Source organism: Lysinibacillus parviboronicapiens, assembly GCF_003049605.2.
GTDB classification, from domain to species: Bacteria; Bacillota; Bacilli; order Bacillales_A; family Planococcaceae; genus Lysinibacillus; species Lysinibacillus parviboronicapiens.
In genome coordinates this window covers 3,509,941-3,740,626 of the sequence record NZ_CP073713.1, presented here as the reverse complement: position 1 = coordinate 3,740,626, position 230,686 = coordinate 3,509,941, and the positions used below count along the sequence as shown (strand labels likewise).

Sequence of the window (230,686 nt, the reverse complement as noted above, 5' to 3'; positions counted from 1 at the left end):
GTTTCGGTGCTATGGATCGTCAACGCGTATACTTTTCACTTGCCAATAAAACGTATTATACTAATCCATATGAAGGTCAATGGAATTTTGAGCTCAATGTAGATCGACAAGCATTAGACGTTTTTGAAAAAATCTTTCAGCAAATGCAGCTACTAGAAATTTCGAATGCATGGCGTGCACAATTACCTTATGTACCTTATCATTTAGATCAAGAAAATGATGCCATTGATTTACGTTTAAAAAAAATTTATGCCTTAGTGCATGAATATGGAGACGCAGATACAAAAGCTTTCGTTGAACAATTACCATATTTCAATAGACGTGTCTAACTACTTAGTGAAGTACTTGATTTCATGAGACTTCATGGCCATTTGCTGTGGATAGTTATTCGATGCAGTCCACCAAAATTAAAAACGCAAGAATGTTGTGTCGCAACATTCTTGCGTTTTTAATTTTTATTAGTTAATGGTCGTCAAAATAGAAAATACAGCTTCCCTGGGTACCATAATAGGAATAGAAAGTTCCTTTTTTATCGCATTTTTCATTGTAGTCGAATAGCCCATACAATCAAGGATAAGTATGTCAGCTCCTTGTTGTTGTAACTTTTTTGCTTTGCCCAATAGATGTTGTTCATTATAATGATACGGTGAGCTTGCAGCATACGTGAAATCAAATTTTGCCTTGTGCCATTTATCCGCGATACTTACAAGTTGTTCGGGTTCTGGCCCAATCAATCCAAGCTTTAAATCAGCATGGATACCATAGACTAAATGGGTAAGCAATCGATCAGGGAGTAATAGGTTTTTACCAACGAGTGCATTTGTAAAATCGCCCGTACACATAAATAAAATCCAAGTATGTTCTGTCAAATCATTGATTCGCTTTTGAATAAAGGGCAGGAGCTTTTTTTTACTTAGTTTCACCTGTTTACCATTGGCAAGTAATGTTACTAAAACATCTAAATCCTGAATGCTAGGTGCAAGTGTAGCAATTTCAGAAGAAGAAAGTAAATCGAGTACACCAAACTCTGTAACATGTAAGCCAGCCTTTTTTAATTGTAGAATATCATCAGCCATATCTTTACGGGGGGCTTGTCCTATTGTGACAATCGCAATATTAGAATTCATTATTTACTCACTCCGCTTCGTAGTATTTTCTACCATTAACAAATGTTTGTAGCACTTTTGCTTCAGTCGTAAAAATAGGGTGAGACCATACGACGAAATCAGCATGTTTACCTTCTTCTAGTGAGCCTATAAGATGGTCGAGTTGTACAAGTTTGGCAGCATTATGCGTAATACTTTTTAATGCAGTATCTTCATCTAATCCGTAACGCATAGCCTCTGATGCACAGTACTTTAAATACTGTACAGGTACAAAAGGATGGTCTGTCATAATAGCAAAAGGGATGTCATGCTCTTTAAAGATTTTAGCGATTGCTGGTGTAGAGTTACGTGTCTCGTATTTTGATGGTGTAAGCATATAGGGTCCAACTGTTGCATGAAAGCCACTTGCTTTCACAGCATCCACAATCATATGCCCCTCTGTACAATGTTCTAAATGGAGTTTAATATTAAATTCTTTGGCAATCCGGATGGCAGTCATAATATCATCTGCACGATGACAATGAAGACGCAGTGGCATTTCACCACGTAGTACTTCAATAAATGGACGTAACTCTAAGTTGCGTGAAATTTGTTCATTCATTTCATCATCTGACAGGTGAGTGGCACGATGAAAGCCATCTCGTAAAATTTGGGCTATTGCCATACGTGTCATAGGTTTTCGTTTATACTGATTGCCAAAAACACTTTTTGGATTTTCCCCTAAGGCACCTTTCAAACCGCTTCGTTCCACCAATATGCGCGAAGCAAGAGTGGGACCTGCTGTTTTTATAATACTCCATATCCCGCCAATTACATTGGCACTACCAGGACCTGTTTGAACGGTAGTAATGCCACCTTCAATCGCATGTTGAAATGAGAAATGATGAATATCTACACTATCTAAAGCATGCATAAGTGGAGTAAAGGGTTCACTGTATTCATTCGCATCATTAATATCTTCTGTTACTTCTGCCCAAGTACCAACATGTGCATGGATGTCGATTAAACCAGGCGTGACAAAAGCTCCTTGTAAATCAATATGTTCGGCATGGGAAGGGAATTCTTTAGCAGGGCCAGCATAAGTAATGGTTTCATTTTCTACCCAGAGTTGTTCAAAAGTATCGTTGTGATCATTTGCTGATATAAAATGTGCATTATGATAAATAATCATTTGTCATCCCTCACCCCTGAAAATACTTTTTGGCCCTTTATAATAGTCGCGACAACCTTTGCATCTAAATCCAAAGGATGTTTATTCCATACGACAAAGTCTGCTAGTAATCCATCACGGATAGTACCTGTTACATGTTCGATACCGAGAAACTTTGCCGCCCCTGTTGTTAATGCGTACAGTACATCCTGACGTGTTAAACCTTCACGGACGGCGAAACAGGCTTCAAGTGCTAAATGGGTCGAGCTACTCACAGGATGATCTGTACAGAAAACAAAGGGAATATCGCGATTGTTAAGTTGTTGATAGAGTTTTGGTGAGAGTGCAATCATTTCGTTATGTTCAATATAACGGAATGTTGGACCTGCGATCACGGTATTGAATGTTGTATCTTCTACAGATGGAATTTCAGTCCCATGGATAATATGGAACTCGAAGTCGAACTGTTGTTGTAAACGAGCAATGAACTCAATATCGACTGCCTTATGTGCTCGCACGATTATTTTACGGATTAGTGGCTCTTGCTCTTTAATAGATTGAAGCGTTTCTCGTAGTATTTTAGCTATACCCATACGAGTGAGCGGTTTTTTCTTGGAAGTAAAAAATGTACTTTTGGCATTTTGACCAATCGAAAAAGAGTAAGCAAAATCTTGCTTAATTACCATTTCATCAACGGTTATATGCGCGTGATGAATAATCGCTGTTTTTGCCCCAATCAAACTTTTCGCGGAAGGTACGATATGGGAGGCTGTTATCCCATGGGAAAGCGCTTTTTTAAATGCTGCGTCGAATGGATAAATGCCATCAAGTACTGAATATTGCAGATTTGAGTCAAACTCAAAGCTATCATCCCCCTCCCAACGAATACCTATTTCAGTTAAACCAATTTGGGAGCAACTATCGATAAAGCCGGGTGTTACATAATATCCATCTAAATCTATTTCTGTTTCTATAACCGCATTGCTTTGTTTGAAATATTGTTTTTGTACATCAAAATTTTTCTTTTCAAAATTTCGAGTTTCGGCATTAAAAACAAGTCCATTTGTATAACGTGTTGTCAAATAAAATCCTCCAATCAATAGAAAAGCGAAGAATTACATCTCCGCTTTTCTAATTATCAAATTTTCCCGCAAACTTCTAGACAACTGTGGATGTTCGAGAGTATTACACGTGTCATTAAATGCTTACAAAGCTTTTGAATAGTACATCTGTAGTCGATGTCGTATGAATTCCTCGGGATTCTATCATTATTTTGAAATTGACACGTTTGTCCCGTTCGGGTGTACGATTTGAACAGAATTATCTGCAGAAACATTAAAGCCTTGTACTTTTTTATTAACTCCTGCCACTGTTTGTGTTGCTTCTAATTCAATACGTGGAACATCAGCTAAAATGAGTTTTAGTGCCTCTTGATATAAAGCCGCACGCTCTTCTTGTACAACTGTTTCAGAAACAGCGCGATCTAACAATGCATCGACCTCTGGATTGCTATAGCCTTTACCATTACCTAAGGCGCCTACTTGTTTGGTGTGGTAAAGCTGATATAAGAAGAAGTATGGGTCAGGGTACCACGTCCAGCCACCGATATTCATCGGAGCTTTTCCTTTAGCTACTGTGTCACTATAAGTACCCCATTCTAAAACTTTGATTTCTACATCGATATTCAAGTTTTCTTTTAATTGACTTTGGAAAATTGTTGCATAAGGTACACGTGCTTCCGATACGTAAATTTCCGTTTGAAAGCCATCTGGATAACCAGCTTCAGCCAGTAATTTTTTCGCAGCGGCAGGATCATACGTTGGTACTAAGCCAATTAAAGATTTATCATACCCCCATGAACCTGGAGGTAAAGGTAGATAAGAAACATCACCGCCACCCCATTGATTTACACCAGAGATAATTTCCTCGACGTTTGTTGCTTTATAAATGGCCTCCCGCACGCGCACGTCAGCTGTTGGCCCTACTTTATTGTTTAAATCTAGATAGACGATGGATAGCCCTGCATTTGTTAAAAGTTCTAGATTATTATCTTGTTTAATGATTTCACGATTTTGTCCTTTCACATCCATCGCGATATCAATATCACCAGAGCGTAACGCATTCGTCATCATATTTTGATCTGAAATAAACTTCATTGTTAATTTATCTATATTGGGTGTTTCACCCCAGTAATTTTCATGACGAACAAATTGTACTTCTTGGTCTTTTTTCCATTCCTTTAATTGGAAGGGACCTGTGCCTATAAAGTGGTCAGAGAAATTATCTCCCCAGCCCTCAACCTCTTCTTTAGGAATAATAATGTTACCTGCATCCGTTAGCATAGCTAGTAATGCTGCGTTTGGTGTAGCTAAATGAATCTCTAGTTCATAATCAGATAAAACTTTTACCTCTGTTACACCGCTTAAACGGTTCATTGCAGATTCTTTTGCAGAACGTTCTAGTGAATACTTAACGTCTTCAGCAGTCATTTCGCGACCATCTTGGTATTTACCAGGTTGGAATTTGACACCTTCACGTAATTTGAATGTATAAACTAACATATCATCTGACACTTTCCATTCTGTTGCTAAAGAAGGGATTATCTCAGAAAGGTCTTTATTATAAACAACTAAAGTGTCGGCTATTTGGCGCATTACCTGTGATTCATAGACACCTGTGTACTTAATAGGATCAAATGTTTTAGCATTTGCAGAAAGACCGACCTTTAAAGTGCCGCCCATTGCTACTTCTCCATCTTTCTGTTCTCCAGTTGAACTCCCTTTATTCGAGTTATCGTCTCCACAAGCAGCTACAAGGCCAATGACTAATGTTAAAACTACTATCAAAAAAGATTTTTTTAAGTTATTTTTCTTCATACATGCATGCCTCCTTGTTTTTTTGTTTCACAATATGAACCGTTGTTTCGAAAATGGTAGGTTCGACATTAAAAATAGCATAGTTGTTAATAGAAAGTAAATATAAAATTAAAATAATTCTGAAAAATATGTTTACAAATGAAGATGTGTGCGTGTAGTATTTAGTTATTCACAATATGAACCAGTGTTTCTAATAATGAAAAAAGGAGGTCTTTTGATATGGGCTCTTATATTTTAAAAAGGTTAATCAATCTAATACCAACGCTTTTGGTAGTGGCCATTATTGTTTTTGTTATTACAAGGTTAATACCTGGTGATCCAGCAGCAGTGATGCTAGGACCACAAGCGAGTGTTGAAGATGTAGCAAATTTAAGAGACGAATTAGGGTTAAATGAATCGGTACCTGCACAATTTATTTCATATGTAGCAGACTTAGCGCAGCTTAATTTGGGTCATTCATATTCTTATAGTGAATCTGTCATTGGGCTCATTTTAGAAAGGTTTCCGAATACAGTAATTTTAGCTCTCGCAGCATTAGTAATTGCAGTAGTAATTGGGATTCCAGCGGGAATTCTAGCAGCTAGAAAACAAAACACAATGATAGATTATGCTGTCATGTTAGTATCCTTAGTTGGTGTTTCTATGCCAATCTTTTGGTTAGGAATTATGTTAGTTCTACTGTTTAGTGTCAACTTAGGCTGGTTGCCAGCTACAGGGATGGGGAGTTTAGAGGATGGTGTATGGACATATATTAAACATCTAATATTACCTGCGTTCGCATTAGCTACAATTCCGATGGCCACGTTTGCACGTATTACACGTTCTAGTATGTTAGAAGTAATTTCCCAAGATTATATTAAAACAGCACGATCTAAAGGGATTAAAGAATATTTGGTTATTGGGAAACATGCATTCAAAAATGCATTAACGCCGATTTTAACAGTATTAGGGATGCAAATTTCCAATTTACTAGGCGGTGCAGTATTAACAGAAACAATATTTAGTTGGCCAGGGATGGGACGACTCATTGTAGATGCGATTGATAAACGCGATTTTGTTGTGGTACAAGGAACCGTTATTTTCATCGCATTGATTTTCGTATTAATTAACTTAGCGGTTGATATTTTATATAAAGTTGTGAATCCAAAAGTAAATTTAGAATCGGATGGGGGGAAAAAATAACGATGGCTCAAGCAATAGTGAATGACAACAAGAAAAAAAATACGTTGCTTAGAAAGTTGTTAAAAAATAAATTAGCATCAATCGGCTTAGTTATTGTTGCAATAATGACGATTATAGCTATATTTGCACCGTTGATTGCAACACATCCACCGAATGAAATGAGTATTGGGAAATCGTTTTTACCAGTAAATACAGAAGGTCACTTACTTGGTACAGATAACTATGGTCGTGATTTATTTAGTCGCTTAATATATGGTACACGCATCTCAATGATTGTAGGAATTGCGGCAGTTCTATTTGGCGCATTATTTGGGACATTACTTGGTTTATTAGCAGGATATTTTGGTGGTCGTTTAGATTCAATGATTATGCGTACTATGGATGGTCTTTTTGCATTCCCATTTATTTTACTAGCTATTACGTTAATGACTGTACTTGGTCAAGGTTTAGTAAATGTTATCGTTGCAATTGGCATTGCGAATATACCAGGGTTTGCCCGTCTTGTGCGTGGACAAGTATTAAGCGTAAAAGAGGAAGAATTTATTGAAGTGACACATTCATTAGGCGCGACACATAAGCGTATTATTTTTAGTCATATTTTACCGAATTGCATGGCGCCTTTAATTGTATATGGCACGATGAGTACAGCGGGGGCCATTATTTCTGAAGCAGCACTTAGTTTTCTAGGATTAGGTATTCAACCACCGACTGCTTCTTGGGGAAGTATATTGAAAGATGGTAAGGATTTTTTAGTATTAAATCCTCAAATGGCGACATACTCAGGAATTTGTATTTTGTTAACAGTACTAGGTATTAATCTTTTAGGTGATGGACTACGAGATGCTCTTGATCCGAAAATGAAAGTTTAACATGAAAGTGGGTGAAGTTATGGCTGAGCGTTTACTTGATGTTGAAAATTTGACAGTTGAATTTATGAGTGGCGGCTCTACGATGAAAGCAGTAAATGGTGTTAATTTACAATTAGATAAGAAGGAAACACTTGGCATAGTCGGAGAATCAGGTTCTGGGAAAAGTGTTACAGCTACAGCTTTAATGCGTTTAATCCCATCTCCGCCAGGTAAAATAACGAATGGGAAAATTCATTTTAATGGTCGAGATTTAGTAGGAATTTCCGAAAAAGAGATGCGGAATGTACGAGGCAATGAAATGTCTATGATTTTCCAAGATCCCATTACAAGTTTGAATCCGGTATTAACGGTAGGAAATCAAATCATTGAGGTCATACGTGCACACGAGAAAATGACGAAGAAAGAGGCAAGTACTAAGGCTGTTGAAATGCTCAAAATGGTTGGTATTCCAGAGCCTGAAAAGCGTTTGAAAATGTACCCCCATGAATTTTCAGGTGGGATGCGTCAACGTGTAATGATAGCCATCGCATTAGCATGCAATCCAAAGTTATTAATTGCCGATGAGCCGACAACCGCCCTTGATGTAACAGTGCAGGCACAGATTTTAGATTTGATGAAAAACTTACAGCAAAATCATGGCACTGCAATTATTATGATAACTCATGATTTGGGGGTAGTATGGGAACTTTGTGACAAGGTGAATGTAATGTATGCGGGACGTACAGTCGAGTCTACAACAACAAAGCAACTATATGACAATCCACTGCACCCCTATACATGGGGCTTACTTGAATCCCAAATTACAGTGGGGATACAAGAACAAGAACGGTTACCTGCAATACCGGGGAGTCCACCAGATTTAAGCAAGTCACTTAGTGGCTGTCATTTCTCGGCTCGCTGTCCTATGGCTACGGATATTTGCCGTAGTAACGTGCCTGAACTAATGGAAGTACAAGATAATCATTTTGTTGCTTGCCATTTGCAATCAAGAGAACAAATTGTAGCGCGTAAGGAGGGGATTTTTAATGCAACAACGTAAAGGGCTTGTACTAAAAGTAAATAATTTAAGAAAGTATTTCCCTATTAAAAATTCAATTCCTTTTAAGAAGACGACACAATTTGTAAAAGCAGTGGATGGTGTAAGCTTTGAACTATATAAGGGGGAGACACTAGGGATTGTAGGTGAATCAGGTTGTGGTAAATCTACAGTAGCACGCTTAATTAATCAATTAATTACGCCAACAGAAGGAACGGTAGAATTTAATGGAATAGATTTAGCAAGTTTAAGCACGAAAGAAATCCGTTCAGCACGTAAATCAATTCAAATGGTATTTCAAAATCCATATGCATCCCTTGATCCACGTAAAACAATTGAATATCTGATTGCAGAACCATTAGCGATTCATGGGATTGGTGACGAAGCATCACGCAAACAAAGAGTTGTTGATTTACTCGAAACTGTAGGTTTAAGTGCATACCATGCCAAGCGTCATCCACATGAATTTTCTGGTGGACAAAGACAGCGCATTAATATTGCCCGTGCACTAGCACTAAACCCAGATATTGTTGTCTGTGATGAACCGGTTTCAGCACTAGATGTATCTGTACAGGCACAGGTTATTAATTTACTAAAAGATTTGCAGCATGAATTTGGCTTAACCTATATATTCATCTCACATGATTTAAATGTTGTGAACTATATGTGTGACCGCATTGCAGTGATGTATTTAGGGAAAATCGTAGAAATCGGTTCATATGAAGAGATATACGATAACCCCCAACATCCATATACACAAGCACTATTATCAGCTATTCCAAAAGAAAATCCTTTTGATACGAAGGACCGCATTATTTTGACAGGAGATGTACCAAGTCCAGTAAATCCTCCGAGTGGCTGTGCATTCCATAAGCGCTGCCGCTTCGCAACGGAAAAATGCTCACAAATGGAACCTGTTCTTGATACGGTTTCTACGACACATCAAGTTTCCTGTCATCTATTTAAATCTCTTCAGCAGAAACCACTTCCTTCTTAAAGCAAGGAAATGAATACCAAGAATTTTTTGTTTTTTCAAAGGGGTCGAGAAATCGCTGTCGACTTATGAAAATTGGACAAGACCGCTACTTTTTAGGGTACTTAATGTCCAGTATTGACCTAAGCCACCAGCGGAAGTCTTCGAGGGATAAAAGAGAGTTGCATCTAAAGTTGTTGTGGGCAGTTCAAGCAACTACAGCTAACTGACCTGCTTCGTACTAGCCTAAATATAACCTTAGAGGCGGACACCCCGTACACGAAGCACAATTGATGAGAAAAAGGAGCGTAATTATTATGTCATTAAAACATGTTATTGAATTATACGAGGTAATGGATAGTAAGCATGTTAATGGAAAAGTCGTCAAAGAATACTTACACAATGTCAATCCATCAGCGGATGTAATGGTAAAAACAATTACAGTTGACAATGCTTCGACTGATTTTATAAAGGTTGTAGTTAAAGGTAAGAATGGTAAATCTTCTGGTGGCAGCGCACCAACTTTAGGTGTTATTGGACGGTTAGGTGGGATTGGAGCCCGACCAGAAATGACGGGTTTTGTTTCCGACGGTGATGGTGCACTAGCATGTATGGCAGGTGCAGCAAAAACATTAGATATGGCATTAAAGGGTGATCAATTAGAAGGGGACATTATTTTCGCTACCCATATTTGTCCAGCCGCTCCAATTTTACCACATGAGCCAGTGCCATTCATGAACTCACCTGTTGATATGAGTGTGATGAATGAACATGAAGTAGACCCAGAGATGGATGCAATTTTATCGATTGACACAACCAAAGGTAATTCAGTTTGTAACCACAAAGGATTTGCTATCACACCTACGGTAAAAGAAGGTTATATTCTAAAAATTAGTGACGATTTATTACATGTTTACACACAAACAGCAGGTATTTCACCAGTTATACTACCTATCACAACACAGGATATTACGCCTTATGGAAATGGACTATTCCATATAAATAGTATTTTACAACCAGCTGTTGCCACTACTAGTCCAGTTGTTGGTGTCGCAATTACAACAGAATCAACTGTTGCTGGTTGTGCTACTGGTGCTACACATGTAACTGATGTAGAAAATGTTGTTCGCTTCTCCTTAGAGGTAGCAAAAATTTATGGGGCAAATAGATGTTCATTTTATGATGAAGAGCAGTTCGCACGAATTGAACAACTGTATGGTAGTATGAATCATTTACAAACAAAAGGAAATGAGATGAATATACATGGATGAATTAAAAAATCTAAAACTACAGTTAATCGAAGAAGTTGAAAATAACAAGGATGAATTAATTGATTTTTGTGCAAAATTAATTCAAATTCCGAGTGTAAACCCACCCGGGGATACTACTGAAATTACGGCATTTATAGAGGATTATTTAAATGAAGTAAATATTCCATACGACAAATATGAGTCTACTGAAAAAATGTTTAACTTAGTTGCTTCTATTGGTAATGGTAAAGGAAAAGAATTAGTTTATTGTGGGCATACGGATGTTGTACCAGTAGGCGATCTTTCGAAATGGGAATTCAATCCATTTTCTGGTGAAGTGAAGGATGGCTGGATGCTGGGCCGTGGGGCAAGTGATATGAAAGCAGGCTTAGCGGGTATTATTTTCGCAACAAAGATGTTAAAAAAACTAAATATCGAACTACCAGGGAAATTAACACTAGCTATTGTACCAGATGAAGAAACAGGGGGCGAATTTGGTGTGCCTTGGTTATTAGAGCGTGGATACGTAAGTGGTGATGGTTGTTTGATTGCAGAGCCTTCATCGCCTTTAAACCCGACTATTGGGCAGAAAGGTTCTTACTGGTTTGAATTAGAAGTACGAGGAGAACCTGGTCATGGTAGTTTGTCACCTTTAGCAGGTAGAAATGCCATTGTCGATGCTATTCGTGCTATAAATGAAATTCGTACTTTATGGGATATTGAAATTGATATTCCTGTGGATGTACAGCCTCTCATAGAAGTATCACAAAAATACATGCGTGAAGTTGAAAAAGATCGCTTGAAATATCAAGAAGTATTAGAGAAAATTACTGTAAATATTGGTACAATTGAGGGAGGTACGAAGTCCAATGTAATTCCAGATTATTGTAAAGTACACATAGATTGCCGTTTACCATTTGGTATTACCCAAGAAAAAGTGACTGAAATTTTGGAAAATAAATTGGATGCTTTGCATATTGATTATACGATTAATCGCTTTGGATTTAAAAGTGTGGCAAATTATACAACAGCAGAAGACCCCGTTTGCAAATCGATTGTTGATAATATTTCATTTGTTACGGGCAAAGAAGCATACGGTGTTATGCAATGGGCAAGTAGCGATGCACGCCATTTTAGACAACATGATATTCCTGTGCTGCAATACGGCCCAGCTTACTTACCAAGTATCCATGGTTATAACGAAAAAGTACTTGTGGAGGACATCGTACGTTGTGCAAAAGTATATATAACAGCTGCAATTGACTTTCTATATCAAAAGTAAGAGACTCTTTTACTCTCTTGCTTTTGATAAATAGTTCAGAAGGATGAGAGAAATGCTAAAAACTTTAAATTTATCTATTGCTGTTTTAAAGATGTTTACAAAAGAAAAGCCAACATGGGGCGGACGCGAATTGGCTATGGAAATGAATATTAATCATACGAATCTATATCGAATTCTTGAAACATTTGAAAATAATGGATTTATTACAAAAGATCCTATTACAAAAAAATACTCTTTAGGAATTGCTTTATGGGAAATTGGCATGAATATGTATGATTCATTAAATATTGACCAACTTTGTTTGCCAACTCTGGAAAAATTAAAAGATACTACGGGCGAAACAGCTATTTTCACAGTTTTACATGGGCTAGAAGCGCTCACTTTACTGAAAGCAGAGCCTTTAAATAAGGTGAAGTTTTCCGTGTCAAAGGGTAGTAGAACACCACTTTATGTAGGTGCTTCCTATCGCTCGATGCTCGCATACTTGAGTGAAGAACAAATTTCTCAAGTTATTGATGTTCCTTTAGTGGCCTATACAACTAATACATTAACAGATGCGACAAAAATTCGTGCTGAGCTTGCAGCAATCCGAGAGTGCGGCTATGCAACCAGTAATAGCGAATATACAGCAGATGTACTAGCGCTTGCCATGCCAGTTTTTAATAGCGAAGAACAGGTTGTAGGATCAATTACTGTATCTGGCCCAACTTATCGTTTTACGGAACAACGCATGCCAGAAGTTTTGCAACCATTAACGGCAGCAAAACATGAAATTGAAGGTATCATACGTAAATATCATCTGAATTTTAATTAAGGAGTACAACGATGCAACATTTACAAGATATTGCACGAAATATTTTAGCAGGAAATTTGAATGTTCAATCTTCGGAAACACTTGTTATTTTAACGGATATTCATCAACAAGAAATAGCACAAATTTTTTATGAAGCAGGACTAACAATTACAGAAAATACGATGTTGGTAGTTATGCCGCTTTTGCAAAAATCAGGACAAGAGCCAATTACAGCTATATCATCGTTGATGGCAAATGTAGATGTTACATTGTGTATTACTTCACACTCATTAACACATACAGTGGCACGTAAAAAGGCGTGTGAAAACGGTGGTCGAGTAGCGACGATGCCTGGAGTTACAATCACGATGCTAGAACAAGGTGCCCTACATGCAGATGCTCATGAAATTGAAGAACTTGTGGAAATATATGTGAATCTACTGAATGTTGCAAAAGATGTAGTCATTATAAAAGATGACCATGAGTTAACTTTTAGTGTAGCAAACCGAAGTGGTATCCGTTCGACGGGTATTGTGCGCCATGCAGGGGACTATGGCAATATCCCTTCTGGAGAATCATATATTGCACCTGTTGAAACATCCGCGAATGGTGATATTTTAATTGATGGTTCTATTGCAAATATTGGTGTATTAACGGAGCCTTTATTATTAAAAATTCGTAATGGTCGTCTGGAAGAGGCAATTGGCCTAGATGGCGAAAGATTACTGGCTTTGTTAGGACAGGGGAAAGGTCGTATCATAGCTGAATTTGGTATTGGCGTAAATAAAAGTGCTATTTTGTGTGGGAATGTGCTGGAAGATGAAAAAGTATATGGCACCATTCATATTGCATTTGGCAGTAATGTGCCTTTTGGTGGCACGAATGCAGCAGATGTCCATATCGATTGTGTGGTAAAAAACCCGACAGTATATTTTGATGGTAAACAAGTAATCTAGATAATAATTGAGCGTGACTTCAAGTATTTTGAAGCACGCTTTTTTCAATTGAATGGGCCGAGGGACGTGGCAAAATCTTATCGGTTGATTGTTGTTACATCATTACACTATAGTAAAATAAATGTATCTCTAATCAATATAAATTGCATAGGCTACGAAATGGATAGCACATTTCTCATAGAGCAAAAAACATGTTTCCATAGTATCTCAAATGGGAGGGAGATTCCCCTTCTTTTTTGAAGCAGAAACAGAACATCGATTTTATACCATCACGATTGAAGAAGTCACTACTTTTTATGAATAATTTCGACACAGTGTAGGAATTTTAAATGCATTGAAGAGAGTGATGCTTGTGCGACATTAAAAGTTTAGGAGTTGACAACAGTGTTTTCATTTATAGATTTGAATGGCTACAAAGTAGATTTAAGTTTTACAAGAGGCGAGTTTAAGGTGGAACCTAAACATGTGCTGGTCTTTTTAAAGCATGAAAATAAGTGGTTATGTACGATTCATAAACGTCGTGGGGTGGAAGTTCCCGGTGGAAAGTTAGAACGTGGCGAAACATTAGAAGAAGCAGCCGTACGAGAAGTATTTGAGGAAACAGGTGTACACGTGAAAAATCTTAAATGGTTTGCAGAATATGCAGTTCATGATGACATATTATTTTGTAAAACAGTCTTCACTGCACAATTTGCAGGTCAAGAGGAAATTGACTTTGATTTAGAAACATCAGGTATGATGTGGTTAACCGATGAAGAGTTTGCGAATCATCCAAATTTAAGCTTTCATATGAAGGACGAGGGCATGCAGAAAATGCTAGAGGAAGTGAAGCGTAATGACGACAAATGGTGAAATAGTAGAAAAGCGTGCGTATCCTTCACCAAACCCTACTATTCGTTTAACGGAAATTACGTATATGTCACAGGGATTACGAGTGAAGGGCTTATTAGCTGAACCAAGAGCAAGTGGTACATATGATGGCTTTTTATATTTACGAGGTGGCATGCAAAATATTGGCATGGTCAGACCAGCACGAGTGGCCCAGTTTGCTGCACAAGGATTCATTGTCTTTGCGCCCTATTATCGTGGTAATAGAGGTGGTGAAGGTAGAGATGAATTTGCTGGTCGGGACCGCTTCGATGCCATATATGGTGTGGATGTTTTAAAACAATTTTGTAATGATAATATTCATGTTTTTGGCTTTTCACGTGGAGGGATTATGGCACTTTGGACGGCCATTTTACGAAAGGATATTACTTCTGTGGTCACATGGGCTGGTGTTTCCGATGCAACGGCAACATATTGGGAGCGTACAGATATGCGACGAATGATGAAGCGTGTTATCGGAGGCACTCCTAATCGTGTACCTGAAGCGTACGATGCAAGGACACCATTATTTGAAGTTGAACATATTACTGCACCAGTGCTCATTATTCATGGACTACGCGATGAAAATGTTGATATTGAACATGCAAGACAACTAGAATTTTATTTAAAGGATGCTCAAAAAATTTATGAGACATGGTACTATGAAAAGCTAACACATTTTTTCCCTTCCGAGGTGAATCGATTAGTAGTACGAACGCTTTGTAATTGGATGAAGGCACAATAACGAGTACGACAGTTATTCTAAAAGATAGAGTAACTGTTTTTTTTTATGTAAAAATCGTTTATATCCATATTTATATTAATAATGTATACTACATTTGTAAGATATTTACTATCGGAGGTGTTGACAATGAGTTCTATTAATTTAAAGAAGCAAACTGCTAAGATTGTATTAGAGAAAAAGAATTTAAAGGGAGTTATGGCACGTGTCGGAATAGTGCTAGACATTTCAGGCTCGATGCGTAAGCTTTATCGTCAGGGAGTCGTTCAAGAAGCTGTAGAACGAGTACTTGCAGTTGCGAGTCAGTTTGATGATGACGGGGCATTGGATGTCTGGGTATATGATAATGAATTTTCAAGATTACCAGCAGTAACAGAAAAAGATTTTATAGGATATGTTGAACGTGAAATTTTAAATAATGAAAGTGTACATAAATTTGGGCGAAATGATGAGCCACTTGTTATGGAAGATGTTATAAAAAAATATGTGAATGAAGAGCCAAGTCAAGATCCTGCATTTATTGTTTTTATTAATGATGGTGGATGTAAGAATGGGATAAAACGCTTCATTGTAGAATCATCTACTAAACCGCTATTTTGGCAGTTTGTAGGTATAGGGGATTCGAACTTTGATGTTTTACGTAAACTAGATTCGATGGAGGGGCGCTTCATTGATAACGCCAATTTTTTTCATCTAGATAGTATGGAAACGATAACTGATGAACACTTATATGAGCAATTACTTGATGAGTTTCCGATATGGCTGAAAGAGGCAAAAGAACAAAGAATCATATAAACAAGGGATATGGCAGCCAAGGGGATAATATTGTCTTTTAAGGCTGCCTTTTACTATGCTAAGTGTTATATCAAAAACGATTTTTAGCTTACACTTTTTATTTAGCATTCTGTCATGCTATCATTAATTTGTTAGAATTTTCTATTATTAGAAGGGGTGAAGGAATGGAGCAATTACTTGTGGATGTTGGTGGAAGAGATTTGGCCGTTACACTTGATGGGCAAGGAGACGATACCATTGTATTTTTACACGGCTTAACTGGACATCAGCATAATTTTTATCATTTAGTTCAGTTGTTAAAAGCAGACTTTAAAACGGTATCTGTGGATTTGGCAGGGCGAGGGGAAAGTGACCCATCAGAAACGAGTTCTGTATTACAACATGCTAAAGATGTATCCATATTACTAGAAAAACTAGCAATCAACGAGCCGATACTTATCGGACATTCAATGGGTGCATTTATCACATCGATTATTGCTAGTGAGCATCCACATGTGAAAGGAGTAATTTACTTAGACGGGGCATGTAAAATTGACCCTGCACTTAGTGCAATACTACAGCCCTCACTTGGTAGACTGCACAAAACGTATTTGTCTAAGGACCAGTACTTACAAGAAATGCAGCAATTATATACAATGTTAGGTATCACATGGTCTGAAGAGATTGAGCAAGCGGTGTTGTACGAGGTTGTCGAGATAGATGGTATTTGGAAGAGTAGAATGCATGTCCAAAATATAAATGAAGATTTGCAAGGTTTTGCAGATTATGATCCGAAGGCAATAGCAGAAAAAGTTGCGAGTCCTGTGCTTTTAGTGATGGCGACCGGTGCAATTGGCCCATTACCTGCATTGTTTGCAGAACCGCTATTTCAAGATACAGTGAACTATACAAAAAATATTCAAACGTTTGTAACATCGAGCAATCATTATTCCATGGTAGGCGATCAACAGCCAGATATGAATCAGGCTATTTATGATTTTGTGAGATCGTTATAAGGAAAAAGAGGAGACGAATGTATTCGTCTCCTCTTGGCGTCTAACTTATTTTAATGGACCACCAAGTTTAGTGATGGCTTCAGATACGTTCGAAAATTTCTTGAAGTTGTCGTTGAATAGGCCAGCAAGTTCAGCTGCTTTTTTATCATAAGCCGCTTTATCAGCCCATGCTTCGCGTGGGTTAAGCACTTCTGTTGGAACACCTTCAACAGTTGTTGGGATGTGTAAACCAAATACAGCATCTTGAATTGTTTCTACGTTGTTTAACTTCCCATCGATTGCAGCGCGTACCATTGTACGAGTGTACGAAAGTTTCATACGACTACCAGTGCCATATTCGCCACCAGTCCAACCAGTGTTTACAAGGAATACTTGTGCACCGTGCTCATCGATTTTTTGACCTAACATTTCAGCATACACAGTTGCTGGAAGTGGAAGGAATGGAGAACCGAAGCATGTAGAGAATACTGGTTCTGGTTCTGTTACACCACGTTCTGTACCAGCAAGCTTTGAAGTGAAACCACTTAAGAAGTGATACATTGCTTGTTCTTTTGTTAATTTACTGATTGGAGGTAATACGCCAAATGCATCAGCTGTTAAGAAGACGATTGTTTTTGGATGACCTGCAACAGAAGGATCAACAATATTTTCGATGTATTGGATCGGATAAGCAACACGAGTATTTTCTGTTAAAGAACCGTCATCATAGTCACATACGCGAGTCTCTGGATCAACTGCTACGTTTTCTAACACAGAGCCAAAGCGAATAGCACTGTAGATTTCTGGTTCGTTTTCAGCAGAAAGGTTGATTGTTTTTGCATAGCAACCGCCTTCGATGTTGAATACGCCATTATCAGACCAACCATGTTCATCGTCACCGATTAATTTGCGGTCAGCGTCAGCTGATAATGTTGTTTTACCAGTGCCAGATAATCCGAAGAATAATGCTACATCGCCTGCTTCACCAACGTTTGCTGAACAATGCATTGACAGGATATTTTGTTCTGGTAATAAGTAGTTCATAATACCAAAAATAGATTTTTTCATTTCACCAGCATACTCAGTACCACCGATAAGGATGATTTTCTTTTCAAGAGACACGATGATGAATGTTTCAGAAGATGTGCCATCAACTGCAGGATCTGCTTTGAAGTTTGGCGCAGAAATGACTGTGAAGTCAGCAACATGCGAAGCTAATTCTTCTTTTGTTGGACGGATAAATAATTGATGAGCGAAAAGGTTGTGCCAAGCGTACTCATTAATTACTTGGATGCTTAGTTGTGAGTCTTTGTCAGCACCCGCATATCCTTTGAATACGAATAATTCGTCACGTTCTTTTAAATACTTCACAACTTTTACATATAAGTTGTCAAAGACTTCTGACGAAATTGGTTGATTTACTTTACCCCAGTCAATTTTATCTTTTGTATCTGCTTCTTCTACCATATATTTATCTTTAGGTGAACGACCAGTGTATTTACCAGTTTCTGCACGCACTGCGCCATCTACTGTTAACATTGCTTCACCACGAGATGTAGCTTTTTCAACTAATTGTGGTACTGAAAGTTGAACGTTAATGTTCCCGCCGCTTAATAATTCCTTCAGTTCGTTTGCAATTTCTACTGAATTCATCGATTAAATACCATCCTTTTTTATAGTATTCCCTTGTGTTCGAGGGAGTATTTCTTAATTTCAAAAATAGTATAACACAATTGCTTAAATAATCTATACTAATTCAGAAATTATTTTTGCGATTTTATTACTTTTCAATAAAACGACATAAAACGATTGACAACGTTCGACCTTTTACGTAAGATGAGAAATTGAACGGATACTCTTATCCCGAGCTGGTGGAGGGTCAGGCCCTGTGAAACCCGGCAACCTGCATGCATTATTTCACGACATGCGTTGGTGCCAACCTGATGCAAGGGGACAACCCTTGAACGATAAGAGTGAAAGGTTACGAAGTCATTATTCCTTTCCTCATGTAAAGTACACGTGAGAAAAGGATTTTTTTATTTGTAAAAATGAATGTAAAGGTAAGTATATGCACTTCTTTCCTTATTATAATGACGGATCTTTCTAAATCCTCGTGTTAAAAGCAGCAACGGCTTGAAGTTCAATCCTTTAGGAGCGAACTTGACATGGGTAATGAGTACCGTATTAATTTCGCAAATACTATTTGTAAGAGTAATAGGAGGAAAACCAAATGACAAACCGTCGACTGTTTACATCAGAGAGTGTAACAGAAGGACATCCAGATAAAATTTGTGATCAGATTTCGGATGCCATTTTAGATGCAATTTTAGCAGAAGATCCAAATGCACGTGTAGCGTGTGAAACAACTGTAACAACAGGGTTAGTATTAGTAGCAGGAGAGATTACTACTTCTACTTATGTAGATATTAAAGGCATTGTCCGCGATACAGTCGCTGAAATCGGCTATACACGTGGAAAATATGGTTTTGATGCTGAAAACTTAGCAGTACTAGTGGCGATTGGTGAGCAGTCACCAGATATTGCACTAGGTGTTGACCAAGCATTAGAAGCACGTGAAGGCTCTATGACAGATGCAGACATCGAAGCGATTGGAGCAGGTGACCAAGGCTTAATGTTCGGGTATGCTTGTAACGAAACGCCGGAACTGATGCCATTACCAATTAGTTTAGCGCATAAATTGTCTCGCCGTTTAACAGAAGTACGCAAATCAGGTGAATTAGCATATTTACGTCCCGATGGTAAAACACAAGTGACGATTGAATATGATGAAAATAATGTGCCAGTTCGTGTGGATACAATTGTTATTTCAACACAGCATGATGAAGAAGCAACACTTGAACAAATTCAAGCAGATTTAAAAGAATTAGTAATTGCCCCAGTAGTTCCGAGTGAATTACTTGATGGAAATACGAAATATTTCATCAACCCAACAGGCCGTTTCGTAATCGGCGGACCAAAAGGTGATGCAGGTCTTACTGGCCGTAAAATCATCGTTGATACATACGGTGGTTATGCTCGTCATGGTGGTGGCGCATTTTCTGGTAAGGATGCAACAAAAGTCGATCGTTCAGCAGCATATGCAGCACGTTACGTAGCGAAAAACATTGTTGCAGCCGGCTTAGCAGATCGTGTTGAAGTACAGCTGGCCTATGCTATTGGTGTAGCACAGCCGGTATCTATTGCAGTGGACACGTTTGGTACAGGGAAAGTAAAAGAAAACGAAATCGTTAGATGGGTGCGCGAACTATTCGATTTACGTCCAGCAGGTATCATTAAAATGCTTGATTTACGTCGCCCAATCTACAAACAAACTGCTGCTTATGGTCACTTTGGTCGTACAGATTTAAACGTGCCTTGGGAAAATACAGACAAGGCTGATGCATTAAGAGAGAAAGCTAGTCTATAAGTCGCTTTTCAAAAAAGCATTGTTATGTTTTCATAAAGATATACTTTCTAATTAAAAGAAAGGGGACTAAGAATATTTCTTAGACCCCTTCTTTTTCATTAGCAATCATTTTTGCAAGGATTTGTAATATTGCCCTTTTTCTGCGTATTCGCGAACGATGCGTTCCATATCTTTTATATCTTCGGCATTTAATTCACGGACAACTTTTGCCGGACGTCCTAATGCTAAGCTATTAGGAGGAATGACTTTACCTGGAGGTACAAGACTGCCTGCACCAATGAATGCACCCTCTCCGATTTCTGCTCCATCTAAAATAATTGAGCCCATTCCTATCAAGGCATTTTTTCGAATCGTACAACTATGTAAAGTGACTTGGTGCCCAACTGTTACTTCATCTTCAATAATCAATGGATATTTTGGACTTTGGTGTAAGCAACAAAGATCTTGTATACTTACACGTTTACCAATAATTGTAGGAGATACATCGCCTCGAATTACAGTATTAAACCATATTGTCGTTTCAGCACCTATCGTAACGTCGCCAGTAACGGTCGCATAGTCGGCAATAAAAACAGATGGATCGATTGTTGGTGTTTTATCTTTAAAAGGATAGATCATAGAAATCGCCTCTTTTCTTTCTTTGATGTAGTATTATCGTATCAAATACGCAACTTATTGGAAATATAAAATTAAAATGTGCAAGATATTTAGTTATAATTAATATGTAACTATTTTTTAGGAGGACTATGTGAATGTGGAAATGGGAAGCTGATGGACATGCGAAAGCTGTAATAGCTATACTTCATGGTGCTTATGAAAATCACCGCTGGTACGCATGGCTTATAGAAAAACTTAGAATGGAAGGCTTCCACGTAGTCATGGGGGATTTACCAAATCATGGCGCCAAGGCAAAACTTTCGCGTGTCCATGATGAAGACTTTAAAGAATATAATAAATATACAAGGAATCTAATTGAAAATGCCTTTTCATATGATTTGCCCGTATTTTTAATAGGACATGGCTTAGGTGCAACATTAGTATTACATACGGTGCACAAAAGAAAATATGAATGTGCAGGCATTGTTTTAACATCACCTTGGCTGCATTTAAAATTATTGCCTGGCAAAATGTCAAATGCTTTAACAAGCCTAAGTGCTTTAACGGCTAATGTCAAAATGACACATGATATTACATTTGAAAAATTGACACGTAATGTGGAAGGTAGAAATGAAATGAAGGATGAATTTCCGTTCAAATCAGTCGTATCAGTAAAATGGTATCGTGAATTACAATATATGATGCGTAATTTAGTCATTATGACCAAGGCGGAATTTCCCAATATGCCGATGCTTGTTATGACTGGAGAAAAGGACGGCATTACGGAAACGAGACAGACGCGTAATTGGCTACATCAACAGGAATTCACCGAATTTCAATTTAAAGAATGGGCGAAATGCTATCATAATCTATTTCATGAGGTAGAGCGTGAAGAGATATTTGTGTATATACGTGATTTCATTAATAATGCTCTCCGCCGGATTGGTTATATAATTGAATAGATGATTGCCCTCCATAGAAGTAATGTTTCTTTAGACTGTAGTTACATGAAAATAATGTTGTAATTTTCTGAAAAGTGTAATACTATAATGTCTAAATGAAAGGACATTCAAAAATTGGGGGGATATAATGGAAGCTATTGTTGGAAAACTGAATGATATTCTATGGGGACCTTGGTTTATTTATGGTATTTTATTAATCGGACTATTTTTCTCAATTATAACGCGGTTCCTACAAGTTCGACACATTAAAGACATGTTTGTCTTAATGTTTAAAGGTGAAAAGTCTGATAAAGGGATATCATCTTTCCAGGCAATGTCAATTGCATTATCAGGTCGTGTAGGTACAGGTAATATTGCTGGTACTGCTACAGCAATCGGGATGGGGGGACCTGGAGCAGTATTTTGGATGTGGGCGATTGCTTTCATCGGTGCTGCCACTGCATATGTTGAGTCGACATTGGCACAGATTTATAAAGAAGAGAAAGAAACGGAATATCGTGGAGGGCCGGCCTTTTATATTGAAAAAGGAATGGGTCAAAAATGGTTTGCCATTATTTTTGCGATTGCTGCATTAATCGCAATGTTAATATTAATGCCAGGTGTGCAATCAAATGCGATTGCAGGTGCTGTTGAAAATGCATTTGGCATAGAAACGTGGATTACTGGACTTATTATTGTTGTGTTGTTAGGTGCAATTATTATCGGTGGGGTTAAATCGATTGCAAATGCTGCACAAGTAATTGTACCATTTATGGCGTTAGCTTATATTATTATGGCAATCATTATTATTGCTATGAATATCTCGGAAGTGCCTACTGTATTTGCATTAATTTTCTCAAGTGCTTTTGGTGCTCAGGAAGTCTTTGGTGGTATTATTGGCTCAGCCATTGCTTGGGGCGTTAAGCGCGGTATTTATTCAAATGAAGCTGGTCAGGGAACTGGAGCGCATCCAGCTGCTGCCGCAGAAGTTTCACATCCTGCTAAACAAGGTATTGTGCAAGCAGCTTCAGTGTACATTGATACATTACTAATTTGTTCAGCTACAGCATTTATGATTTTATTTACTGGTATGTATAATGTGCAAGATGAAAAGGTTGCTGAAGGTACTGATCCGTATATTCATATTGGTGAATTCAATCAAAATGGTTTATCTGGGGAAGAACAGATGACATTTGCGAAAAGTATAAAAGAAGGTGCTGCGTATACACAATACGCGGTTGAATCCTCACTACCAGGTTTTGGAGCACCGTTCGTAGCGATTGCTTTATTCTTCTTTGCATTTACAACAATTATGGCCTATTACTATATTGCAGAAACAAATGTGGCCTATTTATTCAAAGGTCAAACGGAAAAGATTTTTATTTGGTTAGCTAAGATTGCGATTTTAATAGCAGCCTTCTATGGTACCGTTCGAACATCCGATCTTGCATGGGCTATGGGGGATGTAGGTTTAGGTTTAATGGTATGGGTTAACGTTATTGCCATCTTAATCATTATGAAACCTGCTATTGTCGCATTAAAAGATTATGAGAAACAGAAAAAAGAAGGGAAAGACCCTGTCTTTGATCCTCGTAAACTAGGTATAAAAGGTGCAGATTTTTGGATAGACTACAACGAAAAACGTAAAAATAAATAAAAAAAAACGAGACTATGAAACTTTCATCATAGTCTCGTTTTTTTATCGGTAGGTAGCTCTTTCATTTTTTCTAATGCAATGATAAAGGGTGGATCATTTTGTTGGTTTAGAAATTCATATTTTAACACATGGACATTTTTTTGTGGTAAATGACTGACGTAGTCAATAACTGCATCGCGTTCTTCTTTGCCACCAGGATGACCATGGTAAATGACTAGGATAATAAGTCCGCCAATTTTTAGTAGTTGTAGTAAGTCTGTGATTGCTAAGATGGTCGTATTGGGTTTCGTAATGATATTGTGATCACTACCAGGTAAATAACCAAGATTAAAAATAGCCGCGGCTACTGGCTTCTGTACATGTTTTGCCACATGCTCGTGACCTGTATGTAAAACAAGAGCACGATGTTCTAATGCATTGTCTAGAAGTCGATGGAGTGTTGCATCGACAGCGCTTTTTTGCACATCAAAGGCAAATACTTGTCCGTTATCACCAACGAGCTGTGCTAAAAATAAAGTATCATGCCCATTGCCAGCAGTTGCGTCCACGACTGTATCCCCATCTTCAATCGCTTCTGTTAATAGTTGCTGGGCATATTGTAAAACACGTTGTAGCTTCATTTTACGACCTCAGTCTGAAAAAGTTTACCTTGCCAGCTTCCACGTCGTTCTAATTCCGCATCAATGCCGTTCAATACTTCCCATTTATTAACACTCCACATAGGCCCAATCATTAAATCGATTGGTCCATCACCTGTTATGCGATGTATGACCATATTTGGTGGCAATATTTCTAATTGATCTGCTACTAGCTTCGTATAAACATCCTGATCTAAAAATTTTAGCATTCCTTTTTCATATTGCTTTACCATTGGTGTACCTTTTAATAGATGAAGTAAATGAATTTTAATACCTTGGACATCGAGCTTTGCCACTTCACGAGCAGTTTCCATCATCATGTCATAGTCTTCCAGGGGAAGTCCGTTAATGATATGAGAGCAGACACGGATACCATGTTTGCGAAGCTTTTCTATGCCTTCTACATACGTTGCATAATCATGGGCGCGGTTAATAAGATTTGCCGTTTTTTCATGCACTGTTTGAAGACCGAGTTCAATCCATAAATACGTACGTTCGTTTAGCTCTGCTAAATATGCGACAATATCATCTGGTAGGCAGTCTGGACGAGTTGCAATTGATAGCCCAACTACACCTTCTTGTGCCAATGCAGCTTCAAATTTCTCTTTTAAAACTGCAAGGGGAGCATGGGTATTTGTGTAAGCTTGGAAGTAAGCCATGTATTTGCCATCCTTCCATTTTTGATGCATTTTGTCACGAATTTCAGCGAATTGCACATCGATTGCATCAACTTTGTTTCCTGCAAAATCACCAGAACCTGCTGCACTACAAAATGTACAGCCACCAAATGCGACTGTGCCATCACGATTCGGGCAGTCAAAACCTGCATCAAGCGCTACTTTAAATACTTTATGCCCAAATTGATCGCGTAAATAGCGATTCCATGTATAGTATCTTTTCCCTTCAGAAGGAAAAGGAAAGTTTGTTTCTGACATGTATTTCACTCCTCTAACACTATATATTATCACGTGCTTGCGCTTCCGTCATGAAGTAATGATTTTATTCTGCACAAGCAGTTGCTAACCGTTCACTTTAAAACAAAAATAGAGTAGGACAATTAGCCGATGTTTTAGTAACCGTAAGTAAGTAAATGAAAGAACAATAATAAGTTCCCTGATGCCTGAGATTACTTATAAGTGGACCGTATCGGTCAGTAATTTGTGAAGTGAAAATCCTATTACCAAGTAAGTTCACATATATGAAGGAAAGGTAAATTTATTTTCCTTGTACATTTTCATATTTCAGCATAAACTAACTATTTAGAGTAGCGAAATAACGGAGGACATGATATGCCAAAAAGTGTTTGGTTTCTAATTATCGGTATGCTTGTGAACACAACGGGCAACTCTTTTTTATGGCCTTTAAATGCCATATATATGCATGACTATTTAGGTAAGTCACTTGCAATGGCTGGCTTTGTATTGATGCTGAATTCAGCTGCGGGTGTGTTAGGCAATCTACTAGGTGGTTATTTATTTGATAGAATAGGTGGCTATAAGTCAATTATGTTAGGTATTTTATTGACGATTGTTTCCTTAATCGGACTAACCATTTGGCATGGATGGCCACATTATGTGTGGTTCTTAACGATTCTTGGTTTTAGTGGCGGTATTGTCTTCCCTGGGATGTTTGCATTAGCCGGAGCGGCTTGGCCTGAGGGAGGTCGCAAGGCGTTTAACTCGATTTACTTAGCACAAAATTTAGGTGTCGCAGTAGGTCCTGCCCTTGCAGGCATTGTCGCAGATTATAGATTTGACTACGTATTTATGGTAAATTTAGGGATGTATACTCTGTTTTTCTTTATTGCATTATTGACTTTTAAAGGGTTAGATGCGAGAAGCATTGCGCCTAAAAATGTAGTGAGTGAAAGTAAACGCATCATAAATAAAGCGCCATTCTATGCATTGTTAATACTTAGTTCATCATCTGTGTTATGTTGGCTTGCTTATTCACAATGGAGTGCGACTATTTCTTCCTATACGCAGGATTTAGGTCTTGGCTTAAAGCAATATAGTTTACTCTGGACGATTAATGGCTTACTTATTGTTTTAGCCCAACCATTAATCGCGCCATTGGTGAAGCGTTGGGAAGATAAATTAAAAACTCAATTAGTATTTGGAGTTATTCTGATTGCGATATCATTTGGGATTATTGCATTTGCGAGCGACTTTAAAATGTTTGCCGCTGCAATGGTTGTTTTAACATTCGGCGAAATATTCTATACGCCTGCCTTACCGACTATTGCCAATCTGCTTGCCCCAAAAGGGCGTCAAGGCTTCTATCAGGGCATTATTAATAGCGCAGCGACTGGCGGTCGTATGATTGGTCCTTTATTCGGTGGCATAATGGTTGATCAGTTCGGTATGATTGTGCTTGTATCGATTTTAGTCGTTATTGTGTTAATGGCCATTATCCCATGCCTACTGTATGATCGTCCGTTAAAAAGAAATCATATAATTATAGATTAAATATGAGAATCAGATATTAAGTGTGTGAAAAGTGTGCTAAAGCAGATTTTTCATACGCTTTTTTTATTTTGTAGTTGAAATCAATTGGGTTAAGGATTACAATCATACATATTCAAATATTTGAATATATAAACATGATAAGCCTAGTCACAAAGTACAGTCAGAATGGGGGGAACTACGTGGAAGAAGGTTTACAACAATTTAAAGCTGATTTTTTTAAAGCTTTAGCACATCCATTACGCATAAGGATTCTTGAATTATTGGTTGATGGTAAGAAAAGTGTGAATGAAATTCAAAGCTGTCTTGAGAAAGAAGGTTCAGCCGTTTCCCAACAGCTGAGTGTCTTGCGGACGAAGAATATTGTATATGGGACGAAAGAGGGTAAAAAAGTTTACTATTCTTTGAGTGATCCGATGATTATAGAATTACTAGACGTTGCAAAGAAAATTTTTAACAATCATTTAGTCAATACCATTTCAAGATTAGAAGAAATGACTGTCAGTGAAAATACGATGACATGATATAAGAGATTATCTTTTATCTCCTTGGAAAGTATCCTGAATTCTAATGAAAGGTAATCTTGCTAACTTGATTCGATGAATTAATTCGAAGGGAAGATTTACTATGAAGTCACAGTTTACAGGGCGGCTTGAAGGATATTCTGTTGGTCTTTTTAAAAAAGATTTACTGTCAGGCATTATTGTCGGTATTGTTGCCATCCCATTAGCAATGTCCTTCGCGATTGCGTCAGGTGTTAAACCTGAGTATGGTATTTATACAGCATGTATCGCAGGGATACTTATCTCGGTATTTGGAGGTTCGAAATATCAAATAGGGGGACCTACAGGCGCATTTGTCCCAATTCTGTTAGGTATCGTGCTCACTTATGGTTATGAAAAATTATTGATTGCCGGTTTGATGGCTGGCATTATGTTATGTTTAATGGGGACTTTTAAGTTAGGCACGCTCATAAAATTTATCCCACGGCCTGTAACTATCGGATTCACAGCTGGTATTGCAGTAATTATTTTTACAGGTCAAATTGCTAATTTTCTAGGTCTAACAGGTATTAAACGACACGAGTATTTTATTGCGAATATAAAAGAACTTGTCATGCATGTAGGCACGACAAATTATTATAGTATTTTAATAGCCATCATTAGTCTTGTAATAATTCTTGCAACACCAAAAATATTGCCAAAAGTACCAGGAGCTCTAGCTGGAATTGTTATTTCTACACTTATCGCAACATTGTTCTTCTCAGGACAAGTAGCGACAATTGCAACAGCCTATGGTGAAATTCCTAATACCTTACCAAAATTTTCGATTCCTGAAATTACATTCGAGCGTATTCAATTATTAATAGGACCTGCATTTGTCATTGCTATGCTTGGAGGGATTGAATCCCTATTATCGGCAGTCGTAGCGGATGGTATGACAAATAGTAAACATAACAGCAATCGGGAGCTTGTTGGACAAGGGATTGCTAATATTGTAACGCCTTTATTTGGAGGGATTCCTGCAACGGGTGCCATTGCTCGTACCGCTACCAATATTAAGACGGGTGCAGCTTCGCCGGTGTCAGGCATTATTCATGGGGTATTTGTGTTAGTGACACTATTGTTATTAGCCCCTTATGCTTCTCATATTCCATTGGCAAGTATGGCGCCTGTTTTAATGGTCGTTGCTTGGAATATGAGTGAACAGCGGCATTTTGCACATATTGTAAAATTGAAATCGGGAGATTCACTTGTTCTGCTTATTACATTTTTACTTACGGTTTTCACGAGTTTAACATTGGCTGTTGAAGTTGGTCTTGTTTTAGCGGTTGTATTATTTGCGAAGCGCATGAGTGAGAAGCTTGTAGTCTCGAAGGTTTTACCAGATCATTCTAAAACGAGTGGCAAGGTGCAACCGAATGTGGTCAATCAAAAACATGATTGTCCGCAAGTTAGTATTTACACAATTGAAGGGCCATTATTTTTCGGTGCAGCACAAACTTTTGAGCAAACGATTTTAAATTCACTTCATTATCATCCAAAAATTTTAATTTTACGAATGAGTAAAGTGCCCTTCATGGATTCTACAGGTGAATCTTATTTTAGCAATATAGTGGAAAGTTTCACAAATCGAGGTGGCACAGTGTTAATCACAGGTGTGCAAGCGGAATTAAAAGAGGCACTTCGGCGAAATGGCTTATATGAGAAAATTGGTGAAGAAAACTTCTATCCGCACACAGGAGATGCTATCAATAAAGCTCTAAGTTATTTGGATGAAACGCAATGTGTAGGGTGCAAGCATTTTGCGTTCCGTGAATGCACAGAACTATCGAAACCAGGGAAACCGGGGTGCCTGGCACACGAAAAATTCTGACAATTTACTACAATTAAAAAAAGCTCCGTATGAGGAAGGAACTGACCCCAAAAGTATAGACAAATAAAAAAAGCATCTTCGATTGAATTCGGGTTTAGATACCTAAACTTCAATTAGGAGGTGTTTTTTCTATGGGAACAAGAGTGAGTTATCCATACGAAGTAAAAATGAAGGCTATTGAGATGCGATTGGCTGGTATACCAACGAAGCAGGTTTTAATTGAATTAAATATAAGGCATAAAACACAAGTGGAAACATGGATGCGTTGGTATAGAAACGGAGAAATACACCGATTTGAACAACCTGTAGGTAAACAATATACCTTTGGTAAAGGTCCTGAATATGAGAATGAACAAACAAAATTAGTAATGGAGAACCGTTATTTAAAGCAACAAATTGAGGTTTTAAAAAAGTACGCAGAGTTGGAGAGGAAGTGGTTGGAGAAGTAGCTGTACAGTTAGTAGAGACGCTAAAAGAAACGTTGTGCGTGAAGGATATATGTGCACATTTAGGAATTGCACGATCTACCTACTATCGTTGGAAACAGGCATCTGCGGATGCAAGGTCTCGTCAGGCGATTGAACGACATATTGGAGAACTCTGTCGTGCGCATAAATTCCGATATGGTTATCGGAAAATTACTGCACTCTTACGCCAAGAAATACGCGTGAATCATAAAGTCGTGCAACGTATCATGCAAAAATATGGTTGGCAGTGTCGAGTAAAAGTAAAAAAACGGAAACAAACTGGACAACCCTACTATATCGCAGATAATTTATTGAACCGTAATTTTGAGGCAACTGCACCTTTACAAAAGCTCGTTACCGATATTACTTACTTGCCATTTGGTCAGAAACAATTGTATCTTTCAAGTATTCAAGATTTATATAATGGCGAGATTATCGCCTACTCGATTGGTGATTGCCAAGATACTGATTTTGTGTTGAATACCTTATCCCAACTAGGTACTTTACCCGATGGGTGTACACTACACAGTGACCAAGGTTCGGTGTACACGTCTTATCGATATCAACAGGCCGTAAAAGGGAAAGGCATTATCATGAGCATGTCCCGTAAAGGTACGCCCGCTGACAATGCCCCAATTGAATCATTTCATTCTGCATTAAAGTCTGAAACATTTTACTTAGACAATTTAAGGCGTACTACGACGGCAATCGTAGAACAAACTGTCAAAGACTATGTAAAGTATTATAACTATATCCGAATACAAGCGAAACTAAACAACCAGTCGCCGGTACAATATCGACAACTGGTTGGGTAAATGCTTTTTTGATCTCTGTCTTATATACAGGGGTCAGTCCCGAAAATCTCATCCGGAGTTTTTTGTGTTCAGTGCATCAATTGCTCGTTTTGTTCTTCCTCACAATAATGGCAATAGGCGTGTGAGTTTTGGGGTAAAAAGGTTTTTAGTAAAGTTGTATCAAGAAAAGAGTGGTGCGAGGGAATATTGTACTTGTAGTGCTGATAGGAACTGTATGGATAGTGTTCCATTTTTTCAACTATCGGCGTGTTTGTTGAGATGGGGTTGCGGTGAATGTAGCGACTTACGGTGAGCATGCCTATGGGGGAGGGAACAAGCTCTGCGAAATATCGACGCTCGTAAAGCTGACCAGTATATTGATATTTCTGTTTGAAGTATTCACTGTAACGGCGGTTAATAATAGCCATAACTTTCCCTAACGGCACTTCAGGGGAACGTATAAGCAGATGATAGTGCTTAGACATAATGCAATAAGCGACGATACTAAATGTATATTTTTGATGGGCATATTGCAGGACACGAAAAAACGCTTGGTAATCAGCAGAGTTACTAAAAATAATTTGGCGATTATTACCACGCATCACGACATGATTGTAATGATATGGGGACCACTGACGCTTTTTTCTAGCCATAAGACTTTCCCTCCTAAGTAGTTTTCTTTAGCATAAAAATGATGACCAGTCTCGTCAAATACACACATGCCTTAAAAATAACTAATATTTTCATTTTGATGACAGAAAAACACTGATAATTTTGAAATCCCTATAAAAATAACCATGAAAAAATTTTTTTGCTAATTGTTTGAGAATTGTGTGGGTGCCAGGCACCAAAAAGGAAAGCACTTGTGCTTTTTTGAACTTTCCATTAGAATAAATGCAATACATGTAAAGACAGTGATGAGGAATAGTAGATTTGGCGTTCTTTTTAGAGAGCTAGCGGGTGGTGGAAGCTAGTAAGAAAGCAAATTGAACTCGCCTGCTGAGTCTGCTCGCGTGAAATCCACGTGTGCCGTTCCTTCCGCGTTAAGGAAGCTTGAGCCGAGTGTGATCACTAATTTGGGTGGTACCGCGGGAGATACGAATTCTCTCGTCCCTTTCTAACGAAGAAAGGGGCGAGTTTTTTTATTTTTTAAATATTTTGTCAATTCTAACAGTAAGTAGCACCCCACATATAAAAGGAGGAAATCACTTGAGTTTTATTCATCAACAAATCGAAAAAAAATGGCAGCAATATTGGGCTGACAACAAAACATTTAAAACAGAAAATGAAACGGACAAACCGAAATTTTATGCATTAGACATGTTCCCGTATCCATCTGGTGCAGGTCTTCATGTAGGACATCCAGAAGGTTATACAGCAACAGATATCCTTTCGCGCTTCAAGCGTATGCAAGGCTACAATGTGTTACATCCAATGGGCTGGGATGCATTTGGATTACCAGCAGAACAATATGCACTAGATACTGGAAATGACCCAGCTGAATTTACGGCAAAAAATATTGCTACATTCAAGCGTCAAATTCAAGAATTAGGTTTTAGCTATGACTGGGATCGAGAGATTAACACAACAGATCCAGAATACTACAAATGGACACAATGGATTTTCATTCAACTGTATAAAAAAGGTTTAGCATATATAGATGAAGTCGCTGTAAACTGGTGCCCAGCATTAGGAACAGTCCTTGCGAACGAAGAAGTCATTGATGGGAAATCAGAGCGTGGTGGTCACCCAGTAGAACGTCGTCCAATGAAGCAATGGATGCTAAAAATTACTGCTTATGCGGATCGTTTAATCGATGATTTAGAAGATGTAGACTGGCCAGAATCAATCAAAGATATGCAACGTAACTGGATTGGCCGTTCAGAAGGTGCAGAAGTAACATTTGACATTAAGGGTACGGACAAAAACTTTACTGTCTTTACAACACGCCCAGATACATTATTTGGTGCAACTTACGCAGTACTTGCACCAGAACATAAATTAGTGGCGCAAATTACAACTGCTGATCAAAAACAAGCAGTTGAAACGTATCTAGATAAAGTAAAATTAAAATCCGACTTAGAGCGAACAGATTTAGCGAAAGAAAAAACAGGTGTCTTCACAGGCGCTTATGCAGTAAACCCCGTAAATGGCGAGAAAATGCCAATTTGGATTGCTGATTATGTTCTTGCTACTTACGGTACAGGCGCAATTATGGCAGTTCCTGCACATGATGAGCGTGACTATGAATTTGCCAAAGAATTTGGTTTAGATATTAAAGCAGTGCTTGAAGGTGGAGACATCGAAAATGAAGCGTTCACTGGCGATGGTAAACATATTAACTCTGGTTTCTTAGATGGTCTTGAAAAAGTGGAAGCAATCGCTAAAGCGATCGAATGGTTAGAGCAAAAAGGTGTGGGTGAGAAGAAAATTTCTTATCGTCTACGTGACTGGCTATTCTCCCGTCAACGTTATTGGGGTGAGCCGATTCCAATGATTCATTGGGAAGATGGTACAACGACTCCAGTACCAGAATCAGAATTACCATTAATGCTACCGAAAACAGATAATATTCGTCCTTCTGGTACAGGTGAATCACCACTGGCTAATATTACAGATTGGGTCAATGTTGTAGATCCTGAAACAGGCAAGAAGGGACGTCGCGAAACGAATACAATGCCACAATGGGCAGGTTCAAGTTGGTACTTCCTGCGCTATATCGATCCGAACAATACGGAAGCAATTGCAGATCCAGAGTTACTAAAACGCTGGTTACCGGTTGATATATATATCGGTGGAGCGGAACATGCGGTACTGCATTTACTTTACGCACGCTTCTGGCATAAAGTTCTATACGATTTAGGCGTAGTACACACGAAAGAACCATTCCAAAAGCTATTCAACCAAGGGATGATTCTTGGAGAAGGTAACGAAAAAATGTCTAAATCAAAAGGCAATGTTGTGAACCCAGATGAAATCATTGCCTCTCATGGTGCAGATACATTGCGTCTCTATGAAATGTTCATGGGTCCTCTTGAGGCTTCTGTTGCATGGTCAACGAATGGCTTAGACGGTGCTCGTCGTTTCTTAGATCGCATTTGGCGTCTATTTGTCAATGAAGAAGAAGGTACGTTATCAGAGAAAATTCAAGTGTCAAAAGATAAGTCCCTTGAAAAATCATTCCACCAAACAGTGAAAAAAGTGACAGAAGACTATGAAGGTATTCGCTTTAATACGGCTATTTCACAAATGATGGTATTCATTAATGATTGCTATAAAGCTGATGTAGTGCCAACAGCTTACGCACAAGGCTTTGTGAAGATGCTTGCACCAATCGTGCCTCACGTTGCAGAAGAATTATGGCAATTGCTTGGACACGAAGGGTCAATTTCGTACGAAGAATGGCCAGCATATGATGAATCCAAATTAGTGGATGACGAAGTAGAAGTGGCTGTCCAAGTAGCAGGTAAAGTACGTGCGAAAATTATTGTCGCAAAAGATGCTTCCAAAGAAGATATTGAAAAGGTAGCATTAGCAGACGACAAAGTACAGGAATATATGGCGGGCAAAACTTTAGTAAAAGTAATTGTGATTCCAGGTAAGCTTGTGAACATCGTTGTAAAATAAATAATTTGTGGAGAACCGAGTAATATGCTTATGATAAGCACATTACTCGGTTCTTTTTTTATTGATGTAGTTTTAGGAAAGATTCATATGGGCATGAAGTTAAGAATAGGTAAAATATATTCCATCTTTTATTGTTATAGTAAAGAAATGTTTCTTTTTAATAAGGGAATTCACAGTTATCCCGCAGATCGTTTCAACTAGAGAATGTTAGCCGCTAGAAGGACCTAGTCATTAGTCATTACATCACTCAAATAGGAGAATGCTTATCGATATTTAGAAAAAGTGTCCAGTATTTGGGCACTTTTTTCTCTATACTGAAACCAAGTGAAGATTCCTGACGACTATAGAGAGAACGGGAAAAGGAGGTGTTTGTTTGAGTGAGCAATTGGCAGCCATTATGGATGAACACGGTGAATATTGTCTCCGAGTCGCTTATTTGTACGTAAAAGACTGGGCGATTGCAGAAGAAATTGTACAGGATGTGTTTCTCGCCTATTATCGTCAACAGCATTGCTTTGAACAAAGAGCTTCGCTAAAAACATATTTAGTGAAAATTACTGTACATAAAAGTCATGATCATTTACGCAGTTGGAAAAATAAACGATATCTGTTATTTGAAAAGATCCATATTAGGGCAAGTAAACGTACGCCAGAAACGGATTTAATTGAAGCTGATGAGCGAATAACTTTAAAAACAGCTCTGTTTGAGCTACCGATTGTTTATAGAGAAGTGCTAGTTCTTTATTATTACCAGGAACTAAAAGTGGGTGACATAGCAGATGTGCTTGCTTGTAGTGAAAATACAGTAAAAACAAGGTTACGCCGTGCAAGACACAGACTACAAGGAAAACTCGAACAAAGCGATTGGGAGGTGCTAGAAGATGACATCTTTTAAGGACAAATTAAATCGTGAACTTGGTGAAGATGCTCTTTTTTCACAGCAGTTAAAAGAGAGCATATTACAACAAACGAAGAAACCATCTAGAAAAAAGGTGCATTGGCAGTATTCTGTTGTGCTATTTGCAACGTTATCTATTTTAGTTCTCTCCATACTCGCTGGACCTTGGACAAAAACCGATGAACGACAGACAATTGCCCAACTAGACGAAGTGATGAAGGAACAGCCCTCAATTAAGAAATTTACAGTCACCAATAATAACGATCGATGGACGTTCGCGGCACAGAAGTATGCATGGAATGTCCTACAAGATAACTTTGAAGCTAAACGAGATAAACAGCTACTGCAAGAACTGTTAGATCATGCTCGTTTAGGGGTAGGGGAGATGAGCAGTCAAGGTAGTTACCAGGATATTTATATAGAATTCAAGGATGGTCAGATACTACAGCTAAAATTAAAAGCCTATGAAACGGGGCTTGGCTTTATCGATATGCAGACAAATATATTTTATGTTGTAGAGGGTGAAGCGGCCAAAAATATCCTAGCATTGATAGCAAATGATTTAGGTATCAAGCCAAAGGTGAAAGTACTAGTTATTTTCATGCTATCGCTTGCCACAGTAGAGTATGTAACGCGGAGAAAGTTAGGGAGTAAAAGGAAAGATCGTTATGCAAGTCAGATGCATAAAATAGTGGAACGAATTTTTTCTGTAGTGGTGTTTTTCGTAATCTATCTGCTGATGGTGTCGGAGTGGTTACTATATAAGCCAGTTATTTTAGTAATGCTAACCTTCACCATGATGATGAGTATATCCATTAATCATCTATTTGGCTATCGCTTAACAGAGCATCTGCTGTCTATAGTTGTTTGGCTTATCAGTATCTTAATTATTATAATGATAATAATTTAGCACTTGTACAGAAGTAGCTGTAAGTTAAATCATTACATCGCGTGCTCTTTCCATAATCGCTAAGACTGGTATGTATTTATTCTTTTAGTTCATCTAAAGTTCATTTTCTTCTTTTACAATTGCAAATGTAAAGAATATAGAGGAGTGAACAAGATGAAAAAATTTGCAGAGAAAAAACGTTGGTTGGCTATTTTATTTACATGGTTACTTGTGATGATTGTGTTGTCAGCTGTTGCACCAGGGGCAAAAGAAGTGACTTCACCTAGTAAAAATGCAGGCTTGCCAGACAATGCTTTATCCATTCAAGCCCAACAAATGGTAAAGAATTATTATCCTGCATCACAAGGTTTACCATTATTTGTTGTGTTGCATGATGAGCAGGGCTTTGACAATGCTACTATTAAGGAGTATATGACAAAGGTAGAAGCAGTGATGGCTACATCCAATTACGATTTAGCGGTCGTGCCATTATCACAAATGCCAGAGCAAGCATGGACATCATTTGTTGCTGAAGATAAAACAACATTCTTTATGCCAATTGTTTTCCCAGAAGGAAATGAAACGAAGGCAGTCAAAAAAGAATTAGATATCTTAAAAGAAAAAACTGCCGAAGCAATTCCTACTGTGGATGCATTCTTTACAGGGCCAACTGGTATTGTAGCAGATACGTATGAGATGTTCTCTAAAGCGGATGTTGTTCTTATTTTAGGAACGGTAGCTGTCATTTTGGTATTGCTCATTGTAATTTATCGTTCGCCATTACTTTCATTAATTCCATTAATCGGAGCAGGTATTACGTATGTGATTGTAGATAAAGTACTCGGATTGATGGGGAAAGCCGAGGTATTTCCGATTGATAGTCAGGCACTTTCAATCATGATGATTTTACTGTTTGCTGTAATTACTGATTATTCGTTACTGATTTTCGCTCGCTTCCGTGAAGAATTAGAAAAAGGCTTAACTACGAATGAAGCGATGAAAAATGCGGTGAAATTTGTAACAGAGCCGATAGTATTTAGTGGTGGTACAGTGATGCTGGGAATGCTGACACTATTCTTTGCAGTGTATGAATCCTATCGAAATTTTGCACCCGTATTTGCAGTTGCGGTGCTTATTATTTTAGTGGCTGGCTTAACGTTAATCCCTGCATTATTTGCTATAGCTGGAGACAAGGCCTTTTGGCCATTCAATCCCCGCAAACGTAAAGTAAATGTAGAAAAAGAGGGCTTTTGGCATCGGGTAGCACGTGTTGTTACTAATAAGCCGCTTCTCGCCATGGTACCCGTGCTAGTGATATTACTTATTTTTACCTATCAAGTGAAGCATATTACGTATACATTTAATTTACTCGATTCATTCCCAAGCGAAATGTCATCAGTACAGGGATTTAAGCAACTAGAAAAAGCTTTTTCTCCAGGGGAAATTGCGCCCACAACGGCAATTATTGACGCCAAAGCAGATTTAACAGAGGCACAAATTACAGATATTATGAGCGCTTTAGAAAAGCAAGAAGGTATTGAAAAAGTGACAGCGCAAGGTCATGTGATTGCCGAAAAGGATGCCAGCATTGTAAAATTAAACGTTATACTAGATGAAAATCCATATTCGGAATCGGCCTACGATCATATAGAGCAAATCCGTGCCCATGCAGATACCATTTTAGCTCATGCAAAAATTGAGGGTGATTTGCATGTAGCTGGTGAAACAGCGCAGCAAGCTGATATTCGTGCAGTCAGTCAAGGAGATGAGTGGCGTGTAGCTGTTATCATGACGATCTTAATTACAGTGATGCTTGGTATCCAAACACGGTCACTACTTGCACCGCTTTATATGATAGCGACCATTTTATTATCATTCGGTGCTGCACTAGGAATTATGGTGTTCTTTTTCCAGGACTTACTTGGTTACACAGGCGTGAGCTATCGTATTCCACTCTATACATTTGTCTTTATCGTCGCTCTTGGTGTGGATTATTCCATCATGCTTATGTCTCGTATTCGTGAGGAAAAACGTCACTTGCCAATCAAGGAAGCGGTTCTAGAAGGTGTGGGGAAAACTGGTAGTGTTATTTCGTCCGCTGGTTTGCTATTAGCTGCAACATTCGCGGTTTTAATGACACAACCAGTAATGGAATTACGAGCATTTGGTTTTGCAGTATTTGTAGGGGTATTAGTTGATACATTCCTTGTTCGTCCAATCATTATTCCAGCCATTATTGTGTTATTAGGAAAGTGGAGTTTCTGGCCCAAAAAATTGAACGAGTAAAGTGTTGAATAAATGATCATTAGGCATACAGATGCAATCGTTAATAAATGCTAACATGCCTCACTGAAAGAAAGAAGTTGTCTCAAAACATGTTTGATTCATTGATTTTTCGTCCCAGATTCTGAGCGTAATAGAATCAGTAGGCGGTACAAGTTGATTGGCGTGGAAGGCGTGACACTTCCGCAACAGACACAGCACGTGCGGAAAATTCAGTTTTGCGGAGACCCTTCGCAAATAATTAGTTGGAGCGGTGCCTGGAACGGATTTCAACGGTTTCTTACTAGTATTCTAAAAGAAAAAGACTGTAGACAAACTTTAAAGAAATTTGAGTTTGTCTACAATCTGAAAGATGCCTCTTTTAAGAGAACATCTCTTTTTTGTTTCGCTCCATTCTTCTTACTAATAGCATTCACTTTTTCTTCTATTATGTGTGATAGTTAAAAAAAGTATATAAAGAATAGGGAGAATTATTGTCATGATTACGATGCCTTGCCATTGATAAAATCCCCATATTGGACTAAGTAACGAACTTCCACAAGTGACACCAATATAATAAGAAACGAGATATAAGCTAGAAGCACTTCCCTTTTGATGGGTTGCACTACGGCTAACAGTTGCTGACGTTAATGCATGGGCTGTAAAGAAACCCAAACAAGCAAGGCATAAACCAACAATAATGATGAAAAGTGAATGGCTTAGTGTTAGCGCAATACCACTAACTAGTAGGAGCACACCAATAGTTCGTATGCTGTTAATTCCTATTTTTTCTGCGATAGCACTAGCGATTGGCGAACCGACAATGCCTAAACTATAGGCTAAAAAAATGAAAGAAATCGTTTTTAATGAAAGAGAGAAGGGTGGTTCTGTTAAATGAAACGGAATAAATGTCCACATTCCTGTAAATGATATTTGTAAAATAATCCCTAATCCAAATAATATCAGCAGATTTGGGTTTTTTAGATGAATCCAAAAACCGTGTACATCTGTTTTTATGGATCGACAATGTTGTACAAAATGCTTAGATTTGGGAAGTGCTAGCCAAACGATTATAAAAATGATGAAACCAAGAAGGGCAAGTGAAAGAAACGCTGTTTCCCAAGAATAACGCTCTGTCACTGAGCCCATGACTAAGCGACCGATTGTTCCACCAAGTGCATTACTTGAAATATAAAGGGATGTGGCTAGCCCCATCGATTGACTATCAATCTCTTCACTAATATAAGCGAGTGCCGCTGCTGGTACACCAGCAATGGCAAAGCCCTGTATAAATCGCCAAACAACAATATGAAAGAAAGAGTCGCTAAATGCCATAAAAAGAAAAGGAATCACTGTGAGAATGAGCGCAACCTTAATGAACAGTAAACGCCCGTGTCGATCAGATAAAAAGCCGAATACCAATAAGCCTATAATGACAGACAATGTTGTCATCGACATCGCCAAACTTGCATAAGAAGCGGATATATTAAATTGTACAGTAAAGAAGGGGAGCAAAGGCTGAACCGAATACATCGAAGCAAAGACGAATACGGATGCAAGACCTAAGCTCATGACGATAACCCAAAATTGCCTATCCTTAATTGAATAACCCTTTTTGAATGTGTTCATCAGAACATCCTTATTTCATTTGCTCTGGTAACCACAGTGATAGTTGTGGCAGCAAGACAACAATAGCTAAGAACACAATCATTAAGACGATAAACGGAATGACCCCTTTGACAACTTCACCAAGCTTTTCTTTGGCAATCCCACTAACAACGAAGAGATTTAGACCAACTGGTGGTGTAATCATCCCAAGCTCCATGTTAATCGTCATAATAATAGCAAAGTGAATAAGGTTGATATCGAAATGTACAAGGATTGGTAATAAGATTGGTAATGTTATTAAAATAATTGAAACTGCTTCTAAGAACATCCCCATAACAAAGAATAAAATATTAACAATAATCATGAAAATCCATTTGTTCATATCACTTTCTGCAATCCAAGCACCAACTTGCTGTGGAACTTGGGCATTTGTTAAATACAAACCGAATAAGGAAGCGGCACCGATTATTAAGAAAATCATGGCTGTGATATTAATAGATTCTACTAGTACTTCTCGGAAGTCTTTTAGTTTCATTTCGCGATAGATGAAAAGTGAAACAATTAAACCATAAAATACGGCGATGACTGCGGATTCAGTTGGTGTTACAACACCAGAATAAATAGTACCTAAAATAAGGAAAGGTAAGAAGCCGCCCCAAATTGCTTTTAGGGACTTCCGCCAACGCACCTCCCAAGTTGCAGGCTCATCTCCCTTAAAGCCATTTCTTTTTGCGTAGAAGATGGCTGCAATGATTAAGATGCCAGTTAATGCAAGACCAGGAATAACGCCAGCCATGAATAATTCACCGATGGATTGTTCAGATGTAATACCATAGATGATTAAAGGGACACTTGGTGGAATTAAAATACCTAGCGTACCACCAGCAGCAACAAGACCCATCGAGTAACGTTTTTTATAACCTGCTGAAATCATTGCAGGAATCATTATAGAGCCGATGGCTGCAGCTGTCGCCGGGGAAGAACCCGAAATGGCAGCAAAGATTGCACAGGCAACGATAGTTACTACTGCAAGCCCTCCAGGAAGGTGACCAATCCAAGCACGTAATGCTTCGATTAAATATTTTGAAATACCACCACGCGCCATTAGCACCCCAGCAAGAACAAACCCTGGAATCGCCATCATCGGGAATGAATCAAGTGCAGTGAAAATTCGTTGTGGAATCATGTTCATATTAAAATCAATTTGGAAGAATACAAGAATAGTTGATAGTGCTAAACTGACTGCTACAGGTACGCGTAAGAAAAGTAAAATAAAGAAACTAAGTAAGAGGATTAGCATATTCTTCATCCTTTCCACGTAGAATATTGACTAATCTTTCTACGAATCTTAGTAAGAATAAAATACCTGAAATAGGTAGTACTAAGTAGACAACCCACATTGGAATGCCAATATCAAGTGACACCATGCCAGATGTATAACGGTTCTCTACTAGAACAAAGCCATAATACGTATAGATTAAGCAGAACAGGATACTTAAGCCTGTTGCGACTATGTCTAGAATTCGCTTCATCGAAGGTTTTAGTTGATCGTATAAAATGTCTACTTGAATATGTTGATTGTGGCGCAGTGCTAGGCCAAACCCTAGAAAAGTGCCCCAAATGATTGTATATCGAGCGAGTTCTTCTACCCAAGCTTGAGGTTCGTTGAACAAGTAACGCATGATTACGCCAAAAAAAATGAGTACTATACCAGTGACAAAAAAGAAACCAGCAAGAATCTCTTCTAAATAACCCCATGCTTTATGTAAAGCTTTCATTCTAATGCCTCCTTAAGATTGTCCATTTGATTTTTATCATTCAATAACAAAAGTACAAAACTGCAGTTAATATCGACATTTGTACTTACGGGCCGGTAACTTCCTTACTTCCTACAGATGTTGCTCCGATTAACACAATGTTTTAGCTGGAAATTTTATCACCCGCTAGTATGGAGTAAGTGTAAGCGATTTACCTATTAGAAAAAGAGTGAGTGTCGATACCATATCGACACTCAAATTTGAAGAACTATTTTAAATCACGAATACCGTTGATTAATTCTTCCGTAATAACTTCACCGAATTCTTTATAAACTGGCTCAAGTTCAGCCTTGATTTTCTCTTTTTGTTCCGGTGTTAACTCAATAACTTCAATGCCAGAGTTTTTAATGTTTTCATATGATTTTGCGTTTTCTTCAGAAGCTAAATCCCAAGCTAAAGTTGTTGCTTCCGTTAAAGAATCTTCAACTGCCGTTAGTAAGTCAGTAGGAATTTTATCCCAAAATGACTTATTTACAAAAATCGCATAGTCAAGACGACCATGTTCAGATACTGAGAAGTATTTTTGTACTTCTTGATATTTTTGTGTATCGAAGTTGTTAAATGTATTTTCTTGTCCATCTACAGTTCCTTGTTGTAACGCAGCATACGTTTCACCGAATGCGATTGTTGCTGAGCCGGCATGTAAAGCCTTGAATTGTGCCTCTAGCACTTTACCAGCCTGAGCACGGAATTTTAGCCCTTTAAAGTCTGCAACATTAACAAGTGGGTGTTTGTTATTTGAGAAATGTTTGAAACCATTTTCCCAGAAAACTAAACCTTTAATATCGTTATTTGCTAATTGATCGGATTCAAGAATTGTTTTGGCAACATCAGATTCAAAGAATTTACGTGCATGCGCTTCGTTTTCAAAAAGATAAGGCATGTCCACATATTGCCAACGTGGATCGATTTTCACCATTTTTGTAACTGACGGTGCAATCATATGTACGTTTCCAGATACTAACGCATCTAGCTCATCGTTATCGCCATATAATTGAGATGAAGGGTAAACTTCCACTTTCACTTTACCATCTGTTTTCTCTGTTACTAATTTAGCAAAAGCATCCGCAGCTTTCCCCTTAACGCTGTCAATGGATGTTACGTGAGAGAATTTAATGACAAGCGGTTTATCTTTTGTATAGCCGCCATCTCCTTCAGCTGCTGGAGCAGAAGTTGTTTCTTTTTTGTCACCACCACAAGCAGCAAGCGCTAGTACAAGCACAGCCATTAGTGACATGAAAATCCATTTTTTCATTGCAAAATCCCCCTAAAAAGTTTTAATTATAGTTAAAAGGACAACCTTTAAACTCAAGTTAATGATGTGATTGATTTTTAGGTAGTGCGTTAATATATTTGCTGTCATACTTTCCTGCATAGTAGTCATAAACAGGTTCAAAAGCTGACGCCCATTTTTGCACGTCCTGATTAGATAAGTAGTGAATATTAATGCATTCACAAGCTTCCATTTCTTGCAGACGTTCATCACTAAGATTCTTTGCAAGTTGCCACTCCCATTGTTGTACTTCTTCTAGCGTGTCAATGAGCAGTGTTTGTACAACCTTTGGTAAGGAGTCCCAAAACTCGTTATTCATAAGTAGTAAATAACCTAAGTAACCGTGATTACTAACCGTTAAGTAGTCCTGTAAAGAGTGAAGATTTTTACTAGTGATATTCGTGAATGTGTTTTCCTGACCATCGACATTGCCTTTTTGCAGCTGATTAAAAACGGTATTAAAATCAATCCTCTTTGGATAAGCATCAACACTGGAAAATTGCTCTGCTAAAATATCACTTGGCATAATACGCATCCGTAAATCTTTTAAGTCGCTAATATGTTCGATGGGCCGGATACTATTGCTTAGCTGCTTAAATCCGCTATCCCAAACTCCGACAGATAATAGATTATGTACGTTTAATTTCTTCATTAAAGATTGACCAACGTCACTATCTACATAGCTATGAACTTCATCAGCATTTTTAAATGCATATGGTAAATCCATAACTGACCACTCTGGTACAAGTGTTGTAATTTTAGAAATAGCGGGTGCAATCATTTGAATATCGCCGCGCAATAGTGCGTTTAATTCTTCTCCATCCTTATAGAGAACTCCGTTTGGAAACACTTGAATTTCTACATGGCCATTACTTCGTTCTTTAATGAGTTCAGCAAACTTTATTGCTGCCATTCCTTTTGGCGTATTTTCACCGACAACATGCGAAAATCGAATAACAATTTGTTCTTCATGACTTAATTGCTCATTATCAGCTGGATAATCACGTTGTTGACATGAAACTAACAGCATTATTATTAAAATGAGAACGCTAACAAAATGGATTTTACTACGATTACTCCACATATAATTCACCCCTAATCTATTTAAGATGTGAACGTTCTTCATTGTAGTATATCTATTCAAATAAACAATATTATGGTATTAATGGACATTTTGGTTTTTATGGTATACAACAATTTACTATTTTAAAAAACTGTTATAACACAGTTGGGCTAGCTATTAGTTAGCCCTCATGAATTTTTTGCTGTAAAAAAGTAAAGAATCTGCGACATTTCTTTGGGAAAAAAGCAGGGAAGACCCCGTGACGCTGGAGCGCCTACTGAGGCTTGTAGCTTATCCGTGGAAACGAACAGATTCTTGTTATTTCTATTGCTAATGCTTGAAGGACAATTGGTCACCTAGACAAATTATTTAATAGAATAGTATTTTGTTGGTCTACCTACTGAACCATATTTTAATTCAATATTCACAGTACCCTTTGTGGCTAAAAAGTCTAAGTATTTACGAACTGTTACTCTGGCCATTCCGACATTTTGAGCAAGTTGTTCAGAAGTAATCGAAGCTCTATGTGCCATTAGATAATCTAATATTTGTTGCATCGTAATATTGTTTAAGCCTTTTGGTAATTCAAAAGATTCCTGCTGAATACCCAGCAATTTATCGATATCCTCTTGGTTTACAGCATGCGTATTTAGTAACTTTTTTGTAGAGTTTTTATATTGTTGCAATGCTTTTTCAAAGCGTTCAAAACGGAAAGGTTTAATAAGGTAATCGATTGCACCAAGTCGGAGAGATTCTTGTACCGTTGGTGAGTCTCTAGCTGCTGTAATCATAATAATATCTGATGGAATACGCTCTGCACGAAGCTTTAGAAATAATTCCATGCCTGTCATATCTGGTAAAAACATATCGAGTAATATCAGATTTGGCTTTTTTGAAATAATTTTTTCATAAGCATCACGTCCATTGACTGATTCACCTACAAGCTGAAAACCATTTATTTTATTCAGAAATCCTTTATTCACTTCAAGCACCATTGGATCATCTTCTACGATAAAAACTGAAAGATTACTCATTTTCTTCAGCCACCCCCACTATAATAGTAATTACTGTACCAATATGGGCAGTAGATTCGACTTGGATCGTTCCTTTGTTAGATTCCACAATTTGTTTAACAAGTGCAAGTCCAATACCATGCCCTTCTTTTTTCTTCGTACTAAAGCCGTAATCAAAAATACGTTGTGGCAAACCTTCAATGCCTTTCCCACTGTCCTGTACTTCTATATATAAATGGTGCTTATCACCGATTATCGTTATATGAACATCCTTATGAGTACTTTCGAGACAGGCCTCCATTGCATTGTCCAAGAGATTACCAATGATTGTTACCATATCGCCACTTGAAAAGCCACTCATAAAATCAACAAGGTTAGAATCCTCATCAATTGTTAACTCTACACTGAGTTCTTTAGACCTCGAATATTTGCCAAGCAATAAACCTTGAATGGAATAGTCGTGTATTTTGTCATGTAAGCTACGAATGATTTCCTCTTCATCTGTTATTTCATCAATAATGAGACTTAAAGCATCTTCATTACGTTCGAGCTGAATTAGTCCAGCAATACTATGGAGTCGATTCATGTATTCATGCTGCTGTGCACGTAAAGAATCAACGAGGATTTTAATGCCAGTTAACTCTTCGGCTAACATATTAGCTTCTTTTCGATCTGTGAGCATAATGAGATAGCCTGCATTTTGCTCCAAAATACGAATTGGGAATGTGCGTACTAAATACATTTGTTCGAATATTAGGAGAGGGCGGTATACTTCGTGTTGCTGAATAGTATCCTCTGCAAGCCATGTATCTTTAAATAAAGTTTTACGGGTAACCTTCTGGCCAAAGAAATGCGTGTACTGCCTTGCTAATCTGTTAATAAACGTGACATTTCCACTTTCGTCAGTTGCTAATATCCCAATATCCATTGCTTGAATAATGCCGGAGCGTTCTTCCACAAGCCGAGCGATTTCATAAGGTTCTAAGTTAAATGTTTGGCGTTTTAAATGATTGGCTACCCAAACAGAACCCCCTAATCCTATCGCTAAACCCCAAAAAAGAGAGACTAAAATATCAAGTTGATATTCATCTAGCAGGTTATACCATTTTGGAGCAAGTAGGCCAACTGTAATGACACCAACTTGTTTTGTGCCTTCTTCATTCATAATCGGTACGAACGCACGAATGGAGTAACCCAGTACGCCGCGCGCCTTTGATATGTATTCATGCTGCGAAAAGGCTTCTATTTCGTCCCCACCTTCAAATACTGTACCGAGCTTACTCTCAGACGGATGTGAGTAACGAATTCGATTCATATCGATGATAACAATATAATCGACATCAGTTGTTAAGCGAATACGTTCAGCAATCGGCTGAATGATTTCAAAACCTTCGCGTTTCCCCACATTATTTTGAACCTCTGTTAGTTGTGAGACGGTTCTCGCGATAGCGATTGCACGTGCACCAAATTCTTTTTCAAAAGCACCGGCAAGATTATGAATCATAATTGCCCCACTGGTGGCAATCGAAGAGATGACTATAATGAACGAAAAGATAAACATCTTTAGGCGTAATGAAATATTTTTCATGGGAATGTAAAAGGAAAAGCAAGATAGCCTTCCTTCTATTAAATTCAACACCTCTTTTCCTCTTTACTTGCTATTGGAGTTAAACTAGGAACTTCATTCTATTATAAATTACCATAAATGAATAGCTTGTTGTAATACAATATCGGCTATTTTGTACTTATTTCACTTGTGTACTATAACAATTGTTACTTTAATAGTCTTATTGGAAAGGTTTATAGATATCGGTATATTATGTTTTATTTACAAGGAATTAACAAACATTGCATGTTAGAAAAATATATATTTGAATAATAAAAAATAATATGCATTTTAGTAAGAAGGGTAAAATATACAAAAGATTATTTTTATATTTTTACTATTTCATACATTAAAAGGAATTATTTAATGTTTATAAGCTTTTATTGAATCTTTTTGCGCAAAGAAATTTTGCTTATTAAAGTTTTTAAATTTCTCTTTCATTCTCAAAATTTCTGGATGATGAATAATGACAGCTTTCTTTAAAAAGGAGATTTTATATATATCACTGCTAAAAGGAAATAATAGAGCATGAAAAGAATGGCAGTGATATGTGAAAATATGCACAAATTTAATTATGTCAAAATAATTTATATATATTTGGATAATAGAGTAGAAAAATAATATTAGCTAAAAAATGTTGTGGAATTCGTTCTATAAACGGCTTTTTACTTAGGCGCTGTAAGGATTGAGGGATGAAAAATATATAGATTTTTTCAAAAAACTTTTTGGAGAAATAATATTTTTTAGAAAAACATCTTGCATTTGAATAATTCTAAGTGGTAAATTGTTTTACATGGAAGTTCATAAAATCTTCACAGGTAGCAAAAGAGGGGAGAAATGAGAATTTATGAATAAAAATAGATGGTTAATTGCATTATCTGCAATCGCTATTCACCTTTCGATCGGTGGAGCTTATGCATACAGTGTATACAAGCTACCAATCGTCACAGAAATGGGATGGAGCGAAACGAAAGTAACAGTTGCCTTTACCATTATGATGGGGCTTGCTGGTTTTTCAGCAGCGTTATTTGGTAGCTTAGTAGAAAAAATGGGTCCACGTAAATCAGCTATGGTAGCAGCAGTGTTATTTGGGGCAGGACAAGCTGGAGCAGGTGTCGCTATTTCAATGGATTCTGTAACATTGTACTGGTTAACATATGGTTTACTTAGTGGATTAGGTATGGGTATTGGTTATATTGCGCCTGTATCAACATTAGTAAAATGGTTCCCAGACCGTCGTGGTCTAGCAACAGGTATGGCTGTGTTAGGGTTTGGATCAGGTGCACTTATTACAGCACCAGTCGCAGCAAACTTAATGGAAGCAGTTGGCATTTCGACAACTTACTTTATTTTAGGAGCAAGTTACTTCACGTTAATGATTTTAGGGGCTTTATATATCGCACCACCGAAACCTGGTTATATGCCTGCCAACATGAAAGCAGCAGTTGAAAAGGGCAAAGGTGTGGTGAAACAAGATTTAGCTGTCATGACAGCACGAGAAGCAGTGAAAACGAAGCATTTCTGGATGCTATGGTCAATGCATTTAGTGAATGTAACTGCAGGTATTATGATGATTTCTGTTGCATCTCCGATGGCACAGGAAATTGTTGGTTTATCAGTTGCGGGTGCCGCAGCAATGGTAGGAGTTATGGGGTTATTTAATGGTGGCGGCCGTTTAATTTGGGCTGCTGTGTCTGACTATATTGGTCGTTCGAATGTCTTTGTTATTTTCTTTACGGCACAATTAATTACATTTATTGTGTTACCACATACGACAAACGTTATTATTTTCCAAGCACTTATTTTCTTAGTTGTTAGTTGTTATGGTGGTGGCTTCTCTAACTTACCAGCATTCGCAAGTGATTTGTTTGGTACGAAACAACTGGGGGTTATACACGGTTACTTATTAACAACATGGTCATTAGGTGGGATCTTTGGTCCACTTCTAGTGAGCACAATTAAAAATGCGTATGGAAGTTACATTCCAGTATTCTATGTATTTGCAGGTTTAATTGCAATTTCATTCATTATTTCACTTACTTTACGTGCAGATGTACGCAAACGTACAGCCTTAAAAGCTGCATCACAAAATGTTGGAGACGTCTCCGCTACACAATAATTAATACTTTCAATTCGCATTTGAACGTATAGACCGTATTAGTGTCATTTCGCACATGACGCTGATGCGGTTTTTTTTGTAGCAGTTGTTATACAACACTTGATTAATCTTCGTCTAACATATAACAGTGACTGATTGATGTCAACAACATTATGGAAAATAAAGTGATTTCGTTACTAAAAGAGAAATTTTGCTACGATATTATTGTGAACGTAGCAATACAGAGAAAAGTAATGGGAAAGTATAAGGTGTTAACATAAATGGGGTCCATTCATGGCCTACTCTAAGAAGTAAATATCCATCCAGATACGTTTGAAGCAAAGGTATGCCGAGGCTTAGTAATTATTTTGGCTGACTGATGCCTTAAAGGTTGAATCTTTTCAACAGGTTGAACGTATATAGAGTAATAAAGGAGGGGTAATGATATGGGCAAATTTTCATTAAACGACTTTGTTAACAAAACGCAACAAGATGACAACGTCAACGATTATTTTGAGTTAGAAACAGAACGTGTATTAGAAGTTAATTTAGATGGTGAAGTTTGGTCGAAGATGGGGGCAATGATCTCTTACATAGGAGATATTAAGTTTGAGCGTGAGCGTGTTATGGAGCACGGGCTCGGCAAAATGTTTAAAAAGGCCTTAACAGGCGAAGGCACGCAATTGATGAAAGCAAAAGGCCGTGGTCGTCTGTATTTAGCCGATCAAGGTAAAAAAGTTACAATCTTTGATTTGCAAAACGAAAGCATTTGTGTAAATGGTAATGATTTACTTGCGTTTGAGCCGAGTATCGAATGGGATATTCATTTGATGCGTAAAATGGCAGGAATAATGTCAGGTGGATTATTTAATGTAACATTACAAGGAAGAGGGAAAGTAGCGATTACAACCCATTTCGAACCACTAACCCTATTAGTGAAACCAGGTGAAACAGTGTATACTGACCCACATGCTACAGTAGCATGGTCCGGCAATTTAACACCTGAATTTAAAACAGATATTAGCTTCCGGACGTTTATCGGGCGTGGAAGTGGTGAATCCATTCAAATGGCATTCTCTGGCGAAGGCTTTGTCATTATTCAACCATTTGAAGAAGTCTATACTACGGGTGAAAGTTAATTGAACGTGTCCGTATTTTAGACAAAAGACATCGAGAAGTTCACTCTCGATGTCTTTTGTCATTTTTTATGTTTAGAAACCAGTAATATGACATACTCGTTTCGAACGAAGCATGGTGAGTCTGCGGGAAAAGCGGGAAGTCGAGAATCTGGACTAAGCGAAGCGAGGGTAGCAGCTCGGCCTCGCCCGCGGAAAGTCCGCCCGTAAAGGAAATCAACGGGTTTAATCTAAAGTTATTGTAAAATAAAAAATACTGTAGATAGGCCCAATGTTTTTTTGACTTTGTCGATAGTCTAAAGCGTTTCCGTAAATCTGGACATGCTTTTATTTAAATGAGTGTTATCTAGCAATGACGGTTATTCAGTTGCTTGTTCAGTAGTAAATTACGTGACATTATAATGCTGCGTTCATGCCTGCTATACGTCCCGTAACTAGAGCAGACGTAATATTATAGCCACCTGTATAGCCGTGAATATCTAGAATTTCTCCGCAGAAGAATAACCCTGTTTTTTTCTTAGAGGCCATTGTTTTCGGTTCGATTTCTTTCACGGATACGCCACCACCAGTAACGAATGCTTTTTCTAAGGATTGGGTGCCGCTAACAGTCATGGTGAAGTTGACGAGAAGTCGTGCCAAGTTACGCATTTTTTCTTGCGATAGTTCCATACCAGTCAATTGTACATCGATATCGGCATGCGCACATAAAAATAGTAACCAACGTTCAGGGGCAAGCCCTTTCCAAACATTTTTCACTGATTTTTTTGGATCTTCTTTCACAAGCTTGTTTAAATATTGCAGACAGGTTTCCTCATTATCATCAACAAGTGTTTGAATACGCATTGTAACAGGTTCATAGCCTGTTTTCATAAGTTCCTTAACGACAAATTGGCTACAACGTAAGACTGCCGGTCCACTTAGTCCAAAATGTGTAAAGAGCATGTCCATTTGATGGGTAACGAGCGTTTTGCCTTTTTTATTGAGCACTGAAACGGCAACATCGCGTAAAGCTAGTCCCTGGAGTTCACGATTTTGAATAAAATCTTCCTTCGATAAGACGGGCACCTCTGTTGGGAATAAAGTTGTCACCGTGTGTCCTGCACGCTCGGCCCATGGGTAGCCATCTCCAGTCGACCCTGTTTGAGGCACCGCTTTACCACCAACTGCCACGACAACCGATTTACAGCGTATTTCAGTGCCTTCTACTAGGCGGACACCAAGTATTTTTTCATCGTCCATCAGTAGTTTGCTGACAGGTGTGTTTAGACGCACCTCAATGTGTAGACGTTGCATTCTTCGAATAAGGGCATCCACCACGTCTTGTGCGCGATTAGAGACAGGGAACATACGCCCATGATCCTCTTCCTTTAATGCAACACCTAGCTCTTCAAAAAAGGCAATTATATCTTCATTATTATAAACAGTGAATGGACTATATAAAAAACGACCATTTCCAGGAATATGTTTAACGATTTCTTCTACAGGGAGTCGGTTCGTGACATTACAACGGCCACCGCCAGAAATGGCCAATTTTTTGCCGAGCTTTGTTCCTTTTTCAAGTAGTAATACTTTCTTTTTACGCTCTCCAGCGGCAATGGCAGCCATTAAACCAGAAGGCCCACCACCAATTACGATAACATCATACATATATGTGAACTCACTTTCTTTTCATTTTAGGAATCTTTCCTATTATACATGAAGTCTATATAGAGGGTGGCTTATTTCCATTGTAAATTAAACGAAAGTGTTTTATAATTTTTTATCTTGTACTTACGTGTGTAAAGTTATTCTAAATGAATACGAAAAAATAAGCGCCCGTAAGTACCCGATTGGTTTAACGAATAATCGGTGGAGAAATCCCCAGCGATTAAAATTTCACTTTATCGGCAATGACAGCATGAAATGAACGCTTTTTCGTGCTATGATGATAGAGGTTATGCACTAAATTATGAGGTGAAAAAATAGATGTGCGGATTTATAGGATATATTAATGGAACAAATGTGATTGATCATCACCAAACAATTGAAAATATGATGAATACTATTATTCACCGTGGTCCAGATAGCGGTGGTATTCATAGTGACGATAAAGTAACGTTGGGCTTCCGTCGTTTAAGCATTATCGACTTATCAGATGTGGCAAATCAGCCACTATATAGTGCGGATGGCAATATCGTACTAGTATTTAATGGGGAAATTTTTAACTTCCAAGATCTTCGTGCAGATCTTATTTCAAAAGGTCACACGTTTAAAACACAATCTGATAGTGAAGTAATTATTTACGGATATGTTGAGTATGGCGTTGATTTTGTAAAACAACTTCGCGGTATGTTCGCATTCTGTATTTGGGATAAAGAGAATGATTTGCAATTCATCGCTCGTGATGGCTTTGGTATTAAACCATTGTACTATTCAGAAAACACGACGGATGGCACATTTATTTTCGGATCAGAGATAAAAGCGTTTTTACCACACCCAGCATTCAAGAAGGAATTAAATAAAAATGCCTTACGCCCTTATTTAACATTCCAGTATTCTTCAATGGATGAAACATTCTTTAAAGGTGTGTACAAGTTACCACCTGCACACTATATGCTTATTAAAAATGGTCAAAAGCAAATTGTGCAATATTGGGATAAAAAATTCCATGCAAAAGACGCGCCGATTGAAAAATATGTAGAAGACATTCGCACAACCGTGAAAGAATCTGTAGAAGCGCATCAAATTAGCGATGTGAAAGTTGGTTCTTTCCTATCAGGTGGGATTGACTCTAGTTATATTACAGCATTACTACGTCCAGATAAGTCTTTTTCTGTTGGATTTTCTGATTATGAAGATATGTTCAATGAAACAAACTTAGCAAAAGATTTATCGGATACATTAAACATTCAAAACGAACGTAAGTATATTTCTGCGGATGAATGTTTTGCAGCATTGCCGAAAATCCAATGGCATATGGACGAACCACAATCAAACCCATCTTCTGTACCGCTTTACTTCCTATCCGAACTAGCAGCGAAGGACGTAACAGTTGTACTTTCAGGCGAAGGTGCAGATGAGATTTTTGGTGGTTACTCTTGGTACCAAAATTCAGGCAGAATGCAACAGTACGAAAAAGTTCCTTTTGGGATTCGTAAAGCGTTACGTGGTGTGGCAGAGATGCTACCGAAAAACCAGTATACACATTTCCTTGTAAAAGGTGGTCAATCAGTGGAGGAGCGCTTCATTGGGGAAGCGGTCGTTTGGGATGAGGATGATGCATTAAACGTCTTAAAATCTGATTACAAAAATGGCCCATCTGTCCAAACTATTACAAAACGAATTTATGACGAAGTACCAGGTGACGATGATGTTACAAAAATGCAGTATTTAGATTTAAATCTTTGGATGCCTGGGGATATTTTATTAAAGGCTGATAAAATGAGTATGGCGCATTCCATTGAATTACGTGTACCATTTTTAGATAAAGAAGTTATGGAATTGGCGAAAAATATTCCATCCAGATATCGAGTAAATGATATAGATACGAAATATGTTCTTCGACAAGCAGCGCATCAGGAACTACCTGAGGAATGGGCAAAACGTCCAAAGCTTGGATTCCCAGTACCAATACGTCACTGGTTACGTGAGGAAAAATACTACAATATGGTGAAAGACATGTTTACTACTGACTTTGCCAATGAATTTTTCGATACTAAGCAATTAGTTGGTTATTTAGATGAGCACTACGAGGGGAAAGCTAATCGTGGTCGTTATATCTGGACAGCTTATGTATTCTTAGTGTGGTATAAACAATTTTTCGTGGATATGTAATAGAGAAGTAGCTGTTCAAAAAGTCGGCATGATTTTTTGAACCGCTATTTTTTTAGCAAATAAGGCTATCTGCTTAAGATAGTGCCTTGTGAAAATATTTCGATGTATTTATGCGTCTGTTTTCCTATAAATATGTTAAGATAACAGGTGGTTTATTTATTTTGTCTTGGAAAATATATTTATAGTTCACAAAAAAGTTTGATTTTACAATGAATGGATGGATAAGATGTCCAATTTAATGAAAGGTACCGCGATATTAACAATGGGGATGTTTTTATCAAAGGTTCTCGGATTAATTTATATTTTTCCGTTTTATGCGATTGTTGGTGAGGAAAACATCGCGCTGTATCAATATGCATACATTCCCTACTCGATCATGCTGGCTGTAGCCATCTCGGGTGCGCCTATCGCTGTATCCAAGTTTGTTTCTAAATACAATGCAATGGGTGATTATCAATCAGGTCGTAAGCTCATGAAGTCGGGCATACTTATAATGCTGATAACAGGTTTTGTTTCATTTATTGCACTCTTTTTACTGGCAACGCCTATTGCGGGGCTTGTTATAAAAAGTGACGAACAGGCATTTTCAGTCGAGCAAATTGCATCTGTCATTCGCTGGGTCAGCTTTGCGCTAATTGTTGTACCGTTCATGAGTTTATGGCGTGGCTTCTTTCAAGGTTATGACAAAATGCAACCGACGGCAGTGTCACAATTAGTGGAGCAAATTGTTCGAATTGTCGTATTATTAGGTGGTTCGTTCTTAGTTGTAGTTGTTTTTAATGGAAAACCGCAAACTGCGATTTCCTTTGCAGTATTTGCAGCATTTATTGGGGCAATCGGTGGCTTAATCGTGCTGTATTATTACTGGAAAAAATATCAGCCGGAATTTAATATGCTGCGCAGTCAAAGTGTAACTTCTACGCAACTCCCGATGACGGATATTTATAAAGAAGTGATTACGTATTCGATTCCAATGGTATTTGTTGGAGTAGCTAACCCATTATTTCAGCTCGTTGATATGTTAACTTTTAATGGAGCAATGGCTTCAATTGGCTTAGCAGAAGTGACAGACAAATACTTATCTATGATTAACTTTACAACGCATAAGGTTGTCATTATTCCCGTTATGCTTGCCACTGGTTTTTCTATGGCTTTAGTGCCAACGATTACAAAATACTTTACACAGGGTGAGTATTTATCGTTACGCCATGCGATGGATAAAACATATCAATTATTAATCTTCATTACATTACCAGCAGTTGTTGGTATCTCATTATTAGCAAATGAAATTTACTTTATGCTTTATTCGGAAAGTGAAATGGGGGCAAATATTTTAGCTCACTATGCTCCTGTCGCTATTTTGTTTGCGTTGTTCCAAGTAACTGCAGCCCTTTTACAAGGGATCAACTTTCAAAAGTGGATTGTCTTCAGTTTACTTTCAGGTATTTTTGTAAAGCTCGCACTCAACATTCCACTGATTCGTTGGCTGGAGGCGGATGGTGCAATCCTGGCAACAGCAATTGGTTATAGTGCATCTATTGTTATCAATATTTTAGTACTAAAGAAAACGCTTAACTATAAATCAGAAATGGTAGTACGTCGTGTCCTACTAATTTCTCTTTTAACAGTGGCGATGGCGGTAAGTGTCTTAATCGTTCATAAACTTTTAGAGCTTATAATGGGACCTGTTGACGGAAAATTCTCAGCGTTAGTTTATTCTGTAATTTGTGCTACAGTGGGTATTTCTGTTTATGGTTTTTTATCGTTACGAATTGGCTTAGCACAAAAACTTCTTGGTGAACGATTGACACGTATTACAAGCAAACTGGGCTTAAAATAGGAGGAACTATGCGTTTAGATAAGTTACTGGCAAATATGGGCTACGGCTCACGTAAGGAAGTGAAGCAGCTCCTGAAGCAAAAGGCTGTGTCAGTAGATGGCACGTATGTAAAGGATGCGGCAATGCATGTTGATCCAGAAAAGCAGGACGTTTCTGTTTTTGGTGAACGTGTTCTATACACAGAGTTTGTTTACTATATGATGAATAAGCCGCCAGGGGTTATTTCTGCGACGGAAGATTTACGTGATGAAACAGTGATTGATTTATTAGAGCCATTACATCAACATTTTCAACCATTTCCAGTTGGTCGTTTAGACAAAGATACGGAAGGTTTATTATTGCTGACAAATGACGGTGTTTTAGCTCATAATTTATTATCTCCTAAAAAACATGTACCAAAGGTCTATTATGCACTTATAGAAGGTATTGTCACAGAGTCTGATGGTGAGGCATTCGCACGGGGAGTGGAGCTAGACGATGGCTATATAACAAAACCTGGCGAGCTCGTTATTTTAAAGTCAGCTCAACAATCAGAAATAGAGTTAACGATTCAAGAAGGCAAATTCCATCAGGTGAAACGTATGTTTGAAGCGGTTGGTAAACGTGTCACATACTTAAAACGCCTGTCAATAGGCAGCTTAAAGTTAGATGACAGCCTAGAATTAGGTGCATATCGTGAGCTAACTATTGAAGAATTAGCTTCCTTACAAAATGCAGATTAAACAAATCCTCGGTGCTATTCATATATAGTATCGGGGAATTTTTATATACATATTTATCCCAATAACTGTATAATATGATATATCAATAAAAGGTTTTTATGTAATCTAGGGTAAGATACAAGTTCAATGTTCAGAAAAAATGATAGGAAAATGACTAGAGGGTAAGTGAATGAATAAACTGCGTTTAAAATTATTACTGTCTTTAATTGCCTTTGCACTAATACTTGTTGTCGTTATTTCTTACGTCAACAGGGAGATTCTAGTGGCAGATATTGAACAACAGCAAGCCATTAATCGAACGTTAATTGAAAATCATATTCTTACTGATATGCAATCCGTAGATAATGCACATTTGTATTTTGACAATAATATCTCTGATAAGATGGAACAAGAGTTGCAAGCATTGGCTATATATTATGAAAAAAATCCAAACATCGCTACATGGGATTTACAGCAAATGAAAAAACAACATGGCATGGATATATACATATTAGATCAAACCAATACCGTCATTTACACGACATTTAAACAAGATAAAGGATTGGATTTTTTGACTTGTTGTAAGCGCTTTTCTGCTTTATTGGACGAACGAAGAGAGAGTGGAGAATTTTACACAGATGGTATTGATGTTTCCACGACAACAGGGGAATATCGCAAATTTAGCTACTTAGCAACGCCTGACAAAAAATATTTACTAGAATTAGGCATTCAATTAAATGAGTTCCCCGTATATCGAACATTCAATTTTGAAAAAACCGCACACTATTTAGTAGAAAAATATAATGATTTATTGGAAGTACAAACAATTAATGCTGGAGGTATTTTTTTTGATTACTCACAATCTGCACGAATTACTGTGGAAAATCAATCGACAACATTTCAGCAACATTTTAAGCTTGCTAAACAAACGATGAAGCCGACTGAATACCAAATAAAGTTAGAGAATGGTTATATTGAGACTTATCGTTTTTTACCATATGAAGCTGAGACAGAGCGAGGAGAATCAACAAGAAGGGTAGTCTATGTGAAATATGATAACCGTACGGAATTAGTGGCGCTAGCGAAAAATACGAAGCAGTTTTGGCTACTACTTATGATCGCGTTAATTACCTCCCTTATCTTACTATTGGTTATTAATCGTTTGCTGTCAAAAACCATTCAATTAGCAACTTATGACCCACTAACGAGTGTGTATAATCGTGCCACCTATATTAGCAAGATGGACAGCATATTGAAAAAAAGAAAAACGAATAAACCAGGTTTGCTACTAATTGATTTAGATAATTTTAAGCAAGTGAATGATCAATTCGGCCATGCAGAAGGTGATAGGATACTTATTGAAACAGCAAAAATTTTAAATCAAGAGGTAAAAAGTAAAGGTTTCGTTGTAAGGTTTGGTGGTGATGAGTTTGCCATTGTGTTATACGATACGAAAGAAAATCAATTGGAACAATTAGCAAATTCTATTTTGGAGAAAATTCGGCAAATCAAATTCGAAGATGTTAAAATGCAAAGTTGGTCTGTTCTGTCAGTTAGTATGGGGGGAGCCACTTGTGAAGAAATGAATGAATCTGAAATAAGCTTATTTGAAAGGGCAGATAAAGCACTATATCAATCAAAGAAAGCAGGGAAAGACCAATACTCAAAATATAACGAAGTCGCTGTAGGGCAATAATAATCCTACATGACAGACAAAGTGTCAGCAGATTTATCAATGTTGGTATTAGCATGTTAACGCAACTTACTGATGTATTATAAAAAATTCGCTTAATCCGGTCGGCAGTGAGCCAAGTAAAATCTCACAGTATGCCTGCGGATTGTGAGCGAATTTTTTTGCAATATTTATAAGGTAGATTGCCCAGATTTCGCTTTGTAAAACAAAGAACCACATAGAACAAGGATAGCAATCACAATATACATAGCATCTAGATAATGAGTGAGTAGCCAACCACCAATAATCGGGCCTATAAAACCACCTAAATTTTTAAATTGTGAAGCGCCTAAATAAGTTGCCTTTTGTGTATCGGGGGCAATTTCGTCAATCATGACATTCATTGTAGGGAATGCAAAAATTTCACCGATTGTAAATAATATCATCGCTATTATAAAGAGTGGATAAGTATTTGATAGGCCAAACAGTATAAGACCTACTGCAAAGAACAAGATACCTACAAGCAGTGTTGCTCTCGATGAAAAACGCTCTGACAGGATACTAATTGGTAATTGAAGTAATAAGACCACCGCTGCATTCAATGAAATAAGTAAGGAATAGAGTTTAGCTCCATCCTCAATTTTTAGTTCGATTAGTTGAGGAAGCGTTGAATCAAATTGAGAGTAACCAATATTTATTAATATCGCACCAGCAATGAAGCTCAGCAGCACACGATTTGTTAAGAGAATCGTGAAGGTTTGTAGGATTTTTGTTGGTGTTGTTGCTTTTTGTTGCTGCATTTCATAGCGATTTAACACGAAAAATAAAAATATGGCATAAATGATGTACATGGCACCTGTCAGTATAAACGGGATGCTAGGACTAGATAGTTGCGCGATATATACTCCAATAATTGGACCAATTACTGCGGCAATATTGATAGCGGTATAGCGCAACGAAAATAATCTTTTTCGTTTGTCTGCCGGTGTGAAGTCAATCATCAGTGCTTGTGTTGAAGGCTCGAAAAATGAACGACATAGACCATTCAAAGCGTTTAATACGACAAAGAGCCAAATGGTATGAGCAGTTGCAAAGCCGAAGAAAACGATGCTCCATACGAGAATCGTCAGCAAGATAACACTTTTTCTACCGAAACGATCTGTCAAATAACCGCCGAAGAATCCCCCTACAGTGGAAATTAATGGAGCAATTCCGATTGTCAGACCAATCTGTAAGGGTGTTGCGTCAATTTCATTATGTAGATAAATAGCTAAAAAAGGCATCGCCATAAAGCTTGCAATGCGCGTAAAAACAGTCCCGCCTAAAATAATCCAAACAAGTGGGTGAAACAGCTTGGAAAGTTTCATACAAAATCCTCCTCTCAACATGTAGAATGTTACGAGTGTAACGGATTGTAAAGATACTGTAAATAGCAAAAAAAGAATGACCCCGACGAAAGGTCATTCTTTTTCTCATACAAAAATGCTTTACGCTTTAGGCGTAAAAACTAAGACGTCATTTTTACTTTTTTACTCGTCGTTGTCCATTTGCCTCGACTTGGACTCATCACCAAATCGTTAAAGGCTAACACGTTCAAATCTCTTTGAACGGTGCGAGGAGTGATGCTAAACTCTTCGACTAAATCCTGTGTAGACACGGTTCCTTTGTCTAAAATAAACATGTACACGTCTTTAATACGATTAAGCATTCGATCAGTAGTTGGTTTCATAAATGAACCACTCCTTCATCTTAATTCTCTTGGCAAAGACTAGCGGACGACAATATGTGCGGAGTGCACTTAGGCTCTTAAGTTGCTGCCTTAGACATCCCCTTTTCTAATTTTTATGTTCAGAACGATTATTCTGATAACTTCATTATATAAAAAAACTAGCTGTTTTTCTAGTGAATACGATTGAAATTTACAAATCATACACAAAGTTTATACTGTATTTTGTGGGAATTAGTGCAATAGATGCTATATGTGGTAGTGTTAGATAAATATATAAAGGATCATTAGCCAATTGATTGTAATTTTTGGTGTAAAGAGTAGAATAATCTTATTATATTGGAGGAGGTGCATGTCATGGATTGGTTACAGGCTGCAAAAGAAAGACAAGATGAGTTAGTACAAGAGCTACAGGAGCTTGTGCAAATTAATAGTGTACTGGATGAAACGACAATAACGACCGAAGTACCTTTTGGTGAAGGTCCGCTAAATGCACTTGAATGGTTATTAGCAAAAGGTCAATCTGAAGGTCTAGAAACAAAAAATGTTGATAATTATGCTGGACATATACAAATGGGTCAGGGTGAGGATTTACTCGGTATCTTATGTCATGTAGATGTTGTGCCAGTTGGCGATGAAGCGAACTGGACATACCCACCTTTTAGTGGAACGGTTGTGGATGGTAAGCTATTTGCTCGTGGTGCAATTGACGATAAAGGTCCAACAATCGCAGCTTGGATGGCAATGAAGCTAGTAAAAGATGCAGGCGTTCAACTAAACAAACGTATACGTATGATTATTGGGACGGATGAAGAGACAGGCTTCCGCTGTGTCGACCACTATTTTAAACAAGAGGAAATGCCAACAATCGGTTTTGCACCGGATGCAGATTTCCCGCTCATTAATGCAGAAAAGGGCATTGCAGAGCTTGGGTTCTCTCAAAATAAAATGGGGGATGCAACAAAAGAGCAACTACTACTATTTAATGCAGGGAAGCGCCCAAATATGGTACCAGATTATGCAGAAGCAACAATTCACTTAGTTTCTTCACAATTGGAACAGAATTTTCAAACATTTTTAAGTAAAAATCAGCTAGAAGGCTCTTTATTAATGGATGGTTCTCGCTATATAATAACTATCAAAGGGAAAGCAGCTCATGCAATGGAACCTGAAAAAGGCGGCAATGCGGCTGTTTATCTTGCAGCATTTTTACAACAAGAGCTGACAACAGAGGTAAGTAAGCAATTTGTTGACTTTGTGACCAATGTATTTCATCATGACCATTATGGCCACGCCCTTGCCTTACAGTTTGAGGACGATATGTCCGGTAAAACGACATTAAATCCAGGTATAGTAAGCTATGATGTGACCAAAGGTAGCAACATAGTCATCAGTATGCGCTACTCTGTAACGTATCCATTTGATGAAAAAATGACAGAAGCTCAACGCTTAGCTGCCGAACAAGGGTTTTCACTGGATATTCAGGATGACTCAAAACCTCATTTTGTGAGTGAAGATGATCCATTAATTCAAGCGTTAGCAGGTGTCTATCGACGACATACTGGTGATTATGAAACCCCACTGCTATCTACTGGTGGCGGCACGTATGCGCGCGTAATGAAAAAAGGCGTGGCATTCGGTATGCTATTCCCTGGCGAGCCAGATGTAGCGCATCGTGCGGATGAATACGTTATTGTAGAAAACTTAGTGAAAGCTGCAGCTATCTATGCAGAAGCAATTGTTGAACTTGCAGGGCAAAAATAACTGAAAAATGAAAAGGATGAATGGACATGGCATACTCATTATTGAATGATCAAATCGTTGAAGAAGGAACTATTGTAGTATCACCAGAAGACCGTGGTTACCAGTTTGGTGACGGCATTTATGAAGTAATCAAAGTATATAACGGAAATATGTTTACAGCACAAGAGCACATTGATCGTTTCTATGCCAGTGCCGAAAAAATTCGTCTTGTCATTCCTTATACTAAAGACGTTTTACACAAATTATTGCACGATTTAATTGAAAAAAATAATTTAGACACAGGTCATGTGTACTTTCAAATTACTCGTGGTACCAATTCTCGTAACCATATCTTCCCGGATGCGAGTGTACCAGCTGTACTAACAGGTAATGTGAAAGCTGGCGAGCGTTCAATCGAAAATTTCGAAAAAGGTGTAAAAGCAACATTAGTGGAAGATATCCGTTGGTTACGTTGTGACATCAAATCATTAAATTTACTTGGCGCTGTACTTGCGAAACAAGAAGCATCTGAAAAAGGTTGCTACGAAGCAATCTTACATCGTGGTGATACGGTAACTGAATGTTCATCTGCGAATGTTTATGGTATTAAAGATGGTAAACTTTATACGCACCCAGCAAATAACTACATCTTAAACGGTATTACACGTCAAGTTATTTTAAAATGTGCAGCAGAAATTGGTTTACCAGTAATTGAAGAGCCGATGACAAAAGGCGACTTATTAACTATGGATGAAATCATTGTATCATCTGTATCTTCAGAAGTGACTCCAGTAATTGATGTAGATGGTCATAAAATTGGTGCTGGTGTTCCTGGTGAATGGACACGCAAGCTACAAAAAGCATTTGAGGCAAAATTACCAATTTCAATCGAAGCGAAATAAAAATATGTCGTTAAAAAGGGCTACTCAAACCTTGATTGTCAACCAAGGTTTTAGGGTAGTTCTTTTTTATAGAACAAAATATGGATGTTTTCTCCTGAAACGTCATGTAAAATAAAAAAAGATGATGATTTACATGGGCAGTAAGATTGGAGTGACCTTAAAATGGCACAATTAGTAAAGATACAAGATTATGTTTCGCGTTATCAAATTGATTTAGCTAGATATCCAACACAATTTGTACGGTTAAAAAAAAACCAATGGGAACGTGTTAGACGTCAATGGGAGTCGGGAGAAGAGATTAGTGAGTGGCAGCATGTCGACAATGATTCAGAAAATGAGCCATTTGAGGAAAAAGTGCGCTTTTCGTTAATTAAAAAGATTTTTGCTGGTCGTCAGAAGGAAGACATCAAAGAAGATATTGAGCAGCTAGAGGTAACGAATGATTTTGTGAATGAAGAGGATATAATTCCAGAAGAGGAAACGACGTTAACATTTGAACCTAAGATAGTGTATGCGCCGCAGTCTATACACGAATTGAAGCGGATGTTCATCGATCAATTTTTCCATTTCCAAATGAAGTGGGCGAGCTCAACTTTGCGAGAAAAATCGTATGTCGATCCTCGATTTATGCGAGACTCATTATTACGCACTTTATTGCAAAATTTACCGGATAATTATTTAGTGTTCTATTATCCTATTTTACAGGTGCGCAAAGCACCAATTGAACTTGATGTTGTTTTAATGTCACCAACAGAATGTATTTGTATTACAGTGCTTGAAGCTGATAATCAAGCAGTGTATGTAGGCAGTAGCGAAAGATTTTGGGTGAAAAAGGTTGGCACAAAGGATTTTAAAATACTCAATCCTATGATCAATTTAAGCCGCATGGAATCGGTTTTAACACAGTTATTTAAGCAAGACAACATAGATATGCCTATTCGAAAAGTTGTGTTAACACGTAATGGCTATTTCGATTATCCGGGATCATCCTTTAGCATACAGTTTGTGGATCACCGCAATTATGGGGAATGGATGCAGCAGTTGAAAAAGGTTTCCTCTCCTATGAAGCATATGCAAATACGCGCTGCACAAACGATTTTAAATAATGTGCAAACGACGTCCTTTAACCGTGATATTTGGCAACAAACATCGCAGCCATCAACTGAGGATTAATATATGGTTGTATTATTTATTGTAAATGAGGCTGCTGGGAATGGGAAAGGAAAGAAAGTTTGGCGCCGTCTTCAACAGCATTTAACCATGAACTATGAAGTTGCCTTTACAAAATATGAAGGGCACGGACTTGAAATTGCAAGGCAATGGGCACATGGTACACAAACCAAAAAGCTCATTGTCATTGTAGGCGGGGATGGCACGATTCATGAAGTTGTCAGTGGTGTTGTACATAATGACCTTATTGTCGTAGGAGTTGTACGCGCGGGCTCAGGGAATGATTTCGCACGATATTTTCCGATATTTCGAAATGCTAAACAAATTGAGAGTTATTTACGGAATGAATTAATAGGAATTTCGATGGATGTAGGAATGATTCAGCTTGGAACAATGCAAAATAAGCTATTTGTAAATAATGCAGGTATTGGCTTCGATGCATATGTTACGAAGCAGATTAATAAGTCACGACTTAAATATTATCTCAATAAAATTGGGCTTGGTAAACTCTCCTATGCTGTAGCTGTTGTGAGAGGGTTATTTAGTTTTGAGCGTTTTAATGTGACAGTACGAACAAACGATCAAGAGTGGTATTTCAAGGAGGCATGGTTTGTCGCCATGAGTAATCAGCCCTATTTTGGTGGCGGCATGAAAATTTCACCTATGTCAAAACCCGATGATGGAAAAATTGAAGTGACGATTGTTTACGGTATTTCACGTTTGAAATTATTGCTTGTTTTTGCGACTGTTTTTTTCGAAAAGCATACTAGTTTTAAAGAAATTACTTTTTTGCAAAACAATCACTTTGAGATTATCGTGGACTCTGACAAGATTGATAGTCATGCGGATGGAAACTATATTGGTGAAATTGAGCAGGAGACGATTATTCATTGTACAGTAAAACAGCGCGCATGGAAGATTATGGATAAATGAAGAAACGTCATTTTGCAATAATTTTATGCGAAATTGATGGTTTTACGTTATACTATAAAAAATCATTAAATAATTACCTAGAAGGAAATGAGGAAGAACATTGAGATTAAGAAATAAGCCTTGGGCAGAGGAAATGATTACAAGTCATCCAGAGGTGATCATTCCAAATCCTGAAGACTTTAAAGGAAATTGGCAAGCTGTTTTTGGCAATGACAATCCGCTACATATTGAGGTTGGTACAGGAAAAGGGCAATTTGTGACAGGGATGGCCTTACAAAACCCAAGTATCAATTATATTGGTATAGAGCTTTATGATAGTGTGATAGTTTGTGCATTAGAAAATATCTTAGAGGCTAAATCTCCAGCAAATTTACGTTTATTAAAAGTAAATGGTGCGGATTTATATAAATTTTTCGAGAAAAACGATGTAGAACGCGTGTATTTGAATTTCTCAGATCCTTGGCCAAAACTTCGCCATGCAAAGCGTCGTTTAACGCATGAGGGTTTTTTGAAATTATATGAGTCGATTTTAGTTGATAATGGGGAGGTCCATTTCAAAACGGACAACCGTGGCTTGTTTGAGTATTCGTTAATTAGTATGTCTGAATATGGCATGTTATTGAAGTATGTATCACTCGACCTACATGCGAATATGCCTGAGGATAATATTATGACAGAATATGAGCAGAAGTTTTCTGCAAAGGGGCAACCAATTTATCGTCTAGAATCACAGTTCATCACAAAATAGTTTTCTAGGGGGAGTATGGATGGATCAATTACAGTTTCACAACATGTCATTATCATGGCTAAACGGGGGTGTCACTTGCCTTGATGGCGGTGCAATGTTTGGTGTTGTACCAAAGCCACTTTGGTCACGTAAATATCCAGTAAATGAAAAAAATCAAATCGAATTACCAACCGAGCCTATCTTAATTCAATATGAAGGTAAAAACTATATTATTGATACAGGTGTTGGCTTTAACAAGTTAAATGAAAAGCAATTACGTAACTATGGTGTAACTGAGGAATCTACATTAGCTGATAGTTTACAGGAGCTTGGTTTAACGACTGCAGATATTGATGTTGTGTTAATGACACATTTGCATTTCGATCATGCTGGCGGTTTAACACAATGGGAAGGTAATGTTTTAGTCCCTACATTCCCAAATGCAAAAATTTACGTGACAAAGATTGAATGGGATGAAATGCGTAAGCCAAATATTCGCTCGAAAAACACGTATTGGAAAGAAAACTGGGAGCCCGTACAACATTTAGTGGAAACCTATGAGGGCAAATTACAAGTAACACCAGGCATCGAAATGATTCATACAGGTGGTCATAGCAATGGACATGCTATCATTAAATTAACACAAAATGGTGAAGTGCTATTGCATATGGCGGATATTATGCCAACACATGCTCACCAGAATCCGTTATGGGTATTAGCATATGACGATTATCCAATGACGAGTGTATTTGCTAAAGAAGGTATTATGAAAGAAGCACTAGAAAACGGTTATGGATTTATTTTCTATCATGATGCATATTACCGCATGATTAAATGGGATGCGACGGGCAAGGAAATTGTAGATAAGTTAGAACGTAGCAGACAAGCTGTTATTACTTTCTAACCAGGGAGAACGTGTGAACCTTTGTGTTCACGCGTTTTTTTATGCTCACAAATTATAGATTTGTAGAAAAATCATTTCGCAATGGTAAAAAGGGAAGTCATTAATTTTGTATGATTCAGCTATGTGAGAACGTCTACTTTCTGATTATTGATAACACACATTGTCCAGTAAGAGTCCGCGAGCGACTAGCCCCCTTATAATAGCTTCGGTCAGCCGAACTATTCCACTGCCGTGGCTGAAATCTCTCATACGTGCGCATAATTTTTTTTGATAATATAACCATCGGGAAAAATCGTTCTATTCCTTTTAATCGTTATCATCAAAGAGAAGGCCATTTGCTGTTCAAAGACCTACAAGTTGCGTAGCGACGCAGAAATACCGCCAACAGAGGGCAAGCCTAAGTTTTCGAAAAATTGTTTTGGGTTTTTTCGTGAACATTTTGGAAAATATGATACACTAAAAGCTATACTAAAACACAAAAGAGAGTTGAAATAACGATGGCAATGGAGCAACCATTTTTACCAATATTATTAGGGTCAGATATGAATGCATATGGCATGGCACGTGCATTTTACGAAGCATATGGCATTAAACCACTCGTACTAGGACGTTCACATTTAACGGCTACACAGGATAGCCATATCTTAGATTTTCAAGAAATAGATCGTCTTAATGAACAGGACGTATTCGTTCCTGCACTCGCAGAAGTGGCAAAAAAATATGCAGATAAAAAATTACTGCTACTTGCTTGTGGTGATGATTATGCAAAACTAATCATTAAAAACAAACCCGCATTACAGGAGCATTTTACAGTACCCTATATTGACGAATCCTTAATGGATGAAATTTTACTGAAAGAAAACTTCTATAAAATGTGTGAGAAGTACAACTTTAAGTATCCAGGGACGACAACGGTAACGGCTGAAAATTATCATTCCTTTACACCACCGTTCGATTATCCAATTATTTTAAAGGCATCGAACTCAGTAGAATATTGGGCTTGTAAATTTCCAGGAAAGAAAAAAGTTTTCATCGCGCATGATGAAGCAGAAAAAACAGCAATTTTAAAAGCAATCTATAGTTCGACCTACCAAGATACAATGATTATTCAAGAGTTCATCCCAGGAGATGATTCTTATATGCGTGTTTTAAATGCGTACGTAGGAAAAGACGGTAAAGTTAAGTTAATGTGTCTTGGTAACCCTATTTTGGAAGAGCATTCACCAGAAGGTATTGGTAGTTATGCAGCAATTGTTACAACATATGATAAAGAATTAATGGACCAAGTTCGTTTCTTCTTAGAGGATATAGGTTATACTGGTTTTGCAAATTTTGATATGAAATATGATATACGTGACAAACAGTATAAGTTGTTTGAAATTAATTTACGTAACGGCCGCTCAAGTTATTATGTTACAGCAAGTGGTCATAATTTAATGAAATACGTAGCTGATGACCATATGTTAAATATTGAACAAGATGTAACCTATGTCGAGGACAAGCATTTGTGGATGATTATTCCAAAGGGTGTACTCTTTAAATATGCATCGAATGAAAAACTAAAGTTAGAAGCGCAAAAATTGATTCGTGAAGGGAAGTATACGAACTCACTTTACTTTAATGAGGATATGAATGCGAAACGTTGGGTGAAGCTAACGTTAAATAATTTAAACTACTACAGAAAATACAAAAAGTATTTTAATAATAAAGGACTATCTGAGTAAAATGAAAAGGGGCTGTCTCATATATTTGAGGCATCCCCTTTTCTGTACAAATGCAGCAAAAGATTAAAAATCTAGAATTTGACTCGAGTAGGTTTAACTAGCAATTAGTGGGCATGAAAAAAATGCCCACTGATTGAAGTGCTTTACACTTCTGTTAGGTCAACAACAACGCCAGAACGAGCATCAGCGGCAAATTCGAATGTTTGCATTTCACCCTCATGCATGCGTGAAATACCACCACGGTAAACAGGAATTGTCATGAAACCATTCGTGAAACTATCTGTCTTCATATAAATCCACGAACCGTCTATCGGTGCATCCTTTTTAAATTCTTTTTTTATGTTTTCAAGTACTTGTCCAGCAGGCACATATGGAGAAACTTTTTCACTTGCTTCTTTAATAATGACTGCGGCGGCTAGGCCTGTTGCAACACCAATTAAAAAATCGCGTAATTTCATGGTTTTATCCTCCTTTTCCTATAACTTCATTTTATCATAGCTCAGAGAGTGAATGCACGTTCATAGTTGGGGACTATTATGAAATATATCAATATTTCGACTTCGGAAATAAATATGATACAATAGCAAGGAAGAAAATTCTACTTCGTGGGGAGAGAGTCATCATGAATGAGGAAACATTACAATTATTCAAAACATTAACTGAGTTACCAGGCGCACCGGGTGATGAACATGCAGTACGCGCGTTCATGCGTTCTGAGTTAGAAAAATACTCTGATGAAATCATTCAAGATAATTTAGGTGGTATTTTTGGTGTAAGGCATAGTGATGTAGCAGATGCACCGAAAATTTTAGTAGCAGGTCATATGGATGAAGTGGCATTTATGGTCACATCAATTACAGACAACGGCATGATCCGCTTCCAAACGTTAGGCGGTTGGTGGAATCAAGTAATGCTTGCCCAGCGTGTTGATGTGTTTACAAAAAATGGTCCAATTCCTGGAGTCGTGTCCTCGATTCCACCTCATTTACTAACAGATGCTGAACGAGCAAAACCAATGGATATAAAAAATATGTTAATCGATGTTGGGGCCGACAGTAAGGATGATGCTATAGCAATCGGTGTACGTCCAGGTCAATCAATCATTCCTGTATGTCCCTTTACACCGATGGCCAATCCCAAAAAAATTATGGCAAAAGCTTGGGATAACCGATATGGCTGTGGACTTGCGGTTGAATTAATGAAAGAAGTCAAGAATGAAAAATTAGCTAGTCATTTATATTCTGGTGCTAATGTGATGGAAGAGGTTGGGCTACGAGGTGCTCAAGTATCAGCAAATATGATTAAACCAGATTTATTCTTTGCATTAGATGCTTCTCCTGCAAATGATGTATCTGGTGATAAAAATCAATTTGGTCAGCTTGGTAAAGGAACATTGTTACGAATTCTTGATCGTTCAATGGTAACACACCGTGGCATGCGTGAGTTCATTTTAGATACAGCGGAATCAAATCATATTCCGTATCAATATTTTGTATCACAAGGCGCTACAGATGCTGGTCGTGTACATACTGCAAATGATGGTGTTCCTAGTGCTGTCATTGGCGTTTGTTCACGTTATATTCATACTTCTGCATCAATTATTCATGTTGATGATTACGCTGCAGCGAAAGCATTAATTGTAGAATTAGTGAAAAAAGCGGACCGTTCGACATTAGAGTCAATTCGCGCTAATGTATAAAGTAAAATGAAAGATGCCTATTAAGGCATCTTTTTCTATATATAGAAAGAGGGATATTCATGAACATAGCGATTGGTACTACAAATAAAGCAAAAACTCAAGCAGTTGAAGCTATCGTTAAACAATATTTTGAAAAAGTTGTTTTTACATATGTCAAAGCTGACTCTGGGGTGTCTGACCAACCTATAACAACAGAAGAAACAAGACAAGGTGCGATAAATCGTGCCAAAAATACATTGCATGCTACAGGTGCAGCTTTATCTTTTGGACTGGAAGGCGGTGTTACTGAAATGGAAGGTGACATGTACATCTGCAACTGGGGAGCTCTTGTCTTAGCGGATGGCACAATTTTCACGGCCTCTGGTGCACAAATTATATTGCCAAAGGAAATTGCCCGGGAAATAAGAGCTGGGAAGGAACTTGGTCCTGTTATGGAAGCATATACACAGCGTCTGGATATTCGCCAAGGTGCAGGAGCTGTAGGTATTTTTACGCAAAATGTGGTAAGTCGTCAGTCTATGTTTGAGCATATTGTCGCGCTGTTAATTGGACAATATTTGTTCACATTAGCAGCTGAATAGTGTCTTTGAACTAGTGATATTGGTGCAGAGTAGTTGCAACTTTACTAAATTTTTTTTAAAATAAAAAAAAGTTAGCAATGAAAGGAAGATAGAAATGTCTCGTAAGTGGCTACAAGCATTGACTTTACTGCTTTTGATTTTGGGACTTTCTGGCTGCAATCAATCTGTCGATGAACAAATTGCAAGTGGACTTAAAATAACGGAAACTGTTTTTGCCGAGAAGCCAGAAGACCATACAGATAAAATAGGAGATATTCAATTATTTTTACCGACTAAATTCAAAATCGAGGACAGCTCAGATAAATATAATATTTTAATATCTAAGGGAAAAGAATCTTATATTCTTTTCATCAATGATCGGGAAGAATCAGACAGCAAACTTTATTATAATTTATTAAAAGAAGACAGCTCAAAAGAAATTATCAAAGAGCATACTTTTGAAAAAGACGAAAGTTTCGGGTTTTCAGCTATCTCTAAAACAGAGAAAGAGAATGAATTTGAGCTAATTGTTAGTAGTGGGGGCGTAAAAATGACGACCATTTCACAAGCTAAAAATATTGAAGATAATCTACATGAGATGACGAAAATCGTTCATTCGGTTAAGATTAAATAATTGCATAGTTTTGAACACAACGGTTGACAAACATGTGAGCCGTTTTTTATTTTGAACTTTATTCAGGGGTCGCCAAAAAGTTGGCTGAATAAAATTTAAAACTATGATTGATGTCATGGATTTTAAAAGGATAAAATTGTGGATGTTAGATTTTACAATGCTATTGTATATGCTGGTAAACGAAGAAGCAACAGGCGCAATGACTAAGTTGTTCTGCATAGGTGTTTCAATAGCTTTGGTGAATGACTGACTATAATACAAGCCTAAGGGCAATTATTTAATCACAGACACACATTTATACGGAGACGTATTTGATAGAAAGGACGTGTACTAGGTGAAGCAAATAACATCAGAGCAACTTGTGTCTTTGTTAAAAAGACAATTAAACGAGCAGAAATTCGATTTTGAATTTGACAAAAAGCATGATAAATTACGCTTAAACCATAAAAAAATAGGGAAAGGAATGGATCTTTCCTTACCAGGTATTTTAGCAAAATATAGTGAAAAACAAGAAGTGGCTCTCAACGAAGTCGTATATACAATTGAACAAACCTTCATAGCAATGGAGCAGGAGATGGAACAAGGGTTCCAAACAGCTACGCAAATTTTCCCTGTGATACGTGCTACATCCTACCCACAAGCATCAAAAGAGGGGCATGCATTTATCACTACAGAACATACGGCAGAAACGAGGGTTTTTTATGCACTTGATTTAGGGAAAACATACCGTTTTATCGATGAGTCAATGCTAGAGGCACTCCAATTGACAGTAGAGCAAATTCGTGAAATGGCACGTTTTTCTGTCAAGCAGTTACCAACTGTCTATAAGAAAGATGAAGTAGCTGGTAATGTCTTTTATTTTGTGAATGCTAATGATGGCTATGATGCAAGCAGGATTTTAAATGAAGGCTTTTTAAAAGACATGCGTGCTCAAATAGAGGGGGATATGACGGTATCCGTTCCCCACCAAGATGTATTAATACTAGGTGATATTCGTAATGAAACAGGTTATGATGTATTAGCACAGATGACAATGCATTTCTTTACTGTAGGCACAGTACCAATTACATCGTTATCATTTATTTATGAAGAAGGGGAATTAGAACCAATCTTCATTCTAGCGAAAAACAGAATGAAAAAGGAGCAAGAAGAACAATGAATGTATTTTACAACAAAGAGCATGTAGGAGACGTATTATTAGTGCAATTAGCGACAGAGGCTATTGTGAAAACAGTGGTTGAGCGTGCTGGTGATATTGCCATTTTAAAAGAAGCACAAACTGGAGAGATTAAAGCTTTTAACTTGTTTAACGCAAGCAACTATGTACAAACAGAGGCACGTGGAAATGTTGAAGTGACACCAGCATTTGTAGCACAACTTGAAGCTGCTATTGCGAAGAATGGCGCTACAATTAGTCTTGATGTTGATTTCTCTCCAAAATTCGTGGTTGGCTATGTAGAAACAAAGGAAAAGCATCCAAATGCTGATAAATTAAGTATTTGTACTGTGAATGTAGGTGAAAAGAACTTACAGATCGTTTGTGGTGCACCGAATGTTGAAGCTGGACAAAAAGTAGTAGTGGCTAAAATTGGCGCAGTTATGCCTTCTGGTATGCTTATTAAAGAAGGGAATTTACGAGGAGTTGATTCATTTGGCATGTTATGCTCGGCCCGTGAATTAGCGATTCCAAATGCGCCGTCAGAAAAGGGAATTTTAGTATTACCGGAAGAAGCGGAAATTGGTAGTGCTTTTGAAGCACCAACTCGTTAAAAGTATATTATATATTCAAAAATCGTTATGTTACCATTGTTGCTGGTGGCGTAACGATTTTTTTGTTAAGCTTGGGCCTATAAATGCAAGTTTCTATATCACTTTTATGGTATGCTTTTTTATATAGACGTAGACTTTGTTTTTAAAAGTCTCTCTTTTGAAAACCTAGACAACGCTATAAACGAAGTGTAAGAGAAATGAGTGAAACAAAGTGAATTGGTTTAAAAAACAAATAGATAAAATTATAAATAGAGATGAATATGAATACGAATATGAAGATGATTATGACTATGAAAATTATCAGGAACAACAAGTGCAGCAACAACCAACGGAAACATCAGCAACTAAGCAAAAGGCTTTTCGCTTTCCATTAATTGAGGACGAAGAGATTGAACCGTTAACAGAATCGAAAGAGATGTTCATCCAAAACGACGACAACTACTATGGACAAATTGAAGATTTATCGTTACCGAAGCATTTACATAATCATATCGTAGATTCACGAGTTTACGATGTGGAAGTTTCGGGCATTCGTGAGCTTTTGGAAAATCGTACGAAGCGCACTGGCAGAAAGACAATTACGCGAAGTCAGCCAGAGCAAGAAAATCGTTCAAAGGCACGTATGGTTTTTCGTGATGCGCAATATGAGCCAGTGACTCAAAAGGAAGCTACGCCTAAGAAAGAACCGATTGTTGATAGTAGCTTGCCACAAAATCGTAAACGTTTTGTCCCAACGGATGTACCTTCACCAGTCTACGGCTTTGCTAAGCCAAGCCCAATTGAACAATTATTAAATAAACGTAAGGAAGAAAATGATAGTGAAATCCCTTCCATACCTGTGTCTGTAAAAGAAGCGACAACAAATGAGGCTCTTGAAAATATACTAGTAGGAAAAGTGCCTAGTCTGACACAACAGGATGAAATTAATCAGGCTAAGGAGCCTAACGTTATTGAAGCTACAGCACAACCACCAATAACCTTTGATGAAGCTCAGTTTGAAGAACAGCAACCAGTAACCTTTGATGAGGTTCAAGATGAGAAGCAGCAGCCAATCACTTTTGATGAGGTTCAGGTTGAGGAACAACAGCCAATTATCTTTGATGAGGTTCAGGTAGATGAAATAACCCAAACAAATGATTTAGCGAATACAGCTGTACCGCAAACGTCATCTTTTGCAGTTGGTTTCGAAGAGCAAGTGAAGGAAGCTGTACAGCAAGAACTCGCTCTCGATCAACTTTCTGCTAACGAGTCGGATATTCATGTTAAAGAAGTTATTGTGGAACAAGTACAAATCGAAAATTCTACAATTCACATTGGTGAAGTGACAGTTGTACAGCCAACCACGGATGAAGAAATCGAGCAAGAGGGCTTAGATGAGCAAGCTGATAAAGCAACTATTAAGCAAGAAAAAAGCCGTATTCCTTTTAATGTTTTAATGTTAAAAACAGATAAAGAGAAGTGGCAAAACCGCCAACAGCTTAAAGTAACACCGTCATTTATAAGTGACGAAACTCATAAGACTGAGCCTATTGTGGAGTCGACTGAGTCAATTCGAAATAATAAAATCGTTGAGTCTACAGAACTTATTCCAAATAATAAAATCGTTGAGTCGACTGATCCTATACCTAATAATGAAATCGTAAAATCAACGGAAGAAGAGTCAGCGCACACAACATCGTTTGTGGTGAAGGAAACAGAGTTACCCCTTCCAAATAAGGAATCTGCAAATCCAACATTAGAAGATGTAGCGGAAATTACTATGTCACCAGTTGCAACAATGATTCGCCCGTCGTCGGTAGAAAATACTGCGATGGTAGTGGAAGGATCCGATGAAATTTCAGCAACTACATTCATGGATACGGAGGTAATTGTTGATCAAGCACTTGTAGAGGAAAAGATTGATGTGGCAGGTGTTACGGGCAATTCTGAAGTAGTTGAAGAAGATTTACAAGAACAGTGTCAAATAGCCGCAACCTTGTCTGAAAAGGAGGAGCCAATTGTTACAACTCCGAAACCAGTCAAAGTGTATCATAAGCCAGGTGAGGAGTTTTTAGAACCACCTGAGGAAAAAACGCAAGATACTGAGTGGATGGAGCAACAAGGAGATACATTAGTCGAAGCTCTTTCTTATTTCCAGGTATCCGCTCAAATTGAATCCATTATGCAAGGTCCAGCCGTCACGCAATTTGAAATAACCGTCAGTCATGGAACAAAAGTTAGTAAAATTCGTAACCTAGCAGATGATTTGAAGCTGGCATTGGCAGCAAAGGACATTCGAATTCAGGCACCAATCCCTGGTAAAAGCTCTATTGGCATAGAAATTCCAAACCGCGTGTCTCGTGCTGTTCGTTTATCAGAAGTGACAAATAGTGCCTCCTTCCTCGAATCGGATTCGCCACTGGAAGCAGCACTGGGGCTTGATTTAACAGGAAAGCCTGTAACGATTGATTTACGAAAAATGCCACACGGCTTAATTGCCGGGGCTACGGGTTCAGGGAAATCAGTTTGTATTAATTCCATTTTGGTTAGCTTATTATATAAGGCTGCACCACATGAGTTAAAGCTAATGCTAATAGACCCAAAAATGGTAGAACTTGCTCCGTTCAACCATATTCCTCATTTAGTCAGTCCAGTTATTACAGATGTTAAGGCTGCAACGGCGGCATTAAAATGGGCAGTTGAGGAGATGGAGCGTCGTTATCAGTTATTTGCACATGCGGGTGCGCGCGATATTACGCGTTATAATGCACTAGCTGATAAAAATAATGAACACAGTTTAAAATTACCGTATATTTTAATTGTCATTGACGAGCTAGCAGATTTAATGATGATGTCTCCTGCAGATGTGGAGGAGGCGATTTGTCGTATTGCCCAAAAGGCACGTGCTTGTGGTATTCATTTAATTGTTGCGACACAAAGACCGTCTGTAGACGTTATTACAGGGCTTATCAAATCAAATATCCCCACACGTATTGCCTTCGCGGTATCTTCACAAATAGATTCGCGGACAATATTAGATGGGCAAGGAGCAGAAAGATTACTTGGACGAGGCGATATGCTATATTTAGGTAATGGAATGTCTGCGCCTGTACGTTTGCAAGGGACATTTGTGACGGATGATGAAATAGAGGCGATCATAGACCATGTTCGTGAGCAAGGTGAACCTGATTACATCTTCGATCAAGAGGAGCTCTTAAAGAAAATTGAAGTGTCCGCAGAGCAGGATGATTTGTTTGAGGATGTTTGCAGATTTGTTTATGAACAAGGTGGGGCCTCTACGTCTCTTATTCAACGTAAGTATCATATCGGTTATAACCGTGCTGCACGATTAATTGATATGTTAGAATCTCATGGTTTTGTGTCAGAGGCAAGAGGGAGTAAACCACGTGAAAGTTATATAACTGAGCAAGATTTAATTGCTATGTTTGAATAATAATTGCAGTGTTTTCGTACAGATTATCTGACTTTCGTCGAAATTAGTTTTTTTAGAAAAGTTGCACATTTATCCTTATGCATAAATAGTGCTATAATAGACAAGATGTTTTGAACAGTACGTAATTTTTTGTGCTTGAAAAGGTATTAATACCTAATATTTAGAGCATAAAAAATACGATACACCTAATAGATGATAGATGGGATTTAGTATTTCCCGGGGGGTTTAATTAATGACAGTTTTTCATTTCACAGGCATTAAAGGTTCTGGCATGAGTTCACTTGCACAAATCTTATTCGATGCTGGTGAACAAGTACAGGGCTCAGACATTGACAAGTATTTCTTCACGGAGCAACCGTTACGTGATCGTAATATTCCAATTTTTACATTTAATGCAGATAATATTAAACAAGGTATGACGGTAATTGCAGGAAATGCGTTTCCTGATGAACATCCAGAATTAGTACGGGCACGTGAAATTGGTGTCGAAATTATTCGTTATCACAAGTTTTTAGGCGATTATATTGGGAATTACACTTCAATTGCAATTACGGGTGCTCATGGTAAAACTTCTACTACGGGTTTAATGGCCCATGTTGTAGGTGGCTATAAACCAACATCGTATTTAATCGGTGATGGCACTGGTGCTGGGCATGAGAGTGCTGACTTCTTTGTGATGGAAGCATGTGAATACCGTCGACACTTTTTAGCGTATAATCCAGATTACGCCGTAATGACTAATATTGATTTTGATCATCCAGACTATTTCGCAAACATAGAAGATGTATATTCAGCTTTCCAATCGCTGGCGTTACAAGTAAAAAATGCCATCATTGCATGTGGTGATGATGAACATCTTCAACGAATTCAAGCAAAAGTACCTGTTGTTTATTATGGATTTGGTGCTGAAAATGATTTTGAAGCACGAAATGTTGAGAAGACTACAAAGGGAACAACGTTTGATGTATTTGTTCGTAATGAGTTTTATAGCACTTTCTTCATTCCGTTATTTGGAGATCATGCTGTATTAAATACCTTAGCTGTCATTACACTTTGTCAATATGAAGGTATATCTCCAGAGATTATTCAAGAACGTTTGAACACCTATAAAGGTGTAAAAAGACGTTTCACTGAAACGGATATTGGCAATAATGTATTAATAGATGATTACGCACACCATCCAACGGAAATTCGTGCAACGATTCAATCGGCTCGTCAAAAATTTCCTGAACGTGAACTTGTAGCTATTTTCCAGCCGCATACATTTACACGTACACAAGCTTTTTTACAAGACTTTGCTGATAGCCTAAGCCTTGCAGATACAGCTTACCTGTGTGATATATTCGGTTCGGCAAGGGAGACACAAGGTGCCCTTTCAATCCAAGATTTAGCTTCACTGATTGAGGGAAGTGCTGTGATAACTACTGAAGGTATCGAAGTGTTAATGAAGCATGAAGGCGCAGTATTTTTATTTATGGGCGCTGGAGATGTCCACAAATTCCAAGATGCTTTTGAAGCCTTGCTAAAATGATTCATACCTGTTTTATTTGTCAAAAGGACAGTGAAATGTATCAGGACATGTAAAAGTTCATGCGACTAAAAGTAGCAATATTACTTTTAGCCAAAATGATAGAACAATGTAACAGCTTAATCCGCAAGGAATAAGCTGTTTTTTCTCAAAAATGAGAAGGAATTCAGTTTTTTTTGTCGAAGATAGGGAAAGTAATAGTAATAGTATTCGTAATTCTTACTAGCGGGAGGTCTTGATTATGGAAGTTATTTTGTATATTGCTGCAATTATTGCCGCAATCGGTTTTTTAGTTTTATGTGTGAGCATTGGTATGACGCTATTTTCGCTCAAATCAATTCTTAACAACCTAGCGGGTACTTTAGCAGGCATCGAGGGACAAATGGAAGGTATTACACGCGAAACGACTTCCTTATTAACGAAAACAAATAGCTTAGCTGAGGATATTCAAGATAAATCCAAACAGTTAAATTCTGTTGTTCATGCAGTCAAAGGAATTGGAGACTCTGTGAACGGTTTAAATACTTCGGTACAGCAAATTACTTCATCTATTTCAACAAATATTGAGCAAAATGAAGAAAAAATCGCACAGGTTGTGCAGTGGAGTAATGTTGCAATGGGCATTGCTGATAAGTGGAAGAAGCGTAAAATAATCGAGCAGGCTCCAGAAGTTGTGCGAGATGACCCATCTTCTTACGAAACAGTATATGAGGACAAGCCGAAAAGAAAATGGGGTCGTAAAAAATAATTATTATTTGGATGGCGTTTAACTGCCAACTGAATAAAAATAAAGCCTCACGCGTATGTTTATTTGCCGGACACAAAAGTTACTGGCATAAATACGCCAAGGCGAATTAGATAAATGGGGAGGAATAGTAGCATGACAACTCAAAAGCCGAATTTTAATGAAGTGAAAGAACAACAATTAGAAAGTTCATTGCCACAGCTTTATCATTCACAAGAATCAATCTATGAAGAGGAGCGTGTGAACATGAAAGATTTTGTCATTGGCGCATTAGTTGGAGGTATTGTAGGGGCAGCTGCAGGCTTATTACTAGCTCCGAAACCAGGGAAAGATTTACGTAGTGATGTGGCAGTACAAGCTGTTAACTTAAAAGACAAGAGTGCAGATTTATCATTAACGGCAAAAGATAAAACTGTACAATTATCAAAACAAATTCAAGAGCAATCTACACAATTGGTAGAAAAAGTGAAAACATTGAAAACTGCAAAAGCGCCAACTGTTTTTGACGATGGTACTGTTTCATTTGAGGGCGAAGAACCACTTGAAGACTTTACCGATAAAACAGACGCAAAGGCAGAGGACGCTGTAGAGCAGGCTACTGAAGACAAAGCAGAAGAAGTTCGTGCGTAAAAACTAACGAAAAGGGATACAATACGTCATATCAAAGACGTTCTGTATCCCTTTTTTTTTTATTACAATGATAGGTGCGCTTCTTCCAGTAAAATTTCTAATTTATCGCCACCGAATATTTCCGTGTCAAAACTTGCGGGCTGACCGTTTCGTAGTATCGTAAAGTTTCCCTTAAATGTAGTAGGGAGTTGCCAGCTAGAGAAACGAAACACATCCTGATAAATCCATCGACTTTGATCTTTTTCTTTAAATGAAATGGTCGCTCCATTTGGTACGGTAGAAAGCGGTGGTACGACAGCCTGATTGACGAACACTTCATGAGCATTTTTATTTAGCTCTAAAACTTCATTTTGGAAGTGAATAATAATTTTATCCTCGAGTAAAATATTCATCTGATCAGCAATATGTTGAACAGTTGGTAATGCTTGTTGCTGAAATTGAATTATATCTTCGTTTTGGACTGCGTACGACAACTTGCAGGGCTTGCCGTTAATTAATAACTGGGAAGAATACTCAGGTAAATATAAGGGCTTACCATCTACATGAATATAATAAGATTCAAACCGCTTTAGTAAATCCTGATTATTTGTAAAGTTAAATACATCCTCAACTGTTTCAGCTATCTCGAAGGCAATAACATCACGATCGTTTAACAAAGTATCCAGTGAAGCAAGTGCACCATTGACCGTAATTTTTGGTTCAATCACATACTCAGTGGTATGTATAGTTACGGTTTTAATAGCTGCATCATCCACAATATCTCTAACTGTAGCTTTTGCTGTTTGACCGTCCTGACCTTCTATCAAGTGGATGGCATCGCCTGTTTTAATAGTGGTTTTAGTTGAGGCCTGTTGACCATTGACTAAAATTTGTGCTGGTTGTCCGTGGCCACCTGGGATGAAAATATCCTGTCCATTGACGCTCACCGATAAACCATGACCGGGCTTGCCATACAATTGTTTGGCACGAATGTTGGCCGCTAAAAATGCGTCTCCAACTGTCATTTCCTTTAATTCAAATAACCTTACAACTTGTTCATTAACAGTTAAGCTCATATATTGGATAGGCATTTTTTTTGCGGCGATGGCAATCCCAATAGGTGTCACTAGTTCAGGTGAAGGCTTAATATGTTCTTCTTTTGTTAAGTTTTGGATGGCGTCAACGCCACGTACTGCAATACGATTTGTAGGCAAATCGAGCACAAGTCCAAGTTCTGTTGTAAGATCCGGAGTTAAACTCCCGCCACCTACTAGCATGACAGCCTTAGGAGCAGTCCGATTGTTGAGACGTAAGATTTCTTCCCCAATTGCCTGTGCAAGTTGTTTTACAGCAGGTTCAATGGCTTTTAATACTTCGACTTTAGCAAAATATTGATCAAAACCTAAAATGTCTTGAATTAAGATTTCGTCCTCAGTTTGCAGTTGACGCTTCGCCGTTTCTGCTACTGGAAAGTCGAGTAAATAGTGGTCACTAAGCGCTTCCGTAATTTCATCACCTGCTGTTGGCACCATCCCATAGGCCACAACTGTACTTTTATCAGTAATCGCAATATCAGATGTACCTGCGCCAATATCGACGAGCGCAACATTAAGGCGACGCATCGTGGCCGGGATGAGTACATTGATAGCAGCAATCGGTTCTAATGTGAGTGCTTCCATTTCTAAATTAGCACGCTTTAGAGCTGCAATGAGTGATTCTACGACTACGCGTGGCAGGAAAGTAGCAATCACTTCAATTTGAGCTTCATCTCCTTGTTGATCAAGCAGACTACCGATTTCCTCACCGTCTAGTCGATAATAAAGGACAGAATAGCCTACACAGTAATAGTGGCTCGTTTTTGCATCCTCTTTCTGCTGTAAAAGTTGCTGTTGCGCCTGCTGAACGGCTTGTAATTCTAAACGGCTAATATCTTCTTCTGTAAAAATAGGCCGATTGCGTATACTAATTGTCACACTCGCTTGTTCGGTCTTTAATGAGCGACCTGCAGCTGCTACACTGACCTTTGTTAAAGGGCCATGCTGTTCTTCAAGCTCATGTTTAATTTCATTGATTAAATCTGCCACATACATGACATTATGTATTTGACCATCCACCATGGCGCGCTCTTTATGCTCTTTTACTAAAATATCCTGTACGTGAAAATGATCATTATCTTCTACTAAAATAATGCCGACAACAGAACGTGTACCGATATCAAGCGCAAATAATTTTGAACTCAATGTAATCGCTTCCTTCCTTGATATATCTCAAAATAATTTAGCGAGTTGAAGCGCTAAATTAAAAATGCGTGACATTCTGAACAACATTGATTATAATAATGCTAATATCTAAAAATGTAACATACATTTCAGAGTTCTGAAAGTGTCTGTCATGGGAGAGGAGCAAGAAGCATGAGCCAGAAAGATTTAGAAAGCTTACGTAGTCAAATTGACGGTTTAAACTTAGAAATTCTTCGTCTAATTAACGAACGTGCAGCAGTAGTAGATGAAATCGGTAAAATTAAAGAAAAACAAGGTGTGAATCGTTATGATCCACTGCGTGAACGACACATGCTTGATCTGATTAAAGAACATAACAACGGACCATTAAACCAAATGACGGTTGATTATATTTTTAAACAAATCTTCAAAACAGCACTAAAACAATTAGAAGCAGATAAAAAGAAAGAATTACTGGTATCTCGTAAGAAAAAATCAGCAGATACAATTATAAATATTAACGGTGAACTAATTGGCCAAGGAAAACCATCTTTTGTATTCGGTCCTTGTGCTGTTGAATCATATGAACAAGTAGCAGCTGTAGCAGAGTCTATTAAGGCTAAAGGCGAAAAACTTATTCGCGGTGGTGCATATAAACCGCGTACTTCTCCATATGACTTCCAAGGTCTTGGCTTAGAAGGTCTTAAAATATTAAAACGTGTATCTGAAGAGTATGGTTTAGGTGTAATTACTGAAATTGTCACACCAGGTCATTTAGAAGAAGCACTAGAATATATTGACGTTATCCAAATTGGAGCGCGTAATATGCAAAACTTCGAATTATTAAAAGCTGCGGGTGCTACGAACAAGCCTGTCCTTTTAAAACGTGGTTTAGCGGCAACGATTGATGAGTTCATTCATGCTGCAGAGTACATTATGTCTAAAGGGAATGAAAACATCATCCTTTGTGAACGTGGTATTCGTACGTATGAAAAAGCAACACGTAATACATTAGATATCTCAGCCGTTCCAATTTTAAAACAAGAAACACATTTACCGGTATTTGTAGATGTTACGCATTCAACTGGTCGACGTGATTTACTATTACCATGTGCGAAGGCAGCAATTGCTATCGGCGCAGACGGCGTAATGGCAGAGGTGCATCCAGATCCATCTGTAGCACTTTCTGATTCACAACAACAAATGGATATTCCGACATTCGATGCATTCTACGATACGTTACAAAAGTTCATGAAGAATCATGAGATTCATGCATAATTTTTAAAGTTAAAAACCGTTTGTCATTTTTGACAAACGGTTTTTTTTATCCCGTATTAAAGACGAGTAAGAAGCCCAACGCAAGTTGAATGATAAGCATGGTACTTATAAGGCTGGCGGAGCAACTGACCGTAAAAGCCAGATTGGTTCAACTAACAAACACTGAGGATAGAGAACCCTCGCTGTTTGAAGTTTTACTCTATCAAAAAGAAATTTTGTATAATGAATGATTAGCAATTTGTAGCAGATTGTAAGCATTTCTTGAATAAAAGTACAAAAGTATTCTTTGGTGACAAAATAATGTCTATAATAGTACTATTTGTACTTGGCTTTTCAATACATACACTTACTAGTTCTTGAAAATGATATGAAAATTATCGTATGATAAGGCTATATAAGGAAAAAAGGGAGGCACGTACGATGACTGTTACAATTTATGATGTTGCCCGTGAAGCGAATGTTTCCATGGCAACAGTTTCTCGTGTAGTCAACGGTAACCAAAATGTAAAACCGGCAACACGAAAAAAAGTTTTAGAAGTAATTGAACGATTAGAATATCGTCCGAACGCAGTAGCGCGAGGTTTAGCAAGTAAGAAAACAACAACAGTTGGCGTGATTATCCCGGATATTGCAAACAATGTTTACGCGGAACTTGCACGAGGTGTGGAGGATATTGCAACTATGTATCGATACAATATCATTTTAGCCAATTCAGACCAAAATGAAGATAAAGAGTTACAACTACTGGATACAATGCTGGGTAAACAAGTGGACGGTATCGTGATGATGAGCGATGAGGTCACTGAAAAAATGCGACAGTCGATGGATCATTCACCTGTGCCGATTGTACTTGCAGGTTCGGTGGATGAATCGCAAACAATCGCAACAGTGAATATTGATTATTTCCAGGCGGCCAATGAGGCAATTACATTACTGATTGAAAATGGCCATACAAGAATTGGCTTTGTAACAGGACCACTTACTTATACGATTAATAGTAAATTCAAGCTTGAAGCTTATAAAAAAGCACTCCAAGATGCAGGTTTAACTATAGATGAATCACTTATTGTTGCAGAGGAATCTAACTATGACACAGGAATAGAGGCTTGGGAAACACTGTCTTCACTTGATAATCCTCCAACAGCCTATTTTGCAGGTAGCGACGAACTGGCAATTGGATTGATTCACGGTGCACAGGATGCAGGTAAAAGTGTGCCAGATGATATCGAGGTCATCAGTTTTGAAAACTCTAAGCTAGCACGTATGGTGCGTCCACAACTAACTAGTGTAGCATTGCCCCTATATGATATCGGCGCTGTAGCCATGCGTCTACTAACAAAATTAATGAGCAAAGAGCCTGTTGAAAATGAGAAAGTTATTTTACCGTATCGCATTGAACAGCGACAATCTGTAAAAAGTAAATAAGTTAGTGGATAGAACTGTGAAAGTGACGGATAGAACCCTTGAACTCGCGGATAGAACTCTAGAAGTGACAGATAGAAGTCATTCACCGCTAATTAAAAAAGCCTCATGATTAATCATGAGGCTTTACTTTTTTAAACCCGTTTTTCCATGCGTATAATATGTAACGCTTTGTCTAACATTTGTGCATTCTTTTCTTCAATTTCGGCCTTTCGTGGGATTGGCTCATAGAGAGGATTTGGATCCTCCCATGTTGGTATAAAGGGCACAGGTGCTTCTGGTTGCCAGCGGTCTAACCAAGCTTGAGGTAGAGCACCTGTTGGCATTTCTTGATCGGTCATTTCCAACCATAGTATAGACCATGCTCTTGGAACAACGCGCCAAATATCGTATCCACCACCACCGACTGCAATCCATTTTCCTCCACAATATTCGTGCGCTAATTTATGTGCAAGCTTAGGAATTTCTTTATATATATTCATAGTGCCATATAAATGTGTCAAGGGATCAAAATAATGTGCATCCGCCCCATTTTGAGTTAAGACAACATCTGGTTTAAAAAACTCAAAGACTTCTCGCATAGCCTTTTCATATATATCTAGGAAACTTTCATCTTCAGTAAAGGCATCAATTGGAAAATTAAATGAAGTACCATAACCTTGGCCATTGCCACGTTCTGTGATATTGCCTGTCCCCGGGAATAAATAGCGCCCTGTTTCATGTATAGATAAAGTACAAACATCAGGGTCCTCATAAAAGCTCCATTGCACGCCGTCTCCGTGATGGGCGTCGGTATCTACATACAGCACACGTGCCTTGTATTTCTCCTGCAAATAACGAATAGCCACTGTACTATCATTGTAAATACAAAAACCCGAAGCGCGTCCACGGAAACCATGATGTAGCCCGCCACCGAGGTTTAGGGCATGCTCAGACTTTCCTTCCATGACATAATCCACAGCTGTTAATGTCCCGCCGACAAGCTGAGCACTTGCTTCATGCATATTTTTAAAAATAGGCGTATCCTCTGTGCCGATGCCATAGCTTTTTCCTTGTGCCTCGGTTAGCTCACCATGTCCTGCTTTTTTTACGATGTCAATGTATTTAGGATCGTGTGCAAGTAAGAGTTCCTCTTCCGTTGCAACACGTGCTGGAACAATATCTATATCATTGAGCGCACCGATATTTTTTAGTAAATCCATTGTTAGCGTCAAACGTTTATGATTGAAAGGGTGTGTATCTGAAAATTTATATCCGAGTTGCTCTGGCGAATAAACAAATACGGCCTTTTTCATTATAAAGAAACACCTGGTAAATTTGGCCATAAGACATCGAAGCCTTCTTTACGAAGGTCTTCAATTATAGTTAACGGATTTAGTGTTTTTACTCGGACACTTAATATTTTATTGAGGGTATTTTCAGAATCAGGGTAAACCAAGACGCTTTGGACATTTGCATGATGTGCATTGAAAATTTTCGTGATTTCAAACAAGATACCCGGTGTATCAGATACCCGTATTTCAATTTTAGAACCTGGTTCAGTGGCACCAGTCAGCTCAATATATGTATAGAGCAAATCAGTTGTTGTCACGATGCCGACTAATTTTCCACCTGACACAATTGGTAAACAACCTACCTTAGATTCATAAAAAGTGAGCGCAACTTCTTCGACAAAATCAAGCGGGTGGCCTACAAGTGGATTTTTCACCATGATTCCTTCGACAGCAGCATTAAAAACTGGTGAATTGGGTTCATCACGCAATGAGGAAGGTAATGCCTCTTTAATATCTCGCTCCGTGATAACGCCTAGAACATGACGCTCCTCATCTACGACAGGTATATGACGGACTTTTTTGTCCCGCATCAATTTTAATGCTTCTAGCACAGTATTTGTTGGAGCCAATGTGTACGGCTGTTCATTCATAATCTCTTCTACGATCATATACTCATCCCCTTTGTGTGGTTTTAATACATGAAGCGATTTCTAAAACGAAGTCGATCAAATCTTTCCATTGTTTCGGGTGGCACGCGTTTCCCCTCACGTGCCATCAGGCAGTTAGCAGGATGTGATGTGATTTCAGGGTCATCTGTCGCAAAATATTCAAAGCCAGCGGAGCTCATCATGCGCTCCATCATTTTGCGATAATCCCATACATTTAAACCAGTTCCTTTTAAATCCCAATGCCAATAGTATTCAGTTGTAATAACAAGATAATCTTCCATTTCATCCCCCATAAAAGACACGGCCAACAGTGTTTTACCAGTACCTGTTCCACGGTAGGCTGGGATTACTTCGATAGCCCCTAGCTCAATCATATTATCAATTCGGTCTTCAGCCCAACGTTCAAGTGGATCGGGGTATAGATAGGTAACATAACCTACAATAATATTTTCTTTACGAATTATAATAATTCGTCCTTCAGGGAGTCCTGCAATTTCAATTATGGCTTGCTGTTGTTGCTTTGGAGGTCTAAAGGCAACCAAGCCTTCGTGGAATGAATATGTAGCTAATTTTTCTGGAGGAACAGGTCCTTCCACATACACAGTACCATGCTTTGTTTCCTTAGTAACAGAAAAAAAAGTTTTTTTATGTTCCATAGATACACCACCTGAGTTTAATAATTCCATTATAGCTGATTTCTCGCGTAAAAACGCTTATTTTTGTAAATTATAACTACGTTTTCGGAAAAATAAAAATATTGAGACATTTATAGTAAATTCGTGTAAAATAGATTTATATTGCAACTGTTATTTAACAGATAAATGCTGTTGAATAAGCATTCAATCAATTTTTATTGCATAAACTGTTCTATAACAATTGCTACATAACGTATTTTTCTTTGGAGAAGGTGGCGAATTTTAAGGGGAATATCGATGCGCAATCGATTTGAAATTTGCTTACTAATGTACTAAAGCGAAAGCAAAGAAAGGGGTAATTTCATGGGGATGAAAACGATGGAGAAATTAAAAGCTTTACCACTGCAGTATAATTTGCCTGATTATGAGGATGTAGCAGCAACACATGATTGGGCAGAGACAGAAAAGGCATTTAGTTGGTTTGAAACAGGCCAAGTGAATATGGCTTATGAGGCAATTGATCGTCATACGGAAACAATTCGTAAGAACAAAGTAGCTCTTTATTACAATGATGGTAAGCGTAAAGAGGCATATTCTTTCAATGAAATGAAAAAGTTAACAAACAAGGCTGCGAATGTATTAAAATCTGCGACAAGTCTAGAAAAAGGCGATCGCTTATTTATTTTTATGCCACGTTCGCCAGAGCTGTATTTCACATTATTAGGCGCATTAAAAATGGGTGTGATAGTTGGACCACTTTTCGAAGCGTTTATGGAAGGAGCGGTGTATGATCGACTTTCTGATAGCGATGCGAAAGTATTAGTAACAACGCCAGAGTTGCTTGAACGTGTACCTTTAGCTAAGTTACCAAATTTGCAGCACGTATTTTTAGTGGGTACTGACATTGATGAAACGACACAAATTTTAGATTTCAATAAACGCTTGAAAGAGGCTCCTTCTCAGTTTGATATAGAATGGGTAGACCGTGAGGATGGTATGATATTACATTATACATCTGGATCAACCGGTGCACCGAAAGGCGTATTGCATGTACATAATGCAATGCTCCAACAGTATCAATCGACACAATGGGTGCTTGATTTACGTGAGGATGATATTTACTGGTGTACGGCTGATCCAGGTTGGGTAACAGGTACATCTTATGGTATTTTCGGGCCGTGGTTAAATGGTATCACAATGTTGATTGTAGGCGGAAGATTCTCACCACAGGCTTGGTATCAGGCAATTGAGGATTATAGTGTAACAGTGTGGTATAGTGCACCAACAGCTTTCCGTATGTTAATGGGTGCAGGTAGTGGCGTGCTAGAAAACTATGATTTGTCATCCCTCCGACACGTATTATCAGTAGGAGAACCTTTGAATCCTGAGGTTATTCGCTGGGGTTACGAGGAATTAGGGCACCGTATTCATGATACATGGTGGATGACTGAAACAGGCGCACATATGATCTGTAATTACCCAAGTATGGATATCAAGCCAGGTTCAATGGGAAAACCATTACCAGGTGTACACGCCGCAATTGTGGATGATGCGGGTGAGGAAGTTCCACCATTCACAATGGGGAACTTGGCGGTGCGTCGGGGTTGGCCAGCCATGATGCGTCAAATTTGGGGTAATCCAGAGCGTTATGAATCATACTTCTTGAAAGGTGAGTGGTATGTATCTGGAGATTCTGCTTATATGGATGATGAAGGTTACTTCTGGTTCCAGGGACGCGTAGATGATGTTATTATGACAGCTGGAGAACGTGTTGGACCGTTTGAGGTGGAAAGTAAACTGCTTGAGCATCCAGACATAATCGAAGCAGGTGTTATCGGTAAGCCGGACCCAGTACGTGGAGAAATTATTAAGGCGTTCGTATCTTTACGTGAGGGTATTGAGCCGTCTGATGCTCTGATTGACAATATTCGTGATTTTGTAAAGAAAGGTCTGTCGGCTCATGCAGCACCGCGTGAAATTGAATTTAAAGAAAAGCTTCCAAAAACTCGTAGCGGTAAAATTATGCGCCGTGTGTTAAAAGCATGGGAGTTAGATTTACCAACAGGAGATCTTTCTACAATGGAAGATTAATAGTTTAGTAGTGCACAATTCAGCATTTGGACGTGCTGACACTGAAGCATCAGTGATCTTTATTCGAAAGATGCATAAAGATAAGGCGGGAATTCATTCGGTTAGCGAAGGAGTTCCCGCCTTCTTTTTTCTGAATATGTGATAGCGAGTAGGAATATAATACTTTTCTAACAGAGTATTAAGAAAATACTAGTAATAAATAAAAATTCAGTTGACTTAATAAATATACAGACGTATACTGTTTTTAACTTATTTCAGAGGTGAGTGCAGTGAAAGTAGGAATTGTTGGCGCAACAGGATATGGCGGATTGGAACTAATTCGTTTTTTACATAATCATCAGGCAGTGGAGCACATTGATTTATTTACATCCTCAGAAGAAGGTGTTGTATTTTCTTCAAAGTTTGGACATTTAGTTAATATAGCTGATACGCCATTGCAAAAAATTGATGATGAGACATTAGAGAAATTTGATGTTGTCTTTACGAGTACCCCTTCTGGCGTGACAAGTGAGCTATTACCGCCATTGGTAGGAAAAGGTCCAAAGTTAATTGACTTGTCAGGTGACTACCGGTTAAAAGATCCAGCAAGCTATGAAGCGTGGTACGGTAAAAAAGCTGCACCACCAGAAATCATTCAGCAAAGTGTTTATGGTTTAACAGAATGGAATGCAGCCAATGTGAAAAATGCTTCTCTCATTGCAAATCCAGGATGCTATCCAACAGCAGTCTTGCTTTCACTTTTACCATTATTAAAAGAAAAATTGATAGATTCAAACTTTCTAGTAATTGATGCAAAGAGTGGTATTTCAGGTGCTGGTAATAAGCCATCACAGACGACCCATTTTAGTGAAGTTAATGAAAGCTTCTCCATCTATAAAACAAATACACATCAACATATTCCAGAGATTGAACAGGCCATCTCCATGTTTGCGGGTGTGGATACAGCGATTTCCTTTAATACACATTTAGTGCCTATGACGCGTGGTATTTTAACGACAGCATATGCACCTATGATGCCAGATGTAACAGAGAGTCAATTGGTCGCTTGTTTACGAGCTACATACGAAAAGCATCCGTTTGTGCGAATTATAACAGATGTGAATAGTCTTGCGACGAATCGTGTAAGGGGCTCGAACTACTGCGATATTTTTGTAAAGGTTGATAGTCGTACAAAACGCGCCACAATAGTTGCTGTCATTGACAATTTAGTCAAAGGGGCAGCAGGCCAAGCAATTCAAAATATGAACGTTCAGTTTGGCTTACCGCAAACGACAGGACTTGATGTTGTGCCATTTTTCATTTAATAGGCATACAAAAAAACGGTGTGCTTCTCTTATTTCAAACAATCTAAGGAGGAATTTCATTATGACATTAACAGCATCAACAAATATTATGAAAAAATTATCAAGTAAAAATATCGTCTCGCCTAAGGGCTTTAAGGCAGCTGGGATGCATTGTGGACTAAAGCATAAGAAAAAGGATTTAGCAGTTTTAGTGAGTGACGTACCAGCAAGTGTAGCTGGTGTATTTACAACAAATGCAGTCCAGGCTGCACCGTTGAAAGTAACAAAAGAAGTAGTTTACACAACTAAAAGAATTCAGGCAATGATCGTGAACTCTGGGAATGCCAATGCTTGTACAGGTAAGCAAGGTGTGCAGGATGCGTTAACAATGCAAACTTTAACAGCTGAAAAGTTAGGTATTGAGGCAAATCTAGTTGGCGTTTGCTCAACTGGCGTTATCGGAGAAATTATGAAAATGGAGCCTATCGAGAGCGGTATTGCTCAACTAGAACCCCAAGATAATCTTGAAAGTGCTATCGATTTTGCGCAGGCAATTATGACAACCGATACGGTCATGAAAAATACGAGCTATAGCACAATTGTAGATGGCAAAGAAGTCATTATTGCGGGTGTTGCAAAGGGCTCAGGAATGATTGAGCCTAATATGGCAACAATGCTTGGCTTTATTACAACAGATGCCAATATTGAATCGGATGTATTACAAGCAGCATTGTCAGATGTAACTAACCTTACATTTAATGCAATCACAGTAGATGGGGACACATCTACAAATGATACGGTAGTAGTGATGGCAAATGGCTTAGCCGGCAACGAATCTTTAACAACTGCACATCCAGATTGGCAAAATTTCTATTATACTTTAAAAACAGTTGCACAAGACTTAGCGAAGATGATTGCCAAAGATGGAGAGGGCGCAACAAAACTAATAGAAGTTGAAGTGGAAGGTGCCATTTCTGATGAGGAAGCGCGTAAGATTGCAAAGACAGTTGTTGGTTCGCCGCTTGTAAAAACAGCAGTATTTGGTTGTGATGCAAACTGGGGGCGTATTATTGCAGCGGTTGGCTACAGTGATGCAACAGTTGACCCTGACAAAATTACGATTCAAATCGGTGGCGCAACAATGGTTGAAAACGGTGAGCCAATTCCATTCTCAGAAGATGAGTTAATTCAAATTTTGAAAATGCATGAAGTGAAAATTTATGTGTCACTTGGTATAGGTGAGGGCAAGGGGCATGCATGGGGATGTGATTTAACTTATGACTATGTGCAAATCAATGCATCATACCGCTCGTAAACGCATGGTCATTAAGCTTGGTGGTAGTACACTTGAAGGCTTAAATAAAGCGTTTTTTGAGAACTTTAAAAAATTACAGGATAGCGGCGTTGAACTGATTATTACACACGGTGGTGGTCCTGCTATTAATCGCGAACTTGCAGCACAAGGCGTTGAATCCCATGCATTAAATGGCATCCGTGTAACGAGTGAGTTAGCAATTGAGATAGTACAGTCAACACTAATTGGTAAGGTGAATCCAGCACTTGTCCATCAATTGACAACTGCAGGTATTATGGCAGTTGGTTTAAATGGCTTTGACAATCATTTGATTGTAGCAAATTTTCTAGACAAAGATGTTTACGGCTTTGTCGGCGAGGTTCAGTCCGTAAATACAACACTTTTAGAAGTGTTAATTAATGCGGGCATTGTACCTGTAGTTGCTTGTGTGGGGGCCGATGAAGATGGTCAGGCACTTAATATTAATGGTGATACCGTTGCAAGTGAAATCGCGCTGGCAGTGAACGCTGATAGCTTGTTGCTTGTCACAGATGTAGCAGGTATTCGTATTGAAGATGAATACCAAACAGAGGTAACACCTTCCCTGATAGCTCAGTGGATTGAGCAAGGCCATATCTACGGTGGCATGATTCCGAAGGTGCAAGGTGCAATTGATTGCCTAGATGCCGGTATCCCATCGGTACAAATTGTTGGGGATCATTTATTAGGTACAACTATTAAAACTTCATCTAGTAAAAGTCTTTCTTCATTATAGTAGTGAGTTAGGTATTCGTCTTAACGAAGGTTTAACGAGATTTTTTCGAAGTATTTATTGAGTGGGTTCGATTAATATCTGGACAAATTACGCCAAGGCGTAATCAATAGAAGGAGCGGATAACATGAGTGCTCTATTTGGAAACTACGGCAAACGTCGTGCGCAAATCGTCAAAGGGCAAGGAACGGTTGTGGAAGATGCTAAGGGCAAAAAATATTTAGATTTTACAAGTGGTATTGCTGTTGTTAGTCTCGGACATGCACATCCTGCAATTGTGAAGGCGGTACAACAACAAAGCGAGAAGTTATGGCATATTTCCAATTTATTTGAAATACCTGGACAGGAAACGGTTGCACAAAAATTAGTGGCAGATACGCATTTCACTTATGCGTTTTTCTGTAATAGCGGTGCTGAAGCAAATGAAGCTGCTATTAAGCTGGCACGTAAGCATACAGGGAAAAACCATATTATAACTTTTGAAAAATCGTTTCATGGACGCACTTTTGGAGCAATGTCTGCAACGGGTCAAGGAAAGGTACATAATGGCTTTGGGCCACTTGTAGATAAATTTACGATTCTACCTTTCAATGATGTTGAATCTCTAGAAGCGACGGTTGATGATACAGTTGCAGCAATTATGCTAGAAATGATACAAGGAGAAGGGGGCGTAAACAGCGTAACACCTGAATTTGCAGCCACACTTGCAAAAGCATGTGCGGAAAAAGGGATTCTACTGATTGTGGATGAAGTTCAAACGGGTATCGGACGTACAGGGACACGTTTTGCCTATGAGCAAACTGTGTTGAAACCACATATCGTAACATTAGCAAAAGGCTTAGGCAGTGGCTTCCCAATCGGTGGAATGCTTGGAACAGCTGAGCTCTACGATACATTTGGACCGGGCACGCATGGGACAACATTTGGCGGTAATCCACTAGCAATGAGTGTTGCAGAAACAGTGCTAGATCACGTCTTTGCACCGGATTTTTTACACAATGTGCAAGATCTATCCGCCTATTTTATAAAACAATTGAAAGCCAATTTACCGACTACCTATACGGTGCAAGGGCAGGGCTTATTGCTGGGTATTGGCTGTGGCGACACTGAGGTAGCATCTTATATCAAAGAGGCTGAAGAAAAGGGCCTACTCTTAGTGGGAGCGGGGCCGAACGTTATCCGACTCCTTCCACCACTGACGGTCTCAAAAGCGGAAATCGAGGAAGCCATAGCGATTTTAAAAAGCATATTACGATAAAAAGCGTGCACCCTTAAAATGGTATGCTCCCCATTAAGTAGACAGATTAAAAAATAAAATCTGTTTATCAAATGGGGAGATTTTTTTATGAGAACGTGTAGTTTTTCAAAAGAAGAAAAATTAGAGATTTTAAAATTTTATCATACTGGCCAATTTACTCTTAATGAAGTTGCCGAATTATATAAAGTGCATCGTGATACGATTAAAGATTGGCAAAATGATTATCGTTATTTTGGAGAAGAGGGTCTTGAACGATTAAACCAGCAGAATCGTTATGCTAAGGAATTAAAATTAGCGGCTGTCCGAGACTATCTTTCAGGCGAATTTTCATTAAGAGAGGTTGTAAGAAAGTATAGACTTTCTAGTAGATCGGTTTTAAGGAATTGGATAAAAAAGTATACTAGTCATAGTGAATTAAAAGATTCGGGTAAAGGAATGAGCCAAACTATGACTAAAGGTAGAAAAACAACAGTACAAGAGCGCATTGAAATAGCACAAGTTTGTATTGCCAACGATAAGAATTATCAAGTAACAGCTGAACAATATGCGGTTTCTTACCAACAAGTATATCAATGGGTAAAAAAATTCGAAAAATACGGGGAATTAGGCTTGCATGATCGCCGTGGGCGTACAAAGTTAGAAGAAGAGTTAAGCACTGAAGACAAGTTTCGTTTAGAAATCCAGCGTATGGAACGTGAAAATGAACGATTACGTGCAGAAAATCTCTTCTTAAAAAAGTTAGAGGAAATCGAAAGGAGGCGTCGTTAAGTAAAAGCCGTATACATAGCCGTTATATTGCCATTCAAGAATTAGCAGCGAAGGAAGCACTGCCAATCATTTTATTATGTGAAATTGCCGATGTTACACGTGCTGCTTATTATAAGTGGTTGAACCGTCAGTCATCAGCACGAGAAATCGAGAATGAACAGCTTCTAGAATCAATTCAGTACCTTTATACACAAGTAGATGGGATTTATGGATATCGTCGCATCACACTTACAATCAATCGTCATCGTGAAAAAGTAGATTTACCGAAGGTAAATAAAAAACGTATTTATCGTTTGATGAAAATGTGTCGATTAAAATCGGTGATTCGTCGAAAACGAAAAAAATATCGTAAATCGAATCCAGATTATGTAGCAGAAAACATACTCAGTCGCAAGTTCAAAGCAGATAAACCGAATCAAAAATGGTGTACAGATGTCACGGAATTTAAATATGAGAATGGTAAAAAGGCTTATTTAAGCGCCATTATTGATTTATACGATAATTCGATTGTGAGTTATGTATTAGGGCACTCGAATAACAATAAACTTGTTTTTCAAACGATGACACTAGCCATACAAAAATTAAAAGAGGATGAGCATCCACTTATTCATAGCGATCGTGGTTATCAATATACTTCAAAACTTTTCAAACGTATGATAGATGATGCCGAGATGGTACATAGTATGTCTAGAGTGGGACGTTGTATCGATAACGGACCAATCGAGGCTTTTTGGGGTACGCTCAAATGCGAAAAATACTATTTAAATAAATATGATACATATGAAGCGCTAAAAAAAGCAATTTTAGGATACATTTCGTTTTATAATTCAGAGCGCTATCAAGAAAAATTAAACAGCTTGAGCCCCTTGGAATTCAGGTCTCAAGCCGCGTAAAGCATTTTTATTATTTCCACTGTCTACTTGACAGGGAGCAGTTCAAAACGGGGTGGACGCCTTTTCTTATTTATAAAATCCAAAATCAGTAATCAATTCCGTTGAGACATGATTGTTTCTTGTTGTTCTTTTACTAAGGAGTTAATTAGCTTAGGCAGCCAATCGTTTAGCTGACTAAATGTAAAGCCTGCTGCTTCTGCCTTGGCATTCGACATATACCAATCTGCTGGAATAGCGTAAGGAGATTGTGAATTTGCATCGCCTCCTAACAGTGAAACTTTCGCATGCTTGCCACTTGCTTCTTCAATAAGTCCAAGTAAGTCTTTTAATGAAATAGCACCACTTGCTGTGGCATTGAATGGTCCCTCAATTGTAGAAATACCTGCAAAATATAAAAATGCAGCGGCCTCATCATCGGTAATAAAACTCATTTTTGCATCGACATTTGTAAGTGTAATGGGTTGTTCATTTACTATACGCTCCACATGAAAGTGTAAACGGCGTGTATAGTCTTGTTCGCCCACAACGATTGGGAAACGCACTGCCACAACAGGGAACGAAGCTTTTTTAAATAGTACTGCTTCCGCTTGACGTTTACCTTCACTATAAGTGAAATCCTGTCGATTCCCCATACGAATTTCATAGTTATACGGGTTAAAATCGGCTTCTGTTTTTACAATACCATCTGCTTCATAAGTCGCAAGCGTTGAGGTAAATATAAGCTTGGTTGTTTTACCTTCTAGAATTTCTATAATCTTTTGTGCATCTTTTGGAGAATAGCAAATATTATCGTAGACAATATCCCATGTCGTATTCGAAAGTGCTTGAACTAATGTATGTTCATCATCTCGATCAGCGATAAGTTGATGCACTTGAGAGCCAAAAGGATTGCCACTTTGACCACGTGTTAAAATCGTTACATCATGACTGTTTTGAAGGCAAAGTTCCACTAATTTTCTCCCAAAAAAACGCGTGCCCCCTAAAATTAAAATTTTCAACGTTAATCCACCCCTTCATGTAGTTGTCTTCTCTATCATGACAAAAAAACAGGCTCACTACAATTTAAATAATGTAGTGAGCCTGTTTATTATTGACTTGGCTTTTCAGGAGGTGGGGTTGTGGTTGTGCCACCATTATTTTCTCCAGTGGAGCCATTATCGTTGTTATTACCGTTGTTGTTGCCATTGTTTGAGCCATTGGAACCGTCAGAGCCATTGCCATTTTCAGTGCCTGTGCCATTATTTCCTGAACCATTCCCATTATTCGAACCATTTTCATTACCCGAACCTTCATTGCCATTTGTAGGTGGAGTAGGTGGTTGTTCTTGATTTTCTTCTGGATCAGGTTCAGTTTCGCTGCCACCTGTAGATACAACATTGGATTGAGCTGAGGTCAATCCTGTAATATCGACAGCTACAACTACATATGCTTGTCCACTTGCAACTGAAATACTTTGTGTAGCTTCGAGTACTGAATTGACTAGAGTATTCCCGCCACTCGTCACGTTATATATACGATAGCCGACAACATCATTGGAAGAGCCAGACCAAGATAAGGTATTGCCATTAATCGCTGCCGTTACAGTTGCTGGTGGACTTCCATCTGCTGGGAAATCGACGGCTGATACTGATGAATTCGATAATGATGAATTTTTTGGAAGTAAACTTCCAGGATTTCCTCCAAGTCTTCCTAGCATACGTTTAATAAAGGCTTGGTTAATACCCGCACCACCTGATTTTACAAACTCTGATGGCGTATTTGGGTGTGCGTTGTATGTCTTTCCTTTAATCGTTACAACGCTTGAAGATGCTAAGCTATCATCTGGCTGTGATGGTAAAAATACTTTAGCATTAAATAAATCTGAGCGCACTAACCCAGCATTTGAACATGCTGCAGAGGGTGCTAATCCAGAAATACCACAGAATGAAGCGGTCACTACATTTTTTGGTGCCTTAAAGTTCGTAGGAGCATCAATTAATTTTGGATCCACATCGTACATAGCATTCATTAAGGTACCCCATAGTTTGTTAATACGGACACTTGGTTGCAAGTACGTATTATTAAAGGCATATAATGAACGTTGCTTATCATAGCCCATCCATACGCCTAATGAAACATTCGGATTATAGCCGACAAACCAAACATCTTTGTACTCTTGTGAAGTACCAGTCTTGGCAGCGAAATCAGAAGAGAATTTTAATGTATTTCTGGCAACTGTTCCTGTTCCTTTAGTTAAAACATCACGCATCATGTCTGTGACAATATAAGATGTTTCAGGACTAAATACTTGTACAGGTTCTACTTCATGTTGATAGATGATATTACCATCTAAATCTTCAATTTTTTCAATCATATAAGATTCAATAAATTGACCACCGTTCGCAAACGTTGCAAAGGCATTTGTATTTTCTTCAACAGTCGTTCCTACTTCTAATGCCCCAATACCTGTTGCAAGATTCGTATAATCTTCAGGCTGTAGCTTAGAGAAGCCCATTTTAGCTAAATATTCGGCAGGACGTTTATTAATAATATCATTATACAAACGTAATGCAGACAAGTTTTGTGAATCAGCTAATGCTTCACGTGCAGGAATCAGTCCACGCTCATCACTCGTAATATAGTTGTTGGGACTCCAAGAGCCGATAGAGAATTTCACGTCTACTAGTGGGCTACCTGCACCAATAACACCGTATTCTACTGCTGGAGCATAAACGAGTAATGGCTTCATCGTCGAACCATTTGGTCGAAAAGCTTGAGTCGCATGGTTTAACTCTGTAGTTTTAAAGTCACGACCACCAACGAAGCTTAAAATACGTCCTGTACTATTTTCAATTAAAATACTGCCAACTTGTACAGGCATTTCAATATCTATTTCTTCACCTGTTATAGGGTCCTTACCTTTACCTGTATACGTATGGCCGTAGTATTTAAAGTTATCTGCCGCTTTTTGCATGGCATCGTACATGTCTTTATTAATAGTAGAATAAATACGATAGCCCTTTGAACGGACATCGCGGTCTGCCAAAATCATATACTTTTCTTTTAATTTTTTTTCTGTTGTCAAGCGTTCTGGATCTACGCCATCTTCTTTCGCTAGCTTTGCAGCAATAATTTCTTTTGCACGATTTTCAAGCTCATACGTTAACCAAGGATAGCGATCTTCTGATGCTATTTCTGGTGAACGGAAGTCTGCTGTAATGTCGTAATTTATTGCGTCTTTGTACTGCGCATCGTTAATATAGCCTTCTTCTTTCATGCGGTAAAGAACAGTTTTCATACGATCAATACCTGGCTTAAGAGCCTCTTCGCTTTTTAGTACACCTGTATTCGTAAATGGAGTATAAGCATAAGGAGCTTGCGGAATACCAGCTATGTAAGCGGCTTGCGGTAGAGATAAATCTTTGGCCTTTACTCCGAAAATTCCGTCAGCTGCTGTTTCAACCCCTGCAATATTACGACCAGAAGCATTACGGCCATAAGGAATAATATTTAAATAGGACTCTAAAATTTCTTCCTTAGTCATAAAGTGTTCTAAACGCATAGCGAGTAGAATTTCTTTTGCTTTACGTTCATACGATACTTCATTTGTTAATACTTGGTTTTTAATAAGTTGTTGTGTTAATGTAGAGCCACCTGTTTGTGTCGCAGAATTTGTCACGTCTTGCAGTAGCCCACGAATAACAGCTTTCGGAACAATGCCATTATGTTCCCGGAAATATTCGTCCTCTGTTGCTAGTACGGCATTAATAACATCTGGTGCCACAGCGCTTAGTGACGTTTCACGGCGATCTAAATCGGTGCGCAATTTCCCGATATAAATATCGTTGGCAAAATAAATTTCACTTGTTTCCTCATAGTTGAAAATATGCTCACGTAATTCTTCTTTAGAGCGCAGTGGTTCTTCTTTTACAAGTGAGGCGAAGTAGCCGGCGCCAACCGAGCCAACAAATACAGTGCCTACCAATGCAAAGACTAAAAATAGTAAAAATAAGTTCCAGGTAACACTACCTGAAATACGTAATGTCTTCATCCATTTTTGTTCGAGTAATTCATCGATCTTTGCATTGATTTTCTCAATCCAATCTTTCAAGGTATCGACCTCCTAAAATCTTGTCTATTATAGCATAGATTGAATTGACTCGAACATAGTTATTGACATTGAAAAAGAATCGTATAGAATAGTGCTTATAGTTTTCTAGTGATGAAGAGTTTGCAGTAGTGTCTATATTCCCTGTATAGAGAGCCAGCGGTTGGTGAAAGCTGGTCATAGTGTAGAGACGAATTACGTGCTTGGAGCTTAGACGTGCGCGCCTGCGATAAAGGCGATTGAATGAGAGGAAGATGGATGACATCTTCAAGCTGGGTGGTACCGCGTTAGTTATTAACGTCCCTGCATGCAATGTAATTTGCGTGTAGGGACTTTTTTGTTTCTATACGCGACAATACAAATTAGGAGGAAAAACAATGGCAAACGAATTATTACAAGATTTAGAATGGCGTGGTCTGCTTTACCAACAAACAGACGCTGAAGGAATGGAAAAGCTGTTACAACAACAATCGGTTTCTTTGTACTGTGGTGTAGACCCAACTGCTGACTCTATGCACATCGGACACATCGTACCATTATTGACACTGCGTCGCTTCCAGAAAGCTGGTCATCGTCCAATTCTACTTGTAGGTGGAGCAACAGGGATGATTGGGGATCCATCTGGTCGTTCGGAAGAGCGTCAACTGCAAACAGTTGAACAAATTGATAAAAACGTGCAAGGTATTCGTGGTCAATTAGAACGAATTTTTGATTTTGCTGAAGATGGAAATGGTGCACAACTTGTCAATAACCGTGACTGGATTGGCGAAATAAACACGATTGAGTTTTTACGAGATTACGGGAAATTAATTAACGTCAACTACATGCTAGCAAAGGATACAATTGCTTCACGTCTTGATACAGGGATTTCATTTACTGAGTTTGCTTACACGTTAATTCAAGGTATTGATTATAATCATTTGTATAACCATTACAATTGTCGTATTCAAGTGGGTGGTTCTGACCAGTGGGGGAATATTACAACTGGTTTAGAAGTTATTCGGAAAACACATGAAGAAGAAACAAAAGCTTTTGGTATCACAATTCCGTTAGTAACGAAGGCAGATGGTACAAAGTTTGGTAAAACAGCTGGTGGGGCTGTATGGTTAGATAGCACAAAAACTTCTCCATATGAGTTCTACCAATTCTGGATTAATGCAGCGGATGCCGACGTTGTCAAATATTTAAAAATCTTCACATTCCTATCTCGTGAAGAAATCGAAGCATTAGCCGTGTCTGTAGAAGAAGAGCCGCATCTACGTAAGGCTCAAAAAGCACTGGCCGAAGAGATGACACGTTTAATTCATGGTCAGGAAGCATTAGAGCAAGCAATCCGAATCACGGCTGCCTTATTCTCGGGTGACTTAAAAGCACTTTCTGCCGATGAAATGAAGGATGCTTTTAAAGATGTACCTTCTATTGAAATGGCAAAAGAAGATAAAAATATAGTGGACTTACTTGTGGAAGCGGGCATTTCATCATCAAAACGTCAAGCTCGTGAAGACGTAACGAATGGTGCGATTAGTGTTAATGGTGAAAAGGTAACAGCTTTAGAATATGTTGTCGATGCCAAAGACCGTTTAGAAGATGCATTCAGCATTGTACGTCGAGGCAAGAAAAAATACCATATGGTAAAATTTTTATAATGACATACAACGACATCCCCTCGAGTTTACGCGAGGGGATGTTTCTTATTAGCATGCTAATAAATGCGGAAGCTTTAGATGCGCATATTCTTCTGGGTGAAGTAATTTTGCTAGTTTTAAAGCCCCTTCCACCAGACGAGGTGATGGGCGACAATAAAGCCATTCTTCCATTACATGAAGTTGATTCATTTTAATGGCTTGTAGCTCCTGTGCATGTGGTCGTTTTAATAAATTTGCTGGCTGTATACGCTCGAAGGCAACACCTACCCAAGCCATCATAATATAGTCAGGATTACGACTTATTACATCTGTCCAATCCGTTTGCACGCTTGCTAGCTCGACATCTTGAAATAGATTAGAGCCTCCTGCGATGGCACTAATTTCGGTGAGCCAGTTTATTTTTCCTGGCGTGAAAATGGGATTTGGCCACCATTCCCAATAAATGGTAGGGTGATGATGGATGGATTGTGCAACTGTGCGAAGGTGCTCGATAAATTGTGAATATTCTTCTGCTATTTGTTGTGCACGCTGTTCTACTCCACAGGCTTTCCCTAATATTTTAAGTTCTTGAGCGATTTCCGCTAATGAATTCGCGTTAAAGACAAGATGAGGAATATTTCTTTCTTGTAATGCTTCTATATTTTTTTCCATGCCAGGTACACTTAAAGATGCAAGTACGAGATCGGGCTGTAATGCTTCTAATGCATCTATGTCAATCGATAAATCAGGCCCTAGCTTGGGCAGTTCGTGGACAGTCGCAGGCCAATCAGAAAAATCATCGACACCAACAAGCTGATCTGTCAAACCTAAATAAGCGACTAGTTCGGTATTACTAGGACAAATCGAGATTAAACGCATATTTTTTTTCCTCCCAATTACTTTTATGAAAAGTATAGCTGGTGTTGCGCTTGTATACAATGTTTGGAAATTTTTCATGTCATAGAAAAAGACGTGCCTCAAATATATGAGACACGCCATTTCGTTATATTTTAAGAAAGTGCGACAGCTTCAAGCGACTCTGCTGTTTTCACTACAGGCCCCATCGCATTTGTAATAATCTGTTTGATGTCTTCTAATGTGGCTTTACGCGGATTTGTGGCAGCACATACGTCTAGCATTGCATTTTTCGCTAAAGTTTCAATATCCTCATCCTTCACGCCTAATTCACGGAAGCCACTTGGAATATTTAAGTCTTTTGATAAGCTTTCAATGGCAGTGATCGCTTTTTCCGCAGCATCACGTTTGCTTAAGCCCTCAACATTTTGCCCTAATAGTTCGGCAATCCTTGCAAAACGCTCTGTACGTGCCGTTAAGTTGAAGCGACAAACATGAGGTAGTAAAATCGCGTTACATACACCATGTGGAAGATTGTAGAAACCACCTAATTGGTGAGCAATCGCATGCACATAGCCAAGTGAAGCATTATTGAACGCCATACCTGCTAAGAATTGCGCGTATACCATTTGCTCTCGAGCTTCTAAATCTGCACCGTTAGCATAGGCGCGTGGTAAAAATTCAGGAACTAGTTGAAGTACCTTTTCACCACAAGCATCTGTAATAGGTGTGGCATCTGTTGATACAAATGATTCAATTGCGTGTGTTAGCGCATCTAAACCAGTAGCCGCTGTCAGAGCTGGCGGTAAGCCAATCATTAACTCAGGATCGTTAATCGATACTAACGGTGTCACATGCTTATCAACGATCGCCATTTTCACTTTACGAGCAGTATCTGTAATAATCGTAAAGCGTGTCATTTCGCTTGCTGTACCAGCTGTCGTGTTAATAGCGATTAATGGCACTAGTGGGTTTTCTGATTTGTCAACGCCTTCATAATCATGAATGCGTCCACCATTCGAAGCAATAATTCCAATACCTTTTGCTGCATCATGTGCACTACCGCCTCCAAGTGAGACAATTGAATCACAGTTCTCGGCATGATATACTGCGATACCATCTTCAATGTTTTGGTCTGTTGGATTTGGTTCTGCTTTCGGGAAAATTGCAACATCAATTCCAGCTGCTGTAATGATGTTAGCAATTTGTTCTGAGAGACCTAATTTGTGTAAGCCCTCATCTGTTACGATCAATGTCTTTTTCACTTCTAAATCATTTAAGCGTTTACCAACTTCTTGAATTGCTCCAGGTCCAAATAAGTTTGTTTTCGGCATGACAAATTGCTTTAGAACGTCTGACATATTTCCAACCCCTTTAAAATAATTGTTATTGCTTGAATGATGGCGAACCACCTTCCGAAATTCATGTTATTCTATTTTTTGTAAAAATTCAACTCGTATTTTTATTAAAATTGTTAATATTTAATGTGTTATTATCTTACAAAAAAGTTAAACCGTTTTACAATAGTGTGGAAGCTTTAGTTACATAGGAATGTTGATATATAAACGATTTAGAAAATATTTTCTTATGAAAGTAATATATATATTTTGGGAATTGGTTCTATTTTGAAGGAGATTTGAATAGTAAATAAATGATAATCTGTTTAGAGTATAAGGATAGTGATTATGGTGTTTAAAAAGTAGGGAATTGCTATTTTAATGTATGAAAAATCAATTCTCTAAGTAAGAAAGATAGTAATGTCCTCTTTAGGAAATTAAATGGAGAGGGGATAGCCCTACGACATAAAAACATAAAGCAGCGCTAAAATTCTTCCGAGCAGTTTAAAATTAAATGCTACTAAAGTTTAGATTTTTTACTGTGTGGAATTATAATATTTAAAGCAATATTTTTTTAATGTCCATTGCTTTCTTGTATTGTTGTAGTGCTCCATATAATCATCTACCATATATTTTAATTCTGCTAAGCTTTCAGCTTACGTGCCTCTGCTTTTTCTAATTTCTTTTCAGCAGATAGGTTATCTTTTTTTGTCGACCAGAACCTCCTTTTCCACGTCTTTCCTCTGAAAATGCTTGTTCTCCATGAGTGTCAAAACAGCTGGGGAAGATGAAGTATTACGGTACGCAAAGCAAGCACTAAAGACGCAAGTTGAAGAATTAATGTTTAAGTACTTAACCTAGGGAGAGAATGAGCATGGCTACAATATATAAATTTTCAAATAAAACATTTCGAGATATAACAAAGGAAAGAGTAGATGTTGTGAAAATCGCTTCTGGTTTTATGGGAGGGACGGTTAAAGTTTATGAGCGTAAAGGAACAGTAATTATCCATAGTGAAAACAAACAATCAAGTCATGCAAGTATTTCAAATGAAAACGGCCAGTAAAAGAATGGGAAATTAGATATGCTATAGAACACATTTTAAAAAGAGACTTAACAGATGTGAATATACGTGTCAGTGAAACTGGTGTTGTTCATATTCGCAATAAAGCAGAAATTAATACACTTACAAACTAAAAGAAAAGTCATTCATTTAAAAATAATGAAGGTTGAGAGTTTATTTTCTCAACCTTTTTATTCGGTGTTTTTTTATTTTCACTCAATATTTTCTACATTTAAACACTTAGTTTCACAGTAATAGCCTTTGCCGCCAACATAAACTTTTTCTATTTCATTCTTGCTATTGGTTACTAATTTAACTAATATTTCGGAAGGCGAGTGTAAAGAATAACCTTGTTCAAATACATAGACTTCTTTTTGCAAGTAGTGCTGTTCATAAAGGTAGCAAGCTAATGCACCGTTTGAAGTTCCAGTCGCTGCTTCTTCATTGATGTCGTATAGTGGAGCAAAATTTCTGCATATAATTCGATTGTCATTAAAAGTATATAGATGCATCCCGACAACGTTATAATACTTGCTGATTTCTTTAATTTTTTCAAAATTAGGTTGCAGTGCATGTAATCGTGTTTCGCTTTTTATAGGAATTAAAATATCTTTTAAGCCCGTGGAGACAATTTGAATTGGGTATTTATTGTCTATAGCTTTAATGTCAAAACAGTCGATGAACTCGTTTGGAGATACAACATCATAGAATATCGGTTTGTTTTGTTCCATGAATATGATGTCATCTTTTATGGTAATAGTAAGAACACCGCTGTTCGTTTCAATCGTATAGCGATTCCTGAAAAGTTTATTTAAATGCATCAGTATCGCGAAAGAGCCAATTGTGGCATGACCACATAAATCAACTTCTTCTTTTGGTGTAAAATACTCAAATTTATAATCAGCAATTTCAGATTCTGATATAAATGCGGTTTCCGCATAGCCCAGTTGTTTGGCTATTGCCATTTTTTGAGTAGTGGTCAATGTATTCTCCATAAATACCACACCTGCTTTATTTCCGCCTTTATGATCCTTGCTAAATGCACTTGCAACATAAACGGATATTTTCATAAGACACCTTCCTTCCTCACTTATAATAAATTGTAGCATAGAAAGCACTACGTATAAATGTTGTTGGATAAATTTGACATAAAAAAAGAGACAAACTATTTTTTAGCATCTGAACTCTCCGAAAATAGTTTGTCTATAGTCTGAGTCACTCATTTAAAAATAATGAGTGATTTTCTTCTATTATTGTATATATTTGTATAAATAAAATTGTATCAACAATAGAAAATGTTGTCAGTGTATAATCAGGTGTGAGAATGTACCTAGTTATTGAAATAAATGTACACCTGTCCGTAACCCTCATTAAAAAACTGTTTTTCCGAATATAAGAACATAAACAAAAACCTCGCAAACACTTGTATAACAAGGTTGCGAGGTTTAAGAAACCGAAGTATTCTAACTCTAAAAGATTATCGAGAGTAGAACTCTACGATGAATGCTTCGTTGATTTCAGCAGATAGTTCAGAACGTTCTGGAAGGCGAGTGAATGTACCTTCTTTTTTGTCTGCATCAAATGCTAAGTAGTCAGGTACGAAGTTATTTACTTCGATTGCTTCGCCAACTACAGATAGGTTTTGAGATTTTTCGCGAAGAGAAATCGTTTGACCTGGTTTAACGCTGTATGATGGAATATCAACGCGTTTACCGTCTACCATAACGTGACCGTGGTTTACTAATTGACGAGCTCCACGACGAGTGCGAGCTAAACCTAAACGGTAAACTAAGTTGTCAAGGCGAGTTTCAAGAAGGATCATGAAGTTTTCACCGTGAACACCTTTCATTTTACCAGCGCGGTCAAATACAGTACGGAATTGACGTTCAGTCATACCATACATATGACGAAGTTTTTGTTTCTCTTGTAATTGTAAACCGTATTCTGATAATTTTTTACGTTGGTTCGGGCCGTGTTGACCTGGTGCGTAAGGGCGTTTTTCGATTTCTTTACCAGTACCGCTTAGTGAGATACCAAGACGACGTGATAATTTCCAAGATGGACCTGTATAACGAGACATATTGTTGTCTCCTCCTTTAAATTTGGTTTTTTTGTTGTAAAACAAAAACCAGTAGTACCCATTCTTAAATGCATTTTATTTTCATGTATTTTCGCCTATGCAGCCGTTAGGTTACACGATACACCATCTATTTTCATAGGAGAAAACTGTTTAGTAATACTCTTTAAAATAGAGGAATAAAATACTATATTAAGCTCATACCACTGCTGCGTTTATTTTACACAAACTTCATTGTAACTGCTTATGTCATAGACGTCAATTATTAGTATTGCTATTTTTGAAAAGGGACAATAGTAGGGAATTCCTTTTCATACATTTTACACTATTTCGAAATAGTTAATGATATGGTATTAAATGGTAAATATAAAAGTAAAACAGAATAACATAGTCAAAATGACACAAATTATGTATAATATATCATAAGTTAATAGTAATTGATTTGTACGTTATATAGAAAAGGTGATTTCATGACAGACCATTTACAAACGCTAAAATATATAAAATCAGATGTTTTGAGCTTTTGGGTGAGTTCGAATGGAGAGCTCACCGGTTTTAATGAGTATTTTTATTCATTAAAGCAGTGTCTAAAGAAGCACTTGAAAATTGTAAATGCTGCTTTTCTTAGCTATGAAGGTAATAGTTTAATACCCATAGAAGAATTAGCTACTTTAACAATCGAAACAAAACTAAATGCTGTGTCATGGCTGATGATTGAAACTAGCTTTTATCAACAAAAAATGGTAAAACTCCCTTATATATTAAAAGAAAAAGAAGCCTATAACATGATGACTGACATGGTGCTTTTCCAACCAGAGGGCAAAGACCCCATTGGTGTTTTACTGGTTGAAGCAACAGATGCTTGGACGGACTTTATGGCTTCTGATTATGGTGAAGAATGTGTAGAAACGCTTATGAGAGTTTTGCAGATTTTCAGGGAGAATTTAGAAGTAAAATCAAATGAAGATCAATATAGAAAACTGTATAATATGACTGATTTATTTCATTCAACTATGGATATCGATTTAATTTTAGAAAATGTTCTAAAAAATATTAGGGATAATTTCCCGGAATTTAATGTTGAGCTTATACTATCGAATGATCAAGACCGCCATACGACCATCGATATTAAACTTTTTGATTATTTATCCGAAAGACCTGCAACTATAGAAGCTTTTGTCTCAGGAGACCTGACAACCGAATTGGCAGGTGACTTAAATTGTCGTTTATTAAATGCACCTATTAAAGGAAGGCAAGCTATTTACGGTATTTTACAAGTTAGCGCACCCACAACATATCTTTTTTCAACGACTGAAAAGGATTTTGTGCGAATGCTAGCGCAAGCATCAGGAAATGCACTAGAAAATGCAAAATTATATCATCAATCGCATCGTCTCGTAAGTGACTTACAACTAATAAATGAAACATCGCATCGTTTAAATATGCGAATTGATATTCATGAAATGTTGCTTTTCCTACAAAAACAGTTAATGAAATCTTTTCAACCGATGGAAGTTTGTTTCGCTTTTAAAAATAATGATACCTTTGAAGTGACGGATGCCAGTACAACATTATTCAAGACAGAGGAAGGGCAAACGTATATAAAACATGTTGAACAACATTTTGAACATACCAATGATCCATTGTTTATAGCCGATTTTAGCCGATTAACACCTAATCAAATCGAATATCGTTCGATTATGGCCATTCCAATTTTGATGGAAGAAAAAATAAATGGTTTTAGTATCGTACTACATAAAGAGCCATATTTCTTTTCATTTGACAGCTTTAAGTTAATGCAGTCTTTAATCCATCATTCATCTTTAGCGATTGCAAACTCCATTTTACGGAATCAACTGCAAGAAATGGTAGATAGGGACCATCTAACTAAATTATATGCAAGAAGTTATTTAGATCAGTATGTAGAAAAATCCCTTAAGAAAGATCATTCTGGGATGTTTTTACTTATCGATATTGATAATTTTAAGCGCGTCAACGACACCTACGGCCACCAAATTGGCGATAAAATTCTTGTGCAAATTGCAATGAAATTAAATGAAACGATTGGTACACAGGGGATTTGTGCACGGTGGGGTGGAGAGGAAATGTCAGTCTATGTGCCAAATATTGATGAAAAAGAATCAATCGAATTGGCGTCGACTATTGTTGCAATGATCCCGGACGCAACTGATCCCCAAGTAACAATTTCAGCAGGGCTCATTACATGGGATCAAAATTATCGACCAGCATTTCAATCTGTTTTTTTACATGCAGATACAGCTCTATATGAAGCTAAAAATAGTGGGAAAAATCGATTTTGTATTCATGATCGTTTCCTCCAAACAAATGCATAGAAAAAATAAAATATAGATTTGCCCCGAAATGATATGTAAAAAAACAACATTTCAGGGCAATTTTTAATGTGCAAGTTTAGAATGGTGAATAGCTTTTATAGATGTAGCAGCAATGCTTTAACAAATTGCTCTAAGCCAACTCGATCTTCGATGGAGAAGCGATTTGTAACTGGGCTATCGATATCGAGCACAGCTATTACTTTATCTTGCTTAATAAGAGGTATGACAATTTCAGATTGCGAGGCAGCATCGCAAGCAATGTGCCCAGGAAAAGCATGGACATCTTTTACAACAATTGTTTCTTTTTCTTTCACAGCTGTACCACAAACACCGCGACCAATTGGAATTCTAACGCAAGCAGGTAAGCCTTGGAATGGACCTAAAACTAGTTCCTCTCCCTGTAAAATATAAAAACCAACCCAGTTAATATTTGTTAGAAATTGGTTAAGTAAAGCGGAAGCATTACTTAAATTAGCGATTTGATCGGTTTCACCTGTTAGCAACGCATCTAATTGTTTTGCTAATGAATTGTATTGGTCAGCGATAGGACCTTCATAATTTATTTGTGTAAACATAATAGCACCTCGTTTAAAAGTTATTTATATTGGAAATATAACATTATAATGCTGATGTAAATCAACTGCGGCGTGGGCATCAGAGCCAAAAACAAAAGGCAATCCAATTGACTTGCTATAATCAATTAAGGAGAATGGTGGATAGGGTTCTTGACAATGTGCTTTACTTAAACCTGCACTATTCAAATCGAGCTCGTACCCTTGTTTCTTCATAACATCTAAAATCTCTCGAATACGAATTGTATCATCAATTTTCACATTGTGTGCTAATTGAAACTTATGAATGAGAGATGGATGTCCAATACGTTTAGGTTTGTATTGTCCTAAATCAGCATGGATTGATTGAAGGACAGTATCATAATATAGATCATAGACATGTTCTACAGAGCCTAACTCTCTTGAAAAATCTTTAAAGGTTTCCGCTGAATAGTCGATACATACAAAGTTATCTTGCCATTTTAGAAAATGAACGGACAAAATAGCATCATCTAAAAAGTGACCATATGTATCAAGGAAACTTCGTGTTTCTCGCTCAAAACCTATAATGTAGTCAATTTCTAACCCGATACGGATACGGATGTCCTGCGCGTATTGCTTTCGTAAGTGCTGTAAATCTTCAAAATAAGGCATCAAGTACGCTGGATTCATGCCACTATCCTTATTAGGTGTAGGGTCAACAAAGCCAAGCGGCAATGGAGCATGTTCTGTAAACGTAATATCCGTAAAACTTTCTGCAATTGCTTTTTCGATATATTGCGTAAATGTATCTGTTGTCCCGTGTGGACAATAAGGGCTATGGATATGCCCGTCTCTTTTCATAAAGTATACACTCCTTTGGCTATTTGAATGATGTCTAGATATTAACGCCATACGTTCAAGGACAGGAGTTGCCAGTTTGTCTGTTGGGCGTGAATACACTTTTCTGAAAAACACTTAAATTTTAGTACAAAAGGGGAAAACATAGTATATAATAAATACAACTAGCCAATTCGTATATTGTAGAATAGGAGGCTTACGATGGAGTATATCATCATTCCGATTATCCTACTATTAATTTTAGCCATAGTAGGATTTATGATGCGACGAAAACATACAGCAATTATTGCACAACTTGAAAATGAAAAATTACAAATACAAAACAATCCCATAAATGAGGAAATTTCTAAAGTTAAATCATTAAACATGAATGGTGAAACGGAGGAAATGTTTGAACGATGGCGCAATAGCTGGGATGAAGTCATCGATGTACATATGACAAAAATTGATTCACTCCTATTCGATGCGGAGGACCAAGTCAATCATCTTCGTTTTAAAAAAGCAACGTTGGTTGAACGTGAAATTGAGGATTATGTTCGTAAGTGTGAACAAGACAAAGATAAAATTTTAGAAGAATTAAATGAATTGATTGGCAGCGAAGAAAAAAATCGTATTGAAATTGAACAACTAAAGGAATATTATCGATCAGCCCGTAAAACTTTGCTTGCCCACCAACACTCATTTGGCATAGCGTTACCAGCACTTGAGCAAAAATTAGAAGTATTTGTTCAAAAGTTTGAAGAGTTTGATGAACTTACGCGCGATGGTAACTATTTGCAGGCACGTGAAATTGTTATTGGCTTGAATCAGGAATCACAAGAGACATTTGAATATATCAATGACGTACCAACTATTTTGACAGAACTGCAAGTGAAATTACCAGGTGCTGTTCAAGAATTACGCAATGGTCAACGAGAAATGGAAGAGAAATCTTATTATTTACATCATTTAGAGCTAACAGAAGCACTGGACAATCTAGAAACGGAGTTTACCGCTTTAAAGGGTGAATTGGCTGAACTTAATTTATCTGCTGTAAAACCGCGAGTTGTTGAAATAAATGAAGAAATCGACCATTTCTACGATTTGCTTGAAAAAGAGGTTATTGCGAAAAACTACGTAGATCAAAATTGTGAACGTTTATTAGGTTCCATCACAAATGTCATTAGCTCAACCCGCTTAGTTAGCGATGAGGCAACTTTTGTTCAGCAAAGCTACCATCTTAATGAAAAGGATGCTGAAATACCAAAAGCGGCATTAAAACAATTAGAAGCACTTCAACGCCGTTATGATTTACTGGCAATGCGTGTTACAGAAGAAAAGTCTGCATATTCAAGTTTGCAAGAAGAACTGATTGAAATAAGTGAGGAGCTTGAACGTATTCATGAGGAGCAAGATCACTTATCGAATACGATGAAAAAGCTTCGGATTGACGAAAATAAGGCACGTTCACAAGTTGAAAATCTGAAAAAAACGTTGCAGGATACAGACCGTCTGTTAAATAAGGCGAATATTCCCGGTATTCCCGAAGAGATGGATGCACGTTTAGATGAGGCTGCAGAGCACATTTATGTGGTGATGCAAAGTTTACAAGAAGTACCACTCAATATGGGAACAGTTCACAATAACTTAAATGCAGCCACGCTTTGTGTGGAAGATGTTCATTCAAAGGCACATGAATTGATTGAAAATGTAATGCTGATTGAACGTATTATTCAATATGGCAACCGTCATCGAGCAACAAATCCAAAATTAAATGCTCGTTTAAAAGAAGCAGAAGAAGCATTCCATCAATTCCGTTATACAAAAGCGCTAGAAGAGGCAGGGACAGCTGTTGAAGAAATGGAGCCGGGTGCATTAAAACGTATCCAAGAAATTGTCGCAGAGGATTTAGTTTCCCGTTAGCTCCACCATATAGATGTCGAGGGTAAAATTAAAAATATTATTATAATGAAAAAAAGTAACCACCACACTGGATTTAAGTTGGTGGTTTTCTTATGAGATTAAGGAGTTCGGGTGGGGGAATTTTTTTAAAGTTTAATTTTTTATACAAAATTGAACAAAGAAGATGAAGGGAGGTACGATTAAAAACAATGGCAAAGTTTAAGGAGTTAGGCTTTTCGCCAGGTTTTTTTATAAGAAAAGGAAAAATTTTTATTATAGTAAGCTTGTTTTTAATGATTCTTACAGGGGCACGAATTTTGTGGATTGTGACGTTTCATAATTCACAGCAACCACATGCTATAAATGGACAACTTGATTTACGACAATGGGATGCAAATAAAGGTCGTACGGTTACATTAGATGGGCAGTGGGAGTTTTATCCTGACATTCAGCTAATGAGTGTGGAAAAGGTTATTGACGATAAAGCTCAATTTATCCAAGTCCCGGGTGGGTGGAATCAGTCAATATCAGCCGAGAATTCTCCATACGGCTATGGTTCCTATCGCTTACAAGTTCTTGTCAATCCAAAAGACGAAGTAACCTACAGTGTTCGAATTCCGAGCATTCGAAGTTCTTCAGAATTATATGTAAATGGACGGTTGTTAAGTAAATCAGGTCAACCTGGGAAAACTGCCCAAGAAACGATTGCATATAATATACCTTACTCTGCCTCCTTCACAACGAATGGTCGCAATGTAATTGATATAGTAATTCATGTTGCAAATTTTAAGGATCCCCGTAACAGTGGTATTGTTCGTTCCATAAAATTTGGGAAAGAAGAGGCGATTGCACGCGAGGCGCAATTTTCTGTGACAATGCAGCAAATGGTGGCCATCGTATTTTTGATGCATGCGGTTTATGCACTTATTTTATATCTAGTTGGTAATAGAGAGAAGCGGTTACTCTATTTTGCTCTATTGACCATCAGTGCCATGTTCACTAATTTGCTGGGTAGTGATGAGAAATTATTATCTTATTGGTTTCCGATAAATTATGAATGGGGATTTAAGCTAGTCCACCTTTCTATGGTTAGTCTTGCCTATGCTTTATTACAATGTGTGAAACATCAATTCCCAACTAGTTGGAGAAAATTTTTTCCATATTTCTTTGCCCTTTGTGGTTTATCTATCTTAATGTCACTACTTTTATCAGCTCATTATGTTATAATTCTACAGCCCTTATACACAACTCTTATGGGCATATCGATAACGTTAACGATTATATCTATGTTTTATACGTCCATTAAGAAAATTAAGGATAATACCTTATTACTTTTAGCTATTATGGCATTTGGTAACAACCTGATTTGGTGGGGTTTATTTCTTATAACGGGTATTAAAATTGTTTATTATCCATTTGATTTAATAATAGCGGTAGCCTGCTTTGCTTCATTCTGGTTTAAACGCTATTTTAAGGTTCACTCAGAAGCACATGAATTGACGAAAAAGCTTCAGAGAAGTGATAAGCTAAAGGATGAATTTCTTGCAAATACGTCCCATGAGCTACGAAATCCACTTCACGGTATATTGAATATTTCAAAAGCAGTATTAGAACGAGAACAGTTAACACTACACAATAAAAGTATTAAGGATTTGGAAACTGTTCTTTCTGTAGGTCGCCGAATGACTCTCATGTTAAACGATTTATTGGATACGATGAGTCTAAAAGAACATACATACCGTTTGAAGTATCAAACCTTTTCAATCGATACAGTCGCAACGGGTGTATTAGATATGCTTCAATTTATGACGGAGGGGAAACAAATACGGTTAATAAACGATATTCCTGAAGATTTCCCGCAAGTGTTTGCCGACGAAAATCGCGTCATCCAAATCGTTTTTAATGTTCTACACAATGCTGTTAAATATACAGATGAAGGTACAATTGCTATACGTAGTTTTGTAAAAGACGGACGTGCACAAATTGTCATTTCAGATACTGGCGTTGGTATAGATGAGGAAACGATGAAAAGGATTTTTGAACCTTATGAGCAAGCTTATCTAGGCAATACGATAATTGAAGGTGGATTTGGTCTGGGTCTGAGCATTAGCAAACAATTGGTTGAATTACATGGAGGTACATTGCAGGTTAAATCTGTTCTAGGTCAAGGGTCGGAATTCAGCTTTACATTACAATTAGCCGATGACACAATTGACCAACAAGACGCAGTGAACGTGAGTACAATTCTTTCGTCTTATAATATAGCACGCTCAGCATTGGCCGCGACTGCTATCCATGTTGATGATAGAACTGAACCACAACTCAAGATTGTAGAAAATCGCCCTCGTGTTTTAGTAGTAGACGACGATCCGATTAATCTAAGAGTAATAGAAACCATTCTTACATTAGAAAAATTTGATATAGTAACAGTGACAAGCGGTAAAAAAGCATTGGCTATTTTAGATACTAAAGAATGGGATTTGATTATTTCAGATGTGATGATGCCACAAATGTCTGGTTATGAGTTGACTCGAAGAATTCGTCAACGTTTCACCATTGCAGAACTTCCAATCCTCCTCCTCACTGCGCGGAGTCAGTCACAGGACATTGAAAATGGATTTTTAGCGGGTGCCAACGATTATGTAGTAAAGCCTGTAGATGCCTTGGAAATAAGATCTCGAGTTAGGGCTTTAACTGAAGTGAAACAATCTACTCATGAGCGATTACGAATGGAAGCAGCGTGGCTTCAGGCACAAATACAACCTCATTTCTTCTTCAATACATTAAATGCAATTTTAGCGTTAAGTGAAATTGATATGAAGCGGATGCGTAATCTACTCGAAGCGTTTAGTGACTATTTGAGGGAATCATTTAAGTTTCAAAATCTCGATGAACTCGTGTCAATCGAGGAAGAGTTAAGTCTTGTTCGATCCTATCTTTTTATTGAGAAGGAACGATTTGGAGATCGCTTACAAGTAACCTGGGACATAGAAGAAAATATACAGTTGTTGATTCCTGCGCTAACCATTCAACCAATAGTTGAAAATGCTGTTAGACATGGCATTACGAAGCAAGTTCAAGGTGGGAATATTCGAATTCGAGTTTTAGACTATGTAAACTATGTTGAGATATCAGTGACAGATGATGGTGTTGGAATGGATGAAGTGATGGTACAACGCTTACTGGTAAGGCAAACAGCTAATAAATCTGGCGTTGGGCTATTAAACACAAATCTCCGATTAAAACAGCACTATGGTGAGGGCCTTCAAATTAATAGTAAGCTAGAGGTTGGTACGACGATATCGTTTATCGTTTTAAAAAATAATGCAAAGTCACATTAATTCTTATCATTAACAGACAAAAATGGATTGAATAGAAATTTTTTTGTCGTGTAATTATAGTTAATGGTTTTATAAGTAAGTTTGAACTATAATAAATACCGTTAAATTAACGTTTTGAAAGTGTGTGAATAACAATGAAAGAAAATACAATCTATCTAGATAACAGTGCAACAACTAAACCTTATGAAGAAGTGATGCAAGCATTTATGGCAGTAAATGAGCAGTATTACGCCAATCCTTCATCGATTCATACAATGGGTGTAGAATCAAATGAATTATTAATGCGAGCTCGTGAACAAGTAGCAAATATTTTGCATACTGAGGCAAAAAATGTCCTGTTTACTTCAGGAGGAACTGAATCCAATAATACAGCTATTTTCGGTTTAGCGCATGGTAATACTCATAAAGGCAACCATATTTTGACGACAGAAATCGAACATCCATCTGTGTTAGAATCAGTGAAGCAGCTTGAGAAAGAGGGCTTTGAAATAGAATATCTACAAGTCGACAACATAGGAGTAGTGTCGTTAGATGAGCTAAGACAAAAAGTTCGCAAGGATACTATTTTAGTAAGCATGATGCATGTCAATAATGAGATGGGTGCCATTCAGCCGATTTTTGAAGCGGCAAAAATTATCCATGAAGCAAGTCGTGCCGCATTTCATGTGGATGCAGTGCAAAGCTTTGGGAAATTGCCCCTAACATTTAATGAAGATGAAGGTCCAGACTGTATCACCATATCAGGTCATAAAATTCATGGTTTTAAAGGTTCTGGTATATTAGCTTTTCGTAAAAAAATGCAATGGCAGCCATATGCACTTGGTGGTGGACAGGAATTTGGCTTACGTAGTGGTACAGTAGCTGTCCCGCAAGCTGTTGCATTATCGAAAGCAGCGCGCATTGCAATAGAAACTATGAGCGAACGTGCAAAAAAATATCGTAATTGGCAGGATGAAATATGCACAGAGTTAAAAAAATATGGTGACGCTGTGACTATTTTATCGACACCTCAAGGCGCACCACATATTTTATCGTTTAGTATACGCGACTTAAAAGGTGAAATTATGATAAATGCATTTCAGAAACGTGGAGTTATTGTGTCAACATCTAGTGCATGTTCTTCTAAACAAACGAAAACGAGTCATGTAGTAGAAGCTTTAAACATCGATGAACATTTTAAAAAAGGTGTTATTCGCATAAGCTTTGGTGCTCATGTAACGGACGAAGATATTGCGCAATTTAAACAAGTATTACATGAAGTACTAATGGAACTTAAAGGAGAATATGTTTTATGATTTGGAAAGAAATTTTAATTCGATATGGTGAGCTATCTACAAAAGGACGCAATAAGATGGATTTTATCCGTCGCTTGCGTGAAAATATTCGCCATGCATTTGCAGATTTAGGCCATCTACACATTCGTACAGAGCGAGACCGTATGTTCATTGCAATTCAAGATGAGGCACAAATGGACGTATTACTAAACGGATTACCAAAAATTTTCGGAATCCAATCATTTAGTCCAGTTGCCGCATGTAATAAAGACATGGAAGCAATGAAATCACTAGCGATTACAATTATGGATACATTTAAAAGTGAACCATTGACTTTTAAAGTTGAAGTAAAACGGACAGATAAAACATTCCCATTAGATTCGCATGCTATTCAGCGTGAAATTGGGGGATATGTGTTACCACAGTATCAAAATTTATCAGTTAAAGTGAAAAAACCAGATGTTGAGCTTCGTGTTGAGGTGCGCCATGATGCAACTTATATGATGGCGCAAGTTATTGCGGGTGCTGGTGGCATGCCAGTTGGCTCTAACGGTAAATCTTTATTGATGCTTTCAGGTGGTATCGATAGCCCAGTAGCAGGATATTTAATGATGAAACGTGGCGTTCGCTTAGAAGCAATTCATTTCTTCAGCCCACCATATACAAGTCAAAATTCATTAGAAAAAGTAAAAGTACTTGCCAATGAATTAACGAAATTTGGTGCAAGTATTCGTCTACATGTTATTCCTTTTACAGAGGTTCAAGTTCTTATTAAAGAAAAAGTACCATCAAATGTGTCGATGACAACAACGCGTCGTATGATGTTAAAAATTGCGGACAAAGTACGTGAAGAAATCGGTGCACTTGCAATTGTAACAGGAGAAAGTCTTGGGCAAGTAGCAAGTCAAACACTTGAAAGCTTAACAGCAATTAACGCTGTGACAAGCACACCGATATTACGTCCGCTAATTTCAAATGATAAATTAGAAATCATTGATATTGCGCAGAAAATCGGCACATACGAAACGTCTATTCAACCATTCGAAGACTGCTGTACAATTTTCACGCCGGCTAGTCCAAAAACGAAACCAAAACTTGAAAAAGTGGAGCATTATGAAAGCTTTTCTGATTTCGATGAACTCATTGAACGAGCTGTGAAAAATCGTGAGGTCTATATTTTCCCGAAAAAAGAGCAGCCTGCAGATAAATTTGCAGATCTTTTATAAAAAAAGCCTACAATTGTTTTGCTGTTTATGCAAACTTGAATTTGTTATATATATAGGAAAGAAACCATCTCAAAATTCAATTTTGAGATGGTTTTTTATTGATTGTCAATAGGTTTCCTTTGCAGTTACATTTTACCTATAAAATTTTTGTATTAAAAAACAAATAACGCACATTCTATATTCACAAGGAGGTGAGAAACATGACAAACAACAACAACCGCAGTTCTAACAAGCTTGCAGTACCTGGTGTACAACAAGCACTAGATCAAATGAAATACGAAATTGCACAAGAATTTGGTGTTCAATTAGGAGCTGACGCATCAGCTCGTGCCAACGGTTCCGTTGGTGGTGAAATCACTAAACGTCTTGTACAAATGGCAGAATCTCAATTAAAAGGTATGCCAAACAACAACCAATAAATGCAGCATAAGCATTTATAAACTTAAAACCAGTGACCGTAAAAGGCACTGGTTTTAGTTTGTTTAAATTTGCTTTTTTTATTCCGTTTAAGAAGGTTGAATTGATGTCAAAGTTAAGACAGTATCTTTAATATTTACACTTTCACATATAGCAGAAATTACAGCTATTCCATGTGCACCAGCTTTAAATACTAGTTGTGCATTGGACTCATCAATTCCGCCAATTGCCACGATAGGCAAGTCAGGGTGTTCAGAACGAACTTGTTGTAGAAATTCAGTACCACTTGGAGGTTTGGCATTACTTTTAGAAGTGGTTGCGAAAATAGGACCGATACCTACATAATCAGCTGCGTACTGTAAAGCAGTGTGCACTTCATCTTTTGTATGAACAGACACACCAAGTAACATATCTCCAATTTTCTCGCGGATAACTGCAACAGGAAAATCATCTTGCCCAATATGAATGCCATCCGCACCAAGTTTTAAAGCAAGCTCAATATCATCATTGACGATAAACGGAATATGATACTGCTTACATAGCTTTTGACAACTTTGAGCAAAAATTTCATAAGCTAGCCCAGTTAATGCGTCTGGCCCCTTTTCGCGAAATTGAAACATGGTAATGCCTGATTGTAACGCCTCTTCAAGTACTTCTAATGGAGGTCGTTTATGAACGTTTGCCGAACCCATAATAAAATAGAGCTTTAAATCGTGGTTATTCATGAATAATCACCTCGCAAAAACCTTTGTATTTATGGTAGGCAAAATGATTGGTCGGACCGTGTCCATTGCCAATAGATAAATCATGTGTAATGGCAAGCTGAATAAATTTTTTCGCTTCCAAAATAGCCTGATCTATTGGTAAGTTAGACCCAATAAAAGCTGTTAATGCAGCAGAAAATGTGCAGCCTGTACCGTGTGTATTGTTTGTTGCAATACGTGCCGTTTGCATGGAAAATGATCGACCATCTTTAAAAAATACATAATCAGTCGCAAATTTTTTGTCAGATAAATGACCACCTTTCATGACAACACATCGTGCGCCTAGTTGCAAAAGTGTATGAGCAGCTTGCTTAATTGAAGCTGGGGTATCAATCTTTTTGCCTGTTAATACTTCTGCTTCCGGGATATTTGGCGTAATAACAGTTGCTAATGGTAATAAATAACATCGCAATGCCTCGATTGCTTGTTGTTGCAATAAGCTTTCGCCACCTTTAGCAATCATTACTGGATCAATGATAAGTGGTATATCCAAGTCAGCCATTATATTTGCAATGGTCTGAATAACATCAGCAGAAAAAAGCATTCCTGTTTTGATAGCACTAATTGAAAAATCCTCTAATAGTGCATAAAATTGTTTTTCGATAAAGCTTGGATCAATGGATAAAACATCATACACACCTAATGTATTTTGAGCAGTTAACGCTGTAATCACAGATGTGCCAAATACCTTTAATTCTTGAAATGTTTTTAAATCTGCTTGAATGCCTGCACCGCCGCCACTATCTGAGCCTGCAATTGTAGTCACGATATGCACTATTTTTCACCGTCCTTTGAAAGACGATGTAACTCATTTAAGATAGCAATTTGAAAATCACCAATATATTGAGTAGAGCAAGCAGCATGTTCAGCTATTTTTTTATAGGCCAATAAAGTATTTACTAATTGTTTATATGGCTCATTTTGTGCAACATAAGCGGCTGCGCAAATTGCACTTAATAGGCAGCCTGTCCCTGTGACTTCTGTCATTTGCTGATGTCCCCCATCAATCCAATGCATTTGTTTACCATCAGTTATAAAATCTTTTTCACCGGTCACAATAACTATACAATCATAGCGTTGAGCAACTTGCTTTGCCTCATCCTCAATACAAATTGACCCGCTGCCACTGTCGACGCCTTTTTGTTGCCAATTTACATTGGCAATAGCAGCAAGCTCACCAATATTGCAACGAATAACAGCAAATTTAACTTGCGTTAATAAATGCTGTATTGTTTTTTTGCGAAAAGTAGTCGCTCCTGCACCAACGGGATCTAAAATAATTGGGATGCCAAGTGTATTGGCCATTTCTCCCGCACGTAACATAGATTCTTTTGTACGATCATTTATCGTACCCGTATTTAATAATAGCGCGGAAGCGATTTTTACCATTTCTGTAACTTCATCGATTTCATCGGCCATTACAGGAGAAGCACCAATTGCCAGTAAGCCATTTGCTTGAAAATTGGCCACGACATAGTTTGTGATACAGTGAATAAGTGGCTGTTGTTTACGTATTGTTTGTAAAATCATAGTAAGTCCTCCTTTTTGGGTGGACGTAAGCATGCAAAAAAAAGCTCTTTTCGTGCAAAGAGTACACGTAAAAAGAGCTTTTCATCAATAACAAGATGTATTGCTCCCTACGTCAGTATTAACTAACAGGTTCAAAGGGTCAGGTTTTACCTTCTCAACTCAAGACGAGTCCCCCTGCAATCATGATTTTAGTTGACCAAAATGTACCATACTTTTTCTCCGTGTTCAATAGCGATTTCCAATTATCATAAAAGCAGTGACTGTTGCCATATAAAGAAGTATGATAGTTGTCATGACTTTTCAAAATTAAGGCTTCTTCCATTGAAAATCAAGAAAAATGAGTTTTATAATGGGCATAGCGAAGGGGGCATATGCCATGAATAGACAAGATTTACTCGCACCAGAGTGGTATAACATTGCAGAAGAAATTGAAAAGTATGCACAGAATCCAACCAAAAATGCTTTAATAGTTTATAACGAAAACGAAGATATACAATATATTACATATGCAACTTTACTTGAAAAGGCAAATCAGACAGCACATGTATTCACATCTCAAGGATTAGTCAAAGGAGATGTAATTTTAGTTATGGTGCCAAGATCAGTTGAGGCGTACATTGTTTATATTGCTGCATTAAAGGCTGGCTTAACGATTATTCCAAGCTCTGAGATGTTGCGTGCAAAGGATATAGACTATCGAATCACACATGCTGATGCAAAGGCGGTTATTGCCTATGAGCCATATATTGAACAATTTGATGAGGTGGAAAATTTAGAGGACGTGCAGCAGTTTGTCATTGGTCAGGCACATGCACCATGGCATCCTTTGCTAGAGCAAATGAAAAATAAACCCACTACCTATACAAGCGCCACACCAACGAAATGTACGGATCTTGCATTTCTTGCCTACACAAGTGGCACAACAGGCAATCCAAAGGCTGCTGTTCATACACACAGTTGGGGTTACGCACATTTGCGGACAACAGCACCAAATTGGTTAGGCGTTGAAGAAAATGATATAGTGTGGGCTACTGCAGCTCCAGGGTGGCAAAAATGGATATGGAGTCCATTCCTTGCAACATTGGGTAGTGGAGCAACAGCTTTTGTTTACAAAGGAAAATTTGATGCAGCTACATACTTAACGTTACTTGAAAAATTTAATATTAATGTTCTGTGCTGTACGCCCACTGAATATCGTTTTATGGCAGCACTTGAAAATTTACAACACTACAATTTGAGTAGCATTCGTCAAGCTGTATCTGCAGGAGAACCGCTGAACAGTGAGGTTACGAAAATATTCTTACAAAACTTTAAACTTCAGGTACGTGATGGCTACGGTCAAACTGAAAATACATTACTTGTTGGAACAATGGTAGGTATGGAGCCACGTGTTGGCTCAATGGGTCAACCAACGCCGGGAAATACGGTAGAAATTATTGATGATTTTGGTAACCCTGTTGCAGATGGTGCCGTTGGTGATATAGCGGTTCATCGTGAAACACCAGCATTATTTAAAAAATATTTTAAAGACCCAGAACGTACAAGCTTACAATTCCGTGGTGATTGGTATATCACTGGAGACCGTGCATATAAAGATAAAGATGGTTATTTTTGGTTTGAGGGACGTGGTGATGATGTCATTATTTCTTCAGGCTACACCATTGGACCATTTGAGGTTGAAGATGCATTAATGAAACATCCAACTGTGAAAGAAGTTGCAGTAGTTGCGAGTCCTGATGAAGTACGTGGTAATATTGTAAAGGCATTTGTAGTATTGCATGATAGAAGAATAGGCATTGCATCACTTATTCAAGAACTCCAAGATCATGTAAAAGCATTAACAGCGCCCTACAAGTATCCACGTGCGATTGAATTTGTTGAGGAGTTACCAAAGACCGCATCGGGTAAAATTCGCCGTGTCGAACTACGTCAGCTTGAAAAGTATCAGTATACGCAAAAATAATTTCCTAGGAAATAATGTCGAAAATCAAAGTTCATGCCAAATTTATGAACTTTGGTTTTTTTTATGTATAAAAAGCTTTTTTATGGCAAAATGTATAAGATAAAACTATTGCATAATATTGCAAAAAAGTGAAACATTTTAGACGTTGACACGTATAAGGTGTTGAGGAGGCGGAAAGACATGAATGTTAAAAGGTGGGTAGCCTTAATTATTGCAAGTGTATTATTGGTAGTTTCACTAGGTATTAACACCGTATTTGCAATATTTAAAGCAGACTTCTTTGGTAGTTTTGACAGCTTAATGGCTGGCAATAATTTAGAAGTATTTGAAACGGTGATTGAGGGTGAGGATTATAATAAACGAATCGCGTACTTAAAAGTCGATGGGACGATTCAAGATATTGGGTCTAGTTCCTTATGGCAGCCGGTAGCTTATGATCACCAGTTTTTCTTAGAACAATTAGACAATATTTTATATGATGAAACAGTACAGGCAGTTGTGTTGAGTGTTAATTCGCCAGGTGGTGGTGTAAAAGAATCAGCAGAAATTTATAAAAAGCTGTTAGAAATTAAAGAGGAGCGCCAAATTCCGATTTATGTATCAATGGACTCAATGGCAGCTTCAGGCGGTTATTATATTGCCGCACCTGCAGATAAAATTTTCGCGCATCGCGATACGATAACAGGCTCTATTGGCGTTATTATGCAATCAATTAATTACCAGGAGCTAGCAGAAAAAGTGGGCGTGAAATTTCAGACATTTAAATCAGGTGAACATAAGGATATGTTAAGCCCGATGCGTGATGTTACGGAAGAAGAACGTGCGATGATGCAAGATATGATTAATGAAACCTACGAAGAATTCGTTGATATTGTTGAAAAAGGTCGTAATATGTCTGAAGCCGATGTTAAAAAGGTAGCGGATGGTCGAATTCTTGGAGGAACAAAGGCACTTGAAGCAGGCTTAATCGATGAAATCGGTGATGAAGAAGCAACGATTGCCGCTTTACGTGCTGATTATGGTTTAGAGGATGCAGCACTGTTTGAATACACATACGATATGGGTGGCTGGCAGTCTTATGTTGGCATGAAGATTGGTTCAATGTTTGGTCCATCTGCTGAGGAAAAAATGCTAATGAAGATTATGGCTGACTATAGAGCGCCAAAAATGATGTACTTATACGGTGAATACTAAGGAGGGTGTACCATGACAAATAATGAATTCGTTATACAAGGGCAACCCTCTTTTGATTTAGAGCGTTTTCCTGATAAGGAAGAAACGCTGTTAGCAACTAAACACTACGCATTAAAAACGGCAGGCTTTTGGATACGCCTTTGGGCCTTCTTATTGGACGGCCTCATTATTAGTGCTGTTGTCGGCATACTTGTTAACCCGATTTTTTATTTAATGGATTGGTCGTTATCGGAAACAGTATGGTATGCACCAATTTCAATTATTTCAGCGATTATATATTATGGCTATTTCGTATTGATGACGAAATTTCTCGGTCAAACTTTAGGGAAAATGGCTTGTGGTTTGCGTGTTGTGTCATTAAAGCATGATAAGTTAACATGGTCAGATGTGCTTTTCCGAGATTGGATTGGCCGCTTTATTAGTAATATCTTTATGCCACTGTATATTTTTGTAGCGATATTGCCAGACAATCAAGGCTTACATGATTTTTTTGCGGAGACAACAGTTGTCCATGAGAAAATTTATGTAGAAAAAAAAGAAGAGTCTATAGCTTCACCTCTTCAGAAGAAAGTTCCTGAGCCTGAAAAACTGGAACAAACGATAGATGCAAAAATAGAAGAGTGATGATTGGGCTGTCTCAATTTTTTTGAGACAGCCCTTTTTAATAATTCACAACAGTATAAAGGATAGAAAATTCCCAAACAATGACGTGTCAACAACAGAAATGGTATGATAAAAATTCCAATAATTTTATCAATACAATTAAAGCTAGAAACTAAATCACTCGGACTTAAAAAGATCATTTTTCAGTTTAAGCTGTCTCAGTTGCAATTAATTCCCTACATTTAGTAAGATTATGTACATATGATGAAGGAGGCGTTAATATGGCACAAGTAACATTTAAAAATGGTCCAGTAACACTAGTAGGGAACGAAGTAAAGGTTGGAGACCAAGCACCAGATTTCACTGTATTAGCTAATGACTTATCAGCTGTTTCTTTAAAGGATTCAGAGGGGAAAATTCGTTTATTTAGTGTTGTCCCATCATTAGATACAGGTGTATGCGATGCGCAAACACGTCGTTTTAATGAAGAAGCAGCAAATTTAGGCGATAATGTCGTTATTTACACAGTATCTGTGGATCTACCATTTGCACAAAAACGCTGGTGTGGCGCTGCAGGCATCGATGCCGTTCAAACAGTTTCTGACCACCGTGACCTGTCATTTGGTGAAGCATATGGCGTGTACATTCAAGAATTACGACTTCTAACTCGTGCCGTATTTGTTGTGGATGCTGCAGGTAAAGTAACGTATGTTGAATATGTTCCAGAAGCTACAGATCATCCAAACTATGAATCAGCAATTGCAGCTGTAAAAGCACTAGCATAATCTGCTTCTTTTAGGCTAAGATAATACTAGACAAAGGAGCTGTGACAAGTTTTTGTCACGGCTCCTTTCTGCGTGAAAGGAAGTTTTGTATGGAAAAAATCGAGAAATTATTTGCAATGCTGAATGAGCATGCCGAAAAGCAAGAAAAAGAGCACAATACAACACTATTAGAGGGCATACTGGATGGTTTAGAGGCATGGCTAGATGGAGAAGTCGATTTCTCACAGCAAGGTGCGACGAAAGAAGATGTACGAAAAGCAATTCAAATTGCCATTTTAAAGGGAATGCGTAAAGGCTCTCAGCCAAATCATCAAATGACGCCAGATACGCTTGGTTTATTAGTCGGCTATTTTGTTGAGCAAATTTTTGCAGAGCGTTTAGAAAAAGAAAAAATTTCTATAATGGATCCAGCGGTTGGTACAGGTAATTTACTATTGACGGTTATGAACCTATTAGATGGGAAAACCGAAGCATCGGGTGTAGAGGTAGATGAGTTACTCATACGTTTAGCAGCAGCAACTGCAGACTTAACGGAGCAACCCGTATCACTATTCCGCCAAGATGCACTACAGGATTTACTAGTAGATCCTGTGGATGCAATTGTTTGTGATTTACCTGTTGGTTATTATCCAAATGAAGAGGTAGCATTGGATTACGAAGTGTGTGCACCAGAAGGAATGAGCTATGCACATCATTTGTTCATTGAGCAGTCTGTTAATTATACAAAGGACGGCGGTTATTTATTTTTCCTAGCTCCAACTCATCTTTTTGAATCAGAGCAATCAAAGCAATTGCATAAGTATATTCAAAAACATGCATGGATTCAGGCTATTATCCAATTACCAGATACAATGTTCGCGAATAAAGCACATGAAAAAAGCATTGTTATTTTACAAAAGCAAAGTGAGCATTTTAAGGCGCCAAAAGAGGTGTTACTTGCGAAGGTACCAAACATGCAAAATAAACAAGCGCTTGCCATGTTCTTCGAAAAAGTGAAAATGTGGCAAGAGGGGAAATGACCGGACGCATGTTCTAAAATAATAGATTAAAAAAGGTATCCAAGAGTCCTTGGATACCTTTTTATGTATTACTTAATTACCTTCTGGTGTACGGATAACAAGAACGTCGCATTTAGCTGAACGTACAATTGCTTCAGAAACAGAACCGATTAGGAAACGTTCTACAGCGTTAAGACCAGTAGCACCACAGATGATTAAGTCTGCATCTACAATGTTTGAAAGCTCTTTTGTGATGATATTTTTTGGAGAGCCGTATTCGATTACAAGGTTTACATTTGTTAAGCCTTCTTCTTCAGCTTGCTTTTTGTAACCGTTTAATAAATCTTCAGAGAATGCTTGTGCGCGTTCTGCGATTGAACGGTCATATGCTTCAATTGCAGCAAATGAACGAGTATCAATTACATTTACTAGATTTAATACAGCACCCTCGTTTCGTTTGGCAACGTCGATTGATTTACGGAAAGCGTATTCAGCTTCCTTTGAACCGTCTACAGCAACTACAATGCTTTTATAATGATTAGCCATTTGTATTACCTCCCTATATTTATATTCTGATTATACCAAATGATTGTCTAAAGGAAATACTTTCCGCAAGAAAAATTGTGAAAAACTAAAGGCATTTACTACGAAACCCTTATTTCTTTTTAATAATCAAAATATTAATTATTTTAAAAATGTTATAAATTTAATTTGAAAACGCTTTAATTAAAGCAATTTTTGCACTTATTTGGTAAGATGGAAGTGCACAAGGGGTGTATCAATTATGCGAAGGCAAAATTGATGATACGATGCTTATTTCATAGGTGACGGAAGGGGACAGGAAATATGAAGATTGGTATTCCTAAAGAAATTAAAAACAATGAAAATCGTGTAGCAATGACACCAGCAGGGGTTGTAACATTAACACATGCGGGCCACGAAGTGTACATTGAAGCAGGAGCTGGTCTAGGCTCAAGTTTTACAGACGCTGATTACCTAGCAGCAGGTGCTCACATTGTCGCAACAGCAAAAGAGGCATGGGCACAGGAAATGATTTTAAAAGTAAAAGAGCCTGTAGCATCGGAATACGATTATTTTTATGAAGGCCAAATATTATTTACTTATTTACATTTAGCGCCAGAGCGTGAGCTGACGCAGGCACTTTTAAATAAGAAAGTCGTAGGTATTGCCTATGAAACAGTACAGTTAGCAAATGGTTCTTTACCGTTATTAACACCAATGAGTGAAGTTGCTGGAAAAATGGCGACACAAATTGGTGCACAGTTTTTAGAAAGAAATCATGGTGGTAAAGGGATTTTACTGGGAGGCGTATCTGGCGTGCCACGTGGTAAAGTAACCGTTATTGGTGGTGGTATTGCTGGAACAAATGCAGCAAAAATAGCTGTTGGGATGGGTGCAGATGTCACTGTCATTGATTTGAGTCCAGAGCGCTTACGCCAAATAGAAGATTTATTTGGTCGTGAAGTTCAAACATTAATGTCCAACCCTTATAATATTGCGGAATCAGTGAAAAGTTCCGATTTAGTCATTGGTGCTGTCCTAATTCCTGGAGCCAAGGCACCAAAGCTTGTATCGGAGGAAATGATTCTTTCTATGCAGCCCGGTTCTGTAGTGGTTGATATTGCAATTGACCAAGGAGGAATTTTTGCAACGTCTGATCGTGTAACTACACATGACGATCCTACGTATATAAAACATGGTGTTGTACACTATGCTGTAGCAAATATGCCAGGTGCTGTACCACGTACGTCAACAATTGCTTTAACAAATAATACAATTCCATATGCATTGCAAATTGCTAATAAAGGCTATAAGCAAGCATGTATCGATAATCCGGCACTGAAAAAAGGCTTAAATACATTTGACGGACATATTGTTTATAAAGCAGTTGCAGACTCACAAGAATTACCATACATCCATGTCGATGATTTAATGACATTAAGCTAATTGAAGCGGTAGGACTTGCATCTTTGCCGTTTAACATGTGAACTAGTTATCTAGCATAAAAAGGGAAGCATCATTGAAAAATGGATGCTTCCTTTATTTGTTTTATTACTTGAATTGAAGGTCAAAGCCAAATAACGCTAAGACTTGCTCCAATACCTGCATAAACCAAGACTTTGAGACCTTAAGGTTAAAGATTTAGCCTATAGAACAAGTAATTCTTTTGGGAATTTTGTAAGGACTTCTACGCCATCTTTTGTGACAACGACATCGTCTTCGATACGAACACCCGTAACATCAGATTTGTAAATGCCTGGCTCAATAGTGAAAACCATACCTTGCTCCATTGTCATATCATTTGCACCTGTCACAGATGGAAATTCATGTACAGAAATACCGAGACCATGACCGAGTCGATGCGTGAAATATTCGCCGTAGCCAGCTTCAGTAATTGTATCGCGTGCAATTTTATCTAAGTCCATTGCACGAACACCAGGTTTAACAGCTGCAATCGCATTGCTATTAGCTGCTAGTACTGCATGATATATTTCCTTCTGTGCTTCTGTAGGTTCGCCAAAAGCAACAGTACGTGAAATATCAGAGCAATACCCCTCGTAGATAACACCAAGGTCGAATAATATCATGTCGCCTTTTTCTACTTTGCGGGCACCTGGTTTACCATGAGGGGAAGCCGTTTTCGTGCCACTTAAAACCATTGTTTCAAAGGACATCTTACAGCCTTTTTCTTGAATAGCACTTTCAATCGCTGTTAAAATTTCCATTTCTGTTTTGCCTTCAGCAATCTCTTTGCAGCCAACTTCAATCGCATAGTCTGCTAGTTCAGCTGCTTTTCGTAATTTATTTAACTCCTCTTCATCCTTAATAACGCGCAAAGCATTAATTTTCTCATCAAGGCGAACAAAGCTTGCCTCAGGGAATGAGTGCTGTAAAGCCTCTAAACGCTCTACGATGAGCTGTGCTTTTTCAATTGCAAATGTTGAAGGATTTCCTGTGCGTGCCTTGATAGCTTGTGCAAGTATTTCCATTGCATTTTCTGTATCCTGGTGACCAATGACTTCATATGGCCATCCAGCATCCTTAGCATCGGGAACCTCCATTTGAGGACAAATTAAAAATGGCTCAGACTCTTTAAAAATCATCACCCCTAGTAATCTTTCATGGGGATTGCTTTTAAAGCCCGAAACGTAAAAGACATTATCAGGTGTCGTTACAAAAGCAGCATCAATTTGATTTTTTCGTAAATAGTTTTGAATTTCTTCAACCTTTGACATAATCATTTCCTCCTCTATAGCACTATATAGTTTTTATCCTGTACAAGCATATCAAAAAAAGGGAAAAAGCGCATGGGTAGCGAATTAAATTGATGAAGCAAAAAATGTAATGCAAGGAGGAATGACAAATGGAAATAAGTTATCATGGACATTCTGTTGTCAAGATTCAAACAAACAGCAAGACGATATTAATTGATCCTTTCATTAATGGAAATGGACTAACTGATTTACAGATTGCACAAGAAGCGCCGGATATTATTTTACTGACACATGGGCATAATGACCATGTAGGTGACACAGTGGAGCTAGCTAAGAAAAAGGATGCACTTGTCATTGCACCAAATGAGCTGGCAAACTGGCTTTCATGGCAAGGGGTAAAAACGCATCCTATGCATATTGGAGGGGCGAAAGAGTTTGAATTTGGTAAAGTGAAATTTACGCAAGCCTTCCATGGCTCTTCTTATACAACTGAAAATAATGAAATTATTTATATGGGTATGCCAGCGGGAATATTATTATTTATTGAAGGCTTAACGATTTATCATGCAGGTGATACGGCATTATTTAGTGATATGAAACTAATAGGTGAACGACATCCAATTGATGTAGCATTTTTGCCAATTGGTGACAATTTCACGATGGGGCCAGAGGATGCAGCTTGTGCCGTGTCATTTTTAAAGCCAAAAATTGTCGTACCAGTGCATTACAATACATTCCCTCCAATTGAGCAAGATCCGCAAATCTTTGCAGATTTAGTGCAAAATGCAGAGGTGCAAATTTTAAAAGCGGGTGAAAAAGTAAACTGTTCCTAATTTGTGGCGTCGCTGTACTATATAGGGTGACATCGCGTGCATAGTTGAAACGATGGGCAAAGTTAAACAATTTCATCACTTTATACTCAATATTTTTATAAAAAATATGGTACACTAAGAGCAGAATTGATTGCTTGAGAGATAGGTGATATTTTGTCTACAAAACATGAGAAGATTTTACAATACATCGAGTCACTACCCGTGGGCGATAAAATTTCAGTACGTCAAATTGCAAAAGAAATGCAGGTAAGTGAAGGAACAGCTTACCGTGCCATTAAGGAAGCGGAAAATCGCCGATTAGTTAGCTCGATTGAACGTGTCGGAACGATTCGTATTGAGAAGAAAAAGAAAGAAAACATTGAGCGATTGACTTTTGCTGAAATTGTTAATATTGTAGATGGCCAAGTCTTAGGTGGTAAAACAGGTCTACATAAAACGTTAACAAAATTTGTTATTGGTGCAATGCAATTAGAAGATATGATGCGCTATACAGATGCAGGGAGCTTACTTATCGTAGGTAACCGTATAAGAGCACATGAAAATGCGCTTCGTGCAGGTGCTGCTGTCTTAATCACCGGTGGTTTTGATACAACGGAGGATAATAAACAGCTGGCAGATTCATTAGATTTACCGATAATTTCTACGAGCTACGATACTTTTACAGTAGCGACAATGATTAACCGTGCAATTTATGACCAGTTAATTAAAAAAGATATATTATTTATTGAGGATATTTATGTTCCAATGACCGATACATCTGTGCTTCGAAATGATGAAATGATTCATCATTTCCATAAGCTGAATGAGCGTACGACGCATGGTGCATTCCCAGTAGTAACAATGAATAATAAACTGGTCGGTATGGTGACAGTAAAAGACGTTATTGGTAGGGAAGAAGACGAGCTAATTGAAAAGGTCATGACGAAAAATCCAATAGCGGGATCCATGAAAATGAGTGTTGCTTCTGCGGGGCACCGTATGATTTGGGAAGGCATTGACCTACTGCCGATTGTCAATGATGATAATGTTTTACAAGGCGTTATAAGTCGCCAAGATGTACTAAAGGCATTACAACTTGCACAACGACAGCCACAGCACGGAGAAACAATTGATGATTTAGTAAAGAATGAGATGAAGGTGCTTGGCGATGAGGATTTAATTGTTGAGTTTAAAGTAACACCGCAAATGACCAACCAATATGGGGCGATTTCTTACGGAGCATTTACAACGCTACTTGCTGAGGTTGGTTCATTTGCATTGAAGCGTCGTAAACGTGGAGATGCAGTGGCAGAAAACATGACAATTTACTTCATTAAGCCTGTGCAAATGGAAAGCACCCTTACTGTTAAACCTCGAATTTTAGATATGAGCCGTAAGTTCGTGAAGATGGACTTCGAAGTATTTAATCAACAAGTACTTGTCGGTAAAGCCATGATGATGTTCCAATTGCTGGAGCGTTAAGCATACAAAAAAGGGATGGACTAGCGCATTTACTAGGTCATCCCTTTATAGCATTATCGAGTTTTTCACCGGCAATGAATCGCCGACTTAACATGGTCAGTAAAAAGAAATCAGACTCTGGTTAATGTCCGATTAAGTCATTACTTATTGGTTAATGCGGAATTCTTCTTTAACATACTGACCATAGTGACGAACCTTTTTTACATTTTCTAAAATAACAAAGATGCCTAAAACGACAAGAATTGCTACAATAATAAAAGTATACGTACTAGGGAATAGATACGCTTGGTTTAAGGCGAATAATAAAATAAATGCGCCTAGTCCTACGTTTGCTTTACTTTTATACCAATTTTTAGCAATTGGTAAAGTAGAACGGAATTGTCTCGTTTTAAAATAAAAATAAAATACAAACGCTATGATAATCGCAAACACAAAAATTAAATTGAGCATAGTAAACCTCCTAGCATAACTAGTCATTATTGTAACGATAATTTAAGAAAAATGCTAACGGTTATTACTATCAATTAGGGGGAAACAATTTTGAAAAGACAAATCATTGACACAATTGCTTCATATGAAACAATCGTTATTCATCGACACGTACGCCCGGATCCCGATGCATATGGGTCACAAATTGGCTTAAAGGAGCTACTTTTAGCGAATTACCCAGAAAAGAAAGTTTATGCAGTTGGTGAGCATGATACGTCCTTGTCATTTTTAGCAATGCCAGATCAAATTGACGATCATGTTTATGAAGATGCTCTAGTCATTGTTACAGATACAGCGAACACTGAACGAGTAGATGATCAACGCTATACGAAGGGCAAAATGGTCATTAAAATTGACCATCATCCAAATGATGATGCATATGGAGACTTATTGTGGGTCGATACGACAGCGAGTTCATGTAGTGAAATGATTTATGAACTTTTTGAGGAAGGCAGAGAAATTGCCAATTGGAAGCTATCTGCTGCAGCGGCAAGATTATTATTTGGTGGAATTGTCGGAGATACTGGTCGCTTCCAATTTCCGAGTACGACGGTTAAAACTTTTAAAATTGCTGGCGAGCTTATTACATATGACTTTGATCGAAATCAAATCTTCGATGGTATGTATGAAATGGAACGCAAACTATTAAATTTACAGGGCTATATTTATCAGCACTTCCTAATGGACGATAATGGTGCAGCTTTTGTCAAGCTTACAAAGGAAGTGCTTGCAAAATATCATGTGGTTCCATCAGAAGCATCACTTTTAGTAGGCTGTCTTGGAAGTGTAAAGGGGATTTGTGCATGGGTAGTCTTTATTGAAGAAGACAATCAAATACGAGTTCGTTTACGTTCAAAAGGTCCAATTATTAATACATTGGCTAAGGAATTTAATGGTGGCGGTCATCCACTCGCTTCAGGGGCAACTGCGTATTCATGGGAAGAAGCGAACCGTGTAACGACACGTTTACAGGACATCTGTCAGGCATACCAATAATAATGAAAGGAAGGGATTCTTTTGACAAATGTGTATACACAAATGCATACGAGCGCGGATTTATTGAAAAGTACGATTCGGCTTGAGCAATTGATCCCTTTTTTACAAGAGCAAAATACACAGGCCTGTGCAATCGTCAATTCGAAATTGTACGGGCTTTTGCCTTTTTGTAAAGCAATGCAGCAGGCCAATATCCATGCTGTATTAGGGCTAACGGTAAATGTGCAGTGGCAGGAAACTGTGATTCCGGTTGTTTTGTATGCACAGACACAAGAAGGCTACCAACATCTATTAAAGATTAGTAGTGCCGTTTCGATTAAAGAGAACGAGGTATTACCATGGAAATGGCTTAAAGGCTATTCGGCAGGCTGTCTGGCAATGCTTCCTACAAGTAGCTCACTAGAGATAGATGAATGGACTAAGGTTGCAAGTGCGCTGCACCATGTCTTTATAGAACGTTTTTATGTAGGTATTGCAAGACCAGCAGGCATTGTTTCGGCAACGGAAACAGCTATTTCACGATGGTGTGAAGCTGAACATATACAGATTGTCGCCACACATGATAGCTATTTTTTACGCCCAGAAGATCATTTTGCCTATGAAGTTGCTAGAGCCATTGATCAAGGAGCAAAGCTCAGTGAAACAATGTTAACAGCCCATTTACAAGGGAATTTTGTACCAACTAAAGAAGAGATGCTTGCATGGTTTGATGATCGTCCACAATGGCTTGAAACAAGTTCAGTCATGCTCGCTAGTTGTAGAGCGGAAATTCCGAAAGCGCAAATCCAAATGCCGAAGTATCCTGTACCAGCAGATGACACGGCTGACAGCCTTCTTATAAAAGCAGCCTTTTTGGGACTTACCACACGCTTGCAACAAAATGACATACCGACAGCCTATCGCGAACGACTCCATTATGAGTTAGATGTTATCTGTTCAATGGGCTATGCAGATTATTTTTTAATTGTTGCTGATTTTATGCGCTTTGCCAAAGAAAATCATATTTTAACTGGTCCGGGGCGGGGGTCATCTGCAAGCTCACTTGTTGCCTATAGCTTATCTATTACCCGTGTTGATCCACTTGAATATGGTTTATTATTTGAACGTTTTTTAAATCCTGAACGAGTAACATTACCTGATATAGATATTGATTTTGTTGATAGCAAAAGACAAACAGTTATCCAATACGTCGCACAAAAATATGGCAAGGCAAATGTAGCACAAATCATTACCTTTGGAACATTGTCTGCGAAAGCAGTTGCTAGAGATGTAGCGCGTGTTTTTGGATTTGAGGCAGAGGAACTTGAAAAAATATCAAAAATGATTCCTAATAAGCCAGGGATGACGATACAAAGAGCGGTAGCAGAGTCTCAGAATTTTCAAGCTTGGCTAGCTGAAAATGAATACCATCGTCGTTGGTATGAGGTGGCGTTAAAGCTAGAGGGCTTACCGAGAAATTCTTCTACACATGCGGCTGGAATTGTACTATCACCAACACCATTAGTGAATACTGTACCGATTGAAAATGGCCATGACGATATTTATTTAACGCAATGGCCAATGGGCGATGTTGAAGCCAGAGGTCTTGTAAAAATGGACTTTTTAGGCTTACGTAATTTGACTATTTTAGAGCAAATACGTTGGTCAATTTATAAAGCGGGCGGGCCTTGGATTGAATTCGATCTCATTCCAATGCAAGATGAGAAGACGTTACAGCTATTACAAACTGGTGATACGGTGGGAATATTCCAATTAGAATCCGAAGGGATGAAGCAAGCATTACGTGATATTCATCCTACACATTTTTTGGATATTGTGGCAGTCAATGCACTTTATCGTCCAGGTCCGATGGATTTTATACCAGTCTATGCACGACGAAAAGCAGGTAAAGAGCCTGTTATAATGCCACATCCGATACTGGAACCAATTTTGCAAGAGACGTTTGGCGTCATTGTCTACCAGGAGCAGATTATGCACATTGCTTCAGTTATGGCTGGATTTACGATGGGGCAGGCTGATTTACTGCGTCGTGCGGTTAGTAAGAAAAAGCGTGAGGTCCTTGAGGAGCAACGTGCTGCATTTGTCAGTGGAGCTAGTAGGCAAGGGTTTGAAAGCCACATAGCAGAAGAGGTGTATGCGTTAATTGTACGCTTTGCAGACTATGGTTTTCCAAAAAGCCATGCGGTGGCCTATAGTATAATCTCTTATCATATGGCCTATTTAAAGGCACATTTCCCACAAAGTTTCTATGCGGCGTTATTATCGAATGCAACAGGCAATGCCGATAAAATTCAGCAGCTTGTCGCTGAAGCAAAGGAAAAAGGTATTCCGTTTTACCCGCCTTCCTTACAGCGCAGCACAAAGTTTTTTACTGTCGAAAGTGGGGGCATTCGCTATAGTTTATCGGGCGTTAAAGGGGTGCCGCAACCGTTTTTAGAAAAGCTAGTTGCCTTGCGAAAAACCAATCAAGATGCCTTTCATAATTTATTTGATTTGGCTGTTGCTTTAAGTGCGCAACATTTTAAACCAAAAGTGATGGAGTCTTTAATTTTTGCAGGAGCACTGGATTATTTAGGCAAGGATCGTGCAGTGTTGCTGACGACTTTAGAGGCGGCCCTTAAGCAGGCGGAGCTCTTACGCCCAACAGAGGATATCGATATTGAAACAGCTACAGCTTTTGACTTTGGTAAACCGAAGTATATGGAGGCACATGCAATGTCACAAAAGGAAAAGTTGCAGCATGAAAAAGAAAGTTTGGGCTTTTATATAACAGCACATCCAGTCACTGAGGAAAGAGTATCTTGGGGCAATGTGAATGCTACGTGCCGTGAGTTGAAAAATTTGCGTGAAGGTACGTATGTTAAAATGATTGGCATGATTGAAGAAGTGAAAAAAATTCGTACAAAAAAAGGTGAGCAAATGGCTTTTGTTCAACTTCAAGATGAATTTGGTACTGTATCCGTAACATTATTCCCTCAGGTGTTTCAGTTAGTCGAGGAAATGTTGCTAGAGGACGAACTGCTTTACATTGAAGGGTCACTAGAACTACGTTTTGGCAAGCCACAAGTAAAAGCAAAACATGCGCAAACGACAAAAAAAATATGAAATTAAACAAGATTTTAGAAACTGCATAACTTTTATGCAGTTTTTTCTTTACTTTTAAACAGTTATTTTGTAAGCTAGAGTCAACGTTAAAAAGTGGTCAGACCACTTTTTTGATAGGGGAGTTATCATATGGATAAACAAACCGAACAGAAGAAAGTGTTTTTAGAAATCGTTCAGCAACTGCGTCAGCTTATTCGCTTGGAGAAAATTCAAGCTGGAGAGAAGCTACCTTCTGAACGAGTCCTATCAGAGCGTCTAGGTGTCGGTCGTTCCTCTGTGAGAGAGGCCCTTCGAAGTTTAGAATTGTTGGGACTTATAGAAACGAGACACGGTGGAGGGACTTTTCTTGCCGCAACACATAAGCATCAGCTCGTAGAAGTCTTGTCGATGTTTATATTAGAAGATGAAAAATCAAAAAAAGATGTCGAATATACGCGACAAATTCATGAAAAGGAAGCTATCCGCGTAATAAGTTGTACAGAGATTCTGCGAACACTACCCGTGTGGGACAGTTTTTTTGTGAAACTAGAAATAGAAGGGGCGGTAAATTGTCGGGATGTTTTACGAGAGGTATTAATTACGACAGGCAATCGCCTTGCGCTAAAAATCTGGTTTCAATTGGCAGCTTATGACGGTGACCGTTTAAATCGAAACTCAACAGATGAAGAAAAAATAATCATTCAAACTATGTTGAAATCGATGCAGCTTGGCTATGAGAAAGAGGCATTACAAGCTTACGAGCAGTGGATGGGTACTGTATAAAGCATTTAGACAACAAAGGGGGAGTCAGACATGGCAATACGCAATTTATTTAGTGGCAACCGAAAAAAGAAACAGGATGGGCAGGAAAAGGCATTTCCAGAAGGACTCATGACAAAATGTCCTGAATGCCGTCATATCCAACTGACGAAAGAATTAGAAAAGCATCACAAAGTATGTACAAAATGTGGGCATCATTTTAAAATGACCGCACAGGAGCGTGTAACGTACTTCTTAGACGAAGGTTCATTTGTGTCTATGGACGACCATTTACAAACGAGTAATCCACTTGGTTTCCCAGCCTATGTAGAGAAAATTACTGCCGATCAACAAAAAACCGGTTTAAATGAGGCTGTATTAACGGGTCTAGGTACACTTGACGGTGAAGAAATTGTTGTAGCGATTATGGATTCTCATTTCCGTATGGGTTCAATGGGTTCAGTAGTGGGTGAAAAGATTACACGTGCTGTTGAAAAAGCAACAGAATTACGTTTACCATTTATTATTTTTACAGCAAGTGGCGGTGCACGTATGCAAGAAGGTGTTCTATCGTTAATGCAAATGGCAAAAACGAGTGTAGCATTAAAGCGCCATAGTGAACACGGTCTACTATTTATTTCAATTTTAACGCATCCAACAACGGGCGGCGTTTCTGCAAGTTTTGCCTCTGTTGGTGATATTAATATTGCTGAACCACAAGCACTGATTGGCTTTGCTGGTCGACGAGTAATTGAAGAAACAGTTAGAGAAAAGCTCCCAAGCGATTTCCAAACGGCAGAATTTTTATTAGAACACGGCCAGCTTGATGCAATTTTCCATCGTAAGGATTTACGTAACCAAGTAGCAGTGCTTGTAAAAATGCATATGAAGGGTGGCGTGCAGCATGTCTAAAACATTAGCTTTTGAAGAACCAGTTGTACAATTACGAGAAAAAATAGATGAACTTAAGACAATTGCTGCCGAAGCAGATGTAGATATGACAGGCGAAATTGAAAAGTTAGAAACGCGTTTAACACAGTTAGAGCAATCTATTTATGCAAATATGAAACCATGGGATCGTGTACAAGTCGCACGTCATCCAGAGCGTCCAACAACGCTTCAATATATTGAAGCAATGTGTGAAAATTTTATTGAACTACATGGAGATCGTACATTTGGAGACGATGCGGCAATTCTTGGAGGCATTGCTCTTTTCGAAGGACAGCCAGTAACGATTATCGGACATCAACGTGGAAAGTCTACAAAAGAGAATATCCGTCGTAATTTTGGTATGCCTCATCCAGAAGGATACCGAAAAGCATTGAGATTAATGAAACAGGCAGAGAAGTTCAATCGTCCAATTATTTGTTTTATTGATACGAAAGGTGCTTACCCAGGTAAGGCGGCTGAAGAGCGGGGGCAAAGTGAAGCGATTGCTCGCAATCTAGTGGAAATGGCAGGTCTATCAGTGCCAGTTATTAGCATTGTTATTGGAGAAGGTGGAAGCGGGGGGGCACTTGCATTGGGTGTAGCAAACCGTGTCTTTATGCTTGAAAACTCAACATATTCGGTAATCTCCCCTGAAGGTGCTGCATCTATTTTATGGCGTGATGGTAGTCTTGCGAAGCAAGCCGCTGAAGCAATGCGAATTACAGCACCTGATTTAAAAGAACTTGGTGTTATTGATGGTATTGTTCCAGAAGTAACCGGTGGCGCGCATCGCAATGTGGCCAAACAAGCACTCTATTTAAAAGAATGCATAAGTGATACATTAAAGGCTTTAAATTCTTTGAACGGTGAGCAATTGATTGAAGACCGTTACGAGAAGTTTAAAAAAATCGGGCAATATACTGAAGTATAATCTCGTTTAGAGTTGAGGAAATGAGGGTATAAAATAAGTACAATAATACATAGGTATTATTGGAAAAATGGTATATTTTAGATTTTTTTTGATGGAAGGGGTGTGTGAAAGCGCATTCTTTTCATTTTTTATGTAAAAGTTATGTTTTTGTCGTTCTAGAACCCTTACATAGTTTGTTTTTTCGTGTTAATGTGAATAATAATAGTGTAACTGCAGGAGGTTGTTCGACAATGAAGAAAATTGCCGTATTAACAAGTGGTGGAGATGCGCCAGGCATGAACGCAGCCATTCGTGCAGTCGTTCGTAAGGCAGCTTATCATGGAGTTGATGTTATTGGGATTAAGCATGGCTATGAAGGTTTAATAAAAGGCACGTTTGAGCCTTTAGATTTAGGCTCTGTAGGTGGCATCATTCAAAGAGGTGGCACTAATTTATTTTCAGCACGTTGCCCCGAATTTAAAGAAGATGCTGTACAACAGCAGGGCATTGAAAAAATGCGGGCAGCTGGTATTGATGGTCTTGTCGTCATCGGTGGTGACGGTTCCTATCGTGGTGCAATGGATTTAGTGAAAAAAGGATTTCCAGTTGTGGGCGTGCCAGGGACTATTGATAATGATGTCCCAGGTACAGAGTATACAATTGGTTTTGATACTGCATTAAATACAGTTGTAGAATCTATCGATAAAATCCGTGATACAGCGACTTCTCATGAAAATTCATTTATTGTTGAAGTAATGGGGCGAGACGCAGGGGATATCGCATTATGGGCAGGTCTTGCTGCAGGTGCGGAGACAGTGTTAATCCCTGAAGAAGATTATAATTTAGAGGACATTGTAGCACGTTTAGAGCGTGGTGAAGCTCGTGGTAAAAAGCATAGTATTATTATTGTGGCTGAAGGCGTCATGTCAGGTAATGAGTTGGCAAAATTATTAAAAGAGAAAACAGGAAAAGAGACGCGTGTTTCTGTACTTGGACATATTCAACGCGGAGGTTCTCCTACAGCGCGTGACCGTGTGCTAGCAAGTCAGTTTGGCGCACATGCAGTAGAATTGCTAATAGAAGGTAAATTTGGTCGAGCAGTCGGTATTCGCAATCATAAAGTGATTGACTATGATATGCCTGAAGCTTTTGAAAAAGATCATGAGGCAGATGTAGGTTTATATACTTTAATGAAAGAACTTTCAATATAATTTAGCAAAAACGGAGTGGGCAGATAATGAGAAAAACAAAAATTGTATGTACAATTGGACCAGCAAGTGAATCACCAGAAACTTTAGAAAAATTGATTGAGGCAGGTATGAACGTAGCCCGTTTAAATTTTTCGCACGGCACACACGAAGAACATGAAGTGCGCATTAATTTAATCCGAGAAGTAGCGGAGAAGTTAGGTAAACCTGTCGGTATTTTACTTGATACAAAAGGACCTGAAATTCGTACGCATAACATGCAAAATGGCGAGCTACATCTGACAACAGGTCAAGTTATTGATATTTCAATGACTGAAGTAGAAGGAACAGAGGCAAGTTTCTCTGTTACTTATAATCGATTAATTGAAGATGTTGAACAAAACTCTATTATTTTATTAGATGATGGATTAATCCAATTACGTGTATTAGCTACTGACACAGAAAAAGGCCTGATTCACACGATTGTGGAAAATGCCGGTGTCTTAAAAAATAAAAAAGGTGTTAATGTACCTGGAGTTTCTGTACAGCTTCCTGGCATTACTGAAAAAGATGCCCAAGATATTTTATTCGGCATAAAGCAAGGTGTCGATTTCATTGCGGCTTCATTCGTACGACGAGCAAAGGATGTATTAGAAATCCGAGAGTTGCTTGAGCAAAACGGTGGTAGTCATATTCAAATTATCCCGAAAATCGAAAACCAAGAAGGTGTCGACAATATCGACGAAATTATCTTAGTATCCGATGGGTTAATGGTAGCACGTGGAGACCTTGGCGTGGAAATTCCTGCTGAAGAGGTGCCTCTTGTACAAAAGAAATTAATTTTAAAATGTAACCAAGTTGGTAAACCCGTAATTACAGCAACACAAATGTTAGACTCGATGCAACGTAACCCTCGTCCAACACGTGCAGAGGCAAGTGACGTGGCAAACGCCATTATCGATGGAACAGACGCCATTATGCTTTCAGGGGAAACTGCTGCTGGGCTATATCCAGTTGAATCTGTACAAACAATGAATAAAATTGCAGAACGTACAGAACATTCATTGGATTATAAGGCAATCGTCTCTATAAGAAGTCGTGAAAAAGAAGCAAATATGACAGAAGCGATTTCACAGGCAGTTGCTTATACTTCGATTAACTTAGGCGTTAAAGCCGTACTTGCACCAACAGAAAGTGGTAACACCGCTCGCATGATTGCAAAATATCGACCAGGTGTGCCAATCGTTGCAGTAACAGGTTCTGCTAATACTGCACATACATTAACACTTGTTTGGGGTGTAAATCCAGTTGTATGTCAACGTGTTACAACGACAGACGAAATTTTAGAGCTTGCTGTTGACGAAAGCTTAAAGCATGGTTATGTAACGCATGGTGATGCAGTTGTTATTACAGCTGGTGTACCAGTGGGCGAAGCAGGTACAACAAACTTAATGAAAGTTCACATTATAGGAGATTTACTTGCTCGTGGACAAGGTATTGGCAAAGCTTCAGTCATTGGTAAAACAGTTGTTGCAAAAAATGCAGCAGAAGCACTTGCTTATGATACTGAAGGTTGTATTTTAGTGACAGTTGGTACGGATCGTGATATGATGCCAGCGCTTGAAAATTGCAGTGGTCTTATTACCGAGGAAGGTGGACTTACAAGTCATGCAGCTGTTGTTGGGCTCAGCCTTGGAATTCCAGTCATTGTTGGTGTTAAAGAAGCAACAACATTAATTCGTCATGGTCAAGAAATAACAATGGACGCTGAAACAGGTGTCATTTATAAAGGGCATGCGAGTGTTCTTTAATAGCTAATGAAAAAGCTCTAATACATAAAACTGTATTAGAGCTTTTTTGTTTAAAGATAAATAGTACGGGGTAAATATTAGTTACACCTATTGCTATTGTTCATATAAAGTTACACACTAGCTAGAGCTTTTTCTTATAATTTAGGCTCTTTGTTTTTTATATGAAACTAATTGGGCTATAATAACGTATAAAAGGTATAGCTTTTCAATAGGAAGGGGAAAAATATGCGAAAATTTTTTCTTGGTTTCATTGTGTATGCATTAGCCGAATTGGCGTTATTAATAGCAGTTGGTCAAAAAATAGGTGTATTGAGTACTTTATTGCTCATCATGGCGACGAGTGTTATAGGTATTTATGTAGCAAAAAATAAAGGTATGAATTCTGTACAAAAAGTAAAAAATACGATAGCTAAGGGTGAAGCACCGGGACCTGCTTTGATTGATGCATTACTGAATTTTAGCGGTGCTGTGCTGTTAGCCTTACCTGGTTTTTTAACTGATATTATAGGGTTATTACTACTCATGCCCATCTCAAGAAAGTTGTTCCAGCCAATCGCATTTTATTGGATTCGAAAAAAAATGAAAAAAGGTCAATTTATCATCGTTCAAAGATAGATTTTTCCTTAAGTTTAACGGCCAAAAATAAAAATATGGGGCTGAGTAAAATCCCGTAAAAACCAAATAATAAAATAGATGCAGCACTGATGAAAAAAGTGTGAAAAGTACGCAATTGTAATGTATTAGACCACAGCATAGAATCAGCTAACTGCCTTGTTAATTGGACAAATAAATACAAAAGTAAAATAGCAACGCATAAAAAAGTATTGCCATTGAAATAAAAGTAAATACTCATGGGAATGAGAAAGACTCCGATACCGAAGAATGGAAGTACATCTGCGAATGCAACGATAAATGCTTTAATAATAGCTTGTTCGAATTGAAAAATCATAAAGCCTGCACACAGGATGAAGAGTGTAATGGTGAATAACTGAAATTCTACAAATATAAAGTAATGAAAGAGTTGCATGATTTTAGAAAAATGCGATCGCCATTCGTTGCGGAATTTCTTAGGCACATATTGAAAAAACCAATAACGGGATTTACGTGTTTCTAGTAGCGCAAAATAGTACGCGACAAGGAAAATAAACACTTCAATGACGTGCTTCATGAATAATTGTAATAGGTTTGCTGTGTAAACGAGGATAGAATCAAAAATTGACAACGATTTTTCTTGTAAGACTTGTATAAACATGGACTCGTATTCAGTGAATAATTGGAAATTTTGCAGCGTATCTCTTATTTCAGGGAAGATCAGAATGATGCTGTTAATGGATATAATGATGAGGAGAAAAATACAAGTTAGTATAAGTATTTCTACCAATATTGCTGCGAGCCAATAAGGGATTTTACAATAAGCATTGAGAAATTTTATAATAGGATACGTAGAAAAAGATAAAAATATTGCAAGGGAGACAGGTAATACGAACCAAAGAATTAACAGATAAAAAATAAATAGTAGAACATTTATGGTTCTTTCGTATGAAAAATACTTAATATTCCTCATTTTTACAATTTCACCCCGATTCAAATAAAAAAATAATGTCAAAAAATACAAAAGAATCTCTTTGGAACGTCTTTATAGTCGCTCGGGCGGCATTTTCTTAATTTGAAGGTTTTTCATTCACAAAGCTGTCAAAAATGATTATAATAGCAATGTAAGCGATTTACTTAATGGTTCATATGAGCAAAAACCGTAAATGTTAACAAATTAAAATGCATTTACAACAAAATTTAAAAGTATGAGGGAGCGATAATTTATGTCAGCAACAAAAGGTTTAGAAGGTATCGTAGCGGCGGAATCTAAAATCAGCTCAATTATCGATGACACACTTACATATGTTGGTTACAACATTGATGATTTAGCAGATAACGCATCATTTGAAGAGGTAATTTACCTACTATGGCACACTCGTTTACCAAAAGCGGACGAGCTAGCTGAGTTAAAACAACAATTAGCAGACAACATGTCTATTCCACAAGCAATTGTAGACCAATTCAAAACATACCCACTATCAACTGTACATCCAATGGCTGCGCTACGTACTGCAGTATCTTTACTTGGTGTATTCGATGAAGAAGCGGATGTCATGGATCCAGAAGCTAACTACCGTAAAGCTATCCGTCTACAAGCTAAAATTGCTACAGTAGTAACTGCGTTTGCGCGTGTTCGTAAAGGCTTAGAGCCAGTTGCACCAAAACCAGAACTAGGTTATGCAGCGAACTTCTTATACATGTTAAAAGGTGAAGAACCAGCAGCAATCGAAATCGAAGCATTCGATAAAGCATTAGTATTACATGCCGATCATGAATTAAATGCCTCTACATTCACAGCACGTGTATGTGTAGCTACATTATCAGACGTTTATTCAGGTGTAACTGCAGCTATCGGCGCATTAAAAGGACCACTTCATGGTGGTGCGAATGAACAAGTTATGAAAATGTTAAGTGAAATCGGTTCTCTTGATAATGTTGAATCTTATATTCAAAATAAATTAGATAACAAAGAAAAAATCATGGGCTTCGGTCACCGTGTTTACCGTAAAGGCGACCCACGTGCACCACACCTACGTGTAATGTCACAAAAATTAACTGAACTAACTGGTAAACCAGAGCTTTATGAAATGTCAGTTAAAATCCATGACATGATTGTTGAACAAAAGAAATTACCTGCTAATGTAGACTTCTTCTCTGCGTCAGTGTATGATTCTTTAGGCATCGATCATGACCTATTCACACCAATTTTTGCAGTATCACGTACTTCTGGTTGGGTAGCACATATTCTTGAACAATATGCTAACAACCGCTTGATTCGTCCACGTGCAGAGTATGTTGGACCAGGTATGCAAAAATATGTTCCAATCAGCGAGCGCTAATTTGGAACATATGCTAGAATATTTGGGACTGTGTTACCTATAACACAGTCCTATGATTATGAATTTAGGAGGCAACAATAATGTCAAACAAAATTGTAGTTGAAAATGGCGTACTTAATGTACCAAACAATCCAGTAATCCCGTTCATCGAAGGTGATGGAATCGGTCCAGATATTTGGGCTGCAGCATCTCGTGTTATTGACGCAGCTGTTGAAAAAGCTTATAACGGTGAAAAGAAAATCGAATGGTTAGAAGTTTTAGCTGGTGAAAAAGCGTTCAACCAAACGGGTGAATGGTTACCACAAGAAACTTTAGACAAAATTAACGAATACCTTATCGCAATCAAAGGTCCTCTTACAACTCCAATCGGTGGCGGTATCCGCTCACTAAACGTAGCATTACGTCAACAACTTGATCTATATGTTTGCTTACGTCCTGTACGTCACTTTGACGGAGTACCTTCTCCAGTTAAACGCCCAGAAGACGTTGAAATGGTTATCTTCCGCGAAAACACTGAAGACATCTACGCTGGTATCGAGTTCGAATCAGGCTCTGAACAAGCTAAAAAAATCATCAACTTCCTACAAACTGAATTTGGTGTTAACCAAATCCGCTTCCCAGAAACTTCTGGTATCGGTGTAAAACCTGTATCTAAAGAAGGTACTGAGCGTTTAGTGCGTTCTGCTATTGAATATGCTATTAAACATAACCGCCCATCTGTAACATTAGTTCACAAAGGGAACATTATGAAATTCACTGAAGGTGGATTCAAAAAATGGGGTTATGAATTAGCTGAAACTGAATTTGCTGATAAAACTTTCACTTGGAATCAATATGATGCAATCAAAGCTGAACAAGGTGAAGAAGCAGCAAACAAAGCACAAGCTGACGCTTTAGCTTCTGGTAAAATCTTAGTGAAAGATTCTATCGCTGACATCTTCTTACAACAAATCTTAACTCGTCCAACTGAGTTTGATGTAGTAGCTACAATGAACTTAAACGGTGACTATATTTCTGATGCACTAGCTGCACAAGTTGGTGGTATCGGTATTGCTCCAGGTGCGAACATTAACTACGTAACTGGTCACGCAATCTTCGAAGCTACTCATGGTACAGCTCCAAAATATGCTGGTTTAGATAAAGTAAACCCATCTTCAGTATTACTTTCAGGCGTATTAATGCTTGAACACTTAGGATGGCAAGAAGCAGCTGATAGCATTACAGCATCAGTTGAAAAAACAATCTCTTCTAAAGTTGTAACTTACGACTTTGCACGTCTAATGGACGGTGCTACAGAAGTGAAATGTTCTGAGTTCGCTGACGAGCTAATCAAAAACTTATAATTTTTCCAACATTAGTTGCATAAAATTATCTGTAATGAATGCAAAATCTGTCGAAATATGTTTGTTTAACTATTGTCTTTTTTTCAATAAAGTGTTTACGAACTTGTTTAAGCAAGGGAGAGAGAGTTATTCTCCTCCCTTTTTTTTTAACATAAAACCCAAATCAAAGGAGCGTATTCAAATGTCTTTGAAACGTAAAAAAATCTCAGTAATCGGTGGCGGATTCACTGGCGCTACTGCAGCATTTTTAGCAGCTCAAAAAGAACTTGGTGATGTAGTATTAGTAGACATTCCTCAAGCTGAAAACCCAACAAAAGGTAAAGCTTTAGATATGTGGGAAGCTGCTCCAATTCAAGGTTTTGATTCTTATGTTAAAGGTACTTCTGACTATGCAGATACAGCGGATTCTGATGTAGTCATCATCACTGCAGGTGTTGCTCGAAAACCTGGTATGAGTCGTGACGACTTAGTTCAAATCAACCAAGGCGTTATGAAAACTGTTTCTAAAGAAATTGCGACTCATTCACCAAACGCAACTATTCTCGTTTTGACAAACCCAGTTGATGCAATGACTTACACTGTATACAAAGAAACTGGTTTCCCTAAAAATCGTGTAATCGGTCAATCTGGTGTTCTGGATACAGCTCGTTTCCGTTCTTTTATCGCCGAAGAACTTAACATTTCTGTTAAAGACATCACAGGATTCGTATTAGGCGGGCATGGTGATACAATGGTGCCACTTACTCGCTACTCTTTCGCTGGCGGTATTCCACTAGAGACTTTAATCGCTCCTGAGCGTTTACAAGAAATTGTTGACCGTACTCGTAACGGTGGTGCTGAAATCGTAAACCTACTTGGTAACGGTTCAGCCTATTACGCTCCAGCTGCTGCACTTATAGAAATGGCTGAAGCGATTCTTAAAGACCAAAAACGTATTCTTCCATCTATCGCTCTGCTTGAAGGCGAGTATGGCTACAACGATATTTACTTAGGTGTACCTACACTTTTAGGTGCAGATGGTATTGAAAAAATTTATGAACTTGAATTAACGGATAAAGAAAAAGCTGCATTAGACAGCTCTGCAGAAGCTGTAAAAGCAGTTATGAAAGTTTTAGCTTAATAAAAAGTTTATGAAATCGAGTGGGAATCATTCCTACTCGATTTTTTATTATGTAGCTGTAAGTTGAATGTTGATTAAGGGAAATTGTTTGGCATACCTGTAGCATCAAGACCTAGTGGCATCTTTTTACTGCAAAAAACGCATTTATAGATATAGAAATATACAACTTAACTTTAATAGAATTTAGTTGATGTGAAGATACTTTGACTTATCCGTCGTTAAGTTAAGCGCTTAGTGCATAGTATGCATATTTATGAAATGGTTATTCTGCTTTTCGTTGTACTTTTAGAATAAAATTGATACTATGAAGGTAGTATGATAGAAAAGGGGTTGGCGTATCTTTGCTTCAAAAGAACAGTAAGCTTGGTCTCACTATAGATGAAATCACGATTGGCGAGAAAATTCATATTACTGAAAAAGTAGAGGATAAAGATTTATTGCTTTATTTAGGGCTTACAAATGATAGCAATCCGCTCTATATTCAACATGATTATGCAGCAATGACGCCATTTAAAAAGCCCATTGTACCAACAATTATGTTAAATGGTATCATTACGTCAGCTGTGTCGAAGTATATCCCTGGACCAGGTGCACGCATCATTGAACAGCATCTAAAATACTTAGGTCCACTCTATCATTATGAACTATTTGATACGCTATTAGAGGTAACCGCAGTCAATAAAGGACAAAATACAATTACGGTTTCAGTGAACTCATATAATGAGCAAAAGCAACTTGTGATTGAAGGTACATTACTAGTAACGCCACCACTTGCGTTATAGTAAACGTCTTGTAGATTTGAAATGGGGGTTTCAAATCATTAACGGAGGCATTATACATGACAAAGACAATTTTAGTTGTAGAAGATGAATTTTCAATTGCAACATTACTTAAATATAATTTAGAGCAGGCTGGCTATGTTGTTGAAACAGCTGTGGATGGTCAAGAAGGTTTAGAGAAGGCTATTGCACTACAGCCAGATTTAATGCTATTAGATTTAATGCTGCCGAAGCTAGATGGTATGGAAGTGTGTAAGCAAATTCGACAGCAACGCTTGAATACACCTATTATTATGCTAACGGCAAAAGATGATGAGTTCGATAAGGTGCTTGGTTTGGAACTCGGAGCAGATGATTATATGACGAAGCCCTTTAGCCCACGTGAGGTTTTAGCACGTGTGAAAGCAGTATTACGACGTTTTACACAAAATGTAGTAGCTGAGGATAAGGATGAACCGCTAGAAAAAATGTATGAATTTGGTCAACTCCGTGTGTATCCTGAGCGGTTTGAGGTATTTTTACAAGATGAAGCACTTGAATTTACACCAAAGGAATTTGAGCTTCTTATTTATTTACTCGAAAATAAAAACCGTGTATTAACGCGTGATCAGTTATTAAGTGCTGTATGGAAATATGATTTTGCAGGAGATACTCGTATTGTGGATGTGCATATTAGTCACCTTCGCGATAAAATTGAAGAAAATAGCCGTAAACCAATCTTTATTAAAACGATTCGTGGTCTTGGCTATAAATTTGAGGAGCCGAAATCATCATGAAATCAATGAGCAACCGCTTATTCTTGACATTCATGCTATTGCTCGGAACAATACTAGCTGTCCTAATTATTGTTATAGGTCAGCTTTTTCCTGTTTATATAGAACAATACAATGAACAGGCGAGCCCGCAGATGCAAGAAGCGATAGAAAAAGTATTAGAGGAACGACAGATTACATTATCTGCTGACGACAAAGAGGCGTTACTAGCAGTACAAACAATTGAAAATAATGATTCGCTATTATCCTATCTACATGCGCGTCTCTATATAGTGCTCGCGATTTTATTTTTCATAACCATTATTTTAATAGCCATAGTAAGTCGCTATATGATAGTGAATTTCACTGCACCTATTGATAATGTGACGGAAACGGCACTTGAGCTTGCAAAAGGGAATTATCGAGCACGTGCTCATGAAAATGAGCAGGAACGCACGATGCCGCTTAGTCATTCTATCAATATTTTGGCGCGAAATTTGCAGGACATTACAACGATTCGTGAAGTTGAAGAGGAAAGACTTAAAACTTTAATCGAGAACATGGGAAGTTCGCTCATGATGATCGGGCGCGAAGGTAATATATCGATTGTCAATCGTGTATTTTTGGAGCGCTTTGGCATGCAGCTGGAAGATGTACAAGGAAAGGTATTTCGTACAATTGGCTTGCCAAAATCGCTAGAGCAATTTATCGACCATGTGTTTTTAACAGAGATGCCATATCGACAACAAATTAAAATGGAAGTTCAACAAGAGCTATATAATAAAGAAGTATATGGTGCACCGGTCATCGGTGATCACGGACGATGGCTTGGAGTTGTGATTGTTATGCATGATATTACGGAGCTTGTGCGTTTAGAGCAAATTCGGAAAGACTTTGTCGCAAATGTCTCCCATGAACTTCGTACGCCTATTACATCTATTAAAGGTTTTTCGGAGACATTGCTGGACGGAGCCTATAAGGATGAAAAGATGTTGCTTTCATTTTTAGAGATTATTCATAAAGAAAGTAATCGTCTACAAATGCTCATTCAAGATTTACTAGAGCTTTCGAAAATTGAACAACATGGTTTTACTGTTAATATTATGCCTATGTATTTACAAGATGTGCTTATACGAGGAGCAGAGCTAACTGGCCCACGTCTGGATGAGAAAAATATGAGCTTTAACGTTGATATTGCACGTGATGTAGAGGTAATGGGTGACGCCAATCGCATTATACAAATTGTTATGAATTTAATTACCAATGCGATAACATATTCACCAGAAAATACCATTGTGACAATTCGATTGAAGGAAGATGAAACATACGGCATTCTTGAAATCGAGGATGAAGGTATCGGAATTGAAAAACATGAAATTGCTCGTGTCTTTGAACGATTTTATCGAGTAGACCGTGCCCGAAGTCGAAATTCTGGTGGGACAGGCTTAGGACTTGCCATTGTCAAGCATTTAGTGGAGGCACATCATGGGCGTATTCAAGTGGAAAGTGAAGTTGGCGTCGGAACAAAAATGATTGTCATGATTCCTAAAGAATTAACGAATTCTTTACAATAATAGCATGTAAGATTCACATTACGGGGCTATACTAATTTATAGAAACCCCCTATATAGTTTGATAAGATGAAAAGTTGCTTGATAAACTTGTATGCACATGCATAGATGTTTTACCCCGCTTTAACGGTCAGTAATTTATCTGTTCCGAAAGCGAAGCGTCAGGTACAAGACGCCCACCTCAAGTTGAAAGATGAGCACGAGTCAACAAGGTGGTCGATCAACTGACCATAAAAGCCCGATTGGTTCGGGGCAACAGGATGTTGGTCACACAAGCCTTTTCACAGGATGTGAAGGTTGTAGCTTGTGTTCCTCTATTTATTGTGGGGAATGAAGAAAACCACCCACTGATTGAAGTTTCACTTTTTAGTTGTTGCTACACCACATAAAGAATCTATTTCCAAAGTTTTTTGGAGATGGGTTCTTTTTGTGTTTTACTCTTACGCAAAAGAGGTGTAAAGTATAGTAGCATAATAAGATTGAGAGAAGGTTGACCATGAAAATCGCCAAAAGTCTCGTGCAAATTGGCTATCTTTATATATTATTATTTATCGGAAATAGTATTGCACGTTTACTTCACTTGCCGATTCCAGGGAGCATAATAGGTTTAATATTATTGTTTTTATTATTACAGTTCCATATCATAAAACTTGAATGGATTGAGCTAGGTGCTGGATTATTACTGAGTGAATTACTATTGTTTTTCATTCCATCTGCAATTGGTGTTATCGATTATGATGCATTATTCGGTGTTCAGGGCGTGAAAGTCGTTCTTGTCATCGTAGTGAGTGCCATTGTTGTCATGCTCGTAACGGGTTACACAGCCCAATGGCTAGAGCAACGAAAGAAGGGCAATGCTGCATGAGTATCCTGATTGCTGTAGTTAGTTTACTAGGGACAATTGCTATTTTTTACACTTGCAAAGTCTTCTATCAAAAGTTTAAAAAGGAATGGCTAACGCCTATGCTCATAACACCGCTAGTCATCATCTTTGTTTTGCTGCTAACAGGAACATCCTATGATTCCTATAATGCAGGAGCCAATATTTTAACAAACCTACTTGGGCCGGCGACAATTGCCTTTGCCGTACCGATTTATAAAAATTTCTCGCTTCTAAAACAACATGCCTTTGAAATTTTTCTTAGTATTGCTATTGGTTCGGCTGTTGCGATTATATCATCATTTTTCATCGCATTAGTGGTTGGCCTAAATGACAAATTAGTGCATAGCTTAGTACCACGGTCTGTTACAACACCAATCGCCATGGATATTTCAAATATGATTGGTGGTTCTCCTACACTCACGGCTGTTTTTGTGATGACGACAGGTATACTTGGTAGCTTACTTGCTCCAATCATTATTCGCATAAGTCATTTCCGTTCACCCTCTGCGAAAGGTTTAATGCTAGGGATGGGGGCGCACGGAACAGGGACTTCAAAAGCATTTGAGTTTGGTGAGTTGGAAGGTACTTTTGCAAGTCTTGCCATGGTTGTTGCGGCATTAATTAGTATAGTTTTATCTACAATGTTTTTCCCTGTATTCGAACAATTCGTAATGAATATCCTGTTGCCTTAATTGGTGACAGGATATTTTGATTTATATAACTGTGTGAAAAGCTCAAAAAATATTATTTTCTTGAAACTTTTTGTAAGTTTTCCCGTAAACAATAGTACTAAGTAAAAGGGAGGAACAGACATGAGTGTGAAAAGAACACTAATGATGGTGGGACTTGGAATTTTCGGCATTGTGGCACTGATCGCTGTCTTTACATCGTGGTATACAGTGGATGAATCGGAGCAAGCAGTTGTCGTTACATTTGGTCGTGCTGATGATATGGTTACAAATCCTGGTTTACATTTTAAATTACCTTGGCCAGTACAGTCGGTTGAGATTTTATCGAAAGAAACATTTAGTTTACAGTTTGGTTATAAACAAAATAAGGCTGGAGAAATGGAAGCTTATGATGCTGAAATCAAAATGATTACGGGAGATGAAAATATAGTCTTAACGGATCTTGTTGTGCAATGGAAAATTACAGATCCACGCAAGTATTTATTCAATGCACAAGATCCAGAAGAAATTTTACATAGTGCCACATCAAGCGCGATTCGTTCAATTATCGGCAGTTCAACTATTGATGCAGCGCTAACAGATGGAAAGGCAGAGATTGAAGCAAATACTCGAGATTTACTCGTATCATTAGTAGAAAAATATGATATTGGTGTTGGGATTTTGGGCGTTAAATTGCAAGATGTAGAGCTACCAAATTCAGAAGTACGAGCAGCCTTTACAGCGGTAACAGATGCACGTGAAACAAAAAACACCAAAACTAATGAAGCACAAAAGTATAAAAACCAACGCATCAGTGAAGCAGAAGGTGAAAAGGATGCCATCATTTCAAAGGCTGAAGGTGCGAAAAAGGCGCGAACAGAGCAAGCCCAAGGTGATGTAGCTGTCTTTAATAAAATGTATGAGCAATATAAAGGCAATCAACAAATTACACGTGAGCGCTTAGTATTGGAAACACTTGAAAACGTCCTACCGAAAGCACAAATATACTTTATGAATGATGATGGCAGTACCATGAAGTACTTACCATTGCAAGCATTGCAACCAACAGAACAGCAAAAGTCTACAGAGACAAAAGAGACAAAAGAGAAAAAAGAGGGGAGCGGTAACTAATGGATCAAAAAAATAAGGACCTTGATAAATTTCTAAGTTTTTTATCAGGTAAATCAAAAACTACCGCTTCTAGTGATGGTGACAAGGGCGACAACGTTGTGAAAATGTCTAAAAAGAGTCCGCTAAATCCGAAGAAACTTCTTTCGCTAGTTGTTACTTTAACTGTTGTATTTGCGATTGTAGTAATTTTATTTGCAAATGTTTATATTGTGAAAGAATCGGAGTATGCCGTTGTACGTCAATTTGGTGAAGTGGTAAAATTTGAGCGTGAGCCAGGATTGAATATGACAGTACCGTTTATTCAAAGTGTAACAAGATTACCAAAAAACCAAATGACATATGATATTTCTGAAGAGGAAATTAATACAAAAGATAAAAAACGGATAATTATCGATAACTATGCAGTGTGGCGTATTACAGATCCGAAGGCACTTATTTCAAATGCTGGTACACTGAGCAAAGCAGAATCTCGTATGGAGGAGTTTATCTATTCAGTTATTCGTACGGAACTTGGGCAATTAAAGTATGAAGAAATAATTAATGATGAAAATTCCTCTCGTGGTAGCTTAAATGATCGTGTCACTCAACGTGTCAATGAACTATTATTAAATGACAAATATGGTATTGAAGTGGTCGATGTTCGAATTCGTCGTACCGATTTACCATCTGAAAATGAGCAATCTGTTTACACAAGGATGGTATCTGAGCGTCAATCTATTGCACAGCTTTACTTATCCGAAGGGGATGCAGAAAAACGGCGCATTGAAGCACAAACAGATCGTCAAGTGCAGGAAATGCTTGCTACGGCAAATAAAGAAGCATCTTTAATACAAGCCGAAGGAGAAGCTGAGGCGGCCAAAATTTATAATAGCTCATTCTCAAAAGATCCTGAGTTTTATTCACTGTATCGTACGCTTGAATCATATAAGAAAACTGTAGGTGAAGATACGGTCATTATTTTGCCATCAACCTCACCTTATGCGAAACTTTTATCGGGCTATATACAATAATCTAGTAATCCTTGCAGGGATTTGTAAAAGTGGCAATCACGTACGTATAAAGTACGTGATTTCCGCTTTTTTTGTTATAGTAAATTCATAATTTAGTGTTTCATAGATAGCTATTTTCTGATAGAATTATGATGTTTAGAAATGATAAATGGGGGTAATAGCTGTGAAATTACAAATTAGCACATGGCTCCAAAATTTAGGGATAGCTTGTAGTATGGCATCGTTGTTTACACTTTTCTTCCGCATAACGGATTTTGCATGGGTGACGAAAAGTGTTTATTATATACCGGTATTTTTTGTAGTTTTAGTTTTATTAGGTTTAGTGATCGCAGAAGATGTACGTAAGGCATTTAAAAAAATATTCTGGTATGAGAAACGCAAAGTACAGCGTCCTATTTGGCAGGTTGGGGTTGGATTTATTTTCTTCCTGGCACAAATTGGTACCGTTATGGTATTTAGTACAGAGCTTACACAGCCTGAGCTTGGTGGCATGCCTTTATTTTTAGTGATTGCTTTTATGAATGCTTTTATCATGACGGTTATTTATGAGGAAATTTTCTTTCGTAAAGATCAAGCAAGTAGAGTGAGTTAATATTGTGTGGGAAGTCGATTGCAACGTATGTGCAATTGGCTTTTTTTGTGATCATGTGAATGCGAATTGCTCCTGATTTATGTTATTTATAAATTTTAACGAAATTTCGTCTCTATGATTGGTAAAAAGTTTGTTTTCCCGATAAAGTAATGGGAAGAGGCATTTTCAAACATACGTTTTCGTTTTACAATAGAAAGACGACGACAACGCAGGAGGAATATAAAATGACAAAGGAAAAATTGTTATTATTGGACGGCAATAGTTTAGCGTATCGCGCGTTTTTTGCGTTGCCATTGTTAACGAATGATAGTGGAATTCATACCAATGCAGTATACGGATTTACGACAATGTTACAAAGAATTTTGGAGGAGGAGCAGCCGACAAAGATGCTCGTTGCCTTTGATGCGGGAAAGACTACTTTCCGTCATGATACGTTTACAGAATATAAAGGTGGACGTCAAAAAACCCCACCAGAATTGTCTGAGCAGTTTCCCTATATACGCAAGCTAATCGATGCCTATGGTATTAAGCGCTATGAGCTTGAAATGTATGAAGCAGACGATATTATTGGGACATTGGCTAAGGAAGCGGCGTCTCAGGAGATCGACGTTATTATCGTGTCTGGAGACCGCGACCTAACACAGCTCGCAACAGAACAGGTAACCGTGTATATTACGAAAAAGGGTATAACGGAAATTGAAAAAAATACCCCTGCCTTTATCGAGGAAAAATACGGCTTAAAGCCATTGCAAATCATTGATATGAAGGGTCTAATGGGGGATGCTTCCGACAATATTCCAGGTGTACCAGGCGTGGGTGAAAAGACTGCGGTTAAATTGTTAAAAGAGTACGGATCTGTTGAGGCACTTTACGAGGCGATGGATTCTGTAAAGGCTTCTAAAATGAAAGAAAAGCTTGTGGCGAACGAAGAACAGGCAATTATGAGTAAACAGCTGGCAACGATTTTTACAGAGGCGCCGATTGAAATAGCACTGACAGAGCTTAGCTACAGCGGTCCGAATGAAGAAGCGTTAATCGATGTATGGCAAGAGCTTGGCTTTAAATCACTGCTCGAAAAAAGTGATTTTACGGTTGAAGAAGAAGAACGTGCGCCATTTGCCTATGATATTGTCCAAGAAGTAAAACCTGAGTTCCTAAAGGATGTAATGGCACTGCATGTAGAGCTTGCGGACGAGCACTACCATACATGTCAGCAACTTGGGATTGCTTTTACAGACGGTACAGCTACAAAATATGTTCCGTTTGATGTTGCGGTAAAATCAGATGTACTTCGTCGCTGGTTAGAAGATGCCACAAAGGTGAAGTATATGGCAGATTCAAAAGCATCTCAGGCAGCGTTAAAGCGTGAGGGTATTCGTTTAGCAGGTGTTGACTTTGATTTACTGCTTGCATCCTACATCAATAATCCTGCACTCAGTGGCGATGATGTAGCAACCCTTGCAAAGGATGTTGGCTATCGTGATGTACAAGCCAATGAATCCGTTTACGGAAAAGGAGCAAAACGTGCTGTGCCAGACACAGAGGTACTTGCAGAACATGCAAGCCGTAAAGCCTTTACTGTGTGGACATTACAACCCAAGCTTGAGGAATTATTGCGTGAAAACGAACAGTATGACCTTTATAAAAATTTAGAACTTCCCCTTGCAGCCATCTTAAGTGATATGGAAAGTGAAGGTATTACCGTGAACCGTGCCACGCTGGAAGAAATGGGGCAGGAGCTGAATGAGAAGTTAGTAGTTATAGAGCAAGCTATTTATGCTGAAGCAGGCGAGGCATTTAATATTAATTCACCAAAACAGCTAGGGGTTATACTCTTTGATAAGCTTGGCCTTCCAGTAATTAAAAAAACAAAGACAGGTTACTCCACAGCTGCAGATGTATTAGAAAAATTAAAACCTGAGCATGCCATTATTGAACATATTTTATTGTACCGTCAATTAGGCAAGTTACAATCCACATATATTGAGGGTCTACTAAAAGAAATTCATAAAAAAGATAGCAAGGTGCATACGCGCTTCCAACAGGCACTAACAGCAACAGGACGCCTGAGCTCGACAGACCCGAACTTGCAAAACATTCCTATCCGTTTGGAGGAAGGGCGTAAAATTCGTCAGGCATTTGTACCTTCACAAGAGGATTGGATTTTATTCTCTGCCGATTATTCGCAAATCGAACTGCGCGTACTTGCTCATATGTCTGAAGATCCAAACTTAGTAGAAGCTTTCCGTGAAGGTATGGATGTGCATACACGTACTGCAATGGATGTCTTCCACGTATCGGCCGAAGAAGTGGATAGCAATATGCGTCGAGCTGCTAAAGCAGTTAATTTTGGAATAGTTTACGGAATTAGTGATTATGGTTTATCGCAAAATTTAGATATCACGCGTAAAGAAGCTGCTACATTTATTGACAAGTATTTTGCAAGTTTCCCGGGTGTGAAGCGCTATATGGATGAAATCGTACAGGATGCCAAATTTAATGGCTTTGTGACAACCATTTTAAATCGACGTCGCTATCTGCCTGATATTACTAGTTCGAACTTTAATCTACGAAGCTTTGCGGAGCGCACAGCCATGAATACGCCAATTCAAGGTAGTGCAGCGGACATTATTAAAAAAGCGATGATTGATATGGATGCTCGTTTGAAAAAAGAAAATATGCAGGCAAAGCTTCTTTTACAAGTGCACGATGAATTAATCTTCGAAGCACCAAGAGAAGAGATTGCCTTACTTGAAAAAATCGTACCAGACGTAATGGAGAATGCCATCAAGCTTACTGTGCCACTAAAAGTGGACTTCAACTATGGGGCAACATGGTACGAAGCGAAGTAGGAGGTGTTATAAATGCCTGAATTACCAGAGGTGGAAGGTGTTGTACAGGCGTTAAAACCTGAAATTGAAGGACGTACAATTAAACAGGTTCAGTTATCTGAAATTATTCGCTTTTCCTTTAGTGAGGGAAAACAATGTATCGTTAAACAATCCGAGCCGGATGCTTTTGAAATGGCACTAACGCAAATGACGATTCAAAAGATTGAGCGTCGTGCAAAATACATCTTTTTTCATCTGTTAAAAGAGGATGTGTCTTATATTTTAGTGAGTCATTTAGGGATGACTGGTGCGTGGTTCGTGGTCAATTCACCTGAGGAAATCGGGGAGGCTAAATTTAAAAAGCATATTCATGCAACATTCCAAATGACAGATGGAGGCTATTTAATATACTCTGATATTCGTCGCTTTGGTGAACTACGTTTTTTAGCACAACTAGCAGATCATGCCCCTCTCACAAAAATGGCACCTGAGCCGTTTGATGAGGCAGCGAGTGATTTCTTTATTGCCAAATCGTTGCTACCGAAATACGAGAAAAAGGCTGTTAAAGAAGTGATTATGGATGGGCAAGTGATTTCTGGCTGTGGCAATATATATGCCACTGAAGCTTTGTTTGCTCAAAAAATTCATCCTGCTCGCAAGATGAATCGTATTAGTGAAAAGCGGAAACGTCAATTATTTGAGGCGATTGTAGCAGTGCTACGTCAAAGTATTGAAGCTGGTGGTTCAACAATTTCAGACTATCGCAATATTAACGGTGGGGCAGGAAGCATGCAAAACCGTCTAAAAATGTATGGGAAGAAGATATGCCCTGAGTGTGGAACCGACACGAGTCAAATGACGATTGGCGGGCGCACATCAGTCTTTTGCCCAAATTGTCAACATTAAAGGGGAATTTACTATGATTATCGGACTAACAGGAAGTATTGCGAGCGGAAAAAGTACAGTAGCGAAAATGATGACAGCGCTCGGTTTACCGATTGTCGATGCGGATATTGTAGCACGTGATGTCGTAGAACCAGGTACAAAGACGTTAACATTAATTGCTGAAAATTTTGGTGAAGATATCTTACTTGAAGATGGTAGTTTAAATCGCGCGAAGCTTGGCGATATCATTTTCCATGAGCCTGCAAAGCGTAAAATCTTAAATGATATTATGCATCCTGCTATTCGGGAAGAAATGCTTCGTCAACGCGATGCTTTTGTAAAAGCGGGTCAAAAACATATTGTTATGGATATTCCACTGCTGTTTGAAAGTAAATTACAGCATTTCGTAGAGCTCATTATCGTTGTATCAGTCAGAGAAGATGTGCAACTCCGCCGTTTAATGGAACGTAATCATTTAACGAAGGAGGATGCGTTAGCTCGCATTCATTCCCAGTTGCCATTGTCCGTAAAGGAAAAAGGTGCTCATGCAGTGATTTACAATAATGAAAATCTGGAACAAACGGAAGAGCAACTAAAGAAAATCCTGCATCATTGGGGCGTTCTTTAATATTAAGTGCGTAGCGAGAACATATCGCTACGCATTTTTTTGCGTGTAAGCGCCATAATAAAAATAAAGTAAAAACTTTCATCGATGGGAGTTTTTTCGATTTTTTAGTTGAAGCAAACGGTTGCTACGGTGGAGTATCCATTAGTATGAGAGGAACTTATTGGTCATTTATTTTTCAGAAAATAAGAACTTTTTTATTATGAGTATATAATGTTCATCTTTTTTAAAATTGTGTTATACTAATCACCATAAAGTATAATTAATATGAGTACGTACTCACAGGAGGATTTTATAAATGACAGTATCAATTGCTATTAATGGTTTCGGACGTATCGGACGTATGGTTTTCCGCCAAGCGATCGTACAAGAAGATTTAAATATCGTTGCGATTAACGCGAGCTATCCAGCTGAAACGTTAGCACATTTGATTAAGTATGACACAAATCACGGAACATTCGAAGGTACGATTGAACCTGCAGGCGATGCTTTAATTGTAAACGGTAAACACGTGCAAATTATTAGCGAACGTGATCCCTTACAATTACCATGGGCAAAAATGGGTGTGGATATCGTTATCGAAGCAACTGGTAAATTCAATGAGCGTGAGAAAGCAGCAATGCACTTAGAAGCGGGAGCAAAAAAAGTCATCTTGACAGCACCAGGTAAAAATGAAGACATCACAATTGTGTTAGGTGTAAACGATGAAAAACTGGATGTTGAAAAACATGACGTTATTTCTAACGCTTCTTGTACAACAAACTGCTTAGCGCCAGTGGCAAAAGTATTGAATGACACATTTGGTATCGAGAGCGGTTTAATGACAACAGTTCACGCTTATACAAATGACCAAAAGAACCTAGACAATCCGCACAAAGACTTACGTCGTGCACGTGGTTGCGCACAATCAATCATTCCAACATCAACAGGTGCTGCAAAAGCATTACGATTAGTGTTACCAGAGTTAGATGGCAAAATTCATGGTATGGCACTTCGTGTTCCAACACCAAACGTATCATTAGTTGACCTTGTTGTAGATTTAAATACAGACGTAACAGTAGAATCTGTGAATGCTGCATTTGTGAAAGCTGCTACTGAGGGGCCAATGAAAGGCATCTTAAACTTCTCAATCGAGCCGCTTGTATCGATTGATTACAATACAACAACTTACTCATCAACAGTAGATGGTCTTTCGACTATGGTAATGGGCGACCGTAAAGTGAAAGTTCTTGCTTGGTATGACAACGAGTGGGGCTACTCAGCGCGTGTTGTTGATCTGATGAAAAAAGTGGCAAAAGCATTAGAAACAGTTAACGCCTAATTTATCGGATATGTAATACGGGCTATAAAAGGTACTAATAGCGACCTTTCCCATTTATTTTTTAATGAGCACATTGAAATCCTCGTGGTTTCGATGTGTTTTTTTGTTGGACAAATATACTACATCTTGCCAGAAAAAACGAAAGTGATTTTTTACAAGCGGGAAATTTGTTATAATAGAAATATTAAATTGTTGTGGAATCAGGAGAGTAAATATATGAGATGTCCATCTTGCCAATTTAACGGAACACGTGTAGTGGATTCGAGGCCTGTAGATGATAATAAAGAAATTCGTAGACGTCGTGAATGTGAGTCATGTGGCTTCCGCTTTACAACGTTTGAAAAAATTGAAGAGACACCATTAGTCGTTGTGAAAAAAGAAGGCTCACGGGAAGAGTTTAGCCGCGAAAAGGTATTACGTGGTTTAATTCGTGCTTGTGAAAAACGTCCTGTTGCTCTTGAAGTACTAGAGGGACTTGTATTATCTATTGAAAAAGATTTGCGTCGTATAGGGAATGCAGAAGTACGATCAGAGGATGTCGGAGAAATGGTGATGGATCGCTTAGCGAAAATTGATGAGGTTGCCTATGTGCGCTTTGCATCGGTTTACCGTCAGTTTAAGGACATCAATGTCTTTATTGAGGAAATTAAAGAAATTATTCAACGTCAAACTGAAAAAAAATCATAAAGCAAACAGAGAGGGTGAATGACGTTGATTCATTTGTATAAGGAGTTACAGCCAGCTGATACTTTTGACATTCGTCTACCTCATGCGCTTTCTACACAGGAACGTCAGTTAGTAACATTGTTTTATCAGCCTTTAACTGGAGCAGAGCCCATCAGTCTGTACTTAACGTTATGGGCAGAAGCAGAGCAAATGCCCGGACAGCAAATGACGCATTATTATTTAATGAATGTATTAGGTTTACCCATTGGCAAAGTTTTCGAGGCACGTATTGCACTTGAAGCAATTGGCTTATTGCGAACATGGAAAAAAGAAGACGCTGAACAACGGAGCTTTTTGTATGAGCTTATGCGTCCGCTTGATGCCGATAGCTTTATGAAGGATCCATTGTTGTCGATGTTTTTGTTCAGTAAAATCGGAGAACAAGCGTATCGGAAGCTACGTCAACGATTTATTCGACCTGTAAGAGATAGTGAGTTTAAGGATGTATCACGTGCCTTTATCGATGTATTTAAGCCAGTCAGTGCACATATTCCTGCAGAGCTTCAGGTCGGTACTGCAAGCGATAAACCACAAAAAGTCTATCCGTTCTATTTTGAACAGTTTGACTTTGAGTTGCTGCAGGCTGGTTTATCGGACCAACTCGTACCAGCGAGTTTATTAACGCTTGATGTACGTGAATCCATTGCAAAATTAGCTTTCTTATATCACCTAACTGCATTGGATATGCAAAAAGTTGTCATTTTAGCACTTGATGATGACTTAGGCATCTCACAAGAGCGATTGCGCAAAGCGGCAGCTGATTTTTATAAACTGACCGTGTCCAAGGAACCGCCAAAACTTGCTAGAGTTTATGAGGTACCGGTTGCTGTAGAGGATTCGATGCAAAAAACGAAAGATCAAGAGTTACAGCATTATTTAGAAACGACTGCACCTGTTCAAGTGTTACGTGATATTAATAATGGGAAAGAGCCATTGCAAACATCTGTCCAACTTGCTGAAAGCTTAATCGTTCAGCATGGTATGCCAGTAGGCGTGGTCAATGCGTTACTGGAATATGTCATGTTAACGACCGACATGAAACTACCTAAGAAATATGTAGAGACGATTGCTGACCATTGGGTACGTAAAAATATTCAAACAGCGAAGCAAGCAATGGAACTTGCACGGCAGGAGCATGATAAATATACAACGTGGAAGAATAAGCCTCAGACATCGGCGAAAAAGAACACCTATTCAAAGAAACGCCGCGAAGAAAAAGTACCAGATTGGTTTTATAAGAGAAATGATAAGCAAGTAGAGGTTCAATCAGAAGCAACTGTTGATGCAACAGATTTTGAAAAGGAACGTCAAAAAATATTAGAGAAGTTAAGCAACCAGCAGGAATAAGGTAGGTGAACAACAATCGAACCAATTAATGGACCACTACAACGGGCGATTAAAATGCCATCTTTTCAAGAACGTTATGAAGCGATGCGTAAGGAAATATTAGAACACTCTCGTGTGCAGACATTTTTAGCAGAACATGCAGAGGAGTTAAGTTATGAAGCAATCGAACGTAATTTGCCAAAACTACATGAATTTATAAGTCAATCAACAGAATGCTGTGGGTGCGACCATACTGCACATTGTACAAACTATTTAAAGGGTTTTATTCCAAAGCTGCGAGTAGTAAGGAATTCGGTAGAAATTGATTATGTACGTTGTGAGCAAAAGGTTCGTGAGGATGAACGTCGTGATATCACTAATTTGATTGCGAGCATGCATATGCCAAAGGATGTTTTACAGGCGACCATTACGGATTTATTTATTGATGATTATTCGCGTGTGGACATTGCAAACCGTGCAGCAGATTTTGTGCAACGTACTCGTGAAACCGGGATATTGCCTACAAAGGGCTTTTATTTATATGGGCAATTTGGTGTCGGAAAATCGTTTGTGTTAGGTGCATTAGCCAATGAACTTGCAACAATTAAAGTGAGATCTGTTGTCGTTTTTGTCCCTGAATTTTTACGTGAGATGAAAAATGCAATCGGTGACAATTCCCTACAAGAGAAAATTGACTACGTCAAAAAGGCACCAGTTTTGATGCTGGATGATTTAGGGGCAGAAACAATGTCGGCTTGGACACGAGATGAAATATTAGGAACGATTTTCCATTATCGAATGGCAGAACAATTACCAACTTTCATTACGTCTAATTTTAACTATGATGAATTAGAACATCATTTAGCACAGTCGCAAAAAGGGGACTTGGAAGTAGTCAAAGCTGCTCGAATAATGGAGCGTATAAAAGCCATTACGGAGCCTGTGCAAATGGGTGGCAAAAATCGACGCGGGTAATATTGACGGTTGCAATTTACGACAATCGCGCGTATACTTTCCATATACTAAATAACAAAATGCATTGATGAGGACATGAATTTTGTGTATCAGCTTAAAGAGAGGGAAGTCATCGGCTGTAAACTTCCTAGTGTGAACACATTATTTACTACCTACTGAGCAGCGAGAGGGCATATCTTTCGCCGGTCCCTAGCCCGTTAGCTAGCCTTGAGCTTCGTCTGACTTTATAGTCGGAAGGAAGAAGGGTGGAACCACGAGCATACGCTTCGTCCCTTTTATTAGGGACGGGGCTTTTTTGTTTTTACGGTTTGTTTTTCGATAAATGCTCCATCATCAATTTGAAGATGCTTATTCCCACATCATTATGCATCAAAAAAACAACTATAAGGAGTGCAAACAATATGTCAGACATGATTAAATTAACGTTTCCAGATGGCGCTGTAAAGGAATATGCAAAGGGTACGTCAACTGACGACGTAGCAGCATCTATTAGCCCAGGACTTCGTAAAAAAGCTTATGCAGGTAAAGTGAATGGTGAATTGCTTGACTTAAAAACACCAATTGAAGAGGATGCAACAATTGCTATTATTACGCAAGATGATCAAGAAGCACTAGAAATCCTTCGTCACTCAACAGCACACTTAACTGCACAAGCCATTAAACGCCTTTTCCCAGATGTAAAGCTTGGTATCGGTCCAGTGATTGAAGGTGGATTCTACTACGATATTGATGCACCTACACCAATTACTGCTGAGGACCTACCAGCAATTGAAAAAGAAATGAAAAAAATCATTGCTGAGAACTTAGAGGTTGAGCGCAAAAATGTTAGCCGTGCTGACGCCCAAGCTATTTATGAAGAAGTTGGCGATGAATATAAATTAGAGTTACTTGAAGCAATTCCAGCTGACGAGCAAGTATCTATTTACTATCAAGGTGAATTTTTCGACCTTTGCCGCGGTATTCACGTACCATCAACTGGGAAATTACGTGAATTCAAACTTCTTTCTTTAGCAGGTGCGTACTGGCGAGGAAATTCTGATAACAAAATGCTCCAACGTATTTACGGTACAGCCTTCTTCAAAAAGGAAGAGCTAAAACATCATCTACAAATGCTTGAAGAAGCAAAAGAACGAGATCATCGTAAAATCGGTAAAGAGTTAGAGCTATTCACAACTTCTCAAAAAGTTGGTCAAGGTCTACCGCTTTGGTTACCAAATGGCGCAACAATCCGCCGTGTTATCGAACGTTACATCGTGGATAAAGAATTGTCGCTTGGTTATAAACATGTGTATACACCAGTGCTTGGTTCAAAAGAGCTGTATCAAACTTCAGGCCACTGGGATCATTACCAAGATTCAATTTTCCCGCCAATGGAAATGGACAACGAAACATTAATCATGCGTCCAATGAACTGCCCGCACCATATGATGGTGTACAAAAACAGCATGCACTCTTATCGTAATTTACCATTGCGTATTGCAGAGCTAGGTACAATGCATCGTTACGAAATGTCAGGTGCTGTTTCAGGGCTACAACGTGTACGCGGGATGACGCTAAATGATGCGCATATCTTTGTTCGTCCAGACCAAATTAAAGTGGAATTCCAAAAAGTAGTACAATTAATCTTAGAAGTTTATAAAGACTTCGATTTAAAAGATTACTCGTTCCGTTTATCTTATCGTGACCCAGCGGACACAGAGAAATACTTTGATGACGATGCAATGTGGGAAAAAGCACAAAGCATGTTAAAAGAAGCAATGGATGAGCTTGGCTTAGATTACTTCGAAGCCGAGGGTGAAGCTGCTTTCTACGGCCCAAAACTTGACGTACAAGTAAAAACAGCTATTGGTAAAGAAGAAACTTTATCAACAGTTCAGCTGGACTTCCTTTTACCTGAACGTTTTGACTTAACTTACGTTGGCGAAGATGGTAAACCACATCGTCCAGTTGTTATTCACCGTGGCGTTGTATCAACAATGGAACGTTTTGTTGCCTTCTTAATTGAAGAATACAAAGGTGCATTCCCAACTTGGTTAGCACCTGTACAAGTAGAAGTAATTCCTGTATCAAATGAAGCGCATTTCGATTATGCAAAACAAGTTGAAGAGCAATTAACAGCTGCTGGCTTACGTGTAGAGATGGATGATCGCGAAGAAAAGCTTGGCTATAAAATCCGTGAAGCACAAATGAAAAAAATCCCATACATGCTTGTGATAGGGGATAAAGAAGTTGAGGCAAATGGCGTAAATGTTCGTCGCTATGGCTCAAAAGATTCACAAACAATTAGTTTCGAGGATTTCCTAGCAAATATTAAAGCGGAAGTCGCACGCTTCTAATAAAACATATGAAAACCTCGCTCGCGCAAAAAAGTGAGTGAGGTTTTTGTAGGTAATCAAATATTTTAGGTATAGATTATAAATTAATAGGTTATAATAATAGAAAATGAGCTAATTAAAAATAATTGTTTGACAGCTTGTTAAGTACATGCTAATATAATGAAGGTTAATGAATACAAAGTTTGTGGTTGAAGTAGAGGCTGCCCGCTTCTCACCTGATACAACGCTTAGGCTGTGAACAGGTATGACACGTTGAATTGTTTTGCGTAAACTTGCGCATGCACATATAGCGGGCGGACATCTTCAAAAATGTCCGTCCTTTTTTTATGGACATGACGAGAGGATGTACCGTTCAACCGGGCAAGGCTTTGCCCAAACCATGTATTCGCGACAACTACTTGGAGGTGGATTACTATTAGCAAAGACATGTATGTAAACGAAGGCATTCGCGCACGTGAACTTCGATTAATCGATCACAATGGTGACCAGCTTGGTGTAAAGACACGTAATGAAGCGCTAGAAATCGCCGCTCGTGTAAACTTGGATCTTGTCCTTGTGGCCCCTCAAGCCAAGCCGCCAGTCGCTCGTATCATGGACTATGGTAAATTTAAGTTTGAACAGCAAAAGAAAGACCGTGAAATTCGTAAAAATCAAAAAGTCATCGTGTTAAAAGAGGTTCGTTTGAGCCCATCTATCGATGAACATGATTTCCAAACGAAGCTACGTAATGCTATTAAATTCCTTGAAAAAGGCGATAAAGTAAAATGTAGTCTACGATTCAAAGGTCGTGCGATTACACACAAAGAGATTGGTCAACGTGTGTTAGATCGTTTTGCTGAAGCTTGTGCTGAAGTATCGACGGTTGAACAAAAACCGAAGATGGAAGGCCGAAGCATGTTCTTAGTTCTTCAACCAAAGAACGAGAAATAATATTAGACGAACAGTTTAGGAGGAATTCGATATGCCAAAAATGAAAACACACCGTGGAGCTGCGAAACGTTTCAAAAGAACGGGTTCAGGTAAATTAAAATATGACCGTGCTTACGGTAGCCACTTATTTGCAAACAAATCTACGAAACAAAAACGTCACCTACGTAAAGCAAACGTAGTTTCATCTGGTGACTTCAAACGCATTAAATCATTACTTGTTTACATGAAATGATTAACTACAAAAAATAAACTAACATTCATTATTTAAATGAAAAGCAGGAGGTAATTCATATGCCACGCGTAAAAGGCGGAACAGTGACGCGCAAACGTCGTAAAAAAGTATTGAAATTAGCTAAAGGTTACTATGGTTCTAAACATACATTATATAAAGTTGCTAACCAAGCAGTAATGAAATCAGGTCAATATGCATACCGTGACCGTCGTCAGAAAAAACGTGATTTCCGTAAATTATGGATCACTCGTATCAACGCAGCTGCTCGCATGAACGGTCTTTCATACAGCCGTTTAATGCACGGATTAAAAGTTGCTGGTATCGAAGTTAACCGTAAAATGTTAGCTGACTTGGCTGTAACTGATGCAGCAGCATTCACTCAATTAGCAGACGCTGCTAAACAAGCAGTTACTAAGTAATTTTTGACATAGTCAAAATTATTTCTGCGATGAAAGCGAAGCGTCAGTCGCAGGTGTGAAACAAGCAAACACTAAATAAGTGTATCGTAAAGATTGATGGATTTTTCCATCAGTCTTTTTTTATGTTACACTAGTGAAAAATAGAAAGAGTAGTGGATTTTTATGCTGCCACTAACATTTCTGGCGAACTGCTATTTTTGAAGCAATGCAAGAGCAGTGCAAAATAATCGGACTCTATATTTGCGATGACAGGGCGAAGGGAACAATCTAGTTATAGCGTAATCGAGTTTTGTTTGAGCAAGTGGAAAATTCCCTGTGAGCTTATTCAGTACGAAGGCAGTGACAAAGAACGTCAGCCAAATACAATGAGTTGGCAATTCAAGCGCAGTAATCTCTCTGGAGAGCTCCAACAAGCCCTCGAGGAAATAACAACTTTCGCAAAGAATAGTGGTCCTGCTATCGATTGCTCAGCAGAATCCATTTCTTTTATGTTTCAACAAATAGATAGAAACGAAAAACAGGTGATACTACATATTGCAAAGGTATATTAAGTAAGTCACCAAAAGGAGTTTTTTATGGTACAAGCATTACTTCCTTATATGGCGATTGTATCAATTGTCCTGCTAGTTATGATGGGGATGGATAAATCGCGTGCGAAAAAGCATGAATGGCGCATTGCTGAGCGTACATTATTTACATTAGCAATTGCTGGTGGTGCAGTTGGAGGCGTGCTAGGGATGTATTTATTCCGTCATAAAACACGCCATAACAGCTTTGCTTTCGGCTTTCCACTGCTTGCAGCTATTCAAATTTTTATTATTGTGCAATTATGGGGTAGCTCTCTGTAGGGAGCGTCCTTTTTTATGGATAACTGAGTAAGTTAAGCGATAAACAGAAAAAAATAGGCGATAATTACAGAAGGAACATGAAAACACATCCTCATTAAGAGGATGTGTCGCGCATAAGCTGTTCAATGGGTTGTTTCCAGTTGATTTTGGCGTTTGGATAATTCATTAAGATTTCCTGTTGCAGGTACATGAAGTCACTTTTAGTAAAACCTTGTAGTGTCGCAGCATCTCGAGCACCAACGAAAATTGTGACAACCTCAAATGCATCTTCGGTTGTGCCTAAGTATTTTTCGCCTTCAAAAAGTGCACCCTTAAAAGAAATAAAGAAATTTTTTCTTACATTTTTAACGTCATCATAAAAGTAGTAATGGCCATTTTCATAGGCTTCATCAAGTTTTCGCTTAGGATCAGTTATATAACGAATCGCTTTATAAAATACATAAATAATAAGCGCAATGACAGCAAGTCGAATAAGTAAAGGTAACATTTTTTTAAATTCCCCCTTGAAGAAAGGTTATTCCTTCCTATACGATTAGAGGAGGCAATTAGTTTCACTATTTATAAATATTTTTAAGAAATTTAGGAGAAAAACATGAATTTACAACAATTGTTTAAAATGCAAAAAGAGCTTGATGAATTTATTGAGAAAACACAAAATATTGAACATGATGTTTTTAAAGAAAAAGGTTTAGCATTAATGGTCGAACTAGCAGAACTTGCGAACGAAACTCGTTGTTTTAAGTTTTGGAGCACAAAAGGGCCTTCAGCACGAGACGTCATTTTAGAGGAATATGTGGATTCTATTCATTTTATATTATCACTGGGATTACTAAAAGGTTTTACAACCATTGAAAAATGGCCAGTCATAGAAGAAAAACGTGATTTAACGGAAACATTTTTAATGACACAGGACTATATTTTAACGTTTATTGGTCAGCCAACTGCGGATAACTATTTAGCCATTTGGCAATGCTATGGTTTACTTGCGTACAATCTGGGCTTCACTTTTGAGGATGTTGTATCAGCCTATATTGAGAAAAATGAAGAAAATTATAATCGTCAACGTAGCGGCTATTAATTTATTGAATAGTCAGATGTCAAGCAGTAAAAATACATCAATATTCAGACGATTCACTAGGAATATTTCGGTAAACGAAGTATAATAGAGGAGATATATAAGAAGTAGGAGGCAAAAGTATGACACAACTAGATTCGACTTTGCAAATGTTTAAGGATTTGACAGATGCAAATGGTATCGCAGGTAATGAACGCGCACCTCGCGAGGTAATGAAAAAATACATCGCACCGTATGCAGATTCAGTAGAAACCGATAATTTAGGTAGCGTTATTGCAAAAAAAGTGGGCGATGAAAATGGTCCGAAAATTGTAGTCGCAGGTCATTTAGATGAAGTCGGTTTCATGGTCACACATATTGATGATAAAGGGTTCATTAAATTCCAAACTGTAGGTGGCTGGTGGAGTCAAGTGATGCTTGCTCAGCGTGTCACAATTACAACGCGCAAAGGGGAAGAAATCATCGGGGTAATTGGTTCTAAACCCCCTCATATTTTACCAGCAGAAGTACGTAACAAAGTAGTAGATATTAAAGATATGTTTATCGATGTTGGTGCGGCTTCAAAAGAAGAGGTACTGGAATGGGGCGTTTGTCCTGGCGATATGGTTACACCATATTTCGAATTCAATGTGATGAAAAACGACAAGTACTTATTAGCAAAAGCATGGGATAATCGTATTGGTTGTGCCATTGCTATTGATGTTATGAAAGCATTAAAAGATGAAAAGCATCCAAATATCCTTTATTCTGTAGGAAACGTACAAGAGGAAGTAGGTCTTCGTGGTGCGAAAACAGCTACACATAAAATTCAGCCAGATATCGGATTTGCTGTCGATGTTGGCGTAGCTGGGGATACACCGGGGGTAACACCGAAAGAATCTAACAGTAAAATGGGTGCTGGTCCACAAATCGTTGTTTACGATGCATCGATGGTATCACATCGTGGCTTACGTGAGTTTGTGTTAGATGTGGCAGATGAAAACAATATCCCATACCAATTTGAGGCGATGGCAGGCGGCGGTACAGACGCGGGCTCTATTCACCTAACTGCAAATGGTGTGCCTGCGCTATCAATCGGTATTGCGACACGCTATATCCACTCACATGCAGGTATTTTACATCGTGATGATTATGATAATGCTGTGAAACTAATGGTTGAAGTGATTAAAAAATTAGACCGTGATACAGTAAATAAAATTACATTTGACTAGAAAAGTGAAGGAGAAAAAATGGATAACACACGAATCTGTTTTCTCTCTTACACTGTAGTGTCGTAAAAATAGGTCAATACGTATATAAAGTGGCAAAGCATTCATTCGAATGTTTTGCTTCTTTTTCATTCCAACAAAGTGATAAGTTAGAAAGTTCCTTGCCCAAATTAAGAGCACCAGTCGAGGAAAGAAATCGGCCTATAAACTTCTCAAGACTAGAGTTTACTTGTATAAAGTAAACTTTTTTTATTTATTGGATTATGCATAAATATACGTATAGACGCATTTTTGACACAATTAACAGATGAATTCTAAGTTTTGAAAATAAACATAAAAATTCAGTTGATTTTATAATTATGCATGTGTATACTAATCTCAACAGCAACAAAAGCAAGGAGCGAAGGCTATGAAATTACTAGAAGAAGTACAGTTAAAGTTAGTGTCTAGCTTAAAAGGAAAAGACCTACTGACTTTGTTAGACTATACAAGTGAAGAGGTTCAGGGATTAGTGGCACTGTCAATTCAACTGAAAATCATTACAAAAGAAGGTAAATGTCCGCAGTTATTAGAAGGAAAAACACTCGGTATGATATTTGAAAAACATTCAACACGTACACGTATTTCATTCGAAGTGGGCATGAATCAATTAGGTGGGAAAGGTATGTTTATGCATGCGCGTGATTTACAAATTGGTCGCGGTGAGTCCATTTTTGATACAGCACATGTGCTATCCGGTTACTTAGATGGTATTATGATCCGTGCAAACTCACATGCCATGGTTAAGGAACTTGCAGAGCATGCTGAGATTCCAGTTATAAATGGATTAACAGATATTTATCATCCATGCCAAGCTTTAGCGGATTTAGAAACAATTGCAGAACATAAAGGTGAACTAAAAGGCCTTAAAATTGCATATGTTGGGGATGGCAACAACGTGGCGCACTCATTAGTAGTCGCTTCTGCTCACGTCGGTATGCACGTAGCAGTGGCAACGCCAGTTGGCTATGAATGTGATACAGAGGTTATCACACAAGCACAAGCTATCGCAGCGGCAAATGGCAGTACGATTACGATTACAAATAATCCAGTAGAAGCGGTGAAAGATGCTGACGCAGTTTACGCAGATGTTTGGACATCAATGGGTCAAGAAGAAGAAGCTGCAAAACGTCTACAAGATTTCGCTGCTTACCAAATCAATGATGAGCTAGTTGCTCATGCGAAACCTGATTATATGTTCTTACATTGCTTACCAGCACATCGTGAAGAAGAGGTCGCAACATCCGTTATAGATGGTCCTAATTCTTACATCTTTGAACAAGCAGAAAATCGATTACATGCACAGAAAGCAGTACTTGCATCAATTCTAGGCTAATACAATGAATATGGTCTTGAGTTCTGCGTCAAGCTAGTAAACGGTTGACATATACTTCTCGGGTTGAGAAGTGCGATATATTTACAGTTCAAGTTGGCAACAGAGGGTGGCAACTTTGAATAACCTAATAGCGGCAAGCAGGCAGAGGAATGTGAGTCGCACGCGATGTAAGTTGTCAAGATGGATGACCTCATCGCTACATAGTGAAAGTAACCTGGGAGACGCTAGGTTACTTTTTTATTTGTTAGTAGCAATTGATGCGCCAAACCGCCTATTCTTCTTACTCCACATTCACAGACCTTGCAGTAACAACTTTTTGTTTCCTAAAAGTCCTACGTAGTGATGAGTTTCAAAAGTTAAATACCTAGTTTTCCAATCTTTTATAGAGAATAAAGCTGATAATCTATATAATAGGATAAATAAGTAATTATGGGAGGGCTACGGTTGAATATTGATCATATTGAAGCGTTTTTATATGTTGTGCATTACAAGAGTATTCATAAAGCTGCCAATGCATTGTTTTTATCGCAACCAACAGTAACAGCTCGTATTAAATCATTGGAGCGAGAATTAAATGTTGATTTATTTTACCGGGATGGCCGAAGTGTCATTTTATCGGATAAAGGTAAGGATTTCTTACCTTTTGCAACACAGATTGTGCAAACAATTCAGCAAGGAAAGAAGCAATTGAAGGAAACGCAGCAATCAGATGAAATTTGCATAGGCACAAACCTAGTGACGGCACAATATTTTTTAGCTTATGCATTACCTAAATGGAAAGAAAGTTTTCCGCACATGCGCTTTCAAATTATTACTGGTTCAACAAGTGTTATTTTAGAAAAACTGCAGAGTCACCAGATCGATATTGGATTTATTCAATATGTGCATAAAGAAGGTGTTAATAATGAGCTACTACTCAGTAATGCTGTCAAACTGGTGATGCACCAAGATCATCCTTTTATTCGACATACTCTTATTAAAGCCAAGGAACTGGCCAAGCAAAAGATGGTATTTTTTGAGTGTGGGGCGTTTGATTGGAATTATGTCCATAAGATGTTTGAGGTAGAGGGGGTTACGGCAAATATAGAGGTTCGTACAGACCATCTAGAAGTAGCTAAGGCATTAATTCGTACGCAAGAATACATGAGTTTTTTGCCACATTTATGTGTAAAAAAGGAACTTGAAAGTGGAGAGTTTGTAGAAATTAATGTGAAACATTTACTTGATATGAACCAGCATATCTTTTTAACATACATGAAAAAGGATACGTTGGCACCAGCATTCTGGGAGATGATTCTGGAAACCGCTGTTCAATTTGAAAACGTACAAGAAAAACTGGATTGATAAAATATTTTATGAAGTATTAAATTTTTTTCTATTATAGAACCTATTGCATAATATTTAAATGAACTGTAATATCTTCCTCAATCCTATTTTATTTATGAATGTTCATTGAGCAACATAAATGAAATATTATTTTTTAAACATAAAACAAACTTTACCACTATGTTTAGTAAAAATAAAAGAATTAGGGGGAAAAAATGATGGTGAGACAGGATAAAATTCGATTTGGCGCAATTATTCATGGAGTTGGTGGAAATATTTCAGGTTGGCGTCATCCAAAAGTAGCAAGCAATCAAAGTGTCAGCTTACCGTTTTATATCCAACAGGCGCAGAAGGCGGAACAAGGGAAATTTGATGTTGTTTTTATCGCAGATGGTGTATTTATTAATGAAAAGTCGATTCCCCATTTTTTAAATCGCTTCGAGCCACTGACAATTTTATCGGCATTAGCAGTAGCAACGAAAAACATTGGGTTAGTCGGGACAGTTTCAACGTCTTATAGTGAGCCATTTACAGTGGCTCGCCAGTTTGCATCACTCGACCATATTAGTGGCGGTCGTGCAGGCTGGAATGTAGTAACGACACCACTTGAGAGTACTGCTTTAAACTACAATAAAACAATCAAGCAACACCCAAGTCATGCGGAACGCTATCAAATTGCAGAGGAGTATTTAGAGGTAGCAAAAGGGCTCTGGGATTCTTGGGATGATGATGCTTTTGTGGCAGATGTTGAAAACGATGTATTTTTTGACCGCGAAAAACTTCATACATTGCACCATAAAGGTAAATATTTCTCTGTACAAGGACCGTTAAATATTGCCCGCTCACGACAAGGTCAGCCTGTAATTTTTCAAGCAGGATCATCAGATGCCGGTATTCGTTTAGCGGCTAAAGATGCAGATGCAATATTTACACATGGTGGGTCCATAGAAGAGTCACAACAGTTTTATAAAAAGGTCAAGGTAGCGGTTAAAGCATTTGGGCGTAACCCTGATGAGGTAAAAATTTTCCCTGGAATTTCCCCGATAATTGGCGACACAATTGAGGAAGCAGAAGCAAAGTATCAAGAAATCGTAGAGCTCGTTTCCATTGAGCGTGCGCTTGCTTATCTTGGTCGCTATTTCGATCATCATGATTTTACACAATATGATGTTGATGCGCCGTTCCCAGAGCTTGGCGATATTGGCGCAAATAGCTTCCGCAGCACGACAGATTATATTAAAAAATATGCCAGAGATGAGGCGCTAACACTTCGACAAGTGGCTTTGCGAGAAGCTACACCAAAAACTGCCTTCTTCGGTACTGCACAGCATATTGCAGATTTAGTACAAGAATGGTTTGAAAAAGATGCGGCGGATGGCTTTATTATAGGAGTTACAGTACCTGAAGCACTTGACGATTTTGTCGATAAAGTTGTACCGATATTACAGGAACGTGGGCTGTATAGAGAAGACTATGAGGCAGATACATTACGTGGCAATTTAGGTTTACCTTTTAAAGAAAGCCGTTTTGTCAAACAGTCTGTCTAAAAACCTAGTAAATTTATTTGAATAAAAGAGATTAAGGAGGCAATGTATGAGTTATACATTAGGTATTCTAGATCAAAGTCCTATTATCGAGGATGCAACTAACGAACAGGCTTTACAAAATACTGTAGCATTAGCACAAAAGGCGGAGCAGTTAGGCTATTCACGTTTTTGGGTGTCAGAACATCACCATACAGATACATTAGCCGGAACATCACCGGAAGTATTAGTATCGTATTTACTGGCAAAGACAAAAACCATCAATATTGGCTCAGGTGGCGTCATGCTGCAGCATTATAGCCCATTTAAGGTGGCAGAAAATTTTCATGTGCTCGCATCGTTGGAGCCTGGAAGAGTCGACTTAGGCATCGGAAAAGCGCCAGGTGGTTTGCCACTTTCTACAAAAGCACTGCAATATGGCACGATTAATAAAGGAGAAGATTTTGAGCAACGTCTTACTTTTTTACAGCACTTACTTGAGGATGCGGTGCCAGTAGAACATGCATTGCATGGTGTACAGGCGACGCCTATTCCAAAGGTGAAGCCATCGCTATTTTTACTTGGTGCGAGTCCACAAAGTGCCACACTTGCTGGGAAGTTAGGCATATCCTTTGTCTTTGCTCGTTTTATCAATAGTGATCTTGAAGTTTTAAAAGAAGCTTCTGAAGCATATCGCACGCATCATCCTAAAGGTCATTTTGCAATTTCCATTGCCGCTCTTGCTGCACCAACAAAAGAGGAAGCGCAAGACTTAGTCGGCGATCAAAAAATAACGAAGGTACATTTAGCCAGTGGTCGAAGCTTAACATTGAATTCTGTCGAGCTTGCTGAAAAATTTGGGCAAGAATCAGGGGAGACGTTCACGGTTCAGCAATATGATGCAGATATTTTATACGGTACTCCTGAAGATATAAAAGAAAAATTAGACGTCTATCATACACAATACCAGATTGATGAATTCATCCTGCATACGCCTGTATTAAAGGCAGTTGAACGGGAAAGGTCATTTGAGTTGTTAAGTCCAGTGAATTTACATTTACAACAAAAGGAAACAGTGCGTTAAGGGGGATTTGAACATGTCAAAAAAGGTAGATGTAGTAGTTTGGTCAAAACAAGGTTGTAGCTATTGTGAAGAAGTTAAAACGTATTTACAAGAAGAAGGTCTATCTTATAACACCGTAGACGTGACACATAATGATGCATTTCGTGACATTCTTGACACAAAGTACGGTGTACGTTATGTACCAGTGATAGAAATTGGCTCAAGTGAAAATGGTGTGTACAAAGCTGTAACCGAAATAGGGCTAGAGCATTTAAAGGTAGCACTTGCCGATAGTGCACCTTCGCATATTTAATACGAAAAGAGGAAATGTATGAAAAAATTATCGCTTTATTTAACAATCGTGCTTACCTTCCTTTTAACAGCTTGCACAAGTGCTGAAAATTCCGAAGGGGATGCACGTAAAAATGATTCAGCACAACAGGGAAAAGACGTTCAAAAAATTATTGTGGGCACAGGCACGCAATTTCCAAATATATGCTTCTTAGATGATAAAGGAAACTTAACAGGCTATGATGTCGAGCTTGTTCGTGCGATTGATGAAAAGCTAGCAGAATATGAATTTGAATTTAAAACAATGGAATTTTCTAACTTACTACTAAGTTTAGAAACAAGAAAAATTGATTTTATCGCGCATCAAATGGAAGTTAATAGTGAGCGAGAAGAGAAGTTTCTGTTCAATCAGGAACCATACAATGTCTTTCCATTAAAGGTGACGGTAAATGCTAAAAACGATGAAGTGCAATCCATAGATGATTTAAAAGGAAAGAGTGTCAGTGTTTCAGCCACGAGCAACTCTGCTGTGTTTCTCGAAAAATACAATAAAGAGCACGATTTAGGTGTAAATATTGTTTATTCATCTGGGGCGGCAGATGTCAATAATCAAATTGCTACAGGGCGTATCGATGCGATCATCACAACGCCATTTGCGGTAAAGTACTATAACGAAAACAATGAGGCCCAACAGAAGGTCGTAGGGGACGCATTATTAAACTCCAAAGTTTATTTCTTACTGAATAAAGATTCGGTGTCACTACAGGAACGACTTGATGAAGCCATTAAAGAACTAAAGGCAGATGGCGTTGTTAGTGAGTTAAGTAAAAAATGGTTAGGTGACGATTATTCAGTCGATTTCTAGAAGAATCAAGAAAGGGTGAAGGGACAATGGCAAATGATTTCGACTTCATGCTAATAGCGGATGTGCTTCCCACATTGCTTCAATATTTACCCATAACACTTGAAATATTAGTATGGTCGATCTTTTTTGGCATGTTGCTTGGTATAGTAGTCGCTTTGCCGAAGCTGCTAGATATACCTGTCTTAAAGCAAATCGTATCGATTTATATATCGTATATTCGAGGTACACCGATACTGGTGCAGTTATTTTTAGTGTTTTATGGAATACCAGCGCTATTACAAATTATCCATATTGATGTGACAAGGATGGATGCCATTTATTTTGTTATTATAACGTACACATTCAGCAACGCAGCTTCATTTGCAGAAATTTTTAGAGCAGCGATTTTAACCGTTGATCGTGGTCAAATCGAAGCAGCCTATTCAGTTGGTTTAAGTCGTATGCAGGCTTTTATACGCATTGTGCTGCCACAGGCGATTCGTGTTGCTTTCCCAAATATGACGAACACAATGATTAGTTCTTTAAAAGATACCTCGCTGGCCTTCTCAATCGGAGTAATGGACATGGTGGGACGTGGTGAAACGCTTATTGCCTCCACCACGCGAGCACTAGAAATCTATTTAGCACTCTCCATCGTGTATTATGTCATCGTTATAGTGCTAGAAAAGGTATTGAAACGTAACGAACGCTATCTCAATCGCTATATGCAGAAAGAAGTAGCGACGAGCTAGGGGGGATTGACATTGACAATTGATATTTCTTTTATTTTTGAAGCCTTTCAGGAAATTTGTAAGGTGTTGCCGTTAACCTTGTTTATGACGTTTACACCTGTGTTATTGGGCATTTTAATAGGTATAGTGGTAGCCTTTGTACGGATACAAAATATAAAAATAATCGCGCCTATAGTAAATTTTTATGTATCTTTTTTCAGAGGAACACCGATTATTATGCATATTATGCTGATATATTTTGGGATACCAATTGTAGTGGATGCTGTCGCGCAAACCTTGAAGCTAGATTTTGATGCAAACGCGATCCCTATTTTATTTTTTGTGTTAGTAGCACTGACATTAAGTGCTGGAGCATATGCCTCAGAAATTATACGATCGGGTATTTTAGGCGTTCCAAAGGGGCAACTTGAAGCGGCCTATGCTGTAGGTTTAACATTTTCACAGGCGATGCGACGTTTTATATTGCCACAAGCATTTAGTCAGTCGATTCCAAACTTTACGAACGTTTTTATTGGATTTTTACATGCGACATCATTAGCATTTTTTGTTTCGATAAAGGAATTAACGGGCGTTGCCAATATTGTGGCATCCGTTAATTTAAAATTTTTAGAGGCATTTATTGCGGTAGGGTTCATTTACTGGGGTGTGTCTGCAGTTATTGAATTGATAGCACACCGTATTGAAAAACGAGTGACTGCTTATAGTAAGGGCGGCATTTAGAAAAGGAAGCGTTGTGTATGGCAGTAGCTGAAATTGTTATTGAGCATTTGCGTGAAGAAGATTATGCACGGTACTTAGAGGTGCTAGTTGAAAGTTATGCACAGTATGAAAAAGAATATGATAAACCAGAGGATTGGGCGCAGTATTTAAGTGATATTCGTGCATCGGTCGGTAACCCTGAAGCCGTGACGATTTTAGTAGCAAAGCGAGGACATGAAATTTTAGGTGGATTGCAATTATTTACAAATTCGGAAAAGGCATATGGTCTTCCAGAACTAGGGATTGAGTCTACCATTGTACGCTTGTTAGGGGTGCATCCAAACGGTAGGGGGCAGGGCGTAGCCAAAAAATTATTGCATGAAAGTTTTGCCTTTGCACGTAGTCGTCAGGATCAGGCATTGTATTTACATTCCGGCGATATTATGCAGGCTGCCATTGACCTTTATTTATCCATGGGCTTTGTTCGTGATGTGTCAAAGGATTTTAATAAAGGCGATAAAATAGTGAAAAGTTTTCGTTATGATTTGTAGAAGAAGTTACCCGCTGATAGGGTCGGAGTCAGCGGGTTTTCTATGTGTAAAAAGTCAGCCGTTACAACAGAAGTCGCAAACAAACTAGATGTAAGCAAGTTATATGGTTCCATAGGCTAGGTAAGGGAAGAAGCCTTCAAAGAAGCGTTCTGTTGCTGGCATGAAGTAAGAACCAAAATGGAAGTCTGGATCGAGCGTTGTAATAAATTTGTGGCATGAAAATGGCGCAGGGAAAACAACGATGTTGAAATGTATTACAGGGCTTCTCGATTGGAAAAAGGGGCAGACATTGATTGATGGAAAACCACTTGCATCACTGAATCGCAAAGAGCTATGGAAGCGGGTTGGCTATGTGCCCCAAGCGCATAAAATGGTCTTTGGCTTTACAGTGGAGGAGCTTGTAGTAATGGGGCGAGCACCATTTATTAGTACACTGGCTCAGCCATCAGCGAAGGATATGGAAGCCGCTCATGTGGCACTTAAAACAATCGGTATTTTGCATCTTGCGAAGAAATCCTGTAATGAGGTTAGTGGTGGTGAACTCCAGCTAGCTTTGATTGCACGTACGCTTGTATCTAATCCGGAGGTATTGATTTTAGATGAGCCTGAATCACATTTGGATATTCAAAAGCAAATTGTGATTTTACAAACCATTAAGCATCTGTCTCAGGCGCGTGGTATTTCGTGCATCATTAATACACATTACCCGAACCATGCATTTTACCTTGCCGATCAAGTATTGATGACAGCGAAGGAGAAGGGCATAGTTTATGGAAATGTACAGGATGTGATGTCGGAATCTCGAATGAAGGAGTTTTTCGGCATTGAATTAAGAAAATTATTTACGAGGAAGAGGATTATCTCGTTGAAACAATGATACCTCGTGCACTTGGCACGGAGCGTGATTTTAGCAATTGTCGTTTTAATGATTTTCAATAAAAATACGGTCTCACCAAAGAGGTGGGGCCGTATTTTATAGAAGCATGGTATGCATGATGACCAAACAAAAATATTACATCGAAAAAATTTTACCTGGATTCATAATGTTGTATGGGTCAAGCGCAGCTTTGATGCTCTTCATGACTAATAAAGAAGCGCCGTGCTCCGTTGCCTGGTATTTCATTTTACCGATACCTACCCCGTGTTCACCGGTGCATGTGCCGCCGCGTAGCAATGCATATTGCACGATATGTTCGTTGAAACGGTCAGCTTTGGCTTGCTCTTCAGCATTACTTGGGTCTAACATCAACAGGGCATGGAAATTACCGTCACCGACATGCCCGACAATTCCACCTGCTAGCCCAACTTCATCTAGCTGTTCACGTGCATATAAAATTGTTTCAGCTAACTTAGAAATTGGGACACAAACATCGGTCGACATGAGTTTTTTCCCTGGATAAGCATGAATATAGGCATACGCCAGCGAATGACGTGCCTCCCAAAGTTTGTTACGTGCGGCATTGTCATGCTCGAATTCAACAGACATACAACCGAAATCTTCAAAAATTTCCGTTGCAAATTCTATATCGGCCTGCATACCCGCTTCATTTCCGTGGAATTCTAAAAACAATGTAGGTTTCTCATCATAAGATGTTTCGTTATAAATATTTGCTTGTGTAATAGAAGCCTCGTCAACAAGTTCGACACGTCCAACTGAGATGCCTGCTTGTAATAATGCAGCAACTGCACTGACAGCATCGCCGACTGTCGCAAATACTGCACGACCAGCAGTCACAAATTCCGGTATACCGTATACTTTCAAGGTCAGTTCAGTAAAGCATCCTAACGTGCCCTCAGAACCAACAAACAAACCATTCAAGTGATAACCTGAAGAAGATTTTGCTGCTAAACTACCTGTATGAATAACTGTTCCATCTGCAAGTACAACCTCTAAATCTCGTACTTGATCCCGCATTACACCATACTGTACAGCAGTCGTTCCACTGGCATTTGTTGCTGCCATACCGCCAAGAGTAGCATCGGCACCAGGGTCTACAGTAAATTGAAGCCCGTGTTTTTTCAATTCTTTGTTCAACTGTGCACGTGTCACACCAGGTTGTACCTTAACGAGTAAATCATCTGGTCGTATATCCAAAATGGCATTCATTTCTGATAAGTCGATGGAAATTCCCCTTGCAATCGGAATAGCATTTCCCTCTAAACTTGAGCCGACGCCAAATGGTACAACTGGTATACGTTCCGCATGTGCAATTTTCAAAATGGCACTGACATCCGCTGTGCAACGCGGAAAAACAACGATGTCGGGCATGCTCATTGCATGATGGGATTCATCTTTTCCATGTAGCTCTCGCACCGTATCATTCGTTGATACTTGCTCATCTAATAATACATCTCTTAGTTGATTTACTATTTGCTCTACAGCAACTGTCATTCCAATCCCTCCAAACTTTCAGATAAATCTAATTTATCACGCGTTTATTGGAAATGGAATGAACTGACTATAAAAAAATCAGTGTGCAAACACTTTTTCTAGCTTTTGTACGAATTCATCCTGTTCAGCCGTACTAGATTGTTGCCACCACTTCTCAAAAAATACACCGAGACCTGGTAGTAAATGTTCCTCACCACGTTCAATAGCATCTACAACAATATCTTTAATTTCTGTTGCTGATTGTCCATGTACGTTTGCTGTAATAGCATCTCTTATTTGAAAATTCATCTATTTCGCCTCCTTAGTAGTAATTTGTCCATCGGTTAAAGAAATATGTATAGAAATGTGAGCAAAACTTAAGTTTTTTGAAATTACACGTTGTATTTCTTGTATATATATAAACAGCTATTTCTATTTCGTTACGGTTTTTTTATCGTAAAGGCTGTTCGACGGTCGCATGATGAATGGCTACGATAGTGTTACCTAGGAATAACGGATTGTGCACAGTCGGCAGGATTAAAAATGACTAAACCACAAAAACAGCAAATCCTATCGCCCGAACTACCATTTGAAAAAGTTTTAGAATTAGTGCAGCCAATGATTACGTCTATTTTGTTGAAATGTCATATTTACAAAGATTTTGAGTATTATCGTCATATTGCCGCAATAGTGGTTTGGGAAGCTTGGAAAAAAGCAGACCCTGAAAAAGGGCTATTTTCTTCATATGTTTATACAACTGTGAAAGGAGAAATTATGAAGGAGTTGACAAGAGAAAAACAGTTCGAGCAGCATTTTACGGTTATGGATGACGAAACATTAAATGTATACCGAGAGAACCAACTAGAACACGAGGGAGCACCCGTTTTGTTAGAAAGTATAATGCCTCACTTAAACATGGAGGAAAGTAAACTGTTAGTGCTTTTTTACTTGGAAGGATATAGCTATGCTGAAATAGCAAATGAACTACAGTTGACCGTTGTGGCAGTCAAAAAAAGACGAGTAAGACTGATGATAAAACTTCGTCACCTTCTAACACTTACAGAAGTATGAATCAAAAGTATGCCAATATCTAAAATAATTGAATATTGGCATACTTTTCGTAATTGCATACAAATTCCAAAAAAAATGCTATGATTTGTAAGAAGTCAAAGAAATATACAATTTTAAAAGCTTTATTTCCTGTTAATAGATGAAATTACCTAGTTATTTTGAGTGATACATACTGGTATTAGGATTCAAATGTATGGAGGGTTAGTGTTGGAGAAAAGGAGTTATCATCAAAAGATAGAAAAGATAGAGGTTTGGTATATAGCATTACCATTGCTACTGTTAATACCTCTCATAGTGTATGGTAATCAGCTCTATGGGGTTTATAAGGAAGAAAGTTACATATATTTAAATTTAATTATGCAAATACTTATTGTTGTTTTTACTATGGCAATTGCGATTCATTCTTGGCTAGTATTTTCCCACTTATTTGCGAGTCGAACATTATACATAGGAAGCTTATTTTTTGTCATTGCGCTATTAGAAATGTCAAATATTGTTATATTTAGTGCGAATGCTTTACAAACGTCCTATATCAACGTATGGCTGCATCTGGTCATGCGATTGTGTTTAGCAATCGGCGTATTGTTTATTATTTTAAAACCTAAAAAACAATTAACAATGCATTATCGAGTATATACATATGGTTTTTCTTTTTTATTTGTTATGTTTACACTTTTAATGTTATCTAGCCCCCCAATGAGTATACAGCCGTTTATTGAAGACGGTGATTGGGTAATTATTGCACTCGATAAAGTGCACCTAATAGCGGCGATTCTGCAAGGTGTGACTATATATATTTTAAGTAAGCATTATAAAAAAACACCTAAACGCGTAATGTGGCTAATGAGTGCAGCACTTTATTTAATTATTAGTGATATTTTCTTTGTTATTGGCAAAGATCCAAATGAAATTTGGAATTTTTTAGCACTTATTTACCAATTTTATGCGTATTATTTAATTTTAAAAGCTATTTACTATACATCGGTTGAAAAGCCTTATCAACAGCTGTTAAAAATTAAGCAGGACCTTGAACATTCGCAACAGGAACTACGATTTCAAGCCTATCATGATGATATAACTCAACTACCAAATGAACGCTTGTTGCTGAAAACGTTGAAGGAAGATTTGCATGCCGATAAAGCACAAAAAGCAGTAATCGCAATTGAAATTGATCGCTTGGCAACGATTAGCGCATCTATCGGAATTAGTTATTCCAATAAAATGATGAAGCTCGTTTCGGAGAGAATTCAAGCTATTTTACCTCCGCATTACTTTGCGACAAAACTACGTGAGGGTCAATTTGTAGTTTATATTGATGATGTTCAGACACAAGAAGAGCTATTGCAATTTTGTTTTAACTTAAAAAATGCTATGAAAAAGCCATTACAAGTAGAGTTATTCTCCCTAAACGGTAATTTAAATATTGGGATTGCTCTTCACGAAACTAGTTACTCAGGAGAAGAATTATTGATGCATGCGCAGTTAGCTATGCGGGAGGCAAGCCAAATCCCCCAAAGATTTCTTTTTTACAAACCTTTTATGTCTAGCGGTATGGCAGATCGTATTATCATGGAGCAAGAGTTACATAAAGCACTAGCCCATCAAGAGTTTTATTTAGAATATCAACCACAAGTCAATTTAAAAACAGGTAACATTGAATCTTTAGAAGCACTTGTACGCTGGCACCACCCAACACGTGGCTTTGTACCTCCGGATATGTTTATTCCGATTGCAGAGGAATCAGGGCTTATTATTCCTCTTGGTAAGTGGATATTAGAAACAGCGTGTTGCCAAGCAAAGGCATGGGAAGCACAAGGTTTGCCGCAAATGAAGGTAGCAGTCAATTTATCGCTCGGACAGTTATTCCAGCAGGACTTGGTGCAAATGGTGAAAGGTATTTTACAACAAACTAAGCTAGAACCACATTATTTACAACTAGAAATTACAGAAAGTATGACGATGAATATCGATCAAATGACACAATTGCTTCATGAACTAAAAGCGCTTGGTATTCAAATTGCAGTCGATGATTTTGGTACGGGATATTCTTCGTTGTCATACCTAAAAGATTTTCCAATCGATTGTTTGAAAATCGATCGTGCCTTTGTGCGTAATATTCAGCATAATCCCAACGATGAAGCACTTGTTTCCATGATTATTTCAATGGCTAAGCATTTACGCCTTAAGGTAGTTGCCGAGGGCATTGAAGAAGTGGCTCAGCTAGCATTCCTCATGGATGGCGGATGTGATTATATCCAGGGTTATTTATTTAGTAAACCAATTGCAGCTGAGCAGCTTACTGAAACTTTTCAAGAACTACATAGTCATGCGGAAGAGATTTTAGGCCAGTTTAAATATGTTGAGGAATATATGATTTGAAACTTTAAAAGTTTGTTTTACAATAATTCCCTTAAATCTATACCAAAACAAGCACGCAAAATATAATAATTTTTGCGTGCTTGATTGTTTTATTAATGTACGAGGTATTCTTCTTTTAACTCTGAAATATCTACTTCGGATCGTTCTTCTAACGAGCGTCGTAAATGCACAGTTGCTGTTTTGCCATCATCGTGAAGCTTGTCAATCCATACAGAAACGTTATTGTAGGTTACTTCATATTCTGATGGAGAGGCGACTATCTCTTGCGCACGTTGATATTCCAATCGAAGCCCCCCTTATTTTTTTTGCTTATTTTTTGTCACGGCATTAATAAGCTCTGTAAACTCTTGCGAAAACTCTTCTTTTACTTTGTTTGGCGCAATTTTTTGGTTTTTAGGCGTCTGAGGTAGTGAACCTTTGTTGTTACTTTGCCCTTGCTTATTGTCTCTTCCCATGTTGGATTCTCCTTTCAATGTGATATTTCTTAATATGGCATTGAAACGGATTTTTTATCATGGGGAAATATTGGACAAGAAAAGTTAAGAGCAAGTTACAAATATATTTTAAGTTCAAGACCAATAATAAAAATGGCTGTTATATATTTAGCATCATTTATCGTTTTATAATTGAAAAATCGTTATTTAATAATACCCAGTTCTGTGGGAATGGGAAACCTAATGCCCAATAGCTGATACCACGCAGATTGTATTGTTTAACCATATCGAACTTTGCTTGAGCACTTCTAGCATCCTCAAACCATACTTCATGATTTCTACCTTGTTCATCGACATAACGGAAATAAGGAGACTGTGCTGTCCTATCATATTGAATGGTTGCGCCATATTTGACTGCTCTACTGATTGCTTCTTGTGGGCTAAATGTCTCAGCTTCTTGCCCTTGAACATGTGGCAGAAGCCAATCTCGTGCATAAATTTGAAAGCCTAAAAATATTTTTTTAGCTGGCATAACTGACAAGGCATATTCCACAACTTTTCTCATTTCGTTAATGGGGGAGATAGCTTGTGGAGGTCCAAGTCGATAGCCCCATTCATAGGTCATCAACACCACAAAATCTGCAATTCTCCCGTGTGCCTCATAATCATGTGCTTCATATAATGGCCCAGTTTGGCTGGCGCTTGTTTTTGGTGCAAGAGCAGTCGACACTAAATAACCTTTCGGGTGTAGACGATCAACAGCTAATTGTAGAAATTGATTGTAATTCTCTCGATCTACAGGTAGGACGTTTTCAAAATCAACATTTAACACTTTATAGCCTTTATCTTGCATCACTTGTAGTACCTCATTTATCACTTTTGCTCGTAATTCTGCACTAGATAAAATAACATGCGCTAAGTTGGACCCTGCCTCTGTTGACGAGAAGTTTGTAATAGTGAGCATAGGTAAGATGCTTTGTGAAATAGCTGCATCTATCATTGCTTTATCATTTATTGGCTGTAATGATCCGTCTTCCTTAATCATATAAGCAAACGGGCTAAAATAAGTAAGAAGATGGCCAATGGCATTAAGTGAATCAACAGCTTCTTCACTCGGTTGATACGTATAAGCGTTGACTTCAATCAATGGTTTCTTTCTTGGAATAGTTAAGCTCATCCCCACATAAATGATATTGGGATTCGTAATGTCATTTTCTAAAGCTATAGCTTGAACGGTCGTACCATAACGATTGGCAATCTGTGATAAGGACTCCCCTGGCTGTACAATATGCATAATGGGTGGAATCACTAGTTTTGTTCCTGGCGTTAAAGTATCTGGATTTGTTAAGTGATTCTCTAAGATAATCGATTGAATGGACACGTCATATTGTTGGGCAATCGTCCCTAAATTTTCGCCACTTTTGACGATGTGCATTGTATAAGGCGAAGGAATAACGAGTGATTGTCCGACCACTAATTGATTTGGATTCGGCAACGCGTTTAATTGGACAATCGTATTGATGGGGACAGCGTAGCGGTTGGCAATTTGCCAAAGTGTTTCACCGGCGCTCACCACATGTATAATCATCCGGACACCTCCTAAGTGATTTCATTATTGCATCTTATGTACAAAGCCATAAAATGAGTATTTATCTGATTTGTACTAAGGAGATTATCTTAAATTTTTCTAGATATTAATTGTGAAATTTATATTTCTTTCTCCATGCTATGCATAGGATAGTACATGCACATGGCATGATTTGAGAAAGGAGTTGGATGTTGAAAAAAGTAAAACTCACAGGAAGAATTGTTACCCCAAGTGATCCGGATTATGAACAGGCAAGAATTAATAATAACTTAAGTATTGCAAAATTTCCGAGTAAAATTGTATTTTGCCAAAATGCGAAAGATGTAGTAAATGCCTTGAGGTGGGTAAGGGAAAAAAATGAACCCTTTCGAATAAGGAGCGGTCGGCATAGCTATGAAAATTATTCTCTAGTGAATGAAGGCGTAGTAATTGATGTAAGTGATATGAACAACATATCTATCAATGTGGCCGACATGACCGCAAGAATTGAAGCAGGGGCAGATTTAGGAAAAGTATATCGTGAATTGTGGGAATCTGGTATGACCATCCCAGCAGGAACCGAAAGCAGTGTCGGAGTTGTGGGCTTAACTCTCGGTGGGGGAATTGGTATGCTCTCAAGACAGTTTGGGCTTACTTGTGATAATTTATTGGAAATTGAAATGGTCGGTGCAAGTGGCCATCTAGGAGCAGAACTTTTAAAAGCCAACAACCACTTGAATAGTGATTTATTTTGGGCTAGCTGTGGGGGAGGTGGCGGGAATTTTGGCATTGTCACGGCACTTACATTTAAGCTCCATGCCATTTCAGATGTGTCTATTTTCTCAATTACGTGGGGCTGGGAGGACTTTGAGGTCGCCTTTGATGCTTGGCAAAAGTGGGCTCCTTATACAGACGAACGCTTAACCTCACAGCTTGAGCTCAAATCAAAGGAAGTGGGTGAAATTGTTACGCAGGGAGAGTTTGTCGGTTCAGCACATGAATTAAAAAAACTTCTTCGACCATTAAGGAAGACCGGCTCACCGACAAGTGTATGGATAAAGGAAGTCCCTTACATCAAAGCGGTACGATTTTTTGATGTCCCAAGTGGCAATGTACCTGCTCTTCGCAAAAGGTCTGGTTCGTTTATTGAGAAGCCATTTCCCCATGCTGCTATTCGAAGAATGAAAGCATTTTTAGCTAACGCACCAAATAGAAATGCTGAAATTTGGCAGCAATCGCTGCGAGGCGCTGTCAGTCAGGTTGCACCAAATCGTAGTGCCTATTTTTATAGGAACGCCCTCATTGCCCAAGAGTACCTCACTACATGGGAAAAGCCACAAGAAGAGAACCAAAACATTCAATGGATAGAGGACTTGAGACGTGCATTATCGCCTTATACTGCTGGTGATTACGTAAATTTCCCTGATCACTATATAAAAGATTGGCCTAGCGCTTATTATGGACGTAATTTCAGACGCCTTAGAGAAGTAAAGACGAAATATGATCCATCCAATGTCTTTGCATTTCCTCAAAGTATCCCACCTGTTAGGAAATGGATTTGAAGGTGCCAGGCACCCACACAATTTGCTACAATTATTAAACGGAAAAAAAGATGACATTAAGAAAAAATTCTTAAATGTCATCTTTTTTTAGTTATTCTTCTACTAAATAATGATAGATATCGTGTTGCACTGGGTTTTCTAGTAACATGTTCATAGTAGCTACAGAGTATGACTTCCCTTTATCAATTAGCTCAGCATTTTGAGCACTATTAGAATCAACAATTACTTTACCTAGGTAATAAAAATCTTTACCCTCACCATTATGCTTTTTTACAAACAAATGAACAGCTATATTTAAAGCATGTGAATTTACAATTGGTGCAATGTCTTTAGCTGTGATGCTTCGATTCTTTGTAGAACACCATTTGAAAATTTCTGCTGATAAAAACTCATCCATGTATTTAACTTCAGAATCATCATCTTGAGCTTTATGATAATTTACTAAGATAGGACAAGAATTCATCTTGATTCGACCACCATTAAGTGTACCTTCTTCATTGCGATCCCAATTCAGCAGTCTACAGATATCTTTTCGAGAATACTTTTTATAGAGTGTAAACGGTTGAGTAATATTATATTGTTTATTCTTCTCATAGGCGCATGAAAGAATATCAGCAAGCATGGATTTGTATTGTGATTTCTGAAGGCTAGCTTCCAGCTCGTTGTTAAAATAATATGTGTCATTTTGCAACATGATGATAGGTATTGAACCATATTTCTCTCGCGCGGTAGTGACAAAGAAATCTAAAGTTAAATAGTTCTCAACAGAAATAAGTGTTTCATCATCTGAATATGTACCAGATTGTTCTAGTAAACGGATATAATCCATTTTTGAAACTGCGCCAGTTTTTAATAATTGATTGAGTAAAATGATTTCGTGAATTCTTTTTCCATTCATAAGCTCTAATGAAAACATTGTTAAAATAGCAAGCTCATAGCATGACAAGACAGGTACAGTTTCTTTCATTTTAGCTAAAAAGGCGTGGTAGTTTGGACTATTTTCAAAAATAACTTCGGGATCTAATGAGTTATATTTTATAAAATCAAGGAGCGTAGGGACCTTACCGAGACGATATTTTAGATCTGTGTATTTTGAGCGTAAAAATCTTACTGACGATAAATTTAACTTTTTTTCATCAATAGCTGCAAAAATCCGCTTCTTAGCAATTTCCTCAAAATTTATTGTGGAGACCCCTTGAATGTAATTTGTATTTACTGTTTTGCGCCGTATATTATCTTTGTTCATAGTTTGGTCACCAGATAATGTGATTGGAATTAAGTAATTGTTTTTATAATTACCAATAAAATCAATTACAGTGACATACTCTTTAGAATCATGTTTACGTAATCCTCGTCCAAGCTGTTGAATAAAGATAATGCTAGATTGCGTTTGACGGAGCATAATGATTTGATTTAAATAAGGGATATCAATTCCTTCATTAAAAATATCTACTGTTAAAATGTATTCAAGCTCAGATCGCTCTAATTTTTTAATGGCCGCCTCTCGTTCTGCTTGTGAGTGGTCACCTGTAAGAGCCATTGTTTTTAAACCACGGAGATTTAATGCAGTTGATAATGCATGTGTTTCTTCTTTTGAACGACAGAATATTAATCCTCGTACTTTTTCGCCTGAATAGCCATAGTAATTGATTTTTTCGATAATATGTTTAATCCGTTCATCAGAAACAAGGAACTGAAGTTTTGAAGTATCATCAATGAGTTCACCATCTTTTTCGTATTCAGTAACACCGAAATAATGGAAGGGACAAAGCATATCTTCTTCAAGAGCTGCTTGAAGGCGAATTTCATAGGCAATGTTATAATCAAATAGCTCGTAGGTATTGTAATTATCTGTACGTTCAGGAGTTGCCGTCATACCAAGAAGAAATTCTGGTTCAAAATAATTGAGAATGGCCTGGTAAGTATTTGCTCCTGCACGATGCGCCTCATCTATTAAAATATAGTCGAATTCATTCTTTTTAAATTGTAGTAAATAGCGCTGTGAAGATATAGTTTGAACGGTTGCAAATAAATACTTAGCATCTGTGTCTTTTGAGTTACCCGAAAGAATGCCGAAATCGTTTTCTGGACCACCTAGTATTTTTTGATAATCTTGCAGTGCTTTCTTTAAGATTTGCTCTCGATGTACAACAAAGAGCATTTTTTTCGGTGCAAAATTTCGTACATCAAATGCAGATAAATATGTCTTACCAGTTCCAGTTGCTGAAATAATGAGGCCTTTCTTCGCACCAGATGCTCTGAGGTTTTTTATTTGTTCAAGAGCTGCTGTTTGCATTTTATTTGGCTGGACAGCAAGACTATCTGCTAGAGCGTTTGTTAAATATTGTACGTTAATATCCAAAGCATTTGCAGTAATCTGTTTAATGAATGGTTGTAGGACATAACTTTGTTTGTAATTTGTAATCCATTCTTTCGTTAATGGAATTGCTTCATACCAATCATCTTCAAATTGCCTTTTAAAATGATTGATAACTTCACCATTTTCTAATGATGTTAAAAACATATTCCATTCATAATTTGCTTTTAGTGCGCTATCAGTTAAATTTGAGCTTCCTACTATTAACGAATAGTAATCTTGATGTTCGAATATATATCCCTTGGAATGAAAGCCTTTAATGCCAGTCAATCGAACCTCAACATTCTCAAGCTTCAATAATTCTATAAACATCTTCGGTTGATTAAAGTTTAAAAATGTCGAGGTTAAAATTCGACCTTTTATGCCCTTAAGTTTGAGGTCATAAAGCATTGTTTTTAAGGTAGCTAGTCCGCCTTCTGTAATAAAGGCGACAGAAAAAGTAAAAGTTTTGCATGTTTTTAATTCTTGTAGTAGTGTAGATAAAACATTTTCGTGTGTTTTATTTGTTAATAGTTTTGGCTTAAATTGCGTAGGTACAGCTCTATCTTGATCAATAAAACCTTTATAAAAAGATTGTTCAATTTTGTGAATTAGTTGCTCCATATGCTTCACACCATTTCATCCAAATTCATAACCATTATTTTTCATTCATAATTTTTTCAACTGCAGGTATATCAGCAGGAGCGAAGTTAAGTTCAAAAAGTTCTTTACGAGGAACCCATCTAGTTTCAGCGTGTTCGATCGCAACGGGTATGCCTTTTAATAATCGAGCTTTATACGTTTCTAAGCGAACAATAAACTTTTCATATTCGTATGTAGTATCTTCTACTTTTTCTCCAACTTTTATAGAGCAATTAAATTCTTCTGTGATCTCTCTGGTTAATGCTTGTTCAGGCGTTTCTCCTACTTCAATTTTACCTCCAGGAAATTCCCAATAATTTGCTAATGTCATATCGGGACTTCTTAAAGCACAAAAAATCTCCTGCCTCTCATTCTCAATAATTGCGCCAACTACATGTACATTTTTTTTCATAAATTTTCACCCTATAATATTATTTATATAATAATCATAGCCGATTTAATGGAAATGAACAGCAAATTTTAGCAGATTGTTTGAACGTTAAGAAATGTTTATAAATAAAGGTCAAGTAACTGTTGTTATGACTAAATATTTTAAGATATCCCCTTATCAGTTCTGCTTTATCCCACAACACAATATAGTGAAATATACGTTTTTTTGATTCCTTTTAATAAGATACAACTAAGGGAGGTCATGTGGATGCTCTCAAAATTATTTGGTAAACGGAAGTTGCTTATTTATGCACCGATGCATGGAGAGATTGTGTCGCTTGATCAAGTACCTGATCCCGTTTTTAGCGAAAAAATGTTGGGAGAAGGGCTAGCAATCGTACCTATTGATGGGCATGTTTATGCACCGATTGACGGTACAGTCATATTTGTTGCTGAGACGAAACATGCAATAGGGATTCGCGCAAAGGATGGTACAGAGCTTCTTATTCACATTGGTTTGGAAACAGTTTCTTTAAATGGGCAAGGCTTTACGGTTTTGGTGAAAGAAGAGGATCGGATATCAATGGGTCAAATACTAATTAAGGTAGATTGGCACTTTGTCCGAGAAAATGCCAAGAGCATTATAACGCCAATACTCATCACTAACAGCAAAGAGCGACAAATTCAATATCAAGGATCAAAGGAAGGTATTGTGGGAGAAACATTGTTAATGATTGTTATTGCAAAGTAAAGCAAAAGGAGGTGTCAATTCTCAACGAAATGGTGACTGTGTAAGTGCGTACATTTCATACTTTTACGATAACACACTAAAGTGTCTTCCCCTCGAGTTTGTTTTCCATGGAGGAAGAAATCTTTCACTTCGGTCTCCGTCACAAATGAATGTCTAGTGCCTCAATAGCAACAAGAATTAGTGTCTTTGTAAGGTGCTTGAGAGAAAAGCAGACACTTAATGGCATTTTGTGGGTCTTCACCTCATTATGATGGAAAGGGGATCGTTGTGTATGAAGAGATATCTACAAAGATTAGGACGCTCTTTGATGTTACCGGTTGCTGTGCTACCAGCTGCTGCCATTTTAATGGGAATTGGTTATTGGATTGACCCTACTGGATGGGGATCAGGGAATGTGCTTGCAGCGTTTTTGATAAAAGCAGGTGCTTCGATTATTGACCATATTCCGATTTTGTTTGCGGTTGGAGTTGCATTTGGGATGGCGAAGGAAAAAGATGGTTCTGCGGCGATTAGTGGTTTGGTGGCATTTCTAGTAGTAACAACGATGCTTTCAACTGATACGGTTGCCCTTCTGCAATCAGTTGATCCTGCAACTGTTGATATCGCCTTTAACAAAATTGATAATGCGTTTATTGGTATTCTATCAGGTTTGATTGCAGCAGCGATGTTTAACCGTTTTAGTCATGTTAAGTTACCAGATTTCTTAGCATTTTTTAGTGGTAAACGACTTGTACCGATTGTATCAGCAGTGATTATGCTCTTTGTTTCAGCATTATTATTTTATATTTGGCCGATTGTTTTTGGAGCATTAGTATCATTTGGTGAAGGTATCAGTGGTTTAGGTGCGGCAGGTGCTGGTTTATATGGCTTCTTCAATCGCTTATTGATTCCAACGGGCTTACACCACGCATTGAATACTGTTTTTTGGTTTGACACAATTGGTATAAATGATATCGGGAAGTTCTGGGACGGTTCTGGTGTCAAAGGGATAACAGGTATGTATCAGGCTGGTTTCTTTCCAATTATGATGTTTGGTTTACCAGCTGCTGGTTTAGCAATGTACCATACAGCGAAAACCACAAGAAAAAAACAAGTAGCATCTTTAGTGATGGCCGCAGGTTTTACTTCGTTCTTTACAGGCGTGACAGAACCGCTTGAATTTTCGTTCATGTTCCTAGCACCAGTTCTTTATTTTTTGCATGCTGTGTTAACAGGGTTATCTATGTTTATAGCGGCTACTTTCCAGTGGACAGCAGGCTTTGGATTTAGTGCCGGCTTTATCGACTATGTCTTAACCCTCCGCCTTCCACTCGCAAATTTACCACTAATGCTTGTGTTACAGGGACTCGTCTTTGCTATAATTTATTACTATGTATTCAAGTTTTTAATATTAAAATTTGACATAAAAACACTTGGTCGAGAAGAAGATGAAGATGAATTATCAACAACAGCATCATTAGACTCGTCGTTTTCAAAATTAGCGGCAGAAATTTATGCTAGCTTAGGTGGTACTGCTAACGTTAGTTCGATAGAGCATTGTGCTACGCGTTTACGAGTTGAGGTCGCACATATGGAGAAGGTTGATCAAAAGCGCATAAAAAATACAGGGGTCTATGGCATAAATATTGTGGGACCAAATAGTATTCAAGTAATTGTTGGTGCAAATGTACAATTTGTTGCGGATGAACTAGAGAAATTACGAAAATAATGAAGGAATGTCAGCTGTTTAACGAGAAGATTCAATAATCGTTAAACAGCTTTTTCTCCCTGACTATGAAATTCCTCATTTTCTAAGGTATAATAATGAGCAGTAAATAGGAAAAAGGCGGTACGAGGAACGATGAAGAGAATTGAGTCTACGCAAAATGCGTTAGTGAAATATTGGAAGAAGTTAGCGACGACACGTAAAGAACGAGAGCGTTCTGGTGAGTTTTTAGTGGAAGGTTTCCATTTGGTGGAGGAAGCTTTGAAAAATAACGAACAAGTGTTACAGTTAATTGTGCGTGAGGGTGTCGATTTGCCGATGCTCTGGCCGATTGATAATGTAGCTATGGTGGAAGTGACGGCAGCTGTGGCCAAGGAGTTTGCAGAAACAGAAACATCTCAGGGTGTATTTGCGGTTTGTAAACAGCCAGCTGTAGAAGAAGAGATGATGGCTACATGGCGCAAGGTACTGCTGATTGACGCTGTGCAGGATCCAGGTAATATTGGAACAATGATTCGTACAGCAGATGCGGCAGGAGTGGAAGCAGTTATACTTGGCAAGGGTTGTGCTGATTTATATAACCCCAAAACGTTGCGTTCTGCGCAAGGCTCACATTTCCATGTTCCTGTTGTGCGTGGTGATTTAGAGGATTGGATTGATAGGCTACAGGATAATGGTGTGCCCGTATTTGGAACAGCATTGGATGAAGATGCTGTCCTGTACAGTGAAATTCAACATAACGGTGCATTTGCGATTATGATGGGTAATGAAGGCAGTGGTATTCACCCACAGCTGTTAGCAATGACAGATCAAAATATTATCATTCCAATCTTTGGACAAGCCGAATCATTAAACGTAGCTGTTGCCACAGGGATTGTTCTGTACGGATTTGTGAAGTAGTTGCTTTGGCACTGTGACTATCGCTGATAAAAGCACAACAAATATCGCAGATAAAAAGCAATAATCGCAGGTCGACCCACGACTATCGCCGCTAAAAGAGCGTTTATCGCCGGTAAACCATCGGGAACAGCCCGCAAATCAGCAAAAAACGCCGCTAGACCTGATAAGATAGCTGAAAACGGGCACTTGACCCTTGAAATGCGACTGCATATTATTGTATAATCACTTTTAAATGTAATCATGTATACAAAAATGCTTTGACCGGGAAGTAGTAAAGAGTGTGAATGGACGACAGGGAGTGTGGGCCGGAGATTGAGAGCCAGCACCGTACCAATGCAGTTTTGAATTCAGCCCGTTAGCAGCTACCGGGACCAGCGAAATGCTGTAAAGGTATGCCGGCTTCAATCGAGTCGTTATGGCAATGAAGTGATTGTGCGGAATTTACGTGCAATAACTAGGGTGGTACCGCGAATATGTCCTCGTCCCTTTTTTAGGGGCGAGGTTTTTTTGTGTCATTAGCGCAAGCGGGCATTTACATGAACAAGGAGGATTTAACACATGGAAGAGCAACTAAAGCAGTTAGAGCAAGAAGCACTGGCGAAAATTGAAGCGGCAGCAACTTTAAAAGAATTAAATGATGTGCGTGTAGCCTATTTAGGGAAAAAGGGACCAATCACAGATTTACTAAAAGGCATGGGTAAATTATCAGCAGAGGAACGTCCAAAAATGGGGGCCTTAGTCAACACTGTTCGTGAAAATGTTACAGTTGTGCTTGAAGCAAAAGTGACAGTTTTGGAAGAAGCAGCGATTGCTGAAAAATTAGCAAGTGAGTCGATTGATGTCACATTACCGGGTCGTGCAATTAAAGTCGGCAACCGTCATCCATTAACACGTGTGATCGAAGAAATTGAAGATTTATTCATCGGCATGGGCTACGAAATTGCAGAGGGGCCTGAAGTTGAGAAGGATTACTATAATTTCGAGGCATTGAATTTACCAAAAGGACACCCCGCTCGTGATATGCAGGATTCGTTCTATATTTCCGAGGAAATATTATTACGTACGCATACGTCACCTGTTCAGGCTCGTACAATGGAAGCCAAAAAAGGTGAGTCGATTCGTATTATTTGTCCAGGGAAAGTATTCCGTCGAGATAACGATGACGCTACACACTCTCACCAATTCATGCAAATTGAAGGTTTAGTAATTGGCGAAAATATTCGCATGAGTGACCTTAAAGGTACATTAGATACTTTAGCAAAAAAAATGTTCGGTGCAGACCGCGAGATTCGACTACGTCCAAGTTTCTTCCCATTTACAGAACCATCTGTTGAAATGGATATTTCTTGCTTCAAGTGCGGTGGGTCAGGCTGTAACGTATGTAAAGGTACTGGTTGGATTGAAATTTTAGGTGCAGGTATGGTGCATCCAAATGTACTTGAAATGGCTGGCTATGATCCGAAGAAAGTTTCTGGTTTTGCATTCGGTATCGGTGCAGAACGAATCGCAATGCTAAAATACGGAGTCGACGATATTCGTCATTTCTATACAAGTGACACACGTTTCTTATCACAATTCGAGCGAACAGAGGCGTAAGGAGGACTAAAAATGTTAGTATCATTAGAATGGTTAAAAGATTATGTAAGCACACAGGATTTAGTGCCTGAAGAGTTGGCAGAAAAAATTACGCGCTCTGGGATTGAGGTAGACGCAGTAATCGACCGTGCGAACGGAATGGATAAGGTCGTTGTCGGCCATGTTGTATCAAAAGAAAAACATCCTGAAGCAGACAAATTAAATATTTGCCAAGTAGACGTAGGGGAAGCAGAGCCACAACAAATTATTTGTGGTGCGCCAAACGTTGATACTGGTCAAAAAGTGATCGTTGCTCGCCCAGGTGCACATTTACCAGGTGGTATTAAAATTAAAAAAGCTAAACTTCGTGGTCACGAATCGAACGGTATGATTTGTTCATTACAAGAGCTGGGTGTTGAAGGCAAGCTCGTACCAAAAGCTTATGCAGAGGGCATTTATGTGTTACCAGCTGACGCAGAGGTGGGTGCTGATGCACTTTCACTTTTAGGTCTACGTGACACAGTGTTAGAACTTGGTTTAACACCAAACCGCTCGGATGCACTTTCAATGTTAGGTGTAGCATATGAAGTCGGAGCAATTCTTTCAGAGGAAGTAAAATATCCAGAAATCGCCTACAACACATCATCTGAAAAAGCTCAGGACGTGTTAAAACTTCGCGTAGAAGATTTACAAGCGAATCCAATGTACGTGGCAAAAGTCGTGAAAAACGTAAAAATCGCAGAATCACCAATGTGGTTACAACACCGTTTAATGGCTGCCGGCGTACGTCCACACAACAATGTAGTTGATGTGACGAACTATGTTTTAATGGAGTATGGCCAACCGCTACATGCATTTGACTACGACAGTCTTGCAACAGGTGAAATTGTCGTGCGTAAAGCGACAGAAGGTGAAAAAATCACAACTTTAGATGAGCAGGAGCGTACATTAAAAGCGACTGATTTAGTAATTACAAATGGCAAAGAACCTGTAGCTATTGCCGGTGTAATGGGTGGCGCAAACTCTGAAGTAACAGAAACGACAACAACAGTTGTTATTGAATCTGCTTACTTCGATGGTTTAACAGTACGTCAAACTTCTCGTAACTTAGGACTTCGCTCAGATGCATCAGCTCGCTTTGAAAAAGGTGTTGATCAAAACCGCGTTGTACCTGCAGCTGAACGCGCTGCGGCATTACTTGCTGAATTAGCTGGTGGTGAAGTGCTTGAAGGCACATGCATTGTGGACGAATTAGATAAAACATCAGCACGTGTCGTTGTTTCACCAGATTTTATCAATGAGCGTCTAGGGATGAAAATCTCATTAGAAGATATGTTGTCAATTTTAGAGCGTTTAAAATTTGGCGTAGAGGCGGCGAATGGATTATTAATTATTGATGCGCCGACACGTCGTCAGGATATTAAAATCGAAGAGGATATTGTGGAAGAAATCGCACGTCTTTACGGCTACGATGAAATTCCAATGACTTTACTAGAAGGGGCAAACCAAGTAGGCAGCCTAACTCCTTACCAAGCAAACCGCCGCGTTGTACGTAACTATATGGAAGGTGCGGGACTTTACCAAGCAGTAACGTATTCATTAACATCAGAAGCCTTATCACAACGCTTTGCTTTGAAAGCAGCATCGGTAACGCGTTTATTAATGCCAATGAGTGAAGAACGTTCAACGCTTCGTCAAAGCTTAATTCCACATTTAATTGAGGCTGCCGCATATAATGTCGCGCGTAAGGCGGACAGTGTGGCGTTATACGAAGTGGGTTCTGTATTCCTTGGTCAATCAGCAGAAGGTCAACCTTTTGAGGAAGAGCATGTTGCAGCTGTTCTTACGGGTAAATGGTTAGACCATGCTTGGCAAGGAGAGAAAAAAGAAGTAGATTTCTTCGTGTTAAAAGGAATTATTGAAGGTGTTGTGAATAAGCTAGGTCTTGGCAATCGTATTTCCTTTGTCAAAGCACAAGTAGATGGTCTACACCCTGGCCGTACAGCAAGCATTCTATTAGACGGCGAGCAAGTCGGTATTATTGGTGGTTTACACCCTGCTGAGCAAAAAACTTGGGGTGTGAAAGATACGTACGTAATGGAAATGAACCTAGTGGCCTTACTTGATGCTACTGCAAACGAAGCACCACTTGGCTATCAACCAGTACCGCGCTTCCCAGCTATGTCCCGTGATATTGCATTGGTGATGGACAGTGCAACTGCTGCAGGAGAAGTTGTTGCTGTTATTCATTCAGCTGGCGTGAAACTGTTAAAAGACATTCGAGTATTCGATGTGTACGAAGGGGAGAAAATGGAAGCTGGCAAAAAATCGGTTGCTTTCTCATTAACATACTTCGATCCAGAACGTACGCTAACAGATGATGAGGTAGTCGCAGCACACAATAAAGTACTAAAAGCTATCGCTACAATTGAAGGTACAGAAGTCCGTTAATAGAAAATTATAAGTCAAAGGCTGTCTCAGAATCATTGAGGCAGCCTTTTTATTTGTTTAAATGAATCCATATCAGAATTCACATCCATATCAATAAAGGCGAATATTATTAAAGTAAAAAATAATTGTTCATATCACTAGGTATATGCCACTACAGACGGAAGCTATCTGCGGTTAAGCACCGAGCCGCTTCGGGGCAACAAGTGTCTTTATGTGCGAAAGCGAAGCGTCAGCACAGAATGTTGGTCACAAAGGCGTTGTCACAGGACGTGACGCTTATAGCCTTCGTTCCATAAAAGCGTATTCTAGGGGCTTGGTTTGCTCGTTTTTTCCACTGGAGTCGCGCTTTACGCTCCTACCAAAAATATTCGAAATTTATTCAAATCACTATTCTATTTTTAGCTTTTAATAATATTTAGAAATAACAAAAAATAAATCAAACGTATTTATTGTGTGTATAGTAGAAACTGGATAGAAATTTTTAGTAAGAGGAGATAAGCATTGTGAAAAATCATCGAAAACGAGGAACCTTATCCGTGCGTGCTCGATTAATATGGGCATTTACATTGACGCTTTTAATTCCAAGTTTTGCAATTGGAACATTGTCATACATGAAGGCGGCCAATCAATATCAAGCAGAATTGAGTAAGAACTCACGCGAAAATGTAGATTTATTAAATTCATTAATTTCAGAAGAAATAGCACCCATCCTTGATGATGCCGAATATTTGGCTGCTTATTTTAATAAGGACTGGCAAGATGCCGAGCTTTTAAAGGAAATAGAAAAATATAATGCGCTACATAGCAGTGTTTCCGTTGTCAATTTAGCAATGGAAGGGCACAAATTTTTACGCTCTCCATATGCCGAATCTGACCCGGACTATAATCCCTTTACGAGACCTTGGTATGTAAAGGCGATAGAGTTGCCAGGCAAGAGTGTTATGGTTGATCCATATCAATCAACTATTACAGGAGAATTAATATTATCAGTTTCAGCAGGTTTACAGGACGGTTCAGGGGTTATTTCGATTGGGCTGAATTTAGAGGGAATTTCTGAGCTTGTAAATACGGTGAAGATTGGTAAAAACGGCTATGCTTCATTAGTGAACGCCAACAATGTTAGTATTGCGGATCCTTTCTCAGAAGTGGGGACGGCGCTTAAAGATTCTTATGTAGAAAAGATGGAAGGCAAGAATGAAGGCCAATTTAATATAGAGGAAGATGGCAAGGAGTACCAAGTATTCTTTGTAACGAATAAACTAACAGGTTGGAAAATTATCGGCACCATGGATATGGCAGATGTATCAGCTGTCACAGCACCTATCTTCACCACAACTTTGCTAGTAATTGCGATTGCTTTAGTCATCTGTGGCGTAATTGGTGCCTTTATCATCAGTTCGATTACACGCCCACTGAAACAGCTGGCTACTGTCGCTGAGCAGGTAGGTGATGGAGATTTACGTAATTTTATCGAAATGAACACTAATGATGAGTATGGCAAATTGGCTAGTATCTTTAATAAAATGATTAGCTCCTTACGTGAGGTTGTTCGTGACGTTAGTGAAAAATCAACCCTGCTAACTTCATCGTCGGAACAGCTTACAATAAGCACAGACGAAAATAAGCGGGCCACTACGCAAATTGTCGAGTCAATCCAGGTGTTTGCAGGAACTGTTGATTCTCAAGCCGAAATCATCCATAAAAGTTCAAATGCTGTTCGAGAAATGTCTTCATCGATTCAAAACATTTCACACAAGGCAGATACCGTCAATGTAATGTCGAACAAATCGATGGAAGCAGTGGTTGTAGGAAATCAGACTATTCAAACAGCTATTGAGCAGATGCAAATCATTCAACAAACGGTTCACGCGCTTGAAGACACTGTTCAAACATTAGGTACTCGTTCACAGGAAATTGGCCATATTGTTGAAGCGATAACGCAAATTGCTGACCAAACAAACTTATTGGCATTGAATGCAGCGATAGAAGCTGCACGAGCAGGAGAGCACGGCAAAGGTTTTGCAGTCGTTGCCGATGAGGTAAGAAAGTTAGCTGAACAGTCTGCCCAGTCAACACTGCAAATTAAAGATATCATTACTTATATTCAAAAGGATACGAAGCTAGCGGTCGAGTCGATGGCCATTGGAACAGCAGAGGTTGTAAAAGGCATCGAAGTGACGACAATTGCAGGGCAGTCGTTTGGAGAAATTCGTAGTAATGTGCAACAAGTGACAAAAGAAGTTGGAGAAATTTCACAAGCAGCGAAGGTGATTTCACTTCACTCTGACGAAGTGGCGAACGGAATTGAAATTGTGTTAGAACGTACAAATGAAAACGTAGCAAGTGCACAAAACATTTCCGCCGCAACAGAGGAACAGCTTGCCACGATGGAAGAAATCGCATCCTCAGCTGAAGCACTAGCTGAAATGTCAGATAATCTTCAGCAATCGATTCAGCAATTTAAATATTAAAGATAAACAAGGGTGTCTACAGTGATGTGACACCCTTGTTTTTCTATCTAAGATGTTAGAAGGGGAGAACGCATGAATTATCTTCTAAACGAAGTAAATTTTATTTGATTTTTCGAGCCTTCTCAGTATTGGCGAAGTGCCATTTAGTGATGGAGCGTAAAAATTCTTCACCTTGTCCACGCCAAATTCGCGCGGCTAATGCATCGACCTTTGCAGAGGCCCCCTTCAACAGTTCTATACCTGCAAGTTCACTTAGTCGATCCATTTCTTTTAAGAAAGCTGCGCGTGCTAAGATGGAAGCCGTTGCTACTGACACATGAAGCTGCTCGGCTTTGGTAGATAACAATACATTTTCACGCACAATATCCTTTTCGCTCTTTAAATAATTGTAGTAAACCCCACGCTCTGCAAACTGGTCAATAAGAATATGCATAGGCTTTTCTGGGGCCATTTTAGACAGTGTATGCCCTAGTGCTTTATTGTGCATCATGGCTTTCATTTTACCCTGTGAGTAGCCTTTTGCTTGTAACGCGTTATATTTTTCATTGCGTAATATAAGTACACTATGGATACATGCTGCACGTAAATCTGGTGCAATTCGTCGCATATAGTCATCTGTTAGCATTTTTGAATCCTTGACGCCTAGCTCGTTCACTAATTCGATTTTTGAAGCAGGCACATAAACCGCCGCAACTGTAATTGGGCCAAAATAATCGCCAGTACCTGTTTCATCCGAACCTAAAACAGACATCGAGGCAAAACCATCTGGAAGCACGTCGCCCTTTGCGCCAATAGAGGATGATTTGGGTGAACTCGCTGTTTGGGCGCTACCACCCCAACGTGCTGCTTCTCGATCTGCACCGCTTCCTTGAAACATTAATTTCCCTGATTTATATAAAGTTATTGCTGTATCAGGTAGTTTGGCAGCAAATACCACACCAGGTGCTTTACGCTCCACAAAATTGCTTGCGTAATAAGTTATCACCTCTTTTTGCATATTTGTTGAAATTAAAAGTACAATATTTGACATTTTATAGTTCCTTTCTGTCCTCGTTGTTCACAATTTTATACCTTTCATGGTATGATAATAAATAGCTTTTTTGTGTGGACGTTGCTCACTACTGAATAAAATCGTGAGCAAAAAGATTTTATTGGAGGGTGCGACTATGGAAAATCAAGAAAAGAACAAAATTTCTGTGGAAATATATGGTCATACATATAAAATGGTCGGCTCTGAATCTATTGGACATATGCGACTTGTCGCTTCGATTGTTGATGACCGTATGCGCGAAATGAATTTACATAATCCCTCACTTGATAGCGCAAAGCTTGCCGTCCTTACAGCAGTGAATACGGTGCACGATTATTTACTCTTAAAAGAGCAAATGGAATTACTAGAAGAAGAATTGAAAAAATTAAAGGGTTGAAGTGAATGCTAGATTTAATTATATTATTAGTGTTATTGGTTGGACTCATTGTTGGGGCAAAACGTGGCTTTATCGTTCAAATGATGCATATTGTCAGTTTTGTAGTTGCCCTAATTGTTGCGTATATCTATTATAAGCCATTAGCGCAAAAATTTGTGTTTTGGGTGCCATATCCAGGTGTAACGGATTCAGGAAGTCTTGGCGTAGTTATTGATAGCTTAGATTTAGACCGCACGTTTTACCGTGTAGTTGCGTTTGCAGTCATTTTCTTTGCGGTGAAAATTTCGTTACAAATTGTGGCATCGATATTTGATTTTATTGCCTACTTACCTGTTTTAGGAACATTGAATCGCTGGCTTGGTGCGCTTTTTGGCATCATTGAAAATTATTTAATTATGTTTATTGTGCTGTATATACTGGCATTGTTGCCAATTGACATGGTTCAAAATCTAATGTCTAAATCTTTTTTATCCGGGCTCATATTGGAGCATACACCGATTATCACGAAGATGTTCCAAAACTGGTGGTATATTTATCTCCATTCATCATAAGAATTGACCGCTATCTTTATTGATTGGCTGTTAATGTCCTTAAGTATTTTTGGAGAGTTACTCTTAAAATGAAATCGCAGTTATTAGGCGTAATGATGTTCTGTGAGAAAGTAGTATAGCCACGAAGCATCTGCGTCAACTATTTTTTGTACCGAAAGCAAAGCTCAGTGATCACTGTGTTTTGATAGGCAATAGCAAACTATGCACTTCTCTCGGACTTGAGGGAAGTGTTTTTACGATAGGAGGAATTCCCGATGAACAAAAAAACAATTATTCGTACACTTGAAAAAATTGCTTTATATATGGAATTACAAGGTGAAAATCCTTTCAAGGTCTCTGCCTTTCGTAAAGCAGCGGCGGCACTTGAAGCGGACGAGCGTTCATTAAGCGAAATGGAGGATGTCACGAAACTAAAAGGCATCGGTAAAGGCACAGCTGCCGTTATTGAGGATCTTATCGCAACAGGCGAATCGAGCCTCTTAAAAGAATTAGAAGACATCGTGCCGAAAGGATTACTGCCATTATTGAAGCTGCCAGGTTTAGGTGGCAAAAAAATTGCCAAGCTTCATCAAGAGCTAGGGATCGATTCAGCAGAGAGTTTAAAGATTGCTTGTGAGGCTTGCGAAGTACGTGAACTAGCAGGTTTTGCAGCAAAAACAGAAGAAAAGATTTTAAAAGAGCTTGCGAATTTTGCAAATCGTTCGGAGCGCTTGCCGATTTGGCAATTAGAGCCTGTCGTTTTACAAATCGAAGCACTTCTCGGTAGTATGGAAGAAGTGGAAGGTTTTTCAGTTGCTGGGAGCTTCCGTCGTGCATCAGAAACAAGTAAAGATATCGATTTTATCGTTGTAACAGAGACAGTCGAGGTTGTACGTGAAAAATTACTGAATGAACTTTTAATACAAGAGGTAGTGGCTGCAGGTGATACGAAAATTTCTGTTGTATTAGATTTTGAGGAGCCGATTAGTGTTGATTTTCGTTTGGTGAAAGATACAGAGTATGCAACAGCCTTGCATCATTTTACAGGCTCAAAAGACCATAATGTGCGTATGCGTCAAATTGCAAAGGCACGTGGTGAGAAAATAAGCGAGTACGGTGTAGAACAAGCTGATGGTTCTGTGCTGACATTTCCCGACGAAAGTGCATTCTTTGCTCATTTTGATTTACCTTTCATCCCACCTAGCTTACGTGCAGGGACAACAGAGTTTGACCGTACAGCAGAAATTGCGGATTTAGTAATGCTTGACGACATTGTGGCGGATTTGCATATGCATACGACATGGTCGGATGGAGCGTACTCTGTTGCCGAAATGGGTGAAGCTTTACTTACGCGTGGTTATCAATATAGCGTTATTACCGATCACTCACAGTATTTAAAGGTGGCAAATGGTTTAACACCTGAACGATTAATGAAGCAACGCTTAGAAATTGAAGCATTTAACGAAGCGCATCCAGACTTTTATTTATATGCCGGAACAGAGATGGATATTTTACCAGATGGTTCGTTAGATTTTGAAGACAACGTACTGAAAGAGTTGGATTTTGTGATTGCCTCCATACACTCTAGTTTCACACAATCACAAGATAAAATCATGGCTAGGTTACACACAGCGATGCAAAATCCGTATGTTCATATGATTGCTCATCCTACTGGCCGCATTATTGAAGACCGAGCTGGCTATCATCCAGATATGGTACAGTTAATTGCGTGGGCTAAGGAATATGGTAAAATTTTAGAGTTAAATGCGAATCCATATCGTCTCGATTTATGTGTCGAGCATTTAGAAATTGCGGTAGCAGCAGGTGTACCTATAGCAATAAATACCGATGCACATGATATCAATCATTTACGTTTTATGGATATCGGCGTGCGCTATGCAAACAAAGCATGGTTGAAAAAAGATATGATTGTCAATACATGGACGCGTGAACAATTTGAAGCGTTCATTCGACGAAATAAATAGGTTGAGGAGGTGTTCTCAGTGATCGCACAACGCGCATTGAAAACACTAGAATATGATAAAGTGCGTCAGCAAGTGGCAACACACTGTACATCATCCATTGGCAAATCAGCCATTGATGAGCTTGTGCCACAAACGGACTTTGAAAAAGTCGTGCAATTATTAGAAGAAATGGATGAAGGTTTATCCATTTTACGAGTTAAAGGTAATGTGCCAATGGGCGGCATTTTCGATGTGCGCCCTGCGGCAAGACGTGCACAAATAGGTGGCATGTTGTCAGCGATGGAATTAATGGAAGTTTCAAGTACGATTCGAGCAAGCCGTATTCTTCGCAATTTTATCGAGGATTTACAGGCGGATGAAATGATAGAAATTCCACACTTCGTTGACAAGAAGGACGCAATGCCAGTCCTAACAGGCTTGCAACATGAAATAAATAACTGCATTGATGACAATGGCACAGTATTGGATTCCGCCAGTCAAACATTACGTACCATACGTCAATCACTCCGTTCAGAGGAGGCTAAAGTACGTTCAAAGCTAGAAAGCCTTACACGTGGTAGCAATGCCACTAAAATGCTTTCTGATGCACTTGTGACGATTCGAAATGATCGCTATGTAATTCCTGTCAAGCAGGAATACCGTCATCATTATGGTGGCATTGTGCACGACCAATCGTCTTCTGGTCAAACACTCTTCATCGAGCCTGATTCGGTTGTGCAAGCGAATAACGAAATTCATCGTCTCAAAATGAAAGAGCAGGTAGAAATTGAACGCATTTTACTTGCACTAAGTGCGATGGTGGAGGAAGTTGCACCAGATTTATTTAATTTAGTTAGAATTCTAGGTGAAATCGACGTTATTTTAGCAAAAGGTAAATATGGTCAAGCAAACAAATGTACGATGCCGAAAATGAACAAGGAAGGCTATATCCGACTTGTGCGAGCACGTCACCCACTACTACCAAGTGAAATAGCTGTCGCAAACGACATTGAGTTTGGTAAAGACATTACAGCTATTGTCATTACAGGGCCTAATACAGGTGGTAAAACCGTAACTTTAAAAACAGTTGGTCTATGTACATTAATGGCACAGGCAGGTTTACCTGTCCCAGCATTAGATGGGTCAGAACTTGCGGTGTTTGAGCAACTCTTTGCAGATATTGGAGACGAACAGTCGATTGAGCAATCACTTTCCACTTTCTCATCTCATATGGTGAACATCGTCGACATCTTGCAAAAATTTGACCACGCATCACTTGTTCTCTTCGATGAATTAGGTGCAGGGACTGATCCACAAGAAGGGGCAGCCCTTGCCATTTCAATATTAGATGAAGTACATGGTCGCGGAGCGCGTGTAATGGCTACAACGCATTATCCTGAATTAAAAGCGTATGGCTATAATCGTCCAGGTGTTGCCAATGCAAGTGTAGAATTCGATATTGAAACACTGAGCCCGACTTATCGTTTGCTTATAGGGGTCCCCGGTCGCTCGAATGCCTTTGAAATTTCAAGTAGACTTGGATTACCTGAAGCCATTATTAATCGTGCGAAAAGCTTCACAGGTACTGACCGCCATGAGGTAGAATCAATGATTGCCTCACTTGAAGAGACGCGACGCCAATCAGAGGATGATGCAGAACGCTCTCACGATTTACTTTTAGAGTCAGAATCCTTACGAAAAGAGCTTGAGGATAAGCTACAAGCCTACGAAGAACGTAAAGAAGCACTCGACAAAAAAGCGAAGGAAAAAGCGCGCAAAATTGTCGATGAAGCGAAACGAGAGGCCGAAACCATCATTGCGGAGCTTCGAGAAATGCGTAAAAATGCTAATCAGGTTGTGAAAGAGCATGAGCTTATTGAAGCGCGTAAACGCTTGGAGGAAGCGATACCACTCGAAAACAATAAAGTGCTAAAAAAAGCAGCACAAGTAAAGGCTCGTGCGCAAAACTTAGTTGTCGGGGACGAGGTAAAGGTGTTAAGCTATGGTCAACGAGGTACTTTAATAGAAAAAGTATCAAATACTGAGTGGATTGTACAATTGGGCATTTTGAAGATGAAAATTGCAGACAGTGACCTTGAATACATTAAACCTGAGAAAGAACCCATGCATCGGGTTACGGGCGTGAAGAATCGCGATAGCCATGTGAAATTAGAATTAGATTTACGAGGTGAGCGCTTTGAAGATGCAATTATGCGCACTGAAAAATACATTGATGATGCACTACTTGCCAACTATGGGCGCGTATCCATTATTCACGGTGTAGGTACAGGTGCTTTGCGTCAAGGCATTCAAAGCTACTTGAAAAAGCATAAACGCGTGAAATCCTTCCGCTTCGGTGAGGCAGGGGAAGGTGGCTTTGGTGTTACAGTCGTAGAATTGAAGTAGATAAGTAAAGTGTATTCGTACTTGTCTATGCTTAACGTCTTGCTATTGTATAGACAAAACGCTGGCGTGCACAAAGCACTCCATATAACTGTATGGCAAACGTAGAGAAGAGACAGATAGCCACGTTTAACACATAGTACGAGGTACGAATAACTGAGGTAAAGGGGACGGAGAAAATGCTAAATTCTAGCTTTTGGCGATATCCAATTATCGAAACGGCAGGATATTTTAGTGTTGTTGTTTTATGTTTAGTCGTCTCGATGGCATTGTTCGAAGTCGTTACGAAATATAAAAATTGGGAAGAAATAAAAAATGGGAATGTTGCAGTGGCGCTAGCAACGGGCGGGAAAATATTGGGGATTTGTAATATTTTTCGGTACTCGATTGCACGTCATAGTACATTGAGTGAAATGATTGGTTGGGGACTTTTTGGTTTTACATTACTAATTGTGGCATATTTCTTATTTGAATTTATGACACCTCGTTTTAATGTAGATCAGGAAATTGCCAATGATAATCGCTCGGTTGGCTTCATTTCTTTCACCATTTCAGTCGGTCTATCGTTCGTTATTGGGGCAAGTATTGCATAGGAGTGTAATGAGATGGAAAAATTAGCGAAAGTATTAATCGTTGTCTGCATCGCATTTTTGGCAGTCGGTGTCTACTATATGCTGACAGTTTAAATTGAAAAACGCATCCTCTTTCTGAGGACGCGTTTTTTTGTATATAGGGCTTGGCGCCACCCGGGAAGTAGTAAGTATCACTCAGGTGAAGCTCGTTAGCGCTCGGGTAGTTGCAAGTATCGCTCGGGTAGTCGCAAGCAACGCTCAGGTGAAGCCCCGAATCGTCGGGGAGTCACAAGTACCGCTTAGGTAAAACCTGTTACCACTTAGGTTTCACTTTACAGTGCACAGACACCACATCGAAACAACAGCAATATCACAAAATTCTATCAAACTCCAATAATATTCTCTCAATTAGATAATGCCCTCGCTTAAAAAATTGTTTTTCGAATATAGAAATATTAGCCACCACATTTGCATGAAAAAAGAAAGAATGAATGAGTATTCATAAGGGGAATCAACATATAACCCTTTATGTCGCAGTCATAATAATGTTGTAAAATGCATAATAATTAATCGAAAATACATTTATTTTCTATTTTGTGTTTGAAAGTGTATTCCTTTTTCATTATAATTAAAATAAGAGTTTACAAAGTTTGGGACAAAGGGGAGAGGACGTATGACAACAAAACCATGGCTAGCAAATTATCCTGAAGAAGTACCATCGTCTTTAACGTTTGAGGAAATTCCTGTGCAAGAGTTTTTGACACGTGCCTATCAAAAGAATCCATCTAAAGTCGCGATTCATTTTATGGGTAAGGATTTGACGTACACCGAGCTATACGAGTCTGCACTTAGGTTCGCAAACTATTTACAATCACTTGGAGTGGAAAAAGGAGATCGTGTGGCGATTATGCTACCAAATACACCGCAAAGTGTCATTGCCTACTATGGCGCAATGTATGCGGGCGCAGTTGTTGTACAGACAAATCCACTTTATACTGAACGAGAGTTACAATATCAAATGGCTGATTCTGGTGCAAAGGTTATTTTAGTAATGGATATATTGTATCCACGCGTGATGAAAATCATGAAAGAAACAGCGCTTGAAAATGTCATCGTTACAGCGATTAAAGACTACTTACCATTCCCGAAAAACTTAGTGTATCCTTTTATTCAAAAGAAGCAGTACGGCTTTAGTGTAAAAGTTGAGCATAGCGGACAAAATCATTTGTTTACAGAGATTATGCGTTCTGCACCAGTAAAAATGATTGATCTCCCGTTTGATTTTGAAGAAGATTTAGCATTATTGCAATATACAGGGGGGACGACTGGTTTTCCGAAAGGTGTAATGCTAACTCACAAAAATTTAATTGCAAATACGACAATGTGTGATGCATGGATGTATAAATGTGTGCATGGTGAAGAGACGATTATGGGGGTGCTTCCATTTTTCCATGTATACGGAATGACAACTGTGATGTTATTATCTGTCTTCACGCAAAATAGAATGGTGTTGTTACCGAAGTTTGACGCGGAAACAGCCTTGAAAACGATTGATAAGCAAAAACCAACGTTATTCCCAGGTGCACCAACATTATATATTGGCTTATTAAATCATCCAGATATTGCGAAGTATAATTTATCGTCCATTAAGGCGTGTTTGAGTGGCTCCGCTTCATTACCTGTAGAGGTTCAAGAGCGCTTTGAAGAAGTTACAGGGGGCAAACTGGTAGAGGGATATGGTTTAACAGAAACTTCACCTGTTACGCATGCAACACCAATTTGGAGTAAACGCGTGATTGGTTCAGTTGGCTTACCTTGGCCAAATACCGATTCAGTCATTCTTCGTACCGGAGATATCGAACAACTACCGGTTGGTGAGGTTGGCGAAATCGCTGTGAAAGGGCCACAAGTGATGAAGGGCTATTGGAATCGTCCTGAAGATACGGCGGCGACCTTTGCGGATGGTTGGTTCTTAACTGGCGATCTTGGTTATATGGATAAAGATGGGTTCTTCTATGTTGTTGATCGTAAGAAAGATTTAATTATTGCAGGTGGCTTTAATATTTATCCACGAGAAGTCGAAGAAGTATTATACGAACGTGAAGAAATTCAGGAATGTGTGGTAGCAGGTATTCCAGATCCATACCGTGGCGAAACGGTAAAAGCTTATATTGTTTTTAAAGAAGGATTTTCGATGACTGAGGACGAATTAAATAAATATTGTCGTCAACATCTAGCTGCCTTTAAAGTTCCACGCTTTTATGAGTTCAGAGATGAACTACCGAAGACGGCGGTCGGCAAAATATTACGACGTACATTAGTGGAAGAAGAAAAAACGAAAATGACGACTAAAGAAGCAAAATAACTACGTGATAAAGTATTGACAAGCGGGAATGTAGAATATAATATGAAAATATGAATGAATGACCATTCATATTTTCATATTTTTTATTTTTCAATCTCACACTGCTTCCTCAAAGTGTTTTGTTACTCTGTTGAAAGTACACGATTTTTCATCTTGAGTTCTTCATTCATTGAGGGCAACAATATGGTCGGATTCGCAGACAGTTTTTTACTAGTAAGCTACAGCCATGTGGTAACAATCATTGTTGCTGATAGGAAAGTAGGCAAGCGTGGGTATGTTTTTAGGTGGTGATATAAGAGTGAAACGAGATAAGCCTAAATATAAGCAAATTGTTGATGCAGCTGTCATCGTTATTGCAGAAAATGGGTATCACCAAGCGCAAGTATCGAAGATTGCTAAACAGGCAGGGGTGGCCGACGGAACAATCTATTTATATTTTAAAAATAAAGAAGATATATTAATTTCTGTCTTTAATGAAAAAATGGCTGTTTTTGTAGAGTCATTACAAGATATAATAGAAAATGGAAGTACGTCGAAAGACAAGCTTTCTCGAATGATTGAAAATCATTTTAATGTTCTAGCGACAGATCGATACCTAGCAACGGTCACACAATTAGAACTTCGACAATCAAACAAGGATTTGCGATTAAAGATCAACGCAGTATTAAGAGAGTATTTACAATTGCTTGATCAAATTTTAGTTGAAGGCATGCTATCAGGTGAGTTCAATCAAACGATGGATGTACGCTTGGCACGTCAAATGGTGTTTGGAACAATTGATGAAACCATAACGTCGTGGGTTATGAATGACTATCGATACGATTTGATAGAACAGGTTCCAAAGGTTCAGGCATTAATCTTGAACGGCATTAAAGCGTAAAGGATGTGGAGAAATGGAATTTCTAAGTTGGAAAGTTGAAGATGGTGTAGCGATTATTACGATTACTCGCCCACCAGCAAATGCATTATCTCGCGGAATCATTGCAGAAGTAAATGCTGTATTAGACGCTGTAGAAAACGATGACACTGTACGTGTTCTTGTGCTTCATGGTGAGGGTCGTTTCTTCTCAGCGGGTGCAGACATTAAGGAGTTTACAGCGGTTGAATCGGGTGCAGAGTTCACTAAGCTAGCAAGTAATGGGCAACAAGTATTTGAACGTGTTGAAACATTTTCGAAGCCAGTTATTGCAGCGATTCACGGTGCAGCACTCGGCGGTGGACTTGAATTAGCAATGAGTTGCCATATGCGCTTTGTGACAGAAACTGCGAAATTAGGGTTACCTGAACTACAACTAGGCCTTATTCCTGGATTTGGTGGCACACAACGTCTTCCACGATATGTAGGTGTTGCGAAAGCCGCAGAAATGATGTTTACAAGTGAACCTATTTCAGGTTCAGAAGCTGTGCAATGGGGCTTAGCAAACCGTGCATTTACCGATGATGCTTTACTTGAAGAAACACTGAAGGTTGCAAAGAAAATTGCGAAGAAGAGTCCGGTTGCCCTAAAAGCAGCTATTCAAGCATTGCAATACGCAAAGCCGGCTTCATTCTATGAAGGCATTGCGGTAGAAGCAGAATCTTTTGGTACAGTATTTGTAACTGAAGATGCTAAAGAAGGTATTCAAGCATTTATCGAAAAACGTGAGCCTGTGTTTACTGGCAAATAATATTCCATCAGTGTCGAAAACAAATGACAAAGGGGTTATTGACACTGAAAATATATAATATTTACAAGTTTACTTAGAAATTAAAAAACGTTTCAGGAGGTATGGATTTATGAACATTTTTGCATTAATTAAACGTACTTTTGATACAGAAGAAAAAATCGTTGTTTCTGGTGGGAAAATCCAAGAGGATGGCGCTGAATTTATCATCAATCCTTATGACGAATACGCAATTGAAGAAGCAATCCAAGTGCGTGACGCTGCAGGCGGTAAAGTAACGGTAGTTACAATAGGTGGCGAGGATGCAGAAAAACAATTACGTACTGCTCTAGCAATGGGTGCTGACGAAGCGGTCCTTATTAATACAGAAGATGATTTAGACGAATTAGATCAAAATGCAGCAGCTTACCTTTTAGCTGAGTATTTAAAAGATAAAGATGCTGACCTTATTTTAACAGGTAATGTTGCTATTGATGGTGGCTCGGGTCAAGTAGGGCCGCGCGTGGCTGATTTATTGGGCATCAACTATGTAACAACAATTACGAACCTAGAAATCGATGGCACATCTGCAAAAATCGTGCGTGATATCGAAGGAGATTCAGAAGTAATTGAGACATCTTTACCACTTTTAGTAACAGCTCAACAAGGTTTAAACGAGCCACGTTACCCGTCTTTACCAGGTATCATGAAAGCGAAAAAGAAACCGCTTGCAGAACTTGAGTTAGATGATTTAGATATCGATGAAGATGATGTAGAAGTCAAAGTAGAAACAGTAGACATTTATTTACCAGCTCAAAAAGCAGCAGGTCGAATTCTTGAAGGCGAACTTTCTGCACAAGTAAAAGAGCTAGTAAATCTACTTCATACAGAGGCAAAAGTAGTTTAAATCATTTTTATCTTCATTTGGAAAATGTATTGTGGCACAATGGATAACCAAAACTACAGTAGACTCCTAGCACTATTGGGGGCAAGATAAATACCACTGAGGTTCCTTTTTCAGTGGATATCTGAACACCAAATGAATGAAGATAAAACCTCGGGTGAATGTAGCGGATTTGAAAGGACATCAATGGAAGAAGTTAGCCGAAAGACATCGTTTGTTAGCGACAATGGCTAATAATCTACAATGGTAACCTGTGGCTTTAGCACAATGACCGTCGGCCATCGTGCCATCCTAAGTACACTTCACATATCCGGACGAAAAAAGGCCGAGGTGTAAATGATGATGTAAATCGAATCTTAAAGGGTAACGGAGGGAATATACTATGTCAAAAAAAGTATTAGTATTAGGTGAAGTTCGTGAAGGAAGTTTACGTAACGTATCTTTCGAGGCAATTGCAGCAGCTAAACAAATCGCTGATGGCGGCGAGGTTGTTGGTGTTCTTTTAGGGGATGCTGTAGCAAATCTTACAGGTCCATTATTCGAGTATGGTGCTGATCGTGTCGTAACTGTGGAGCATCCACATTTAAAACAATATACATCAGACGGCTTTGGTCAGGCTTTGCTAGCTGTAATCGAACAAGAAAATCCAACTGGAATTGTCTTTGGTCATACAGCTAATGGTAAAGATTTATCACCAAAAATCGCAAGTAAATTGAAAGCAGGTCTTGTATCTGATGTAACATCAATTGAAGGTGCAGGGGATGATGTAGTATTCATCCGCCCAATCTACTCTGGTAAAGCTTTTGAAAAAGTAAAAGTTAAAGACGGAGTTGTTTTAGCATCTGTTCGTCCAAACAATATCGCACCTTTAGAAAAAGAAGCGGGTAAATCTGGTGATGTGTCTGCAGTATCTGTAGAAATTACCAACCTACGCACAATTATTAAAGAAGTTGTTCGTAAATCTTCGGAAGGTGTCGATCTTTCAGAAGCAAAAGTAGTTGTTGCTGGTGGGCGCGGTGTGAAATCTGAAGAAGGTTTCGAGCCATTAAAAGAATTAGCAGATTTACTTGGTGGTGCAGTTGGTGCTTCACGTGGCGCATGTGATGCTGAATACTGTGACTATTCACTACAAATTGGTCAAACTGGTAAAGTTGTAACACCCGACCTTTACATTGCAGCAGGTATTTCTGGAGCAATTCAACACTTAGCGGGTATGTCGAATTCAAAAGTAATCGTAGCGATTAATAAAGACCCAGAGGCAAATATCTTTAAAATTGCGGATTATGGGATTGTAGGCGACCTATTCGAAGTAGTACCGCTTCTAATTGAAGAGTTCAAAGCGTTAAAAGTGAACGCATAAATAATAGATTTATATGTCACGCAGGGAGGATAATCTTCCCTGCTTTTTTGTAATAGATTTTTAGCAAATATGTATGTAGGCCGTTTCACTTTTGAAAGTTATTGCAAAATAAAATATTGACAGAGTGCATAATAGACCGTATAGTGATGGATAATAATTAAATTTTTCAATAATAATGTTTTGAAACGCAAAGATTAGGAGTAGTAAAAGCTCATTATTTGGTGAAGAGAGCTGCGGGGTGGTGCAACGCAGTCCAATAAGACTTTGAACTTGCCTAGGAGTGGTAAGATAAATGGAATTGACAGATTATTCTATTTGTTTGACGATTAACCTTCGTTACAAGGTTTTTAAGTAGGGTTCGAAAAGAACCAATTAGAGTGGTACCGCGGTTTGCTATGGCATATCGTCTCTTCTTTCATTTGATAATGAAGGAACAGACGATATGCCTTTTTTGATTTTAGGAGGTAAGAAAATGGAAAAAGTCAACCAGAAATTACAGAGAACAATGACCTCACGGCACATTACGATGATGGCTTTAGGTGGTGCCATTGGTGCCGGGTTATTTAAAGGGAGCAGTGCAGCTATAGATATGGCGGGGCCATCAGTGCTTTTAGCGTACTTAATAGGTGGTATTATTCTATTATTTGTTATGCAAGGTTTAGCAGAAATGGCTGTTCGAAATAATGAAGCCAGAACATTTAGAGATTTAGTACAAACAATTTTAGGAAAGTATCCAGCGTATTTTCTAGATTGGATTTATTGGAAGATGTGGGTGTTAAATATAGCGGCGGAATCTGTAGTTGCGGCTATTTTTATTCAATATTGGTTACCCCATTATCCCATTTGGATCCTTGCATTATCGGTATCAGTGTTAGTTACAGCCATTAACTTATTATCGGTTAAAGTTTTTGCAGAAACAGAATATTGGCTGGCGTTAATTAAAATTACCGTTATTGTGGTGTTTATCATAGCGGGATTAGTTTTGTTACTAGTTACTTTTGGCAATCATACAGCTGTTGGATTTTCTAATTTAACGGAGCACGGTGGTTTCTTCCCAAATGGATCAACGGGCTTAATTGCTGCCATGCTTGTCGTTATTTATTCTTATGGTGGTACTGAAATTATTGGTATTACTCTAGCTGAAACGAAAAATCCTGAAAAAGTAGTGCCAAAAGCTGTGCGTAGTACATTAGTACGTATTGTCACTTTCTATTTACTGCCTTTCTTTATTATCGTTAGCTTAATTCCTTGGAATGAAGTAAATGGAGTGCCAGAAAGTCCGTTTGTGATGGTGTTTAACATGATTGGTATTCCTGGTGCAGACCATATTATGAACGCAGTCGTTTTACTTGCAATTATTTCATCAATGAACTCGGGGCTTTATGGTTCCTCACGCGTGCTATATACACAAGCAGTGGATGGACGTATTCCTAAAATATTTGCACATTTATCGAAAAGAAAAGTGCCAGTATATGCTATATTGATGTGTACTGTAGCTTTATACATGGGTGTAATCATTTCTTTATTTGCAGGTAGTAAAACCTTTGATTTTCTAATGGGCTCCCTTGGATATACGGTGTTATTTATTTGGTTAATCATTGCCATTGCGCACCTGAAGTCGCGTCAAAAACAAGCCGAAAAAACAAGTGCCTACGCGGTAAAATGGTTCCCTTATACAACGTGGATTGCAATTATTGCGCTAAGTGCCATTCTGATTGGCATTATTTTTACAACATCTATTATCGTCACAGGTATTACATTAGCCATTTATATCTTTATTACCTTAACGTATGTGTATAAAGGTCGTTTTCAAGAAAATTAGGCTGAATCGATTATCAATATAATGTCTTTTTCGACTCTTTTATCCTTGTTTTTCATAAATTATGCAATCTAAGCAGATTGTTCGCTCCAGCGAATTTATCCATGCTATACTACAAGCATAGTAAGATTTAAGGAGGATTTCAAATGGCAATTGTACATGCAACAGATGCAACTTTCCAAGATGATATTAAAGAAGGGTTAGTCCTTGTAGACTTTTGGGCTGCTTGGTGCGGACCTTGTAAAATGATTGGTCCAGTGCTTGAAGAAATGGACGCTGCAGGTAGCGCAGCTAAAATTGTTAAAGTAGACGTAGATAACAACCAAGGTACAGCAGCGCAATACCAAATCATGTCTATCCCTTCCCTACTATTATTCAAAAATGGGGAATTAGTAGACAAAACAGTTGGTTTCCAACCAAAAGAAGCATTAGAAGCTTTCATTACGAAACACGCTTAATCAGCAATAAAGGAAAAGCCGGGCCATCTTTAGATGTGCTTGGCTTTTTTTCGTTATATAATGTAAGAAAAGGGGGGGCAGGTAGGCGATGAATGATTTAATCAAACGCAAGCTTGACATTTTACCAGATCAGCCTGGCTGCTATTTGATGAAGGATAGGCAAGGCACAATTATTTATGTAGGAAAGGCTAAAATCCTTAAAAACCGTGTGCGCTCATATTTTACGGGAACACATGAGGGAAAAACACAGCGCCTTGTTAGTGAAATTGAGGATTTTGAATATATTGTGACATCGTCAAACCTAGAGGCACTTATTTTAGAGCTTAATCTCATCAAATTGCATGATCCGAAATACAATGTCATGCTAACAGACGATAAAACGTATCCATATTTAAAAATTACTAATGAAAAATATCCACGTCTAATTACGACAAGGAAGGTAAAAAAAGATAAGGCGAAGTATTTCGGCCCATATCCAAATGCATATGCTGCAAGTGAGACTAAAAAGCTACTTGATCGTTTATATCCGCTTAGAAAATGTGTGCAATTACCATCAAAGGTGTGCTTGTACTACCATATGGGGCAATGTTTAGCACCCTGTGTAAAAGTAATAGATGCACAAATTTATCACGATATGATTGAGGATATGACAAAGTTTTTAAATGGTGGGGTTGAAACAGTCAAAAAAGAGCTTGAAGTGAAAATGCTTGCAGCTGCTGAAAACCTAGAGTTTGAGCGAGCGAAGGAATTCCGCGATCAAATTGCTCATATCGATACCGTTATGCAAAAGCAAAAGATTGTATCGAGTGATACGACGAATCGAGATATCTTCGGCTATGCGGTAGAAAAGGGCTGGATGTGTGTACAAGTCTTTTTCGTACGCCAAGGCAAACTGATTGAGCGAGATGTTTCGATTTTTCCAATTTATCAGGATGCCGAGGAAGAATTTTTAACATTTGTTGGTCGGTTTTATGAGAAGCTTGAACACATTAAACCAAAAGAAATTTTTATTCCGCAGGCCATAGATGCAACCATTTTAACGGAACTACTTGATGTGAAGGTACTTACGCCGAAGCGGGGTCAGAAAAAAGAGCTAGTAGATTTAGCAACAAAAAATGCGGAGATTGCTGTTAAGGCTAAGTTTCAACTCATCGAACGTCAAGAAGAGCGTACGATAGGTGCATGTGAGGCACTCGGTGAGGCGATGGGCATATCGGCCCCATTGCGAATTGAGGCATTTGATAATAGTCATATGCACGGGGCAGATGCTGTATCAGCAATGGTCGTATTTGTTGACGGGAAACCTGCAAAGAAAGAATATCGTAAGTACAAAACGCGCACAGCTACCAAGCATGATGACTATGGGGCAATGCAAGAAGTGATTCGTCGCCGTTACTCAAGGGTATTAAAGGAAGGCTTGCCATTGCCTGATTTAGTACTGATTGACGGTGGGAAAGGGCAAATGGAAGTTGCACGAGAAGTGTTAGAGGATGAGCTGGGTCTTGTTATACCAATTGCTGGCTTAGCGAAAGATGATAAACACAATACCTCACAGCTTTTATTTGGAGATCCTCCAGAGGTCGTAGCTTTAAAACGTACGAGTGACGGATTTTATTTATTACAACGCATTCAGGACGAAGTGCACCGTTTTGCGATTACATTCCTCCGACAACAGCATGAAAAGAATGCAATCCAATCAGTACTCGATGAAATTGAGGGCATTGGGCCGAAGAGAAAGCAACAGTTGTTAAAGCATTTTGGCTCGGTGAAGAAAATACGAGAGGCGAGCGAGCTCGCGCTACAAGAGGCGGGCATACCCGCTAATTTAGCTAGCAATATTTACACTTATTTTCAGCAAGAAGCATTGTCAAAGGACTAGACATATGCTAACGTAACTATTAATATAATATTCACTATTTTAGTGATGATAGAGGTGCAAGGTTTAATAGTAGCGCATTGGAGGGGGAACAAACCCTAGGATAATGTGTGAAAGGGAAGCTTGCCGAAGTGGAGTATCGTTGTTTCCGATGCTTTGCTGGTTTTGCATTTAAGAAATGTAAGACTGTCGAATCTTGAGGTTTCGGAGAGCTATCACACATGCGCAAGCTTTATATATTGTTCATGTTGCAGGCAGCTTTCACATTTCGTGAATGCTGCCTTTTTGATGTTCAAAGGACGGATCTTTTATATTATTTTGCATGTATTCATTTATCAAAGTGAGTGATGATCGCTAAGGTTTTACTATACTGTGTCAACGTCTAAGTGGCTTATGTAGTTGGCTAAAGCGTCTCTAGGATTGATAAGTGAGAATCGTGTTAGCACAATTTACAATCCACGTAAAGGTGTAATCGAGTTAAAAGGAGAAAGAGAACGATGACAAGAATTGTACTTAAATTTGGCGGTCCAGCGATAGCGTCAACGGATTATATTCAGGAGGTCGCGAATAAGGCAATTGCCGAAAAGAAGCGCGGACTTGATGTAGTGGTTGTGACAGCGGCAATGGGGCGTACATCCAAAGAGTTAGCAAAGATAGTACGCGATATATCGGACAATGCTTCAAAGCGTGAACTGGACGTACTATTTTCAACGACTTCACAAGTAGCCAGTGCGTTATTGGCGATTGCAATTCAGGAAGCAGGCTATGACGTAGTGTCTTTAACTGGTTGGCAGGCAGGCGTCCAAACTGATGCCAAGCACCGCAATGCACGTATTGAAGATATTGATGTAACGCGTATTGAAAAACATTTTGAACAGGGGCAAATTGTTGTGGTCGCGGGTGAACAAGGCATAGATGATGCTCAAAACATTACATCACTTGGTAAAGGTGGGGCAGAAACGTCAGCGGTTGCCATTGCTGCAGCTATTCATGCGGAACGCGTCGATATTTTCACAAATGTAGACGGGGTTTATACAGCCGATCCACGTCATGTTCCAGCAGCGCAAAAGTTAAAGGAAATCTCATATGATGAAATGCTAGAACTGTCAAATTTGGGCTCGCATATTATACATCCACGTGCAGTGGAGCTAGCGAAAAAGTTCCAAATGCCCGTTGTTATTCGTTCGAGCATGGTAGATGTCGCTGGAACCTTATTAAAGGAGGAAGTTGAAATGGAAAAAAATTTAATCGTACGTGGTGTGGCTTTTGAATCAGACATTATCCGCTTAACTGTTGGCTATGATGCCTATTCAGATGCTTCCTTAGCAGATATATTTGCGGTATTGGCAGAGAATCGTATAAATGTAGATATTATTGTCCAGGCCATTATAGATGGCTTGAAGCCGTCTGTATCATTTACGATTTTGAAAGAGCAATTTGCAGAAGCGCTACACGTTTTAGAAAATAGTAAATTATCATTAGGTTTTAGTTTTGCTGATTTTGAAGTTGGCTTAGCGAAGGTATCAATTATCGGCTCAGGTATGGCGTCGAATCCAGGAGTTGCTGCACGTATGTTTAATTGTTTACGTCGTAAAGGTATTCCAGTGAAAATGGTAAGTACCTCAGAAATTAAAGTATCTGTTGTTGTCGCCCAAGACGATATGATTCATGCAGCTAACGCCTTGCATGCGGAATTTAATTTAGCTGAAGCGCTTCAAGTATAAAGAAGAGGTGTGTCGACAATAACGAGTTAAAATAAAAAAGGATTGCCATTCGCAAGGGACAGGAATGACAATCTTTTTCTATTACTCTGACGGAATCGTGTTCATGATACGCTCTTTCACATCCCACTTGACGGTAAACATTACGAGCTGTTGCTTTTCACGTTTTTCATCGTAGCATTCAGTCAAATAGCCTTTTGCTTGCTGAATCTGCTCAGCTATAAATCCAGCTTCAAGTCGAAAACTACGATTTTTAAGTTGTAAAAGTGCTGGCTCATTTGTTAAATGGAAGATACGTCCATCCTTCGATTCCTTCGTAAGTTCTAGAGTACCCCAGCAGGCATCTGCGAAAAATGCGATAATTTCTTCTTGACTTTTACAGGGGAACTTCCTAGCAAGCTCTTTTCCAGCCCAATAAAGCACGTCATTTTCATGTTTACCAAGAATGGAAGATAGAATATGATCGCGGATTATCTCATACCCAAATGATGATATTGTAGGAGATGGAGTATTTAACATTGATATCCTTCTTTCTTAGAATTTTCTTATAATTTAGCAGTGTTAAAGTAAAGATAGATTTTTCGAGAAAAAATAACGCATCATGTACTAGATTATTACTTTAATAAGGGCTATTAAAAACTCCAAGTTACCTTGACGCTCGTAGCTCTTGAGAGTACAATAAACATGTCATAATATTGTACCATGATGAAATACACAGTCAATGAAGTTTCATTTACAAAATGGTGACTTCTTTTGTTGTGCTATTTTAAGTACTAAGGGGGGTAACAGTCTTGTCGAAAGATCGAGAGTTTTTATGGCGCCGCTTACATTCTCTACTTGGTGTCATTCCAGTAGGTTTGTTTTTGGCGTTCCACTTGTCATTAAACTTCACTGCTGTTGGCGGTGAAGAAGCTTACAATGAAGCAACAGGGGTAATGGAACTATTTCCACATTCTCTATTGTTGCTTATGGAATGGGTAATTATTTATATCCCATTAATGTTCCACGCTTTCTATGGTGTGTTCATTGCTTTTACAGCTACACCAAATACAGGTCGTTTTAGCACATACCGTAACTGGATGTTCTCATTACAACGCTTCACTGGTGTATTCCTAGTGATTTTCATTGCATGGCATATTTTCCAAACTCGTATTCAAAAAGCACTTGGAGCGCACGTTGAATACGACATGATGGCAGATATCGTTGCAAATCCATTTATGCTTGGATTCTACATTGTTGGTATTTTATCAGCAACTTTCCACTTATCAAACGGTTTATGGGCATTCCTAGTAAGCTGGGGTATTACACAATCTCCACAGGCTCAAAAGGTTGCTACTTATGTAACAAACATTATTTTCGTAATTTTAAGTGTTATGGGTGTGGCTGCTATTTTAGCTTTCGTATAATCAATAGAGGCTACTATAGAGCACATGCAATCATGGCAATTTTTTAAGAGGAGTGAGAAATAATCATGGCGAAAAGCAAAATAATTGTTGTCGGCGGCGGTTTAGCTGGTCTGATGGCAACGATTAAAGCAGCTGAAGTTGGTACTGAAGTTGATTTATTCTCATTAGTTCCTGTAAAACGCTCACACTCTGTTTGTGCGCAAGGCGGAATTAATGGCGCGGTAAATACGAAAGGTGAAGGGGATTCTCCTTGGATTCACTTTGACGATACAGTATATGGTGGGGACTTCTTAGCAAATCAGCCACCTGTTAAGGGTATGTGTGATGCAGCCCCTGGTATTATTCACCTAATGGACCGTATGGGTGTAATGTTCAACCGTACGCCTGAAGGTTTACTTGACTTCCGTCGTTTCGGTGGTACTTTAATGCACCGTACAGCCTTCTCTGGTGCAACAACTGGTCAACAATTACTATACGCACTAGACGAGCAAGTTCGTTCTCACGAAGTAGCTGGTTTAGTGAGCAAATATGAGCACTGGGAATTCCTTGGTGCAGTAGTCGATCCTGACGGCGTATGTCGCGGTATCGTAGCGCAAGATATGCGTACAGAAGAAATTAAATCATTCCGTGCAGACGCTGTTATTATGGCGACTGGTGGCCCTGGTATTATCTTCGGTAAAACAACGAACTCTGTTATCAATACAGGTTCTGCTGCTTCTATCGTATACCAACAAGGTGCTTCATATGCGAATGGTGAGTTCATTCAAATTCACCCAACAGCTATTCCTGGAGACGACAAAAATCGACTAATGTCAGAATCTGCTCGTGGTGAAGGCGGACGTATTTGGACTTACAAAGACGGTAAACCTTGGTACTTCCTTGAGGAAAAATACCCTGCATATGGTAACTTAGTACCACGTGATATTGCAACACGTGAAATTTTTGACGTTTGTGTAAACCAAAAACTTGGTATCAACGGCGAAAACATGGTTTACTTAGATCTTTCACATAAAGATCCGCATGAATTAGATGTTAAACTTGGTGGTATTATCGAAATCTATGAAAAATTCGTAGGCGATGACCCACGTAAATTACCAATGAAAATTTTCCCAGCAGTTCACTACTCAATGGGTGGATTATGGGTTGACTACAACCAAATGACTGAAATTCCTGGTTTATTTGCTGCAGGTGAATGTGATTACTCTCAACACGGTGCAAACCGTCTTGGTGCAAACTCATTATTATCTGCTATTTACGGTGGTATGGTTGCTGGTCCAAATGCAGTGGATTATGTTAAACATCTTAAAAAACATGCTGAAGATACTCCACAAGAAGTATATGATGCACGCGTAAAAGAAGAACAAGCTAAGTGGGATGCTATCATGAAAATGGACGGCACAGAAAACGCTTACCTTATTCACAAAGAGCTTGGTGAGTTAATGACTGCGACAATGACAGTTGTACGCTTTAACGATCAGCTTGAAGAAACTTACAAAAAAATTAGCGAATTACAAAAACGTTGGGATAACATTAACATCAATGATACGCAAAAATGGAGTAACCAAGGTGCTCACTTTACGCGTCAGTTGAAAAACATGCTTTACCTAGCGAAAGTAATGACAAAAGGTGCCCTACTACGTAACGAATCTCGTGGTGCACACTATAAACCAGACTTCCCAGAACGTGATGATGAAAACTTCTTAAAAACGACTATGGCGAAATTCGATCCTGCTACAGGCGAGCCAATCATCACTTACCAAGAAGTTGACGTGTCATTAATCCCACCACGTAAACGTGACTACTCTGCGAAAGGAGACTAAGAATTATGGATATCGCAGCTAATACTGGAAGAATGGTAAAAGTTGAAATTTTACGTCAAGATACACAAGGTGGCAATGGCTACTGGCAGAAATTCGAAGTTCCTTACCGCCACGGTATGAACGTCATTTCTGTATTAATGGAAATTCAAAAGAACCCAGTTATGTCAAATGGTGAAAAAACAACACCAGTTGCATGGGATATGAACTGTCTGGAAGAAGTTTGTGGTGCATGTTCAATGGTTATCAACGGTCGTCCTCGTCAATCTTGTTCAACACTGATTGATCAATTGACTGAACCAGTTCGCCTTGAGCCAATGAAAACTTTCCCAGTTATTCGTGACTTACAAGTTGACCGTGATCGTATGTTCAACGCACTTAAAAAAGTTAAAGCATGGGTGCCAATTGATGGCACGTATGATTTAGGTGAAGGTCCACGTATGCCAGAAGGTAAACGTCAATGGGCTTATGAATTATCTAAATGTATGACTTGTGGTGTATGTATGGAAGCATGTCCAAACGTGTCTGAAAAAGCTTCATTCATTGGGCCAGCACCATTATCACAAGTACGTCTTTTCAATACTCACCCAACTGGTGCAATGATTAAAGACGAGCGTTTAAATGCAATCATGGGTGACGGTGGTCTTGCTAACTGCGGTAACTCACAAAACTGTGTAGCTGCTTGTCCTAAAGGTATTCCTTTAACAACATCTATCGCATCTTTAAACCGTGCAACGACAGTGCAAATGTTCCGTAACTTCTTCGGTTCTGATCACTTTGTTGACTAATTGTACAAGCTATACTCCCTTACACAAGCTGTGTAGGGGAGTTTTTTTATTACTTAATTATAGAAGGGAATGGATAAAACAAGGGAATTGTTTAATAAAACACAGAAATATCAGATTTTTATATGCTAATAAAGTATTTTCCTATATAATGAATATGTATTCATTTTCGCTTCAATCATCAGGAGTTACATACTGCTTTCTGCGGATGGCATACGTTAGAGGGGGCTAATATCAACCTTTAACCAGAAAAAATGTTTGAGGTGAATAAACTTGATAGAAAGTAGCCCTAATTCGTGAAAAGCTCCTGTTTTCCATCTGTGGTAAATGCGACACATTAGCTACATGCTGTTGAGGTAAGGTAGATTAATAATAAGGGGATGAAAAAATATGAAGGCAAGTTATATTGGTGACTTTCAAGAGTGGGTAAAGGATTTTTCGTTTTTTATTGAAGTGCGTGTGCGGTTTTCCGAGACGGATATGTTTGGTCATATGAATAATACAGTTAGCTTTACATATTTTGAACAGGCAAGGATCGATTATTTTAATCATTTAGGCATACTTATGCCTTCAACAATAGATGAAAATGTCAAAGGCATACCGATTGTAGCTGATTTACAATGTGATTATGTCAAGCAAGTTTTCTTTGACGATGTCATTCGTGTGTTTACCAAAGTAGCGAAAGTTGGGAATTCATCAATGGATATTCATTACTTAGCTAAAAATCAAAAAGATGAAGTATGCTTCACAGGACGTGGTACAGTTGTGCAAATGGATCCACGAACAGGAAAGAGTGTACCAATCTCAGATGAAGAAAAGGCACATTTAGCATCATTGGTTATTAGTTGATTTTTTTCTGGCTTTTTAAAGCAATATTGTGAAAAAGAAGTTGTGCCATTACATAAAAAACAAATAATTTAAAGAAGAAACTTCCGAATTTTTTGTGGAAACACGTGGTAAACATGAAAATAGCCGTCACCGCTCATCGTTCCTTAACATAAGTTACAATACGTGCGGGGGAGGAGGGTGTGACTGAAAATGACTGGCTCTCATCATCGTTCTCTTTTAACAAACCGAGAACGTGAAATATTTGCGCTTTTATTAGCTGAAAAAACAACGAGGGATATTGCAGAGCAGCTTGGTATTAGTGAAAAAACAGTGCGAAACCACATTTCCAATACAATTCAAAAGCTTGGTGTAACAAATCGATCTCAGGCGTTAATTGAGCTGTTACGCTTAGAAGAATTCAAATTAGACTAATTGGACACTTGCTATTTCGTGAAAAAAACGACAAAATAGAACTATTCAACGTATTTTTAGGAGTGAAATAGTTATATGTCGGATGAAGTAACAAAGCACTCACCTGAAACCGTTGCAACGGTTGAAAAGGAATTACGCTATATAGCGGCCATTGTGAAGCAAAAAGGAAGAGAAATTGTTTCACAATATGCGATTACGCCGCCACAATTTGTTGCGTTACAGTGGTTAGAGGAGCTTGGTGATATTACAATTGGCGACTTGTCAAACCGTTTATACTTAGCATTTAGTACGACAACAGATTTAGTGGACCGGATGGAGAAAAATGAATTAGTCAAGCGTGTGCGTGACGAAAATGATCGTCGTGTTGTTGTTGTTCATCTTCTCGAAAAGGGCGAACGTATTATACAAGAGGTTATTGAAAAAAGACAGCAGTATTTGCAGGAGATGCTTGTAGGTTTTAATGAACAAGAAGTCGGGCAATTATCGAGCTATTTACAAAAACTACATGTACACATGAAACAGGATTGAGGCGGAAAGTATGAATGCCCCGATAGGCGTTATTGATTCAGGAGTAGGCGGTTTAACCGTAGCAAAAGAAATAATGAAGCGATTACCAAATGAAACGATTTATTATATTGGTGATACAGCAAGATGTCCATATGGTCCACGAACTCGACAAGAAGTACGGAATTTTACTTGGCAAATGGCAAAAGCACTTGAAAAAATGAATATTAAAATGCTCGTCATTGCTTGTAATACAGCGACTGCAGTAGCACTCGAAAGTTTACAAAGAAATATGCCTTTTCCGGTACTAGGCGTTATTAATGCTGGCGCACGTGCAGCTGTAAAGAAAACGAAGCGACATGAAGTCGTTGTGCTTGCAACAGAAGGTACTATTAAAAGTGGGGCGTATGAGGAAGCATTGATGTCACTGAGTACGTCAACACAGATTATTCCATTAGCCTGTCCAACATTCGTCCCACTTGTAGAAAGTGGCGAATATAAAGGTGATTTTGCAAATAATTTAATTGCAGAAGGCTTAAAACCGTTAAAAAATGAACAATTTGATACGGTGATTTTAGGATGTACGCATTATCCTATTTTGCAAAAACAAATTGAAGCAGTTGTTGGCGAAGATGTTTTTGTGCTATCATCTGCGGAAGAAACAGCAAAGGATGTTCAGGAAATGCTTGCGTATAACGGCACTTTAGCAGATTCAGATGCTGTGCCTGCTCATAAATTTTATGCAACTGGTTCTGTGCCAATCTTCCGTTCAATTGCTGAAAATTGGCTCGAGCAAGGTACACTCGATATAAAGCGTATTTCATTAAAATAAAAATCAGCTTAGCTTATGAAAGCTAGGCTGATTTTTTTATACCCTAATATCAAAAACGAACAGATTGTAAGACTTGTTTTTTAGGGTTTATCTCTAGATGAATAAGTACACTGCCACGAACATCGCTGCACTGCCTGCCATAACAAAAACATGCCAAATCGCATGATTGTACTTGATTTTTTTGTTTTTGTAAAAAAATGTGCCCGCAGTATAAAAAAGGCCGCCGATTAAAAGTATCATAAAGCCTTCGAATGAAATATAAGCCACTAATGGTTTATAGACGAAAACAATGAGCCATCCCATACCAATATAGACAAGTAATGAAACTTTTTTAAAGCGATAAACAAAAAATTGTTTTAAAATAATGCCAACGATAGCGAGCACCCATTCAATGCAAAAAATGGTCCAGCCAAGTTGTCCACCAACAGCAATCAGCGCAACCGGTGTATACGTACCTGCAATTAATAAGAAAATCGAACTGTGATCTAACTTTTTCAGTAGTACTTTATGTGTTGGAATGGCATGATATAACGTGGATGCTAAGTATAAACAGAACATTGAAACGCCAAATATAATGTAGCTAATAAGCGCGGTTGTTGTGCCGGATGCTAAAGCTTTATAAATTAATAAAAGGGTAGCAGGAATGGTTAATAATGCACCAACTCCATGTGTTAGGGCATTCCAAAATTCTTCCTTTACGGTATAACTACTTTGTTCAACCACTGATTGTGGCATGACCCATCACCTCTTCCTATAGTAGGTTTACTATAACAGAATAATAAAATGGATTGTAGACGAAAGTGTAATACAATCTATATGATAAATATCATATAGGTTAATCGTCTTAGCGCTGTAAAATATGATAAAATAAGTGCGCGAAAGATTTTAGGAGGCACGAATAATTATGACAAGATATGATGGAAGAACTGTGGATGCCATGCGTCCTGTAAAAATGGATAGTGAGTATTTATTGCATCCAGAAGGTTCAGTATTAATCCAAGTAGGAAATACAAAAGTTATTTGTACGGCAACGGTTGAAGACAAAGTACCAGGTTTTTTACGTGGACAAGGGAAAGGTTGGATTACTGCGGAATACTCCATGTTACCGCGTGCCACAGCACAGCGTACGCCACGCGAATCGTCTCGTGGCAAAGTGAACGGACGTACAATGGAAATCCAACGTCTAATTGGTCGTGCATTACGTGCTATCGTCGATTTAGAGGCACTCGGAGAACGTACTGTATGGATTGACTGTGATGTTATTCAAGCAGACGGAGGGACGCGTACGGCATCCATTACAGGGGCATTTGTAGCGATGACACAGGCGATTGCCAAATTGGCTGAGGAAAAGCAACTCGCTAAATTCCCAATCACTGATTTTTTGGCTGCCACAAGTGTTGGAATAGTGGCAGAACAGGGTGCAGTTTTAGACTTAAACTATGTTGAGGACGTTGCCGCGGCTGTCGATATGAATATCATTATGACAGGGGCAGGCCGTTTTGTAGAATTACAAGGAACTGGCGAGGAAGCAACATTTTCCCGAGAGGAATTAAATGAATTGCTTGCATTAGGTGAAAAGGGTATTCAAGAATTAATTGAACTACAAAAGGAAGTACTTGGTGAATTAGCCAACAAAGTGGGAGGAGACTGCTAACATGACACAGGTTGTAATTGCGACAAAAAATAAAGGCAAAGCCAAAGATTTCGAAGCATTATTTGAACCGCTTGGCTATGAAGTAGTGACGATGTTTGACGTTGCGCCAGATATGGAAATAGAAGAAACAGGCACTACTTTTGAAGAAAATGCAGTCTTGAAGGCAGAGACATTGGCAAAGGCACTAAACACTATTGTTATTGCCGATGATAGTGGCTTAGCCGTTGATGCGTTAAATGGTGAACCGGGGGTTTACTCAGCACGTTATGCTGGTGATCATGATGATGAGGCCAATATGGTGAAATTATTGGCGAATTTACAGGGTGTTGCAGATGAAAAACGTACAGCACGTTTTTGCTGCTGCATCGCCATTGCAGGTCCGAATCTTGAGACGACAACCGTTTTCGGTACATGTGAAGGTGTGATTGCCCATGAAAAACGCGGTACAAATGGCTTCGGTTATGATCCAGTCTTTTTCGTACCGAGCTTAAATTGCATGATGGCTGAGTTAACAGCAGAACAAAAGGGAGCCATTTCACACCGTGGGAATGCTATACGTAAGCTAAAGGAAACATTGCCAAATCTTATAAAGTAAGAGGTGATATCCATGCAAGTTTTAGTGATGAGTGATACTCATGGGGACAGTCGGGTCATTGAAAAGGTCCGTGGTTTTTATCCAAATGTGGATACCATGATTCATTGTGGAGATAGTGAGCTTGCTTTTGCACATGCAGCAATAGCTGACATGAAAAAAGTTCGAGGTAATTGTGATAACGATCAAGCATTTCCAGATGAAGCGGTATTTGAAATAGGCGACGTGACATTCTTTGTGACACATGGTCATTTATTCAATGTCAAATCATCCATTTTGTCTTTATCGTATCGTGCGAAGGAAGTCGATGCACAAATAGCTTGCTTCGGTCATTCTCATATTTTAGGTGCTGAGGTGATCGATGATGTGCTGTTTATCAATCCAGGCAGTTTATTAAAGCCACGTGGTCGCAAGGAAAAAAGCTTTGCCATTGTAGAAATTAGCAATGCTTATTTCCAAGTAAACTTTTTAACAGACGACAATGTTTGTATTTCTTCACATCAATTTTTGCGGTAATACCTATGAAGAGAACATAAAAAACGCTTAACATTCTAATGACAAAAGAGTTTAAGCGTTTTTGTTTTTTTTCACATCTTGACAATGGGGATAATATCCATGGATTGTTTGTGGATAAGAAGAAAAGATAAAGGAAAAAGAACAAGAGGAGAAAAGATGACAAAGGAAAACAAAATAGGTTGGAATTTTGATAATAGCTATGCTCGTCTTCCGAGCTCTTTCTATACTGCACTTCGTCTAAATCCCGTTGCGTCCCCGACATTAATAGTGCTTAATCATTCACTTGCAAAATCACTAGGGTTAAACATCGATTTACTACAACGTGAAAATGGCGTAGCGATACTTGCTGGTAATGAGGTTCCGGAAGGTGCATGCCCACTGGCGCAGGCTTATGCAGGGCATCAATTTGGACATTTTAATATGTTGGGGGATGGTAGAGCGCTTTTACTAGGTGAACAAATAACGCCTAGTGGGGAGCGTTTCGATATCGGACTCAAAGGTTCAGGTAGAACACCCTATTCTAGAGGTGGAGATGGCCGAGCAGCTCTTGGACCAATGCTCCGAGAATATATTATGAGCGAAGCCATGCATGCACTGGGTATACCAACTTCTCGTAGCTTGGCAGTGGTGACTACAGGTGAAACGATTGTCCGTGAAACAGAACTGCCAGGAGCCATTCTGACACGTATTGCCAGCAGTCATTTGCGTGTCGGTACCTTTCAATTTGTAGCACAGTGGGGTACTGATGAGGAGCTTCAAATTTTAGCTGATACTACGTTAGAGCGTCATTTTCCGAATTGTAACGGAGCACAAAATCGCTATCTCTACTTGCTACAGGAAGTAATCAAGCAACAGGCTTCACTCATTGCAAAGTGGCAACTGGTTGGTTTTATTCACGGTGTCATGAACACAGACAATATGACGATTAGTGGAGAAACCATTGATTATGGTCCTTGTGCCTTCATGGATAGCTATGACCCAGCAACAGTATTTAGTTCCATTGATAGACAAGGTCGCTATGCATACGGGAATCAACCACATATTGGAGGATGGAATTTAACACGATTAGCAGAAACGTTACTACCGCTAATCCATGACAATCCACAAGAGGCTGTTGAACTGGCTCAGGAGACGATTCAACAATATCCACAGCTGTACTATAGGAACTGGTTAACAGGTATGCGAGCGAAATTAGGGATCTTTAACGAAGAGGAACAGGACGCAGCCCTTATTGATGAACTTCTTGGATTAATGCAGCAACATCAAGCAGATTATACTAATACATTTCGTGCATTAACCCTTGATAAACCTGAGGAAACTTCCTTATCTGGTACCAAAGAATTTGACAACTGGTATGCCACGTGGCTGGCAAGGCTTGACAGACAAGAGGCATCGAAAGCCTCTGCTCAACAATTGATGCGAGACAATAATCCAACAATTATTCCTCGCAACCACCGAGTAGAAGAGGCATTAGAAGCGGCAGTCGAACATGGAGACTATCGTGTAATGACACGATTACTTGAGGTGCTTTCCAAGCCGTTTGCTTATTCTTCCGAACAGGAGAATTACGCTACATTACCACAACAAACAGATTGTCCGTATCAAACTTTTTGCGGCACATAAAATATTTAAAAACGAGGGGAAGTTTCCTTCGTTTTTTTATTTGTTCAAAGGGGAAGAAGGTCACCGCACATCATACCTGCGCATACGCTATGTATGAATAAATGAAAAGGAGAATGTGTGAGGTGCATAAATATTCAAAAGGTTGGTTTGTACAGCAATTACGTTCAAAAGGAATTAAATACCATCCACAATTACGATGTCATTTAGGGCTATTAAAAGAATCAGAATTACGTAATTTATATTACCAATATGTCGAACATGAACAGCAAGATAGTCAATAAGTAATAGCCAGTTGCTCTGTTTGAATGGCTCCCCTGTTGGAAATAGTAGATATAACAGGGAGGAGTTATTTTATGTGGAAGAAACCGTGGTTACTTACGCAACAATGGCATGATGTAGTATTCCTTCATTGGCCAATTCAGCCACATGAATTAC

200 protein-coding genes, 3 riboswitches and 3 other annotated features (1 of these 206 cut by a window edge) are annotated in these 230,686 nt (G+C 38.4%); of the genes, 150 read left to right on the top strand and 50 right to left on the bottom strand.

The features are described 5' to 3' along the window. The first annotated feature begins 11 nt into the window (after positions 1-11). Positions 12-329 (top strand): transposase, encoded by a 318-nt coding sequence (locus C9J31_RS18010; protein WP_107923316.1) that lies wholly within the window; start codon positions 12-14, stop codon positions 327-329. A 129-nt stretch (positions 330-458) separates the two neighbouring features. Here C9J31_RS18010 and C9J31_RS18005 read toward each other — a convergent pair whose 3' ends face one another. From C9J31_RS18005 to C9J31_RS17990, 4 genes are all read right to left on the bottom strand, one after another. After that, positions 459-1,127, bottom strand: a complete 669-nt coding sequence (locus tag C9J31_RS18005; RefSeq protein ID WP_238602212.1) for an AroM family protein — start codon at positions 1,125-1,127, stop codon at positions 459-461. Positions 1,128-1,134: 7 nt separating this feature from the next. Then, positions 1,135-2,277 (bottom strand): amidohydrolase family protein, encoded by a 1,143-nt coding sequence (locus tag C9J31_RS18000; protein WP_107951502.1) that lies wholly within the window; start codon positions 2,275-2,277, stop codon positions 1,135-1,137. Then, positions 2,274-3,338 carry an amidohydrolase family protein gene (locus tag C9J31_RS17995; protein WP_107923319.1) on the bottom strand — a complete coding sequence of 355 codons (1,065 nt, stop codon included), beginning with the start codon at positions 3,336-3,338 and terminating at the stop codon, positions 2,274-2,276. Before C9J31_RS17995 ends, C9J31_RS18000 begins: the two co-directional genes overlap by 4 nt. A gap of 186 nt (positions 3,339-3,524) precedes the next feature. Continuing rightward, positions 3,525-5,132: an ABC transporter substrate-binding protein gene (locus C9J31_RS17990; RefSeq protein WP_107951503.1), complete on the bottom strand. Its 1,608-nt coding sequence runs from the start codon at positions 5,130-5,132 to the stop codon at positions 3,525-3,527. A gap of 219 nt (positions 5,133-5,351) precedes the next feature. Here C9J31_RS17990 and C9J31_RS17985 point away from each other — a divergent pair, with 219 nt between their 5' ends. From C9J31_RS17985 to C9J31_RS17930, 12 genes are all read left to right on the top strand, one after another. Continuing rightward, the gene (locus C9J31_RS17985) at positions 5,352-6,314 is read left to right on the top strand and encodes an ABC transporter permease (protein ID WP_107951504.1); all 963 of its coding nucleotides are present in this window, start codon (positions 5,352-5,354) and stop codon (positions 6,312-6,314) included. A gap of 2 nt (positions 6,315-6,316) precedes the next feature. Beyond that, a complete protein-coding gene (locus C9J31_RS17980; protein WP_107951505.1) occupies positions 6,317-7,183 on the top strand; it encodes an ABC transporter permease in 867 nt (288 codons plus the stop codon). A gap of 19 nt (positions 7,184-7,202) precedes the next feature. Next, positions 7,203-8,222, top strand: coding sequence for an ABC transporter ATP-binding protein (locus C9J31_RS17975; RefSeq protein WP_107951506.1), 1,020 nt, complete (start codon positions 7,203-7,205; stop codon positions 8,220-8,222). Then, a complete protein-coding gene (locus tag C9J31_RS17970; RefSeq protein ID WP_054767228.1) occupies positions 8,209-9,216 on the top strand; it encodes an ABC transporter ATP-binding protein in 1,008 nt (335 codons plus the stop codon). Before C9J31_RS17975 ends, C9J31_RS17970 begins: the two co-directional genes overlap by 14 nt. 293 nt (positions 9,217-9,509) lie before the next feature. Next, positions 9,510-10,463, top strand: a complete 954-nt coding sequence (locus C9J31_RS17965) for a DUF1177 domain-containing protein (RefSeq protein WP_054767229.1) — start codon at positions 9,510-9,512, stop codon at positions 10,461-10,463. Beyond that, positions 10,456-11,724 carry a M20 family metallopeptidase gene (locus C9J31_RS17960; RefSeq protein ID WP_107951507.1) on the top strand — a complete coding sequence of 423 codons (1,269 nt, stop codon included), beginning with the start codon at positions 10,456-10,458 and terminating at the stop codon, positions 11,722-11,724. The genes C9J31_RS17965 and C9J31_RS17960 overlap by 8 nt, the downstream gene beginning before the upstream one ends. 52 nt (positions 11,725-11,776) lie before the next feature. Continuing rightward, positions 11,777-12,538, top strand: a complete 762-nt coding sequence (locus C9J31_RS17955) for an IclR family transcriptional regulator (RefSeq protein WP_107951508.1) — start codon at positions 11,777-11,779, stop codon at positions 12,536-12,538. An 11-nt stretch (positions 12,539-12,549) separates the two neighbouring features. Then, positions 12,550-13,473, top strand: coding sequence for an aminopeptidase (locus C9J31_RS17950; RefSeq protein ID WP_107951509.1), 924 nt, complete (start codon positions 12,550-12,552; stop codon positions 13,471-13,473). A 384-nt stretch (positions 13,474-13,857) separates the two neighbouring features. Further along, a complete protein-coding gene (locus C9J31_RS17945) occupies positions 13,858-14,325 on the top strand; it encodes an NUDIX domain-containing protein (RefSeq protein ID WP_054767231.1) in 468 nt (155 codons plus the stop codon). Further along, positions 14,309-15,085 carry an alpha/beta hydrolase family protein gene (locus tag C9J31_RS17940; RefSeq protein WP_107951510.1) on the top strand — a complete coding sequence of 259 codons (777 nt, stop codon included), beginning with the start codon at positions 14,309-14,311 and terminating at the stop codon, positions 15,083-15,085. Before C9J31_RS17945 ends, C9J31_RS17940 begins: the two co-directional genes overlap by 17 nt. Before the next feature lie 126 nt (positions 15,086-15,211). Then, positions 15,212-15,877, top strand: a complete 666-nt coding sequence (locus C9J31_RS17935) for a vWA domain-containing protein (protein ID WP_107951511.1) — start codon at positions 15,212-15,214, stop codon at positions 15,875-15,877. 164 nt (positions 15,878-16,041) lie between these two features. Beyond that, on the top strand, positions 16,042-16,872 hold the full coding sequence (locus C9J31_RS17930; protein ID WP_107951512.1) for an alpha/beta hydrolase: 831 nt from the start codon (positions 16,042-16,044) through the stop codon (positions 16,870-16,872). A 45-nt stretch (positions 16,873-16,917) separates the two neighbouring features. Here C9J31_RS17930 and pckA read toward each other — a convergent pair whose 3' ends face one another. Then, complete coding sequence (pckA, locus tag C9J31_RS17925; protein WP_107923327.1) at positions 16,918-18,504, bottom strand: phosphoenolpyruvate carboxykinase (ATP); 1,587 nt, start codon at positions 18,502-18,504, stop codon at positions 16,918-16,920. Between the two features lie 202 nt (positions 18,505-18,706). Next, positions 18,707-18,825, top strand: a riboswitch (SAM riboswitch). A 256-nt stretch (positions 18,826-19,081) separates the two neighbouring features. Here pckA and metK point away from each other — a divergent pair. After that, the gene (gene metK / locus C9J31_RS17920; protein WP_107951513.1) at positions 19,082-20,278 is read left to right on the top strand and encodes a methionine adenosyltransferase; all 1,197 of its coding nucleotides are present in this window, start codon (positions 19,082-19,084) and stop codon (positions 20,276-20,278) included. A gap of 105 nt (positions 20,279-20,383) precedes the next feature. Here metK and C9J31_RS17915 read toward each other — a convergent pair whose 3' ends face one another. Then, positions 20,384-20,896, bottom strand: coding sequence for a gamma carbonic anhydrase (locus C9J31_RS17915; protein ID WP_107923329.1), 513 nt, complete (start codon positions 20,894-20,896; stop codon positions 20,384-20,386). 134 nt (positions 20,897-21,030) lie between these two features. Here C9J31_RS17915 and C9J31_RS17910 point away from each other — a divergent pair, with 134 nt between their 5' ends. Both C9J31_RS17910 and C9J31_RS17905 read left to right on the top strand, forming a co-directional pair. Continuing rightward, the gene (locus C9J31_RS17910; RefSeq protein ID WP_107951514.1) at positions 21,031-21,837 is read left to right on the top strand and encodes an alpha/beta hydrolase; all 807 of its coding nucleotides are present in this window, start codon (positions 21,031-21,033) and stop codon (positions 21,835-21,837) included. A 127-nt stretch (positions 21,838-21,964) separates the two neighbouring features. Next, the gene (locus C9J31_RS17905; RefSeq protein ID WP_107923330.1) at positions 21,965-23,473 is read left to right on the top strand and encodes an alanine/glycine:cation symporter family protein; all 1,509 of its coding nucleotides are present in this window, start codon (positions 21,965-21,967) and stop codon (positions 23,471-23,473) included. Between the two features lie 26 nt (positions 23,474-23,499). Here the strand turns inward: C9J31_RS17905 and mnmM are convergent, their stop codons facing one another. Beyond that, positions 23,500-24,093 (bottom strand): tRNA 5-(aminomethyl)-2-thiouridylate-methyltransferase MnmM, encoded by a 594-nt coding sequence (mnmM, locus tag C9J31_RS17900; RefSeq protein WP_107951515.1) that lies wholly within the window; start codon positions 24,091-24,093, stop codon positions 23,500-23,502. Continuing rightward, complete coding sequence (mnmL, locus tag C9J31_RS17895) at positions 24,090-25,046, bottom strand: tRNA modification radical SAM protein MnmL/YtqA (RefSeq protein WP_107951516.1); 957 nt, start codon at positions 25,044-25,046, stop codon at positions 24,090-24,092. Before mnmL ends, mnmM begins: the two co-directional genes overlap by 4 nt. A gap of 354 nt (positions 25,047-25,400) precedes the next feature. Between mnmL and C9J31_RS17890 the strand changes: the two genes are divergently transcribed. The 4 genes from C9J31_RS17890 (at position 25,401) to C9J31_RS17875 (ending at position 30,234) form a co-directional block, all read left to right on the top strand. Beyond that, on the top strand, positions 25,401-26,579 hold the full coding sequence (locus tag C9J31_RS17890) for an MDR family MFS transporter (RefSeq protein WP_107951517.1): 1,179 nt from the start codon (positions 25,401-25,403) through the stop codon (positions 26,577-26,579). A 134-nt stretch (positions 26,580-26,713) separates the two neighbouring features. Then, entirely contained in the window at positions 26,714-27,100 is a 387-nt protein-coding gene (locus C9J31_RS17885; RefSeq protein WP_420798453.1) for an ArsR/SmtB family transcription factor, read from the top strand. A gap of 103 nt (positions 27,101-27,203) precedes the next feature. Then, positions 27,204-28,952 carry a SulP family inorganic anion transporter gene (locus C9J31_RS17880; protein WP_107951518.1) on the top strand — a complete coding sequence of 583 codons (1,749 nt, stop codon included), beginning with the start codon at positions 27,204-27,206 and terminating at the stop codon, positions 28,950-28,952. A gap of 131 nt (positions 28,953-29,083) precedes the next feature. Beyond that, a protein-coding gene (locus C9J31_RS17875; protein WP_211634924.1) for an IS3 family transposase occupies positions 29,084-30,234 on the top strand; the annotation gives its coding sequence in 2 pieces (ribosomal slippage) (positions 29,084-29,357 and positions 29,357-30,234; 1,152 coding nt in all). Between the two features lie 68 nt (positions 30,235-30,302). Here C9J31_RS17875 and C9J31_RS17870 read toward each other — a convergent pair. Continuing rightward, the gene (locus tag C9J31_RS17870) at positions 30,303-30,866 is read right to left on the bottom strand and encodes a transposase (RefSeq protein ID WP_107951316.1); all 564 of its coding nucleotides are present in this window, start codon (positions 30,864-30,866) and stop codon (positions 30,303-30,305) included. Positions 30,867-31,118: 252 nt separating this feature from the next. Further along, positions 31,119-31,331 (top strand) — a binding site (T-box leader). 91 nt (positions 31,332-31,422) lie between these two features. Between C9J31_RS17870 and leuS the strand changes: the two genes are divergently transcribed. The 4 genes from leuS to C9J31_RS17850 all read left to right on the top strand — a co-directional run bounded on the left by leuS (position 31,423) and on the right by C9J31_RS17850 (position 37,913). Further along, positions 31,423-33,840: a leucine--tRNA ligase gene (leuS, locus tag C9J31_RS17865; RefSeq protein WP_107951315.1), complete on the top strand. Its 2,418-nt coding sequence runs from the start codon at positions 31,423-31,425 to the stop codon at positions 33,838-33,840. A 373-nt stretch (positions 33,841-34,213) separates the two neighbouring features. After that, positions 34,214-34,735 carry a sigma-70 family RNA polymerase sigma factor gene (locus C9J31_RS17860; RefSeq protein ID WP_107951314.1) on the top strand — a complete coding sequence of 174 codons (522 nt, stop codon included), beginning with the start codon at positions 34,214-34,216 and terminating at the stop codon, positions 34,733-34,735. Then, a complete protein-coding gene (locus tag C9J31_RS17855) occupies positions 34,722-35,648 on the top strand; it encodes a hypothetical protein (RefSeq protein ID WP_107951313.1) in 927 nt (308 codons plus the stop codon). The genes C9J31_RS17860 and C9J31_RS17855 overlap by 14 nt, the downstream gene beginning before the upstream one ends. A gap of 153 nt (positions 35,649-35,801) precedes the next feature. Beyond that, complete coding sequence (locus C9J31_RS17850) at positions 35,802-37,913, top strand: MMPL family transporter (RefSeq protein WP_107951312.1); 2,112 nt, start codon at positions 35,802-35,804, stop codon at positions 37,911-37,913. A gap of 399 nt (positions 37,914-38,312) precedes the next feature. Here C9J31_RS17850 and C9J31_RS17845 read toward each other — a convergent pair whose 3' ends face one another. The 7 genes from C9J31_RS17845 to C9J31_RS17815 form a co-directional block, all read right to left on the bottom strand. Then, entirely contained in the window at positions 38,313-39,518 is a 1,206-nt protein-coding gene (locus C9J31_RS17845) for an MFS transporter (protein ID WP_107951310.1), read from the bottom strand. A gap of 10 nt (positions 39,519-39,528) precedes the next feature. Then, the gene (locus tag C9J31_RS17840; protein ID WP_107951309.1) at positions 39,529-40,797 is read right to left on the bottom strand and encodes a TRAP transporter large permease; all 1,269 of its coding nucleotides are present in this window, start codon (positions 40,795-40,797) and stop codon (positions 39,529-39,531) included. Next, positions 40,778-41,275, bottom strand: coding sequence for a TRAP transporter small permease (locus tag C9J31_RS17835; protein WP_107951308.1), 498 nt, complete (start codon positions 41,273-41,275; stop codon positions 40,778-40,780). Before C9J31_RS17835 ends, C9J31_RS17840 begins: the two co-directional genes overlap by 20 nt. Before the next feature lie 247 nt (positions 41,276-41,522). Continuing rightward, on the bottom strand, positions 41,523-42,569 hold the full coding sequence (locus C9J31_RS17830) for a DctP family TRAP transporter solute-binding subunit (protein WP_107923344.1): 1,047 nt from the start codon (positions 42,567-42,569) through the stop codon (positions 41,523-41,525). A gap of 58 nt (positions 42,570-42,627) precedes the next feature. After that, positions 42,628-43,671 carry a DctP family TRAP transporter solute-binding subunit gene (locus tag C9J31_RS17825; protein ID WP_107951307.1) on the bottom strand — a complete coding sequence of 348 codons (1,044 nt, stop codon included), beginning with the start codon at positions 43,669-43,671 and terminating at the stop codon, positions 42,628-42,630. 344 nt (positions 43,672-44,015) lie between these two features. Then, positions 44,016-44,684, bottom strand: coding sequence for a response regulator (locus C9J31_RS17820; protein ID WP_107951306.1), 669 nt, complete (start codon positions 44,682-44,684; stop codon positions 44,016-44,018). After that, entirely contained in the window at positions 44,677-46,167 is a 1,491-nt protein-coding gene (locus C9J31_RS17815) for an ATP-binding protein (protein ID WP_107951317.1), read from the bottom strand. Before C9J31_RS17815 ends, C9J31_RS17820 begins: the two co-directional genes overlap by 8 nt. Before the next feature lie 949 nt (positions 46,168-47,116). Between C9J31_RS17815 and C9J31_RS17810 the strand changes: the two genes are divergently transcribed. Together C9J31_RS17810 and C9J31_RS17805 are read left to right on the top strand one after the other, a co-directional pair. Next, the gene (locus C9J31_RS17810) at positions 47,117-48,388 is read left to right on the top strand and encodes an L-lactate MFS transporter (protein WP_107923346.1); all 1,272 of its coding nucleotides are present in this window, start codon (positions 47,117-47,119) and stop codon (positions 48,386-48,388) included. A gap of 425 nt (positions 48,389-48,813) precedes the next feature. Further along, a complete protein-coding gene (locus tag C9J31_RS17805; RefSeq protein ID WP_107951305.1) occupies positions 48,814-49,506 on the top strand; it encodes an AIM24 family protein in 693 nt (230 codons plus the stop codon). 393 nt (positions 49,507-49,899) lie between these two features. Here C9J31_RS17805 and C9J31_RS17800 read toward each other — a convergent pair whose 3' ends face one another. Continuing rightward, entirely contained in the window at positions 49,900-51,150 is a 1,251-nt protein-coding gene (locus tag C9J31_RS17800) for a BaiN/RdsA family NAD(P)/FAD-dependent oxidoreductase (protein WP_107951304.1), read from the bottom strand. A 318-nt stretch (positions 51,151-51,468) separates the two neighbouring features. Between C9J31_RS17800 and asnB the strand changes: the two genes are divergently transcribed. From asnB to C9J31_RS17780, 4 genes are all read left to right on the top strand, one after another. Then, complete coding sequence (gene asnB, locus C9J31_RS17795) at positions 51,469-53,316, top strand: asparagine synthase (glutamine-hydrolyzing) (RefSeq protein WP_107951303.1); 1,848 nt, start codon at positions 51,469-51,471, stop codon at positions 53,314-53,316. Positions 53,317-53,542: 226 nt separating this feature from the next. Next, a complete protein-coding gene (locus C9J31_RS17790; protein WP_107923350.1) occupies positions 53,543-55,156 on the top strand; it encodes a putative polysaccharide biosynthesis protein in 1,614 nt (537 codons plus the stop codon). A gap of 8 nt (positions 55,157-55,164) precedes the next feature. After that, a complete protein-coding gene (locus C9J31_RS17785; protein ID WP_107951302.1) occupies positions 55,165-55,878 on the top strand; it encodes a pseudouridine synthase in 714 nt (237 codons plus the stop codon). A gap of 169 nt (positions 55,879-56,047) precedes the next feature. Continuing rightward, positions 56,048-57,553 (top strand): GGDEF domain-containing protein, encoded by a 1,506-nt coding sequence (locus C9J31_RS17780; protein WP_107951301.1) that lies wholly within the window; start codon positions 56,048-56,050, stop codon positions 57,551-57,553. A 167-nt stretch (positions 57,554-57,720) separates the two neighbouring features. Here the strand turns inward: C9J31_RS17780 and C9J31_RS17775 are convergent, their stop codons facing one another. Further along, positions 57,721-58,896, bottom strand: coding sequence for an MDR family MFS transporter (locus tag C9J31_RS17775; RefSeq protein WP_107951300.1), 1,176 nt, complete (start codon positions 58,894-58,896; stop codon positions 57,721-57,723). Between the two features lie 140 nt (positions 58,897-59,036). After that, entirely contained in the window at positions 59,037-59,258 is a 222-nt protein-coding gene (locus C9J31_RS17770) for a DeoR family transcriptional regulator (protein ID WP_010860244.1), read from the bottom strand. Between the two features lie 354 nt (positions 59,259-59,612). On the opposite strand from C9J31_RS17770, the gene pepV reads away from it, so the two are divergent. From pepV to C9J31_RS17735, 7 genes are all read left to right on the top strand, one after another. Continuing rightward, positions 59,613-61,019 (top strand): dipeptidase PepV, encoded by a 1,407-nt coding sequence (pepV, locus tag C9J31_RS17765; protein WP_107951299.1) that lies wholly within the window; start codon positions 59,613-59,615, stop codon positions 61,017-61,019. Between the two features lie 26 nt (positions 61,020-61,045). Continuing rightward, positions 61,046-61,900, top strand: coding sequence for a D-amino-acid transaminase (gene dat, locus C9J31_RS17760; protein WP_107951298.1), 855 nt, complete (start codon positions 61,046-61,048; stop codon positions 61,898-61,900). A gap of 162 nt (positions 61,901-62,062) precedes the next feature. Next, positions 62,063-63,073: a nuclease-related domain-containing protein gene (locus C9J31_RS17755; protein ID WP_107951297.1), complete on the top strand. Its 1,011-nt coding sequence runs from the start codon at positions 62,063-62,065 to the stop codon at positions 63,071-63,073. A gap of 3 nt (positions 63,074-63,076) precedes the next feature. Beyond that, complete coding sequence (locus tag C9J31_RS17750) at positions 63,077-64,003, top strand: diacylglycerol/lipid kinase family protein (RefSeq protein ID WP_107951296.1); 927 nt, start codon at positions 63,077-63,079, stop codon at positions 64,001-64,003. 100 nt (positions 64,004-64,103) lie between these two features. Beyond that, positions 64,104-64,751, top strand: a complete 648-nt coding sequence (gene trmB, locus C9J31_RS17745; RefSeq protein WP_107923356.1) for a tRNA (guanosine(46)-N7)-methyltransferase TrmB — start codon at positions 64,104-64,106, stop codon at positions 64,749-64,751. A gap of 19 nt (positions 64,752-64,770) precedes the next feature. Beyond that, positions 64,771-65,634, top strand: a complete 864-nt coding sequence (locus C9J31_RS17740; protein WP_107923357.1) for a YtnP family quorum-quenching lactonase — start codon at positions 64,771-64,773, stop codon at positions 65,632-65,634. A gap of 497 nt (positions 65,635-66,131) precedes the next feature. Then, a complete protein-coding gene (locus C9J31_RS17735) occupies positions 66,132-67,358 on the top strand; it encodes a carboxylate--amine ligase (protein WP_107951295.1) in 1,227 nt (408 codons plus the stop codon). 143 nt (positions 67,359-67,501) lie between these two features. Here the strand turns inward: C9J31_RS17735 and C9J31_RS17730 are convergent, their stop codons facing one another. Continuing rightward, entirely contained in the window at positions 67,502-67,816 is a 315-nt protein-coding gene (locus tag C9J31_RS17730; RefSeq protein ID WP_107923359.1) for a hypothetical protein, read from the bottom strand. Between the two features lie 164 nt (positions 67,817-67,980). Here C9J31_RS17730 and C9J31_RS17725 point away from each other — a divergent pair, with 164 nt between their 5' ends. From C9J31_RS17725 to C9J31_RS17685, 9 genes are all read left to right on the top strand, one after another. Then, positions 67,981-69,057, top strand: coding sequence for a M42 family metallopeptidase (locus C9J31_RS17725; RefSeq protein WP_107951294.1), 1,077 nt, complete (start codon positions 67,981-67,983; stop codon positions 69,055-69,057). 59 nt (positions 69,058-69,116) lie between these two features. After that, positions 69,117-69,638, top strand: coding sequence for a DUF84 family protein (locus tag C9J31_RS17720; RefSeq protein ID WP_107923361.1), 522 nt, complete (start codon positions 69,117-69,119; stop codon positions 69,636-69,638). 94 nt (positions 69,639-69,732) lie between these two features. Next, positions 69,733-70,251, top strand: a complete 519-nt coding sequence (locus C9J31_RS17715) for a hypothetical protein (protein ID WP_054767244.1) — start codon at positions 69,733-69,735, stop codon at positions 70,249-70,251. 334 nt (positions 70,252-70,585) lie between these two features. Continuing rightward, positions 70,586-71,410: a DUF1444 domain-containing protein gene (locus C9J31_RS17710; protein WP_107951293.1), complete on the top strand. Its 825-nt coding sequence runs from the start codon at positions 70,586-70,588 to the stop codon at positions 71,408-71,410. Beyond that, positions 71,407-72,021, top strand: coding sequence for a YtpR family tRNA-binding protein (gene ytpR, locus C9J31_RS17705; RefSeq protein WP_107951292.1), 615 nt, complete (start codon positions 71,407-71,409; stop codon positions 72,019-72,021). The genes C9J31_RS17710 and ytpR overlap by 4 nt, the downstream gene beginning before the upstream one ends. Before the next feature lie 211 nt (positions 72,022-72,232). Further along, complete coding sequence (locus tag C9J31_RS17700; RefSeq protein ID WP_107951291.1) at positions 72,233-75,454, top strand: DNA translocase FtsK; 3,222 nt, start codon at positions 72,233-72,235, stop codon at positions 75,452-75,454. Between the two features lie 232 nt (positions 75,455-75,686). After that, positions 75,687-76,985: a UDP-N-acetylmuramate--L-alanine ligase gene (murC, locus tag C9J31_RS17695; protein ID WP_107923364.1), complete on the top strand. Its 1,299-nt coding sequence runs from the start codon at positions 75,687-75,689 to the stop codon at positions 76,983-76,985. 238 nt (positions 76,986-77,223) lie between these two features. Beyond that, positions 77,224-77,730 carry a DUF948 domain-containing protein gene (locus tag C9J31_RS17690; RefSeq protein WP_107951290.1) on the top strand — a complete coding sequence of 169 codons (507 nt, stop codon included), beginning with the start codon at positions 77,224-77,226 and terminating at the stop codon, positions 77,728-77,730. Positions 77,731-77,862: 132 nt separating this feature from the next. Beyond that, the gene (locus tag C9J31_RS17685; RefSeq protein ID WP_054767246.1) at positions 77,863-78,357 is read left to right on the top strand and encodes a YtxH domain-containing protein; all 495 of its coding nucleotides are present in this window, start codon (positions 77,863-77,865) and stop codon (positions 78,355-78,357) included. Between the two features lie 62 nt (positions 78,358-78,419). Here the strand turns inward: C9J31_RS17685 and C9J31_RS17680 are convergent, their stop codons facing one another. After that, positions 78,420-80,576 carry a cell division protein FtsA gene (locus C9J31_RS17680; protein ID WP_107951289.1) on the bottom strand — a complete coding sequence of 719 codons (2,157 nt, stop codon included), beginning with the start codon at positions 80,574-80,576 and terminating at the stop codon, positions 78,420-78,422. Between the two features lie 171 nt (positions 80,577-80,747). Between C9J31_RS17680 and C9J31_RS17675 the strand changes: the two genes are divergently transcribed. Together C9J31_RS17675 and ccpA are read left to right on the top strand one after the other, a co-directional pair. Then, a complete protein-coding gene (locus C9J31_RS17675) occupies positions 80,748-81,833 on the top strand; it encodes a bifunctional 3-deoxy-7-phosphoheptulonate synthase/chorismate mutase (protein ID WP_054767247.1) in 1,086 nt (361 codons plus the stop codon). 420 nt (positions 81,834-82,253) lie between these two features. Then, positions 82,254-83,258, top strand: coding sequence for a catabolite control protein A (gene ccpA / locus C9J31_RS17670; protein ID WP_107923367.1), 1,005 nt, complete (start codon positions 82,254-82,256; stop codon positions 83,256-83,258). A 131-nt stretch (positions 83,259-83,389) separates the two neighbouring features. Here ccpA and C9J31_RS17665 read toward each other — a convergent pair whose 3' ends face one another. From C9J31_RS17665 to C9J31_RS17655, 3 genes are read right to left on the bottom strand one after another with little or no spacing between them, the layout of a single operon-like run. Next, the gene (locus C9J31_RS17665) at positions 83,390-84,550 is read right to left on the bottom strand and encodes an acetoin utilization protein AcuC (protein ID WP_107951288.1); all 1,161 of its coding nucleotides are present in this window, start codon (positions 84,548-84,550) and stop codon (positions 83,390-83,392) included. After that, on the bottom strand, positions 84,550-85,197 hold the full coding sequence (locus tag C9J31_RS17660; protein ID WP_107951287.1) for an acetoin utilization AcuB family protein: 648 nt from the start codon (positions 85,195-85,197) through the stop codon (positions 84,550-84,552). The genes C9J31_RS17665 and C9J31_RS17660 overlap by 1 nt, the downstream gene beginning before the upstream one ends. Before the next feature lie 23 nt (positions 85,198-85,220). Continuing rightward, entirely contained in the window at positions 85,221-85,853 is a 633-nt protein-coding gene (locus C9J31_RS17655; protein WP_107923370.1) for a GNAT family N-acetyltransferase, read from the bottom strand. Between the two features lie 342 nt (positions 85,854-86,195). Between C9J31_RS17655 and acsA the strand changes: the two genes are divergently transcribed. The 6 genes from acsA (at position 86,196) to C9J31_RS24360 (ending at position 94,191) form a co-directional block, all read left to right on the top strand. Beyond that, entirely contained in the window at positions 86,196-87,923 is a 1,728-nt protein-coding gene (gene acsA / locus C9J31_RS17650) for an acetate--CoA ligase (protein ID WP_420798448.1), read from the top strand. A 269-nt stretch (positions 87,924-88,192) separates the two neighbouring features. Then, positions 88,193-89,227 carry an N-acetyl-gamma-glutamyl-phosphate reductase gene (gene argC, locus C9J31_RS17645; protein ID WP_193767167.1) on the top strand — a complete coding sequence of 345 codons (1,035 nt, stop codon included), beginning with the start codon at positions 88,193-88,195 and terminating at the stop codon, positions 89,225-89,227. 61 nt (positions 89,228-89,288) lie between these two features. Next, complete coding sequence (gene argJ / locus C9J31_RS17640) at positions 89,289-90,521, top strand: bifunctional glutamate N-acetyltransferase/amino-acid acetyltransferase ArgJ (RefSeq protein ID WP_107923372.1); 1,233 nt, start codon at positions 89,289-89,291, stop codon at positions 90,519-90,521. Next, the gene (argB, locus tag C9J31_RS17635) at positions 90,484-91,275 is read left to right on the top strand and encodes an acetylglutamate kinase (protein ID WP_107951285.1); all 792 of its coding nucleotides are present in this window, start codon (positions 90,484-90,486) and stop codon (positions 91,273-91,275) included. The genes argJ and argB overlap by 38 nt, the downstream gene beginning before the upstream one ends. 124 nt (positions 91,276-91,399) lie before the next feature. Beyond that, complete coding sequence (locus C9J31_RS17630; RefSeq protein ID WP_107951284.1) at positions 91,400-92,530, top strand: acetylornithine transaminase; 1,131 nt, start codon at positions 91,400-91,402, stop codon at positions 92,528-92,530. An 87-nt stretch (positions 92,531-92,617) separates the two neighbouring features. Then, a protein-coding gene (locus C9J31_RS24360; RefSeq protein WP_420798456.1) for an IS3 family transposase occupies positions 92,618-94,191 on the top strand; the annotation gives its coding sequence in 2 pieces (ribosomal slippage) (positions 92,618-93,260 and positions 93,260-94,191; 1,575 coding nt in all). Positions 94,192-94,283: 92 nt separating this feature from the next. Here C9J31_RS24360 and C9J31_RS17620 read toward each other — a convergent pair. Both C9J31_RS17620 and C9J31_RS17615 read right to left on the bottom strand, forming a co-directional pair. Beyond that, the gene (locus C9J31_RS17620) at positions 94,284-95,189 is read right to left on the bottom strand and encodes an NAD-dependent epimerase/dehydratase family protein (RefSeq protein WP_107949812.1); all 906 of its coding nucleotides are present in this window, start codon (positions 95,187-95,189) and stop codon (positions 94,284-94,286) included. Between the two features lie 89 nt (positions 95,190-95,278). Beyond that, a complete protein-coding gene (locus C9J31_RS17615; RefSeq protein WP_107949814.1) occupies positions 95,279-98,281 on the bottom strand; it encodes a transglycosylase domain-containing protein in 3,003 nt (1,000 codons plus the stop codon). 102 nt (positions 98,282-98,383) lie between these two features. Beyond that, positions 98,384-98,586 (top strand) — a binding site (T-box leader). A gap of 69 nt (positions 98,587-98,655) precedes the next feature. Here C9J31_RS17615 and tyrS point away from each other — a divergent pair. Continuing rightward, positions 98,656-99,924 (top strand): tyrosine--tRNA ligase, encoded by a 1,269-nt coding sequence (gene tyrS / locus C9J31_RS17610; protein ID WP_054767249.1) that lies wholly within the window; start codon positions 98,656-98,658, stop codon positions 99,922-99,924. 48 nt (positions 99,925-99,972) lie between these two features. Here the strand turns inward: tyrS and C9J31_RS17605 are convergent, their stop codons facing one another. After that, on the bottom strand, positions 99,973-100,782 hold the full coding sequence (locus tag C9J31_RS17605) for a cobalamin-binding protein (RefSeq protein ID WP_107949816.1): 810 nt from the start codon (positions 100,780-100,782) through the stop codon (positions 99,973-99,975). Positions 100,783-100,913: 131 nt separating this feature from the next. After that, on the bottom strand, positions 100,914-102,119 hold the full coding sequence (locus C9J31_RS17600; RefSeq protein ID WP_054767250.1) for an iron-containing alcohol dehydrogenase: 1,206 nt from the start codon (positions 102,117-102,119) through the stop codon (positions 100,914-100,916). A gap of 850 nt (positions 102,120-102,969) precedes the next feature. Here C9J31_RS17600 and C9J31_RS23800 point away from each other — a divergent pair. Then, positions 102,970-103,161: a hypothetical protein gene (locus C9J31_RS23800; protein WP_238602109.1), complete on the top strand. Its 192-nt coding sequence runs from the start codon at positions 102,970-102,972 to the stop codon at positions 103,159-103,161. A 209-nt stretch (positions 103,162-103,370) separates the two neighbouring features. On the opposite strand, the gene C9J31_RS17590 is transcribed toward C9J31_RS23800, so the two are convergent. Further along, entirely contained in the window at positions 103,371-104,228 is an 858-nt protein-coding gene (locus tag C9J31_RS17590) for a PhzF family phenazine biosynthesis protein (RefSeq protein WP_107949818.1), read from the bottom strand. Between the two features lie 407 nt (positions 104,229-104,635). Beyond that, entirely contained in the window at positions 104,636-105,238 is a 603-nt protein-coding gene (gene rpsD / locus C9J31_RS17585; protein ID WP_054767251.1) for a 30S ribosomal protein S4, read from the bottom strand. A 467-nt stretch (positions 105,239-105,705) separates the two neighbouring features. Here rpsD and C9J31_RS17580 point away from each other — a divergent pair, with 467 nt between their 5' ends. Then, positions 105,706-107,589, top strand: coding sequence for a sensor domain-containing diguanylate cyclase (locus C9J31_RS17580; protein WP_107949821.1), 1,884 nt, complete (start codon positions 105,706-105,708; stop codon positions 107,587-107,589). 95 nt (positions 107,590-107,684) lie between these two features. Here the strand turns inward: C9J31_RS17580 and C9J31_RS17575 are convergent, their stop codons facing one another. Then, a complete protein-coding gene (locus C9J31_RS17575) occupies positions 107,685-108,164 on the bottom strand; it encodes a GAF domain-containing protein (RefSeq protein WP_054767252.1) in 480 nt (159 codons plus the stop codon). 24 nt (positions 108,165-108,188) lie between these two features. Then, positions 108,189-108,983 carry a histidinol-phosphatase HisJ gene (hisJ, locus tag C9J31_RS17570; RefSeq protein ID WP_107949823.1) on the bottom strand — a complete coding sequence of 265 codons (795 nt, stop codon included), beginning with the start codon at positions 108,981-108,983 and terminating at the stop codon, positions 108,189-108,191. A 198-nt stretch (positions 108,984-109,181) separates the two neighbouring features. On the opposite strand from hisJ, the gene ezrA reads away from it, so the two are divergent. The 5 genes from ezrA (at position 109,182) to C9J31_RS17545 (ending at position 117,121) form a co-directional block, all read left to right on the top strand. Further along, a complete protein-coding gene (gene ezrA, locus C9J31_RS17565) occupies positions 109,182-110,882 on the top strand; it encodes a septation ring formation regulator EzrA (protein WP_107949825.1) in 1,701 nt (566 codons plus the stop codon). Positions 110,883-111,070: 188 nt separating this feature from the next. Further along, a complete protein-coding gene (locus C9J31_RS17560) occupies positions 111,071-114,202 on the top strand; it encodes a sensor histidine kinase (protein WP_107949828.1) in 3,132 nt (1,043 codons plus the stop codon). 134 nt (positions 114,203-114,336) lie between these two features. Then, the gene (locus C9J31_RS17555; protein ID WP_107949829.1) at positions 114,337-115,497 is read left to right on the top strand and encodes a cysteine desulfurase family protein; all 1,161 of its coding nucleotides are present in this window, start codon (positions 114,337-114,339) and stop codon (positions 115,495-115,497) included. Then, positions 115,494-116,702: a tRNA uracil 4-sulfurtransferase ThiI gene (thiI, locus tag C9J31_RS17550; RefSeq protein ID WP_107949831.1), complete on the top strand. Its 1,209-nt coding sequence runs from the start codon at positions 115,494-115,496 to the stop codon at positions 116,700-116,702. Before C9J31_RS17555 ends, thiI begins: the two co-directional genes overlap by 4 nt. Positions 116,703-116,902: 200 nt before the next feature. Continuing rightward, the gene (locus C9J31_RS17545) at positions 116,903-117,121 is read left to right on the top strand and encodes an alpha/beta-type small acid-soluble spore protein (protein WP_010860203.1); all 219 of its coding nucleotides are present in this window, start codon (positions 116,903-116,905) and stop codon (positions 117,119-117,121) included. An 87-nt stretch (positions 117,122-117,208) separates the two neighbouring features. Here the strand turns inward: C9J31_RS17545 and thiE are convergent, their stop codons facing one another. From thiE to thiM, 3 genes are read right to left on the bottom strand one after another with little or no spacing between them, the layout of a single operon-like run. Continuing rightward, positions 117,209-117,844 carry a thiamine phosphate synthase gene (gene thiE, locus C9J31_RS17540; protein ID WP_107949833.1) on the bottom strand — a complete coding sequence of 212 codons (636 nt, stop codon included), beginning with the start codon at positions 117,842-117,844 and terminating at the stop codon, positions 117,209-117,211. Next, positions 117,837-118,658, bottom strand: coding sequence for a bifunctional hydroxymethylpyrimidine kinase/phosphomethylpyrimidine kinase (gene thiD / locus C9J31_RS17535; protein WP_107949835.1), 822 nt, complete (start codon positions 118,656-118,658; stop codon positions 117,837-117,839). The genes thiE and thiD overlap by 8 nt, the downstream gene beginning before the upstream one ends. Continuing rightward, the gene (gene thiM, locus C9J31_RS17530; protein WP_107949837.1) at positions 118,658-119,413 is read right to left on the bottom strand and encodes a hydroxyethylthiazole kinase; all 756 of its coding nucleotides are present in this window, start codon (positions 119,411-119,413) and stop codon (positions 118,658-118,660) included. The genes thiD and thiM overlap by 1 nt, the downstream gene beginning before the upstream one ends. An 87-nt stretch (positions 119,414-119,500) precedes the next feature. Further along, positions 119,501-119,599, bottom strand: a riboswitch (TPP riboswitch). Between the two features lie 190 nt (positions 119,600-119,789). Here thiM and mbcS point away from each other — a divergent pair. From mbcS to C9J31_RS17505, 5 genes are all read left to right on the top strand, one after another. Next, the gene (mbcS, locus tag C9J31_RS17525; protein WP_107949839.1) at positions 119,790-121,376 is read left to right on the top strand and encodes an acyl-CoA synthetase MbcS; all 1,587 of its coding nucleotides are present in this window, start codon (positions 119,790-119,792) and stop codon (positions 121,374-121,376) included. 180 nt (positions 121,377-121,556) lie between these two features. Beyond that, positions 121,557-122,570 carry a signal peptide peptidase SppA gene (gene sppA, locus C9J31_RS17520; protein ID WP_107923387.1) on the top strand — a complete coding sequence of 338 codons (1,014 nt, stop codon included), beginning with the start codon at positions 121,557-121,559 and terminating at the stop codon, positions 122,568-122,570. 12 nt (positions 122,571-122,582) lie between these two features. Then, positions 122,583-123,194 (top strand): RDD family protein, encoded by a 612-nt coding sequence (locus C9J31_RS17515; RefSeq protein WP_107949841.1) that lies wholly within the window; start codon positions 122,583-122,585, stop codon positions 123,192-123,194. A 260-nt stretch (positions 123,195-123,454) separates the two neighbouring features. Beyond that, positions 123,455-123,958 carry a thiol peroxidase gene (tpx, locus tag C9J31_RS17510; RefSeq protein WP_107949843.1) on the top strand — a complete coding sequence of 168 codons (504 nt, stop codon included), beginning with the start codon at positions 123,455-123,457 and terminating at the stop codon, positions 123,956-123,958. 89 nt (positions 123,959-124,047) lie between these two features. Then, a complete protein-coding gene (locus tag C9J31_RS17505; RefSeq protein WP_107923389.1) occupies positions 124,048-124,977 on the top strand; it encodes a class I SAM-dependent methyltransferase in 930 nt (309 codons plus the stop codon). A gap of 72 nt (positions 124,978-125,049) precedes the next feature. Here the strand turns inward: C9J31_RS17505 and C9J31_RS17500 are convergent, their stop codons facing one another. Next, positions 125,050-125,502, bottom strand: coding sequence for a universal stress protein (locus C9J31_RS17500; RefSeq protein ID WP_107923390.1), 453 nt, complete (start codon positions 125,500-125,502; stop codon positions 125,050-125,052). A 300-nt stretch (positions 125,503-125,802) separates the two neighbouring features. Here C9J31_RS17500 and ald point away from each other — a divergent pair, with 300 nt between their 5' ends. Then, complete coding sequence (gene ald / locus C9J31_RS17495; protein WP_107949845.1) at positions 125,803-126,924, top strand: alanine dehydrogenase; 1,122 nt, start codon at positions 125,803-125,805, stop codon at positions 126,922-126,924. Positions 126,925-127,124: 200 nt separating this feature from the next. Here the strand turns inward: ald and C9J31_RS17490 are convergent, their stop codons facing one another. Continuing rightward, positions 127,125-128,213, bottom strand: coding sequence for a M24 family metallopeptidase (locus C9J31_RS17490; protein ID WP_107949847.1), 1,089 nt, complete (start codon positions 128,211-128,213; stop codon positions 127,125-127,127). A gap of 128 nt (positions 128,214-128,341) precedes the next feature. Between C9J31_RS17490 and C9J31_RS17485 the strand changes: the two genes are divergently transcribed. Further along, positions 128,342-129,025 (top strand): metal-dependent hydrolase, encoded by a 684-nt coding sequence (locus C9J31_RS17485; RefSeq protein ID WP_107949849.1) that lies wholly within the window; start codon positions 128,342-128,344, stop codon positions 129,023-129,025. Positions 129,026-129,178: 153 nt separating this feature from the next. After that, complete coding sequence (locus C9J31_RS17480; protein WP_107949851.1) at positions 129,179-130,486, top strand: DRTGG domain-containing protein; 1,308 nt, start codon at positions 129,179-129,181, stop codon at positions 130,484-130,486. 144 nt (positions 130,487-130,630) lie between these two features. On the opposite strand, the gene C9J31_RS17475 is transcribed toward C9J31_RS17480, so the two are convergent. Next, positions 130,631-130,936, bottom strand: coding sequence for a YtpI family protein (locus C9J31_RS17475; RefSeq protein ID WP_107949853.1), 306 nt, complete (start codon positions 130,934-130,936; stop codon positions 130,631-130,633). A 90-nt stretch (positions 130,937-131,026) separates the two neighbouring features. On the opposite strand from C9J31_RS17475, the gene C9J31_RS17470 reads away from it, so the two are divergent. From C9J31_RS17470 to C9J31_RS17435, 8 genes are all read left to right on the top strand, one after another. Further along, on the top strand, positions 131,027-131,971 hold the full coding sequence (locus C9J31_RS17470; RefSeq protein ID WP_107949855.1) for a DHH family phosphoesterase: 945 nt from the start codon (positions 131,027-131,029) through the stop codon (positions 131,969-131,971). A gap of 21 nt (positions 131,972-131,992) precedes the next feature. Next, positions 131,993-135,076 (top strand): DNA polymerase III subunit alpha, encoded by a 3,084-nt coding sequence (dnaE, locus tag C9J31_RS17465; RefSeq protein ID WP_107949857.1) that lies wholly within the window; start codon positions 131,993-131,995, stop codon positions 135,074-135,076. Between the two features lie 129 nt (positions 135,077-135,205). Further along, a complete protein-coding gene (locus C9J31_RS17460; protein ID WP_107923396.1) occupies positions 135,206-135,838 on the top strand; it encodes a FadR/GntR family transcriptional regulator in 633 nt (210 codons plus the stop codon). Positions 135,839-135,868: 30 nt separating this feature from the next. Beyond that, a complete protein-coding gene (gene accD / locus C9J31_RS17455; RefSeq protein ID WP_107949859.1) occupies positions 135,869-136,726 on the top strand; it encodes an acetyl-CoA carboxylase, carboxyltransferase subunit beta in 858 nt (285 codons plus the stop codon). Next, complete coding sequence (locus C9J31_RS17450; RefSeq protein ID WP_107949861.1) at positions 136,719-137,675, top strand: acetyl-CoA carboxylase carboxyltransferase subunit alpha; 957 nt, start codon at positions 136,719-136,721, stop codon at positions 137,673-137,675. The genes accD and C9J31_RS17450 overlap by 8 nt, the downstream gene beginning before the upstream one ends. Before the next feature lie 230 nt (positions 137,676-137,905). Then, positions 137,906-138,865 (top strand): 6-phosphofructokinase, encoded by a 960-nt coding sequence (gene pfkA / locus C9J31_RS17445; RefSeq protein ID WP_107923399.1) that lies wholly within the window; start codon positions 137,906-137,908, stop codon positions 138,863-138,865. Between the two features lie 26 nt (positions 138,866-138,891). Beyond that, complete coding sequence (pyk, locus tag C9J31_RS17440; RefSeq protein ID WP_107949862.1) at positions 138,892-140,652, top strand: pyruvate kinase; 1,761 nt, start codon at positions 138,892-138,894, stop codon at positions 140,650-140,652. Positions 140,653-140,877: 225 nt separating this feature from the next. Beyond that, positions 140,878-141,267 (top strand): FxsA family protein, encoded by a 390-nt coding sequence (locus C9J31_RS17435; protein ID WP_107923401.1) that lies wholly within the window; start codon positions 140,878-140,880, stop codon positions 141,265-141,267. Here the strand turns inward: C9J31_RS17435 and C9J31_RS17430 are convergent. Then, positions 141,251-142,216: an AI-2E family transporter gene (locus C9J31_RS17430; RefSeq protein WP_235616185.1), complete on the bottom strand. Its 966-nt coding sequence runs from the start codon at positions 142,214-142,216 to the stop codon at positions 141,251-141,253. The two genes, C9J31_RS17435 and C9J31_RS17430, sit on opposite strands and share 17 nt — an antisense overlap. Before the next feature lie 253 nt (positions 142,217-142,469). On the opposite strand from C9J31_RS17430, the gene citZ reads away from it, so the two are divergent. The 24 genes from citZ to C9J31_RS17310 all read left to right on the top strand — a co-directional run bounded on the left by citZ (position 142,470) and on the right by C9J31_RS17310 (position 166,888). Next, positions 142,470-143,585, top strand: coding sequence for a citrate synthase (gene citZ, locus C9J31_RS17425; RefSeq protein ID WP_054767257.1), 1,116 nt, complete (start codon positions 142,470-142,472; stop codon positions 143,583-143,585). A gap of 80 nt (positions 143,586-143,665) precedes the next feature. Continuing rightward, a complete protein-coding gene (icd, locus tag C9J31_RS17420; protein ID WP_107923403.1) occupies positions 143,666-144,928 on the top strand; it encodes an NADP-dependent isocitrate dehydrogenase in 1,263 nt (420 codons plus the stop codon). Positions 144,929-145,109: 181 nt separating this feature from the next. Continuing rightward, on the top strand, positions 145,110-146,048 hold the full coding sequence (mdh, locus tag C9J31_RS17415; protein ID WP_107923404.1) for a malate dehydrogenase: 939 nt from the start codon (positions 145,110-145,112) through the stop codon (positions 146,046-146,048). A gap of 341 nt (positions 146,049-146,389) precedes the next feature. Continuing rightward, positions 146,390-146,830 carry a MaoC/PaaZ C-terminal domain-containing protein gene (locus C9J31_RS17410; RefSeq protein ID WP_054767259.1) on the top strand — a complete coding sequence of 147 codons (441 nt, stop codon included), beginning with the start codon at positions 146,390-146,392 and terminating at the stop codon, positions 146,828-146,830. Between the two features lie 56 nt (positions 146,831-146,886). Then, positions 146,887-147,603: a response regulator transcription factor gene (locus tag C9J31_RS17405; protein ID WP_107923405.1), complete on the top strand. Its 717-nt coding sequence runs from the start codon at positions 146,887-146,889 to the stop codon at positions 147,601-147,603. After that, entirely contained in the window at positions 147,600-149,153 is a 1,554-nt protein-coding gene (gene pnpS / locus C9J31_RS17400; protein WP_107949864.1) for a two-component system histidine kinase PnpS, read from the top strand. The genes C9J31_RS17405 and pnpS overlap by 4 nt, the downstream gene beginning before the upstream one ends. 493 nt (positions 149,154-149,646) lie before the next feature. Then, positions 149,647-150,015 (top strand): CidA/LrgA family holin-like protein, encoded by a 369-nt coding sequence (locus C9J31_RS17395; protein ID WP_054767261.1) that lies wholly within the window; start codon positions 149,647-149,649, stop codon positions 150,013-150,015. Next, positions 150,012-150,725 (top strand): LrgB family protein, encoded by a 714-nt coding sequence (locus tag C9J31_RS17390; protein ID WP_107949866.1) that lies wholly within the window; start codon positions 150,012-150,014, stop codon positions 150,723-150,725. Before C9J31_RS17395 ends, C9J31_RS17390 begins: the two co-directional genes overlap by 4 nt. Positions 150,726-150,845: 120 nt before the next feature. After that, positions 150,846-151,832: an FtsH protease activity modulator HflK gene (gene hflK, locus C9J31_RS17385; protein ID WP_107949868.1), complete on the top strand. Its 987-nt coding sequence runs from the start codon at positions 150,846-150,848 to the stop codon at positions 151,830-151,832. Continuing rightward, positions 151,832-152,842, top strand: coding sequence for a protease modulator HflC (hflC, locus tag C9J31_RS17380; protein WP_107949870.1), 1,011 nt, complete (start codon positions 151,832-151,834; stop codon positions 152,840-152,842). Before hflK ends, hflC begins: the two co-directional genes overlap by 1 nt. Before the next feature lie 163 nt (positions 152,843-153,005). After that, positions 153,006-153,434, top strand: coding sequence for a DNA polymerase I (locus C9J31_RS17375; protein WP_107949871.1), 429 nt, complete (start codon positions 153,006-153,008; stop codon positions 153,432-153,434). 224 nt (positions 153,435-153,658) lie between these two features. Then, the gene (gene polA / locus C9J31_RS17370) at positions 153,659-156,286 is read left to right on the top strand and encodes a DNA polymerase I (RefSeq protein WP_107949873.1); all 2,628 of its coding nucleotides are present in this window, start codon (positions 153,659-153,661) and stop codon (positions 156,284-156,286) included. Positions 156,287-156,298: 12 nt separating this feature from the next. Next, positions 156,299-157,171 (top strand): bifunctional DNA-formamidopyrimidine glycosylase/DNA-(apurinic or apyrimidinic site) lyase, encoded by an 873-nt coding sequence (gene mutM, locus C9J31_RS17365; protein WP_107949875.1) that lies wholly within the window; start codon positions 156,299-156,301, stop codon positions 157,169-157,171. A gap of 13 nt (positions 157,172-157,184) precedes the next feature. Then, a complete protein-coding gene (gene coaE / locus C9J31_RS17360; RefSeq protein WP_107949877.1) occupies positions 157,185-157,778 on the top strand; it encodes a dephospho-CoA kinase in 594 nt (197 codons plus the stop codon). Between the two features lie 295 nt (positions 157,779-158,073). Next, on the top strand, positions 158,074-159,096 hold the full coding sequence (locus C9J31_RS17355) for a glyceraldehyde-3-phosphate dehydrogenase (RefSeq protein WP_107949879.1): 1,023 nt from the start codon (positions 158,074-158,076) through the stop codon (positions 159,094-159,096). Between the two features lie 216 nt (positions 159,097-159,312). Next, positions 159,313-159,783: a transcriptional regulator NrdR gene (gene nrdR, locus C9J31_RS17350; protein WP_107923414.1), complete on the top strand. Its 471-nt coding sequence runs from the start codon at positions 159,313-159,315 to the stop codon at positions 159,781-159,783. Positions 159,784-159,801: 18 nt separating this feature from the next. Continuing rightward, positions 159,802-161,169 (top strand): replication initiation and membrane attachment family protein, encoded by a 1,368-nt coding sequence (locus C9J31_RS17345; protein ID WP_238602112.1) that lies wholly within the window; start codon positions 159,802-159,804, stop codon positions 161,167-161,169. Between the two features lie 24 nt (positions 161,170-161,193). Continuing rightward, positions 161,194-162,123, top strand: a complete 930-nt coding sequence (dnaI, locus tag C9J31_RS17340; protein WP_274520179.1) for a primosomal protein DnaI — start codon at positions 161,194-161,196, stop codon at positions 162,121-162,123. Between the two features lie 401 nt (positions 162,124-162,524). Next, a complete protein-coding gene (thrS, locus tag C9J31_RS17335) occupies positions 162,525-164,459 on the top strand; it encodes a threonine--tRNA ligase (protein ID WP_107923415.1) in 1,935 nt (644 codons plus the stop codon). Between the two features lie 426 nt (positions 164,460-164,885). Further along, positions 164,886-165,389, top strand: coding sequence for a translation initiation factor IF-3 (infC, locus tag C9J31_RS17330; protein WP_054767264.1), 504 nt, complete (start codon positions 164,886-164,888; stop codon positions 165,387-165,389). A 31-nt stretch (positions 165,390-165,420) separates the two neighbouring features. After that, positions 165,421-165,621: a 50S ribosomal protein L35 gene (rpmI, locus tag C9J31_RS17325; protein WP_054767265.1), complete on the top strand. Its 201-nt coding sequence runs from the start codon at positions 165,421-165,423 to the stop codon at positions 165,619-165,621. Positions 165,622-165,680: 59 nt separating this feature from the next. Then, positions 165,681-166,040: a 50S ribosomal protein L20 gene (gene rplT, locus C9J31_RS17320; RefSeq protein ID WP_107949885.1), complete on the top strand. Its 360-nt coding sequence runs from the start codon at positions 165,681-165,683 to the stop codon at positions 166,038-166,040. A gap of 293 nt (positions 166,041-166,333) precedes the next feature. Then, positions 166,334-166,591, top strand: a complete 258-nt coding sequence (locus C9J31_RS17315) for a hypothetical protein (protein WP_153062529.1) — start codon at positions 166,334-166,336, stop codon at positions 166,589-166,591. Positions 166,592-166,615: 24 nt separating this feature from the next. Beyond that, a complete protein-coding gene (locus C9J31_RS17310) occupies positions 166,616-166,888 on the top strand; it encodes a DUF1294 domain-containing protein (protein WP_107949888.1) in 273 nt (90 codons plus the stop codon). A 94-nt stretch (positions 166,889-166,982) separates the two neighbouring features. Here the strand turns inward: C9J31_RS17310 and C9J31_RS17305 are convergent, their stop codons facing one another. Beyond that, the gene (locus C9J31_RS17305; protein ID WP_107949890.1) at positions 166,983-167,375 is read right to left on the bottom strand and encodes a sigma-w pathway protein ysdB; all 393 of its coding nucleotides are present in this window, start codon (positions 167,373-167,375) and stop codon (positions 166,983-166,985) included. Between the two features lie 105 nt (positions 167,376-167,480). On the opposite strand from C9J31_RS17305, the gene C9J31_RS17300 reads away from it, so the two are divergent. The 12 genes from C9J31_RS17300 to C9J31_RS17245 all read left to right on the top strand — a co-directional run bounded on the left by C9J31_RS17300 (position 167,481) and on the right by C9J31_RS17245 (position 178,472). Then, positions 167,481-167,966: a dUTP diphosphatase gene (locus C9J31_RS17300; RefSeq protein ID WP_054767268.1), complete on the top strand. Its 486-nt coding sequence runs from the start codon at positions 167,481-167,483 to the stop codon at positions 167,964-167,966. A gap of 119 nt (positions 167,967-168,085) precedes the next feature. Beyond that, positions 168,086-169,174, top strand: a complete 1,089-nt coding sequence (locus C9J31_RS17295; protein WP_107949892.1) for a M42 family metallopeptidase — start codon at positions 168,086-168,088, stop codon at positions 169,172-169,174. A gap of 406 nt (positions 169,175-169,580) precedes the next feature. Beyond that, positions 169,581-170,546: an ornithine carbamoyltransferase gene (gene argF / locus C9J31_RS17290; RefSeq protein WP_107949894.1), complete on the top strand. Its 966-nt coding sequence runs from the start codon at positions 169,581-169,583 to the stop codon at positions 170,544-170,546. Between the two features lie 444 nt (positions 170,547-170,990). Continuing rightward, positions 170,991-171,890, top strand: a complete 900-nt coding sequence (locus C9J31_RS17285; RefSeq protein WP_107949896.1) for a LysR family transcriptional regulator — start codon at positions 170,991-170,993, stop codon at positions 171,888-171,890. 200 nt (positions 171,891-172,090) lie between these two features. After that, the gene (locus C9J31_RS17280) at positions 172,091-173,419 is read left to right on the top strand and encodes an LLM class flavin-dependent oxidoreductase (protein ID WP_107923419.1); all 1,329 of its coding nucleotides are present in this window, start codon (positions 172,091-172,093) and stop codon (positions 173,417-173,419) included. 46 nt (positions 173,420-173,465) lie between these two features. Further along, positions 173,466-174,479 carry an LLM class flavin-dependent oxidoreductase gene (locus tag C9J31_RS17275; protein WP_107949897.1) on the top strand — a complete coding sequence of 338 codons (1,014 nt, stop codon included), beginning with the start codon at positions 173,466-173,468 and terminating at the stop codon, positions 174,477-174,479. Between the two features lie 13 nt (positions 174,480-174,492). Further along, positions 174,493-174,771, top strand: coding sequence for a glutaredoxin family protein (locus C9J31_RS17270; RefSeq protein WP_107949899.1), 279 nt, complete (start codon positions 174,493-174,495; stop codon positions 174,769-174,771). An 18-nt stretch (positions 174,772-174,789) separates the two neighbouring features. Then, a complete protein-coding gene (locus tag C9J31_RS17265; protein WP_107949901.1) occupies positions 174,790-175,614 on the top strand; it encodes a transporter substrate-binding domain-containing protein in 825 nt (274 codons plus the stop codon). Positions 175,615-175,640: 26 nt separating this feature from the next. Next, positions 175,641-176,345, top strand: coding sequence for an amino acid ABC transporter permease (locus tag C9J31_RS17260; protein WP_107923423.1), 705 nt, complete (start codon positions 175,641-175,643; stop codon positions 176,343-176,345). A gap of 12 nt (positions 176,346-176,357) precedes the next feature. Continuing rightward, positions 176,358-177,065: an amino acid ABC transporter permease gene (locus C9J31_RS17255; RefSeq protein ID WP_107949902.1), complete on the top strand. Its 708-nt coding sequence runs from the start codon at positions 176,358-176,360 to the stop codon at positions 177,063-177,065. 17 nt (positions 177,066-177,082) lie between these two features. Then, a complete protein-coding gene (locus C9J31_RS17250) occupies positions 177,083-177,595 on the top strand; it encodes a GNAT family N-acetyltransferase (protein ID WP_107949903.1) in 513 nt (170 codons plus the stop codon). Positions 177,596-177,836: 241 nt separating this feature from the next. After that, positions 177,837-178,472, top strand: coding sequence for an ABC transporter ATP-binding protein (locus C9J31_RS17245; RefSeq protein WP_244854825.1), 636 nt, complete (start codon positions 177,837-177,839; stop codon positions 178,470-178,472). 135 nt (positions 178,473-178,607) lie between these two features. Here C9J31_RS17245 and C9J31_RS17240 read toward each other — a convergent pair whose 3' ends face one another. Next, positions 178,608-179,987 carry an FAD-binding oxidoreductase gene (locus tag C9J31_RS17240; protein WP_107949906.1) on the bottom strand — a complete coding sequence of 460 codons (1,380 nt, stop codon included), beginning with the start codon at positions 179,985-179,987 and terminating at the stop codon, positions 178,608-178,610. Between the two features lie 78 nt (positions 179,988-180,065). After that, positions 180,066-180,275, bottom strand: coding sequence for a small acid-soluble spore protein SspI (gene sspI, locus C9J31_RS17235; RefSeq protein ID WP_010860143.1), 210 nt, complete (start codon positions 180,273-180,275; stop codon positions 180,066-180,068). Between the two features lie 234 nt (positions 180,276-180,509). Here sspI and C9J31_RS17230 point away from each other — a divergent pair, with 234 nt between their 5' ends. Together C9J31_RS17230 and C9J31_RS17225 are read left to right on the top strand one after the other, a co-directional pair. After that, a complete protein-coding gene (locus C9J31_RS17230; RefSeq protein WP_107949908.1) occupies positions 180,510-181,037 on the top strand; it encodes a sigma-70 family RNA polymerase sigma factor in 528 nt (175 codons plus the stop codon). Between the two features lie 207 nt (positions 181,038-181,244). Beyond that, positions 181,245-183,416, top strand: coding sequence for a bifunctional diguanylate cyclase/phosphodiesterase (locus C9J31_RS17225; protein ID WP_238602115.1), 2,172 nt, complete (start codon positions 181,245-181,247; stop codon positions 183,414-183,416). Positions 183,417-183,508: 92 nt separating this feature from the next. Here the strand turns inward: C9J31_RS17225 and C9J31_RS17220 are convergent, their stop codons facing one another. From C9J31_RS17220 to C9J31_RS17210, 3 genes are all read right to left on the bottom strand, one after another. After that, positions 183,509-183,700, bottom strand: coding sequence for an H-type small acid-soluble spore protein (locus C9J31_RS17220; protein ID WP_054767271.1), 192 nt, complete (start codon positions 183,698-183,700; stop codon positions 183,509-183,511). A gap of 12 nt (positions 183,701-183,712) precedes the next feature. Further along, positions 183,713-183,871, bottom strand: a complete 159-nt coding sequence (locus C9J31_RS17215) for a YfhD family protein (protein ID WP_107923430.1) — start codon at positions 183,869-183,871, stop codon at positions 183,713-183,715. Between the two features lie 157 nt (positions 183,872-184,028). Continuing rightward, positions 184,029-185,438: a glycoside hydrolase family 18 protein gene (locus C9J31_RS17210; RefSeq protein ID WP_107949910.1), complete on the bottom strand. Its 1,410-nt coding sequence runs from the start codon at positions 185,436-185,438 to the stop codon at positions 184,029-184,031. Between the two features lie 191 nt (positions 185,439-185,629). Between C9J31_RS17210 and C9J31_RS17205 the strand changes: the two genes are divergently transcribed. Continuing rightward, complete coding sequence (locus C9J31_RS17205; RefSeq protein WP_107949912.1) at positions 185,630-186,979, top strand: FAD-binding oxidoreductase; 1,350 nt, start codon at positions 185,630-185,632, stop codon at positions 186,977-186,979. Positions 186,980-187,070: 91 nt separating this feature from the next. Here C9J31_RS17205 and C9J31_RS17200 read toward each other — a convergent pair whose 3' ends face one another. Beyond that, positions 187,071-189,959 (bottom strand): DEAD/DEAH box helicase, encoded by a 2,889-nt coding sequence (locus C9J31_RS17200; RefSeq protein WP_107949914.1) that lies wholly within the window; start codon positions 189,957-189,959, stop codon positions 187,071-187,073. Positions 189,960-189,993: 34 nt separating this feature from the next. Next, positions 189,994-190,389 (bottom strand): (deoxy)nucleoside triphosphate pyrophosphohydrolase, encoded by a 396-nt coding sequence (locus C9J31_RS17195; RefSeq protein WP_107949916.1) that lies wholly within the window; start codon positions 190,387-190,389, stop codon positions 189,994-189,996. 246 nt (positions 190,390-190,635) lie between these two features. Between C9J31_RS17195 and C9J31_RS17190 the strand changes: the two genes are divergently transcribed. The 6 genes from C9J31_RS17190 to C9J31_RS17165 all read left to right on the top strand — a co-directional run bounded on the left by C9J31_RS17190 (position 190,636) and on the right by C9J31_RS17165 (position 200,220). After that, entirely contained in the window at positions 190,636-191,118 is a 483-nt protein-coding gene (locus C9J31_RS17190; RefSeq protein ID WP_107949918.1) for a PTS sugar transporter subunit IIA, read from the top strand. Between the two features lie 271 nt (positions 191,119-191,389). After that, on the top strand, positions 191,390-192,826 hold the full coding sequence (nagE, locus tag C9J31_RS17185; protein WP_107949920.1) for an N-acetylglucosamine-specific PTS transporter subunit IIBC: 1,437 nt from the start codon (positions 191,390-191,392) through the stop codon (positions 192,824-192,826). 132 nt (positions 192,827-192,958) lie between these two features. Continuing rightward, the gene (locus tag C9J31_RS17180; RefSeq protein ID WP_107949922.1) at positions 192,959-193,723 is read left to right on the top strand and encodes a TrmH family RNA methyltransferase; all 765 of its coding nucleotides are present in this window, start codon (positions 192,959-192,961) and stop codon (positions 193,721-193,723) included. A gap of 558 nt (positions 193,724-194,281) precedes the next feature. Beyond that, the gene (gene pheS, locus C9J31_RS17175) at positions 194,282-195,319 is read left to right on the top strand and encodes a phenylalanine--tRNA ligase subunit alpha (protein WP_107949924.1); all 1,038 of its coding nucleotides are present in this window, start codon (positions 194,282-194,284) and stop codon (positions 195,317-195,319) included. 12 nt (positions 195,320-195,331) lie between these two features. Then, on the top strand, positions 195,332-197,749 hold the full coding sequence (gene pheT, locus C9J31_RS17170) for a phenylalanine--tRNA ligase subunit beta (protein WP_107949926.1): 2,418 nt from the start codon (positions 195,332-195,334) through the stop codon (positions 197,747-197,749). A gap of 503 nt (positions 197,750-198,252) precedes the next feature. Beyond that, entirely contained in the window at positions 198,253-200,220 is a 1,968-nt protein-coding gene (locus C9J31_RS17165) for a methyl-accepting chemotaxis protein (RefSeq protein ID WP_107949928.1), read from the top strand. Positions 200,221-200,320: 100 nt separating this feature from the next. On the opposite strand, the gene rnhC is transcribed toward C9J31_RS17165, so the two are convergent. Further along, positions 200,321-201,250, bottom strand: a complete 930-nt coding sequence (gene rnhC / locus C9J31_RS17160; RefSeq protein ID WP_107949930.1) for a ribonuclease HIII — start codon at positions 201,248-201,250, stop codon at positions 200,321-200,323. Between the two features lie 136 nt (positions 201,251-201,386). Between rnhC and zapA the strand changes: the two genes are divergently transcribed. The 14 genes from zapA (at position 201,387) to C9J31_RS17090 (ending at position 219,265) form a co-directional block, all read left to right on the top strand. Further along, the gene (zapA, locus tag C9J31_RS17155; protein WP_054767279.1) at positions 201,387-201,647 is read left to right on the top strand and encodes a cell division protein ZapA; all 261 of its coding nucleotides are present in this window, start codon (positions 201,387-201,389) and stop codon (positions 201,645-201,647) included. Between the two features lie 5 nt (positions 201,648-201,652). Then, positions 201,653-202,198, top strand: a complete 546-nt coding sequence (locus tag C9J31_RS17150; protein ID WP_107949932.1) for a CvpA family protein — start codon at positions 201,653-201,655, stop codon at positions 202,196-202,198. 254 nt (positions 202,199-202,452) lie between these two features. Beyond that, positions 202,453-204,162, top strand: coding sequence for a DNA polymerase/3'-5' exonuclease PolX (gene polX, locus C9J31_RS17145; protein WP_107949934.1), 1,710 nt, complete (start codon positions 202,453-202,455; stop codon positions 204,160-204,162). 18 nt (positions 204,163-204,180) lie between these two features. Next, on the top strand, positions 204,181-206,547 hold the full coding sequence (locus tag C9J31_RS17140) for an endonuclease MutS2 (protein ID WP_107923439.1): 2,367 nt from the start codon (positions 204,181-204,183) through the stop codon (positions 206,545-206,547). A gap of 176 nt (positions 206,548-206,723) precedes the next feature. Beyond that, positions 206,724-207,137: a DUF350 domain-containing protein gene (locus C9J31_RS17135; protein WP_010860124.1), complete on the top strand. Its 414-nt coding sequence runs from the start codon at positions 206,724-206,726 to the stop codon at positions 207,135-207,137. 652 nt (positions 207,138-207,789) lie between these two features. Continuing rightward, positions 207,790-209,481: an AMP-binding protein gene (locus tag C9J31_RS17130; RefSeq protein WP_107923440.1), complete on the top strand. Its 1,692-nt coding sequence runs from the start codon at positions 207,790-207,792 to the stop codon at positions 209,479-209,481. 298 nt (positions 209,482-209,779) lie between these two features. After that, complete coding sequence (locus tag C9J31_RS17125) at positions 209,780-210,361, top strand: fatty acid metabolism transcriptional regulator FadR (RefSeq protein ID WP_054767282.1); 582 nt, start codon at positions 209,780-209,782, stop codon at positions 210,359-210,361. A 13-nt stretch (positions 210,362-210,374) separates the two neighbouring features. Then, positions 210,375-211,148, top strand: a complete 774-nt coding sequence (locus C9J31_RS17120; protein WP_107949936.1) for an enoyl-CoA hydratase — start codon at positions 210,375-210,377, stop codon at positions 211,146-211,148. Between the two features lie 109 nt (positions 211,149-211,257). Then, positions 211,258-212,031 carry an electron transfer flavoprotein subunit beta/FixA family protein gene (locus C9J31_RS17115; RefSeq protein ID WP_107949938.1) on the top strand — a complete coding sequence of 258 codons (774 nt, stop codon included), beginning with the start codon at positions 211,258-211,260 and terminating at the stop codon, positions 212,029-212,031. A gap of 379 nt (positions 212,032-212,410) precedes the next feature. Further along, a complete protein-coding gene (locus tag C9J31_RS17110; protein WP_107923442.1) occupies positions 212,411-213,388 on the top strand; it encodes an electron transfer flavoprotein subunit alpha/FixB family protein in 978 nt (325 codons plus the stop codon). 181 nt (positions 213,389-213,569) lie between these two features. After that, positions 213,570-213,802, top strand: a binding site (T-box leader). 58 nt (positions 213,803-213,860) lie between these two features. Beyond that, a complete protein-coding gene (locus C9J31_RS17105; RefSeq protein WP_054767284.1) occupies positions 213,861-215,210 on the top strand; it encodes an amino acid permease in 1,350 nt (449 codons plus the stop codon). A 143-nt stretch (positions 215,211-215,353) separates the two neighbouring features. Beyond that, entirely contained in the window at positions 215,354-215,665 is a 312-nt protein-coding gene (trxA, locus tag C9J31_RS17100; protein WP_054767285.1) for a thioredoxin, read from the top strand. A gap of 88 nt (positions 215,666-215,753) precedes the next feature. Continuing rightward, positions 215,754-217,544 (top strand): excinuclease ABC subunit UvrC, encoded by a 1,791-nt coding sequence (uvrC, locus tag C9J31_RS17095; protein WP_107949940.1) that lies wholly within the window; start codon positions 215,754-215,756, stop codon positions 217,542-217,544. Positions 217,545-217,585: 41 nt separating this feature from the next. Further along, positions 217,586-217,764, top strand: a riboswitch (Lysine riboswitch). 274 nt (positions 217,765-218,038) lie between these two features. Beyond that, the gene (locus C9J31_RS17090; protein WP_107949942.1) at positions 218,039-219,265 is read left to right on the top strand and encodes an aspartate kinase; all 1,227 of its coding nucleotides are present in this window, start codon (positions 218,039-218,041) and stop codon (positions 219,263-219,265) included. Between the two features lie 81 nt (positions 219,266-219,346). Here C9J31_RS17090 and C9J31_RS17085 read toward each other — a convergent pair whose 3' ends face one another. After that, positions 219,347-219,781, bottom strand: coding sequence for a YslB family protein (locus C9J31_RS17085; protein WP_054767286.1), 435 nt, complete (start codon positions 219,779-219,781; stop codon positions 219,347-219,349). 272 nt (positions 219,782-220,053) lie between these two features. On the opposite strand from C9J31_RS17085, the gene C9J31_RS17080 reads away from it, so the two are divergent. The 7 genes from C9J31_RS17080 (at position 220,054) to racE (ending at position 225,866) form a co-directional block, all read left to right on the top strand. Further along, positions 220,054-220,668, top strand: coding sequence for a succinate dehydrogenase cytochrome b558 subunit (locus tag C9J31_RS17080; RefSeq protein WP_107923445.1), 615 nt, complete (start codon positions 220,054-220,056; stop codon positions 220,666-220,668). A gap of 65 nt (positions 220,669-220,733) precedes the next feature. Next, positions 220,734-222,488, top strand: coding sequence for a succinate dehydrogenase flavoprotein subunit (sdhA, locus tag C9J31_RS17075; protein ID WP_107949944.1), 1,755 nt, complete (start codon positions 220,734-220,736; stop codon positions 222,486-222,488). 5 nt (positions 222,489-222,493) lie between these two features. Continuing rightward, entirely contained in the window at positions 222,494-223,273 is a 780-nt protein-coding gene (gene sdhB / locus C9J31_RS17070) for a succinate dehydrogenase iron-sulfur subunit (RefSeq protein WP_107923447.1), read from the top strand. Positions 223,274-223,660: 387 nt separating this feature from the next. Further along, positions 223,661-224,119 carry an acyl-CoA thioesterase gene (locus C9J31_RS17065; RefSeq protein WP_107923448.1) on the top strand — a complete coding sequence of 153 codons (459 nt, stop codon included), beginning with the start codon at positions 223,661-223,663 and terminating at the stop codon, positions 224,117-224,119. A 189-nt stretch (positions 224,120-224,308) separates the two neighbouring features. Beyond that, the gene (locus C9J31_RS17060) at positions 224,309-224,530 is read left to right on the top strand and encodes a helix-turn-helix domain-containing protein (protein ID WP_107923449.1); all 222 of its coding nucleotides are present in this window, start codon (positions 224,309-224,311) and stop codon (positions 224,528-224,530) included. 75 nt (positions 224,531-224,605) lie between these two features. Then, positions 224,606-225,058, top strand: a complete 453-nt coding sequence (locus C9J31_RS17055) for a MarR family winged helix-turn-helix transcriptional regulator (protein WP_107923450.1) — start codon at positions 224,606-224,608, stop codon at positions 225,056-225,058. A 10-nt stretch (positions 225,059-225,068) separates the two neighbouring features. Continuing rightward, positions 225,069-225,866, top strand: a complete 798-nt coding sequence (gene racE / locus C9J31_RS17050; protein ID WP_107923451.1) for a glutamate racemase — start codon at positions 225,069-225,071, stop codon at positions 225,864-225,866. Positions 225,867-225,959: 93 nt separating this feature from the next. Here racE and trhA read toward each other — a convergent pair whose 3' ends face one another. Then, entirely contained in the window at positions 225,960-226,601 is a 642-nt protein-coding gene (gene trhA, locus C9J31_RS17045; RefSeq protein WP_107923452.1) for a PAQR family membrane homeostasis protein TrhA, read from the bottom strand. Positions 226,602-226,770: 169 nt separating this feature from the next. Between trhA and rph the strand changes: the two genes are divergently transcribed. The 6 genes from rph to C9J31_RS17015 form a co-directional block, all read left to right on the top strand. Further along, positions 226,771-227,520 carry a ribonuclease PH gene (gene rph / locus C9J31_RS17040; RefSeq protein WP_107949946.1) on the top strand — a complete coding sequence of 250 codons (750 nt, stop codon included), beginning with the start codon at positions 226,771-226,773 and terminating at the stop codon, positions 227,518-227,520. A gap of 1 nt (position 227,521) precedes the next feature. After that, positions 227,522-228,115, top strand: a complete 594-nt coding sequence (locus C9J31_RS17035) for an XTP/dITP diphosphatase (protein WP_107949948.1) — start codon at positions 227,522-227,524, stop codon at positions 228,113-228,115. 12 nt (positions 228,116-228,127) lie between these two features. Further along, complete coding sequence (locus tag C9J31_RS17030; protein WP_107949950.1) at positions 228,128-228,628, top strand: metallophosphoesterase; 501 nt, start codon at positions 228,128-228,130, stop codon at positions 228,626-228,628. 156 nt (positions 228,629-228,784) lie between these two features. Next, positions 228,785-230,251: a protein adenylyltransferase SelO gene (locus C9J31_RS17025; RefSeq protein ID WP_193767078.1), complete on the top strand. Its 1,467-nt coding sequence runs from the start codon at positions 228,785-228,787 to the stop codon at positions 230,249-230,251. 113 nt (positions 230,252-230,364) lie between these two features. Further along, on the top strand, positions 230,365-230,532 hold the full coding sequence (locus tag C9J31_RS17020; RefSeq protein WP_193767085.1) for a DUF2639 domain-containing protein: 168 nt from the start codon (positions 230,365-230,367) through the stop codon (positions 230,530-230,532). Between the two features lie 72 nt (positions 230,533-230,604). After that, on the top strand, positions 230,605-230,686 hold the beginning of the coding sequence (locus tag C9J31_RS17015) for a YqjF family protein (protein WP_107949954.1). It continues 611 nt past the right edge of the window; 82 of the gene's 693 nt are visible here — the first part of the coding sequence; it begins with the start codon at positions 230,605-230,607; the stop codon falls past the right edge of the window.

Bases quoted from the DNA above. Each gene is read 5' to 3' on its own strand.
- C9J31_RS18010 (WP_107923316.1), top strand. From the start codon at position 12: ATGGATCGTCAACGCGTATACTTTTCACTTGCCAATAAAACGTATTAT.
- C9J31_RS18005 (WP_238602212.1), bottom strand. From the start codon at position 1,127: ATGAATTCTAATATTGCGATTGTCACAATAGGACAAGCCCCCCGTAAA.
- C9J31_RS18000 (WP_107951502.1), bottom strand. From the start codon at position 2,277: ATGATTATTTATCATAATGCACATTTTATATCAGCAAATGATCACAAC.
- C9J31_RS17990 (WP_107951503.1), bottom strand. From the start codon at position 5,132: ATGAAGAAAAATAACTTAAAAAAATCTTTTTTGATAGTAGTTTTAACA.
- C9J31_RS17985 (WP_107951504.1), top strand. From the start codon at position 5,352: ATGGGCTCTTATATTTTAAAAAGGTTAATCAATCTAATACCAACGCTT.
- C9J31_RS17980 (WP_107951505.1), top strand. From the start codon at position 6,317: ATGGCTCAAGCAATAGTGAATGACAACAAGAAAAAAAATACGTTGCTT.
- C9J31_RS17975 (WP_107951506.1), top strand. From the start codon at position 7,203: ATGGCTGAGCGTTTACTTGATGTTGAAAATTTGACAGTTGAATTTATG.
- C9J31_RS17970 (WP_054767228.1), top strand. From the start codon at position 8,209: ATGCAACAACGTAAAGGGCTTGTACTAAAAGTAAATAATTTAAGAAAG.
- C9J31_RS17965 (WP_054767229.1), top strand. From the start codon at position 9,510: ATGTCATTAAAACATGTTATTGAATTATACGAGGTAATGGATAGTAAG.
- C9J31_RS17960 (WP_107951507.1), top strand. From the start codon at position 10,456: ATGGATGAATTAAAAAATCTAAAACTACAGTTAATCGAAGAAGTTGAA.
- C9J31_RS17955 (WP_107951508.1), top strand. From the start codon at position 11,777: ATGCTAAAAACTTTAAATTTATCTATTGCTGTTTTAAAGATGTTTACA.
- C9J31_RS17950 (WP_107951509.1), top strand. From the start codon at position 12,550: ATGCAACATTTACAAGATATTGCACGAAATATTTTAGCAGGAAATTTG.
- C9J31_RS17940 (WP_107951510.1), top strand. From the start codon at position 14,309: ATGACGACAAATGGTGAAATAGTAGAAAAGCGTGCGTATCCTTCACCA.
- C9J31_RS17935 (WP_107951511.1), top strand. From the start codon at position 15,212: ATGAGTTCTATTAATTTAAAGAAGCAAACTGCTAAGATTGTATTAGAG.
- C9J31_RS17930 (WP_107951512.1), top strand. From the start codon at position 16,042: ATGGAGCAATTACTTGTGGATGTTGGTGGAAGAGATTTGGCCGTTACA.
- pckA (WP_107923327.1), bottom strand. From the start codon at position 18,504: ATGAATTCAGTAGAAATTGCAAACGAACTGAAGGAATTATTAAGCGGC.
- metK (WP_107951513.1), top strand. From the start codon at position 19,082: ATGACAAACCGTCGACTGTTTACATCAGAGAGTGTAACAGAAGGACAT.
- C9J31_RS17915 (WP_107923329.1), bottom strand. From the start codon at position 20,896: ATGATCTATCCTTTTAAAGATAAAACACCAACAATCGATCCATCTGTT.
- C9J31_RS17910 (WP_107951514.1), top strand. From the start codon at position 21,031: ATGTGGAAATGGGAAGCTGATGGACATGCGAAAGCTGTAATAGCTATA.
- C9J31_RS17905 (WP_107923330.1), top strand. From the start codon at position 21,965: ATGGAAGCTATTGTTGGAAAACTGAATGATATTCTATGGGGACCTTGG.
- mnmM (WP_107951515.1), bottom strand. From the start codon at position 24,093: ATGAAGCTACAACGTGTTTTACAATATGCCCAGCAACTATTAACAGAA.
- mnmL (WP_107951516.1), bottom strand. From the start codon at position 25,046: ATGTCAGAAACAAACTTTCCTTTTCCTTCTGAAGGGAAAAGATACTAT.
- C9J31_RS17890 (WP_107951517.1), top strand. From the start codon at position 25,401: ATGCCAAAAAGTGTTTGGTTTCTAATTATCGGTATGCTTGTGAACACA.
- C9J31_RS17885 (WP_420798453.1), top strand. From the start codon at position 26,714: ATGATAAGCCTAGTCACAAAGTACAGTCAGAATGGGGGGAACTACGTG.
- C9J31_RS17880 (WP_107951518.1), top strand. From the start codon at position 27,204: ATGAAGTCACAGTTTACAGGGCGGCTTGAAGGATATTCTGTTGGTCTT.
- C9J31_RS17870 (WP_107951316.1), bottom strand. From the start codon at position 30,866: ATGGCTAGAAAAAAGCGTCAGTGGTCCCCATATCATTACAATCATGTC.
- C9J31_RS17855 (WP_107951313.1), top strand. From the start codon at position 34,722: ATGACATCTTTTAAGGACAAATTAAATCGTGAACTTGGTGAAGATGCT.
- C9J31_RS17850 (WP_107951312.1), top strand. From the start codon at position 35,802: ATGAAAAAATTTGCAGAGAAAAAACGTTGGTTGGCTATTTTATTTACA.
- C9J31_RS17845 (WP_107951310.1), bottom strand. From the start codon at position 39,518: ATGAACACATTCAAAAAGGGTTATTCAATTAAGGATAGGCAATTTTGG.
- C9J31_RS17840 (WP_107951309.1), bottom strand. From the start codon at position 40,797: ATGCTAATCCTCTTACTTAGTTTCTTTATTTTACTTTTCTTACGCGTA.
- C9J31_RS17835 (WP_107951308.1), bottom strand. From the start codon at position 41,275: ATGAAAGCTTTACATAAAGCATGGGGTTATTTAGAAGAGATTCTTGCT.
- C9J31_RS17830 (WP_107923344.1), bottom strand. From the start codon at position 42,569: ATGAAAAAATGGATTTTCATGTCACTAATGGCTGTGCTTGTACTAGCG.
- C9J31_RS17825 (WP_107951307.1), bottom strand. From the start codon at position 43,671: ATGTGGAGTAATCGTAGTAAAATCCATTTTGTTAGCGTTCTCATTTTA.
- C9J31_RS17820 (WP_107951306.1), bottom strand. From the start codon at position 44,684: ATGAGTAATCTTTCAGTTTTTATCGTAGAAGATGATCCAATGGTGCTT.
- C9J31_RS17815 (WP_107951317.1), bottom strand. From the start codon at position 46,167: ATGATTCATAATCTTGCCGGTGCTTTTGAAAAAGAATTTGGTGCACGT.
- C9J31_RS17810 (WP_107923346.1), top strand. From the start codon at position 47,117: ATGAATAAAAATAGATGGTTAATTGCATTATCTGCAATCGCTATTCAC.
- C9J31_RS17805 (WP_107951305.1), top strand. From the start codon at position 48,814: ATGGGCAAATTTTCATTAAACGACTTTGTTAACAAAACGCAACAAGAT.
- C9J31_RS17800 (WP_107951304.1), bottom strand. From the start codon at position 51,150: ATGTATGATGTTATCGTAATTGGTGGTGGGCCTTCTGGTTTAATGGCT.
- asnB (WP_107951303.1), top strand. From the start codon at position 51,469: ATGTGCGGATTTATAGGATATATTAATGGAACAAATGTGATTGATCAT.
- C9J31_RS17790 (WP_107923350.1), top strand. From the start codon at position 53,543: ATGTCCAATTTAATGAAAGGTACCGCGATATTAACAATGGGGATGTTT.
- C9J31_RS17785 (WP_107951302.1), top strand. From the start codon at position 55,165: ATGCGTTTAGATAAGTTACTGGCAAATATGGGCTACGGCTCACGTAAG.
- C9J31_RS17780 (WP_107951301.1), top strand. From the start codon at position 56,048: ATGAATAAACTGCGTTTAAAATTATTACTGTCTTTAATTGCCTTTGCA.
- C9J31_RS17775 (WP_107951300.1), bottom strand. From the start codon at position 58,896: ATGAAACTTTCCAAGCTGTTTCACCCACTTGTTTGGATTATTTTAGGC.
- C9J31_RS17770 (WP_010860244.1), bottom strand. From the start codon at position 59,258: ATGAAACCAACTACTGATCGAATGCTTAATCGTATTAAAGACGTGTAC.
- pepV (WP_107951299.1), top strand. From the start codon at position 59,613: ATGGATTGGTTACAGGCTGCAAAAGAAAGACAAGATGAGTTAGTACAA.
- dat (WP_107951298.1), top strand. From the start codon at position 61,046: ATGGCATACTCATTATTGAATGATCAAATCGTTGAAGAAGGAACTATT.
- C9J31_RS17755 (WP_107951297.1), top strand. From the start codon at position 62,063: ATGGCACAATTAGTAAAGATACAAGATTATGTTTCGCGTTATCAAATT.
- C9J31_RS17750 (WP_107951296.1), top strand. From the start codon at position 63,077: ATGGTTGTATTATTTATTGTAAATGAGGCTGCTGGGAATGGGAAAGGA.
- C9J31_RS17740 (WP_107923357.1), top strand. From the start codon at position 64,771: ATGGATCAATTACAGTTTCACAACATGTCATTATCATGGCTAAACGGG.
- C9J31_RS17735 (WP_107951295.1), top strand. From the start codon at position 66,132: ATGGCAATGGAGCAACCATTTTTACCAATATTATTAGGGTCAGATATG.
- C9J31_RS17730 (WP_107923359.1), bottom strand. From the start codon at position 67,816: ATGAAATTACGCGATTTTTTAATTGGTGTTGCAACAGGCCTAGCCGCC.
- C9J31_RS17725 (WP_107951294.1), top strand. From the start codon at position 67,981: ATGAATGAGGAAACATTACAATTATTCAAAACATTAACTGAGTTACCA.
- C9J31_RS17720 (WP_107923361.1), top strand. From the start codon at position 69,117: ATGAACATAGCGATTGGTACTACAAATAAAGCAAAAACTCAAGCAGTT.
- C9J31_RS17715 (WP_054767244.1), top strand. From the start codon at position 69,733: ATGTCTCGTAAGTGGCTACAAGCATTGACTTTACTGCTTTTGATTTTG.
- ytpR (WP_107951292.1), top strand. From the start codon at position 71,407: ATGAATGTATTTTACAACAAAGAGCATGTAGGAGACGTATTATTAGTG.
- murC (WP_107923364.1), top strand. From the start codon at position 75,687: ATGACAGTTTTTCATTTCACAGGCATTAAAGGTTCTGGCATGAGTTCA.
- C9J31_RS17690 (WP_107951290.1), top strand. From the start codon at position 77,224: ATGGAAGTTATTTTGTATATTGCTGCAATTATTGCCGCAATCGGTTTT.
- C9J31_RS17685 (WP_054767246.1), top strand. From the start codon at position 77,863: ATGACAACTCAAAAGCCGAATTTTAATGAAGTGAAAGAACAACAATTA.
- C9J31_RS17675 (WP_054767247.1), top strand. From the start codon at position 80,748: ATGAGCCAGAAAGATTTAGAAAGCTTACGTAGTCAAATTGACGGTTTA.
- ccpA (WP_107923367.1), top strand. From the start codon at position 82,254: ATGACTGTTACAATTTATGATGTTGCCCGTGAAGCGAATGTTTCCATG.
- C9J31_RS17665 (WP_107951288.1), bottom strand. From the start codon at position 84,550: ATGAAAAAGGCCGTATTTGTTTATTCGCCAGAGCAACTCGGATATAAA.
- C9J31_RS17660 (WP_107951287.1), bottom strand. From the start codon at position 85,197: ATGATCGTAGAAGAGATTATGAATGAACAGCCGTACACATTGGCTCCA.
- C9J31_RS17655 (WP_107923370.1), bottom strand. From the start codon at position 85,853: ATGGAACATAAAAAAACTTTTTTTTCTGTTACTAAGGAAACAAAGCAT.
- acsA (WP_420798448.1), top strand. From the start codon at position 86,196: ATGGGGATGAAAACGATGGAGAAATTAAAAGCTTTACCACTGCAGTAT.
- argJ (WP_107923372.1), top strand. From the start codon at position 89,289: ATGACATTAACAGCATCAACAAATATTATGAAAAAATTATCAAGTAAA.
- argB (WP_107951285.1), top strand. From the start codon at position 90,484: ATGACTATGTGCAAATCAATGCATCATACCGCTCGTAAACGCATGGTC.
- C9J31_RS17630 (WP_107951284.1), top strand. From the start codon at position 91,400: ATGAGTGCTCTATTTGGAAACTACGGCAAACGTCGTGCGCAAATCGTC.
- tyrS (WP_054767249.1), top strand. From the start codon at position 98,656: ATGGCAAACGAATTATTACAAGATTTAGAATGGCGTGGTCTGCTTTAC.
- C9J31_RS17605 (WP_107949816.1), bottom strand. From the start codon at position 100,782: ATGCGTTTAATCTCGATTTGTCCTAGTAATACCGAACTAGTCGCTTAT.
- C9J31_RS17600 (WP_054767250.1), bottom strand. From the start codon at position 102,119: ATGTCAGACGTTCTAAAGCAATTTGTCATGCCGAAAACAAACTTATTT.
- C9J31_RS23800 (WP_238602109.1), top strand. From the start codon at position 102,970: ATGGCTACAATATATAAATTTTCAAATAAAACATTTCGAGATATAACA.
- C9J31_RS17590 (WP_107949818.1), bottom strand. From the start codon at position 104,228: ATGAAAATATCCGTTTATGTTGCAAGTGCATTTAGCAAGGATCATAAA.
- rpsD (WP_054767251.1), bottom strand. From the start codon at position 105,238: ATGTCTCGTTATACAGGTCCATCTTGGAAATTATCACGTCGTCTTGGT.
- C9J31_RS17580 (WP_107949821.1), top strand. From the start codon at position 105,706: ATGACAGACCATTTACAAACGCTAAAATATATAAAATCAGATGTTTTG.
- C9J31_RS17575 (WP_054767252.1), bottom strand. From the start codon at position 108,164: ATGTTTACACAAATAAATTATGAAGGTCCTATCGCTGACCAATACAAT.
- hisJ (WP_107949823.1), bottom strand. From the start codon at position 108,983: ATGAAAAGAGACGGGCATATCCATAGCCCTTATTGTCCACACGGGACA.
- ezrA (WP_107949825.1), top strand. From the start codon at position 109,182: ATGGAGTATATCATCATTCCGATTATCCTACTATTAATTTTAGCCATA.
- C9J31_RS17560 (WP_107949828.1), top strand. From the start codon at position 111,071: ATGGCAAAGTTTAAGGAGTTAGGCTTTTCGCCAGGTTTTTTTATAAGA.
- C9J31_RS17555 (WP_107949829.1), top strand. From the start codon at position 114,337: ATGAAAGAAAATACAATCTATCTAGATAACAGTGCAACAACTAAACCT.
- thiI (WP_107949831.1), top strand. From the start codon at position 115,494: ATGATTTGGAAAGAAATTTTAATTCGATATGGTGAGCTATCTACAAAA.
- C9J31_RS17545 (WP_010860203.1), top strand. From the start codon at position 116,903: ATGACAAACAACAACAACCGCAGTTCTAACAAGCTTGCAGTACCTGGT.
- thiE (WP_107949833.1), bottom strand. From the start codon at position 117,844: ATGAATAACCACGATTTAAAGCTCTATTTTATTATGGGTTCGGCAAAC.
- thiM (WP_107949837.1), bottom strand. From the start codon at position 119,413: ATGATTTTACAAACAATACGTAAACAACAGCCACTTATTCACTGTATC.
- mbcS (WP_107949839.1), top strand. From the start codon at position 119,790: ATGAATAGACAAGATTTACTCGCACCAGAGTGGTATAACATTGCAGAA.
- sppA (WP_107923387.1), top strand. From the start codon at position 121,557: ATGAATGTTAAAAGGTGGGTAGCCTTAATTATTGCAAGTGTATTATTG.
- C9J31_RS17515 (WP_107949841.1), top strand. From the start codon at position 122,583: ATGACAAATAATGAATTCGTTATACAAGGGCAACCCTCTTTTGATTTA.
- tpx (WP_107949843.1), top strand. From the start codon at position 123,455: ATGGCACAAGTAACATTTAAAAATGGTCCAGTAACACTAGTAGGGAAC.
- C9J31_RS17505 (WP_107923389.1), top strand. From the start codon at position 124,048: ATGGAAAAAATCGAGAAATTATTTGCAATGCTGAATGAGCATGCCGAA.
- C9J31_RS17500 (WP_107923390.1), bottom strand. From the start codon at position 125,502: ATGGCTAATCATTATAAAAGCATTGTAGTTGCTGTAGACGGTTCAAAG.
- ald (WP_107949845.1), top strand. From the start codon at position 125,803: ATGAAGATTGGTATTCCTAAAGAAATTAAAAACAATGAAAATCGTGTA.
- C9J31_RS17490 (WP_107949847.1), bottom strand. From the start codon at position 128,213: ATGTCAAAGGTTGAAGAAATTCAAAACTATTTACGAAAAAATCAAATT.
- C9J31_RS17485 (WP_107949849.1), top strand. From the start codon at position 128,342: ATGGAAATAAGTTATCATGGACATTCTGTTGTCAAGATTCAAACAAAC.
- C9J31_RS17475 (WP_107949853.1), bottom strand. From the start codon at position 130,936: ATGCTCAATTTAATTTTTGTGTTTGCGATTATCATAGCGTTTGTATTT.
- C9J31_RS17460 (WP_107923396.1), top strand. From the start codon at position 135,206: ATGGATAAACAAACCGAACAGAAGAAAGTGTTTTTAGAAATCGTTCAG.
- accD (WP_107949859.1), top strand. From the start codon at position 135,869: ATGGCAATACGCAATTTATTTAGTGGCAACCGAAAAAAGAAACAGGAT.
- C9J31_RS17450 (WP_107949861.1), top strand. From the start codon at position 136,719: ATGTCTAAAACATTAGCTTTTGAAGAACCAGTTGTACAATTACGAGAA.
- pfkA (WP_107923399.1), top strand. From the start codon at position 137,906: ATGAAGAAAATTGCCGTATTAACAAGTGGTGGAGATGCGCCAGGCATG.
- pyk (WP_107949862.1), top strand. From the start codon at position 138,892: ATGAGAAAAACAAAAATTGTATGTACAATTGGACCAGCAAGTGAATCA.
- C9J31_RS17435 (WP_107923401.1), top strand. From the start codon at position 140,878: ATGCGAAAATTTTTTCTTGGTTTCATTGTGTATGCATTAGCCGAATTG.
- C9J31_RS17430 (WP_235616185.1), bottom strand. From the start codon at position 142,216: ATGAGGAATATTAAGTATTTTTCATACGAAAGAACCATAAATGTTCTA.
- citZ (WP_054767257.1), top strand. From the start codon at position 142,470: ATGTCAGCAACAAAAGGTTTAGAAGGTATCGTAGCGGCGGAATCTAAA.
- icd (WP_107923403.1), top strand. From the start codon at position 143,666: ATGTCAAACAAAATTGTAGTTGAAAATGGCGTACTTAATGTACCAAAC.
- mdh (WP_107923404.1), top strand. From the start codon at position 145,110: ATGTCTTTGAAACGTAAAAAAATCTCAGTAATCGGTGGCGGATTCACT.
- C9J31_RS17405 (WP_107923405.1), top strand. From the start codon at position 146,887: ATGACAAAGACAATTTTAGTTGTAGAAGATGAATTTTCAATTGCAACA.
- pnpS (WP_107949864.1), top strand. From the start codon at position 147,600: ATGAAATCAATGAGCAACCGCTTATTCTTGACATTCATGCTATTGCTC.
- C9J31_RS17395 (WP_054767261.1), top strand. From the start codon at position 149,647: ATGAAAATCGCCAAAAGTCTCGTGCAAATTGGCTATCTTTATATATTA.
- C9J31_RS17390 (WP_107949866.1), top strand. From the start codon at position 150,012: ATGAGTATCCTGATTGCTGTAGTTAGTTTACTAGGGACAATTGCTATT.
- hflK (WP_107949868.1), top strand. From the start codon at position 150,846: ATGAGTGTGAAAAGAACACTAATGATGGTGGGACTTGGAATTTTCGGC.
- hflC (WP_107949870.1), top strand. From the start codon at position 151,832: ATGGATCAAAAAAATAAGGACCTTGATAAATTTCTAAGTTTTTTATCA.
- polA (WP_107949873.1), top strand. From the start codon at position 153,659: ATGACAAAGGAAAAATTGTTATTATTGGACGGCAATAGTTTAGCGTAT.
- mutM (WP_107949875.1), top strand. From the start codon at position 156,299: ATGCCTGAATTACCAGAGGTGGAAGGTGTTGTACAGGCGTTAAAACCT.
- coaE (WP_107949877.1), top strand. From the start codon at position 157,185: ATGATTATCGGACTAACAGGAAGTATTGCGAGCGGAAAAAGTACAGTA.
- C9J31_RS17355 (WP_107949879.1), top strand. From the start codon at position 158,074: ATGACAGTATCAATTGCTATTAATGGTTTCGGACGTATCGGACGTATG.
- nrdR (WP_107923414.1), top strand. From the start codon at position 159,313: ATGAGATGTCCATCTTGCCAATTTAACGGAACACGTGTAGTGGATTCG.
- C9J31_RS17345 (WP_238602112.1), top strand. From the start codon at position 159,802: ATGACGTTGATTCATTTGTATAAGGAGTTACAGCCAGCTGATACTTTT.
- thrS (WP_107923415.1), top strand. From the start codon at position 162,525: ATGTCAGACATGATTAAATTAACGTTTCCAGATGGCGCTGTAAAGGAA.
- infC (WP_054767264.1), top strand. From the start codon at position 164,886: ATGTATGTAAACGAAGGCATTCGCGCACGTGAACTTCGATTAATCGAT.
- rpmI (WP_054767265.1), top strand. From the start codon at position 165,421: ATGCCAAAAATGAAAACACACCGTGGAGCTGCGAAACGTTTCAAAAGA.
- rplT (WP_107949885.1), top strand. From the start codon at position 165,681: ATGCCACGCGTAAAAGGCGGAACAGTGACGCGCAAACGTCGTAAAAAA.
- C9J31_RS17310 (WP_107949888.1), top strand. From the start codon at position 166,616: ATGGTACAAGCATTACTTCCTTATATGGCGATTGTATCAATTGTCCTG.
- C9J31_RS17305 (WP_107949890.1), bottom strand. From the start codon at position 167,375: ATGTTACCTTTACTTATTCGACTTGCTGTCATTGCGCTTATTATTTAT.
- C9J31_RS17300 (WP_054767268.1), top strand. From the start codon at position 167,481: ATGAATTTACAACAATTGTTTAAAATGCAAAAAGAGCTTGATGAATTT.
- C9J31_RS17295 (WP_107949892.1), top strand. From the start codon at position 168,086: ATGACACAACTAGATTCGACTTTGCAAATGTTTAAGGATTTGACAGAT.
- argF (WP_107949894.1), top strand. From the start codon at position 169,581: ATGAAATTACTAGAAGAAGTACAGTTAAAGTTAGTGTCTAGCTTAAAA.
- C9J31_RS17280 (WP_107923419.1), top strand. From the start codon at position 172,091: ATGGTGAGACAGGATAAAATTCGATTTGGCGCAATTATTCATGGAGTT.
- C9J31_RS17275 (WP_107949897.1), top strand. From the start codon at position 173,466: ATGAGTTATACATTAGGTATTCTAGATCAAAGTCCTATTATCGAGGAT.
- C9J31_RS17270 (WP_107949899.1), top strand. From the start codon at position 174,493: ATGTCAAAAAAGGTAGATGTAGTAGTTTGGTCAAAACAAGGTTGTAGC.
- C9J31_RS17265 (WP_107949901.1), top strand. From the start codon at position 174,790: ATGAAAAAATTATCGCTTTATTTAACAATCGTGCTTACCTTCCTTTTA.
- C9J31_RS17260 (WP_107923423.1), top strand. From the start codon at position 175,641: ATGGCAAATGATTTCGACTTCATGCTAATAGCGGATGTGCTTCCCACA.
- C9J31_RS17250 (WP_107949903.1), top strand. From the start codon at position 177,083: ATGGCAGTAGCTGAAATTGTTATTGAGCATTTGCGTGAAGAAGATTAT.
- C9J31_RS17245 (WP_244854825.1), top strand. From the start codon at position 177,837: ATGTTGAAATGTATTACAGGGCTTCTCGATTGGAAAAAGGGGCAGACA.
- C9J31_RS17240 (WP_107949906.1), bottom strand. From the start codon at position 179,987: ATGACAGTTGCTGTAGAGCAAATAGTAAATCAACTAAGAGATGTATTA.
- sspI (WP_010860143.1), bottom strand. From the start codon at position 180,275: ATGAATTTTCAAATAAGAGATGCTATTACAGCAAACGTACATGGACAA.
- C9J31_RS17230 (WP_107949908.1), top strand. From the start codon at position 180,510: ATGACTAAACCACAAAAACAGCAAATCCTATCGCCCGAACTACCATTT.
- C9J31_RS17215 (WP_107923430.1), bottom strand. From the start codon at position 183,871: ATGGGAAGAGACAATAAGCAAGGGCAAAGTAACAACAAAGGTTCACTA.
- C9J31_RS17210 (WP_107949910.1), bottom strand. From the start codon at position 185,438: ATGATTATACATGTGGTGAGCGCCGGTGAAACACTTTGGCAAATTGCC.
- C9J31_RS17200 (WP_107949914.1), bottom strand. From the start codon at position 189,959: ATGGAGCAACTAATTCACAAAATTGAACAATCTTTTTATAAAGGTTTT.
- C9J31_RS17195 (WP_107949916.1), bottom strand. From the start codon at position 190,389: ATGAAAAAAAATGTACATGTAGTTGGCGCAATTATTGAGAATGAGAGG.
- C9J31_RS17190 (WP_107949918.1), top strand. From the start codon at position 190,636: ATGCTCTCAAAATTATTTGGTAAACGGAAGTTGCTTATTTATGCACCG.
- nagE (WP_107949920.1), top strand. From the start codon at position 191,390: ATGAAGAGATATCTACAAAGATTAGGACGCTCTTTGATGTTACCGGTT.
- C9J31_RS17180 (WP_107949922.1), top strand. From the start codon at position 192,959: ATGAAGAGAATTGAGTCTACGCAAAATGCGTTAGTGAAATATTGGAAG.
- pheS (WP_107949924.1), top strand. From the start codon at position 194,282: ATGGAAGAGCAACTAAAGCAGTTAGAGCAAGAAGCACTGGCGAAAATT.
- pheT (WP_107949926.1), top strand. From the start codon at position 195,332: ATGTTAGTATCATTAGAATGGTTAAAAGATTATGTAAGCACACAGGAT.
- rnhC (WP_107949930.1), bottom strand. From the start codon at position 201,250: ATGTCAAATATTGTACTTTTAATTTCAACAAATATGCAAAAAGAGGTG.
- zapA (WP_054767279.1), top strand. From the start codon at position 201,387: ATGGAAAATCAAGAAAAGAACAAAATTTCTGTGGAAATATATGGTCAT.
- C9J31_RS17150 (WP_107949932.1), top strand. From the start codon at position 201,653: ATGCTAGATTTAATTATATTATTAGTGTTATTGGTTGGACTCATTGTT.
- polX (WP_107949934.1), top strand. From the start codon at position 202,453: ATGAACAAAAAAACAATTATTCGTACACTTGAAAAAATTGCTTTATAT.
- C9J31_RS17135 (WP_010860124.1), top strand. From the start codon at position 206,724: ATGCTAAATTCTAGCTTTTGGCGATATCCAATTATCGAAACGGCAGGA.
- C9J31_RS17130 (WP_107923440.1), top strand. From the start codon at position 207,790: ATGACAACAAAACCATGGCTAGCAAATTATCCTGAAGAAGTACCATCG.
- C9J31_RS17120 (WP_107949936.1), top strand. From the start codon at position 210,375: ATGGAATTTCTAAGTTGGAAAGTTGAAGATGGTGTAGCGATTATTACG.
- C9J31_RS17115 (WP_107949938.1), top strand. From the start codon at position 211,258: ATGAACATTTTTGCATTAATTAAACGTACTTTTGATACAGAAGAAAAA.
- C9J31_RS17110 (WP_107923442.1), top strand. From the start codon at position 212,411: ATGTCAAAAAAAGTATTAGTATTAGGTGAAGTTCGTGAAGGAAGTTTA.
- C9J31_RS17105 (WP_054767284.1), top strand. From the start codon at position 213,861: ATGGAAAAAGTCAACCAGAAATTACAGAGAACAATGACCTCACGGCAC.
- trxA (WP_054767285.1), top strand. From the start codon at position 215,354: ATGGCAATTGTACATGCAACAGATGCAACTTTCCAAGATGATATTAAA.
- uvrC (WP_107949940.1), top strand. From the start codon at position 215,754: ATGAATGATTTAATCAAACGCAAGCTTGACATTTTACCAGATCAGCCT.
- C9J31_RS17090 (WP_107949942.1), top strand. From the start codon at position 218,039: ATGACAAGAATTGTACTTAAATTTGGCGGTCCAGCGATAGCGTCAACG.
- C9J31_RS17085 (WP_054767286.1), bottom strand. From the start codon at position 219,781: ATGTTAAATACTCCATCTCCTACAATATCATCATTTGGGTATGAGATA.
- sdhA (WP_107949944.1), top strand. From the start codon at position 220,734: ATGGCGAAAAGCAAAATAATTGTTGTCGGCGGCGGTTTAGCTGGTCTG.
- sdhB (WP_107923447.1), top strand. From the start codon at position 222,494: ATGGATATCGCAGCTAATACTGGAAGAATGGTAAAAGTTGAAATTTTA.
- C9J31_RS17065 (WP_107923448.1), top strand. From the start codon at position 223,661: ATGAAGGCAAGTTATATTGGTGACTTTCAAGAGTGGGTAAAGGATTTT.
- C9J31_RS17060 (WP_107923449.1), top strand. From the start codon at position 224,309: ATGACTGGCTCTCATCATCGTTCTCTTTTAACAAACCGAGAACGTGAA.
- C9J31_RS17055 (WP_107923450.1), top strand. From the start codon at position 224,606: ATGTCGGATGAAGTAACAAAGCACTCACCTGAAACCGTTGCAACGGTT.
- racE (WP_107923451.1), top strand. From the start codon at position 225,069: ATGAATGCCCCGATAGGCGTTATTGATTCAGGAGTAGGCGGTTTAACC.
- trhA (WP_107923452.1), bottom strand. From the start codon at position 226,601: ATGCCACAATCAGTGGTTGAACAAAGTAGTTATACCGTAAAGGAAGAA.
- rph (WP_107949946.1), top strand. From the start codon at position 226,771: ATGACAAGATATGATGGAAGAACTGTGGATGCCATGCGTCCTGTAAAA.
- C9J31_RS17035 (WP_107949948.1), top strand. From the start codon at position 227,522: ATGACACAGGTTGTAATTGCGACAAAAAATAAAGGCAAAGCCAAAGAT.
- C9J31_RS17030 (WP_107949950.1), top strand. From the start codon at position 228,128: ATGCAAGTTTTAGTGATGAGTGATACTCATGGGGACAGTCGGGTCATT.
- C9J31_RS17025 (WP_193767078.1), top strand. From the start codon at position 228,785: ATGACAAAGGAAAACAAAATAGGTTGGAATTTTGATAATAGCTATGCT.
- C9J31_RS17020 (WP_193767085.1), top strand. From the start codon at position 230,365: ATGTGTGAGGTGCATAAATATTCAAAAGGTTGGTTTGTACAGCAATTA.